Here is a 230,686-nt window from a genome sequence, read left to right on the forward strand (position 1 = left end):
ATCTCAAAAAGCAATAGCAGATAATACCGCGCAACAGGAAGAGGAAATAGTAACCAGCCATCTCATCCGTACAGAGCTATACTGGCATATCTACAACGCCATAGAAGAACTACCCTCCGGATGCAGAAGTATCTTTAAAATGAGCTACCTGGAGGATATGAAGAACCAGGAAATTGCCGATAAACTTCATCTCTCCATAAAAACAGTTAAGAACCAGAAAGCAAGGGCTATCCTGCTGCTGAGAAAAAAATTGTCTGAAGAGCACCTGGCTGCCTGGCTGCTCATATGCGCCTGTTTAGCCCATAGCCTGGAATAATTTTTTAAAAATTTTCTGATCGCATTTGGGCCTTATGTAACACTCAGTCGTTTCTATATACAAGGGCGGGTTTATTCACCTGAAAGCACCGCGTTATGGAAAACAGAGAACTAAGGAGATCCTATCAGATAGCTAATCTGATCCACAAGCACCTGGATCAGCGCATTACAGCGTCTGAAAGTGCTTTGCTGGAAGAATGGTTACGCGAAAAAGATAGCAACCGGGAGCTGTTCCTGCAGCTGGTGAAGAAGGAACATATCAGCCAGGCCATTGACAGGATGAGGGAAATAGAAGAAGAAAAAGCCGCTGCCTTCCCCGATATCATCCACCGCATCAACAGCCCTGCCTCCCCACCTACTATTAACCGCATGCGCAAATGGTACTATGCCCTTGCCGCAAGCGTACTATTATGTGTTTGCATAGGCACCCTCTTCTATATTAACCGGCACGCCGCTAACAGCCCCGCACCTGCTACTACTGCTTCCTATCAACACGATATACCTCCGGGCAGCAATAAAGCAACGCTTACCCTGGCAGATGGCACCGTTATTACGCTGGACAGCGCACAGAACGGTACCCTTGCACATCAGGGCAGCACTAAAGTGATCAAGCTGGACAGCGGGCGCCTGGCCTATGAAGGCGGTAAAGCTACTGGTAAAGGGATCTTATATAATACTATTTACACGCCCCGCGGCGGACAATACCAGATCACACTGCCGGATGGCAGCCGCGTATGGCTGAACGCCGCCAGCTCCCTCCGTTTCCCAACCGCATTTGCAGATGGCGAAAGAAGAGTGGAGATCAGCGGCGAAGTATATTTCGAGATTGCCAGCTTAACAGACAAAAGAAAAAAGAAAGTGCCGTTCATCGTTGATGTTAAAACATCTTCGTCACTTAGCAACGCCCGCATAGCCGTATTGGGCACGCATTTTAATGTAATGGCCTATAACGACGAAAGATCAGTAGCAATAACATTACTTGAAGGCGCCGTAAACGTCAGCGGCGCACAGGGAGACAGTCGCCTGCAACCGGGACAACAGGCGCAATTAAACAAACAGGGAACATTGAACGTAGTACCGGATGCAGACCTTGTAGCAGTAATGGCATGGAAGAACGGCTTATTCCAGTTCCACAACGCCGATCTGCCCACCGTATTACGTCAGCTGTCAAGATGGTACGATGTAGACATTGAGTATAAAGGAACCATTCCGCAAAGAGAATTTGAAGGCGAGATCCAGCGCGATCTTACACTGTCACAAGTACTGCGCATACTGGAAAAGAACCAGGTAAACATCAGCATTCAAGGTAATAAAATGGTAGTAATACCATGACTCGTTAAACATTTATCAACCATAACGCCACAGTTATGAAACTTGTAGTTCTACTCTTGTTTGCTTGCCAGTTGGCAAGCGCTAATGGCTTTTCCCAAAACATCACTTTTTCCGGAAAGAACGTATCCCTGGAAAAAGTATTTGCGGCCATCAAAAGCCAGTCAGGTCATGTATTCTTCTTTGACGCCGGCCTGCTGCGAAGCGCCAGACCGGTATCCATCAACGTCAGCAATGCCCCCGTGGCAAAAGTGCTGCGGGAAAGCCTGAAAGATCAGCCGCTTGATTTCTCTATTGAGAACAAGACCATCACCATTGTCAAAAAAGCGGCGCCTGAACCACCCGCCAGCGCAATGGAAGAACCACCGCCTCCGCCGCCTGCAGACATTACTGGCACCATTACCGACAGTACCGGCTCGCCCATACCCGGTGTGTCTATCAGGATCAAAGACACCAACCAGGGCACCGTTACCGACCAGTATGGTAAATTCAAGCTCAACGCCAATCCCGGACAGGTACTCGTTATATCCGCTATAGGATTTGCCCCGCGGGAAATAACCGTAGGCAGCGACCTGGAATATAACATCACACTGGCACGCGCCAACGCAAAACTGGATGAAGTGGTGGTAGTAGGTTATGGCACCCAAACCAGGAGACAGGTAACAGGCGCTATCTCCACCGTAAGGGGTGAACAGATCCAGAAGCAACCGGTATTAACGCCTGTACAAGGCTTGCAGGGCCTTACACCCGGTATACAGGTAACTGCATCCGGCCAGCCGGGTACACAACCGCGCGTAAAGATCAGGGGACTGAACACCATTCTTACCAATGAAAATCCATTATACGTGGTGGATGGCGTGCTCACTGACGACATCACCAACATCAACAACTCAGACGTAGTATCAGTAGATGTATTGAAAGATGGCGCCGCAGCGATTTACGGTAGCCGTGCCGCCAACGGCGTAGTACTGATCACTACCAAAAGAGGAAAGTCAGGAAAAATAAATGTTAGCGTGGACGCTGCTGTAGGCTTCAGGAAGATGACCAATAAAGTAAAGATGGCTGATAGCCGCCTTTATGCAGACTATACCAACGAAGCAAGGGCTTATAACAGCGAGCCTCCCTTGTTCAATCCGGACACACTCCGCTACAATACAGACTGGTTTGATGAGATCAGCCGTAAAGGATTATTCCAGAACTATAATGTGACCATGAGCGGCGGCTCAGAAAATGCACTCTACCTGTTCAGCGCCGGTTATCTTGGAGATGAAGGCATTCTGAAGGGAGCTGATTACTCCAGGATCGTTCTTCGCTCCAACAATGAGTTCCGCCCCGCCAAATTCCTGAAATTCGGCAATGTGCTGAACGTGTCTATCAGCGACAGGGACAACAAATCCAACAACGCATTTACAGACGCTTACCGCCAGGCGCCCAGTGTGCCGGTGAAAAATCCGGACGGCTCTTACGGCTATATCAGCGCCTTAAGCGTATCTAACCCGATAGCTACCCTGGAACTGGCTAACGAGCTGGCCAAAACGCAACGCTACCAGGGAAACGTCTATGGCGAGTTAACGCCGATCCAGGGCCTGACCTTCCGTTCTGCATGGGGCTTTGACAAAACCTACGGGGATAGTATCGAGTATAAACCTTCTTACAATTACCACATTTTTAATCACCCCGTTTCTGAATTGTTCGTAACAGACCATAACCGCTTCTACTGGGTATGGGATAATATCCTGAGCTATACACATGCCTTCGGGGATCATACATTCTCATTAATGGTAGGACATACCGCAGAAAAAGACAAAGGCCGGCGCATAGAAATGAGGGCCACCAATGTGCCGCCGCAAAAGAACCTGTGGTACATCAACCAGGGCGATCCTACCGTCACCTACGTACCCGCGGGTACCGCCGCTTTTAACCTGCAACGCAGAAGCTACTTCTCCAGGCTTACCTACAGCTATCAGAGTAAATACAACCTGAACGGCGTACTACGGCGTGATGGCTCCAGCGCCTTCCCTGACAACCGGCAATGGGGTACCTTCTATTCTATAGCCGGTTCCTGGATCCTGACGGAGGAAAACTTCATGAAAGGCGTATCCTGGCTGGATTACTTAAAGCTGAGAGTGGGATATGCGGAGTTAGGGAATGATGGTATTTCAAGGCTGATAAATAATGAATTATCACAGCTGCTGTCCATTACGCAGACCAATCCCTACGGCTTCCCCGGCGGACTGGTAAGAGGCATCACCTTTGACCAGATCAAAGATGCCTCGGCCAGCTGGGAAACCACTAAAGGCGTGGATGTTGGTATAGAGTTCGGTCTACTGGATAATCGCCTGAGCGGTGAAGTATCTTATTACAACAAGCTCACCAACGCATACATCCGGGTGCCTGCGCCGCCCTTTGTAGATGCAGACGGTATCCTCTCTCCCTCTGCAGATGTGCGGAATAAAGGCGTGGAAGCATCTTTGGGATGGAATGATGCCAGAAATAAGAATTTCACTTACCGCTTCAGCGTGAACGCCACCTTTAATACCAATAACGTAGATAAGATCAGGGGCGGCATTGATCTGGCAGAAGGTGGCCTGGGTAATGGCGAGATCACCACCTATACCGTACAGGGCAGGCCTATCGGCAGCTTCTGGGTATACCAGGTGGAAGGTATCTACCAGGACCAGGCAGAGATTGACAAAACCGCGCATTTCGTAGGCGCGTTACCGGGCGATCTTAAATACCGCGATGTTAACGGCGACGGCTCACTGGATACCAGGGACAGGGTATTTGTAGGCTCTTACCAACCCAAGTTCTACTACGGCATCAGCGGAGGATTTACCTGGAAGCAGCTCGACTTCTCCTTTGATTGCTACGGTAACCATGGCAACAAGGTATACAATGGTAAAAAAGCCGTGCGCTTTGGTAATGATAACATCGAAGCATCCCGCGCATCCCGCTGGACGCCCACCAATACCAATACTACTGAACCAAGGGCGTCTAACAACATTCCTCCGCCCTCCACCTACTTTGTTGAATCCGGGTCCTTCCTTCGCGTCAATAATATCACGCTGGGATACAACCTGCCTTCTTCCTTTATCAGCAAGGCTTTCATGAGCGGTGCCCGGATCTACATCTCAGCGCAGAACCCGGTCATCATTAAGGAGTTCTCCGGCTTCAGCCCTGAGCTGCCAGGCACCAATGCTTTGAACAGTGGTCTTGAGCTGGGTGTCTATCCCACCCTTGCCACATATATGATAGGTATCAACATTAACTTTAAATAACCGCCTTAGGTTTTTTATGAAAAAGATATTTCCGATACTCACAATACTTGCGCTGCTTATCGTCATCAGCATATCCTGTAAGAAAAGCTGGCTGGATCCGCCGCCGGAAGGCACGCTGATAAAAGATGACTCCACCTTTGTAAAACCGGAGAATGCCACACAATTTGTGAACTCCTGCTATGCCCAGTTAAATGAATGGGGCGAGCATGTATTCTCCTGGATAGGCATGAGCAGCATTACCTCTGACGATGCAGACAAGGGCAGCACCCCAGGTGATGTGGGCGCCGATAAAGACCAGATGGACAATTTCACCTATACGCCTACCAGTCTCTCTCCCTCAGAAGTATGGAGCGCCAATTTTGTAGGAGTGGGCCGCTGTAACCAGGCCATAGACAATGTGCCTAAATTCACCAATGTTCCTGAAGCATTAAAGACCAGGCTGGTGGGAGAAGCCAGGTTCCTGCGCGCTTACTATTATTTCAACCTGGTAAGATGTTACGGGGATGTGCCCTTGATAGATACAGTATACAGCTCCGATGATGTAGAGAAAGTAGTAGGCTCTTATACACGCCAGCCTAAAAGCGAGATCTATGCGCTGATAGTGGAAGACCTCACGGCAGCTGCCGCCGCTCTCCCCGTGAAGAGCGCATATGGCGCCGCTGATGTGGGCCGTGCTACGCAGGGCGCTGCGCTGGGACTGCTTGCAAAAGTGCAGCTCTATCAGAAGAACTGGGCCGCTGCAATAGCAGCTACCGACCAGGTGATCGCTTCCGGCGAATACTCCCTGGAACCTGATTACGCCCTGCTGTGGAGACAATCCACCGAGAACGGCCGTGAATCGCTTTTTGAAGTACAGGCGCAGAATGGCGGCGAAGGCTGGGCCACCGGCGGATATTCTGAAACACAAAGAGCCCGTGCAACGGTTACCGGCGGCTTTAACGGCTGGGGCTTCAACTCACCCAGCGCCAGCCTGGAAGCAGCCTATGAACCAGGCGATGTGCGCAAAGCAGGTACCATGTACTTCGCCGGCCAGACCTTATGGGACGGCGCAGTAATCGGCACCGACGCTGCCAACCCGCGCTATAACTACAAGTCATACGCCAGCCAGACAAAAGAAACCAACTATGATGGCTGGAACACCAGCAAGAACATACGCATTCTCCGCTATGCGGAAATACTGCTGATCAATGCAGAAGCAGCCAACGAAGCGGGACAACCCGCAAAAGCATTGCTGGCGCTTAACCAGGTAAGGGCCAGGGCCCGTGGCGGCGTAGCCGGCGTATTGCCGGATGTTACTGTGACAGATCAGGCACAGCTGCGGCAGGCCATCTGGCGGGAAAGAAGAGTGGAGCTGGCCATGGAGCACGACCGCTTCTTTGACCTGGTACGACAGGGAAGAGCAGGCACGGTCATGAGGGCGCAAGGCAAGAACTTTGTTGACGGTAAACACGAAGTATTCCCCATACCGCTGAACCAGATCCTGATCAGCCAGGGAAGATTAACACAAAACCCTGGCTATTAGTATGGCGATATTTTGCAGAACATTCCTGCTTGTGATGATAGCGCTCAACTGTGGCTTTCATGCATTGTATGGGCAAAAGAACCGCAAACAGGATGGGTTTCCAAATGCCATCAGGCGGGCAGGCATCATACCCAGCCTGCCTGATACTGCGCTACTGGAAGTAGTGCAGAAACAAACCTTCCGGTACTTCTGGCATTTTGCCCATCCTGTGAGCGGTCTTTCCCGGGAGCGCAGCAACACCATCCGCGGCGAATACTTCTGGGACTATGCGGACGAAGCATATGGAACACCTAATCTGAGCACTAATACTTACGGCCCCGAAGCCTGTGCCATTGGCGGCACAGGCTTCGGTATAATGGCCACGATCGTTGCCGTTGAAAGAGGCTGGATAGGAAAGGATACTGCCTTAGGCCGCTTAAAACAAATGGCAGACTTCCTGCTGAAGGCAGACAGTTACCACGGCATCTTTCCGCATTTTATGAACGGAGCTACCGGGAAAACTATTCCCTTCGGTAAGCTGGACGATGGCGCTGACATTGTAGAAACCTCCTACCTGCTGATGGGATTCTTATGCGCGCGCGAATATTTCAAAGGCGACAGCGACCTCGAAAGATACCTTCGCAACCGCGTCACACAGTTGTGGGAACATGCCAACTGGAACTGGCATACCAACAACAGCAATAATATGCTGTACTGGCACTGGAGCCCTTACAATGACTGGGATATGAACTTTCCCATCCGTGGATGGAATGAATGTCTCATCACCTATATCATGTCGGCTTCCTCGCCACGGCACCCTATCAGCAGGGAAGTATACAATAACTGCTGGATCAACAGCGCCTCCTATTTTAACGGCAAAACCTACTACGGTATCAAACTACCGCTGGGATTTGATTACGGAGGCCCGCTCTTCTTTGCGCATTACACCTTTATGGGCATAGACCCGCATGGGCTGAAAGATTTTGCTACCGACTACTGGGAGCAGAACACCCATCATACGCTCATCAACCGGCAGCATTGTATAGAGAACCCGAAAAAATACAAAGGCTATGGCGCCAACTGCTGGGGGCTCACCGCAGGCGATAGTTATAAAGGCTATGTAGCGCACAGCCCTTCAGAAGATTTTGGCGTGATACAGCCAACGGCAGCACTCTCATCGTTTCCTTATACGCCGGAGTACAGCATGCAGGCACTCCGGCATTTTTATTATGACCTGGGAGATAAAATATGGAGCGAATACGGTTTTGTGGATGGCTTCAGTGAAACAAAGCAATGGTACGCCCAAAGTCACCTGGCGATAGACCAGGGCCCGATTGTAGTGATGATAGAGAACTACAGGACGGGGCTGATATGGAAATTATTTATGCAGATACCCGACATACAACAAGGGCTGAAAAAATTAGGCTTTCAAAGCCCATGGTTGAAACAATAAATTTTTTGTTATGAACACCATTTCCCGTTATGAATTTCTGCAGCGCACCACCATGGCTGGTATATCCATGCTGCTGACTTCCCTGCAGGGATTTGCGCTCACACTTCCTGAAAAAAAGATCAGGGTGGGCGTAATAGGCTGCGGCAGCGTTTCCGGGCAATACCTGCCTCACCTGTCTAAATCGCCTTACGTGGAGCTGGTAAGCACCTGCGATATTATTTATGAACGCGCACAGCAACGGGCAAAAGAATACAATATACCCAACCATTATCCACATATCGATCAAATGCTGGCAGGCGCGCCATTTGACCTGATGGTAACCTTAACGGATATGCAGGAGCACGGCCGCCTGAACAAACAGGCGCTGAACGCGGGAAAGCATGTATGGAGCGAAAAGCCCTTGGCTAATACTTATAAAGAAGGAAAAGCGTTATTGGATCTCGCAAAAACGAAAGGCCTTCGCATATGGGGCGCCCCGGCCGTAGTGAATAGCCCGCAGTTTGCATTCATGTCTAAAACAATACAGGAAGGCACATTGGGTAAAGTGTCGGCAGCACATGCGCACTACGGCCACCTCGGCCCCACCTGGTCTGCTTTCTTTTATGAAAAAGGAGGCGGCAGCCTGCCCGATCTGGGCGTATATAATCTCGCTACTTTAACAGGCCTGCTGGGCCCTGCAAAGGCCATTATTGCCATGACCAGCATTGTTACCCATGAACGCACCGTTGATAACAAAGGAAAAATACCGGTAGCAGCTGAAGACAATGCCATCGTGGTGATGGACCACGGCAACGGCACCCTCTCACAGGTGCAATGCGGCTTTAATTATTTTGATCCTTACGGCCATGAAGGCAAAGGACAACAACAGCATACTATTACTATATGGGGCACCAAAGGTAATATGGGCCTGGTAGGTTACGACTGGGCGCCCTTTGGCGTAGACCTTGCCACCTCATTCACTGAACCGCCTAAACGTTTTGTGGAAGACCCGGGTACGTACGTATGGCAGCAAGGCGCATCCGTTATCTCCGAAGCGCTGGTCACCGGCAAAGAACCACTGATCACAGTGGAACACGCATTACACGTACTGGAGATCATTGAAGCCGCCAGGGAGTCTGACAGCAGCGGCAAAAAAATTGAATTACAATCTACTTTTAAATGGCCCGTGGTATAATAATCAAAAAAGTTTTCTAGTGCGATAGTACTTCCCTTCTTTTTGTACGACCCCTATTCTGCATCCGCCATTGGATAAGGCCATGCACTTGCATTAACACTAGTGAAATGAAGTTATGAATGACTTAAAAAACACAGCTATATGCTGAGGGGGAGAAGTATTGCCCATACATGAACAATTCAACCAAAAACACATATGAACAGAAAATCACGTCTCTCATGGACATGCAAACCTGCAAGTCTTCTGCTCTGCCTCATACTGGCGGGAGATGCGCAACTGCATGCTGTTGCAGCCGCCACAACCCTGACCTATAATGCGGTCGAACAGGAACTAACAGGTACCGTGCGCGATGCACAGGGACTGCCGCTGCCAGGCGTTACCGTACAGGTAAAAGGCAGCAACAAAGGCACCCAGACCAATGCTGACGGTATCTTCAAGATCAGTGCTAACCCCGGCGACGTACTGGTGTTCAGCTCCATTGGTTTTGTTGCAACAGAAGTGACCGTTGGTAACGGTACTACCATTAATGTAACCCTGCAGGGAAATGTAAGAGGATTGAATGAACTGGTGGTAACTGCACTGGGCGTTAAAAAGACGCCAAAGTCCTTAACCTATTCTACCCAGCGCATTGGCAGCGAGGAACTGACCACTGCCAAAGATCCGAACCTGATGAACTCCCTCAACGGCAAAGTGGCCGGCGTTAATATCAGCCGCAGTAGCGGCGGCGCAGGCGGCTCCGTAAAAGTATTGCTGCGCGGTAATAAATCCGCACAGGGTACTAACCAGCCGCTGTATGTAATAGATGGTATCCCCATGACCAACTATTCTGTGCAGCAGCCTAACAGCACCTGGGGTGGCGATGGCAACATCAGCTATGCTCCCGGCCGCGATGGTGGCGACGGTATCTCTAACCTGAACCCCGATGACATTGAAAGCATCTCTGTACTGAAAGGAGCTTCCGCCGCTGCACTATACGGCAGCCAGGCAGGTAACGGTGTGATCCTGATCACCACTAAAAAAGGAAAGTCTGGTAATACCAAAGTAGATTTCTCCAGCAGCTTCACCGTAGATAAAGTGGCCATCAAGCCCGAGTTCCAGAATGCATACGGCCAGGATCCCAACGCTGCCACACAAAGCTGGGGACCTGCCATCAACGGCGGCCATGATAACCTGGATGATTTTTACCGCACCGGTAATACATGGATCAACTCCATCGGCCTCTCAGGCGGCACAGAGAGAACTCAAACCTATTTCTCTTATGCCAACACCCGCTCCAGCGGTATCATACCTGAAAATAAACTGTCCCGTCACAACATCACCTTCCGCGAAACAGGCAGCTTCCTCAACAACAAGCTGACACTGGACGGAAGCGCTAACGTGATCATCCAGAAGGTGAACAACGCACCGGTAACAGGATTGTATTTCAACCCGCTCACCGGCCTGTATCTGTTCCCAAGAGGCATGGACTTATCACCGTATAAAAACAATATCGAAAAGTTCAACGAGGTAAGGCAGATCAATCTGCAGAACTGGCCCTTCAATGAAGACGTACAGCAAAACCCCTACTGGATCATTCACCGCAACGCCAGCATCACAGAACGTACAAGAACGCTCTTCAGCGCGTCTGCCCGTTATGAGTTTACCGACTGGCTGAATATCCAGGCACGTGGTAATATGGACCGTACCAATGATACCTACGACGCAAATATCTACGCAGGTACACACGGCGTACTGTCTGGCCCTAATGGCAGGTACATCACCAGCAACCTGACCACTACACAGTTCTACGGTGATGTGATCCTGAACTTCTCCAAGTCGTTCAACGATATCAAGCTGAACGCACTGGTAGGTAGCAGCATCACAGATACCAAAACCAAAGGCATGCGCGCAGATTCCTATAACGGCAACCTGTACATCGCCAACTTCTTTACCATCCAGAACATGACGCCCGGTAGCGCCATCGTCACTGAACCTGCCCGTCACGAACAGCTGCAGGCAGTGTTCGGCAACGCCAGCATCTCCTATAAAGACCTGGTGTTCCTGGACCTCACCGGACGTAATGACTGGTCTTCCAAATTAAGCCGTACACCCAACGGTTCTTACTTCTATCCTTCAGTTGGTCTGTCCTTTATCCTGCACGATATGCTGAACCTCCCCGAGCCGGTTAGCTATGCAAAACTGAGAGGCTCTTATGCAGTGGTAGGTAACTCCGTGCCCATCTACGTTACCTACCCGGTGAACAGGCTGGGCGCTGTAGGCGGCACCATCGATTTCAACACCATTCAGCCTTTCGATGATCTGAAACCTGAAAAGACCAAATCACTCGAAGTAGGTACAGAATGGCGCTTCCTGAAAGACGCACTGAGCCTGGACTTCACCTGGTATAAAACCAACACTACCAACCAGTACTTCCAGATCGCCGTACCGCCCGGCACCGGTTACAGCTTCCGTTACATCAACGCGGGCGATATACAGAACTCCGGTATAGAAGTATTGCTGGGCTACAACCTGATACAGACCAAATACTTTAAGTGGAATACCACTATCAACTACTCCCGCAACAAGAACGAGGTGAAAAAGCTGGCTCCGGATATTGACCGCTTTGTGCTCACTGACCCCGGATCCAACGCCTATACTTCTGTGATCGAAGTAGGTGGCTCCTATGGTGATATCTTCGGTAGGGTGTTCCAGCGCGATGAGCAGGGCCGCATCCTGATCGGCGCCAACGGTGTTCCGATGGTAGAGGGAGATCAGAAGTTCATCGGCAATCCCAATCCTAAATGGCAGGCCGGCTGGAACAACAGCTTCAACTACAAGAACCTGAGCCTTAGCTTCCTGGTGGATGGCAAATTTGGCGGACAGGTATTATCACTCACACAGGCCATGCTGGACCAGTACGGCGTGTCTAAAGTGACCGGCGATGCACGTGCCAATGGCAGTGTAGCCATCAACGGTGTAAAAGCAGATACCAAAGAAGCCGTTAGCAGCATTGATCCCAAACTGTGGTATACTACCATTGGCGGTCGCGCGGGCGTGAGCAGCGAATATATCTACAGCGCTTCTACCGTAAGATTGCGCGAAGCTTCTATCGGTTATTCCTTACCTGCTTCTGTACTGAAAGGCAGCTTTGTGAAGAACCTGAAACTATCGCTCATCGGCCGTAACCTGATCTATTTCCATAAAAAGGCCCCCTACGATCCGGAAGTGACCATGTCTACCGGCAACGGGCTTTCAGGTGTTGATGTATTTAGCCTTCCTGCTACACGCAGCTTTGGCGCTAACCTGAATGTGACCTTTTAAGTAATTCACCAAAAAAACAAAGGAAGATGAACAAGATCAGCAATAAATATAAATCACTGGCGGCGCTTGCGTTGGCGGCATTGCTGGGGGCCAGCGCCTGTACCAAGAACTTTGAAGAATATAATACAGATCCTACCGGTCTGACGGAAGATCAGCTGAAACCTGACTTCAACTACATCGGCGGATTTTTCCCGCAGATCCAGTCTGCTATTTACTACAATTACAACAACACCGTTTGGGAATACCAGCTGCAGCAGAACCTGATAGCAGATGTCTATTCCGGCTACATGATGTCTGCCAACCCGTTCAGGGGCAATGTCAGCAACCTTACCTATGCGCTGGTGCCCGACTGGAATGGTTTTCCCTTCAGCCTGGCCTATAACCGCGTAATGGCGCCCATTACGGAAATAAAAAGACGTGGCGCTCAAAGCGCAGCGCCCGACTTCTGGGCGGTAGCGCTCATACTGAAAGTAGAGGCCATGCACCGCGTTACAGACATCTACGGGCCTATCCCCTACAGCCAGTACGGCCAGGGCGGTACTTCCGTTGGATACGACAGCCAGCAGGATATCTACAAACGTTTCTTCAGGGAGCTGGATACTGCCGTAACTAACCTGAAAGCATACAGGGCAGCTAACCCTGACGCCTCTCCTTTCACCAAGTTTGATATGGTCTATGGCGGCGATTACGGCCAGTGGATCAAATTCGCGAATTCACTCCGTCTGCGCCTGGCCCTGCGCATTGTTAAAGCAGATGCCGCACTGGCTAAGGCGGAAGGCGAAAAAGCGTTGGCAGACAACGGCGGATTGATGGAAACCATGGCAGACAACGTGATGGTATCCGGCTTCGGCTTAAAACATCCTTTATACACCATTACCAATAAAGACGGCTGGAGCGATATCAGCATGGGCGCGTCCATGGAGTCTTACCTCACCGGTTACCATGATCCGCGCACCGGTAAATACTTTGACCCTGCATCTGCTTATCCCGGTCAGTACAAAGGGATCCGTATAGGCAGCGCCGTTACCGCCAAACCAGGCTATAACGGTTTCTCTACCCTGGCTTACGCCAAGACCAAAACTTTCAGGGAAAACACACCGCTGCAGCTGATGACCTCAGCAGAGGTATTTTTCCTGAGAGCAGAAGCAGCCCTGCGCGGATGGGCCAATGCAGGCGGTACCGCACAGTCGCTGTATGAAAGAGGTATTTCCACTTCGTTTAACCAATGGGGCGTAGGTGACCAGGCTGCTGAGTACATCAACGACGCTACCAGCAAACCTGCCGCTTATGTAGACCCCAAGAACGCTGAAAACAACTCGCCGGCCCTTTCAACCATTACCATTAAGTGGGACGAAGCTGCAACTACTGAAGTAAAACTGGAACGTATCATCACCCAGAAATGGCTGGCGGTATTCCCCGAAGGCCAGGAAGCCTGGTCTGAATTCCGCCGTACCGGTTATCCTAAATTATTCCCGGTAGTACATAACGAAAGCAACGGAACGATCAACACTGCTATACAAATCAGAAGGATCGCCTTCCCCCAGGCAGAGTATACCACCAACCAGGGAGAAGTGCAAAAAGCTATCCAGTTATTAGGCGGAGCCGATAACGGAGGAACGAGACTGTGGTGGGATAAACCATAACCCGCTACTATACTCTCTATCTACATTTCACACGTTTGAAAAAGCCGCTGGTGATCTCGCCGGCGGCCTGTATTTAAAACACTGAAGGTTATAGACATACAAATCACATATACCAATCGCAGCAAAAGCAGCAAAGCCGGCCCCTAAAGGAGCCGGCTTTTTTATTCCATCAGGGCAATCGGGGCTTCAGCCACCGTCATTGCGAAGCCCCAAGACCAGGGCCCCATCCTTATAAAGTCATACCAGGGTCCCAATCCCCGTAAAGTCATAACAGGGTCTTCCTCCCCGTCATTGCGAGGAGCAGCAGCGCCTGGCGCAGCGGGGCGACGAAGCAATCTTTTTACAGAATCTCCTATATCATCCTATTTACCCCGCTCAAAAAACCTATGAAAAAACAACGCCTGGTACTCCACCGCATTACTCCAATACTCCCAGTTATGCTCTCCCGGCCGCTCCGTATAATCATGCGCTACACCCTGCTGTAACAACTGCTGATGCAAGCTCCTGTTCACCTCAATAAAAAAATCCTTCACCCCGCAATCTATGATCAGCGACAACACACTATCCTTCAAACGCTCTGCCTGCGTTACCACCGCATACTCCTTCCAATACTCCGGGTGCTCCTCTATACTTCCCAATCTTTTCGCAATATCCCAGTTCTTGGGGAAAGGCCTGATGTCCACTCCCCCGCTCATACTCCCTGCTGCCCCAAAAGTCTCACTATGCCGTATCGCCAGGAACAAGGCCCCATGCCCTCCCATGCTCAAACCTGTAATAGCCCTGTAACGCCTGTCCGCCAGCGTACGGTAATGGCTATCTATATACGCCGGTATCTCCTTTCCTACATACGTTTCAAACTTCCAGCTGCTATCCACCGGGCTGTCAAAATACCAGCTGCCAAAACCTCCGTCCGGGCATACGATCATACACTGATAAGTATCCGCCAGCTTAGGCATTCCAGGCGCTTTACGCACCCAATCAGCATAATTACCGCTATATCCATGCAGCAGGTATATCACCGGAAATTCCCGCCCTTTTTGCTTGTTATATGCATCCGGTGTAACCACTACACACTTGATAGATTTTTGCATCGCCTGGCTGTAGATCTGTATCGTATCTACCTTAGCGGCATAGCTGGCCAATGAGCCGATCAACAAAAAAGCGATCGATAGCAATTTGTTCTTCATAAACACTAAACTGGAATTTTATTGGTACAATATAAAAATGACAAATGTAAAAGCAAAGGCGCTTTTACATTTGTCATTCACTTATTATAGTAGTATGTACTATTTGCTACCAGCCATTTTTGACTGCTGCATGGGGTTTGTCCCTGTAGAGGAGCCCCTGGGGCGTTCCTGCTGACGGAACAGCTCAAATTTAGACGGCAGGGAAACCCTTGGCCAGTTGTTATTGGCTTCGTCAATATCAGCTGTTTCGCGCTGCGGGTCCAGCTTCACAGACACCACTTCCTTATCTTTGGCAAACACCTTGGTAACGTGGTATTCGTCTTTACGCCAGATATAGGCGGAAATACGCTCTGTTTCCTTGCTGCCGTCTGCATAGGTCCACTCAATGATCAGGGGCATTACCAGGCCGCCCACATTAGAGAAAGACACTTCATAGAAATTCTTTTTGCTGTCGTACAATTTCTTCTCTTCAGGAGACAGGGAAGCGTATAATTCGTTATACTTTGCCTTGTCCTCATCGCTCACTGCAAAGCGGTTCCATTTGCTGTAGAAGTCCTGCAGTGCAGTATCCTGCTCTACGGCAAACTTCACGCCTGCTGCCCTGTTGCGACTGCGGGCAACATGATCCAGTTTCCTGTCAAATACCGCTTTATCGTCCTTGCTTACTTCGTTTGGCTCCTGTGTATTCAACCGGTACCACTTCACGCTGTCAATAGCAATATCCACCGGCTCAATACCAAAGAACCATCCTCTCCAGAACCAGTCCAGGTCTACTGCGCTGGCGTCTTCCATGGTGCGGAAGAGATCCGGAGGCGTAGGATGTTTGAATGCCCAGCGTCTTGCGTACTCCTTGAAAGCGAAGTCGAACAGCTCGCGGCCCATGATGGTTTCGCGCAGGATGTTCAGCGCAGTGGCGGGCTTCGCATAGGCATTAGGACCAAACTGGATGATGTTCTCAGAATTGGTCATAATAGGCTCCAGCTGGTTCTTGGGCATTTTCATATAGTCCACGATCTTATGTGCAGGACCGCGGTTGGAGGGAAAATTATTATCCCATTCCTGCTCCGCCATAAACTGGCAGAAGGTGTTCAGGCCTTCATCCATCCAGCTCCACTGGCGTTCGTCGGAGTTAACGATCATCGGGAAGAAGTTATGTCCTACTTCGTGGATGATCACCCCGATCATACCGTTCTTTACTGTTTCAGAATAGGTACCGTCTTTTTCAGCGCGGCCGTAGTTGAAACAGATCATCGGGTATTCCATACCGTTGGCCGCTTCTACGGAGATAGCCACCGGGTAAGGATAAGGGATGGTATGTGCAGAATAGGATTTCAGCGTATGCGCTACTACTTTGGTAGAGTAACGGTTGTATAAAGGATAGGCCTCCGGGCCATAGTAAGACATGGCCATTACCTTTTTTCCTTCAACATTCGTGGCCATCGCGTCCCATACAAGGCGGCGCGAGCTTACCCAGGCAAAGTCGCGCACGTTCTGTGCTTCAAACACCCAGGTTTTGGTAGCGGAAGACTTGCTTTGCATGCTCTTCTTCGCCTCGTCCAGCGTTACCACTTCAAGTGGTGCTTTGCTGCTCTGCGCCTGCTGCCAGCGGTTAAACTGGGCAGGGCTCAGCATTTCCTTGTAGTTCTGACACTCGCCGGTGCCACCAACTACGTGGTCAGCCGGTACGGTCATCTTTACATGGAAATTGCCGAAGGTAAGCGCAAATTCCCCGCGGCCGGTGAACTGTTTGTTCTGCCAGCCCTGGAAATCCGAGTATACAGCCATCCTGGGATACCATTGGGCCATGGTGTACAGGTAGTTCTTGTCTTCTGCAAAGTATTCATAACCGCCACGGCCGCCTTCAGACATGCGGTTGGAGATATTATACCACCAGTCAATTTTAAGGCGTACCTGCTCTCCCGGCATCAGTGTTTTGGGAAGGTCTACCCGCATCATGGTCTGGTTAACGGTATAGTGCAGGGCGTTGCCACTGGCGTCTGTCAGCTTCACGATCTTTACGCCCAGGTCTTTGTCTTCTTTCAGGATGTGATTCACATCCCACATCGACAGTTTTTCAGACATATGGCTGCCGTCAAAGTGGTTGTTATCACTTTTCAGATCATGCTCATTCTCATCCAGCTGCAGCCAGAGGTAGGTAAGCGGATCGGGAGAATTGTTGTAATAGGTAATGGTTTCTGAGCCGGTGAGCTTTTGTTTCTCATCGTCCAGGGTGGCGCTGATGTCATAGTCCGCACGCTGTTGCCAGTATTTTGGCCCGGGTACGCCGGAAGCGGAGCGGTACATGTTCGGGTCCTGCAGCATGGTGCCCAGCTGCTCAAAACGGGTACCATGATTGGAGCCGTTAGGATTAGGTGCCTGTGCCATCAATAGATTCGCAAAGCCGCAACATACAAGCGGCAGCAAGAAATGCTTATTTCTCATTAGCGGTTTAAATTATATCATTAGTTCTTTAAAACGGTCTATTGCCATCATAAAAGCAATTCCAAATATGGCAGAAGAAAGGAACATGGTCCAGTCCCTGCGTTTGATGCGGGTAAGGTTCACCACCGTACCCGATACCAGCAATGCTGCTATCACGATCAGCACCTGGCCAAATTCAAGGCCCAGGTTAAAGGAAAGCAGCGGTGTTATCACGCTGGTGTCTGTCCCCAGCAGGCTTCTCAGTTGGTTGGAAAAAGCCATGCCGTGTATCAGCCCGAAAAACAGGGCGAAAAAATAATTCAGCTGTACGGCGCCGGGGCGCTCAGACTTTGGTTGGCGGATAATGTTGAACAAAGCGGTAATGAAGATCGTCACCGGTATAAGGAACTCGATCAAACGGGTAGGTACCCGAACCACATTTAAAACGCTTAAAGCCAGCGTAATAGAATGTCCTACCGTAAATGCTGTAACCAGTATCAACACCTTTTTCCAGTCGCTCAGCAGGTAAATAGCGCTCAAAGCCACTATAAACAAGATATGGTCGTATCCTTCCCACGCCACTATATGCTGCCATCCGATCTTGAAATACGTGGCGAATTCGCTCATTGCCTGTATTTTGTCTAATTTTGGTAATTATATAAACTAAACCGTTAAAATTAAAATTTTTTAGTCAAGTGGGCTTAATATTATGTAAATGGCTGGTTCCAATGTGGTTTACCCTGTTACACCCCTTCTATGTAAGTGTAACAGAAATAAGGCATAATGCAGCCCAGCAGGAACTGGAAGTGAGCTGCCGTATCTTCGCGGACGACCTGGAAGCGGCCCTCAGAGCGGCCAATAAAACCAACGTAGATCTTATCCATCCTGCTAACCGCAAAGCGGTGGACGGTTTTATTAATAACTACTTACAGCAGCACCTGCATATTACGGTAGACGGCAAACCAGTCACCCTGAAGTACCTGGGCTACCAGATAGAGGAAGAAGCCGCCTGGTGCTTCCTGGAAGCAAAACAGGTGCCTTCAGTGAAGAAAGTACATGTAACGAATGATATATTGTATAGCCAGCATGAAACCCAGATCAATATGATGCATGTGATTGTAAAGGAGGAGCGTAAGAGCACCAAACTGGATAACCCGGAAAAAGAGGCGGAGTTTGTGTTTTAACCCACCTGCCTGTTATCCACAAACTTCATCACCTTTCTACTCCCCTCCGGTAGCTGCATTTTCATAATCTCCGCCTGTCCGCAATACCGTATCTGCGGGATCACCCGCAACTTGGCCTGCAGATAAGACCGGATCCGCCTGTCAGTATCCTCAGATTCAGACACCGGCCATAAATGCAGCAGGATCTCATCTGTGCCGATTTCATTGGAGAACACTTCTACCACAAACTCCTTTACCTCCTCCATTTCATTCAGCAAATCAAACAGGGCAGGCGGGTACAGCGTTGTACCCTTGTACTTGATCATCTGTTTTTTACGACCTATCACCGGTGAAAGGCGTATCGTATTACGCCCACAGCTGCACGCGTCTGCTTCATATCTGCAAATATCCCCCGTTTTGTAGCGCAGCAGGGGCATGCCTTCAACGCCGAGGGTAGTGATAGTCACTTCGCCCTCTTTTCCAGGACCTACGGGCTGGTCCTGCTCATTCAGCAATTCTATATACAGCAGCTCCGGGTGGTGGTGACCACCGCGCCCCGCCTTACATTCCGTAAACGCTGTCTGCATCTCCGTAGATGCATAGGTAGAATACAACCTGATATCCCACTGTTCCGTGATCTTCTTGCCCAGCACATTCAGCGAAAAATCCACATTTCGGATGTTCTCTCCTATGCACACGGCCTTTTTCACAGAAGAAGCATTAATATCGATATGATGCTCCTGCGCAAAAGTGATCAGCTTCAATATAAACGAAGGCACGGCTACAATAGTAGTCGGCTGTATACGCTGGATATTCTCCCACTGCAAAGACGGAACGCCAGGCCCCACCCGCAGCACGCCAGCCCCCAGCTTGCGGATACCTGTATAATAAGCCATACCGGCCATGAATTGCCGGTCTAGTGTCAGCATCAACTGGTAGATATCATCCTCTGTGCCATCTGCACAACAGAAAGAGATGTATTCATTATACCCCAGCCGGGTCAGGTCATTTGCCGTCAGCGCAATGATGACAGGCTTACCCAGGGTGCCTGAGGTAGTAGTATATTCAGCTATCTTGCTTTTGTCAACGCAGAGAAAATCCCAGTTACGCTGCTGCAGGTCTTCTTTGGTAACGGGCGGTATTTTCCCCAGGTCCTGCAGGTTGTTCACCATACCTGGTTGTATATTATGCTTTGCAAACCACTCTTGGTAAAAGGGCGAGAACTGCCGCAGGTACCCAATCAGGTGCAGCACCTCTCTTTCCTGGAATTGCCGGATAGCGGCGGCGGATTGCAGTTCTATGTCGGGTATATACATATCTTTAAACCTCTATGATCACCATCGCTACTGCGGTGGATTTAATGTGCGATAGTGATACCAGTATCTGCTTAATGTTTAGTTGATCGTAACGGCTGGTGGCATTGCCTACCAGGTGCAGCTCCGGTTTTCCCGCTGCATCATTACGGATCTCTATCTCGTTGAAGTTTACGCCTCCGTTCCCCCAACCGGTGCCCAGGGCTTTCAGCAAGGCTTCTTTAGCGGCAAAGCGAGCAGCATAATGTTCATAACTCGCCGCCTGCTGTTCGCAGTAGGCGATCTCATGTGGGGTGAATACCAGCTCCCGGAAACCGTTCCGCTTTCGGATCTTGTCTTCTACCCGCGCAACTTCTACTATGTCTGTGCCGATACCGTATATCATGGCTGATCACATTTCTCCAGCTGTTTGCGTATATGTGTTTCTTCCTGTTTGGTGGCGATCTCTTTTGTCAGCGCAATCCTGTAATACTGCTTCGCCTCCTGGTAGTGTTTATGCTTGAATGCATAATCACCTGCCAGCACGTAGGTATGATAGAACTCCGGGTTGGAGGCGATCAGGTCCTGCACATTCACTTCCTTGCCCTCCATGATCCGTGCCTTTAAATTACGGAAGCTAACAAAAGATTGATAATCCTTGCTCAGCAGAAAGCTGTCTGCCGCTATGGTAAGTGCGCTGTCATATACTTCTTTATTCTGTTGCAGGCCGTGCATACCGAAGATCTTTTTAAGATCATAGCATACAAATTTTCCCAGCTGCCAGGGAGCGGTAGACACCCATACCAGCTGCTTTTGCGGTTCAAATACCACGGCATGGTGGGCAATCAGCTGGTTCAGTGCTTTCTCATTGCCCATGCCGATATTCCGGTTCTGTAGGCCGTAACGGTCCCGCAGGATGTCCACGGTTTTCTGCACCGTATTGGGCCCATTCTGTGCCAGCAGTTCGCTTAAACGCTGAAAGCGGTACAGGCTGGCGCTCTCCTTCAGCTGTTCCTTGTTAGAGGTCAGCTTGCTCAGGGAATCACCCTGGAAGTGGTTGGCGCAGGTAATGAAATTCTGCTTCGGGTCATACATATCCATGCCCTTCGGTGTCTTCTCAATAACTGCGGCCCGGTTGTCAGCCGCAGAACCGATCAGGAAAGATTCAGATACGAACATCTTCCTGCGCTGTGCAATGGCCCAGGCTTCCTGTATATTCCCCGCATACTGCAGTATTTCTCTTGCTACCAGCGATACCGGCGTGGCAGAACCAGTAGGTATATCGCTCTTGTCCGCATTGATGGTAACCGTCAATCCCTTTTCATTCATGCCGGAGGCTACACCGGTGAAGCCTGCCCACGTCACCATCATAAAACGATAACCTTTATCTGGATGATAGAAGGCTACGATCTTATCCTCTGCAAATTTGTCTCCCATGTAGAAATCAAAATTGCGGCCGATGATCAGGCTACTGTCTGCAGAGCGACCGTTCCAGGTAGCGAAGGACGTACAGCCTACCAGCATCATATTCTGCAATGCATGACCGATATCATGCGCAGCATGATAGTTGAGGATCCGTTCATAATTGCTGCCGATAAAATCATATTGATCAGAGGCGGAAAAAGAAATGCCGTAGATCTCCTCTTTGTTTTCTTCCGCGATATTAGCTGCCAGGTGGCGGTTAAACCATCCTACAAAATATCTCAGGAAATGCAGGTAAGATTGGGAAGGGATCATCTTACGGATCTGGTCCACAAAAATATCCTCCTGCCTTTTCACCAGTTCTGCAGAGAGCTTGCCGTAGACCACGCCCCTTTCAAAAGGCGCTCCTTCCACGTACATCTCATAGAGGCCGCTGTTGCTCTTGCGGAACCAGTTATTGCCGATGGTGTAGCACGAGGTATCCAGCTGGGTACGTTGCAGCTGCAGCGCGTGTTTGTCTGCGATCTCCGGCGGGTCGATATGCGATACGCTCATCACGTAGATCACCAATGCCAGTATCAGTAACAGGAAAGCTCCTGTTATGTACAATAATATCCGTCCAAATTTTCTCCAGCCGCTTCTTTTCTTTGTCATTGCTTAAATATCATTTCTGTTGATCTGATCTATCAGCCAGTCCAGCCCCAGTATTTCCCCTGTGGTCATCACGGCGCTGATGGTAACGCCCAGGATGCCATGCAAGTTCAGGTTTTGCCCGGTAAGATACAAATTGGTCAATTTAGTACGCTGGGGGATCATGGTCTTTAGCGGGTCCCTATAGTCCTTCTGTATCCCATACAGGCTGCCGTCTGCCGTGCCCAGGTAGTCCCTGAAAGACAAAGGCGTAGCCGTATAATAGGAGTACATCTTGTCCCGCAGATCCGGGAAACGTTGCGCCACCACATCCAGCAATTGCTCTGCACGCGCCTGTTTAAACGCCTCATAATCTGCTCCCCTGGGTTGCTCTACCGATGTAGTATTAAAAGTGTGCTGCCAGGGCGCCATTTCTTCATAGCGCATATAGGTCAGCACGGAAATAGTATCTGTATAAGGCATGTGCCTGGAACTGGCAGAGGCAAACAGTCCGTAGGTAAGCGGCCAGTTGTCTTTGTGATAATCAGTACCAGCCCATGCGTCGTTGGTCTGATGATGGTAGTAGTTATAGTTCAGGTATGGAAAAGCACCCGGCTTCAATACAATGTTGAGCATAAAAGGTGCGATCGCATTTTCCAGGCCACTGATGCGCGAACGATAGGCGCCGCGTATCAGGTCGCTGTCCGTCATCTCCAGGGTCTGATGTGGATGCAGGTTAGAAATATAATGGTTCGCTCTTACCTCCCGCCCGTCTTCCAGCAGTATGTAGGCAACTTTGTTGCCTTCGCCGATGATCTGCTTCACCGGCATGTTGCGATAGAGTACGCCGCCTTTTTCCATAATGGCGCGTGCCAGCCATTTGCCGATCTGCGAACCGCCGTCCACACATCGCCAGGCATCTTCTATATAGCTGTTCACTACCAGTGCATGCACATAAAAGGGCGTTTTATCTTTTACACCGGCGTACAGGAGATTATTGCCCGCCAGCACATTTTGCAAACGTTCGTTGTCTGTCAGCTGCTTAAAATATGTACTGGCATTAATGCCCAGCACTTCCTGCTTTTCGCCGTAATTACCGGTGCGCAGGTTGTAAAGCGGAAAACGGCGGCACACATCCTTCATCGTGTGACAATATTCTTCCAGCGCCCGGCGCTCATCCGGAAACGCCTTCAGCAGTTCCTGCAAAAAATTGTCGTAGCCCTGGGCCAGGCGATAGGTGGTAGGATCATCACCAAATGCAATGTGATCAAAACCCCCTACATCCAGGCGCTGCAACTTTAGCTTATCCATAATGCCGAGATAAGAGAAGATCTTGTTCAGGTTCTTCCCGTTTCCCAGCCCGCCGATGTAATGCACCCCGGAGTCGATCACCGCTTTATCGCGCGCATAGGTCTGCAAGCAGCCGCCTATCTGCTTGTTCTTTTCGAATATAGCCACACGGTAGCCGTTACGGCTCAGCAAAGCGCCGCACACCAGGCCTCCCAGCCCGCTACCTATTATGGCTACATCGTACTGCATCGCTTTATTACAAATATTACGTTGGAAGTATATTTTGTATTGTCTATCTGCTCCAGGCAGCCGCCCATTTTTGCTACGATCTGCCGCAAGCGTTCTGCGGAGAAGAAGGACAAATCGTTCTTTGTTTTATTAAAGCCCAGCACACGGGTGCTGAAGAACTCTGTTAAGCGGGTGCCTTCATGTCTTTTGCCCAGGTCGGCATCACCGTCGCGTACAATGATCACGCCTCCCGGTTCCAGCTGTTCCCAGCAGCGCAGCAGCACCTTTTCCTGTTCTTCCGGCTGCAGGTAATGCAGCACATCGCTAATGATAAAAGCATCGTGCTTACCAAAGGTGTAATTCACCACATCGGCATATACAAATGCCAGTTTTTCATTTCTGAGATAACAATGGGCCGCGGTAGCGATCTTGTCCTCATCATAATCCAGTCCCGTAATGATGCGTTCCGGGGAAAGGAAATGCAGCATATACGGCATAAATCCGTAACCGCAGCCAATATCCAGTATACGCCCGCTCTTTGGTACCAGCTGGTCAAAGAGCGCATAGTTGTTTTCCATCTGCGTTTTAACACGCATATACCATTCCAGCACCGGCCCTTTATAAATATAATTGTAGATCAGCTGCTCCCTGAAATAACGCGGCGTTTCTGTTGCACTGCGTAATACTTCATACTGCTCTTTGAAATAACGGCTGATCTTTTTCGTGCGTTCTGAATAGCCCTTCCCCCATTGTGCATGCTTCGGACTGATACGCGGTAAATATTGCGCGGTGATCGTTCCGTTCTTCAGCAGGAAATCGCCTTTGCTCATCGTATAGGCCGTGCCATGAATCAGCACCGGTAATACATCGAGTTCCAGCTGTTCTGCCAGGTAAAAAGCCCCTTTATGAAAACGCTTGATCACCGGGTCCGGAGAGCGGGTACCTTCCGGGTATATCACAATAGAATATCCCTGCTCTACAAGACCCCGCAATTTGTCTACGCTGGTCTCTATTCCTTCTGCCACCGGGTAATAATCCGCCATCCGCACCACTGCTCCAAATACCGGAGAACGCCATACCCATTCGTTGGTCACCAGGATCACTTTAGGATGCAGGGAAACCGACTGCAGTATATCAAGGAAAGACTGATGATTACTGATGATCACCGCCGGTTTTTCCAGCTGCTCATTCAAAGGATTGATCACCCGCTTCTTCACATTACCCATGATATGCAGCTGCGACCAGCAGAACCATGACAATATCTTATGATAAATATATTTGCCTTTCTCTTTATTGAAAGGATTCAGCTTGATCAGTATCCATCCCAGGAAGGTCAGTAGAAAGGCGCCCAGCGTAAAATAGGTAAAGGCGATCACAGACAGCAGCCATCCGCTCAGCGTCCAGGGCGCACGGCCTTTACGCACCCTGTTTGTGATCAGCCAGTTGAACAGCCAGGGGATCAGCACCTGCGAGATCAGCACCACGCACCCTATTCCAATGATAGAGATCAGGGCGATAGAACGCAGGGAAGGATGCTTCGCAAATATGAGCACGCCCAGGCCCAATATGGTGGTGATGGCAGAAAAGAAAATAGAAGAACGGAAAGAAGATAATTGCTGCTTACCGGTACGGTACTGCTGCAATAAACCATCCATGGTAAAAATGCTGTAATCATCTCCCAAACCAAAAATAAAGGTGCCCAGGATAATGTTTACTATGTTGAATGGAATACCAAACATCCCCATGATACCGAGGATCCATATCCAGCTGATCAGCATAGGGATGAAAGTGATCAAGGCCAGCTCTATCCTGCCGTAACTCAATAACAACGCAAAGAACACCAGCAGCGACGTCATCCAGGCAATGCTGTTGAACTCTTTGCGGATCACTTCTGCCAGGCGGTTGGCAGCGTATTGTTTGTCCAGTACCGTGGTATGTGCCTGAGAAGATAATGCATCATACACCGCCTTTTTCTCAGCCGGGTTTACCTTCAGCAAGGTAACCAGTGATACCCGGTCTTTCTTCTCCGTTACATAATCGCCCAGTGAGCTGGCCAGCAGCTGTTGTTGCGCTGCTGCAGGCATCACGGTAAAATCCTTTTGCAGCCAGCCGGCGAAAGGCTCAAATGCCGTTGCTTTAAAACCTACTGCCGGGCCCTGTTGCTGCAGGTAAGCGATCAGCCGTTGCTTCTTCTCCTGCGTCCAGTATTTATTCCAGCGTTGTAAACGTTCCTGTTGCTGTTGTTTGGATAGCAACAAACCACCTACACCGGCGTACTTCTTCACCACACCTTGCTGTTCCAGCCGTTGCACCAGGGGCAGCATGCGTTCATTTTCCTGCAGCGCATCTTCCAGCGTAGGCCCTTCTGTTACCACATATACAGATTGTGCCGTGTATGCATTCAACCTGTTCAGCTTTGCTTCTGCTGCCTTCAGCTCCGGGCGCATGAAATTCATGCGCATCATATCGCTTTCAAATCCAACTTTACCGGCGGTAAACCAGAACAACACCGTTAACAGCAGTATACCGCCAACCAGGTATTTATTTTTCTCCGGACGATAGTCTGCCAGCTTATCCAGCCAGGTATGCTGGTGTGTAGCAGGACGCGCATTTGCAGAAGTGATCCAGTGCGGAAGAAATATCAGGGAGAACAATGCAGCGCCTACCAGGCTCAATGCGGCAAACACCCCCACATCCTTCAGCATGGGTGAATGCACAAACTGCAAACACAGGAAACCGCCAATCGTGGTAAAGCTGCCGATGGTCATCGGCGTAGCCAGGTCACGGATAGTTTCTCTGATATCGCCCAGGTGACGGTAATGATTAAATACATGCAATGAATAGTTCACCGCAATGCCCAGCACCACTGCCCCTGCTCCCAATGCGATCACAGATATCTTTCCTTTGAGCAGGTAGATACATGCCAGCGAGAACAACGCACCAAAAACTACCGGCAACATCACCAATAAAGGCGCGCGCTTCTTGCGGAAGAAGAAAGCAATGAGCACTACCAGCAGCACTACTGTAATGCCTTGCGTGAACATCGTATCCTGCCGCAGTTGTTGGGCATTCCCTACAGATACTGCCGTGGCGCCGAAATAAGAAGCGGCGGTGAACGGATTACGCTGTTGCACCGCCTGCATCGTATCCTGCAGCAACTGCAGGAATCTGGCATTCTTGCCCGTGGCATTAGGCGGATTGGCCGGCGTGATGAACATCAGCAAATGCCGCTGATCTTTGGTCATGATGTACCCGTCGTACAGTGCATACTGCTCATCCAGCTGCAGCTGCTGCAATTTCCGGATCCCTATCCACGACATACCTACCGGGTCTGACTGTATCACTTTCTTCAATACCAGTCCGGCAGGTGATATTAAGGTTTGATAATTATGCTGAAGTGTTTGTTGTAAACGCCCGGGGGTGATCAGTGAATCAATGGTATGATAATCATCTGCCTCCAGGAAGAGCGGTAAATGATCCTGGATCACCTGCATCATATTCAGCACTGCTGTATCTTCCACCTTCTCCTGCACTTTCTTAATATAAGGCGCCAGTGTTGCGCTACCGGCCAGCACATTCGTCAGGTCGTCCGCATAGGCGATCAGGCTGTCGGGCTCCGGCGCTTTGCTGCTGTCCTGCTGTGAGATCATCAGCACCAGCTTATCTGCAAAGCGTGAATCATTGAACACCTGCTGCAGCTTATCCAACGTTTTATCCTGCGGGAGTATACGGGTAATATCTTCTTCCAGCTGAATACGGGAGGCCAGCAGGCCTGCCAGCACAAAGCAGGCGATGGCGCTGATCCATAACCAGGCTCTATGCCGGGCAAAGAAATTGTAAATGCCTGTGAAGAAATTACCCATTCGATCTTTTCTTTCTGAATATAGTTAACAACACATAAGACGCCAGCAATGCGCTTAAACCCGCCACTACGGCCAGCGTAACGCTGCCATAGAGGTATTGCAGCGCATTCTGCTTCATGGCCTCTGTTGTAAGGTGCTTATTGAATATAACAAAAGTAGCGTCCGTGCCTATCCATACACGCCCCATCTGGAAACTGCCGAAAATAATGAGCGGAATCATAGGCGGTATGCTGATATTTGCCGCGATTAATACCAGCGCCTTATTTAATTTAAGCAAGGTAGCCAGCAGCAATGCCACCAGCATCTGGAAACCCCAGATGGGCACAATGCCCATGAAGATACCCAGCCCTATTGATAATGCCTTTTTCCCGTTAGACTCATGCGGGTTCAACACCACTTCTTTCCACAACCACACCCAGCTCTCCTTCTTCAGCATGAAACGGATAAAATCACGCGGCTTAATATAGAGGAAGGTGATCAGCACCAGTACTGTATTGAGCACGCTGATACGCGAAAAATCCTGGAAGGGCCTGAAATGTGATACCCGCTCTTCTGCCGGGGGATAATATACCTGCACGGGCACCCAGTCTATCTTAATGCCTTTCCAGGCGCTGCGTACCAGCACTTCCACCTCAAACTCGTAGCGGGGGCACCAGAAACGGATGGGCGCTATTTGCTGCAAGGGATACATGCGGTAGCCGGATTGCGTATCCGGCGCTTTCATCCCTGTTTCCACATAGAACCAGAAATTGGAGAACTTGTTGGCAAAAGAGTTCTTGCCCGGCATGTTCTCCTGGTGCAGGTTGCGCGCCCCAATGATGATCGCATCGCCATTCTCCTGCAGCCGTTCGTGAAATGCCTGCAGGTCTGCCGCAAAATGCTGGCCGTCTGCATCCATCGTAATTACATACTCATATCCCTGCTGGCGTGCATAGGCAAAGCCCCGGCGCAATGCAATGCCCTTGCCCCGGTTGTTGGCGTAGCTTACCCGCTGCACTCCGGGAAACTGGTCCAGTATCTCTAAGGTATGGTCTGTGCTCCCGTCGTTCACCACTATTACATGCGGGGTATGCAACAACACATCCTGCAATACCTGTGCAAGTGTACCGGCATTATTATAAGTAGGTATGAGTACGGCTATATTCATATGTGGTAGTTATCAGTTGTCAGTTGTTAGTTGTCAGTTCAATCACTGTCAACTAACAACTGACAACTGTCAACCTAATTTAAACGTTCCCTGAAATTTCATGAACACCGTGGTTTCACTTTTAATAACAGCACTGGTTTTTACCGTACCATCCTCCTGCAATGTGTACTGCAGCTCAGTACTTACCTGCGGCTGTACCACCGGGTTGATCATTGCCAGAAATTTCATATTGGCTGCCTTCTGCAACAGCACCTTGCGCTGCAGGCCTTTTTCCAGCAGCTCCTGTATGGTTTGCATCATGCACACGCCCGGCACTACCGGCTGCCCGGGAAAATGCCCTTCAAAGATGGGGTGGTCGGCATTCAGCGCCAGTAAAGCAGCAAAGCTTTGTGCCGTCTGCTGCGTTTCCAAGATCGTATAAAAGTTTCCTGCCAGCATTATTTTTCTACGCGTTGTAATGAGATGTTAAATTTAAAATTCTGGTGCTGTATCCGGATGGTATCCGGCACCCCTTCACGGTAGCTGTACATCCAGGCTTTCACCACCGGCTTACGCCTTGATGATTTTTCCATTCGCTGCAGCCGGGTGCATGCCGTATCAGTTATGTAATAGTTATTGCCTTTGGGTGTTGGAATGGCCACATAGCGGTATTGGCTATCACGCAATACCCTGGCCTGCTGCAGATCTGGGCGCATCAATACCAGCTCAAAATCTTTCTGCAGGGCTTTTACCACGGGCTTCTTGTCCATCTTCGGCATCATGTAATGCTTCACAAAACCATTGTCCTTTGTAAATTCAAAATCGAAGAACTTAAAGCCCATTTCGTTGGCGAATACTACCCGCAAACTGCTGTCAGGCATCTGCTTAAAAAAGAGCAGCCCGCTCAGGTGATGGTTCAGCACATCTACCTGCGTACTGTATAATGTGTTGCTGAACTGCGGCCTGAACTGCTGTATACAGGCAGGATCACCGCCCTCCACACGCTGCAGCCCCTTGTAAACAGACGTACAGCTGCTTAAGCAGCAAGCTGCTGCTGCCAGCAGTATCTTATTTAGCCGTGAATACCGCATCCGCTACAGGTACATTCAATTGTTTATGTAAAAAACTGATGGTCGTATTATCTCCGCCGTTCTCCTGCATGATGATCTGCGACACGGAATAATCCTTCCTGTCCACCATCAGCTGAATGGCCTTAAAATACTGCTGTAATGCTTTGGATACCGGCGTCAGCTCCAGGCGGTAATACTGCGCATTCTCCAGCACCTTTGATGTAAAATCAGGATTGTTCAGCACATTGCCCTGCACACAATCCACCGTAATACGGTTGATCTGCTCAAACAATTTGTTACCCCTGGCAGATACTTTGTTTTGTTTCTGCCCATCGCGGGTAATGATCTCCCTGCCGTTCATGATCATCAGGTAATAAGAAGGCGTCTGGTATTCCATACGCACCTTGTTCTCTTTCCTGAACCAGAATTTTCCTTTGGAAACGATCTTGTCAGACAGCATGCTCAGCTCTTTCTCCTGCACAAAATCAGCCTGTATGGATTGTGTGGCCTGTGAGGCTTTGGCAAACTGCTCCCTGAAAGCAGCTGCATCGGCCACCGGTTTAAAGCCACCGGTTTGTGCATATCCGTTCAGTGCGCAAAAAAAGCAGCACAATAAGATCCATCTACACATAAGCAGGTACATTTAATATTTTATCGATCCGCGCAATCGCATATCCTTTACTGCGGATAGCTGCGATCAGCGCAGGTAATATCTTTACCGTAATTTCCATACTGTCATGCAGCAGGATGATGCTGCCCGGCTGCAGCTTGCTGATAATGCGGTGCAGCAGCTCTTCTTCCTTTTTTGCCACCGTATCCAGCGAACGGATGTTCCAGCCCAACGGAAAATAACCGCCCCTTCCCACTGCTTTGCGCAGGTTAGGATTGGTTACGCCATAAGGCGGACGAAAGAAATGCGGCCGCAGGCCCGTGGCATTTTCTACCAGGGTATCTGTAAGGCGCAGCTCCTCCAGCATCTGCCCGGCGCCAAAAAGGTCAAACCAGAAATGATGCGAGTAACTGTGATTGCCGATCAGGTGTCCCTCTGCATGTATACGCTTCAGCAGCTCCTCATTTGCTTCTATATTTTTGCCGATACAGAAGAATGCGGCAGGCACATGTTCCTCCTCCAATATATCCAACACCTGGGGCGTGAAGTAAGTTTGCGGCCCATCATCGAAAGTAAGCGCCACCACTTTCTCAGCAGTGTTCACTCTACAGGTAACAGGTAAATAAAAGCCGGCAGTAATGCTCATGGATCCCCATACCAGTATGGATGTATAGCCCATTAGCAGCAATGCAAATATCCACCAGGGCAAGGGCTCCCACAGGTTATGCAATACCAGCAGCAGTGCCAGCAATACAAAGGTGATGATATTTGTTGCGCGGTATAGCATGAACGCTTATATGGCATTTAACAGTATGAATGAATAATGTGTGCCCTGGTATCCGTTGCAGATCAGCACTTTCCTGATCCTGGCAGGTGCTGTCCCACTAAATAATACGCCCTGCGGCGCCTGCTGCAGCTGCAGTATCCGTGCTGCCATCCAGGTAGCAAAGGCCGATGCAGTAGGATACTCTCCGCTCAGATGCTTAAAGCCCGCCACGGCCGTTTGCGGGAAGAGGGCCTGCGTGATCGCTTCGTAAACGCTGTCTTCATCCAGATCTCCGTTACGCCCCATGATGAGCAGGTCAATATCTTCTGGACTGCAGGCATGTGCAGACAGGAACAGCTGCAGCGCACCCGTGATCTCCGGTAAATCAGCTGGCCTGTAGAGTGTTGTCAGCCCTGTGAGCTGTGCCACCGTATGCGACGCCAATTCGGCGCCCAATGTAAAAAATGCTGCGCCCTCTCCGGCAATAGTGCCTTTGGTTGCGCTTTGCAGAAGGGCGGTATTGCGCACAGGCTCCTGTTTATATAAACCAAAGCGCGATAAGATGGCATGACTATGATCCGTGATCTCATCTACCCCGCCAATCAGTATATGTTGCACAGCGCCTTCCCGCAGGATCATGATACTATCCAGCAAGGCGCTTTCAAAAGAAAAAGCTTTATGTACAAAAGTATTATTATAAGCATGGCAGCCCAGCAGTAATGCGATCTGTCCGCCCACGGTGTTGTGCGTGGATTGGATAAACGCCGTTGGCGTCAGCATTTCTTCCTGCTGGTGGATCATCTTGGAGAGAAAAACACCTGTATCATCCAGGCAGCCGTAGGCAGTACCGGTGATGATCGCATCCGGCAGGGTTACGGCAGCTTCCTGTAGGCTTAACCTCGCGGCAGCTACGCCCATCTTTACCACACGGCCCATACGGCGTATCAGCTTCGGGTCTATCCACTGCCTGTAATCCGGCTCCATCGCTTTCAGACGACGATTTTCATACTCCCTGATATCCGCCAGGAAAGGGCCGTCTGTCGTTTGTTGCGGTGATACACAACCCATACCCTGGATGTAAATATTCATGCTTTGTTATAATTAATAATTAATAGTGAACAATTAATAATCGTAAGGCTTGTATGCCGTCAGGACACTTGTTTTGCATATTATTAATTATTAATTCTTCATTATTAATTAATTGGCCTCTGAAAATACCAGGCTGGAGCAGTTACCGCCAAACCCGAAGGAATTGGACATCACATGTGGTATCCGGTTGCCGCTCGAAAAAGCGGTGGCAGGCACCAGGGGACATTCCTTCATGGGGGTAGTAAAATGTGCATTGGGATAGATGATGCCCTCCTGCACCGCCAGCGCGGCAAATACCGCTTCTATACCACCGCTGGCGCCCAGCGTATGACCGGTAAATGATTTGGTAGAGCTCATGGCCGGATAATGCGGCGCAAATAAACGCTGTACGGCTTTGCCTTCTGCGTCGTCATTATTCTGTGTACCGGTTCCATGCAGGTTAATATAGGCGATATCTTGCGGCTGCAGCCCGCTCATTTCCAGCGCGCCTTTCATAGCCAGGTAATTGCCCGTACCATCAGGCGATGAGGCGGTTTGATGATAAGCATCGTTGGCATTGGCGTAACCGCTTAAACGGCACCAGGGCCCTTTGGGTAAGGTGGCGGCGATAGCCTCGCTCACCAGCACTACATAACCCGCGCCTTCTCCCAGGTTCAGCCCTGTACGGGTATCGTCAAAGGGACGACAGGCTGCGGGGTCCAGTATCATCAGGGTGTTAAAGCCATTGAGCGTAAAACGCGTCAGCGCATCCGTGCCGCCTGCGATCACCACATCCACCACGTTGTTGCGGATCAGTCTTGATCCGTACATCAGTGCATTGGCGCCCGAAGAACAGGCGGTGCTGATAGTAGACACATGATGACGGATGCCCATGGCATCAGCCACCAGCTCTGTAACGCTGCCGCATTCATGGTGCACTACCTGCTGTAAGCGCCCGCCTGATGGCGGATGCTGCAGGTACGACGCAAAAAAATCTTCCGTCTTGTCCATCCCGCCAACGGTATTGGCAGAAACAAAACCTACTCTGTATTGCCCGCGGGCGCCCAGTCCAGTGGATGCCCAGGCCTCATCCACCGCTATTTTGCTCAGCAAAGCCGTTCTGCTGATGTGCTCCGGCATTCGTGCCCTGGCAGCCAGGCTGGCATTATCTTCCTTTACTTCTGCCACCGGCAGTACGCCGCGATGTATGGAACGCAGGTATTGCATACCCTGCATGCCGGGCTGCATATGGGCAAAAGCCTCCAGGCAGGCCTGCAGGTTAGCCCCTATACCACAGATAACGCCGCCACCGGCAATCCATACATTCCCCCTCATTACTACTGTTTTTGATGCGTAGTGATGAATTCTGCCATAGAACGCACAGAGTAGAAGATCTCAGGCCCCTGCTCCGGGTTGGCAATACGGATGTGATAATGTTGCTGTAACAACACGATCAGCTCCAGCGCGTCAATAGAGTCAAGGCCCAGCCCTTCCTTGAACAACGGCTGGTCATTCCCTATATCTTCCGGTTTTACTTCCTGCAGGTTCAGCTGCTCTACGATCTGCGCTTTCAGATCGGCCATCAATTTTTCCATATAATTATTAATAACACTTTATTGGTATAAGCGCTTCACATTTTCTGCTGTGAAGGCTAAAGCCTCTTCCGCTTCCTTTCTCTCCACCATGTACAACACGGCTTCATACTGCTGATCCATCACTTCTATCCAGCCGCAAATGCAGGCGGTAGCAGCGCCGGTATCCAGCAAGAGCTGCGCGTAGGAAACCACCTGTTCTGCATCGAAACGCTCGCTGATAAAAAAGGCATGCTCGCCTTTAAAACCATGACGGATGCAGATTTCCCCGATCACGATATTAGGCAGCGTATACACAAACAGCGCCGGACTTGGAATATCCTTTACTGAATGGTAATACCGCAGATCCGTATCCAGGGAAGCGCTGCGGTTGCTCAGCACCAGGGCCACCTGCTCAGGCAGATGGTCCTCTGCAGACGATGCACGCAGCAAAACCTCTGCCGCCAGCCATCCCAGCTTACAGAGGTTATCCATTTTATGGAACTTGGGATATTGCCCGGCAAGGCGGTCGTAGCCGTTGCGCAGGAATTCCTGCAGCGAAGCTGCGGGCTCGTCCTGCCACAACAATGCGCCGTTGCAGTATACCTGCTGGCTGCGGATCACACAATGACCGGTAATATATGCGGTTCCTTTACTCAATATTGCCTTCCTTTATTTTTTCAGTCAGCTCAATGGTCCGGGCCAGGCGTTTCAGCGCCGTATCGTGGTTGGCTACAAAAGGATTGCTCATATCCCAAACATAACCTGCCAGTACGGAGCAGATCTGCTGCTTCACTTTCGGGTCCGGATCAGGTTTGAAGAAGATAGTGTCCAGCGTACCTTCATACCAGGCCATCACATAAGAGCGGAAAGTATTTACGCCCTGCATGGTAGGCTCCATGTATTCTTTCTCCCAGTCCACGTTTTCTCCCTTCAGCTTGCGGATCACCAGTTTGGCGGCCGTTTGGCTGGATACACAGGCCAAAGTTACGCCGGATGAAAAGATCGGGTCCAGGAATTCGGTCACGTTGCCGGTAAGCACAAAGCCATCGCCATAAAATTTATCTGTAGTGGCCGACCAGGATTGCAGCACACGGGGCTCAAATACCAGCTCCACATCCCTGAAGCGCTCCCTGGTAAAGGGCTCTGCCTCCAGCAAGGCACGGTATTGCTGCTCCTCCGTGCCCGGATATTGTGCAAAGAATTCCGGGTCGCCTACAAAACCTACGGAGGTCACGCCGGTAGAAAACGGGATGATCCAGATCCATACGCCTTTCTTATGCGTTACCGCGGTGATACGGTTGGGCTCGTCGGCCATGGAACGGCGAACATCATGTGTATGTGCAAACAGCGCTCTTCGCGGCTGCAGGTTCGAAGATTTCTCCAGGTTGAACAGGCGGGGTATTACCCTGCCATAACCGCTGCCATCTACAATGAAGCGGGCCTGTATCTCCTGTTGATTGCCGTTAATATCTTCTACGGTAGTAACACTCTCCTGTCCGTTAAAACGTATGTTCGTTACAGTGGTTTCATATGCAATGGGAATGCCCATGCTTTCACAGGTATCTGCCAGGGCTTTATCAAAATCTGCACGGGTCACCTGCCAGGTCCAGGTCCAGCCGGCGGTGTACTGTTCTTTAAAGGTAAAGTCGCACACGGCATTGCCTTTTACGAACTTGGCGCCAAACTTCTCCTGGAAGCCTTTAGCTTTGATGGCATCAATGAAGCCTGCCTCTTGCAGGGCTTCCATACTGCGGGGCAACAAACTTTCGCCGATCACAAAACGGGGAAACTTTTGCTTCTCCACGATCTTCACTTTAAACCCGGCCTTGTGAATGATAGATGCGGCCACAGTGCCAGCAGGACCTGCGCCGATAACGAGTACATCCACTTGTTCTGTTTTCATTTGTGCTCTTTTATATTATGCTTTTACGCATTTCAGTAATGTATAATTCAGTCCCATCTGGTTGTTCTCTTCCACTATCTGCAAACCTGCATTATGTATGCACTGGAAGAACTCGTCTGTATGGTACATCTGGCTGTTACCATTGGCCATCGCCGTAAAGTACAGCGAGGTTTGCTGCAGACAGAATGCCGCCGATTTAAACATCTGGCGGTTCCAGAAGGGCTCCAGTATATAAATAGCGCCATGCTCAGTGAGCGCTTCGCGGCAACGTTTCAGGATAGATTCTATCTCCGGCTCTGAAAAGCAATCCAGGAACTGGCTCATCCAGATCACGTCAAAACCTTTCGGGAAAGGCAGGCTTTCGTCCAGGATATTCGCTTCGTGGAAAGATACCCTGTCTGCAACACCCGCTTCTTTTACCCTGCGCTGTGCAATGGCGATCTCACCAGGCAGGTCAAACATCGTCACCTTTACTTCCGGGTCATGCGCCGTACAGGCCAGGGTCCATTTACCGGTATTGCCGCCGATATCCAGCAGGGTGCGCGGCTTGCTGCTGAACACAGCGGCCAGCGCCTGTGGAAAGGCCAGGTCTGAATAGTAATGATCAAAATCAAACCAGGTCTTGCCTACTTCAGGCGGCAGCACCGGGAGGCCGGGGTAGATGGTTTCCCAGGGGCCGAGCTCCTGCAGACCTGCGGGACGACCTTCACGCAGGCTGTCCTGCAGGTGGTACATGCCCTTATAGCAAATGCCCTGTACAAAGTCCATATTGATACGGGTCAGTGTATCATGCTCAATAAAGTAACCGGTTTTGGTAAGCGAATAACGCTTCTCATTCACCACCAGCAATTCCATGCCCAGCCCTGCTTCCACCAATACCCTGATCGCGTAGCGGGAAAGCTTCACTTCCTGCAGGATCTCATCGATGGTCATTCCTTTGGTGCCGCTTTTGCTGATCAGCTTCAGGATGCCAAAGTCGCGCAGCGCCCTGGCTGCCTGGAAGGCCACCGGCGCAAATGCCAGCTGTAAGGCAGCTTCCTTTGCCTGCAATGCTGTTTTCGTTTCTTTACTGAAAAATTCCATAAATATCTTTAGCCCGAATTTGTTGAAAATAAAAGCTGCAAGCTACAAGCCACAAGCTGTAAGCGCTTGTAGCTTGCAGCTCTCAGCTTGTAGCTTTTCTTAAAGAAAACACCACGGCCGCATTACATCCCCCGAAACCGGATACGGTTTTCAGGTAATGCTGCATGGGCCGTTGTTCCAATACCTTTATTACATTCACCGGCATGCTTACGCCCAGCTGTGCAAAGCCCAGGGTAGGTATTACTACCTGCTGCTGCAATGCGCGTATGCCGATAATAGCCTCTATCAATCCGGCTGCGCCAAGGGTATGCCCGTAATAGCCTTTAAGGCTGTTCACCGGCGTATCCTGCAAACCTGCCAGGTGCAGGGCTTTGGCCTCCATCTCGTCGTTATAGAGGGTAGCGGTGCCGTGTGCGGATACAAAGCCAATATCTTCAGGTGTAAGGCCACTGTTCAGCATCGCCAGTCGCATGGCCATTCCCAGCTCTGCGCCGGTACGTGAAGGGCCTGAAATATGGTTGGCGTCGTTGCTCACAGATCCCGCTTTGACCACCACAGCGTCGGCCGCTGCGAGCTCCGCGCTGTTGCTGAGGATCACCGTACCAGCGCCTTCGCCCAGCGTTACGCCTTTGCGGTCTGCATCAAACGGACGGCAAGGCTCGGGGCTCACCGCCTGGAAAGACTGAAAACCCGACAGTACAAACTGCGTCACCACATCTGCGCCCGTCACCACAGCATGGTCATACTGCCCGGAAGCGATCAGGCGCTGTGCAGTTAAGATGGCCAGCAGGCCTGATATACAGGCATTGCTGATCACCAGCGGCGTGCCCGGATGATGGAAATGATCCGCTACCTTACGGGCGGTCACCATCAGTTCCATCTGCTCCGTCACCTGCGGATGATCTCCTTGCTGTTCCAGCAGCTCGATATTGCCTTTGGTGGTGGAAACGAGAAAAGCTGTACGTGATGAAGTAATATCTATACCGCTTAGGGACAATGCATCACTGACAGACGAGATCAGCAAATGTTCAAACTTCGTAAATCCTGCCGCTGGTTCCGGTGAGAACATAGATGCATAGAAAGGCGCAGGCGATAGCAATGGATCGTTATGCAGGCGTATACCACTGCTGCCGCCGCTAACAACAGCAAAGTTGGCTGCTGCCGTAGGGCCCAGTGGCGATACAATATTATCCGCTATAACATACACATTACTCATAGTAAACAAAAGTCGTTAGTCGTAAGTCATCGGTCATAAGTTCACTAACGACTTACGACTAAGCACTTACGACTTATTTATAACAATCCCATTTGTTCCTTCCACGCCCTGAAAAAAGGAGGGATCGTCAGTTGCAGGCTGGAAGTTTCCGTATCCAGGAAAACCTGCAATGAATAACCGTCCGCAACCAGCTCACCAGTGGCGGCGTTATACAGGGTGTATTCAAACCTGATCTTGGCGGCGGGAGTGTCCACATATTTTGTTTCCACTATCACGCGGTCGCCGTAACGGAGCGAGCGCTTATAATTGCATTCTACTTTAACGATAGGTACCGTATACCCTTCCTTGAAAATATCCAGGTAGCGCAGGCCGTATTTCTCGCCGAAAGCTTCCCTTCCATCCTCAAAGTACCGTACATAGTGCCCGTGCCACACGATCCCCAGCGGATCTGCCTCGTTGAACTTCACCAGTATATTTGCCCGCTCAGTTAATTCCATGATCTATGCTTTGCGCACCTCCGGTTCAGATGCTGCCTTTTTTTTCCATTCGTTGTACTTACCCTTCCTGATATCCTTCAGCACTTCGTATATAGTGTGCACCCAATAGTTACGGAAGCCAAAACCACCGGCTTTGCCTTCCATCTTTTCTGTCAGCAATACTTTTTTGCTGCCCATGTCTATCAATGTTACATATACGTTGGCCGCCTCTTCCGCCTTGCTCATGCCGTCCATCACGAACAGCAGGCCAACGCCTTTCTTGCCGCCGAAATCATATCCTTTCACCAGCTTGTCAATGTCTGTAGTTTTCAGCCTGCTGAAGTCGGCAGTGTTGCCGGACTTAATATTATCCAGGTTGATAGCGGCATTGCGCTTCTTCACCGCGTCCAGGTCGGAATTGATCTCCGTATGGAAAGCAGCTGCGAGGTCATACTTCTTGGGCTCTGCAATGATCACATTGTTGATACCGGGATAGAACCGGTCGCGTATATCATTGGCGTCGGTCACCGCTTCGCCGATCACTCTTGCCTGTGTGAAATCCACGCCCAGGTAGGTAAGCGGCGTGCTGTTAGTAAAAAATTCTTTCAGGGTTTGTGCCTGGCTGTTAACAACAATGAACAAGGATGCTAACAGTAATAAACTCATTTTTCTCTGCCTGTTAAATGATTTCATAGCTTAGCAATTAGGGGTTTATAAATATTTTCATTTCGCATTGCGCGATCAGTTTACCATCCAGCATTACCTGGCCGGTAACCATGGTAGCATTGAACACCTGTTGTCCTATTTCAGCAACGGTTTCTATGAATGCGCCTACAGGCGGCAATTCAAAGATCTCCAGGTCTTTTACAGCGCCGATATAGCCCACAGAGATCGGCTTGCTCTCCTGGGAGGCCAGCCATCCCGCCCTGGCGGCGGCCGTCTGCGCGATGTTCTCCATCAGGCCGGGTGGAGTCAGCACACCATCCTGCACAAAAATATTGTCCGGGCTGATATGTAAGCCCGAACGCACCGTCTTGCCTTCTGCAGCCAGGATCCCGCTGATCATTACGATGGGGGTCCTTTGCGGAATGAATGCCGTAATATCGTCTGTGTGTATGAACATCTCTAACTCTTTGTAGCTTGCATTTGTCCCGTTTCTGTTATCTCCCAGAAGTCATAGTAATTAAACCACTGCTCCGGGTACAGCCGCACTTTTTCCTCCAGGGCGCTTACAAATTCCGCCACGGCTTCCTGTACACCCTGGTTCCTGCGCCCGTGATATGCACGCGGCGGGGTAGCATACAGGTGGTAGTGCGTGGCGGTTTCCTTGAAGGCGAACACCAGCGATACCGGTACCCTGAAGGTGGCGGCCAGTAGAAAAGGCCCTGCAGGAAATAACGCTTCTTCGCCCATAAAACGCATCTTCACCGTCTTATTGCCTTCCATGAACCGGTCTGCATGCATACATACCAGCTCATTGTTGCTCAGCGCGTCGTTGATAGCGTAAATGTGCGATAAATCGTCCTTAATTACAATAACATTTACATTCCGTTCGCCCGTAACGCCCTCCAGGTAGCTTTTGATACGCTGGTGCTCTCCATCGAACATCACGATATTGATACGGGTCTGCAACCGTTTGAACAGGTGCCCGGCTACTTCCCAGTTACCCAGGTGGGCGCTCAGCATAATCCCCCCCTTACCAGCTGCCACCAGCTCCCGTAAATGATGTTCGCCCTCAAACTGGAAAGTGAATTGATTGGGGAGGCTGGCCATCACCACTATCTTGTCTATCAGCGTTTGCCCGAATACGTAATAGTTCCGGTATACGCCCATCAGCGAACGGCGAAGGTTATATCCTATCTTTTTATGAAAGTAATGGAAGATGGGCCTGGAAGAGCTATAGGAGAAAAGAAAATAATACCCTGCCACAAACCTTAGCAATACATAGGCAGGCCTTACTCCTCCGTAACGCAACAATGCGATGAAAATGCGGTATCCCAGCTTGTTACCCTTGGATTTCCCCTGCCACGATGGCATTATACCAACTCTTTTTGTTTAATACGATGGGCTACATAATCGTAAAAATCCTGGAAAGTGACGATGCTCTGAAAATCTTCCGGGTTTACTTTAAATCCGAAATTATTCTCTATCACTACAACCAGGTCGATGTAATCCAGGCTGTCCAGTTCAAGGGTTGACTTTAAATTCGCCTCAGGCGAAATTTTAGCGGGGTCTGCTTCAAACTCCTCCACCAAAAACGCATTCGTTGTTTGTATGATCGCTTTAATGTCCATAGTTCGTGTAACTCCTTCCAGTATAGGTTAAGGTTGATTAAAAAATAATTAAAAATGTGAACAGTTCTGGCCTTCCCAATTGTTTCTATGGTAAATCGGCTCCAAAGTTAATAATATATTATAAGTTATTGCACAACGCTTAAGCAACGGGGTTAATATTCAGTTATTTCCCTTCCCACCTGCGGACAATCAGGGAAGAATTTGTCCCGCCAAACCCAAAAGAATTAGACAAAAATATATTAAAATCTTTATTAATGGTACTTCCGGCTATATTTAATTTGGCCGAGTCCTCATCGGGGTGCTCCAGGTTAATATTCGGGGCAATGAAGCTGTTCTGCATCATCAGCATGGAGTATACGATCTCGCTGGCTCCGGCCATCCAGCACTCATGGCCTGTCATCGACTTGGTAGAGCTGATATAGGGCCTGGATGCGCCAAACACCTCATAAAGGGCTTTGGCTTCACTGGCATCGCCCGCCGGGGTTGAAGTAGCATGGGCGTTGATGTAGGGGATATCTTTCGGCTCCAGGCCTGCATCTTTCAGGGCAATCTGCAGCGACCTTACCGGGCCTTCCACCGTGGGGTTGGAAATATGCGCACCATTGGAAGAGAAGCCGTAACCCAGCACTTCGCCCAGGATGGTGGCGCCCCTGCGCTGGGCAGATTCCAGGCTTTCCAGGATCACGGTGGCAGCGCCCCCGCTGGGCACCAGCCCGTCGCGGTCGCGGTCAAAGGGACGGGAAGCTTTCGCCGGATCCTCTTCCCGTACAGAGAAAGTAGCGATACCGTCAAAATTGCCCATGGCGTACATGTTGATCTCCTGGGCGCCTCCGCAGATCACACAATCCTGCATACCATTCTTGATGAACATATAGCCCAGGCCAATGGCGTGCGAGCCGCTGGCGCAGGCCGCGCTCACGCTGAAGTTAATGCCCTTCAGCTTGAAGATGGTGGCCAGGTTCATATTTACGGTAGAGTTCATGGTCTGGAACACAGAACCAGAGCCTACCAGCATCGTATCTTTCTTCTCGCGTATGATATCCATGGATTCTACCACCGGTTTGGCCGTGCTGTCGTTGCCAAACAGGATGCCCACTTCCGTACGATCAATATAATCCGCGTCTATCCCTGATTGGGCCAGGGCCTCACGGGTACTCATATATGCAAACTCTGCCTGCTCGGGCATGGTGAGGCGCGCCCTGCGGTCCAGCAGGCCTTTCAGATCCGGCCTTTGTACATAACCGGTCAGGGCGGAACGATAGCCGAACGCCTTCCTTTCCGGGTCCACAATGATACCGGACTTTCCGTGGTACAGCGAATCCTTTACTTCCTCCAGGTTCTTACCAATACAGGAATAGATCCCCATACCTGTTATCACTACGCGAGACATATGCTTAGCTATTAGCTTTTTGCTTTTAGCTACTAGCAGTAGCCATTGCTAAAAGCTAACGGCTAACAGCTAACAGCTGTTAATTACGTGTATAATCCCCCATTCACAGACAGCACCTCACCCGTTACATACGATGACGCCTTGGATGCAAAGAAGCCCACCGCATCTGCCACTTCCTCTGCCGTGCCGAAACGGTTCATCGGCACCATAGTGGCCAGCTCCTTTTCATTCAGCTCAGCGGTCATGTCTGTTTTTATATAGCCCGGCGCCACGGCATTCACCGTTACGCCTCTTTTAGCTACTTCCTGGGCCAGGGCCTTGGTAGCACCGATAATACCCGCCTTGGCAGCCGAATAGTTCGTCTGCCCGGGCAAACCTTTGATACCTGATAATGAAACGATATTGATGATCCGGCCGTAACGCTTCAGCAGCATGCCGTTCAGCACCTGCTTGGTTACATAGAAGAAGCCGTTCAAACTGGTATTCAGTACGTTATGCCATTGGTTGCTGTTCATCCAGAACAGGAGGTTATCTTCCCGTATACCTGCATTATTCACCAGCACTTCCACCTGCTTGTCTTTATTGCTTTCCAGCCAGGTCCCCAGTACGCGCTGCACATCCGTTTCGCTGCCTACATCAAATTGCAGCAGCTCTCCGTTGCCGCCTGCCGCACGCACCCCATCCAGGGTTTCCTGTGCAGCCGCAGCATTGCCTTTATAGTTGATGATCACATAATAGCCCATGGCAGCCATCTTCAAACATATCGCCCGTCCAATTCCTCTTGACCCGCCGGTTACTAAAGCACAATTCATATAATTCAGGTTGCGTAACAATTCAAATAACAGCTGCTGGCCGTTAGCTTTTAGCATTTAGCTAGTACCTAATAGCTAGCGGCTAACAGCTAAACTTCCACCGGCACTTGTTCCACCAGGTATTCCTTGATCTTCTGCAGGTCCTTATACTTGGGGCTGTCTTCGATAAATTTAGGGAAAATAGCCCTTACTTCCCGGTAGATACGCTGTGAGAAACTGGAAAGCCTGTCCTGGCAATTCAGGTAATCCACTGCCTGCAGCATGGTCATTACCTGTATAGACAGCACTTCGAAAGTATTCTCTATCACCCGGTTCGCCATCAGGGCGGCGTTGCAGCCCATGCTCACAATATCCTGGTTATCATTGTTGTTAGGGATACTGTGCACATACATCGGGAAGGAAAGGGTCTGGTTCTCTGCCACGGTAGAGGTAGCGGTGAACTGTACGCCCTGCATCCCGAAATTGAAGCCCAGCTTACCCAGGTTCATAAAGGGCGGGAACTTGTGGTTCAGCTTATCGTTCATCAGGTAGTTCAGCTGCCTTTCAGAAAGCATGCTTAAACGGGTGATGGCAATCTTCAGCTTGTCCATCTCCAGGGAGATATAGTCGCCATGGAAGTTACCGCCATGAAACACGTTCCTGTGATGATGGTCCACCACGGGATTATCGCTCACGGAATTCAGCTCCTGCGTTACCACTTTCTCTGCATGCTGCAGGGTATCATACACAGGGCCCAGGATCTGCGGCACGCAGCGCAGGGAGTAGTACTCCTGCACCTTGTCTTTAAAGATCTCTTCTTCCAGCTCTTTATAAAGGTGGTCCGGACGGTGCCGCACCATTTTGCTGTCTTTCAGGATGTCGCGCATCACTTCCGCGACGCGGTTCTGGCCTGCATGCTTTTTCACGATATTCAGCTCGTAGGACAGGTGATCGTCAAATGCCTCCACTATTTCATTGATCATGGAAGACAGGATGCAGCTCCAGCCCAGCAGCTTTTTGGCTTCGATGAGGTTCACCAGGCCTGCGCCCGTCATGGCTGAAGTACCGTTGATCACGGCCAGGCCCTCCCGGATATGCACTTTCATGGGTTGCAGGCCCAATTTGGCAAATACTTCCGCAGTAGGCTGGATCTTATCTTCATACAGCACCTCTCCTTCCCCTATCAGCACCAGCGCCAGGTGGGCCAGCTGTACCAGGTCGCCGCTGGCGCCTACGCCGCCGTGCTCAAACACACAGGGATATACGTCTTTATTGATCAGGTCCTTCAGCAGGAGCACCACTTCCGGATGCACACCCGAATGCGCCTGCATAAAGCTGTTCAAACGGGCGATCATCAGGCCTTTGGTCAGCAGCGGCGCCAGGCATTTCCCCGCGCCGGAGCTGTGGCTCCTGATCAGGTTGTACTGCAGTTGCAGTGTATCCGCTTCCGGTATCCGGTATTGGGCCATCGGGCCAAAACCTGTATTGATACCATAGATCAGTTTTTTGGCAGAGAATTGCTGCAGGAACAGGAAATTATCCCGTACCTGCTGTAAAGCCCCTTCTTCCAGCTCCAGCTTTTCGTGCCCGAACAGCACACGGTATACTTCATCTAAGGAAAGCGCCTTACTTCCTACTAGGATCATTATCTTAAATTAAATTAAATTAATTGTTATATGTAAAAACGCACAAAGGTAATAAAAAAGTTGTCAGTTGTTAGTTGTCAGCGGTCAGTATTTGCTGCGAAGACATTCGTTTGCTCACTGACAACTGTCAACTGATAACTGACAACTATTCTTCCTCCTCTCTCGGTTCAGGCGTCGTTACCAGCACTTTGTCGATGCGGTGAACATCCATGTCAACAATCTCAAAGGTAAATCCTCTCCATTCAAATTTCTCACCTGTTTGGGGGATATGCTCCAGGTGGTGCAGGATAAAGCCTGCCAGGGTGTCGAATTCCTGCTCGAATTCGGCCATCCAGTCTGCTTTATCAAATTCACTGAGAAAATCATAGAAAGGTATCTGTGCGTCTACCAGGTAGCTGCCATCGTCCCGCTTCACCATTTCATAGTCTTCGGGCTGGCCGGTTTCAGGCATATCGCCCACAATCGCCTCCAGGATGTCGTTCAGGGTGATCATCCCCAGGAAAGTGCCATATTCATCCACGATGAAGGCGGCATGCACCTGGGTTTCCTTGAACTTTTCCAGCACCTGGTAAGCGGTATTGTTCTCCGGCACAAACAGGGGTTTACGAATGAGCGACTTCAGCGAAAAATTGTTGCCGGCCGCCGCGGCATACAGATCTTTAATAGATATGATGCCCTTGATACTGTCTATCTGGCCTTCACACACCGGGTAAACGGAGTGCAGGCTGTTATTGATCTTACGTTTGGAGGTCTCCACCGGTTCCGTGATGTCCAGCCATACAATGTCGGTACGGTGGGTCATCAGGGAGGTGATATTACGGTCGCCCAGGTGGAACACCCGTTCGATGATCTCCTGCTCCGTTTCTTCGATGGCTCCCGAGGTAGTGCCTTCGTTGATAATGGCCTTGATCTCCTCTTCCGTTACCTGCTGGTCGGAGGTCTTGAGCTTGAAGACCTTCACGATCACGTTGGTAGAGGCGCTCAGTAACCAGATGAACGGAAAGGTAAGGCGCGACACGGTGGTCATAGGCTGCGCCATGGTCTTTGCGATAGACTCCGGCCGTGCCAGTCCGATGCGTTTAGGTACCAGCTCGCCCAGTACCAGTGAAAAGTAAGTGATAACGATCACGATCACGCCGGTAGCAATACCGCTGCTGTACGGACGGAATGTTTCGATCTGGCTGATATATGCCATCAGGTCAGACTTCAGGTTCTCGCCGGAGTAGATACCGGTCAGAATACCTATCAGTGTAATCCCTATTTGAACGGTGGAAAGGAATTTATCCGGGTTGTTGGCCAGTTTTAGTGCTGCCTTTGCTTGTTCATCGCCTTTGTTGGCCTGATGCTCTAACCTGACCTTACGTGCGGAAACCATGGCAATCTCTGACATTGAGAAAACTCCATTCAGTAGGATCAGGATGAGGATAATGACGACTTCCATGATATAAAGGCTAAAAATAAAAAATTATTCAAATATTAAAGTAAGAAATGCCAAAACAATCCCTGCGGCAAATGCAAGTATTTTATGCCTGCTCAATTCATGGTGCCGGGTGCCGCTTTCATAGAAGATAGTAGTGGAAATATGTAAAAATGCGCCGATTACCAGCGCGGTAAGGTATACCAGTGATGCGGTTACCATGGTGGATTGGTTGCCCAGCAAGCCTGCCAGCACCGCCGCCAGGGGCGTTACCAGTGAGAACAGCGCCAGGATCCGCCATAAAGCCGCCCGCGGCTGGTGCGCATGCGTCATTACCGTGATCAACGTCAGGGCTTCCGGCACTTTATGCGCCGCAATGCCCAATGCCAGGGAAGGCAGGGCCGAGTGATCCTCAAACCGCAGTCCCAGCGGGATACCCTCCATAAAAGCATGGATAGACAATCCTGCCAGCAGCGGTGTAACGGGTATATGGTGATGATGACCCTGGGTAGGCGGTAAATGCGTATGGCCATGCTCCATGCCATGCGACAGCTGTTGCAGGAATACCTGCAGGAAAAAGCCCAATACAATATATATGCCTGCAGCATGCCCCAGTTCATGGTACACTTCAGGCAGCAGGTGCATGATAGTGATCCCGAAAAGAAAAGCGCCGGTAAAGGCCAGGAGGTATATAGGTAAATTGGGATGCAGGCGCTTAACGGTCATAGGAATGACCCCGCCGCCAATTGTAGCTGCCAATATTAATATCAAATAGCTCCAGTTCATGTTGTTGTTGCTGCTTCCAGTCTGATACGGCGTTGAAAAAATCCGCCGCCTAACAAGCCTATCAAAATGCCCAGCAGCGCCCCGCCCGCAATATCCAGGGGATAATGCACACCCACATACACCTGCGCATAGCCAATGGCAATGGCCCAGATGAAGAACAGCCACACGAAGCGCCGAAAAGCCGGTTTTAAAGTTATGAAACAAAATGTACCCAGCGCAAAATGATTAGCCGCATGGTTAGAGGTAAAACTGCCGCTGCCAGGGCAGTAAGATACCAGCACCCGTACAAACTGGCTCAATAGCGGGTCGCGGCAGGGCCTGACCCGTCCCACGGTATCTTTCAGGAAACTGCTGGTCTGGTCGGCAATCCCAAAGCATACAATAAAGCACACAATCCAGAAAAAACCCTTCCATTTGTAATTGATGGTCACAAACAGCGCCAGGAACAGGTACAGTGGCGCCCACAGATAAGGCTCCCTTAACCAGGGCATCACAGCGTCAAACCAGGAGTTCGCCCACTGATTATTAATACGGAAAAACATTCTCAGATCCAAACGTAGCAGCCAGTCCAGCATATTAGTCCTAAATTTTAGATTTTTCCCCTATTATCACCATTCTTGGGGAACGGGTTTCATCATAGGCATTAAAATGATAATCCCCAAAGATATCCAATATCCGTAAACCCTGCCGCTGGAACATGGATTCAAAATCAGCACGGGTAAATGCTTTCACACTTTCGGTAAACACCGTACGCAGCGGTTTTTCCGGGTCCACTATCCGGATCTCCTTCAGGAAACGCTTATCCTCTATTTCCCGTTTAATATCAAACACCACATGACCGATCTCTTTCACCTCGCTGGGCACGAGGTGGGCCGCCACATAAGGGCTGTTCAGATAATCGAGCACCACACGGCCGCCCGGCTTCAGGGAGTTCTTTAGCATGCGCAGGGCATTGTCATTATCCCGCTGCGTATCAAAATACCCGAAGCTGGTAAAGAAGTTAAACACCACATCAAAATAATTGATGCGGAAAGGCAGGCGCATATCATGCTGGTAAAAATGCAGGTGATCATTCTCCAGCCTTTTGGCCGCGTTAATGCTCTCTATGGAAAGATCAATGCCTGTTACGTCAAAGCCCCTGTCTGCCAGGTACCTGGCATGGCGCCCCCGGCCACAGGCCACATCCAGCATCAGCGCCCCCGGCGCCGGCTGCAGGTAAGCCAGCAGCTTATCTATGAAGGCAGCAGCCTCCTTCTCATCCCGGTTGCTGTACAACAGGTGATAATAGGGAGAATTGAACCAGTCTTTGAACCATTGTTTCTGGACTTCCATGGTGTTTGGTTTGAGGTTTGAGGTCTGAGGTTTGAAGTTCGTTAGAAATTACAGGTTCAATGCAGGTATTCCCACCTACCGTGCACGTACCTGAAAGGTTGGACACACGTTTTGAACTTTCAACCTTCAACGAACTTCAAACCTCAGACCCCAAACCTCAGACTCTTTTATTTTTTATTATTAAACATCAAATATCGTGTGCTTTCATAAAACCCCTGCGTTAAATTATTGAGCGCAGTAGCAGTATCCCCTTGCTGGGCCTGCACATCCTTCAGCGGATCACCCTTCAGATCATACAGCGCTGTTTTACCGCTTTTCTTATTGATCTCATACAGGTATTGCTCTCCTATGCAGGCAATATACCACTGCAGGTTCTTTACATAAGAGATAAACGCATAACGATTGGTAAAGGTAGTATCCAGCAGGTCCGTGCCCAGGGTATAGTTCCTGAATGGTATACCAGCCAGCCGGGCCACAGTAGGGTATACATCCAGCAGGCTGCCTGGCCGCGTGATCGTTTGCGGTGCGATCAGCTTCGGGCTGTAAATAATACAGGGCACGTGTTCCATGCCGCTGCCCAGCTCATATTCCGGGAAAGGCATGTGATGATACGGATTCTGGATACAGTTATGATCCCCGAAGAACACGAAGATCGTATTGTCCAGGTACCCGCCTTCCCTGGCCATTTTTATCAGCTGGCCAAGGTTATAGTCCAGGTAACGCAGGGCATTGAACTGGTCAAGCGACACAAAGCCTGATTCCTTGAACTTGTTCATGTCTATATCCTTCTCCGTTACCTTTTTGAAATCGCCTGCGCCCGGGGTGGTAGTAAAGGGCGCATGGTTATCTGCCGTTTGCAGGAAGGCGATGAAGGGCTTTTTGCGCTGGTAGGTGTCCTTAAAGATCTCGCTGGACTCTTTAATCAGGTCATAGTCGGAAACGCCCCATACGTCGGCCTTGGCCGCCTTGAAATAACCTTCTTCATAGATCCTGATACCCTCCACGTTGTTGGTGAACACGGCCCTGATATTGGCCCAGTTGGTATTGCCCCCCAGCAGGTAATATTTTTCATAGCCTTTGAACTGGTCCATGATAATACGCTGGTCTACCATCTGCGGATGCCTGCTGGCTGTTTTATTGACAGTAATATCGGGCAGGCCGGTGGTAACGCCGTATACCGTACGGGCAGTGCTCACTGCCGGTACATAGAAATTTCTGAAAAGGATGCCGCTGTCGGCCAGGCGCTTCATGTTCGGCGTACCCTGCATGGGGTTGTTGAACATGCTGGTCACCGATGCACCTGTAGACTCCAGCATTACCAGTACAATATTGGGCCTGGATGCCTTCTCCTCTCCTGCCACCGTACGTACATAATTCAGCTTTAGCACATCCGGCGTATCTACCCGCAGGTACTTTGCCATGTAAGGATAGAATTCGCGGGTCTTCGCTTCGTCGAAAGTATCGCCCTTCACGCTGAAATTATTCACGAAATACAGTACCGGGTTCAGGGCCAGGCTGGTAATACCGTTATCCCTGGTGAACATGGCCTGGCTCCAGCGCAGCGGAAAATAGGCGAAATTGCCATAGATGCCCGCGGCAAACAACAGTACCAGCGCAGCGATCCAGCCCGCATAACGCCAGCCGCGCACCGTAGCGGGCGCCTGCTGCGCCAGTTTACGGTAGGTATATAGCTGCAGGCGATATGCCAGGAACAGGAAGAGGCCTATGCCGATCACACCCCGTATCACCGGGTAACTCTGCCACACCATCCTTGCATTGTCTGCCCGCTCACCAGAGGCCAGGAAACGGGTAACGGAAGGATCCAGGCGCAGTCCGAGGTAAGCATAATGCCCCAGGTCCAGTATATATAATAATGTGAGCAGCAGGTATACCAGGAACAGGTATACGAAACTGATCCTTTTTAATATCACCGATGTAAAGAAACGGTTCCTGCTGAACACCACCAGGAGCCCCAGAGGGATGATCACCAGCAATGTAAGGCGCAGGTCGAACTTCAGGCCCAGGTACCAGGCTTTTGCTATAATGCCGCTATCTGTTATGGTGGATTTAAAAAAGAAGAAGTAGAAGATCAGGCGAAAAAAAACCATCAGTAAATAGAGGTAAAGTGTTTGTACCAACACATACCGAATATACCGGGGTATATTCCTCCACAAGTAGTTCATGTAATGCTTAAGCGTTTATTATTAATCTGCCTATTTATTAGTAAAAATTTCAAAGCGTAGCTGCAAAGATAATGAAAGTTTGAGGTTTGAAGTCTGAGGTTTGAGGTTCGTTACAGGTTTAATGTCCAAAATATGCTGTCCTGCCTCGTTCAGCAGCCAGAGACTGGCAAAATCCCTGCCTCTAACCGTTAACTTTCAACGAACCTCAGACCTCAGACCTCGAACTTCAAACCTATTAAGGCGATAGCCGACTTTTTAAATAACCTGATTTTGAATGGGATTTTTTTATCTTTGCCTTCCTTAAAATTGAATTCGTGGCACTGATCAAATCGATATCCGGCATCCGAGGAACCATTGGCGGCAGGCCCGGTGAAGGACTTTCTCCATTAGATGTAGTAAAATTTACGGCAGCATACGGGACATGGTTAACCAAACAGCAATCAGACAATAAGAAGGTGGTAATTGGCCGTGATGGCCGTATCTCAGGTGAATTAGTCAGGAACCTGGTTGTATCTACCCTGAACGGCCTGGGACTGGACGTAGTTGACCTTGGACTGTCTACCACCCCTACCGTAGAGATTGCCGTTAAAATGGAACAGGCTGCGGGCGGCATTATTATTACCGCCAGCCATAACCCCAAAGAATGGAACGCCCTGAAACTGCTGAACAGCGATGGCGAATTCATTTCCGGCGAAGACGGCATTGCCCTCCTGGAAATTGCCCAAAGCGAAGACTTCAGCTTTGCAGACGTGAATAAACTAGGTACCTGCCATGCAGATGACAGCTACCTGCAGAAACATATTGACCTGGTGGTGAACCATCCCCTGGTAGATGTAGCCGCCATCCGCAGCCGCGACTTCAAGATCGTAGTGGATGCCGTCAACTCTACCGGCGCCATCTTCGTGCCCGCCCTGCTCAAAGCACTGGGCGTAGACCAGGTGGAAGTGCTGTTCGGTGAAGTGAACGGCCGCTTCAGCCACAACCCCGAACCTTTACCAGAGAACCTCACTGCCCTGTCTAATGAAGTGAACCGCTCCAACGCAGACCTGGGCATCGCGGTAGACCCGGATGTAGACCGCCTCTGCTTTGTATGCGAGGATGGCAGCATGTTCGGCGAAGAATACACCCTGGTGGCCGTAGCCGATTATGTACTGAACAAGAAAAAAGGCAATACCGTTTCCAACCTCTCCTCCACCCAGGCGCTGAAGGACGTTACGCTGAAACACGGCGGCGAATACCATCCTTCTGCCGTAGGTGAAGTGAACGTGGTGAAGAAAATGAAAGAAGTGAACGCCGTTATAGGCGGTGAAGGCAACGGTGGGATCATCGTACCAGACCTGCACTACGGCCGCGATGCGCTGATCGGTATCGGACTGTTCCTGAGCCATGTAGCGCACAGCAAAAAGAACCTGAAGAACCTGCGTAACAGCTACCCGGATTACTTCATCTCCAAGAACAAGATAGAGCTGGATAAAGGTGTTGACGTAAAGACCATCTTCGAAAAGATCAGGGGCAAATACAAGAACCAGCCCACCAACACCGAAGACGGCCTGAAGATAGAATTCGAAAAAGACTGGGTGCACCTGCGTACTTCTAACACAGAGCCTATCATCCGCATCTATGCCGAAAGCCAGTTTGAAACCACGGCAGATAACATCGCCCGCAGGATCATGGCAGACATCAAGGAATTTATGCACTGATAAACAGCTGTTAGCTTTTAGCCGCTGGCTTTTAGCTATCCGAATTTTCTAACAGCTAATAGCTAAATGCTAATAGCTAAAAAAATACGACCTTTGTGGGCGCTTACTAAGCGCCCATTTTATTTTTATCAAAAACCACCTACCAACCTTGAAAAGAATTTACTTCGACAATGCAGCTACCACACCGCTGGATCAGGCCGTGCTGGATGCGATGCTGCCGTATATGACGGACAAATTCGGCAACCCGTCCTCCATCTACTCCTATGGACGGGAATCAAGACTGGGTATTGAGAATGCCCGTAAATCCGTTGCCAAAATACTGAACGCCCATCCGGGAGAGATCTTCTTTACCTCCGGCGGCACAGAAAGCAGCAATACGGCCATTAACGCCGCTATCAGAGATCTGGGATGCAGGCATATCATCACTTCCGAGATCGAGCACCATGCCACCCTGCATACCGTAGAATACCTGAGCAAGGCACAGGGCATACAGCTCTCCTACGTGCGCCTGCTCCCTAACGGCCATGTGGATATGGAACACCTGCGCCAGCTGCTGGCCGGCTCCTCTAAAAGGTGCCTGGTGACCCTCATGCACGCCAACAATGAAATAGGCAACCTGCTGGACATCCAGGCCGTGGGGAACCTCTGCAAAGAGTTTGACGCCATCTTTCATTCCGATACCGTGCAGACCGTGGGCCACTACCCTTTTGACCTCCGCAACACCCCCATCCATTTCATTAACGGCGCAGGCCACAAGTTCCATGGCCCCAAAGGCGTGGGCATCCTTTACGTGAACGAGAACGTAAAGATCACCCCCTACCTGCAGGGCGGCGCCCAGGAACGCAATATGCGGGCCGGCACCGAGAACCTGTACGGCATCATCGGCTTTGCCAAAGCCCTTGAACTGGCCACCGAACATTTTGAAGAGCATAGCAGTTATATCAACAACCTGCGTATGTACATGGCAGACCAGCTGGAAAAGCACATCCCCGGCATCACCTTCAACGGCGATCTGCGGGGCCGCAGCCTCTATACGGTGCTGAACGTGTCTTTCCCCAAATCTGAAAAGAGCGAAATGATCCTCTTTAACCTGGATATCAACGGGATCTGCGCCTCCGGCGGCAGCGCCTGTACCTCCGGCGCCGATCTGGGCTCTCATGTGATCCGCGCCATCAGCAGCGATCCTAACCGCATCAGCGTACGTTTCTCCTTCTCCCGGCAGAATACGAAGGAAGAAGTGGATACGGTGGTAGAACGCCTGAAAGAACTGATATAAATTATTTAGTAATAATAGCAGAAGGTCCCGGCACATTCCCGTGCCGGGACCTTCTTTTTTGCGGTAACATAGCGCCGGTTCTCTATGTTCTCTACCCTTTCAGTGGTAGTTTCGGAGTATTTCACAGGTAGATGAGTGGTATCTATAAAGATACCACTCATCTACCTCGTAACTACCCGACATATACCGGACATATACCGGACATCCTCGGTGTAAGCCGAATCCACAACGGGTTTTAACCTAATCGTCAGCCAGCATGACGGCTTACCGACCCGAAGACGACCCGATTTCCCCTTAGTGAACTATTTTCCGTATATTTAATAGGCCTGTAAAACCACGTTTCTATGCGCTTATTCCCCATTTTAACCCTGGGCGCGCTGACAATTATCTGCCACCAGCCCGCTTATGCCCAACAGGACATACAAAAGAAGCTTCAACGGCAACTGATCACCGCCGAAGACGGCGCCGTGATTGAATTGCCTCCCGGTACCTTCCAGCTCTCCTCCACCCTCTCCCTTGAAGGCAAGAAGAAGATCCTGATCAAAGGCGCCGGTATGGATAAGACCATCCTGAGCTTTAAAGGACAAACAGAAGGCGCCGAAGGCCTCCGCGTGTCCAACGCCAGCGATATTACCATCCGCGACCTTACTGTACAGGATACCAAAGGAGACGGTATCAAAACCATGAATGTGACCGGCATCGCCTTTAAGCAGGTGAAAGTGGAATGGACAGGCCCGCCTGCCAAAGAGAATGGCGCTTATGGCCTGTACCCCGTACAGTGCCAGCAGGTGCTGATAGACAGCTGTACCGCCATCGGCGCTTCCGATGCGGGTTTATATATCGGCCAGTCAAAAGATATCGTAGTGCGTAACAGTATTGCCCGGCACAATGTAGCCGGTATTGAAATAGAGAACTCCCTGCATGCAGCAGTATACCAGAACGAAGCCTATGAGAACACCGGCGGCATCCTGGTGTTTGACCTGCCAGACCTGGTGCAGAAAAAAGGCGGGTATGTAAAGGTCTATAACAACAACATCCATCATAACAACTATCCCAACTTTGCGCCCAAAGGCAATACCGTAGCCAAAGTACCGGCGGGCACAGGGGTCATGGTGCTGGCCACCAATCATGTAGAGGTCTTCGATAACAAGATCCATTATAACAACAGCGCAGGCACGGCTATCATCAGTTATTTCATGACAGAGAACCCTATCAAGGATTCTACCTATATGCCCTACCCTGCCACGGTATACATACACGGCAACGACTACCTGCGCGAGAAAGTACGCTTTCAGGGCAAAGGCCGGATGGGCATGCTGTTCCGCTTTAAGCTGCGCTTCGGCAAGAACGTGCCGCATATCATTTACGACGGTATCCTGAATAAGGAATGGACAGGCCCCGACGGCCAATATAAGCCCGAATACCGCATCTGTATCGGTCCTAATAATAACGCCAGCTTCGCGAATCTTGATGCGGGCAACAAGTTCAAAAATGTATCGCACGATATGCAGCCGTATAACTGCGCTAATACGATCACCACTACTACCAGCGCTCAATGAGCATGATCCGTTATATTATCTATAGCCTGCTCGGGGCAGGATTACTGAGTGCGTTACTGGCTTCGGGCCGGCATGCAGACAGTGCATATGCGCCTAAAGAAACCCTCTCGGAATACGGTTTCTTCAAAGGCAATATGGCAGACCAGGTGCCGGTGGCAGGCATTATGCCTTACCAGCTGAATACGCCCCTGTTCTCCGATTATGCTGAAAAGCTGCGCTTCATTCAATTACCGCCTGATAGCGTGATCACCTACGATCCATTAAATGTAATGTATATCCCCGTAGGCGCCACGCTGATCAAAACATTCTATTATCCGCAGGATATGCGGCATCCGGAGAAGGGACGTCGCCTCATGGAAACCCGCCTGCTGGTGCATACACCAGGCGGATGGAATGCATGGACCTATATCTGGAATGACGAACAAACAGAAGCTTACCTGGAAGTAGCCGGCGACAGAAAACCCGTGCGCTTCACGGATCATAACGGGCATAGCGTTGCTTTTGATTACATCATTCCCAACGTGAACCAGTGTAAGGGTTGTCACAACACCAACGAAGTATTAACGCCGATCGGCCCTACTGCACGACAGCTCAATGGAGATTTTCCATACGCCAGTGGCCGTGAAAACCAGCTGCAGCACTGGATCAAGGCAGGCATACTCCATGGCCTCACCGATGCGACACAGGCGCCGCGCGCGCCTGTATGGAATGATCCTGCAAGCGGCAGCCTGGAAGACAGGGCGCGGACCTGGCTGGAGATCAACTGTGCGCATTGTCATAAACCGGAGGGCCCTGCCAAAACATCCGGGCTTTTTCTCAATATTAACGAACATGACCCTACGAAGATGGGCATCCTGAAAACACCTGTCGCCGCAGGCCGTGGCGCCGCCGATCTGCAATATGATATTGTGCCCGGTCACCCGGAAAAGTCCATTCTTGTTTACCGCATGGAATCAACAGACCCCGGTATCATGATGCCGGAGCTAAGCCGTAAGCTAACGCATAAAGAAGGATTGGAGCTGGTGAAACAGTGGATAAAGGAGATGAAGTAAGTTTGATGTTTGAAGTTTGACGTCTGAGGTTCGTTAGAAGTTATAGGTTTAAGGCAAGTCGTCTTCGAATAACCTGTACCTGTATGAGGCTGATGGCGCGTTTCGAACCTGCCAACCTTTAACGAACCTCAGACCTCAAACTTCAAACCTCAAACGTCTAAGAGTTCCTGGTGATCACTTCATAAAACCTATCTCTATAACCATCACTGATAGGGATAGACTGATTGGCTATCATCACTGTATTCTTTTCCACAGAATTGATCTTATTCAGCGACACCAGGTAAGAACGGTGTACACGTATGAATTTGTCTGCAGGTAAGCGGGTTTCAAAAGATTTAAGGCTGCGCAGTGTTAATACCGGCTGGTAAGGTGTATAGATCTTCGTATAATCTTTCAGTGCTTCAATGAAAAGGATATCCTCCAGGTTGATCTTAATGATCTTGTATTCCGTTTTGATAAAGATGTAGTCATTTACATGGCCGTTGCTATCGCCGTTCTTCTGCTGGGTGACCGACATATATTCCTGCGCTTTGGAAGCAGCGCGGAGAAAGCGTTCAAAGGGAACGGGCTTCAACAGGTAATCTACTACATCCAGGTCGTAGCCGTCAAGGGCGTACTCGCCGTAAGCGGTAGTGAATACTACCATAGGAGGATATTTGAGGGATTTGAGGAACTGGATCCCGTTGATATCCGGCATTTTGATGTCCAGGAATACCAGGTCCACCCTTTCATCCTGCAGGAAGCGCATGGCCTCCGCGGCGTTTTCAAAGGTTTGAACCAGGGACAGGAAAGGAACTTTGCGGGCAAAGTCCGTAATGATCTCCAGCGCCAATGGTTCATCGTCCACTGCAATACACTTAATCATTTTTCAACACTATTTTTAAATCAGCAATAAATTGGTTCTCGGTTTCCGTTACAGTTATCTCGTGCTTATTGGTATATAGCAAATCCAGCCGTTTTAATACGTTCTGAAGGCCTATTCCGCCCTGCTCCGCCACACGTTGGGGGAACAGGCTGTTCTTTACCAGGAGCCGCACCATCGTTTGTTCAATGGTGATCGTGATACTGATGAATGAATGATCGGTATAACTGATCCCATGTTTAAAGGCGTTCTCTACAAAGGGGATCAGCAGCATGGGCTCTATCCACAATCCATCCGGCACACCGCATTCCGTATAATCCACCTGTATGCCTGCAGGCAGCCTTAAGCGTTGTATATCGATATAATCCCGCAGGTATTGCAATTCATGCTGTAACTGCACCATCTCTTCGTTGGACTCATAGATCATGTAGCGCATGATCGTAGACAGCTTCACAATAGCATGTTCCGTTTGTGCAGAATGTTTATGCGCCAGCGAATAGATAGTGTTTAGACAGTTAAAAAGGAAGTGAGGATTAATCTGTGACTTTAAAAATTTTAATTCCGCGTTTAGCTTCTCCACTTTCAGCGCCTCCCGCTGCTGTTCACTCTTAAACCACTCCTGCGCTATCTTGATGAAGCCGCTCATTAGCAGCATTAACAAGGCGGCCAGCACTGACTTCCGGAGCACTTCCGGGAACAGCAGGCGCTGCCAGAAAGGTGGTGGCCCCAAAGGCATGGCCGGAATAGCCATGGCAGTGGCCATAGAATCATTCCTGATCATCAGGCGTGGACCATGACCAGGCCCGCTGAAGAACCTGATCTCATCCCTTCCTATCGGCCGACCTTTTGTATAAGCATAAATTCCTCCGTTTGCCGATGAAAAAGCGCGATATCGCATAAACGCACGGGGACCCCTGAAAGTTACTTTCCCCGTGCTGTCTACAGTGATCATTCTTCCTCCCCTGTCTGCTATCGCAGCATTCAGGCCCAATTCATTTTCATGGGTGGCCAGGTAACGCATAAAGTAATGATCCATCACCGCCTGTTGCACGGTAATGAATACCAGCACCAGCAGCACGTACCCAAAATAGTAGACGATCTTTTTCAACGTGAAGAAACGCGGTATGAGCACATAGATGTTCAGGTAGAATACCCCGATGAGGAATAAGTTATCTATGACTTCCCTGATAAAGAACCAGGGATGCAGGATGCGCAGGCGGTAAATAAAAAAAGGTAACAAGAGAAAACAGGTCCATGCAACGATGTGCAAACCTATGATAAAGAGCCTGTTTTTGTAAATATGTTTGAAATTTATCATACCGCTGAAAAGCGCGGTAAACATACATTACAATAGGGTTAAACGTCTGTTAAAGTTTGTTAACACCTTTAAAGTATATGTTAAATTTAGTTGATCGCTATACCCATTTCCTCCAGTTCTGTTTTGCTGATAGCGGGCACCTGCCGCTTACGCAGTTTCTCTGCGACACGATTGCCTACCCGCTCTGCATCTTCCTTGCTGTGGAAAGGATTTCTGCCTGGTATGGCAGGAATGAAATCCTGGTAGATATAGGCATGCGCGCCCACATTTACGGAATATCCCCAACCCGCATGCGTTTGGAAAGTGACAACCGCAATGCTATCCTGCACTGCGGTTGGCTTTCCGGAGGAGGCCCGCTGACTGGTCTTAAACACAGCAAATGCCAGGATCAGCAGGCTCCCCACGAGTAATAATATGTTTCCTGTCTTACGCTTAGTCATTCTTATTATATTCTACAGTTGGCTGGAATTCCCATGTATCGCTCAAAGGCGTACTGCCGCTTACTCCGGTGGTAATAAATCCCCTGTTCTTGATAGCAAAGCCAACAGCGCTCGTACGTGCAGAACCTTCGAAAGCTTGCTTTAAATCCCACAGGTCGTTCACCGGGTCATACTCCCATGCTACGGTAGAGATGCTACCGCCGCGGTTACCGGTGCAAACATACGCTTTGTTGTTCATTACAAAAGCCACGCAATTGTACCCGGTTATGTTGGTATACTCATCATCGTAGCTATCGTCGCTCACGTTCGTGATAGCGCGTTTCAGCGTCCATACGTCGTTATCAGCGTCGTACATAGACAGCTCATTGTTCAGCTGCAGGTTGCTCTGACCGGTAACGATGTAAGCTTTGTCTGCTATCACAAAAGAAACCGCGTCAGCCCTTTTTGATAAAGGCACATCAGAACGGGTGTACCATTTATTTTCAGAAGGCCTGTACTGGTAGCAGTCGTTGAGCCAGTTGCCATCATAGCCCGTGGCCACATAACCGTTGGTCTTCACTGCAAAGCCTACGGCTCCTACGCGGGCAGTGCCGGGGAAGGGCGCAATCGCTTCCCAGTAGTTACCATTGGGATTATAGGTATAGAAATCGTTCAGTTTGATCACACCGTCAGTACCTGTACCTACGTAACCTTTTCCTCCTACTGCAAATGCCACTGCGCTATGACGGGCACGGGCGCCATCAGGTAAGGATGCTCTCTGCGTCCAGGTGTTTCTGTCTGCATCATAGGAGTAAAAATCCCTGAGTGTATCATTATTAACATCCAGTCCGGTGCCTACAAAGGCGGTGTCAACGATCGTAAAGCTTACCGCTTCCTGGCGGGCTACGCCTTTGAAATCTACCCTGTGTACCCAGTTTCCTACAGTGCTTGTATCATCACTACTTTTAGAGCAGGCTAACAGTACCACGGCCATCAGCAAACATAAACCTGTTAAATAACGCATTAGCATTTTATAATTTTTAATAGTTGCCAAAATTATCCGCCCTTGTATTAGCATAAATATAAAATAGACATATCCCCTTTTTTAAGGGACGGAAAAGACTTTTTCATCTGCCAGTGGCAGAGTTTGGCCTTTTATGCCTCTTTGGGGGGCATAGGCTGTATAAGGATCGGGAATGCGGATTCATCGATAAAAAACCGCCTTTGGCATATTAAATCAATGGGAAGTAGGGTTCCTGGCTAAAATTGCGCTCCATGAACAATACTTTTTGCGGTTCCAGGTGCGCGCGTCCCTACATAAAATTAATGGTAGCAGTATTGATTGCTGCCGCCAACAGCGCTTGTGACAAGGAAGGGTTCGACTACGATATATCAGGCGGCGAACAGTCCTCCAATTATATTATTGCAGATACCTTAACAATTAAGATGCAAACCATCCGGCTGGACTCTATACCTACTTCCGGCACGGGTGTGGCATTAGTGGGTAAACAAACAGATCCCTATTTCGGTAAAATTACCGCCGGCTCCTTCTTCCAGCTGCAGCTGCCTGCCAATAAAACGCTGGATGCGACCTCCACTTACGACTACACGGAGCTAGTGCTGTATACCAACAGGAAGCTGTACGGAGATTCCAGCCTGTCGCAGCATATCAATGTATACGAGGTGCAGCAAACCATCCAGCGGAATACCAACAGCTACTATATATACAGCCACAACACTTTTCAGACCTCCGGCACGCCCCTGGGCAGCATACAGAAAGTGGTGCGTCCCAATATTGATACGGTGGTAAAGATCCAGCTGGCGGATACTTACGGGGCGCCGCTGTTCAAGCTTTTTAAAGACAAATCTACCCTGATATCCGCACAGGATATCTTCCTGAAATATTATAAAGGCCTGGCCATTAAAGCAGGCGACAACGCCGGTAATATCCTGGGCTTTAACACCGGCGATACTTCCGTGATCCTGCGCATGCACTATCATAATAAGGATCCCTTCTTTACCGACCGGCATCTTGACCTGAACGTATATGATCAGACGGTGCAGTTCAACCAGGTGTCGGTAGACAGATCCGGCACACAGCTCGCCGGACTGACCCCCAGCAATAAATCAGTGCTGAGCGCCCAAACGTCTAATATGTCTTTCATACAGCCCTTAACGGGCATCGCTACACGGATCGATCTGCCTACCTTAAAGAACCTTGCTTCTGTAGGCAGCTTCTTCAAAATAATGCGCGCCTCCCTTACCATACAGCCGGTAGCGGGCACTTATCAGCCGCCTTTTACCCTGCCGCCTTACCTGACCATTTGTGAAGTGGACAAGAACAACAACGTAACCGATACACTCACCAGCACGCTGGGTTCCGTGATGTATGGTAACCTGTTCATCGATAATCTTTACCAGGAAAAAACGGCCTATACGTACGACATAACACATTACTGTATCAACGAGATTGCCAGCGCAGACGCCTTTTCACGGGGGATCATGATCATACCGCCCCACGGCGCCTACCTGACAAGTCTTAACAGGGTCGTATTGGGCGATAATAAGCGTAAACAGAACAAGATCAGCGTACAGGTATATTACCTGCGGTACAATTAAAACATAAAAGCATTTTAGAAAGAACATGCAAATAAGACAATATACCGGTTTGTGCGGATTGTTGCTGTTACTGTGCGTACAGGCAGAGGCTCAAAGCAGCAAAGGCGTTAATTCACTTTATTCCGCCTTTGGTATCGGCGACCTGGAAGAGCACGACTTCACCCGTAACTATGGCCTGGGCAGCGCCGGTATTGCACGTCCATCCCTTTTTTACCTGAATGAACTGAACCCGGCATCTTACTCTGCCATACCCAAGCAGAACTTTATGTTCGACGTATCGCTGCTGGGCAGGAGCGTAAGCTATACCGGCGCCAATACCACGCAAAGCGCGCTGGACGGCGCCATCAGAAGGCTGGCCGTCGGGTTTAAAGTGAATAACCGCTGGGGCGTGAGCGCAGGCCTTACTCCCTACAGCACTGTAGATTATAAGGTACTGGCAGACCGCTACGTAGCCGGTAGCGATGCCGCTATCAAGGCAGTTACAGAAGGCACTGGCGGCATCAACAAATTTTATCTCTCCAACGGTGTGAAGATCACGAAGAACTTCTCCGTTGGGATTTCCTCTGCTTTCCTGTTCGGTCCTATCAATACCACCGAAACACTGGGCAGCGATACTGTTTCTACCGTAGACAAACAATACGCCTATAACCTGAATTTTACAGGCGGCCTGCAATACCACGGCAAAATAAAGGACTGGGAGATCGGCCTGGGCGCTACCTACCGCCTACCGGCCACCATGCGTTTCCAGCACAGCGTAAATGTGATCAACAGCTCTGAACAGGTGCTCTACAAAAACGACCTCGAAACAAAAAAGCTGAAGGTCCCCGAACAATACGGTTTCGGCCTTTCCCTGACCAAGAACAACGTTACACTGGTAGCCGACTACCGGAAACAACTATGGAGCGGGCTTAACTCGGGCACCACCGGCTACCGGCTTACAGATGCGGATCGCATCGCCGGCGGTCTCGAATATGCTTTCCGGCGCCATTATTACAATGGCACCTTTGAAGGGCTTGTGCTCCAGGCTGGTTTTTCCCGTAACAATTCCTACCTGGTGGTGCAAGGCAATCACATCGCAGAAACCGGTGTAACACTCGGTGTTTCCCTTCCTAACCGTACCGGTAACCTGCGTTATTACCTGGGCCTTGAGATTGGGCAGCGCGGGACGACGGCAAATAATCTGATCAAGGAGAATTATTTGAATGCGGTGTTCCATTTCTCGCTGAAGGACGTCTGGTTTATACGCCGGGTATACGAATAGGCCGGTTGAACACGGGAAGGTAGTTAATTATCGCCCATTAATTGTTAATTTAACATCAATCCATACGTTCCCTCTTACCTAATTTAGTACAGCGTGCCAATGGCGGCTAAACTAAAACTTGTAAAACAAACAGAAGGGGGAGATAGTGCCTGCACACTATGCCGATAGAGACCAGCTTTTAACAACGGATCTTCGAACAGGCGACCACGTTGCATTTAAGGAGTTATACGAAAAGTACCATCAGCTTTTGTACGGTGTGGCGTATAAGTACCTGAAAGATTCCGCCACGGCGGAAGACGCTGTGCACGAGGTATTTGTAAAACTCTGGCTCTACCGCGAACAACTGGACCCCGCACAAGGCGTAAAAAATTTCCTTTTCAAATGCTTAAAGTTCCATGTGCTGAATGTGATCCGCGATCAGCAACGCGCGCTTACAAAGCAGCAGGGCTTCACACAGCTGGCGCCTGCCTCGCACGAAGAGCCGGAACACGCCGTGTTGTTCAACGACTATAAAAGAGCGATGGAACAGGCCATAGAACAGCTCTCTCCCCGCAAAAAAGATATCTTCCGCTTAAGGACGGTAGAAGGCCTGACCAACGAACAGATAGCCACCAAACTGGGCATCTCCATCAATACCGTCAAACTGCAGTTCTCCCAGGCCAGCCAGCTGCTGAAACATTGTCTCAAGGTCTTCAGCAATACCCTCCTTTTGATAGTGATCTATTTCTTTCTCTAAATTTTTTTCTAACCATATAATACTTTCCCTTTTTCCAGGTGTAGTATTTAATAAGGAGGGCATTAGACATGACGCCAATAGATCCGGCACTATTAACTAAATTCTTTAACAACCAATGCACGGCAGATGAGCAGCAGCAGGTAAGGGAATGGCTGGATACGGCAGAAGGCCGTGCCTGGCTTGCCTCCTCCATACAACAGGACCTGGAACAGGGTGAAGGCCACACCCTTCCACGAACTGAACGTTCAGAGGAAATATACCAGCGCATCCTTGCCACTACGGGTATGCAGGACACTGCAGCGCCCCGGTGGCAATGGTTGAGCCGATCGCGGGGCGCAAGAACGCTGAAAGCGGCCGCGGTACTGGCAGGCGTTATTGCGCTCAGCTTTGCCGCATGGCAGCAGTTCCGTCAAAATAACAGCGGCCTGACCTACACCACCGCTTATGGCGAGATTAAGACCATTACACTGCCAGATCAATCTGTGGTTACACTGAACGGCAACAGTACCTTGCGGTACAGTAAACGCTGGAACCAGACGGACGACCGGGAGGTCTGGATACAGGGAGAAGCTTTCTTCGATGTGAAGCCGGCGCCCCAACAGCGGTTCGTAGTGCATACCTCACATCATATCAACGTGGAGGTACTGGGTACCAGCTTTAATGTATTAGACAGGCAAACACGCATGCAGGTGGTGCTCAACACAGGTAAGGTGCGTTTAAGCGGCCACACGGCTGCCATCAAAGCGCCCATCGTTATGCTACCAGGACAATTGGTTGAGTTCAAAGAAAAAACCGGTACATATCAGCAACAACAAGTGAACGCTGAGCAATATGGTTCCTGGAAAAGCCACAAGCTGCAATTCCACAATGCAGATCTGAAAGAGGTGGCACAGGTATTACAGGAAACATATGGACTGACAGTGACAATAACGGACACAACACTCCTTCATCAGCAATTTTCGGGCACAGTGCCCAGCGGCAGTGCAGACGTCCTGCTGGATGGCCTGTCACAGCTCTTTGATCTCAAAATAAACAGGAAAGACGCCTCCGTAAACATCGAAAAAAACCGTCAATAAGGACCAGTAAACATTAGTTAACGTTCAACCAAAAGTGTTATGAACAAATTTATTACCGCCTTGGTAACAGCCATAAGTGTGTCCTGTTACTGCGGATCGCCTGCGAATTCCCAGGATATGGCGGCTTATCGCCAGCAATCCCAGCCTGCTTCAAAAGCAAAAACAAGATCATTGAAAAATGTGCTGAACCAGCTGGAAGTAAAATTCGGAGTATCCTTTATCTACAAAAGCGAGCTGGAACAGAAACAGCTCAGCACCGGCGATATGGAGAAACAAGCATCTCTCGAAGCCACACTGGACTACCTGACCAGCAACAACGAACTGAAATATAAAAAGATCCGGGAAAGCTTCTATATCATCTACAGCAAAGATGAAACAGCGCCCGAAGCACAGCTGCCCAACAACAGCAGCATTCCCGCATTACCGCAGCCAGGCATGCTGTACAGCGCTGCTGCCATGCAGATCATCATCAAGGGACAGGTGACCGATGAAAAAGGTCAGCCGATCCCTGGCGCCACCGTAGTATTGAAAGGCACTACTACTGGTACCGCTACTGATCCGGATGGCCGCTACACCCTCCAGGCGCCCGACGGCAACGGCGTACTGGAATTCTCTTACCTGGGCTATGTTAAACAGGAAGTGCCCATATCAGACCGCACTACCATCAACGTACAACTGACGCCGGATATCAAGTCCATGTCAGAAGTAGTGGTAGTAGGTTACGGTACACAGAAAAAAGTGAACCTCACCGGCGCCGTTACTGCCTTATCCGGTGCAGACGTTAACTGGAAACCGGTAGGCCAGGTATCCGCTGCCCTGCAGGGCGTCGCTCCCGGCGTAACCGTGAAACAGGGCTCCGGCCAACCCGGCTCCGACCAGGGCACCATCCGCATACGTGGTATCGGTACCCTGAATAACAACGATCCGCTGGTGCTGGTAGATGGCGTGCAATACAACATCAATGATATCGACATGAACGACATCGCTTCCATGTCAGTACTGAAAGACGCTGCCGCCGCATCCATCTACGGCGTACGTGCAGCCAACGGCGTTATCCTCATCACGACCAAACGTGGCAGCAGTGGCAAGCCGAAAGTATCTTACAACAACTACTTTGGCTGGCAGAACCCTGCGCGTCTTTCCAAATTTGTAGGCGCACAGCAATTCATGCAGCTGGTGAACCTTATGCGGACGAACTCAGGCGCCAGCGCACAGTATGCTGATGCACAGATCAACGCCTACAATGATCCCAATCGTAATAAAGATCTCTACCCGGATAACTATTGGCTGAAAGACATCCTCACCGGCAGCGGTTTTCAGCAGTCGCACAGCATGAACGTCAGCGGCGGGTCAGAGAATGTAAAATACCTGTTCTCCACCAACTACTTTGACCAGCACGGCCTGATCAAAAATATGGACTACAACCGTATCACCGTACGTTTGAACACAGACATCAAGGTGACCGAAAAACTGAACTTCAGCGCAGACATCTCGACCCGCCTGGGCAAACAGCAGGAGCCACAGGGACAGGAAGGTTCTGCCTGGTACCAGTTCGGACAGGGCGCTATCATCAACCCGCTCACCGTTAATAAATATTCAGACGGTACCTGGGGCATTGTACGCGGCGGTCAGAACCCGATCCGCCTGCAGGACGAAGGCGGCCTCTATGTATACAAGAGCAATCTCTTTACCGGTAACTTCCGCGCCAATTACCAGCTACTAAAAGGCTTGAGCCTTACCGGTCTGGCAGCAGTGAACTACCGTTCAGATTACAATAGCTCGCACAACAGGTCACTGGACTATTTCACGGACTTTCCTGATAACACCAATGTACTGACCATTGGACAGAATAACATCACCAAAGCATACCAGGGTTATTGGTTCCGCAACTTCCAGGGATTAATAGAGTACCAGCAGAACTTCGGCTTTCATGCCTTTAAGCTGATGGGCGGCGCTTCCCGCCTGAGCGAAACTACAGATGACCTGAGCGGTTACCGCACCAACCTGCCCAATGGCGATATTGAGCAGATCAACGCCGGTGCGGCAGATGGTCAACAGGCCAAAGGAACTGCCAGCGCTTACAATCTTGTATCTTTCTTCGGCAGGTTGAACTACGCTTACCACGATAAATATTTGCTGGAAGCCAATATCAGAAGAGACGGTTCTTCCCGCTTTGCAGACAACCAGAAATGGGGATGGTTCCCCTCCTTCTCTGCAGGCTGGCGCATCACAGGCGAAGAGTTCATGGAAGACGTTACCTTCATCAACAATCTGAAGCTGCGCGGCTCCTGGGGTAAACTGGGCAACGACGTATTCGTGAGCCCGAACCTAAATCTTACTACCAACTACCCTTACCAGAGCACTTACCAGTATAACAGCTATCCCTTTGGCGGCAGTCTCAATCCTGCTGCCGGTATCACCGTATATCCAAACTCCGGCCTCACCTGGGAAACCACCAAGATGACGGACGTAGGTGTAGACCTGACCGTGCTGAAAAACCTGGACGTTACTTTCGATTACTATAAGAAGACCACTTCCGACATCCTCCTCAACCTGCGCATTCCAATGTACGTAGGCCTTGATGCTGCTGTGCAGAACGCCGGCGAAGTACAGAACACAGGCTGGGAACTGGCGCTTAACTATCATGGCCAGATCGGCAAAGAGTTCCAGTATAACATCGGCGCTAATGTCTCTGATGTAAAGAACAAGATCACCAGCCTGCGCGGCGCGGACCTGGTATCTAAAGACAATAACAATATCTACACCGGTAATGTAACCGGCGTACCTATCGGCGCATTTTACGGCTATCGTGTAGAAGGGATCTACCAGAGCCAGGCGCAGGTAGATGCGCATGCTCCGCAGCCTGTATCCGGTACAGGTCCCGGCGACCTGATATATGCAGACGTGAACAATGATAAAGTGGTAAAGGAAGGCGATAAAACCGTAGGCGGCGACATGGTATACCTGGGCAGCAATATTCCCCGCTACACCTACGGTGTTAACCTGGGCGCTAACTACAAAGGTTTTGACTTCACCGGCTTTTTCCAGGGTGTAGGCAAAGTAGACATCCAGACACTGGTAATGGAAAGAGCGCCAACCAACAGCGATGGTAATTTCAAAGCCATTCATGCAGACAGCTGGACGCCTCAGAATACCAGCGCGGCTTTCCCGAGACTGACCACCGGCGTACAGAACTATCAGTCCTCTTCCTATTGGGTAAAAAGCGGCGCTTACCTTCGTTTAAAGAGCCTGCAGCTGGGTTATACCCTGCCTAAAACACTGGTGCAGCAAGTGGGTATTTCCCGCTGCCGCCTGTATGTCAGCGGACAAAACCTGCTCACCTTCAGCAGCCTGCCCAACGATATAGATCCTGAAGCGCCGAATGACAGCAGGTATTACCCGCAGGTAAAGACCTACACTTTTGGATTAAATGTGGAATTCTAAACGCACGCAATCATGAAAAAACTAAGCATATTCCTTATAGCAGCAGTGACCTGTTTCTCGTTTACAGCCTGCAAAAAAGATCTCCTGGACCAGCAACCGCAGGATGCCGTATCCCGCGAGTCTTACTGGAAAACAACATCCGACGCGGTGAATGCAGTGAATAACTGCTACCGCAGGCTGGGTGATGTAGATAACCGCTTATTCATCTCCTGTGCAACAGACGACAGCTATTCCTGGAGCAACTGGCCCAGCGATGTGCAGTATGTAGGTAATGGCAGCGCTACTGCTGGCACCGGGATGTTCTCCAATTTCTGGAGCAATTTTTATCGCATGATCGCCTCCTGCAATGATGTGGTGGAGAACATACATCGTGTACCTGCTATGGAAGACAGCCTGCGCAACCGGCTCATTGGCGAGGCAAGGTTCATCAGGGCTTTTGCCTACCAGCAGCTGATCGGCCTGTACGGCGATGTGCCCCTGGTAACACATATTCCCACAACAGATGAATTCAATATCAGCCGTACGCCCCGTGCGCAGGTGGCAGACTTCATTGTAAAAGAGCTGGATACTGTAAGCAATTTTTTGCCGCTCAGCTATCCTGCATCGGACTACGGAAGGGCTACCAAAGGCGCGGCCCTGGCCCTGAAAGCAAGGACCCTGCTGTATGAAGGAAAATATCCTGAAGCAGCTGCTGCCGCTAAATCGGTAATGGACCAGAACGTTTACATCATCGATAATAACTACCAGAGCCTGTTCAACGGTACCAACAAAACCAGCAAGGAGATCATCCTGGCTGCGCAATACGTTAAGAACACCCTGCCCAATGCCACTGCTACCTGGATAGGTGGTCCTACACTGGGCGGCTGGTCACAGGTAGTGCCGCTGCAAAAACTGGTTGATGCTTACGAAGCTACCGACGGTAAGCCCATCGACCAATCTACCATATATGATCCGGCCCATCCATTTGATCATCGTGACCCCCGTTTAAGGCTCACCGTTCTTGTTCCCGGCGAAACTGTAAACGGTCTTACCATCGATGTCACCAAGCCCAATTCTATCGATGCGCTTAGTAAGAACAATGCATCCTTCAGCGGCTACTATTACAAAAAATATGTGCCCGCCGATATTGACGGCAGCTGGGATCGCAATTCTTACAACGATATTGTGCTTTTCCGTTTTGCAGAAGTGCTGCTTACCTACGCTGAAGCAAAGATCGAGAACAACCAGATAGATCAGACGGTGTACGACGCCATTAACCGCGTTAGGCAACGTACCGGCGTAATGCCCGCTGTAACGCCTGCCACGGCGCCCACGCAGGCTGCGCTGAGGGAGGTGTTAAGAAGGGAAAGACATGTGGAGTTTCCGCTGGAAGATAACCGCCTGTTTGATATACGCCGCTGGAAGATCGCTGAAACAGTAATGCCTGGCCCTGCCTATGGCATATTGAATAATTTCAACAACGAAAGAGCAGATTTTGGAAAGCATGTATTGGTAGAACAGCGGTCATTTAATCCGGCAAGGGATTATTTGTGGGCGGTGCCGCAAAGTGAGCGATCTATTAGTCCGAATATTTCGCAGAATAATAATTGGTAGATAAAAGGTAAAGAGTGAAAGAAAAAATGCACGTAGTCTTACGTGCATTTTTATTTTTAGCCCGTCAGTAATGCTTTGAACCAATGCCCCGAATCTTTTATTATCCGTTGTTGCGTGTTAAAGTCAACGTACACCAGACCAAAGCGGGCGCGGTAACCTTCTGCCCACTCCCAGTTATCTGTAAGCGTCCATGCAAAATAACCTTCCACCGGCACTCCTTCGCTCTTAGCCTGTAAAACAGCACCCAGGTAATCCTGGAAATATTGGATACGCCCTGCATCCTTCACACACTCTCCTTCCGGCTGATCATCAAAAGCAGCTCCCCCTTCGGTAACAATAATGCGATGTACTCCAGGGTAAGCTGCAAACTGCTTCAGGATGGCATACATGCCCGAGGCGCTGATCTCCCAACCCAGGGCCGTTACCGGCACCTTGCGGGCTTTGGGCTTTACCTCAGAAACACTTACCACGGGCATAAATGGGTTATAGCGCACCACCAGCGGGAAATAGGTCTGTATGCCTATAAAATCAAAGTCGAAGGCCATCTTATCCCAATCGCGCCATAGCGCATAGCGCCGTTCTATCCTGTTCAGCAAGGGCATATCTTCCGTGGGGTAGCCCATGCCCAGCGCAGGTTCCAGGAACATGCGGTTAAAGAGCGCGTCTGCCTTGCGGGCGGCCTGCACGTCTTGGCCGTTCTGTGTGTAGGGAACGATATGTGAACAGGAATAGGTAGTGCCGATGACGGCATTCTTTACCTCATCCCTTACCACTCTTGCGCCGGCGGCCTGTGCCAATACCACGTGATGCACGGCAGGCAGGAAATAGGACAGCCCGAACTTACCAGGCGCATGTACGCCCAGCATATACCCCAGGGAGGTGAAACCAAAAGGTTCGTTCAGCACGATCCAATGCTTTACCTTATCCCCATACTCTCTCACCACTACGCGTACGTATTCTTCAAAGGCGAAGACAACGCCACGATGGCACCATCCTCCCTTAGATTCCAGCGCCTGCGGCAGATCCCAGTGGTAGAGGGTAATATAAGGCTGCAGGCCCAGCTCCAGGCAGGCGTCTATCAGGCGGTGATAAAAAGCGATACCGGCAGGATTGATCTCACCGGTGCCTTTAGGCAGTATACGTGTCCAGGAAATAGAGAATCGGAAAACAGAGAAGCCCAGTTGTTTTGCCAGCAGCAGATCCTGGCGATACCGGTGATAAAAATCGGTGGCAACGCGGGCATGGGTGCCGTCTTTGATCTTGCCTTTACGCTGTGCAAAAGTATCCCAGATGGATTTCCCCCTGCCGTCCTTATCATGGGCGCCTTCATTCTGCAAAGCGGAGATCGTAACGCCCCATAAAAAATCATCCCCGAAATCATGACGGCTAAAAGGTGCGGTAAACTGTTGCATATGCCAAAACAATGCAGTTTACAATTCTTTAATTAAAAAAGTCATTATTTTATTGTTAAGGCCTTTTATTTTTATAGTATGTACCAACCAAATTTCCTCTTCCTGCTACTATGCGCAGGCGTGCTGAGCTCCTGCGGAAGCGGCGCCAACAAGCCCGTAACAGCAGACAGTACCGGTATTGCAACAACTGCAGACAGCCTTCAGCACATGGTGCTGATCCCCGGCGGCAGCTTCGCTATGGGCGCTGCCGATGATATTGCCCAGGCGGATGAGCAGCCGGTGCATACAGTCAGCGTTGATACGTTCTTAATGGACGAGCACGAGGTGACCAATGCGGAATTCGCGGCTTTTGTGGCTGCCACACATTATGTAACAACAGCCGAAAAACCCATCAGCAAAGAAGAAATGATGCAGGGCATGCCTCCGGGCTCGCCCGAGCCCGACAGCAGTCTGTTACAGGCCGGCTCGCTGGTGTTCTCTCCACCAGAGCATGCGGTGTCCCTGGATGACGTATCGCAATGGTGGACCTTTGTACCGGGCGCCAGCTGGCAGCATCCCGAAGGACCGGACAGCAACATTAGCGGCAGAGAGCAACACCCGGTGGTGCATATCTCCTGGGACGATGCAAATGCCTACGCCCGCTGGGCAGGAAAGCGGCTGCCCACAGAAGCAGAATGGGAGTATGCGGCACGCGGCGGCCTTGCAAAGCAGCCCTTTACCTGGGGAAGCGAAGCAATAACAGCAGGCAAGCCAAAGGCCAATACCTGGAATGGGCATTTCCCCTATGAGAATACAAAGACCGACGGATTTTACAATACAGCACCCGTAAAAACTTATGCTGCTAACGGTTACGGACTGTACGATATGGCGGGCAATGTGTGGGAGTGGTGCGCCGACTGGTACGATGCCCGTTATTACCAGCAAGTACCCAACGCTGCACAGAACCCTGGTGGACCGGCAAAAGGATTCGATCCCGCAGACCCTACGGCGCCTAAACGGGTGATCAGGGGTGGTTCCTTTATGTGCAGCGATGAGTATTGCAGTGGTTACAGGGTAACAGCCAGGATGAAGACCACACCTACATCGGGACTGGCTAATTTAGGGTTCCGCTGTGCGAAAGATATAAAGTAGGTTTACTGTTTACCACCGTCGATGGTCCTTACATTTATAACGCCATTTACAGCTTTGCTGCCGTACAGCGGGATTGCGTCATTTCCTTTTAATACGTCAATGGTTACAATCTTTCCACTGGGCAGCGCATTCAGGGCCGTTATTGTTTTGGCTTCTCCATCTATCAGTACAAGCGGCTGACGCAGGCTGTCTATGCCTCTCAGGCTAATGGCCGGTACCACTTTTACAACGTTAACGCTCTTGTCAAGGTTCAGGTTCTTTTCAACCTTGACCTCTTTAACATTGACGTTGGTATTGGTATTCACCTTTACGTTGGTTTTTACATTGGTATTTACGTTGGTATTTACCCTAATCGCCGTATCAACCCTGAGCTGCAGCTTCAGCGTATCGGTGCTGAGTGTCCTCACGTCTGGCTTTGCTCCCTTATAGCTTTTGGTAGTAATGTCAATCACACCATTCCTGCCTTCCTCGCCGAAACGTATGATTGCCTTTTCATCTTTCCAGACGCTTATTGATTCAATATCATCTTTGTTTAGCTGTAACGGCATAGCATGCCCCTGCTTTACACCATCCACAATATACAATGGAGGTTTTCCCTGATCTGAAGATAGCGCATCGAATACCACTACCTTGCTGGGAGCGGGCGGTACCGGAGGTACAGGAGGTGCCGGGGGCATTGCATTTTTCCCAGGGGCAGCAGGAACGGGCGGCGGAGAAGGCGGAACGGGAGCCGGCACTTCGCCGGGAGCATCAGGAACAGGAGGCACCAATGGTTTTTTCTTCAGCGGTTTTTCAGGCGCTACCGGGGCGAGCACCGGCGGAGGAGGCGGCGGAGCCGGCACTGTATCCGCAACAATCGTGATCTGCTTACCATAGAACGCGGCCCGGCTGAAATTAAGCGATAACAACGCGATCACCACCACGCAACCCAACACGAGGTAGCGTACCAGGTTATATTTTGCAGAACGTTTTTGATTCATCATTTTAATTCTGTTTTTCAGATGTGAGAAATTGAAATTGTTTGCGATGGCCGTCGCGTATGGAATTCCACTAACTTTTATCAGGTTGTATTGATATGCTTTAGGATCGGCTCCCTGCTGCAACATGCGGCGGTCTGTAATAAATTCCAGGTTCTCCCGTATGGCTGTTTTCATCAGCCAGGCGCCGGGATTGAACCAGTAGAAGATATTATTCAGCTCTGCCGTCAGCACGTCTAATGTATGCCACTCCTTTACATGCACGAGCTCATGGCGGAGGATGGCATCCAGCTCGGATGGCTGGTGCAGGGAAGGATTGATGTATATATGGCGGAAGAAAGAGAAGGGATTGATGCGGCTGCCCAGCAGCTTTACCGGATGCTGTTGCAGCGTACCTGGCCGCGACTTACGATGGATGCGCCACAAAGCAGACAGCTGTACTATAAACCGGATGCTCATTACCATCACACCTGTCCAGAAAACATACACCAACAGGTGCCACACGGTAAAGCCTGGTTCCGGCTGCGCCCGCAGAGCGCTCAGGTCTGGCACATAAGCCACTACCTGCCCTATCTCATGATGACGTTCCAGCAGGTTATTCACATCTACCAGCGGAAATACGGAAGAGCACAGGATGCCCGCCAGCAGGAAGAAACGGTTCAGCACATAAAAGGTGAGCCTTCTCAGTCCCCAGCGGTAAGCAAGGAAGAACAGCGTAAGCGCTATATTGGCTTTTAACAGGTATATCAATAGTGCGGGCATGTAAGCAGTTTTTTATCCGTTCTTTTCAATCATCTTAATGATCTCTTTCAGCTCTTCAGGGCTGATCTTCTTTTCCTTCGCAAAGAAGGTGACCAGGGCTTTGTAAGAATTCTCGAAATAGCTCTTCACAAAGCCATTCATGAATTTCTTTTTATACTCCTCCTCCGCTATCACGGGCGTATATTCATATACGTTACCTGTTTTGCGGCTTTGCAGAAAGCCCTTTTTTTCCAGGTTCTTGATAGTGGAGGCCAGTGTGGTATAGGGCGGCGCCGGGGCCATATGGGCCTCCAGGAAATCTTTTACAATCCCTTTCCCGGTTTGCCATACTGCCTGCATGGCGGCCTCTTCCTGCTGCGTCAGCTTTTCCATATGATGCTGTTTAGGCTACTAATTTACGATCTTTTCGTAAATCTACGAACATTTCGTAAATAAACAAATAAAAAATTGGCCGGCTGGTTTTGACCTGCAGGCAGGTTTACGAGTAGAACGGTTTCAATCATCATACAGGATAACTTTTGTATTCATTTAACGGAGCATGCCTTACTTCAGGATGTCTTCAGTCATAGCAAAGGCGGGAAGGTTAATATCTGTTACTTTCATGGTCTTAAATACTTTCACATCACCTTCCAGCGATACTCTCAGTATTACGCGCCGGCTGTCTTTCTGCAGGGAAACATAGTAGCTGTGGCCGTCTTCGGAATGGTTCATTTCTACGCCGCCCACATAGTTATAACCAATATACTTTTTTTGAATGGCGCTTAATGCGGGCATGGTCAGGTTATTGAGGCGAACGTTACGGGTTACAGCGATCTTGTTGCCGTCATAATCAAAATAGGCTTGTACGGGCTGACTATACTCCGTGAAGCTGATCACCACAAAGGATTTCTTCTGGCTCCACGAAACATTGGCAGCCTCCGGGAAAGCAGCGTTAAAGCTTACATTCACTTTCTTATTCCCACCGCTTTGGGCTATCAGGGTGGCAGATGATATGACCATCCATGCTGCCAGGATCAACTTTTTCATAATGCTTGTTTTAGCGTTAAGTAATAACCAGTTGATCTCTAACAGGATGCCAAATGCGGGAAGCTTGCTAATACATTAAGAATCAGTGTTGAAGAATGTTAGGTGGGAGCTTATCCTGTTCGTTTATGAACGATTTTTTCTCTGAAACGGACAAGGAAAGAAGTTGACAGTCGTTAGTTGTCAGTCGTCAGTGGTCGGAGCAATTATTATCTTCCATCGGTTACTGACGACTGACAACTAACGACTGTCAACTATTTTATTACTTCACCCAGTTTTGTTTCCAGCGCTTCACCGCGAAGGTTCTTAGCGATGATAACGCCCTGTGGGTCTATGAGAAGGTTCTGCGGGATGGCGCGTATGCTGTATAATTCTGCAGCGGCATTCTTCCAACCTTTCAGGTCGGATACATGGATCCAGGAGAGATTATCCATCTGGATAGCTGCCAGCCATTTGTCTTTTTTATCGTCGAGGGATACGCCCAGTATTTCAAAGCCTTTTTCTTTGTACTTGCTGTAGGCCCTTACCACATTCGGATTCTCTGCACGGCAGGGACCACACCAGCTGGCCCAGAAATCTACCAGCACATATTTGCCCCTGAGGGAAGTAAGGCTGATAGGCTTACCATCAGCACCGGTCTGTGCAAAGTCGATAGCAGGTTGTCCTATTGCTGTTCTCTTGGCAGCGTTCAGGCGTTTTACAAATGCCTGTCCGGCCTGGGAGTGCTTTACTTTCTTTGCTAATTTATTGAATACAGGCTCTACATCGGTGGGATTGATCTCGTAGCCTGCATATTCATTCAACGCGTACATAGCGATGGGAGAAGCGGGGTTTTTGTCCAGGTACTGACGTGTAATGGACTTCTCCTTTGCTTCCAGCTCATCAAAGCGGGGCTCCAGCTTTTTCATGCCTTCTTCATCTTTAGACATGTACAGCTGGCGGTATTCCGTCTGCAGGGATTTGATCTGGGCCGTAACATCCTGCAGCATATTATTCAGCTCTTCATAAGCATCATTGGCTGCAGAACCTTTCACAACAGCTTTGCTGATAGAATCCTGTGTATTAATGGTAATAACGCCTTTGTCCATAAAAAGCGTCAGTACATCGCGTTTCATGGTACGGGGCAAATCGCCTGGCTGGTCGGTCACCTCCATCATGAGGCTGGCCATTGCCGGCTCCTTAATGGTTCCTTTGAAGGTGAAGTGGCCATCCTTTACGGTGACGCTGTCCAGTGAGGCTTCGTCGCCTTTACGTATCTTCAGGTATACTTTAGCAGGTTTCTTTAGCTGCGCAACTGTTCCTTCAATAGTAAACGGTTTCTCACCCTGTGCAAACAAGACTACCGGCGCCAATAGCACAGCAGTCAGTATAGCTCTCTTCATAATAATATTACTCCATTTTGCTTTCCGATAACAAATTTGGGAAAACAGCGGGGCAAAGTCAAACTGATTGTGATAAGCGGGAGGAGTTGTAAAAAGTCGTTAGTCGTTAGTCATTAGTCGTTAGGGGATGAAGTGGAGCTTGCATCGACCGTAACTACTAATGACTAACGACTAACAGCTAATGACTTATTTCAATATTTCATTCAGCTTAGCTTCCAAAGCGCCGCCGCGAAGGTTGCGTGCAACAATGCGGCCCTGCGGGTCTACCAGGAAATTGGAAGGAATGGAACGAATGCCGTATTGTACCGCTACGCCGTTGTTCCAACCCTGGAGATCAGACACATGCGTCCAGGACAGGCCATCCTGGTTGATGGCGCGCGTCCAGCGGCTCTTATCCTCATCGAGCGATACGCCGAGGATGGTAAAGTTTTTATCCTTGTATTTGTTGAAGACCTTCACCACATTTGGATTCTCCTGGCGGCAGGGACCGCACCAGCTGGCCCAGAAATCCACCAGCACGTATTTACCGCGGAAAGACGACAGTTTAACGGGTTTGCCATCCACATCGTTCTGCGCGAAATCCTCCGCCATCACGCCAATACCGCTCAGCTTCAGGCTTTTAATATATTGGTTTACGCTTTGGCCGTATTTGCTGGTTTGCAGTGATTTATCCAGGCCGGTGAACAAGCCTTCGAACTCATCCGGCTGCAGGCGGGGCCTCAGCTCATTTATAAGCATCCAAAGGCTGGCCAGCGCTTTAGGATGTTGTTTGATAAAGGTTTTACCAGTGGCTACCACATCTTCACTAAAACCGGCGGCTTTTTTACGAAAGGCTTCCTTGGCAGCCTCATCGTCGCCTGCAATGCTTGAGGCTTCGGTATTCAGGGCCTGGGCTCTGGCGATCAGAGGCTGGAAGAGTTGCTGGTATTCCTGCAAGGCTTTGGTGTTATCATTGCCCTTTAAAGATGCTGCGATCGGGAATTTGTCCAGGCTGGTATTCAACTCCTGGGGAGTAGCGCCAGGCACGAATAACATGGGATAGTCCATTCCTTCGAGGATGAGCGCATGAACAGAAGGCTCCTTGGTTTCCTTTACAGTAAAATTGAACTGGCCGTTCTTCAGCACCACAGAGTCATTCGGTGCATTGTCCGCGTCGTCGAACAGGTAGAGTTTTTTCCCATCCGCACCACTCACCGTTCCGGATATGGTATATTGAGCATTGGCAACCGTGGCACAGGCAACACAGCAGACCGCTAAAAATAACTGCTTCATTGTATAAATATATAAAAAATAACCTACTTGTGTCGCTCTTTGAGCACGTTCAGCACATTGGATAAACGGTATCCTTTGGCATTGAGCAGCACCAGGTAGTGGAACAGCAGGTCAGCAGACTCGTTCAGGAACAGCTCTTCGTTGTTATCTTTCGCCTCTATCACTACTTCTACTGCTTCCTCCCCTACTTTCTGGGCTATTTTATTGATCCCTTTTGCAAAGAGGCTGGCCGTGTAAGACTTTTCAGAAGGGTTATTCTTCCGGTCTGTTATCACGCTCTCGAGCGTGGCCAGGAAATCATTGCTGACATTCTGCTCATTCCAGCAGGTATCTGCGCCGGTATGACACACCGGGCCTACCGGGTTCGCTTTAATCAGCAAAGTATCATTGTCGCAGTCTAATTTAACGTCCTGCAGCAGCAAAAAATTGCCGCTTTCCTCGCCTTTGGTCCATAAACGTTGCTTGGAACGGCTGAAAAAGGTCACCTTTTTCTCCTGCAAGGTCTTATCCAGCGCTTCCTGGTTCATATACCCCAGCATCAGCACCCGCAGGGTGGCTGCATCCTGTATAATGGCCGGCACGAGGCCGTCGGGGGATTTCTTAAAATCGATATCCATGTTTAAAAGCTTTTAGCGCTTAGCTATTGGCTCTTAGCAGCTTGCCATTAGCTAGAAGCTAACGGCTAACAGCTAACAGCTAGAAGCTAGAATCTTATGTTAATTCCTTTATTGTAAAGGTATGTTTTAAGCTCAGGTATCTCTATCTCTTTATAATGGAAAATGCTGGCGGCCAGGGCAGCGTCTGCCTGCGACTTTTCGAACACTTCCGTGAAGTGGTCCATTGTGCCTGCCCCGCCCGAGGCGATCACGGGCACATGCAGGTTTTGAGAAAGCTGCGCAGTAATGTCCAGTGCAAAGCCCTGCTTGGTACCGTCGTTATTCATAGACGTGAGCAGGATCTCACCGGCGCCGCGGTCTACTGCTTCCTTTGCCCAATCAAATGCCTTGGTAGTGGTTTTTAGGCGCCCGCCATTGAGGTATACATACCAGTCTCCATCTTCAAAACGGGTGTCTATAGCCAATACAATGCACTGGCTACCGAACTCGCGTGACAGCTCATCTACCAGCTCGGGCCGTTTGAAGGCAGAGGTGTTGACAGAGATCTTATCAGCGCCCGATTGTAACAGCACATGTACATCTTCCACTGCAGCAATGCCGCCGCCTACGGTGAAAGGAATGTTAATATGGCGGGCAATGCGGGAGACGAGTTCTGACAATGTTTTGCGGCGTTCGTTGGTAGCCGTGATGTCGAGGAACACCAGCTCATCGGCGCCCTGCTGTGCATAGAGCGCACCCAGTTCTATAGGATCGCCTGCATCGCGTATATTTTCAAAGTTCACCCCTTTAACGGTACGCCCGTCTTTGATGTCGAGGCAGGGAATGATACGTTTAGTAAGCATAAAATTTGATTGTGTTAAGAGATTGCTTCGTCGCGCCTTCGCTTTGTCTCCGCGGCTTCTCGCAATGACGGGACGGAAGACCCTTTTACTAAGTTTTGACTATTAATTGTTTTAGCTCATCGATAGAAATATTTCCTTCGTAGATGGCTTTGCCGACAATCACACCGCTGCAGCCGATCTCCTGCAGATCCACCACATCCTGTATGTTGCTGACGCCACCACTGGCTACGAAGTCAATATCCGGGAAACGTTCCAGGATCTTGCGGTAGAGGTCTACAGAAGGGCCTTGTAAAAGTCCGTCTTTCGCGATGTCTGTACAAAAGATATGATGAACGCCGTGTTGAATGTTCTGCTCCAGGAAATCGAATACCGAAAGCGAAGTAGTTTCCAGCCAACCGCCTACAGCGATCTTTTCCTCCTTTACATCAGCGCCGAGGAAGATCTTGTCTGCACCGTATTGTTTTACCCATCCGTAGAACAGCTCCGGGTCTTTCACTGCAATGCTGCCGATGGTAGCCATGGCTGCACCGCTTTCAAATACGATCTGCAGGTCGCTTGCAGTTTTAATACCACCGCCAAAGTCTACTACCAGGGAAGTTTTGCCTGCGATAGCCTCCAGCACTTTCCAGTTCACCACGGCTCCTTTCTTAGCGCCGTCCAGGTCTACGAGGTGGAGGCGCTGCACGCCAATATCCTCAAAGGCTTTGGCCACTTCCAGCGGATGTTCGTTATATACTTTCTGCTGCGCATAATCGCCCTGTGTAAGGCGCACGCATTTACCGCCAATGATGTCGATGGCGGGGATCACTGTAAAACCTCTTTCTTTATGCACCTTTAGTTCCATCCTGCAATAAATGATATTGTTCTTTTCAAAGTATTGACCGGCGCGGTAAAAGCCCAGCCGCGTGTAGAAGCTCTCCGCTGTTTTCCGTGCATGGCACCACAGCAAAGGTATACCGGCCTGACGGCAGTATTGCAACATTTCACGTATCAGCATGGTGCCGTAACCCCTGCCCTGCGAGGCAGGGGTAGTAGCCAGTTTCCTGAACTGCGCCTGCTGTGCTTCAGGGAACAGCGAGCCTACCGTTACCAGGCGGCCATCTTCAAACACACCGAAATGCAGCGCGTGCTCATCGTGGTCCAGCTTTACGGCATCGAGCGGCTGACCGGGATAGAGCACATCCCTGCGCAATGGCAGCGTATCTGTTGTAGTAATATTCTTTATTTCAACACCTGCGCCCATTGCCTATAACTTCAGGAAGCTGTCTAATATATTTTGTCCGCCTTCTGCCGACTTCTCCGGGTGGAACTGTACGGCATAGAAATTACCTTTCTGCAGGGCTGCGCTGTAATTGATCACATAATTGGCAATAGCCACCGTATCCGGCGACAAGGCCGCATAGTAGCTGTGCACAAAATACATGTAGCTGTTCTCCGGCACATGTTCAAATATTGTGCTGTGCAGGTTGGCAATATTGTTCCAGCCTATCTGCGGGATCTTCAGCAGGTTAGCCACAGGCGACTGAAAGCGCTTTACCTCCACATCAAAGATGCCCAGGCAGGTGGTGTCATTCTCTTCAGAATGTTTGCAGAGCAGCTGCATACCCAGGCAGATGCCCAACACGGGCTGTTTCAGGCTTAGGATCAGCTTGTCCAGTCCTCTCTGCTGCAGGTACTGCATGGCAGTGCTGGCCTCGCCCACACCGGGAAAGATCACTTTGTCTGCAGAGCGGATCTCTTCAGGATCGTCTGTTACAATACCGTTAACGCCTAATCGCTCCAATGCAAATTGCACAGAGCGGATGTTACCGGCATTATATTTTATGATAGCTGTCTTCATATCTTATTTAAGCTCCTTTTACAGATTGAACGAACTGTTGTACGGTTCCACCAATATCCTTGCTGTTCTCAATCGCCTTGATAAAGGCGGTACCGATGATCGCGCCATTGCTGTAAGTGCAGGCCGTGTCAAAGGTAGTTTTGTCTTTAATACCAAAGCCGATCAGCACAGGATTCTTCAGCTGCATGGCTTTCAATCTTTCAAAATAGGCCAGCTGCCCTTTCATGTCTTTGTCCTTACCGGTGGTGGAAGAAGAAGAGACTGCGTATACAAAGCCTTTGCTATGCGCATCTATTTCACGAAGGCGTGCGTCACTGGTTTCCGGTGTTACCAGGAAGATAAGATGCAGACCGTATTTTTCAAACAGGGGTTTATATTCCCTGTCGTATTCCGTCATAGGAAGATCGGGTAATATCAGGCCGTCTACGCCTGTTTCGGCGCATTGCTGCAGGAATGCTTCCACGCCAAACTGCAATACCGGGTTCAGGTAGCCCATCAATATAACAGGCAGGTGTATTGTTTTCCTGAAATCTTTCAGCTGTGTGAAAAGCTTTTTAAGGCTCATACCGTTCTGCAGGGAACGGGTGCTGCTTTCCTGTATCACGGGACCATCTGCCAGCGGATCGGAGAAGGGCATGCCCAGCTCTATCATATCAGCGCCGGCTGTCTGCAGGGCCGTCATTACCTGCAAGGTATCTTCCGGACCGGGAAACCCGGCAGTGCAATAGATGTTCAGTATTCCTTCCTGTTTCCTTGCAAAAAGTTGATCTATGCGGTTCATAAATAGCTCTTAGCTGTTGGCTGTAAGCTCCTGGCTGCTAAAAGCCAGCAGCTGCCAGCTCATTTTAAGTGATTAATATAAGTAGCCATGTCTTTATCGCCACGGCCGGAGAGGCAAACCACCACCACATCTTCCGGCTTCAGCGCCAGGTCTTTCAGGCGGGCCAGTGCGTGGGATGATTCCAGCGCGGGAATAATACCTTCCAGGCGGGTCAGCTCAAAAGCGGCTGCCAGCGCTTCATCGTCAGTAGCGTTCATGAAGCGTGCACGGCCTGTTTCGAAGAGGTGCGCATGCAGCGGACCAACACCAGGGTAGTCCAGTCCGGCTGAAATAGAATGCGGCTCTACGATCTGGCCGTCTTCTGTTTGCATCAGCAATGTTTTACTGGCGTGTATCACTCCCGGTTTGCCCAGCTGGGAAGTGGCGGCAGAGTAGCCGCTGTGCACCCCTTTACCCGCGGCTTCAACGGGTATCAGCTGTACTTTTTCATTGTCCAGGAAATGGAAAAAGGCGCCGGCGGCATTACTGCCTCCACCTACACAGGCCAGCACATAATCCGGAAATGCGTTGCCCGTTTTTTCCAGGAGCTGTTGTTTTATTTCTTCACTGATCACGGACTGGAAGCGTGCCACCATATCCGGGTAAGGATGCGGGCCTACTACAGAGCCGATGATATAGTGGGTATCCACCGGGTTATTGATCCAGTCGCGGATAGCTTCATTGGTAGCATCCTTCAGCGTACGGCTGCCACTGGTGGCAGGCACCACGGTAGCGCCCAGCATTTTCATACGGGCTACATTCGGCGCCTGTCTTTCTATATCTACGCTGCCCATGTACACTACGCATTCCATACCCATCAATGCACACACCGTGGCAGTGGCCACGCCATGCTGACCGGCTCCTGTTTCTGCAATGATACGTTTCTTGCCCAGGCGCTGCGCCAGCAGGATCTGGCCAATGGTGTTGTTCACCTTGTGCGCACCCGTATGGTTCAGGTCTTCCCGTTTGAGGTAGATGTTGGCCTGGTATTTTTCAGACAGGCGGCGGGCCAGGTAAAGCGGGGAAGGCCGCCCTACATAATCCTTCAGCAATTGTGTGAACTGCTGCTGGAAGTCTGCATCTGCCATGATCTGCATATAGTTTTGGCGTAGCTCTTCCACGTTAGGATATAACATTTCAGGTATATAGGCTCCTCCAAATTTACCGTAGTAGCCATTTTCATCTACATGATACCTGGAGCCCCTGGTATTTACCGCAATCTCCATCCCTTGTTGTTTTATATCGGTTGAATGAATTGTTTTTACAAACTGCTGCACGTTGGGCAGCACTTTAATGCCCGGCGCTTTTTCAAAGCGGCTGTTCACATCTACGGCATACATCAGCGGCAATTGCAAGCGTGTTAGTTCATCTGCGTGTTCCGGACCTATGCCTCCGCTGAGGAAGAAGGGATGCTGAAAGGGATAGCTTTGCAGCAGCTGCCAGTCGAATTGCAAACCAGTACCGCCATAGGCATGGGCGCTGGCTGTATCAAACAGGAAGTAAGTAGTAACGGGCACATACGGCGCCAGTTCCTCCCATTTTACCTCGCTGCCTATACGAAAGGCTTTGATCACCGGTACCAGCTGACGAATGTCTGCACAATATTCCGGCGATTCGTTGCCATGCAGCTGTACCATATCCAGGCTGTAATCTGCCACCGTACGTTTTACCAGCTGAAGGTCAGCATCTACAAAAACGCCTACTTTCCTGATGCCGGTGGTTTCCCTTACGGTCCTGGCATCCAGCTTATTTCCTGCAAAGCGGGGAGATCTTTCATAGAAGATAAAGCCGGCATAATTCACGCCGTATTCCACAAGCGCCCGGAGGTCTTGTGCCTGGGTAATGCCGCATACTTTTATGTTCAGTTGATTATCCATTGGCAGCAGCTGTTCTTATACTGTTCACAAAGCTTTCAAAAGCCCTGGCCGGGTCTTCCTGTTTCATAAAGTACTCCCCGATGAGGAAGCCCTGGAAACCTGCCTGCTGCAGCGTTACAATAGCTGCAGGATCGTTGATGCCGCTTTCTGCCACCTTGATCTTACCAGCGGGAATCTTAGGGGCCAGCTCACAGGAGCGGTTAAAATCCACGTTGAAGGTAGTAAGGTCGCGGTTGTTCACGCCTACCAGCTGCACATGATCGGTTACCTTTTCCAGCTGGGATTCACTGTGCACTTCCAGCAATACTTCCAGTCCAAGATTGGTAGCAAACTTTGCCAGTCTTGCTACTTCCTCTGCGCTAAGGCATTCCGCTATCAGCAGGATCACATCTGCACCAATGGCTTTTGCTTCCAGTATCTGGTACTCATCTATCACAAAATCCTTCCGAAGGATGGGGATGTTATTCAGTGTACGCGCCTGCTGCAGATCATCGGAGGAACCGCCGAAATATTTTTCGTCCGTGAGCACAGACAAACCGGAAGCACCGTAACGGGTATACGCAGCAGTAACTTCCTGCACTGTTACATTACCGTTAATAATGCCCTTGGAAGGAGAGCGGCGTTTGAATTCTGCAATGATCCCTGTTTTGGCAGGGTCTTGCAGGAAGCTGCTCAATGAGAGCGGCGTACGTTTGAACCAGGGCGCCTGTTCCAGCTCAGCTGCAGGGCGCATTGCTTTCCTGGCGGCTACTTCTGTGTGCTTATGGGCTACTATTTCGGTGAGGATATTTTTCATTGTAAGCTGATCAGTTTTTTGAATGATTGATGTGCTGCGCCAGATTCCAGCGAAGTGACCGCCGCCTGGAAGCAGTCTGCATAATCCGCGTACTTGCCCATGCAATATAATCCCATGGCCGCATTAGCCAGCACTACAGAGTTCTGCGCCCAGGAGCCTTCTCCTTTCAGGATCTTCATAAAGATCTTCGCCGCTTCTTCTACGGAGTTGCCTCCGTAGATATCTTCGGGGTGCACCTTGCGGTGGCCCAGCTGCTCCGGCGTCCAGTCCTGTTCTCCTTTGTTGGTAATAATGCGGGAATCGGCGGTCAGCGAGATCTCATCATAGCCATCGAGGCTGTGCACGATCACGTACTGCTTATCTGTTTGCTGGAAGAGGTAGTTATATACCCTGGCCATTTCCAGGCTGTACACGCCTATCAGCTGGTATTGGGCAAAAGCCGGATTTACCAGTGGTCCCAGCATGTTGAAGAAAGTGCGTACACCCAGCTGGCGGCGGATGCCTGCCACATGCTTCAATGCCGGATGGAACAGCGGCGCGTGCAGGAAACATACGCCTGCTTCTTCCAATTCTGTCCGCAATTTAGCATCATCGCTCTTGAACTTATAACCAGCTGTTTCCATCAGGTTAGAAGCGCCGCTGATAGAAGACACGCCATAGTTACCGTGCTTGGCCACTTTGCCACCTGCACCGGCTACGATGAAGCAGGAGAGCGTGGAGATGTTGAATGTGTTCTTGGTATCACCGCCGGTGCCTACAATGTCCAGCACTTCGTAGCCGTTCAGTTTGACCGGTATACAAAGTTCCAGCAGCGCATCGCGGAAACCCAGCAATTCATCTATCGTGATGCTGCGCATCAGGAAGACCGTCATGAAAGCAGCGAGCTCGCTTTCATTGAACATTCCTTTGGAAATGTTGACGAGGATATCTTTGGCCGCTTCGCGGGTGAAGGTTTTATGTTCGAAAAGGTAGTTTAGTATCTTTTTCATGTTGACTTATATTAAGTGTGAGCTATTAGCTGTTGGCTGTTAGCTATTAGCTGCAGCGGAGGGCTGGCAGCCAACGGCTAGTAGCTGGCGGCTACAAATTCAGCCAGTTCCTCAATATCTTTTCTCCATGGGGCGTGAGCACGCTTTCCGGGTGGAACTGCACTCCGCTTACGTCGTATTGCGCGTGCTGCAGGCCCATGATATAGCCGTGCTCATCGCGGGCGGTGATGGTGAGCTCAGCCGGCAGGCTTTGTTCTTCCACTACCCAGGAATGATAACGTCCTACTTCCAGCTCATCCGGCAGGTCTTTGAACAGGCGGCCTTCACGGGAAACGATGTTCACGGGAGTAGCTACACCGTGATATACATCTTTCAGGTTCACCAGGTTGGCGCCAAAGGCCTGTCCGATAGCCTGCTGGCCCAGGCAAACGCCAAAGATGGATTTAGTGGGTGCATACTGTTTAATAAGCGGCAGCAGCAGGCCTGCTTCCTCAGGAATACCGGGGCCCGGAGAAAGGATGATCTTATCGAAATCATTGATCTTTTCCAGCGGTATTTCGTCGTTGCGGTATACCGTCACTTTTCCGTTAATGATCTTTTCTACCAGGTGCACCAGGTTATAGGTAAAAGAATCGTAGTTATCAAACACCAGAATATTTGTCATCATCAGAGCTTTTGCGCCAGCAGTATGGCTTGTTTTAATGCATTGAGTTTATTATTCACCTCTTCCAGCTCGGAGGCGGCTACTGATTTGGCCACTACTCCCGCGCCTGCCTGGTAATACAATGTATTGGATTTGCTCAGCATGGAGCGGATCATAATGGCATGGTTGAAATCACCGTTAAAGCTTACAGCGCCGATACATCCGCCATAGAAGCCGCGGGCGGTAGGCTCATACTGGTCAATGATCTGCATGGCCCTGTATTTGGGTGCGCCGCTCAGGGTGCCTGCCGGAAAGGTGGCTGCCAGCAGCGAGAAGGGATTCATGTCGGGCTTAATCTGGCCCGTCACTTCACTCACCAGGTGGATCACGTGAGAATAGTACTGGATCTTGCGGTAAGACTCTACCTCTACATCAGCAGCGTGACGGCTCAGGTCATTACGGGCCAGGTCTACCAGCATCACGTGCTCGGCATTTTCCTTGGGATCCAGCAATAATTTATCGGCCAGCTGTTTGTCCTGCTCATCATCTCCTGTGCGGCGGAAAGTGCCTGCTATAGGGTGGATGGTAGCTTTCTTATTCTTTATCACTAATTGTGCTTCGGGAGAGGAGCCCATCAGCTTATAATCGCCGTAATCGAAGTAGAAGAGATAGGGGGAAGGATTGATAGATCGTAAGGCACGGTACACATTGAACTCGTCTCCTTTATACTGCTGGCGGAAGGCCCTGGAGAGCACTACCTGGAAGACGTCTCCGCGGAAGCAGTGTTGTTTGCCCTGTTCTACCATCTGCATGTAGTCTGCATCCGTCATATTGCTCTCTTCGTTGCCCATTGCGGTAAAGCTGTAGGTGGGTACATCCTTGTGCTTTATCAGCGATTCTATCAGCTCAAACTCACTGTCCAGTCCATCTACCTGGTGCTCGCAGAGATACAGTTCATCTTTGAAGTGGTTGATGGCGATCACATACTGGTAGAAGCGGTAGCGCATCAGGGGTATGGTGCTGCCATTCGGCTTTTGCTTGTTGAATTCAATGGTCTCAAAGAACTGTACCGCATCAAAGGTGGTGTAACCAAACAGGCTGCGTACCACCGGGAGGGGCGACTGGCCCGTAAAGTTGAAATTACTCAGAAACTGCTGCAGTTCATCCAGCACGCTCTGCTTACTTTTCAGCTGCTTACGCTCCACGGGGAGATTGGGGTACTTGAATTCGAAATTGCTGGTAGAGGTCACCTCGATGCCTGCGATGGGCTTCACACATATAAAGGAGAAGCTGTTTTCACTGGCGCGGTAATCTGTACTTTCCAGCAATACGGTGCCGGGGAACTTATCGCGCAGCCGGAGGTAAATGCCAACCGGGGTATATACATCCGCCAGCATCTGTTTGGATCTCGTTTTTACTTGAATGGTACGCATGTTGGTTTGAGCTTTTGGCTGTTAGCTATTCGCTTTTAGCAATGGACTTAAAAGAGAGAAGGCCCGCTGTGTAACAGCGAGCCTTCAGAATGAGTTTATTTCTTACGAAACATGGCACTGTAACACAGTATCAGGATATGATCTTGTGCCACCACCAATGTTTGTATGTCATGTTCTTATTCATTGCATCGCAAATATGGGTGGTTTTTTTAAGAAATGCAAATTTTTTTTAGAAGCTAAAGCACCCCCTTGGTACTTGGCAGCTGCAGATTCATGGGGTCCCGTCTCACGGCCATTTTGATGGCTTTGGCAAAAGCCTTGAAAATGGCTTCTATCTTATGATGTTCATTCTCTCCCTCCGCTTTAATGTTCAGGTTACACCTGGCGGCATCCGAAAACGATTTGAAGAAGTGGAAGAACATCTCGGTAGGCATCTCCCCTATCTTCTCGCGGTGGAATGCGGCGTCCCATACGATCCAGTTACGTCCACCGAAGTCGATGGCCACCTGAGCCAGGCAATCATCCATCGGCAGGCAGAAACCATAGCGCTCCATGCCTCTTTTATCTGCCAGTGCCTGAGCCATGGCCTCACCCAGGGCGATACCGGTATCTTCTATGGTATGATGTTCATCTATGTGCAGGTCGCCTTTGGCTTTGATGGTGAGATCGATGTTGCCGTGGCGGGCGATCTGCTCCAGCATATGATCAAAGAAACCCAGGCCGGTTTCGATCTGCGCCTGTCCTTTACCATCCAGGTTCAGGGAGATACTGATATCTGTTTCCTTGGTGGTGCGTGTATGCGTAACAGTGCGCAGGCCCAGTTTCAGGAACTCATATATTTTGGCCCAGTCGGTAGATTCGAGTGCGATCACCGGTTTGAGCGCATCTGCTGCATCGTTGATCTCGCCGCTACCCAAGCCGGTGCCTTCATTCATCCAGATCGCTTTGGCCCCCAGGTTCTTGGCCAGTTGTACGTCGGTGATGCGATCGCCTATTACAAAGGAGTTGGCCAGGTCATAATCTTCAGAAAAGTATTTTGTGAGCATGCCGGTGCCCGGTTTACGGGTAGGCGCATTCTCGTGGGGGAAGGTATGGTCTACGTGCACGGCGCTGAAGTTCACGCCTTCGTTTTCAAAAGCGCGTATGATCTGGTTTTGTACCAGCCAGAAATGCGCTTCGGGAAAGGATTCGGAGCCCAGGCCGTCCTGGTTGGTGACCATTACCAGCTCGTAGTCCATTTCTTTGGCTATCCTGGCCATGTAGGTGAATACTTTTGGATAGTATTCTATTTTCTCGAGGCTATCGATCTGGTAAGTGGGAGGTACTTCCTTGATAAGGGTACCGTCCCGGTCTATGAAGAGTACTCGTCGCATACTATACTTTCAAACTTTCGATGGTGGATAATGCATTGATCAGTGTTTCATTCTCTTCCGGTGTGCCTACTGTGATGCGCAGGCAGCCGGCGCAGAGCTCTACCTTGGAGCGGTCGCGTACTACGATGCCCTGGCCTACCAGGTACTGATAGATGCCTTTGGCGTCTGTGGTGCGGGCCAGTACGAAGTTGGCGTCACTGGGATATACCTTTGTTACCAGCGGCAGCTGTGCCAGCGCAGCAGAGAGCTTATCCCTTTCTATGACAGTTTCACGGATCCACTCATTTACCTGCTGAACATTCTCCAGCGCCTGCAGGGCGAGTTCCTGGGCGGCCTGGCTGATATTGTAAGGCGGCTTGATCTTGTTCATCACATGAATGATCTCTTCGCTGGCAAAGGCCATACCTACGCGCAATGCAGCCAGCCCCCATGCTTTGGAGAGCGTTTGCATCACCACCAGGTTGGGATACTCCGTCAGCTCCTGGATGAATGATTTCTGGCGGGCGAAGTTGATATATGCTTCATCTACTACCAGTATACCCTCGAAATTATTCAGCAGCATCTCAATGTCTTCCCGGTTAATGGAATTACCGGTGGGATTGTTGGGAGAGCAGATGTAGATCAGCTTTGTATGTTCGTCAATCGCCTGTTGCAGGGCAGGCATATCCAGCTGGAAATCTTCTGTAAGGCTTACGTTGCGGATCACCACATCATTGATATGTGCGCTTACTTCGTACATACCGTAGGTAGGCGGGCACAGGATCACATTGTCTACACCCGGGTTGCACAGGGCTCTGTACAACACATCTATCACTTCATCGCTGCCGTTGCCCAGGAAGATATGCTGGGGCGGCACACCTTTAATATCGGCCAGCTTGTATTTCACTTTCCACTGCATGGGATCGGGGTAGCGATTATACGCAGTGGGCAGCGGAGAGCCGAAGCTGTTCTCGTTGGCATCCAGGAAGATCTGTGCCGTTCCTTTGAATTCATCCCTGGCGGAAGAATAGGGCACCAGCTGCCTGATATTATTACGTAGTAATTTATTGAGATCGAACATACTGCTAATTTAATTATTCATTCTTATTGATACTGCTCTTTTGTGCGCTTCCAGTCCTTCTGCCGCGGCCATGGCTTCAATAGCGGGACCAATCTGCTGCAGGCCTTCACGGCTGAGGCGCTGGAAGGTGATCTTCTTGATGAAGCTATCTAAAGATACACCACTGTAAGCCCTTGCATAACCATTGGTGGGCAGGGTATGATTGGTGCCGGAGGCATAATCCCCCGCGCTTTCAGGGGAGTAGTTGCCCAGGAAAACGGAGCCTGCATTTACTACAGCGTCTGCAATCGTGATATCATCCTTGCAGGCAATGATCAGGTGCTCAGGTGCATAGGCATTCAGCAGTTCCATGGCGGTGGTCATGTCTTCAACCAATACCAGGCGGCTGTGCTGCAGGGCCTGCACTGCAATATCGCGACGGGGCAGCTGTTCCAGCTGCGCATTCACTTCGGCCTGTACGGCGCTGATCACGGAAGGAGCAGTGGTTACCAGCAGCACCTGGCTGTCGGGGCCATGCTCTGCCTGTGATAAAAGATCGGCTGCAACGAAGGCCGGTACACAGCTTTCGTCTGCCAGTACGGCCACTTCAGAGGGACCCGCAGGCATGTCGATGGCTACACCGTCTTTATTGATCAGCTGTTTGGCGCAGGTGACATATTGGTTACCCGGGCCAAAGATCTTGTATACTTTAGGTACAGTTTCCGTGCCATAGGCCATCGCGCCGATAGCCTGTACCCCCCCTATTTTAAATACCCTGTCTATCCCTACCTGGCGGGCAGCGAAGAGAATAGCCGGGTGTACCTGTCCGGCTGCGTTAGAAGGCGTGCACAGCACGATCTCTTTGCAACCGGCTATCATGGCGGGGATGCCCAGCATGAGGATGGTAGAGAACAAAGGCGCTGAGCCACCGGGGATGTATAAACCGACCTTTTCGATGGCTACAGACCTGCGCCAGCATTGCACACCGGGCATGGTCTCGATGATCTTGCCGGCTTCGTGTTGCGCACGGTGAAAGGTTTCGATGTTATGCTTAGCCTGGAGGATGGCTTGTTTAAGCGCCGGCTCCAGGGCAGCGGTAGCGTGGGCGAACTCGCTTTCTGTAACCTGGAGATCGCTCAGCTGTACTTTATCGAACTGCAGGGCGTATTTACGTACGGCTTTGTCGCCATCCTGTTTTATTTCGCGGAGGATTGCGCCCACATTGTTTTCCAATGCGGTGGTATCCATCACCGGGCGTTGCAGGAGGGCGGGCCAGGTAGATTTTTCGGGATGCTTGAATATTTGCATCGGTATATTATTAGTTAAGATCAGATCACCATTTTTTCGATGGGCACTACCAGGATGCCTTGTGCGCCGGCGGCTTTCAGGCTCTCGATGATATCCCAGAACTCGTTCTCATTGAGCACGGAGTGTACGGAGCTCCAGCCTTCTTCTGCCAGCGGCAGTACGGTGGGGCTTTTCATACCGGGCAGCAGGCGGATGATCTCCTGCAGGTTATCATTGGGTGCGTTCAGCAGGATGTACTTGTTGTTCTTGGCTTTCTTTACTGCCTGGATGCGGAACAAAAGCTTCTGCAGCAGTTGTTGTTGATCAGCGCTGAGGCCTTTATTGGCGATCAGGACGGCTTCTGATTTCAGGATCACTTCGGCTTCTTTCAGGCCGTTCATGAAGAGAGTGGAGCCGCTGCTTACCAGGTCGCAGATGGCATCAGCCAGGCCGATGCCGGGAGCTATTTCCACAGATCCACTGATCTCGTGGATCTCGGCTTCTATATTATTCTTTTTAAGGAACTGGTCTACGATCACCGGGTAGCTGGTGGCAATGCGGAGGCCTTTCAGGTTGCTGACACCTTCGTACTCCAGGGTTTTGGGAACCGCAACGGACAAACGGCATTTGCCAAAGCCCAGTTTTTCTACCACGTTTACCTGCTTGTTCTTTTCCAGGACAACGTTCTCTCCTACCATACCGAGATCGGCAACGCCGTCTTCAATGTACTGCGGGATATCGTCATCGCGGAGGAAGAAAACTTCCAGGGGGAAGTTGCTGGCTTCTGTCTTAAGCTTGTTGACCCCGTTGTTGACGTCTATGCCGCATTCTTTAAGCAGCTTCATAGAATCCTCGTGCAGGCGGCCGGATTTCTGGATGGCAATTTTCAGTTTCATCCGTGTATGTTTTAATTTATTGGTTCGTGATATGTTCCCGGTATGTCCAAAAACAACAAAGGCCTACCTTTGCAGGTAAGCCTTTGATGTTTAAATATGTTTCTTATACATAATATCATCCCAGCCTACCAGCGCGGTAAGAATGATGGTGATGATGGGTATGTACGTTGATAATCATAATGACGGGGCAAAAATAATAAGAAATGCGGAAAATCAAAATTAATTGGAGGTTAATAGTGTAGGTGCGGTTGGTGTACCCTGGTCATCAGCAGGCGATGAGAATATTTGTATCATGTTGAAATTCAATAAAATATGCGCTTAAAATTTTGGCTGAAATTAGAACAAAAATTACCTTTGATTTATTAATAACTCTTTAAACTACAAAGTATGTCTGAAAGAGAGATGTTATCATCCATTATTTCCCAATTGAATTCCTTTGAAAAGAGGTTTGATGCTATGGACGCAAGGTTTGATGCTATGGATGCCAGGTTTGATGCTATGGACGCAAGGTTTGACACCATGGAAAAACGATTCGAGGAGCGATTTGACAAAGTCGAAAAGCGCCTTGACGCCATTGAGAGGCGGGTGGACGCCATCGAAGGCCACCTCCACATTATCGATGGGCGGCTCTATGTCATCGATGCTCATCTGAGCAAAATTGCAATGGATTTAGACAAGATTGAAGTGTGGACTGGCTACAGAGCTGATCCCAATTTACCCGGGGTAAATGGGGAACAGTTAAAAACCACTGCTTGAACTTGTTTCATCTAACGCTAAAAAGGTCTTACCACAATGTGGTAAGACCTTTTTTCATGGTTATGTAATAATAGGTGCTATTGCACCAATGTAAAATCAACCCCCTCCGCATCCCTGCTGTTCGTTCCTACAAACACGGTAAACTCCCCTGGCTCATAAGTCCATTTCATGTCCTTATCATAGAACTTAAGATCATCCATGGTGATGGTAAAAGAAACAGTCCTGCTTTCTCCTTTCTTCAGGCTGATCTTTTGGAAGCCTTTCAGCTCCTTTACGGGGCGGGTAACACTGGCGGTTTTATCTCTTATATATAGCTGTACTACTTCTTCTCCATCATAGTTACCCGTATTGCTTACTTCCACGCTTACGCGCAGCTGTTCGGAAGGTTTCAGCTGCTGCTTATCCAATTGTGGAGCACTGTAGCTGAACTTCGTATAACTGAGGCCGTAACCAAAGGGATATAAAGGCTCATTGGATACATCCAGGTATTTGCTGGTGTATTTATTATTCGGATCCAGCGGACGGCCCGTGCTGCGGTGATTATAATAGATAGGCACTTGTCCTACATTACGGGGGAAGGTCATAGTGATCTTACCGGAAGGATTGTAGTCGCCGAACAGCACATCCGCAATCGCGTTACCAGCTGTTGTGCCCAGGAACCAGGTTTCCAGTATAGCCGGAATATTCGCATCTTCCCATTCCAGTGTAAGCGGGCGGCCATTCATCAATACCAGGACGATAGGTTTACCGGTAGCCTGTACAGCTTTCAACAATTGCTGCTGGTTTTCCGGTATACTGATGTTGGAGCGGCTGGCGGCTTCGCCTGTCATGCCCTGCGATTCACCGAGGATCATGATCACTACGTCTGCCTGTTGGGCCAATGCTACCGCATCGGTGAGCATCTGTGCGGCGTTGGCGGTGTCCTGGGCTTCAATACGGGCTTTTTGATATGCCTTTTTCAATAGGCCGGTGTCACTGGTGATATAGGCGCCGGGCGCGTGCAGCACTTTAACGCCATTGCCTACCTTGTTTTGGATACCTTGTAAAAGGGTCACTGCTTTGGAAGCATCGCCGGCGGCAGACCAGTTACCGATCATATCCCGCTGGCTATTGGCCAGTGGGCCGATCAGGGCGATGGTGCCTTGTTTCTTGAGCGGCAGCAGCTGTGTTTCATTCTTCAGCAGTACAATAGAACGTTGTGCGATCTCGCGGGCAGCCTGCAGGTTTTCAGCGCTCATGATCTCGCGTTTTGCCCGTACGGTATCGCAGTAACGGAAGGGATCCTGGAACAGGCCCAGGTCATATTTAGCAGCCAAGACACGGTATACGGCGCTGTCTATCTGGCGTTGGGTGACCTTTTTCTGTTGCAGTAGTCTTTTAAGCTGACTTGCATAAATCCCGGCCTGCATATCCATATCCACCCCGGCATTGAGGGCCAGTCCGCCGGCTTCGAATTCATCTTTAGCCACACTATGATTGATCATTTCAGTGATAGCAGTGTAATCGGTTACTACAAAACCTTTGAAGCCCCATTCCTTGCGTAGCAGTTCTGTAAGCAGCCATTTATTACCGGTGGCGGGGATGCCGTCAATATCATTGAAGGAGGTCATTACAGTCGCAACACCGGCGTCTACTGCGGCCTTATAAGGAGGCAGGTAGTCCTGGTACATCCGACGGCGGCTCATGTCTACGGTATTATAATCGCGACCGGCTTCTATGGCGCCATATAAAGCAAAGTGTTTTACGCAGGCCAGCACCGTGTTCGTGGCGGCAAGGTCTGAACCCTGGTAGCCTTTTACTTTGGCTTTGGCTACCTGTGTGCCATACCAGGTATCCTCCCCTACTCCTTCTGCTACTCGGCCCCAGCGGGGATCGCGGGCAATATCCACCATTGGGGAGTAGGTCCAGTGGAGGCCATCGGCGCTGGCTTCCTGCGCAGCGATGCGGGCGCTTTTTTCCAGGAGGGCCATATCCCAGGTACAGGCTTCACCGAGAGGGATGGGGAAGATGGTTTTATGCCCGTGGATAACGTCGTAGCCAAAAAGCAGTGGGATCTTAAGCCGGGTCTTCACGGCCATCTCCTGCAGCTGGCGCGTGTATTGCGGAGTGTAGGCGTTAAAGATAGCGCCGCACAGACCGGATTCGATGTCTTTCTTATAACCCGGTTTCATAAAGGGACCGGTGACATCCATATCGCTGGTAAGCAGGTTCAGCTGGCCGATCTTTTCGTCTAGTGTCATCCTGGCCATAAGGTTGCTGATGAATTGCTTTTTCTGCGAGGGGCGTTGTTGCGCCTGTGTTGGCGTAATATTGATTATAACGGAGGCGAGTAATGTCGCACCGATCAGTTTCCCTATCATCCGAATCATGTTTGTCTTTTTCTGCGGCCGCATAGGATTCCGCTGAGGGGCTTCAGGCAAGTTGCTCCATCTCATGACGTGTTAAATTTAGAGCGTAAAGGTACGGAGATATTCACTCCGTCCTTAAACTCTTTATCGGGTTGGCGATCGCTGCTTTTACGGCCTGGAAGCTGATGGTAAAAAGCGCGATCAGCAAAGCGAGTAAGGCAACTCCCACAAACACCCACCATTGAATGTCGATATGGTACGCGAAATGCTGTAACCATTGCCCCATTCCCCACCATGCAAGCGGAGCAGCTACCAGGGCGGCGATCATTACCAGCTGGAGAAATTCCTTTGAAAGGAGCGCTACTACATGACTTACGGAAGCGCCCAGCACTTTACGGATGCCTATTTCCTTGATCTTTTGTTCTGCGGTGAAGAGTGCCAGTCCGTAAAGGCCCAGGCAGGAAATGAATATAGCGATAATGGTGAAAGTAGTGATGAGAGAGCCGGTGCGGCGTTCCACATCATAGTTCTGCTGGAACTGTTTGTCTAAAAAGTAGTATTCGAAAGGTTCATCAACATTCAGCTTCTTCCAGGTAGCAGCGAGCGATTGCAGGGCACTTTGCATTTGTTTGGTATTTACCTGCACCATGAGGTAGTTATAGCTTCCCTGCTGCATTTCAAAGCTGTAAGCCTTGATAGGCTCTTTCAGGCCTTCGAAGTGAAAGTTTTTCGTTACACCAATGACCTCATAGGTGTACGGCTTCCCCTGCCAGTCGAATAGCAATCTTTTGCCGATAGCTTCCTGGGGTGTGAAGCCAAGGTCTTTTGCAGCTTTTTCATTAAGCACCAGTTTAGTGAAGCCACTGGTATCATCCACAAAACCGTTTGAAAAGAAGCGGCCTGCCAGTAAGGGTATCTGCATAGTAGCCGCATAGTCATAATCTACCCAGTTGGACTTAACATTCACGGCATCGTGCATGGTTTTCCCCGGAAGGTAGAAGGCTTTGTCAGACACTACGGCTGTACCAGGATAAGTATCTGTACCGGACGCCTGTGCGACGAAGCTGTTTTTCTTTACTTCGGTCTTGAAGGTGTAATACATTTTCTTGGCCTCCTCTGTACGAAGCGGGATGATGATCTGTTGCGTTTGTTTAAAGCCAAGGTCCTCGTGCCGCATGTAATTCATCTGCTGCAGGATGATAACAGACGCCAGGATCAATCCTATTGCGATAGCGAACTGGAATATGACGAGGCCTTTGCGGATGAAAAGAGCGGAGAAGCTGTTTTTCATTTTTCCTTTTAACACCTGTACAGGTCTGAACGCGGAGAGATAGAAAGCAGGATAGCTACCAGCCAGCAGTCCGGCGATCAATGCCAGGACAATAAAGGCCGTTATATACAGGGGCCTGGTGATCACATTATAGGTGACCTGGTTGCCGCTAAGATGATTGAATAGGGGCAGCAAAATAAGCAGCAAACCAACCGCCAGCAGCAATGCCACGAAGCTGGCAAGTACAGATTCACTGATAAATTGTTTTATTAAAGAGTTATTACCTGCGCCAACGGCCTTGCGAATGCCCACTTCTACTGCGCGTTTACTGCTGCGGGCAGTGGACAAGTTCATGAAATTAATACAGGCAATAGCGAGAATAAATATAGCAATAAGGATCAGGATATAGACGTAGGTAATGCTGCCATTACGAGAGAACTCCGCTTCCAGGGCAGAGCGCAGGTGTATATCTGTAACACGCTGGAGAAAATGTTTTTTAAAGAAGCCGGCGGTTTCGAGATTTTTGCTTTCGTATTTTTTAACGAAGGCAGGGAATTTCGACTCAAGCACTTCTTTGTAGGCGCCTGGTTTTAATTTTATGTAGGTGTAGAACACGTTATTGACAGCGAAGTCGGTCCATGTGCTGGCGTATTGACCGAAGGCGCCGCTTTTCATAGACATAAAGAATCTGCCATCGATATGAGATTTGCCTATTTCGGTGAAGACGCCGGTGATACGGAAATCAATATTGCCGTTGGAGTTCTTGATGCGGATAACTTTGTCGAGCGCAGAGTTATTGTTAAATAATTTTTGAGCAATTTCTTTGGAGATGACAACGGTATTAGGCTCTTGCAAGGCGATGGCAGGATCGCCTTCGGTGAAATGGTAGGAAAAGATATCGAAGAAGTCAGCATCGGCGAGGTAGCCCTTGCTTTCATAAAAAGAGGTGACGAGTTGGCCGCCGTTGAAATATTGAACCAGGCTTTTATCGTCGTTATAGGGGACGAACATCCTGGCGGTTTTATCTACTTCGGGGAATTCCAGTTTCAGAGCAGCCGCCAGCGGTGCAGGAGAAACAACGTTAGGGATCTCTTTATCCTGGTCTATGACAACAGTGGCAACGCGGTAGATGTCTTTTACGTTATTATGGTGGCGATCGTAGCTGAATTGATCGAGGACGTAGATCAGGATGAACATGCAGCAGGCAAGCCCAATGGCGAGGCCGGAGATGTTGATGAGGGAGAAGAGTTTGTTGCGGAAGAGGTTCCGCCAGGCGGTGATGAAGAAGTTCTTAAGCATAGAGGTGGCTTGATAGGGAAGGAGGAGCAAAGGGTGTGCGGGAATAGGGAACGAGGTGGGTCAGGGGGATATGGATGAGGGATTTTTTAATATGTTCGGTTTTGGAGAGAGGGGTGTTCGGAAACGGACGGGGACGAAAAGCCCACGTAAACCATGTCTACGCGGCCCTACACCACCGCCACCTTCTTTACGCCCACCGGCTTCCTCTTCTCCGTCTTATGCCTCCTCCCCCACCAAATATAAAACCCTGTCACCGGCAAGCTCGCCGCCACTAAACTCCCAAAAAACACCATGATCTTTCCTGCCAATCCCAATATCTGCCCCACATGCGTATCATAATTCAACCTCGCCACTTTATCCGCCATAGACGCCTCCGCAAATTTCCCATAGGAATGTTTAACAGGAATATCCTTCAACGTATACTGATCAAAATATCTGATATCCATCTTCCAGTAAGTATCAATATCCGGGTTCGCCACACCTGCCACCGCCGCCGTATCATTCTCCGGTATATGCACTTCTATCATTTCCGCAGCCGGATATTCCCGCTGCATAATGCTATAGATCTTATCCTCTACAGGCGCATCCGTCAATGCTGCCGTTGCTTTCCCTGCCTTATCGGACATCGGCTCATAATAAGCCACCAGGCTGCTCTTCCCCCCAGAACTCATCCAATACACCGATTTCGCAAACCACTGAAACGTCCATACCAAACCTGTAACAACAATAAAGATCATCACCCACGTAATATAGAATCCCATCACATTATGCAGATCATAATTGATCCTTCTCCATTTAGCATTCCATTTAACAGAAAACCGTTGCTTCCGTGCGGCCTTATTCCTCGGCCACCAGAGCACCAAACCGGAGATCAGCATCACCAGGAAGATCAAGGTGGCGGTACCTACGATCGGCTGACCAATCTGCATTGGCAACCATAAATAAAGATGTCCCAGCAAAACAACCCGGAAGAAATCCTTATTCATATCCTTCACCTTTAGCACCTGTCCATCATAAGGGTTTATATACACCGCATAATAATACTCCGGAGCTAAGCCAAAGAATGCCACTTCCGCCGCCCTATCCTTCTTATAATAACTAACACTATGCACCGCTTTACCGGGCAATGCCTTCTCCGCCAAAGCTTTTAGCTCAGAAGGTGTCAGCATTGCACGCTGCTCATTCTTTATATCCCGGAAAGAAAGCGTCACACTTTCTATCTCACGTTGAAATGCCAGTATACAGCCCGTCAGTCCGAGGAATAAAACCAATAGCCCGGAACTAAGTCCGAGCCAAAGGTGAATTTTTCCTATCCAGTATTTTACGTTCTTTTCTTTTGTCATATTGGGTTAGCTATTCGCATTATATAGGTTCGTCTTTCCTTCGTTGCCTAAAACTTAAACGCCAGACTGGCTGCAAAGCTCCTTAATTTCTGCGGATTTACCGTAGTATAACCGATCCAGTACTTTTCATTGCCCAGGTTATCCATTTTTGCAGATACCCTGAACTTCGGCTGATCATAGAACACAGAAGCATTCAGCACGGTGTAGGAAGGCAGTGTAAATACGCCGATTGTAGCTTCGTTGATGATCTTGTTGTCAGCAGCGTAGTTGCCACCAAATCCAAATCCAAGACCTCTCAGGTTACCTGTTGGTATACGGTAGCTCAACCAGAGGTTTGCTACGTAAGGAGCGCCGGCTGTACCAGGACGACGGCCTTCTACATTCTTATCTGCAGCCCTCTCATACTTGGAATCGTTGTAAGCAAAGCCTGCTACTACGCTCATACCGCGGAAAGGATTCGCGATAATGTCCACATCAATACCCTTGCTGTACTGGGTACCATCCTGTACAGATACGTTCGGTATATTCGAAGGACGTAAGATGTCTTTCACACGAATATCATAATAGCTAAGAGTGCTCGTCAGCTTGCCTTCAAACAGGTCCAGTTTCACACCGGCTTCCCATTGATTGGCATTTTCAGGTTTGTAGGTAACCGGTCTGCCTGTATTGGGATCTACCCCGGGTGCTTTATTGGTGAACCCGTTCTGATAATTGGCAAACAGCGCTACGGCATCTTTGACAGGTTGATAAACAACACCCACTTTGGGCGACAGCTTCGTCTGGTTGTAGGCGCCGCTTGCTTTCCCGGTAGTGGCATCAAAAGCGCCATTGTAAACAAAATGATCTACACGTAAAGCGCCCAGAACCATCAGATTATCCGTAATGTTCAATACGTCAGATGCATAGGCGCTGTAAGTGTTGGTAGTGAATATAGATGGATAGATGAAAGAATTGCCTTTCTCGAGGTACAGTTTCTCCAGGTTGGTTTTGTTAAAGTCGCGGTAATTAGCGATCGTATCCAGGCTAACATCGATAGTGTCCAGCGTATTACCCCCAAAGAACTGATCAGAGTTATGATAGAAGAAATCAAGGCCTGCTGTCAAACGGTTCCGCAGACTACCAATCTGGAAATCGCCGATAAAGTTCTGCTGGATCTCTATTACCTGGTCTTTACTGTTGTCGGTATACTGATCATTACGGGAGATCATATTGTTAGGCAGCAAATAGAAGTACGGTGAAGGACCATCAGAAAAACTGTTGGTCACCGTAAAATTGGTCTGTGAAGTCCAGTTGTTGGGGATCTTATAATTCATCTGCCCAAAGAAGTTGATATTCCTGGCAGTCTGGTAGACATCATCATTCACATAAGAACGCTTATAGTCCACCTTCAGTTGATCTGCACGATCATAACCCAGCTGCGCCATGGTCTGGCCGTAAGGGAAGAAATATACATTCAGCCCTGTATTGTTTCCCTGAGCAAATTCTGCATCAAACAAAAAGGACAACTTATCATTGACCTTGTAAGACAAGCTCGGCGCAAATACAAAGTTCCTTGCCCACCCGTTATCCTGCCAGCTTCCTTCATAAGAATAAGCGGAGTTCACGCGTAACAGCACATTATGTTCCTTGTCCAGTGGAGCATTTACATCTGCGCCCATGCGATAAAGACCATAACTTCCTGCAGTAAAGTTCACCTCACCGCCGAAGGCGTCATAAGGCTTTTTAGTTACCCGGTTGATCAAACCGCCATAGCTGGTCAACACATTGCCAAACAAAGTAGCGGAAGGGCCTTTCAGCACTTCTATCTTTTCCAGGTTGGCCACATCGATCCTGCTGGACACGTTACCGGCCACCCCATTGCGCAACTGACTCTGCACAATAAAACCACGGAGGTTGTAATAACTACCGCCATCACCGCTACGCCCGGTGGCATCCCACATTTTGGTAAGGCCGGGAACATTCCTCACAGCGTCATCGGCAGTCAATACTACCTGCTCATTCATTAATTCCTTAGATATAGTTGAGTAGGTCTGCGCATTCTCCAGGTTCTTCAACGTCATTTTATTCGCATAATCACTGGCAGACGATGTCAATCTCCGCTGCCCGGAGATCACCACCTCCTGTAACTGCTTGTCATTCAACTGCAATTCAAAAGACACATTGGCAGTCTGACCAGCCTGTGTAGTCACCTGCTTCTCTACCGGCTCAAATCCAACCAAAGTGATATGCAGCGTATAAGTGCCTGGAACCAGCCTCCGAATGCTGAATTCGCCGTTCTCATCCGTAACAGCTCCCTTGGTCGTTCCTGGTATCTGTACCGTTACATACGGCGCCGGTTTACCGTCAGCCGTGGTTACCTTTCCTTTAATGTGAGAGAATTGATCTTCCTCCTCATTGGCCAACACAATAGTGGCCAGCCCTAAAAACATGCAAAAAAACAATAATAACGTTCGTCTCATGGTTATCCCCATCCTGGTAAAGCATTTAGTTTTCACGCCGCAAAATTCCAACTCGTACGGCTATTTGGTTTACGCAATCGGGAAAAGATTTTGCGATATCCGAAAAAATGCCCCGTTAACATCCGTGGAAAGATATTTTCCGTATTTTTATTTATAAGCGGCACATTATGTTTGTCATATAGCCACTAACGCTCTGCCCTGATTTTTAGTAGCTCTTCCCCATGTTGCCCGGACAGCCTATCGTGTCTTTATACATCAACAAACTCAGAGTATGAAATCTACAGTCATGCAAAATGACAAGCGACTTTTACGCAAGCTGAAAGCAGGAGATCCAAACGCTTTAAATGACACCTACAAACAATACCGGGTATGGCTGCTGATCGTAGCGGCCACCTCCATTCCCGATATGGACGTAGCCAATGAAGAACATATCGCAAAAGCGAAATCTATCGTAGAAGCGTTCTTCATTCAATGCTGGAAGCAGCAGCTGTTTAAGCATGTGGACGTTCCACTGAGAACCTTTCTCTTCAGAGCCTTTACAGCACACTGTCAGCAACAGGGAGCAACCAGCTCCGTCATGCCCTAAAAACGCCGATCTATTTTCAACCAATAGAACCATTTACATGTATCCTATGTCATTCCACCGTGATAAACACCAAAATAGCACCACTGTGAAAGCTTCACCCGCCCAACAGGAAAAGGAATATATCTGGCAACTGATGTACGAAAAAATGGCCGGCATTATCAGCCCAAAAGACCTGCGCTACCTGGAGAGCCAGCTCCGGAAAGACGAATACATGCGGGAAACGCTCCAGGCACTGGCCTTTGCGCTCAGCGAGGAAAAGGACCTCGACCTGGACAGACTGCAGCATGACGATGAGTGGAAAGATCTCTTCCAGGATATAAAGTCCCATTCCCGGCTACCTACCGCTTCTGTGACGCCTTTCCGTTTTGGGAAACTGTTAACCGCCGCCGCAATAGCGGGACTGATACTCAGCGGCGCGGGGTATTATTACTTCTCAAAAGGAACGATTCCGCAAACGGCAAAGACTGCCGCTCCCGCAAACAAAAAGATCCGGCTTAAACTGGCCGATAACAGGACTATCCCCCTGCAGGAACAGCCATCACTGATCAGCCTGGGCGATGTACAGTTACACAATCACCCGCAATCACTGAGCTTTGATGCAAAAGACGAATTCAACGTTCGCGGACAGCATACCCTGATCATACCAGCCGCCAAAGACTATAAAGTAGTACTGGCCGATGGTACGGAAATATGGCTCAACGCAGACTCCCGTCTGCAATTCCCCTTCAGTTTCAGCGGCAAGAGCAGGGAGATCACCCTGCTGAATGGAGAAGCCTACGTGAAAGCCGCAGCAGACCCTTCCAAACCACTCATCATTCATACCCCACACAGCACTATACAGGTGCTGGGCACAGAATTCAATATTAATGCCTATGACCCGAACATGGTCAGGGTATCCCTTGTAAGCGGCGCTGTAAAGATAAGCGCAGGCCATGACGCCACCTTCATCAAACCCGGTATGGAAGCGATATATACCAACGGGAAAGGCATCATTACCCACCCTTTTGATCCCGGGAAAGTACTGAGCTGGAGAGATGGCAAACATTTCTTTGTTCAGGCACCAATCACAGAAATATGCACGATCCTGAGCCGACATCTCGGTATTACCGCCGTCATCGATAGCGGCTCCCTGGCGAAAACAAAGCATTTCAGCGGAATGATAGATAAAAACGAGCCCATAGAAGAATTTATGGAAGATGTGAAAAGCGCCGTAGCGGTGGATTATTATTTTGATAAGAACGGCGTGCTGCATTTCAGGTAAACACCGCAATTAATAATTAAGAATGAATAATTAATAATCTTTAAGCAAGTGTCTTGACGGGCACTTGCTTCATCGCAATTATTAATTATTCATTCTTAATTATTAACTAATTACGTAACCGTTGGGTTTCATTATATTTGCAGCAGGTTTAATCATTTAAATTCACCACATCATGAGAAGGGATGTTTTTCAGGCGATAGCAGATCCAACAAGACGGGAGATCATTAGCCTGCTGGCGCGTCAGCCCATGAACCTGAACGCCGTGGCAGAGAACTTTGACATCAGCCGCCCCGCCGTATCCAAACACATCAGGATACTGACAGAATGCGGACTGGTAGTGATCAAACAACAGGGACGCGAAAGGTTCTGCCGTGCCGAATTGCGCAAGCTGAAAGAAGTAGCGGATTGGACTGAAAAATATCGCGAGTTCTGGACTAAAAAGCTGGATGCGCTGGAAGATTTCCTGGAAAGCACCAAATCGCGGAAACCGAATTCAAAAGATTCAAAAACCCAAAAATAAATCACCCACTATGGTAGCACAAAACACAGCGCCGGCAGCCAAGGCAGCCATGCTGATCCGCAAACCGGTACATGAAGTTTTTGAAGCAATGGTAAACCCTGATATCACCTCAAAATTCTGGTACAGCAAAGGCCAGGGACGGCTGGATAAAGATGAAAAGGTAATATGGATCTGGGAATGGTATGGCGTTTCCGGAGAAGCGACCGTTCAGAACGTGGTGCCAGACCGCTCCATTGATTTCACCTGGGGAGAAGAGGATCATCCTACGAAGGTACACATCACCTTTGAGCCCAGGGGCGACAACGCTACTTTTATAAGTGTGGAAGAAACAGGTTTCCGTGAAGACATGCCCGATCTGATCGAAAAGATCGTTGGACAAACAAATGGCTGGGCCCTCGTTACCGCCTCCATGAAAGCATACCTGGAACAAGGCATCAACATTAAAGTAATACAAGACCGGCATCCAGACCTCCTTGTCGCTAAAAATGCATAACATCCCCGTCATGAGGGGATAAGGCGCTGCGTTAACGGCTCGTTAACGCAGCGCAATTTCTACTATACCAAAAAATCCGCCATCCCGGTTCTCCCGTATATTCCTATTACACTGCCCGTGATTAATTACTGCCCTTTCCCTCACATCTCCATGCTGATAGCATTGACTGCGATTGGTTTATTATGTTAATCTACCAACCCAATCATTTCTACTGCATGAACACAAACGACCAGCTTTTATTAAACAGGTTACAGCATGGCGATGACACCGCGTTTGCCCAACTCTTCCAGCTGTACCGCAGGTGGTTAGTATACGTAGCACTGACTATACTGGACAACGAAACAGAAGCGCACGACACCGTACAGGATTTCTTTATGGACTGCTGGGAAAGAAAACTGTTTACTAATGTCAACGTTTCGTTGAAGAGCTTCCTGTATTGTGCTATTCGTAACAGGTGCCTCAACAAACTCAGGAATGATGCCCTGCGAAAAAAGAAAATGAAGCAACTCCTCAATGGAGAAGAAACAGCAGGCTACCAGTCAGATCACAATGAGCTCTGGGATCATCTGTCACTGGTCCTGCCCAAAGTACCTCCTATGTCGGCTAAGGTATTCCAGCTTACTTACGTATCAGGCTTCAATCGTAAGGAAGTAGCTGAGCTGATGGGTATCAGCCCTTCTACCGTAAAACACCAGCTGGCCCGCTCACTCAGGATCCTGCGCGGCTTACTGGAACGTGTTAAATTGTATACTTAATCAATGCCCGGTCTCCAGGGTCACCGGTCCTAAGAGTCCCGATTCCTGCAATGCCCATTCGAGACGGATAGTAATATTGGTTTTTGTGAAACGCTCCGCTGCAGGTTTATCCCGATCGCCTATCAGGCGGTTACGCCAACTGTTGATCACTTCTATCTCGAGCACATTATTACCCGCATGCACTATACCGCTAATGGGTACACGGTATGGTGGCGTCCATAATACGCCCAGTTTACGACCGTTGAGCGTTACATGGGCAATGCCCACATCCTTTATGCTTCCCAGGTTCAGGTATAGCTGACCGTCTGCCTGTAGCCTCCCCGTATCCAGGCTAAACTCCTTGTGATACACCGCACTGCCGGAATAATATCGTATCCCTGCTTCCGGCCTTTCCGTCCAGCTGCTGAGTGCAGGGAACACTACTGATGCCGGGCCACCCCAACGCTCATCAAAATGTACCTGCCAGGGCCCTTGTAAAGTATCTATAGAACGGATCTCCGGGAAGTTGGTGGCGGCAGTCCCCCGTTGCTCAGCAGGAATAGGTTTCCTGAATACCACAAACCAGGCGCCATAAGGCGCAAAAGACACCGGCACCGTGGTAACACCATTAGCCTGCGTATATGCGGCAGCAGGCCGCGTTTTACCTGTTACCGGATCCCATAGCTCAGGCAGTCGCCCGCTGATCCGGAAACTCACTTGCGCTGTACAGGCTTCTTTCTGCCTGCTGCTGATAAAGTAATAATCATCATTATTCCAGCGGCGATGGATATAGCCAAACGCTGTATCAGGCGCATCAAAATGGCAGTCAGCTGCTAAGCCTTGTGATGCCAGCCACTCCGCAGCGGTATATCCCCAGGCGATACGTCCCTTCCCCATTTGCCTGCTGCCGCGGGAGGCCGTATCTCTTCCCCATAATTCACCTGTAAGCTTCCGTAGCTCCACGCCTGCCAGCTGCTGTTGTTCAAGACTTACAATGCGCCGTGTACGGGGGCCAATGACGGTAGCGCCTTCCGATACCAACTGATGCACCTTCCTGAGGGCAGCCAGGGACAACACGCGATGCGAAGGCAATACCAGTATACGATAACTCATGCCATGCGGTAATACCAGGTGTCCCTGCTGTACCCGAAGCGTCATCAGGCGCTCTTCATTGATCACATCATAATCATAACCAGGCAGCGCACCGGCGGGATCATCCTCTTTCCGCCGTACGATGTTGGGAATATGATCACCATAGTAGTACAACACATCGGCCACAAAGCGGCCCTCCTGCATCATATACTGCGTACGCGCCATGTAGCGGAAAAAAGCATCTGCATATTTCCACCAGGTAACATGGCGATTAATATGTGTGCCTGCAAAATATTCCTGTCCGGGTATGCCCATCTCCTCAGGCGAGCTGGTGAAGGTATGCAGGATCGTCAGGTTCAGCCCTGTACAGATTTCATGATCAAAGCTGGGCTTCATATGCTCCCAGATAATATCGTCCCAGTGACGGCCAATAGTCGTAAAGGCTTCCGCACCTACCAGCTTCTTATCATAGATATGTGCAGCGCTGGCCGCCTGCTTCACAAAAAACCGGTTCTCCGGACGAGGGCGATGTTGGGAAGGCGACCAAAACTCTCCCATCATGATCTCACTGTGCCCTAAATTCTTAAGCCCGTCAAAAGGCCCTGTATGCGGCCCGCCAGACTCGCACTGTAAACCCATCCCATAGGCAGCGGCTTTTTCCTGGAATACTTTATAATGATTGTCAGCTATACAATCACTGATCGTTTTACGCAAATCTGCCAGGAAACGATTGCTAACCTCCCTGCTGTCGATAATCTTACCCGCTACAACAGGTAGAAAAGGCAACAGATCATATCCTCTCCTGCGGCGGAACTCCTGCATAAAATCTTCCGTCCAGTTAATACCACCCAGCTCCCAGCTGTCTGTCTGCAGATAACGAAGCGTAGTGCCTGCATCCGGCCCGATACTCTCCAGCAGAGGCTTTACATGCGTATCCCAATAACGGGAAAAATGCCGGCGGCTCATATGATCAATCACCAGGCCTTGCCATTGCCCGCTGGAAGTAGAAACCTCCGCGCCGTTCAGTGTATAGCCCATGCGCAGCACTACCCATTTGCCCGCGGGCGCCCTCCAGGAGAGCCTACCCGTACTATCCATAAAACGGGAAAGATCGATCACCTTCCTGCGGTCTGCATGTACCCGGTAATTGTCTGTAGTATCTTCATCCAGCAGGTAGCGGGTGTCAGGAGCAGAGCTGCCTGCTTCATCAAAAGCGGCTTTCAGACGGAGCCGATGTATGGGCTTTATCCCCGCAGTGTCCCCTAAAGGGAACGCCAGTACTGCAATATCTTTATAAAAGCCATGCACTGCCTTTGGTAGCGGCAACGTATGCACGCTACTTCCGGTTATCACTGTTTCAGACCAGGTCAAATGTTTAGCGGCCTCCTGCGGCTTCACATCCGGGCCACCCAGGTTCCAGCCGCTCTGTATATTGAGGCTGAGCTCAAGGCCGAGTCGCTTCGCTTCTTTTACAGCATGCCTGAACAGTTCCTGCCAGGCCGGCGATCCAAACAAGGGGCCCTCCGGCACGGGGCCATTTCCACGCTGATCCTGCCCGCCCGCATCAAAGATACTGGCGCCGCTGAAGCCTTTTTCTTTCATGGCTTCCAGGTCGCGGGTAATAGATTGTTTGGTAACGTTGCCATTCAGCCACCACCACCAGCAGCGGATCCCATAGGCAGGCGGCGGCTGGAGGAAAGCGTTTTCATTCAGTTGTTGACAGTTGGCAAGTAATGCTCCTTGTATCAGTAATCCCAGGCAAAAAAAGACTTTGACTATACGTGTTGATATCATTCCCTAAACTGTTATTGATCTGTTCTTTCATGCACTTCCACCTTACCATTGCTGACGGTGACTGCTATTGTTTTATGAAAGCGGTCTGTGCTGACCTTAAAACTAGTTCCATGCACATGCGCCACCAGGTTATTATTGCAGACATAGAAAGGACGGCGTGCGTCATCGCGTACTTCAAAAACAGCGTCGCCTTCCAGATATACTTCCCGCTTATCTCCGGCAAACTTCTGCGGGTAAGAAAGCCTGGCGCCGGATTGTAACGTAACCCTGCTGTTATCTTCGAGGCGTATGGTGAGTGGAGCGCTGCTGTGATTGGCCTTTTGCTGCATACCATATGTGGGATCCTTTGAGAGACGGGTTCGGTAATGGAACATAAATGCAATGCCCACCAGTACCGCGGCCAATATACCAGCCACTGCAAACAGGCGGGTCAGGCGACCGTGCGTAGTAGGCGCAGGAGGCGGCAGCTCCTTATGTTCCGCACCGGCCAGTGTGCGGTGCGAATTCTCCAGTTGCTGTCGCGCTTCTCCCTCCGGTAAATGTATGGCAGCATAACGCACGAGCTGGTCTGCACGCATGATCACATCCAGTTTTTCCGGATGCTTGCTAATCCAGTCCTGCCAAAAAAATACATCTACCGGGTCTAACTTAAAATAGTAGCGCAGGTACGACTCATTGGCCGCAAAATCTTCCGCTTCGTAACGTGAATAATCCATATAGGTGATGGAATATAAGAAATTTGCGGCAGGAATTCATCCCCTTCCATCATAATTCGCGCCGGGCCAGCGCTTCGTCAATATCTGCAGGATATACTGCATCCTGCATTTCGCAATAAACATCTACCATATGAAAACCGGTTTTGAACCGGCGGCGTGCTGCTTCGAACTGTTCCTTAGCAAGCGCATGCTTTCCCATGGATCTGTAAACAATTCCCTTGTAATAAGGGATTTCCACATAGTTGCTGCAGATCTTTTCTTCCTGTTCCAGGTCGGCCAGCGCACCTTTGTAATCTCCTAGTTTTATCTTCATCACCGCCCGGTGCAGGAAATCGAAGAGGCCGATGAAGTCTTTACCCTTTGTAAAAAAAATGCTGTCAATACCCTTGGCAAAATAATAAGCGGCAGCATCATAATTGCCCAGCTCTCTTTCACATAAAGCCATCACTACATACAGGCTATAGGTTCCATCGCCGGTATGCCGGTGAGCGAAGCCCGACAAGGTATCAAAGCGTTTCAGATCAGCCAGTGCGCCCTCATAGTCCCGCAGGAATTTGAACCTGCACCAGCCGCGGACATCCAGCGTTTTCAGCGGCTGCAATGCTACCGCCTTATCCAGGTATTTGCGCCAGGTAGCGAAATCACCTCTTTTAAGATAAGGCACACTCAATGCACGCCAGGCTTCTGCCAATGTAGGACATACCCTGACGGCGCTGTCCAGGTATTGCTGACAAGACCGGGAACCCTGGTAAAAGGTAACTGCATAATTATACAGCCTGCAGGCCCGCACGGCAGCGGAGTCTGTAAAGGCATCGCAATTCAGCTGGCTTTTCCCGCTGATGCTGATCGCACAGCAGCAAAGAAGGAGGTAGAGATGCTTCATGGGGTGATGCTGATTATTTTGCCTTTTCTGATGCGGAAAGTGATGTGCTGGTAACTGTCGTATATCTGTCCTTTGTAAACAGCAGGCTGCCAGCCGCGAAGCTGTTTTACAAGGTTGAGCAGCTGGCCCGACAAAGCCTTGTTGAATGTAAGCGGCTGATAGTTGTCGTCTATCTCAAAAAGGCGAAAGCGGCCGGTCTCCCCTTTGCAGTTGATAATAAATTTGACGGTAAGGTAACCATTCTGATCGCCGAAACCGCCCTCCGGATCATAGTGGCTGAGGAGATATTGTACAATTTCATGCTTATGATCCTTGTAATAAGCGTTCGTGTTATAGTACTGGAACACCTGTTTCTCATTACATATCGTAAAATGAGGGTCGTCCTGCAGACTATCAAATGGGATTTCTCCTACGTTTTCGGGGAAAGTGGTTGCCTGCGCAGATCCTTGCAGGGAAAAAAATAGCAACAGGAAAGGGAGTACAGTAGTCTTAAAATGGTTCATGGGATAAAAGGGGACATATCCCCTAATATACTAAACTTTCGGTATATCATAGTTCCCTCACCCAGATATTGCGGAAGCTTACACGACTGTTATGCTCCTGCAGTACCAGCGGTAGCTTGTTCGTATGATATACATACTTTGGATAGCCCGCGTATACCATCGGGCCCTTGATAGGAACATGATGTAATATCAATACACCATTATGAAACACCGTGATATAGGCGGGTGTTTTTAAGGTACGATCAGGATTAAACACCGGCGCTTCGAATACCGCGTCAAACGCCTGCCATGTTTTTGGAGGCAAACAAGCATTTACCATCGGCGCATACTGCTTATAGATACTACCTGCCTGTCCGTTATAATAAAGGCGGGTAGCATATTGATACGTTTCATAGATCTGCAGTTCATACAATCCCATGAACAATACCCCGCTGTTGCCCGAATCGTTGCGCCCCTTATCCTCCCTGGGATCCGGCGTTCTCCATTCTATATGCAGCTGGATATTACCAAAGGTTTGCTTAGTACGTATATCCGTTGTTTTGGGCACTACTGTAAGCGTACGCCTTTTGGCCTTCCATTTTACAGCGCTGCTGTCCAGGTGCTCCCACTTATCCAGGTCATGCTCACCAGCGAACAGCACAATAGCATCGGAAGGCGGATGACCTTTTTTGCCTGGTGTGACAATCGGCGGTTTGAATGACCAATCTTCCGTGGCTTCCGGCTTTACTTGTTGTGCATACAAACCGGGAGAGCAAAGTAAGAGCAATATAAAGCAAACGAACCTGGCCATACCCATCACGATTTTACAAATTTGCCATTTGCAATATGGAACTGATAGGTCTTTCCTTTCTGCGCATTAAACTGCAGTTGCTCATTTTTATACTTCAACTCGCACGTACCACTCGCAGTAGCCTTTATCCTTAGTTGCTGTAGTTGTCCCTGCTGCCAGCTAAAGTCCAGTATATACCCTCCCCGGGCGCAGATCCCTTTCACATCACCGGAAGCCCATGCATAAGGCAAAGCGGGCAGCAATTCAATATAACCCATATGACTCTGCACCAATGCTTCTGCTATACCGGAAGCGCCGCCAAAATTACCATCTATCTGGAAGGGTGGATGTGCATCAAACAGGTTGGTATAGGAACCGCCATGTACTTTACCGTTCAGATCTTCTGCAGGCGTTAATAAGGTGTTGATCATTGTCAGCGTATGATTACCATCTTTGAACCGCGCCCAGAGATTGATCTTCCAGGCCAGGCTCCAGCCAGTTCCACCGTCTCCGCGAAAGATCAGCGACTGACGGGCAGCTTTCATAAATTCAGGCGACCTGTCCCAGGTAATATCAGTACCAGGGAATACGCCCCAGAGATGAGATACGTGGCGATGATTATTCTTCGGATCATCAACATCCTGCATCCACTCCTGCAGCTGACCATATTTACCGATCTGGTTAGGCGCTATCTGCTTATACTTCGCCTTCAGCGTTTGACGCAAGGTGGCGTCTGTCTGTAAGATCTCGCTGGCCTGCACACAGTTGGCAAAGAGGTCCCGTATCAGCTGATGGTCCATCGTAGGCCCTGCCACCAGGCCGCCCTGCTCAGGAGAATTCGAAGGAGTACTGATCAGCCATCCCGTTGCCGGATCCTTTACCAGGAAATCCACGAAGAAGCTAGCCGCTGCTTTCATCACCGGGTACGCTTGCTGCAGGAATGCTTTGTCCTTTGTATACAAATAATGCTCCCACAAATGATGACTCAGCCATGCGCCGCCCGTTACCCATATACCGTGATTGGATGCATTGATAGGAGCGGTCCCTCTCCACAGATCCGTATTATGATGCAATACCCAGCCGGAAGCGCCATAATGTTCCTTTGCCGTGGCGCGGCCCGCTTCAGACACTTCCCGGATCAGCCGCATCAACGGCTCGGTACAGGCCGAGAGGTTCAACACTTCCGCGGGCCAGTAGTTCATTTCCAGATTGATATTCGTAGTGTACTTGCTATCCCAGGGCGGTGAAAGCAGGTCATTCCAGATACCCTGCAGGTTCAGCGGTTGCGATCCCGGTCTTGAACCGGAGATCATGAGATAGCGTGCATACTGCACATACAGCGCCGCCAACGCAGGATCGGTAGCCGCAGTGAACTGCCGGATGCGCTGATCGGTTGGCAACTGTATTTGCCCTTTGCCCAGATCTATACCGAAGGTATTAAAGTAGCGCTGATAGTCTTTAATATGTGCTTTTCGGATGCTATTATAGTTAAGGCCGGACAGCTTGCTGATGGTTTGCGCGCACCGCGTAGCCGGGTTGCCGGATACATCTTTATAATTGCGGAAATTAGTTGCCGCCGTTAAATACAACGTAGCTTCATCGGCGTTAGTAACTGCAATACTGCTGTCATTCACAACTACCTTTCCCTGCCGTACGCTGATCTTTAACCAGCTTTCTCCTTTCAGTGCACCATTCGCCACCTTTAGCGACAGCGCGATCGTGCTATCATTTATCTTGCGGGTATCATACTCCTTGTGCAATGTTGTCAGCTGCGCTGTAAAGCTGATATGTCCCCGGCTGCTGGCTGTCAGATGTGTTACGATCACCTGCTGTGGAGCGCTCGCCAGGTATTCACGGGTGTAGATCACCCCATCTGCCTTAAAAGACGTACGGGAGATAGCGGTGTTCAGGCCCAGCTCTCTGCGGTAATCACTCACCTGCGCCGTCGTATCATGGAAACGCAACCACAGATCGGCAAAAGGCTGATAAGCTGCCTCATAGCGGGAAGCCGGTGGCGCACTTTTCAATCCCATAAACTGCTCCCCTGCCAGATCTTCTGCTTCTTTCTGTTTGCCTGCTGCCAGCAGGTCCCTGATTTGCTGCAGGTATTTCACTGCGCCCGGATGTGCATGCTCACGGGGACCATCCGTCCACAAAGTAGATTCGTTGAACTGTAAATGTTCTGTATTGGCGCCTGCGTAGATCATAGCGCCCAAACGGCCGTTGCCGATGGGTAATGCGCTGGTCCATTTAAGCGCCGGACTGTCATACCAGAGTGTCAATACCTGCTTCCTGGCCGGTAGTTGGATGATCGCATGCGTCAACCGGGGAGCGCTATAGATCTCTTCTCCATCCGCGAGTACGTGTACACCCTTTCCCTTCCCATATCTTTTACCGGTCTTATCCCAGAGGATAGTGATCAGGCGGCCGTGATAAGGTACCTGGTCAAGCGTGAACCAATCCCATGACGCCGGGATCAGCGGAAAGATCTCCAGCTTCTCATCCTTGCGCGGCTTGATACCTGCCAGGTCGCTGATCACCAGGTCACAAAAGCCGGAGTGATTATAATAGCTGCTGCGTGGATCATCTCCTTTCAGCCAGTAGCCTGTTTTTTCATCCTGGTATTCTCCTAAATAGGGTTTGCCATTTTTCTGATGAGCGCGTGCATAGGTGTGCAGCGCCTGCACGTATGTCTGCGGCGTAACGCCATTATGATAACGGTAAGCGGTCAGTAAATTCGCCAACCCTTTCAGTGTTTGCGTCGTGGCAAAGGGCCAGATAGCGCCATCCCATTCGCAGCCGCCGCTGCCATGAGAACGGAAGGCCGGATGACGCATCTCTGCGGTGGTGATCCCCCAGGGGGCATTAAATCCTTTGCTGTCGGTTAATTGCTGCCAGGCTTTTGCATAAGCAGGCTTGTCATCCGGCAGGTTGAAGTACCAGGGAATAAACCCGATCTCCTCCCTGGCATCTGAAAATCCGCCTCCTTTCTCCTTACGCACTTTAAAGAAAGCTGCCTGTTCATCCCACAGCGTGTCCTGCACCAGCTTTTTAAGTTGTGCCGCCAGCTTTGTATAACGTTGCGCTAAAGTATCATTACCTCCCATCGCTGCCAGCATCGCCAGCGCTTTGGCATTGCCGTACATATAGCTATTGATGGTTGGACGAATATTCTTCTCCCTGCGGCCACCACTGATGGATTCTTCCATCCCGTCTTTTACATCATGTTGCCAGAACATGCCGTTAGGCAATTTTCTTTCCTGCTCCCACTGGCGATAATCCTTATCAAGCGAATCCAGCAGGCTCACTACAAAAGCGCTATCGCCGTTAACCAGGTAACGGTTGTAGACAGCGTCTGCCGCCCAGCTGCTGAACTGGTGAAAGCGCGGGCGTTGCTGCAGCTTGTCCTTCTCCAGCCAGTATCGGATATACTGATCAACGTACTGATCATCATGCAGCCAGCGTCCTTCGTAAATGTGATGTCCTGTGGCACAGCTGAGCGCATTGTACTGCCCTGCGTGCTTAACAGGGATAATAAACTCTGTGAAGATAAATCCAACGGGCGTTTGCTTGAGGTGCTTGCGGAAGCTCCACCAGCGGTAGTAATAGGTTTGCTCTATCACGGAATCCGGGCAGTCCAGCAAAGGAATGTTCTGTCCCAGCCACTGCGCAGCCTGATCATCCGTCACATAGTTCTTCACGTCCTCTTTATCGAGGCCGTTAAAAAATTGAACATATTTATCCAGCTTGCCGGTATTCAATACCGCTGCCCTATCCTGTGCATACACAGATGAACAAAGAAAGAGGCAGCCTATCAAGAAACGCTTCATAAAATTGCTAATTGTTAGTCATCAGTTGTCAGTTGTCAGTCGTCAGTGATCAATGCGGAGCTAAAATCGCTTCGGTCACTGACAACTGACAACTGTCGACTGACGACTTTTAAATTCTTTTTATCACTTTCATTATCCCCTTCATTACAGCGTAATGGCCGGGGAAGGTACATACATACGAATAATCACCCGGTGTGGCGGGCGCGGTAAAATAGATGGTCTGTGATGTTTCCGGCTGCAGCAGACAGGTATTATACAACACGTCTTTGGAAGCTGGTACATAAGCCTGCTGCGAGCCGCTCAGGCCCATATCCATGGCCAGCTTGCCTACATCATTGCCTTTACCGGGGTTTACGATCACCAGGTTGTGCAGCATATCATCATTATTATTGAACACCAGTTTCACTTTACTACCTGCTGGCACCTGTATCTGTTCGATATCGAATTTCAGCCCGGGCTTGGTGCCTATCTGTATCGTTACATCCGGTCCCCTGGTCCAGGAAGCAGGCTGCGTGGTGATACATTTTTTTGGATCACTGCCACAACCGCCTTTATTGTTTCCCGCTGCAGACAGGCTTTGTGGGGTGATGGCGCAAGCAGGTCCGCTACCTTTTGGAATCGCATTCAGGCTGTAATAACCCACGTTATGTACCAGCGTCATCCCGGATTGCGATTTCAGTCCTTTTACATTGAGCTCATGAATATATCCTTCTCGCAGGCCATCGACATAGATCCTCACACGACGCCCATCTTCCGACACTTCACTTTTCACTACCACACAGGGCTGCTGATTGATAATAGGACTTCCGTATTTACTGTGATAGCTATAGGTGAAACCGGTAACGCTGTACAAAGATGCATCTGCTGCCTGCTGCTTATTAACAGGCATGGTGAATTCCAGCTCAAAACCATTGCTCTGTGCACGCATTGCCTTTATTTCAAAAGGCATGGCGCCTTTGAAGGAAACCCGCTGCAGACCATATAATTTCGGACCGGTAGAAGCCCATCCGCGGCTCGTCATACCCACAAAGAGGGAATGATCACTGCCCCAGGCCAGGCGCAGCACACCGGAAGAAAAGCCTTCCAGGAAAGGAAAGCAGGCCCCCTGGTATTTACCATTCACTTTCTCAAGGAAGGCGCGCATCACTTTACTGTGCCCCTGATCGCCTACCAGTAGCTGTCCTCTGAAAGGGCCGAATTCATCAGAATTAATGGCCAGTATATCTGCGGTGGAGATGCCCATCAGCGTATGCGGAAACCATACACTGGGCTCTTTAAAGTTAGGTTTGCCACGGCCGAAATCATGCATGAGGCCAATGGAGTCCGGGAACTGGTCCGGCCTCAGTTTAATCGGCGAACCGTATTCACCCGCCCAGCGAAGGCCTGCAGGATGCCCTGCAAAATCACCGTAGTTGATGTGAGTGATCCTGCCGGATCCTATCCAGTCGCCCTGGTTCTCTGCAAAAAAGAGATCACCGTTCTCCATCAGTCCAAAACCTGCAGGAGAGCGCATACCCGCTGCAAAGGGGCGCATACTGCCATCCGGTTTTATCTGCATCATCCAACCCCTCCATTTGGCCAGGCTGGCGCCTCGCCCTATCCAGGAGAGATTGAGCGTAACGATCATGTTGCCATCCGGCATGAACAAGGGACCATAAGAATATTCATGATAGTTGCCCGATAATGGCCAGGAGGCGATGGCCTGGAACCTATCTGCCTTGCCGTCATTATCAGTATCTGTGACCCGTGTAAGCTCTGAACGCTGCGTCGTATAGAAGGAACCGTTATGCCAGGCAAGGCCGAGGGTTTCGTGCATACCTTTTGCAAAACGGGTATAATGTGGTTGTTTGGATTTCCTTTGATAAGGATCTGTGATCACCCATATTTCGCCGTGACGCGTAGCCACGCCCAGTTTATCATCCGGCGTAAAAGCCAGTCCGCCCACTTCCAGTATCACGCTATCTGGTATGGGCACATCTGAAATAGTATAGTATTTACTTTCCCTGGTTTTCATGTCCGACTGTGCAGCTGCTGTGAATGGCAGCAGCATTGCGCAGAGCAACAAGTAAAAGGGACTATATAGCTTGCTCATCATGATCATTTACCAGATAATGGAATAATGTATTTTAACTGTTCCTGCGCTGGGTTCCAAGGGCGCCAGCAAACGGTACTGGTCCTTGATTTGCTCTATCTGCGGAGCGCCGTCTGTTTTAATGTAATAGCTTTTATCGTCTACCGCATAAGTGCCGTCAGGCAGCTTTTCAATAAGTCCTCCGCTGGCCATCAACCAATAAGCCTTATCCTTAGCGCCTTGCTGTGTGGTGATGGTAATATCGCGGTTCAATCCTTTACCATCTTCTCTGGGCGACAGCTGATCTTCCACCTGCCATTGATGTAAGGTATAAAAGAATACCGGCAAGCCGCCAGGCAGCAAACGGTATCCGCGATTGGTATAACTGCTGCTGTCTTCCCGGATAGAATCAGGCCAGGCGGCACCAGGCGAGGACAGTTCCGCGATGCAAGGCACACCTGCCAGTTCCAGTATGGCGCCCATAGGTTTAGCCAGTTGCTTTTCGCCGCGTTCATGCCACATCTCCGCTATATCTATAAAGCGTCCGTGCCATGCCATCAACGGACTATAATTCACCATATCGTATGCATAGTTCAATCCGCCGGGTATACCTACCGCCATGCTGTAAGGGTCCACTTTTCCCTGATGCCGCATAAAACCGCGTTGTGTGACCGTTTCGTTCGTCACCGGGTATTCCATCAGCGGATCTGCTTCCACGGTACGCTCAGACGCTGCTGTGGTCAAAGCGGTGAAAGGTATATGCGGACCTTCATACATCAGCACCATGCTTTCATCGTAGTTAGCATAGCTAAGCTGGAACGTATGTTCGCCCTGCTGCAAAGTGGTATCGCCATAGAAAGCGCGCTGAAAATCGCGTGTACCACCGTTGTTCGCAATCTCTACCGTATCTATTTTCAAACGGATAGGGCCACCGGCCCGCACACGGAATACATAATGTCCCGTTACAGGCACTACCAGCTTACCTTCCAGCAGGAGGTGCCCACGCTTATCGCCTACGCGATAAGTAAGCGAATCTGTACGGCCGGACCTTACAGGGGTAAACAGTTGCAGCGTATCATGATTCTTGAATACGCCTTTGTATACATGATATTGTACATCCGCCAGCTTCAGCCGTTCATCGTTATAGGTTTTATAGCGGATATTGCGGAGAGCGATGCTGCCCTTATTCACACGAAAACCCATTGAACCTTTTCCAGGCAGCATACTCCGTAGTGTAGTATCATGAATGATACTACCGTTCAGCTTCACCATATCGAAACGCGCTTCATATTGTTGTCCAACAGGCTTCGCCCTGTACTTTACTTCCAGGTGCTGCCACAGACCAGGCGCTTTGCAGGCGTTTAACAATGGCGTTTGTCCGGGTACGCTGCCGCAAAGATCTGCCACAGCGCTGTCCTTTAGCCAGCTGTCTTTTAACAACAACGGATAATGATCCTGGAAAACGATGGCGCCTGTTGCACCTGCAGAAAGCATAAAATCCAGCTCCAGGTCCATATCCCGGTGCTCCCATTTCGTATGAATCTCCGCTGAATCATTGGAATTCGCAGGAATAACACCGGCCAGTATACCTGTTCCCTTTGCCAGCTCCATGCTGTAAGGCTGATCAGGGTTCGCATATACGTTGCCTGCCAGCTGCCATGTACCTTTGGGAGGGCCAAATGCATCCAGTTTATCCAGACTGACGGCTTCCATAGGAAGACTTTGGATCTGCTCCTTCTCCTGTATGGCAGGCGAAGAACAGCCAAAGACCGTGATCGCAACTATACCGGGCAGTAAAAAAGATTTGAAAGACATTGATTGCTATCGAAAAGATTAAGAATTTCCACAACGTTATCTATACTATAGTATACTACCTACAAACATAACCGGATAATTACGGAAATGCAAACCGCTTATCAACTATCCTGACCAGATCCGGAACATCATAATATCGTAACACACCTGGTATGACATAGCTGTACCAGTTCTTTTCAATCACATTCCGGTTGATCTCCATGAAAGACGGCAGGTATTTGTCTACCTGCAAATGATGGATGCGATCATCGATGGCCGCGGCGTGTAGGGCTACAAGTGCGCTCAAACCGGATGCCCGCACCGTTACGCTGGACTTGCCCAGCAAACTATCTGCCCGGAGATAGTCGAGTAACATTAACAGATCCGTCACCCGTTGCCCCATTAAAGGTTTGCCCAGGTGAAGGGATGAAATAGCATTCCGGTATTCCTTGTTATAAAATTTAGATGGATTGAAAGCTTGATTATCAGCGGTTTCGCCCATACCGCGCAGATCGGGTAGTACCAAGGTGTATCCTCTTTGCAGGTAGGATTGAACAAGTGCAGTGCTGTCCTGCAATTCTTTCTTTCCATCATCATGCAGGTAGATGATCACCTCTTTCACCGGCGCCTTTGGCGCAGGGCGGATGATCACAAGCGGAAGTGGCGGTTCACCATTACATCTCAATAATAACCTTTCTACCTGCCCGCCTACCGGCTGCACCTGTTCTACCTGTACCGCGGCGCGTTCTTGTGCGATCCCTAATAAAGATCTCAGCGTATCCGCAAAAGCCTTGCTATTCACACTGCGCAGGAATTGCTGCCGTTTATTCGAAAGTGCTACTGCCTGATGCAGTATATGCTGCTGTACCGTTATCTCTCCGGGAAAGCTGCTATTCACCTCTCCCGTCCTGGTAGCAAAAAGCGGAGCTGGTGCTAATACTGTAGCCGCTGCTTCCTGTACCGGCTGATCATCTTTATAGAACCACTTCCTGAACCAAGTAGCTGCTGCTTCCCGCTTTGGTTGGGAGATGCCATGGCCATCATCTACCGTTACCATCTTTATGTGATCTTCAGCGCCCAATGTTTGATAACACTGCTTTGCCTCATTATACGCCTGTTCCGCGCCTGTATAATCCACAAAATCATATCTGCCTGAAAGCACCAGCAGTGGCTTGGGCGCCACCAGGTGCAGATAATCAGTGATCTCCATTCCCATCTTTCCCTCGTTCGGGATCTGCACGCAACCATCCAACGGGCCGGCCAATTCGAAGGTTCTTTCCCTGGTGGTGATATAACTACAAACCGCGGCCGCTTTTATACGACTGTCAAAGGCCATAAAATAAGCCGTTTGCGTACCACCGCCAGAATTGCCCAGGCAGCCGATGCGTGTGGTATCTACCTCCTTCCGGCTGATCAGGTATTCCAGTCCTTGCTCATTATCCCATAACTCATATGCCGCCACGCTGGATCCTACCAGCGCTGCGGCAGCGTTCAGCAAAGTATGTTCAGTGGTGCCACCTCTCGTAAGCGGACGACCGGTACTATCTGTTAACTGATGGCGTTCACCTTGCGAAACCGGATCGATCATCAGCACTACAAAACCCTTCCTCGCCAGGAGGATAGCTGTTTCCTGGTAAGAAGGCGTGGCCTTTGCCTCCGGCTCATGGCCGCAAAACAGCAACAGACCAGGAAATGGTCCCTTGCCGGATGGCACATAGAGACTGGCAGTAACATGATGTCCAGGGAAACTCTGGTAGACGATCTTTTCAATGTGATACCCCTCCTGCTGTACATGCCCTGTTATTAGGGGCTGCAGCGGCGTTTTAACAGGCAAGGTCCCAAGTAGCTGATGGTAAGCTGTTCGTAGCTGTTGCTGGTAGGCCCGTATTGCTGCGGGAGACTGCATCGCTTTCTGCACCTGCTGTGCGCGAAGCGCATAACGCTGATGCAGCTGCTGCATAAGATAAGCGTTCAGCAGCTTATCTCCTCCCCAATCGATGACAGGCTGTTGCTGGGCGTGTAGCGGCAGGGCGAATAATAGTAATATGCCGAGGGCAATCTTTATATAATTGTTGCAATAACACTTATTCATCAAACAAAAACAATATTCACATTTCTATAATAAAGCATGGTAGCGATTACCCATTAATGCTGCAAAGGATCCCATCCGCCGAAGATGGTAGCGGCCGTTAAATTCCGGGCCGCTGCGGCTGTCAGCTGGTGCGACCATGCCGCCCGTCCTGTTGTACCGGCGCCGGGACCTGTATTTTTATATTCTGCATAGCGGGCGGTTTGTTCGTTTGCGGCGTTGTCCCAGTTATGCCATCCCTTTGGGAGGATGTGAGCGCCCAACCAGCATTCCGAAAATATTACCGCTCCATAAGCGCGCCAGGGGCGTCCCAGGTAAACCTTTGTGACCGAAGTATCTGCTGTCAATTTGCAATGCAGGAATACAAAGCCATATGGCTGACGTTTGGTGGTGGAAGCGGCGGTGATATAAGAATCTTTTTTACTGTGGATGGTACAGTTGTTAAAAAGCACGGTGGAGGCGCCGAATATGAAATCGGTAGTGCCTTCGATGTAACAGCCTGTATAATACTGGCGGCTGCCTTCCCTGCCTGCGTACAGGGTATCCTGGTCACCCAGCAGGCGGCAGTTACTGACGATGCAGCGGTCACCTTCCACGTGGAGGGCAACGGCCTGCCCTACCTGACCGGCGGCATTTTCGATGGTGATATTTTCCAGGCTGCAATCATCGCCAGCCAGGAGTACGGTGTAGGAGTTAAAGGTGTTGAATTTATCCTTTCCCATCCAATCATTTCCGGGATAGGGCTTTCCGGAGAAATCCGCATTGGTGATAATGGTGCTGTCGCGGCTTTCGCCAATAAAGTGAATGCCTGTCTTCCAGCTGGGAATGACCAGCTTTTCGTGGTAGACGCCGTTTTTAATAAAGACCTTTATGGGAGCCAGAGGGGTAAAATCCCGGATACTGTTAACGGCAGCCTGTATGGAAGTAAATGCGCCTGTTCCGTCTGCGGCCACGACGATATTGTATTGTTTGTCCTGTGCAGACAGCGGGAGAGTGCAGAAGAATATAAGAATGCTAATGGCTAGTACTTTCATCAACATGGAATTTTAGCCTACCGGCAAGGGTCAAACTACGGAAATATGCAGCTAAAAGAGGATTTTTTTACGCAAACGTTGCCGGAATAGAAAAAGGCGGAGTAGAAACTCCGCCTGCCTAATCAGTCATTAACCTTAACATGAAAACACCAATAATTTGAAGAATAAAGGAAAATGAAGGAGGGTGGAAATCCTCCCTGAACTCAACTAGATCCTATGAATAACCAAAAAATTTAAAGATATAAGGGATAAATGAAGGAGGGTAGAAACCCTCCTATTGTCACTTGTGAAAATGCTTGTTATACCCAAAAAGATTTCAGGCAAAGGGAAAATAGAGGAGGGTAGACACCCTCCTTTATGTTAACTCAATTTTCTAAACTATGATCAACCAAATATGCCTATTCCAATAGTTTGAAAGATGAGGTAAAGTAGAGGAGGGTAGATACCCTCCTGCCTTTACATCTCTATGTTATGATTAAACTAGAAAAACTTAAGGTATAAGAACAATAGAGGAGGGTACACACCCCTCTTTGTATTTATATTTATCTCAATTCAATGAAACAGCAATAATGTAAAGGAGAGTAGATACCCTCCTTCTCTTACACCCTACATTCAGTGATGAATAGAAAACTGTAGAGGGTAGAGACCCTCTTCCTAACCATCATAGTATTACACCTTTGCTTTAAAGAACTTTATTCGATAAAAGGATAATAGGACACCAAGAGGTGGATACCCCCGGATTTGTTTTGTGCTTTTCAATCTGAAAACCCTAATTTTTTCATGACAATAAAATCGCTGGAGAGGTAGAAACCTCTCATATGTTGATAGTAATCGCTCGTTCAGTGTTGGAAGAAAAAGATGTTTAGTTAGTTAGTCGCCTCGATACCATTGTGTAGTGTCTTCGTTGGGATAATATTTCCGGTAGTTTTTATCGAGTAACATGCGCTCATAACCTGATACAAATTCTCTCCACTCGTCATGGTACTCCGGCTTCACCTTATATAGACGATCGGCATATAAGTCACTAAAAAATGCGCCATAACTACTGATGACAAAGCGTCTATCTGGTGCATCCTTAAATGTCAGCCTACATAATATCATTGTCTTGTACAACAGGAGACTATAAGTAGGTTTCACCCTACCTTCAAACATTCTCTTGGCCTCCTCTACGGGGATATCAATAGAAATAAGAGTGTCCATTTCACTGTCCTTGAGCTGGCTTAAGGGTTTTGCATAGTTAAATGCATACATCCTAAAACTCGTCAAATTCTCCCACTTAGGTTCTGACGTAAAATTGAGAAAACGACAAGAAGAAGAAATTGTCAAGAAAATAAATATTAAAGAAATGGAAAATAGTTTCATGTCTTTTAATTTTTGGTAGTTACAATGAGAATAACCAAACTTCATACCCTATAACCATCATTATTATGGTTCACTTGAAACAGGGCAGTTTCCATAATTTTTTAAACTTATGCCCTTCGATACATTCCGCTTTACACTTATCACTTTTAAATTATTAAGAATTATTCCTAAATTCATTTGCCGAATGTCCTCGCCTAAATTTCCCGGTGTAGGCCCTTCTCCGCCACCCAATCCCCAAGAAGCCATTGTCTTTGGCAAAGAAATAGACGTGTTGTCGTAAAGCTTATCAATTGCCCATCCAGTACAATTATTAATATTAAGGTTATACCTTTCCAGATTTCCCATACTACAATCGTCTAATAAATCAAAAAAGGCATCCTTTCTTAACCCTATCTCCAAACTCACATCATAATCTCTTCCACCATCATCATTAAGTATTCCAGGAGCAGCCTGACTAGAAAATTCAATATCCGTTTTAGGCCAAAACCCCAGTGATCTTCGGACAATAGCTCCATTAGGTCTCTTTTCCTCAAAAGCAATCCAAGTATGCCCAAAATTTTTAGTTGAATTTTTAATTGCACCGTAATCCGTATTCCCATCATCATCTGACACCAACGCCCTTGTCCCCGCCTTCGGCTGATCCACGTACAAAATAATCCTATACGTATTCCTACTATCCCTATTAAAACACCTCTTATACTGATACACATCCACTATCGGCTTATCCGGCGGCGCCAATATCACCGTATTCAACCCTATCCCAATCGTCGCATCTCCCGGTGGCGTAGTGTTCCCTCCAGTATTCCCACCGCCATACACCGGATAAAGCCCGGCTTGCAATCCACCAACCACGGTAGACCCACCACCACAGCGATACGCCTGCGAGAAATTATACCTGCAAGTCACATACCCCGACGCATCCACACAATAATAGAAATCCACATAACACCACTGCTCTTCATAATCTGCCTTCTTCACTAACGAATCCTGTGTCACCTCTCTCCCCAGGTCAAAGCCGGTAATACTCCCATCCGCCGCATACCTGTTTCCACCAATAGCACTACCATTCCAGGTCTCAATCCACACCATGCCTGTAAACCGCCTCGCAGCATCCTTATTACTAAGGAAGGCCTGATCTGGAATGGTAGTGACTAGCTCCGACACAATTTGATCACCGGCTTTCTTATAAAGTAACAGCTTTGTTAAGGATTGAACTGACAGCGCAACGCTGTCTCCATTTGTTTTAATAGTAAGATCTTTCTTAAATACCAGGGGTACTATCACAACCTCCCTGTTGCCCGCTTGCTTTACTGCAGCATGCTGCCAGTCGGGCCTATCTATAAGCGCATGCCTTTTTGTAAGTTTGCTTGTATTGGCCAGTTCCTCATTAAAGAACTTTTTGGCCTCTTCGATAGTAATTTGATAGCTATTATCCTCTCCTTTTACAGGGCTATCTTTCCGACAATAGCTAAAAACAAGGCAAACAATGGCCAATGAAAAAAGGGCTATCCTTTTCATAAAAAGATTTTGGTTTACCGGGGATATGGTCCAGGGGATAATAAAATATTCTGTGCGTTTGTTTCAGCTAAAACAGTAAAACAAAGCTAAAACCCTTTTTTTGAAAAAACGTTGATCTAAATCATCATTTTCGATGTTTTGGCTTTTTTTTCCTTGCCCTCGACAGGGTTTCACTTCTCATACCCAGGTAAGAAGCGATGTATTTCTGTTTTACCCTGTTCTCTAACTCTGAATAACGTTCGTACCAATACCAATAACGATCGGACCTATTCGTCATTCTTAATATCATATTGCGCTCATCACTGAGCGCATAATACTTTTGGGTTAACACCCTCCCTATCACATTAAATTCTATAAATTCCCTATAGACCGCCTCTAGCGTATCGTGATCAATAGCTATTAATTCGCACTCCTCCAGTACTTCAATTGTCAGATCGCCCGGCTGCCTGGTAAAAAAACTGAATGCTGAAGCCATCATATCCAGCTCCTTCATCAGCCAGAATGTTTGTTCCTTGCCATTTTCGTCCGTATAGTAGGCACGGAGCATACCTTCGCTGATAAAATAGATGTAGTTTGCCGTTTCCCCAGGCCTCAGCAGAATATACTTCTTCTTAAACTTGAGCACTTTTACGCGTTGGGCGAGAAATTCTTTTAATACATCAGACAATGGATACACAGCCATCAAGACTGTAAACAGTTTCTCAAAAGGTTTCATGGTTGATTTACAAGGATGATTTTTCTGAAATTAATGATTATTTTTCTCACAGAGGACACGCCACTATGTTTTGTACTAAACAACTGTTTTGCCTTTTTGTTGCAACAACCGGGTTTTTGCCGCTACTTGCCCAGCGCCCTGCACTGGACGCATATAATATCACATGGAACAGCCAGAGCCACAACTCCAGCGAATCCATGCCCTGCGGTGGCGGAGATATCGGCCTGAATGTATGGATGGAGAACGGAGCACTGCTTTGTTATCTCTCACGCAGTGGCTCCTTTGATGAAAACAATACTTTCCTGAAAGCTGGCCGCATCAGGATAAAACTCTCACCTAACCCGTTCGAAGCAGGGACCTCATTCACGCAAACACTTCACCTGGAAGAAGGCTATATAGACATCAGCGGACAAAAAGGGAAACAACGTACAGACATCCGGGTATGGGTGGATGTACACCACCCCGTGGCGCATATAGAAGTAAACAGCCATCAACCTGTAAGCGCCACCGCCACCTACGAAACCTGGAGAACCTCCGACCGCCAGCTGGCCAAGGCGGAACTGGTTGCCTGCGCAGGCTATAAAGGCGCTCCGCTGACCGTCACCGCTTACCACGACAGTATTGCCTTCCGCAACAAAGCAGTACTTTTCTGTCACCGCAACAGGGACGAAGCCCTCATATTTAACTTCACTGTACAACAGCAAGGACTGCAATCCGTACAATCCCAACTCTGGAATCCACTGCAGGGGCTCACTTCAGGAGGTATGATGTGGGGAGACAACATGCAGCCTGCAGACACTACCTCCGGGCAATACATCAATACCCCCTACACCGGCTGGCAGCTTCAAAGCATCCGGCCTTCACGGCAACACCGGGTACATGTACTGCTGCATACAGAACAAGCTCCTTCCTATGAAGCCTGGATCAATGACCTGTATCAACAGCAAAAGACAGCCAACGCCGCTAAAACAGCCTTTCAGCAAACCAAAGCCTGGTGGCAACAATACTGGAGCAGAAGTTATATTTTCATCGAAAACGATACCGCATCCGCGGAATGGCAAACCGGCCGGAACTATCAGCTGTTCCGATATATGCTGGGCTGCAACGCCTACGGCGCATACCCTACGAGATTTAACGGCGGACTTTTCACCTACGATCCCGTATTCGTAAACCCGAAATACCCCTTCACTCCCGATCATCGCAACTGGGGTGGCGGTACCTTCACTGCACAGAACCAGCGGCTGGTATACTGGCCTATGCTCAAAAACGGCGATTTCGACCTGATGAGATCACAGTTTGAATTCTATCTTCGCATACTGCGGAACGCCGAGATTAGGAGCCAGTTCTACTGGGGCCACAGCGGCGCCTGCTTCACCGAACAAATGGAGAACTTTGGCCTTCCCGCGGCCAGCGAATACGGCTGGAAACGGCCCCCTTATGCCGATCCAGGCGTGGAGTATAATAGCTGGCTGGAATATGAATGGGATACTGTATTGGAATTCTGCCTGATGATACTCGATATGGAACGCTTCTCCGGAGCCGATATCTCCCCCTATCTACCGCTGATCGAAAACAGCCTTACCTTCTTCGACGAGCACTACCAATACCTCGCCAAACACCGCGGCTCCAAAGCCCTGGATGGGGAGGGCCACCTGGTGCTATACCCGGGCTCTGCCTGCGAAACTTATAAAATGACATACAATTCCGCTACTACCGTTGCCGGATTATATACAGTCACTTCGAGGATGCTGGAATTGCCTGCACATTATCTTCCCGATAGCACACGCGCCCAACTGCAGGGATTATGGAAGCGCATTCCCCCACTCTCCTATCGTAACATCCAGGGACATACAACCATTGCGCCTGCCAAAACCTGGGAGCGGATCAATAACGTTGAAACCCCTCAGCTCTATCCCGTATTCCCGTATGGAATATTCGGCATCGGCAAACCTGGTCTGGACACCGCCCGCAATACCTGGTTGTATGATACTACGGCGATTAAACACCGCAGTGCTTTAGGCTGGAAACAGGACAACATTTTCTGCGCACGGTTAGGCTTCACCGATACCGCCGCCGCTTATACGCTTAAGAAACTAAAGAATGCCACTACGAGGTTCCCCGCATTCTGGGGCCCCGGCTTTGACTGGACACCAGATCATAACCAGGGAGGATCAGGCATGATAGGACTACAGGAAATGCTAATGCAGACAGATGGAAAGAAAATCTATCTTTTCCCCGCATGGCCGCTTGACTGGAATGTTCATTTCAAACTGCACGCGCCATACAATACAACTGTAGAAGGTATTTTAAAAGATGGAAGACTAACTTCATTAAAAGTGCTACCCGAAGAAAGAACAAAGGATGTCCAGGTAGTTAATCAACACCTTAACACCCAATATAAATAGCCGCTGTATGAATAATCATCACCACGACACCCATCTCTTCTCCCCCACCCTCACCTCATACTCCCTCTCCCCCATCATCACTCTCCAAACCAACGCCTCCACCTTCCTCCTTTTCCCCTCGTAACGTAACCCCTTCGCTCCCCTCCTCCATACCGCCCTCACCACATTCATCCCGCCCATTTCCCCTCGCATCCGCACCACCGGCTGCGCTGACTTCCTTGTTTTCATTCCCTTCCTCACTAGCTCCTCCAATCGCCCCTTCACCTCTTCCTCGCTCACTCCCTGTTTCAACATCCCGATTGCCTGCCCTGTCATCGCCCGGTATAAATCCAATCTCTTCTGCGCCTTCGGCAACAACCGGTAAACCCGCGCCGCTATCGCCGACGCTGCACCCAACAACTCCGCATACTTCCTTGTCCGCGCAAAAGCCCGGTCCTTTTTCACCCGCTTCCTGCTCAACGTACTCGCCCTCCTCGCATAATACTTTCCGTTCATCCTGTAATAACAAATACCCTTTACCGTGCCTGTTATATAAACAGGCCCACATTGCTTACTCATAACTTTGTTTTTAAAGTAAAAAATTAAACTACCGGAACGAAGGTATCTGCGAAAAGAAATATCACCCAAATATGACAACCTAAAACGTCACTAAAAGTACGTTTATACACAAAAAGATACATTTTGAACTAAATCACCAAAAATGACCGTCTTGACCACATCAATACGCCATAAACACCGCAGCTTATCCTCATGTCATCCAAGCCCTTTCCTCCTATTATCCTAATCTACTCCGCGTGTTATCCTCGTACTTCGCGGACAAGCGCTTAGTCGTATCCTAGTCCTACCTATGGTAAAAGCGCATACAAGCTTGGGTATAGGCGCATGCAAGCTTAGTAAAAAGCGCATGCACTTTTTACCCTCATGGATTAACCTCCTTATTAAAACGATGATTATTTACCGTGGAGCCACTCCTTTCACCACTCCCTTATGTGTAGGTTTTACACGTACAATCCTCCCCTGCCCGTCAAATTCCAATTTGTCTATACACACTTCGCGGTTATATCCCGCAGCCTCTCCCATCTTAATCCCATCCGGGTAGTGAAACCGGTGATACACAATATACCACTCATCTTTCCCCGGTACCTGTATCACCGAATGATGCCCCGTTCCATAGATCCCCGCTGCCGTATCCTTCGCTATCACCAAATTGTCCTCCGGTACTACAATCTTTCCCAGCGGGCCATCTGCCATACCGTACCTCACTCGGTAATCCGGGTCCCTCGTATCATTCTCAGACCACATAAAGTAATATTTCCCCTTTCGGTACAACACATTCGTTCCCTCCCGGAAAGTCTTGTCAGGCGTAAGTATAACCGTACTGCCCGGAACCAGCGATAGCATATCATCCGCCAGCTGGGCGCCCGCCATATACCCATTCCCCCAGTATAAATAACTCTTCCCGCTAACAGGATCTGTAAACACATCGGGGTCTATCTGCTGTCCTCCCTTCACTCCCTCTGGCAGTTGATCGATCAAGGGCTTCCCGGAATCTTTAAACGGCCCTGTCGGACGATCCGCCACCGCTACCCCTATCTTCTGCGCCGCCGTGAAATAATAGTAATACTTATACTGTCCATCGATCTTTTTTTCGATAATACACGGCGCCCAGGCATTTCTTTTCGCCCAGCTCACATCTTTCGCAAGATCCAGTATCACCCCCTCATCTTTCCAATGTACCAGGTCAGGAGAAGAAAACGCTTTGAAATAAGTGCCCGTCCAGTTGGTAAATCCATCGCTGGTAGGATAGATATAGAATTTCCGGGTTTGCGCTGCATACATGATATCAGGATCTGCATAATATCCCTTCAACACAGGGTTCCCGTTCTGCTGCGCAAAGGCGCTAATGCTCAATATCAAAAACAGCTGTAAGCAAACCGAAGTCTTTACCATAACGTACTCATTTCTTTATAGGAAAATATAAATCTATTCACTGCTAAAACGTGCTCCAAAATAATAACAAAAAGTGTTAAATTGACAGTTTAATAAAAAAGGGGACAAAAGCAATATCGCAATCTAATTGCGGCTTTTTCAATATTTTTACAGCATCTAAAATCGATGTATGTGTGAGTGGACAAGAAAAATCTGGCTATTTCCGGTATTATTGATCTTAACGAAAACCCTCTCTGCCGCCAATTATCCGATCAAATACCTGGGAATAGAGAACGGCCTTTCCAATAATGCCGTAGTGAACATATACCAGGACAACAAAGGTTTTATGTGGTTCGGCACCTACGACGGACTAAACAGGTACGACGGCTACCGGTTTAAGATCTACCGGAACAAAATAGGTGACACTACCTCCCTGATAGATAACGGGATATGGACCATAGAACAGGATGGAACACACCGCCTCTGGATAGGCGGAAGGAAAGGCGTTTGCGTGCTCAATCCCTTTAACGACAAATTCTCCGCCGTTAACTACCTCCCCGCAGGCGCCGCCAAAGCAGCGCAGCTGAGCAGCAACATTCATGTGATCAAATCAGATAAGGCCAACATCATCCTCATAGGCACCGAAAGCAATGGCCTTGTACTGTTTAATTCCGGCGGCGGAACAGGCCGCCAGATCGTCCTGCAGAACGGCGCTGAAAAACTGTCCGACTATGAAGTAATGGGCATCGATTTCGACGCTGCAAAACAATCCGCCTGGGTATTCGTACAAAATAAAGGGCTTTGCCGCTACGATGTTCGCAGCAAAACCCTCACCCTGGTGAACAACAGCATCACCCGCTGCAATTCTCTTAAAACAGATAGCCAGGGCCACGTATGGCTCGCCGCCAACAGCGGTCTTTTCCAGTACAACCCGCATCTAAACACCTTCTCCTCCAGCTACATGGAAGATGGCTATAAAGTCGTAAACCTTTGTATAGATCATAACGGTGTACTATGGATAGGTACCGACGGCGACGGCGTATTCCTCCTCCACACAGGCGAAAGCAAGGCAACTGCTTTTACCTTCCCCGATGACAAACACCCGCTCAGCAGTAACGTGATCTACTCTATTTATGAAGATAAAGACGGGCGAAAATGGATCGGCACGTTACGCGGCGGCGTAAATATCATCGAGCCCAAACGGGCGCCTTTCCAGCTCTACGCTTTTAATAACAACCACTCCCGCAGTCCTACCAACAACTTTATCTTCTCCTTCTGCGAAGATAAAGACGGCTATTTCTGGATAGGGACCGATGGCGGCGGATTGAAATACTGGAACCGCGAAACCAACACCTGCAGGGATTACACTTACGATCCGCAGAACAGCAAGGGTATCAGCAGTAATTTTATCACTACCATCCTGAAAGACAAGCAGGAAGATATCTGGTTCTCCACCTGGTTCGGCGGCATCAACCGCTTTAATAAAGCCAGCGGCACATTTGAGCATTTTACCTGCCTGAATCCCTACACCAAAGCAGAAGAGAATAATGTGTGGGTACTGTACGAAGACACCCAAAAAACACTGTGGGCCAGTACTACCAACAATGGTACGCTCTATACCTTTAACCGCGCTGCCAACCGCTTCGAGCTCTTCGACAAGAACATCTCCAATGTACAATGCCTGGCAGAAGACAGTAAAGGTAATTTCTGGGGCGGCAACTACTCCTCCCTTATAAAGATCGACCGCAACGGTAAACACCATAAGGTCTATAACATCGGCTACACCATACGCGCTATTCATGAAGATAAGCAAGGCAACTACTGGCTGGGTACCGACGCAGGCGGCCTCCTGCTTTTTGATGTGCGCACAGGCCACTTTACCCGCTTCTCTGAAGCAGACGGATTGCCCAACAACTCAATCCTCCGTATCCTGGAAGACAACAGCGGTAAGCTCTGGCTCTGCACCTACAATGGCCTGTCCCGCTTCGATCCGGTGAAGCGGACCTGCCGGAATTTCTCCCAGTCAGACGGATTGCAAAGCAATCAATTCACCTACAACGCTGCCATGAAACTGCGTACCGGCGAAATGATGGTAGGCGGCATCAAAGGCTTTAATATTTTTTATCCCGACAGTGTGTATGAACAAGCCAATACGCCCTCCATACGCCTCACCGGTATCAAAGTAGTGAACACGCCCGTAGAACAAGACACCACCTACGTTTCCGGCCGTACCATGGAAGATGTCACCGAGCTGCGGATCCCGTACGGCAAAGCTTCCGTTGCCCTGGATTTTGTAGCGCTGGAATATACCTCGCCCGATAAGATCAGTTATGCCTACTACCTGGAAGGCTGGGACAAAGGCTGGAACTACGTGGGCGAAGCCCGCACGGCCAACTACACCCGCCTGCAGGAAGGCGATTATATTTTCAAGATAAAAGCCACCAATACAGACGGCACCTGGGGCAAGGAAGCCAGCACCATCAGGATCGTCATCCTCCCACCCTGGTACAGAACCTGGTGGGCATACCTGCTGTACATCTCCGTTCTGGCAGCCGCCATCTATTTTTACATACAATACAAAACACGCCAGGAACGCCTGAAGTATGAGATCAAACTGGCTCACCTGGAAAATGAAAAAGAGAAAGAGCTGAACGAAAGAAAGCTCAGCTTCTTTACCAACGTTTCCCATGAGCTGAGAACACCGCTCACGCTCATCATCAACCCATTAAAGGAATTCATCCAGCAAAAGGAAGAACAGATCAGGCATACCGACCTTAACGTAGTATACCGCAATTCCCGCCGCTTACTCAGCCTGGTAGACCAACTACTCCTCTTCCGGAAAGCCGATGCGGGCGGCGATCAGTTAAAAATTGCCCGCACCAACATCGTAGAGCTCTGCAACGAAGTATACCTCTGCTTCAGCCAGCAGGCCAAAGCCAAACAGATCCGCTACGAATTCGTGAACAAGGAAACGGAAAGCTATATCTACGCCGATTATGAGAAGATCGAAATAGCGCTCTTCAACCTGCTTTCCAACGCTTTTAAATTCACACCCGAAGGCGGCGCCATCACCTTCGAGCTGGAAAATAAGGAAACAGAAGTGCTGATCAGCATCCGCGATACCGGCTGCGGGATCGACGAAAAAGCGGGTGCAGGGGTGTTCGAGAAATTCAAACGCGCTAACAGCAGTCCGGAACGCCTGCAAACCGGTTTTGGCATCGGCCTTTACCTCGTAAAACATTTTATTGAAGGCCATAAGGGCAGCGTCTCCTACGAAAGTACCCTTCATCAAGGCACCAGTTTCTTTATCCGCTTAAAGAAAGGTTCCGGCCACCTGCCCGAATCCTGGTTTGTGGGAGATGCAGCCCCCAAATCAGCGATCCTGGAAGAGCTGAACACAGAAACCGGTCCCCAGGGCCAGGAAGAAGAACAGGAAGACTGGATCAAACGCGAACCGGCAGCCGAGGAGCTGGTAACCGGGAAATGGTCCATTTTGTTGGTGGACGATAACCAAGAGATCAGGAAATACCTCCAGCAGATCTTCGGGGATAAATACATCATCTATGAAGCCGATAACGGAAATGCCGGCTTTGCCATGGTCAACAAATGCATGCCCGATCTGGTGATCAGCGACCTGCATATGGACGGTATGGACGGCATGGAACTCTGTAGCCGGATCCGCAAAACGGATCACCTGAGCCATATTCCTGTCATTTTGCTGACTTCCAGCTCCTCGCCTGATGTCCAGATTAAAGGGATCGAAGGGGGCGCAGATGATTATATTACCAAACCTTTTGAAAAGGACCTCCTGCTCGCGAAGGTGGAGCACATCCTGAAAACCAGGAACCAGCTGCGCCAATATTTCCTGGACCAGATCACATTAAAGAACAGCGGCATACGAGTACCCGCCGAGTACCAGGATTTCCTGAAAAGATGTATCTCCATCGTGGAAGAAAACCTGGATAACGAGGAGTTTTCCATCAAGGCTTTCACCCAGGCCATCGGCATGAGCCATTCCAGCCTCTATAAAAAGGTTAAAGCCGTCTCCGGCCAGACCATCAACTCCTTTATCCGGTCCATCCGTTTAAGACGGGCAGCCGTGTTAATGCTGAAAGAGAATTATACCATCAACCAGGCGGCTATGCAGGTAGGCATCGGGGATATCAAGTATTTCCGGGAACAATTCGTCAAATTATTCGGCATGAACCCCTCAGATTACATAAAGAAGTACCGCCATTCCTTCAACGGGGATTATAACATTATTGTACGCGCTGACTCCTTAAAATAGTACCCCCCATAAGGGGGGTAGAATATGATTCTACCCCCTTTTTAAACGATTTACCCCCTCTACCCCTCTGTTCGGGCAGCCTAAATTGCATTCATTCAACCAACAAATTTCTCGTTATGAAAGAAAATCGACCATTGTCGGGACAATACAGGTCATTTTTGTCCTTCTTCCTTTTCTTCCTTGTTTTATCAGTAAGTGCCTGGGCGCAACAACGTGCCAGCATCAGCGGAAAAGTAAGCTCTGCCGGTGAGCTGGTACCTGGTGTAACCGTACGGGTAAAACATGGAACCCAGGGAGCCACCACCGATGTGAACGGACAGTTCACCATACAGGCAGCTATCGGGGATACCCTGGTATTCAACCACATTTCCTATATCTCACGGGAAGTTCCGGTAAGCGGAAACGACAGACTGGAAATATCCCTGGCGCCTAATACCCAAAACGTGGGTGAAGTGGTAGTAGTAGGGTACGGCACCCAGAAAAAAGCTACATTGACAGGCTCCATCTCCACTTTAAAAGGAGCGGAGATCGTAAAAAGCCCTCAACCAAACGTATCTAACTCACTGGCAGGACGATTCTCTGGCCTGATCGCCAGCAACAGGTCCGGCGAACCGGGCTACGACGGCTCCACCCTCCTGATAAGAGGCCTGGCCACCACCGGTAATAACGACGTGCTGGTAGTAGTAGACGGGGTGCCTGGCCAGATCGGGGGCCTCCAGAGGATCGATCCGAACGATATTGAAAGCATGACCGTGCTGAAAGACGCTTCAGCTGCCGTATACGGTAGCCGCGCTGCTAACGGGGTGATCCTGATCACCACTAAGCGGGGTAAAACCGGGAAGCCCTCTATCAGCTACAGCTTTAACCAGGGTTTCACCTCTCCCACCCGCCTGCCGAAAATGGCCGACGCCACCACCTATGCAGCGATCAGGAATGAGATCCAGTATTATAATAACCCGGCAGGGGGGATGAACCAGGTATACACCGCTGACCAGATCCAGAAGTTCAGGGACGGTTCCGATCCGCTGAACTATCCGAACACAGACTGGCAGAAAGCTACCCTGAAGAATACCGCCCTGCAACATCAGCACAGCCTTTCTATAAACGGGGGCAGTGACAATGTAAGGTACTTCCTGTCATTGGGTGTGATCGGCCAGGATGGCTTGTATAAACACGGCGTTACCCAATACGATCAGTATAATTTCAGGTCCAATATCGATGCAGATGTTACTAAACGCCTGAAAGTAAGCCTCTATCTCTCGGGCCGCCAGGAAGACCGCATTTATCCGCAAACCGGTGCCAGCGATATCTTCCGTTCCATCTACCGTGCCTATCCCACTGTGGCGGCCTACTACCCGAATGGCCTGCCCACTACCGGTATAGAAAATAATAACCCTGCTATGCAGGTGCAAGATATTGGCGGTACCAACAGGAACCCTACCCAGGTGTTCAACGGCATTCTGAAAGGTAGCTATGCCATCCCGGGGATTGACGGCTTGTCACTGGACGGTTTTCTCTCTGTAGATAAGTCCTGGACCTTTGGCAAATCCTTCGCATCGCCTTACGTACTTTACAACTACGATCCTACCGCTAATGCCTACAACAAGGTGGTAGTAGGCGGTTCAAACGCGGCAGCTACCCTGAATGAGTATCAGCAGAACCAGGAGATGCGCGTATCCAATATCAAGCTGAATTTCGTTCGCCAGTTTGGCAAGCACAATATAGACGCCTTTGTTGCCTATGAGCAAAGTAAAACTGTAATGGACAGCCTCAGTGCCTCCAGGCTTAATTTCCCCTCTGCGCAGACGCCTGAGCTGTCACAAGGCGGCCCTGCTGCAGCCGACAAGGGTAGCGAAGGAAAAAGCTATACTTTTACCCGTAAAAGCTACATTGGCAGGGTGGCCTACAACTACGAAGAAAAATACCTGCTGGAACTGCAGGCCCGTATTGACGGCTCTTCTACCTTCCCTCCGGGCAATCAATATGGGTTCTTCCCCTCTGTGTCTGCTGGCTGGCGTATTTCAAAAGAAGACTGGTTCCAGAACGTGTCATTTATCAACGATCTGAAACTCCGCGCTTCCTATGGTACCCTGGGTAATGACAACGTAAAACTGTTCCAGTACTTCGACAACTACTCCTTCAATAACCAGTATGTGCTGGGAAGCGGCGCCACCATCCGCCCGGGTATAGACATCACCAAACTGGCGAATGTTAATATCGGCTGGGAAACATCCAAAAAGCTGGACATTGGTATCAACGCGCTGTTCCTGCAGCATTTCAGCCTGGAATTTATTTACTTCCAGCAAAAACGCTCAGATATCCTTACACAGCGCAATGCTTCTATCCCGCAAACCTCCGGTGTCGTGAACCCCTTCGGCAGCGATCCCCTGGTGCCTGCTGAAAACATCGGTAAGGTGAACAGCAATGGTATAGAAACTTCGCTGGGATACAGTAATAGCACCGCAAGCGGGATAGGTTATCGGATCGGTGGCAACTTCACCTATGCAAAAAGCAAGATCGTATTTATAGATGAAGCCCCCGGCACCCTGGCACATCAACGCCAAACCGGCCGCCCGCTGAACACTTACCTGCTGTATGATGCGATCGGTATCTTCAGGACACAGGATGACCTGAATAAATATCCTCACCTGACAACGAACCAGTTAGGCGATCTGATCTACCGCGACTATAACGGCGATGGACAGATCACTGCTGACGACCAGGTGAGAAGTAAGTATGGCAATATTCCCGAGATCACTTATGGTATCACATTGGGTGCAGATTATAAAGGATTTGACCTGTCTGCAGTATTCGCCGGGCAAACACACGTGAGCCAATATGTACTGCCTGAGTCAGGCACCATAGGCAACTACTACAGCAGCTGGGCTGATAACCGCTGGAGCCCTACCAATATCGCAGGTACTTATCCCCGTGTGGATGAACGTGCCTCCTCCTCCATCAACGGTGGACTTTACCAGAACAATTTCTGGCTTAACAATGCCTCCTTCTTCCGCCTGAAGAACGTAGAGCTGGGTTACACAGTGAATGCAGAAATCCTGTCCCGTATCAGGATCGCAGGGCTGCGTGTATACGCCAGTGCTTTCAACCTGTTCACCATCACACCGGTGAAAGACTATGATCCCGAAGGTACCAACGGCAGCGGACTGTATAGCACAAGCGGACAATTCTACCCGCAGCAGCGTATCATCAATGTTGGCGTAAATGTTAAGTTTTAAACCGTAAAGACCAAAGCAATGAAGACAAACAGCATAATATATATAATGGTATTCGCCGCGGTAGGAATATTTTCCTCCTGTAAAAAGAACTACCTGAACATCGTACCTACTGACCGCGTATCAGATGTAGCTTTACTCGCAGACTCAGCCCTTTTTGAGGATTTCGTGATCAACCGTTACATGGGCGTTAAGCTGCAGGACAAAGAAGCAGAAGGTACTCCTCCCGGCTTTGGCCGCGGCTTTGAATACGGCTTATGGAGCTCGCTCACTGACGAGTCCATTTATAACAACGATGACAATACCTGGGTGGTACAACGTGGACAACTGGCTCCTGAAAACACCGGTATCGCCGGTACCATCTGGGGAAGAAGCTACCGCAGCATCCGCGAATGCAACTATGCGCTGACCCATATAGACAGCGTACAGATGAGCGATGGTAAACGTGCACTGCTGCGGGCAGAGCTTCGCTTTATCCGTGCCTATCGCTATCATGACCTGATCCGCAACTACGGCGGTGTAGTGCTGATGGGCGAGAAAGTATTAAACCTGGAAGACAACCTTACAGACGAGGCACTGTTCACCCGCTCCTCCATCAAGGAATCGCTTGATTATGCAATAGCTGAACTGGATGCCGCAGCCAAGGACCTTCCCCTGGCTAATGCAGACAAGACCTGGGACCTGGGCCGCGCTACCAAAGGCGCCGCACTGGCACTGAAAGCACGCTTGTTGCTGTATGCCGCCAGTCCGTTGTATAACGCAGGCACCTGGGCCAATGCAGCTGCTGCCGCTAAAGCAGTAATGGACCTGAACATATATTCATTAGCGCCGGATTATGGTAAATTGTTCCTCACTCCCAGCAGCAGCGAGATCATTTTTGAAAGACTGTACGCCATCGGCGCCCGTCATGTATGTCTCGAGATCTCCAATGCACCCAACGGTTACGGCGGCTGGGCAGGTAATACGCCGCTGCAAAACCTGGTAGACGCTTATGAGATGAACAATGGTAAAGTGATCACCGATGCTACTTCAGGTTACAATGCGCAAACTCCCTATGCTAACAGGGATGCCCGTTTCTACGCCACCATCCTGTATAACGGCGCTCCTTACAGGGGCAGTACCATTGACCTCTATACACCCGGCGGAAAGGACAGTAAAGATGGCCCTTCCAACTGGAACACCACTAAAACAGGTTATTACCTGCGCAAATTCATGGATGATAACAACCCGATCGATAATCCCTGGAACGTCGCTGGCCTGCAGCCCTGGATCTACCTTCGCTACGCAGAAGTGCTGCTGAACTATGCAGAAGCACAAAACGAAGCAGTAGGTCCGGATGCCAGTGTATATGCCGCCATTAACCAGATCAGGCAAAGATCCAGTGTAAACCAGCCGGCATTGCCCGCAGGCCTCTCACAGGTGCAGATGAGAGATGCTATCCGCAGGGAACGTCAGATAGAGCTCGCCTTCGAAGAACATCGCTTCTACGATGTACGCCGCTGGAAGATCGCTAATGTAACAGAGAACGTACCTGCCTATGGTGTAGACGTTATAAAAAGCGGTACCACCACTACGTACACACGTAAAGTAGCATTGAGCGGCCGCGCATTTGCTGACAAGCACTACTGGCTGCCTATCCCCCGCACTGAGATCTTGTCGTCTAACGGCAAGCTGTCCCAGAACCCGGGCTACTAGCTTCTTTTCACCTTAAAATATCCATGTTATGAAACCTTCATTCCTTTATCTTGTAAGTATAGTATTAGCCATCACCGCCTGCACTAAAAAATCAGAAGTGCAGGCGGACACAGAGACAGGAAAAAGACTAACAGCACCGGTAACAGAACTAACATCAGATTTTAAAGGGCTCAACTGGGCAGACCCGAATGATAATTTTGCAGACGCCTATGTTGTACCCAGTGGTTTAAGCACAGCGGATAATTACTCCGCTGTGCAAACCAAATCTGAAAATATATTGAACGCATTTCAGCAAAGAGGCGCCAATACTGTACGCCTTCCTATTAATCCCTACACCGTATCCAACTCCTGGTGGAGCGCCTACATCGGCGCCATTGACAAGGCAACTTCGAAAGGCATGAAGGTGATCCTGGCCTACTGGGAAGGCAGCAGCTCCCGCGACGGCATTGTAGACAACCTCACTAACTTCTGGGCCATGTGGCAAACAGTGGTCACCAAGTACAACAGCAACGGCAACGTATACTTCGAAGTGTTCAACGAACCACACGGGTACAGCGTGAACGACCTGAAGAACCTGTATGCCCAATGGATGACCAACAACTCCTCAGTAGCCGCCGGAAGGATCATACTCGATGGCGCCGGTTACGCCACCAACGTAAACGACATCGGCGCAGACAGCCGCTTTACCAATTGCTTACTCTCCTATCATAACTACACCTGGTTTGACAATAACAAGACAACGGTAGCCGACTGGGAACAGGCCATTAACAGTGTCGCGTATCCAGCCCGTACCATCATGACGGAATTTGGAATACCAATGACCAATGGAAAGAATTATCTTGGAGCGCCAGGCACCGACCGTGAGATCGCCTATTTCCAGGGCATCACCAACGGCTTGCGTGACAGGAACATCGGCGGCGTATACTGGCCCGGTCTCAGGGATGGCGACAGCTACAGCCTGCTTGCATTGAGCGGCACCACGCTGAGCACCAACAATACCTCCGGTCTTACCAGGCTGCAATATGGCTGGAACAATACCAGCATCACGCCGGTGTACGGCTCCTTTGACGGTAACGCCTGGTACAAGGTAGTGTGCCGCAACAGCAACAAATCGCTGGATGTAAATGGCAGCTCAACAGTAGACGGTGGCACGATCATCCAGTGGGACTACTGGGGCGGTAACAACCAGCAATGGAAGCTGACCTCATTAGGTAATGGTTATTTCACCATCACTAACCGGAACAGCAACAAGGTACTGGACGTGAGCGGGGGCAGCACCACAAATGCCGCCAACATTGTACAGAACACCAGCTCCGGCGCACAAAGCCAGCAATGGCAGATCACCGACATGGGTTTCGGCTATTATAAGATCATTAACCGTAACAGCAGCATATCGCTGGATGTGAATGGAAATTCCACTGCCAACGGCGCAAACGTGATCCAGTGGCCCTGGAACGCAGGCGCCAACCAACAATGGCAGGTCGTAAAATTGTAATTCGAGCTATGAAGAATGTTATATTATTACTGTGCGGCGTGCTGGCACTACAATCAGTAGCGGCACAGCAACGGCATCGTACGCGCATTACCGTGAATATTGATACGGAGGTAAGCTATCAGACCATCCACAACTTCGCCGCTTCTGATGCATGGTCCTGCCAGTTCGCTGGCAACTGGCCGGATAGCAAACGGAACCGGATGGCCGACTGGCTGTTCAGCACAGATACTACCACCGCCGGTCAGCCCACCGGCATCGGGCTTTCCATGTGGCGTTTCAATATCGGTGCAGGCAGCGCTGAACAGGGAGCAGCCAGCGGTATCAAAGACGAATGGCGCCGCGCAGCATCCATACAGGCAGCCGATAGCTGCAGCAAAAAGAAACTGGAAGGTCAGTACTGGTTCCTCCAGGCGGCACAGCAAAGAGGCGTGCAGCAGTTCCTGGGTTTCCTGAACAGTCCCCCCGTGCAGTTCACCACGAATGGAAAAGCATTTGCTACAAATGGAAATTGTAATATCAGTGCAGACAGGTATGCGGATCTTTCCGCATACCTGGCACAAGCCGTTCACCAGGTACAGGCGGCCACCGGTGTGCAATTCAACTATATCAGCCCGGTGAATGAACCGCAATGGGACTGGAGCGACGGCGGACAGGAAGGATGCCCCTATAATAATGAACAGCTGGCAGGCCTGGTAAAAACACTCAGCACCACATTTACAGACAAACAGCTCTCCACCAGGATACTGGTCACCGAAGCAGGCAAGATCAATTACCTTTACGAGCTGCACGATAAAAAAGACAAAGGCGAACAGGTAAAAGACTTCTTCGGCAATGGCTCCGCCAACTACCTGGGTAACCTGCCCAATGTACAGCGCAGCATTGCAGGGCACAGCTATTTCACTACCTCTCCTGAAAAAGAAGAGATAGCCATGAGGCGCCAGCTGGCAGGCAGCGTTGCTGCCATACCCGGATTGGAATTCTGGCAATCAGAATACTGCATCCTGGGCGACAATGGCGGTGAGATCAACGGCAGCGGAAAAGATCTGGGTATGGTCTCCGCGCTCTACCTCGCCCGCGTGATCCATCACGATCTCACAGTCGCCAACGCAGCCGCCTGGCAATACTGGCTGGCAATTTCTCCCTATGATTACAAAGATGGCCTGATATACATTGACAAACACGCTGCTGACGGCCAGGTACAGGACAGCAAGATGTTGTGGGTATTAGGTAACTACAGCCGGTTTATCCGTCCCGGCGCCAAACGCATACAAGCAAGCGTAAAGGATAGCGCTTTGCATAACGGCTTGCTGGTATCCGGTTACCGGAACACGGATAACTCAGTGAATGTGGTAGTGGTAAACAACAAAGCGGAGGCAGTGGATATTCAATTGAATTATAAAAATGCAAAAGTAAAACAGGTGCGTAGCTATATTACCTCTGCAGACAGCAGCCTGCGGCCGGGTGTTGCTGTAAATGCAGATCGGGCAATCAATATTCCGGGCAAGTCTGTGGTAACGCTGGTAAGTTACTTATAAGAAATGGAATGGCGGAGAGTATATTCTCCGCCATTACTATTACGACTATTTCTTTTCCGATCTTGCCTTTATTTCATTGAATATTTGTTTCATGTAGTCTGTAATGATCTTCTTCCTTTCTTCAGCATTTAAATATTCATTATAGTTCTTTCTGACTACTTCTTTATCATCAAAAACGATCCTGTAAAAATATGGTTGAAGATCTACATACAACACAGACGAAACACCAAATGGGGCCTTTTCATTATACTTATAGTCTGACAAATGTATACCTGCACTAATTGATTTATAAGTATCCGCTTCGGGTTGGGTTTCCAGCGCCTCTTCTGCCTCAACAAAAGCACCTTTCGGAGCACTAATAACGCTCTCTATTTCCTCTGTCAGTTCTTCTAATGTATGCTTTGCATTGTTATTTTTATATAGATAGAACTTAACAGCATAAAACATGTCATAAAATCTTCTATGCTGTTGCTCAAATTCTCTAAACAACTCTTCTACCCCTCCATTATGATAAATTTCATAGACTAAAACATCACTCCGATGTAAAGCAGCTACTTTATTAGTAGAAGCGCTTCTTTTCCATACCTCTATTTCCTTTTGCAAATCATCATCTTCCTCAATGCTTTCCCCTTTTGCAGCTTTAATAGACAACTCCAGACTCCATATCATTTCTTCTGCTATATATCTTACAAAAGCGTCGATATCTCCCGTATCCGCCTGGTTAAGGACAAATAAATAATTCTTCTTGTCAGCAGATTTTATAATTACCGGCGGGAGCTTATGTTTAATAAGCACATAATTCATCAGGAGCCTTGACATGCGCCCGTTGCCGTCATCAAATGGATGTATACGAACAAATTTATATTGCAGCAGTGCAGCCAATTGAACGGGATGAAGCTTCTTTTCTCTTCCTCCCCACGATACCAGTCTACCAGCTCTCCCATTAGAATGGGAGTTTGTTCAGGAGAGGCGTAATGGAAAATTTCTCCATTCTGTAATTGAACAGAGTTTGGCTGTTCCTTATAGGTACCAACCTGGATCTTACGTTTAGTCCGCTGTCCGTCTAACGTTAACGCGTCTTTCCAGAAAGGGCGAACAAGCAATATTTTATACAAATTTCTTAACTCAGCTTCGGAAAGAGGCCTTTCAGGATCAGCTGCCCAATCCTTTATAAGCTCAAAGGCAACATCATGTGCTTTCATCTCTTCATACTCTCTCAATTCATGATTGCCCGTAGTTTTATCAAAAATTAGTAATAACTCGGTTTCACTATACGTCAAAGTATTCCCTTCCAGGTGGTTCGAATTATAGTTAAACTCTAACCTGATTTTTCTATTTAGACGTTGTAAATCCTCTTCTCTAGATGGTAAAAGCTTAGAAAGAGTGCTAACTAGGTTATCAATTTTTTCAAATATCTTGTCCATTCCGATAAATTTACCCGGTTAATGCTGCCTCTGACAGCCCAAGTCTCAGGTAAATTTCGTTAAATTTTACTGTTTCGACAAAGCCCCTTACTTCGCGTCCAACACAACCTCCGCTTCCCCTATCCCTGCTGCCGATGCTTTTAAAACGATCTTCCCCTTTTCACCTGTAGTTCTTACCACCACCATACAACGGCCCTGCCAGGTCTTGCGCTGCGGTAATGTATAACTTTCCACGCTCATTGGATTGGCATTGCCCACTGCCTCAATTATGGCAGGTCCACTTATTTCAAATTTAACCAACTGTTCTGCAAGAGGATGACGAACACCGTTGTTGTCCAGCAATGCTACTGTAATATAACTCAGATCCTGTGAGCTTGCTTGTAATGTAGTACGATCCGCAGTCATTTTAACCTGTGTGGGTTCTCCGGCAGTAGTCAATACAGCGGTATTCACCACCTTGTTATTCCTATACCCTACTGCTTTTAATGTACCCGCCCGGTAAGGAACCTGCCATACTGCAGTGAACTTATTGGAACGGTTAACAGGTCTCCTGCCCAGGGAGCGATTATCCAGGAACAATTCCACTTCTTCGCAGGATGAATATACATTTACTTCCAGCGGCTTGCCCTCATTCCCCTGCCAGTTCCAGTGGGCTACTACATCATGCCATTCCCAGTGGCTCCAATCTACTTTATCAGGATTAATGGCAAAGGATGGTTGTGGTGGCTTTACAAAGATTGATAGCTGGTCTTTCTTCCACAACACATCACGGTAATAAGACTGCGGGCGCTTCCATCCACAGATATCAATATCGCCGCAATAAGCCAGGTTCCAGGGGTAAAAGCTTTGCTGCTGCCAGTAACCCAGCCAACCAATACTGGCTTCTCCTATATAATCGAATGCTGTCCAGACGAAGTCGCCTAATACCCAGGGATGATCTTCCACATCCATCCAGTAATCAAATGCTTCCAGTGGGAACGATTCAGTAGCAATGATCATCCTTTGTGGCACACGCTGGTGGTCGGGTACATACTTATCCCTGGCGTAGTTATAGCCTGCAATATCGAGTGTGGATAGAAAAGCATCTTTATCTTCTCCAATACCATTCACGCCACAGGTAATAAAGCGGGTACTATCAAGACTGCGGATATGATTACTCAGCATGCTGGCCACCTTCGCTACTTCCGGTTTCTGGCGATTGGGAATTTCATTACCGGTGCTCCACATGATAATAGCAGGATGGTTTCTGTCGCGGTATACCATGCTTTCTATATCACGCTGCCACCAGTTATCAAAGTACAGGTGATAATCCTCCGGGTTCTTTTGATCCTCCCAGGTGTCAAAAGCTTCGTCTATTACCATCATACCCAAACGGTCGCAGGCATCCAGGAAAGCAGGCGAAGGCGGATTATGCGCGCAGCGGATGGCATTGTATCCTGCAGCCTTCAATAGCTCCACCTTACGTGCTTCTGCACGGTCATAAGCTTTGGCGCCCAGTGGACCGTTATCGTGATGCACGCAACCGCCTTTGAGCTTAATGGCCTGCCCGTTAAGACGAAAACCATTTACAGCATCTGCAGTAATCGTACGTATACCAAAAGGTGTTTGTATCCGGTCTGTTAATTCACCATTACGATACACTTCTGTTACAGCGGCGTATAGCACAGGTGCCTGTAAAGACCATAGCGTTGGTTTTGATACAGTAATATCCTGTACCCATTTGATCGTATCACGGGCTGCCATGTTCCGGCTATCTGTAGCAGCAGCCACTTCCCTACCCTGCGCGTTAAGGATGCGTGTCACCACTTCCACAGGGACTGTTTCTTTCCGTTGTATTGAGCACGGTAGTTTGCAGATGTACTTTTGCGGCGCTTGTACTTACTTCCGGTGTAGTAATGTAGGTGCCCCATTGGCCCACATGCACAGGGCCCATCCTCTTCAACCATACATGACGATAGATCCCTGATCCTGCATACCAGCGGCTGTTCTCTCCTTCATTTCTCACTTTAACAGACAGTACATTTACCGTATCCCATTTCAGCCGCTCGGTAATATCATAGGAGAAGGAAGTATATCCGTAAGGATGCTTGCCCAGGCGCTTTCCATTTAACCACACTTCCGCATTCATATAAATGCCGTCAAACTGCAGATGGATACGCTTATTTTTATCAGCAGCAGGCAATGTAAAAGATTTGCGATACCAACCCGTGCCGCCTGTAGTAAATCCTCCGCTGGGCTGATTAATAGCATCCGGGCTAAACGGAGAATGGGTGCCGGGCAGGTCTTCAATGCTCCAGTCGTGCGGCAGGTCTACCTGCCGCCACTGTGCGTCATTAAATGCAGGCTTATCTGCTCCCAGGGCGCCTCCCCGGTGAAACCGCCAGCCGGCGTCAAATAACTGTTCCCTTGTTGTGTCCTGTGCAGCTGCATGGACAGCAATCAATAATAACAGGCCTGTCAGTATCTTCATAAAGATGATGCTTTTTTAATGGAAAATGCCACAGTGCTCTTTCCCATGTCCTGAGAAGTAGCTACTGCGATGCCGCGCTGGTCTGCCTTATTCACCGCGCAATAAAAATGATAGACCACGCCGTTGTGGTATACCACACAGGATTTATGCGCAAAGCGATCGTCAAAGGGCGCTGAAGAGCTGATGAGATCATCGCCCGTCCAATCTGTCCAATGCACCAGGTCATAAGAGCAGGCGAAGCGGTTAAATGCCCCCGGACGATCCTTCCAGAAAGCGCCGAAGTAGAACATGACCCATATGCCGTTCATCCGTTGGATATACGGGTCACCGGTAATGCCAGCATGATGGTTCAGCACAGGATCTTTACCGTATCGTTCCCAGTGGATCATATCACTTGATACCGCCATGCCTATACGTTCTTTTCCTCTTTTGGGCTTCAGGCTGTCGCCCTTGGCATTGTAATACATCACAAAAGGATAGCCGGTTGTTTTATTCCGATCCCAGATAACAGAACTTTTATACAGCGTATTATTCTCCCACCAGCCCGCGCCCGGGTCAGTTGCTTTCAACACTGGTTGGGGCAAACGCTGCCACTCCCGCGGCTTTGAAGGATCTTTGGTATTATAGGCTACACCAATGGATAACAGTCCCTGCTCATATCCACGGCCGCTGCCACCGATGTAGGTCATCCAGTATTTTCCCTTATAGGCCTGCCATTGGTAAGAGCCGCCCCATGTATAATCCTGCAAGGCGATGTAGCCTGCCTTCTGGTTATTATCCCAATCGGTAGTGTCTGAAAAAGACATTAACCTGCCAAGCGTCTTCCAGTGTAACAGATCTTCACTGCCGGATAACCAGGTTTCATAACCACGGCCATCATAAACGATGTAGGTCATGTACCACTGCTCCCCCTTTCTGAATACGGTAGGACAATCCAGCTTTTTAGCATCATCTGAAGGGGTTAATACCAGGCCGTATTTGTGAGGTGTTTTAACCTGTTCGTAAACATGGCGCATCACGGAATCGGGCACCTCTTGCGCATAAGCAGCAGAAATCGTTAGTAGCAAAATATATGTCAGTATGCTTCTCATCTGGTAGTTTTTATAATGGTAACAGGCCCCAGCAAACCGGCGGGCAGCAATGGCTTCCCTTCTAATCTGTAAGGCGCTGTGGTACGGGTGATCCTTTGCTCCTCAGGCAGATCATGATCACCTATCAGGCGGTTAGCCCAGGTATTGGCCACTTCGATGCGCAGCTCATTAGTACCGGCACGCAGCGCCTGCGTGATCTCCACCCTGTAAGGCGGCGTCCAGGCAATACCACATGACTTACCATTTAAGGTAACAGTGGCAATGTTAGCAAGCCCACCAAGATCTATCCAGATCTGTTGCTGCTGATCGGCAGCAGGCTGCCAGTTAAACGTCTTTGTGTATACGGCAGTGCCTGAGTAATAACGGATCTCTGGTGACGTATGCTTGCTCCAATCCTGTAATGTAGAGAATGTCTGCGCTGCTGCAGGGCCGCCGTTCTTTGTATCAAAAGCTACCTGCCAGGAGCCATTCAATGTTTGCAGCGACTGGAATGAACACCAGTTGCTGCCGCTGTGCTGTGTCTCCTTCGTGCTTCTCTGCAATACAATGAACATAGCGCCGCTGGGAGGCAATTGCAGTGGCAAGATGGTACGGCCCTTTTCCATCCTCCATTCCTGCGCATCACTGATCTCTGCACTAAGCGGGTCCCACAGCTCGGGTACCTTGCCGCTCACACGAAGAGAAAGGTGAACGATGCGGGAAGTATCTTCCTGGTTAGAGATGAAATAGATATCTGCAGTTGGCGTACGGCGGTGTGCCCATACAATGCCCGCTGGCGCTATTACATCCTGCGGTATGTTTAACGATTGTCCTTTCGTTAATATGGTAGCTCCGGCCCTTTTCAAGGCTTGCAGACGTGCTGCCACTTCGGGCGATGTATTACCGGTGTCAGGAGATAAGGGATGTGTACCGGGCAATAACAAGGCTGCGTAACTGGCTCCGCCTGGCAATTCAATACGGCCATTGTGTACATGGGCCAGGCGTAACAAAGCATCCCGGTTAATTGCATCAGATGCGTATTGTTTAATACCCGGCATGATTGCCTCCAATCTCACCGGAAGAATAGCGCGGCGTGGTACCTCTTCGCCTGTAAACACCGCCAGGTCTGCCACGGGAACACCCTGTTGCAGCAAAGCCTGACAACGTTGTGCGTAAGTCACCCATGCACGGCCAGGCTTCCACCAGGTCTGATCCCGCTGAAAGTACAAACCTACACCGTCCAGCGTCATACCGGGACGGCGGTCCATCCAGGGATTGTGGGCAAATACATGATACACGAGACGGTTAATACCTGCTGCGTAATTTTTATCTCCCAATGCTTTTAACATAGCAGGATGCTCATCCCAGGCCATGCGCAAAGTTGTAAATGCTTCTGCCTGGATCAGCTGCTTGCCATAGATATGCCCGCCGGAAACAGCATCCAGCATATCATTGGGTTTGTCATGGGTAGGAGAACGGAACCAGAACTCTCCCATGGGAATATCTACTGCGCTGAAATGCGCCATGCCGTCGCTCGTCATGGTGGGCGCTACGTTCTCCGCACTGAAGCTGCATCCTTTTTCACGTGCCAGCTGCGCCATGGTGCCATAGAATTTGTCTACCACCAGTTCAGCAATGGTTTGCCGCACATCATGCAGAAAACGTTCTGATGCCGCTGCACTTTTCAACGGGATCCCTGTCATTACAGGCAGCCAGGGCAGCAGATCATAGCCCCGGCGGCGGCGAAACTCTTCACGGAACAAAGGCGACCAGTTCTGGCTGCCGCATTCCCAGCTATCCACATGAAAGATCTTTAACACACGCGCTACCAGTGCCGGATCTACCTGCCGATAGGCTTCTCCGAACCAGCGATCAAACTGCAAACGGATGGCCGCAGGGTTGAACTTGTCACATTCAAGGCCTGCAGCAGCACCGCCAGTGGCATTGGTATGCCCGGTGGAAGTATGACCTATCCGCAGGATGGTCCACCTACCCGGAGGAACCTGCCATTGCAGACGGCCCCTTGCATCCATTGATGCTGTGAGATCAATGACCTTATCCATCGGGACACAAAGCGAGTCAGGCAGCTGGGCGGTAGTAGTACGCGGGCTCACCCGCCACACTTCACCGGTCTTGCCTTCAAACTGATGGATCCTGGGCGCTGATGAAAGCGTAATGCCGGATACTTTCAGTACCGGCTTCCATTTGGCAGCATCGAGGTCTTCTGCTCCGGGCTCAGATCCGGTGGTATCATATACCAGCCGGAAGAAGCGTGCAGTAGTAGGCGTTATAGTATGTGTTACACCTGCATCATTATCCTGCCATCCGTGGCGGGGCGCTTCCAGCCTGGTAATGGTACGGAACACCTTTCCATCATCACTGGCTGTAACGATCAGGCGATGCGCCTGGTAATTAGGGCCATTGGTACGGATGTGAATAGTGCGGCAGGTAAAGGGCTGCTCATAGGCAAATTGTATCCAGCAGCCGGTGTCGCTGCGGAAGTTCTCCCTGTTAGCAGGGTTCAGCAGAAAAGAAACATCTGCTCCGGCACGGCTGCTGCTCACATGTGGCGTCGCTGTTACCGCTTCACCAGCAGGCGAAGGAAAGGCCATCACAGCGATGTCACGGTAGTATCTCTGGTAGGCGGTCGGACGCGCCAGCGTATCATTAAAATGGCGGCCGCCTTGTAACTGTGTTTCCGTGTACACTATCTTTTGCATGGATAGTTCAGGCGTGATCCAGGGACCACCGGCCAAGGCAAAACCATCAGAAGCGTGCATGGCCAGCTGTAGACCCAGGCGGTCTGCCTCCCGCATAGCATGGCGTACCATCTCCCACCATTGCGGTGAAAGCTGAGGTACCGGCGGCTCCATCAAAGGAGGATTGGCTACGCCTTTAATAGGCATGAGATAAGCGCCGCCAATACCAGCTTCCTTCATGGCTTCCAGGTCGGCAGTGATGCCCGCCTTGGAAACGCTGGCCTGCATCCAGTACCAGAACACCCATGGTTTGGCAGCAGCAGGCGGATGGCGGAAGGCAGCCTCGAGACGGTTATCCTGTGCAATAGCAGCTGACACGCCCATCCATCCCAAGAGGCAAAGTGCTATTACTTTCATTAGGCTTTTTGGAAAACTGATTTCAGGTAAGCGGTATTGGCACCGAAGTTCCATTTCACATTGCGTGGGTCTTTTGCATCGCGGGAGCGTTCTATCACCAGCCATCCGCGCCAGCCCATCTTATCCAGCGTCTTTTTTACTTTCGGAAGATGAATGCGGGTATTGTCTTTCAGCCACACGCCGTCTTTATCCGTGCAATGGATCTGGCAGATCCGGTCCTTTCCCAGTATACGCAATTCCTTTTGCAGATCGCGGCCTGCTTCCAGTGCATTGGCGAAATTGAAATAGCTCTGGATAGAAGAAGAGCCGATATCATCCAGCAGTTTCACCTCACCGGTTGCATCGAGGGCAGTTTCAATACCGATGATCACACCTGCCTTCTCTGCCTGGACGGCTACTGCTTTCAGTCGCTCCACTATCGCTGGGCGCAGATGCGGGAATTTTACCAGGTCGCCCTGGATACCTAGCGGAAGGAAAGCCACTTTCACCTGCAGCTGCTGCATGGTAGTGATACAATCCTGCACCATGCGGTCTACCCCTTCGCGCTCCGCAAATGACTGTGCATAGAAACCAGACATCGCAATAGAACTAATCTGTACCTGCTGGTTACGCGCTTCATCCAGGAAATGCTGGCGAACAGCAGGGTCCCCCAGTTTGCTGTCAAACGTTTCGCGGTTACCTAAGCCACCCATATCCAGCTCTACCCCGTCTGCACCGATCTCTTTGGTTAGCTTGAAGGCCCCAAGCTTCTGCCGCTTCAGGATCATCCAATCGCACACCGCAATGCGGTAGCGTTGTTCTGCTGGAGCAGCAGCCCAGGTAAAATGCTGATGGAACAAAGTGGCCGTAGCGGCCAGCGTAGCATTGATAATAAATTTACGACGATCCATAAGTCAATATTATAAAGGCCATTGGCCGTTCTCAATCTTTGTCACCTGCAGTTTTGCAGGGTCTATCTTTACATACTTGATCCGTTCGCGACGCCAGGTATACACGATATGAATAAAACTATCAGCGCCAACGATCACAGAAGGATAGGAATACTGGCTGACAGGCGAGTCTTCCAGGACCAGTGCCGCGTTCCATACTTTACCATCATCTGATACGGATACATTCAAGGGCGTACGCGGACCTTTAGCCTGACCAGCTGGCGGCAGCACGTGATTATATACCAGCAGCTGGCGGCCATCATGGAGGGTAACTGCATCAGTGCCTGAATTGTTATTAGGTAATGTGGTCGAATCCAGCGGAGACCAGGTACGGCCATTATCAGTGCTCCAGGACTTCAGCACTGCCCTGTTCTTGCTTCTGCACAGGATCTGCAGGCGACCGTCCTTATAGAAAAGCACGCTGGGCTGTATAGCATTAAAGCTGTCTCCACCGTCAACAGGACCTATCTTCTCCCAGGTTTTGCCCTGGTCTTTTGTCAGCTCAAAATGGATCCTCCAGCGATCGCCTTCTGTGCTGGAAGGGCACAGGAGCGTACCATTACTTAAGAGCACCGGTTTATTCTTTACAGGCCCCAGGTATCCATCCGGTAAGGCAGCGGGCTTCGACCAGCTGGCGCCGCCATCTTTAGAACGGATCATCCAGCCTTTCCACGCAGCTACTTTAGGGCCGATCTTATAGAACAACAACAGATCGCCGCCAGGTATTTGATACAATACCGGGTTCCAGCAGGCAAAGCGGCTACCATCTGCCTGTACACCATTAGCTACTTCCACGGGCGCCGTCCAGCTGTTGCTGCTTTTATCTTTCCGGCTTACCCAGATCCCTACATCGGGATGACGCTCTTTGGTACCGCCAAACCAGGCCGCTATCAGTCCTTTGTTTGTCTCGGCAATGGTGGCAGCATGACAGGAAGGAAAGGGCGCCTTTTCGAAAATAAATTCATCGGTCAGGATCCCCTCTTCCAGGTACGCTCCCGGGCAGCCTGCCCATTAGCGAATAAAGCTGTCAACATTAAAATACAGGTGCTGAAAATTCGTGTATACATAGTGGTAGTTTTCCGTTTTTTATAGTACTTCACTTTCAAAGGAATATTCACCAGCACCTACTTCAAAGAGAGCACGGCCATTCTCCATGCGTAGAAAGCGTACACCTTCTGATGCCGTTGCACTCCTGGAGCCTTCCTTTACCGCTGCGGCATTATGCGCAGGTATATAGACCAATGCTGTTGTATTGGCAGGTACTTTTATATTCCAGGTAAAGCGGCCGTTTTCCCGCTTCCAGTTACTACCGATAGTACCATACATGGAGTGAAAAGACGCATCTACTTTTTGCAGGCCCTCCGGCAGCGCTGGCTGCATTACTATCTGTTTAAAGGCAGGATGACCTGTTGCCGTACGAATGCCTGCCAGATCCTCGTAATACCAGATCAGCAGATCGCCCAGCAGCATTACATGGTTATGAGAGTTCATACCCGGGTTGGCAGTATTGCCGTTCCACAGTTCCCAGATAGTAGTAGCGCCTTGCTCCACCATATATCCCCAGGAGGGATAGTCGCGGTTGGCAGCAACGCGATAAGCCAGATCAGGCCTGCCCATTCTTGTCAGACTGCGCATTAGCCATTGGGTTCCGATAACACCGGTACTGATATGTGTGTTGTACTTATACTGAATAGCAGCCGCCATACTATCAAATACGGCTGTACGTGCGTCAGCCGGGACGATATCGAAATATAGCGGCAGCAGGTTAGCGGTAACGGTGTTGTTACTGTATTGTGCAGATGCCTGATGAAAGAACTTTTTATTGAAGGCAGTCTTTATGCTGTCTGACAACATAGTGAAGGCCTTTGCATCTGCCTGCTTATCCAGCAACCTGGCGAACCGCTGCATCAGCGTAAGCAGCTTGTAGTAATAAGCAGTGGCCAACAGCGTGCCATCTGTTCTGCGGGTAGAGTCCCTGGAATGTATCAGCTGTAATGATTCAGGGGGCACACACCAATCACCATATTTATCTTTAGTGACCATGTAGTCTTTCATGTATTTGCCCTGCATGTAAGTCAGCCATTTCTTCATGGCCGCATAATGCTTTTCAATAGAACGCTGATCGCCAAACTGCTCATACAACATATTGGCCACCAGGATGTAAACACCAGGCCAGGTGACATTATCGCTATAATAACGCCAGTAGGCAGGAGCAACATCAGGGATAGCGCCCTCAGGAGTTTGCGACCCGGCTATATCATCCAGCCACTTGGCGTACAAACTGGCATTGCCAAAGAGGAAGCTCTCGCCATGCGCCCCGGTTGCACGGTCACCCAGCCAGGGCATGCGTTCGTTACGCTGCGGACAATCCAGCGGCATACCTTTGTAGTTACCACGAATGCCGCGGTAAGCATTATGATAGATCTGGTTTAGCGTAGTATCTGAAGAATGGAATGAACCAGTGGTTGGAATCGCATCATAGATCACATGACCTTCTGCTTCGGGGGCAGCCGCCGCCGTTACTTCTACATATCGGAAACCATGGTAGACAAAAACAGGATGCCAGGTTTCCACACCTTCGCCTTTGAAGGTATACACATCTGTTACCTTAGCATCACGGAGGTTGGCAACAAACAGCGTGCTATCCGGCTGCAGGGTTTCTGCAAAACGAAGGGTGATCCTATCGCCACGCTGACCTTTTGCTTTTATCTGCAGCCAGCCTACCATGTTCTGGCCCATGTCCATGATATAGGTTCCAGGCTTTGTATGATAAAGAGCAACAGGCTTCACGGTGTCCATAACGCGCATGGGCTCATTCAGCTGGGCTTCCAGTTTACCCCCGGGAGATTGCACCAATGCTGGTTTTAACCAGCGGCTGTCATCAAATCCAGTGTTATTCCAGCCGGGCATCTCTTTTGTAGCATCGTACTCTTCCCCATCATATTCGTTGTTGGTACGGATAGGACCATCCGTGGTCACCTTCCAGCTTTGATCGCTGACAATGGTCTGGCGATGGCCGTCCGCATATTCTATTTCCAGCTGTAACAACAGTTTGGGATAACCGAAGGTGCGGATCTTCTGCGGCTTATAAGCCTGCCGCATAGTAAAGAAAAGGCCATTACCTAATACCACGCCGATGGCATTACTGCCATTCTTCAGCGCAGCTGTTATATCGAATGTATTATACTTTACTGCTTTGGTGAAATCTGTAGCCGCAGGCGCTAATACCTGGTTACCGATGCGTTGCCCGTTCAGGTACAGCTCATACAGTCCCAGCCCTGAGATGTATACAGTAGCCCTTTTAATAGCCGGCTTTGTATCAAACGTTTTTCTGAAATACCGGGCAGAGAGGCGGGAGAATTTACTCTGGGCGCTGTCCCAGGGGAAGGCGCGGTCCATCCCTATCCAGGAAGCTTTCCAGTCCGTTGAAGCCAGCAGTCCCATACTCCATTGTGCAGGCGCGCTCCAGGCACTTTCTCCTTTGGTGGTCCAGACCTTTACTTTCCAGTAACACACCTGGCGGCTTTGCAGCGGCTTACCAGCATATGGAATATGAATGGACTGATCTGAGGATACTTTACCGGAATTCCAGCATTCACCTTTATTGGCTGCCAGCTGCTCAGGAGAAGCGGCCACCACTACCTGGTAGGCTGTTTGCATGATCTGCCGCTGTGGACCTGTTATTTCCCAGCTTAAACGTGGATGCGTCACATCAATGCCCATAGGGTCATTACGCATTTCACAACGCAGGTTCTGCAGCTGTATGCCATTCTGCGCCGCTGCGTTCATTACCGGCAACCCTATGATAATTGTGTATATGACGAGCATCCAACGTTGCACGGCTATTCTGTTTTCAGTGATCCAATGTAAAAGGATGCCTCTTCTTGCGGAGTACCGGCATTGGGCAGATCTTCAGGCTGAATAGCCGGCGTATCTGCATTCGGGAAATGGCGCGGCATACCGGTGCGGAACACAATCTTGTCCAGGCCATCCACCGGCGCAAAGGTCAGCTGGGTAAGCACGTCTTTACCATTGATGTTCACGGTATAGAAACGGTTGGCCGTGTTGAAGGTGATGCGGACAGTATAATTAACACTGGCTTCGTATGGCATGATGTTCTTGAACTTCGCGCCTGACTTTGCCCTTAAGGTGCCATCCGTATCAAAGGTCAGCCTGATGGCGGGATTGTTCTTCGCATTCTGCAGCTCTACCTGCAGCATGCCCTTACTTTTCTGGCCCGGTGTTACACTAAATTCCACGGTACCGGTTTGTGTGGCCGGGAATAAACGTTCCGCCTTAGCGTAATCATAAGGATCTTTATCTCTTAACACAAGGGCCTGCCCTGCAGCTGTCTGTTCCATTCTCACAGGCGCCCAGCATGGACTGTAAATATTCCAGTTATTCAAAGCTGTTGCAGCCTCCATCTGTTTGAAGACTTCATTTACAGGTCCATCTGCTTTATCTTTTACAGGTACTGGCACGGAAGCTACCCAGATATCTTCCTTGCTCATACTGTAGCTCACCCACAGCTTGCCATCGGGCGGCGTGCCTTCGCCTTCTTCAATTCCTCTTACATATTGCGGACCGTAATCCTTAAAATGGCCGGTGTAGCGCAGGGGAGATATTTCTCCATGCACCAGCAGCATGTTCGTATAGTCCAGGCCGTTCTCGCTCACCGAAATAGCAAGCGGCCAGCGGTATTCAGAAGGATTATATACAGTTGCATAACGGCCGTCTGAAGTACGCTGTCCCCAGATCTTTGCATTGGCGTTCACAAAACCGGGCGCTCTCACGGCAGATTGCGGCCATGTTTTCCCCTCGTCTGTGCTGATAGCGGTCTGTGCATTCTTCCAGAGCCCTACCACCCTTCCATCCGGCAGATGGTAATAGCTTAGGGCCTTGTATTGTTTTTTGAGCGGGATCAGTGGATCGTTACGGTCTGCTTCTTCATTCCATTGCTGGGTCACCAGTGGGTTGGCCAACAGCTCATTACAGGCTTCCACAAATCCTTTGTCTTTGCTGGAAGTATAAAAAGGATAGGAAGTATTCTTTGTGTTCCAGTGCTCATTATAACGGATGAAGTAGATAGGGCCGAAGCTGCCATCCGGCAAGATCTCTCTTACTACACGACCTATACCGTGACCGTCGTTGGGATCATCATCCAGGTCCAGGCAGATGCCGTAGAACGCCATCGCCAGCAGGCGGTGGCTCTTTGCCGTGTAGAAGCCGATACGCTGGTGCATTACCGCATACAGGTCTTTTGCCACGCCGGGATGTCCTTCTTTCCGGGTACCATCCGGTACTTTATAAGGAGGGAACAACACTACAGGCTTTGACCATTTATAACCATCTTTAGACGTTGCCAGCAGTGTTTGCCCGGGCGGCATATGCTCCCCTATTTTATCACTCAGGTATTCCAGGTAAAAAGTATTATTCCAGTATGCCAGCATGGGTGCATGGTTGTAAGTCCAGCCCGTACCTTCCGCCAGTTCCGGATGCTCGCGGTTGGCACGGAGCACCTGGATGTTATGCACACCCATGGCGGGTGACAACTGCCCATGATGATAATCGATATTTACACGGGTGGCGCCCGTGTAACGCACGGTATCCTGTTGCGGGGCCAGCAAGCCATCCAGGATGGCCTCAGGCACTTTAACGATAGTGCCATGTTTGTGACCAACCGGCAGATATACCTGGTCTGATATATCGGTGAATGTTTTGAAGTCCTTTGTTCTTACAGCGCCATAGTATTTATCACGATAGGCGTCAAAATAGATCAGCCACTCATTATTCACTTTCGCAACAGTGGGGCCTTCCGTAAAATTAGGTGTAAAGGCGCGGGAAACATTGGTATACGGCCCCGCGGCATGCGGACCGGAAGCTACTTTGATATCACGTTCCGGGCGGGTATTGTCTTTCAACACCAGCGTATATTTCCCGGCAGTGGGTTTTACCACTACTGCATCGATCACGCTGAAGCCTGGATCCATGAATAACTTTGCGGGGGCAAATGTCTGAAAGTCTTTGGTAGTAGTATAGTACAGGCGATGATTATTGTCCTCATCCTCCGCTCCTTTAGGAAAGCGGTGCGGAATAGTGGAAGCCCAGATAATAATATACTGTTGCGTTTCGCTATCATAGTACAGTTCCGGCGCCCACACATTCACCGTTGATGGCTCATGTTCCATCACATTGATGGCGCGTTGTTCCGTCCAGTGTACCAGGTCTTTGGAGCTTGCATAGCCAAAGCCCTTATCACCTTTCCACCCGCTGGTCCATACCAGGTGGAAAGTGCCGTCGGGGCCTTGCACCATGGAAGGATCGCGCATTAATTTCTTATCGCCTACATTAGGCTGCAACAGCGAGCGGCCCAGGTCTGACCAATGGTAGCCATCATCGCTGTACAACAAATGAAGTCCGTCCGTAGCCGGTTCACGGAAAGAAGTAAAAAGATAAACCCCGCGGCCTGGGATATATGTATCAAGGATGAGCACCCAGTCGTTACCATTTTGCTGCACACCGGGAGGATCGAATGTAGTCACGCCTTTGTTTGGGAACTTACCGATCAGCGTCACATTGCCGTTGCGCGGATTGAACCAGTAAGCCTTCACTGTATCACCTCCAATCTTTCCCATGTTCACCTGCATAGTGCGGCCCGTATAGGTATAAATGAACGCGTACTGTTTGCCGCGGGTAGCGAGAAGATGATCGTATTTCTCTCCGGGATTACCGGCGATCAAAGACTGATCAGGCACACGCTCGAGGTAAGGACGGGACATCACCAGGTCTTTCAGGTGTTTCATCTGGCGGGCGCCTTCATCATCAATAGCATGGTACCAGTAACCTTTTACGCCGTAGTTGCCATCTTTATCGCCGGGTTTATGCATTTGCATAACGGCATTGTTACCGTAGGTATACCCGGCGCCGCCTGCAAATACCGACCAGTAGCCGTAACGCCGTACATCGGCTGCCGTCCAGAAGGCTTGTAAGGTATCATGCAGGCCCTGCGGAATGCCTTCATAGGAAGGTTCTCCGTCGAGGGTAGGTTTTACAGGCTTACGTTGATAATCTGCCTGTATGTAACGCCAGTTGTCTTCTCCGTAATGCCGTTCACCTGCCGAAGTATCCTGTGCATAATTGCGGTGACCGGATTGGAACATATTGAACTGCAGCCAGGGTTCATTATGGAACCATTCGGAAGACTGAAAGCGGCCGCGCGGGTGGTAGGTAGCGATATGTCCGGGATCATGTTTGTGCAGGGTGGCGCCGATCGTATTCCATACCGCCAGTGAATCGCTGCCTTTAATATCGCCACCATTGAGCCAGATAATGTTGGGTTTGTTCTTGTATCGCTCCGCGAGCCATGCGGTATAAATACGCGCCTGCTCCTGTGTAACAAGGCCTGCTTTTACATTAGAGCCCCATACCGGTACCAGGGCCATATACAGGCCTTTCTCGGCTGCTTTATCAATGATGTAATCCACGTGATCCCAGTAATCATATTGCAGCGTATCTGTAAATGCATTGCCAGGCGTAGTGCGCGGGTGGGCCACGTTTTTATTTTCCAGGGCAGCATCGCCGTAGGCGTTCACCTGTCCGGCGCTATGGACCACCATTACCTGTATCACGTTAAATCCTTTGCTGCGGCGATCCTCCAGGTACTTTTCTGCTTCTTCGCGGGTAAGCTTATTGAAGAGCAGCCAGCCGGTATCGCCCAGCCAGAAGAAAGGCGCACCGGAGGAAGTAACAAAGTACCGCCCGTTATCGGAGACTTTCAGTGCCTGAAGACGAGTAGATTGGGCAAAGGCGGAGGCCATTGCTGAGAGGAGGGTCAATAAAAATATCACAGTTCTGGTCATACTTCGGTTTTAGTTTGGGAGATTGCTTCGCCGCCCTGCGCTCTTATCCCGCTGCTTTTCGCAATGACAGGGAGGCAGAAGCAACTATGCTTTCTTAATCCATATCACTACCGGGTTTGTCCCCGGATTATCCAACGTGACCTTGTTTCCGCCAGCCACGGTTGCCGTTTTGAGTAGATGGCCATCCTTCGGGTTAATCCACTGTACTGAGCAGGAGCCTTTCATGTTGGTAAGATCTGCTGTCGTAGTGGCAGTGCCGTAAATAATATATTCTTTACCGTTATTAGTCAGTATGTATTCTCCGGTGGGCGCCTCTGCAGGATGCATCGTTGCTGCTGCCTGCAGGAAAGCGGTATCCGCCATAGCCGGTATGCCTGCCAGGGAACCACCCGCCATAAATACCGCCCAGGCCTGTTCGTCATAGGCGCTGGCAGTATAGGTAACGGCCTTAGCAGGGTAACGATCACGATACTCACGCACCGCCCGGTATACCTGCGCAAAAGTGCTGCGTTTGGGTTTGAGCAAACGGGCATGCTGACGAGGCGCCAGGTGCTGTCCGCCCTGCGGCGCATAAACACTGCTATCCGGCTGGTAATGCCATTGACGGATATCTATTACTGATATCGCACGCGAGCGTACCGGGTCAGCAAGGATCGCATCCTGCACGTCTTTAGTTACACTGAGCCCCACTGTTACCTGTTTACCGGTTTCTTTCTCCCATTCAAGGATCGTATCGATCCAGAACTGTACAAAAGACAAGGGCCCTGTGAACTCCTGGCTGATCAGCTGGATGACCCCAGTATTACCCTTAAAGTTCTCAAGGCACTGGCGGATGTACGCCCGATGCAGTTTGCGCCGCAGCGGGTGACTTACATCGTAGAACTGGGCCTCCATAAAAATGCGTTTATCTCCCGCATAGGGAGGCGGTTCCGGGAAGCCGGTATTATTGATATTATTGGCAGGTCGCCAGGGACAATCCGCCCAGTGCGCACCTGCTTCAATGATGTTATGCTGGAAATAGTTCTGATGAACCAATACAAGTCCCTGCTGATCTGCCAGGTTGGCAAACTGTTTCAGGCGCTGCCAGTACCAGTGATTGTATTTAGTCAGATCATAACGGCTGAGACCATCCCAGGCGGCATCCTGTCCACTGCGGGCAAAAGGCTGCTCATAAAAAGGAGGCCATACCTCACCATCCATCCGCCGCACCCGCTCGTGGTCATCGCGGCGGCGTTCATACCAAAGACCGTAATTATGCTCCAGCGCTACGATATGATGATCCTTCATCCAGGTAGCCACTTCCTGCAGATCATCTGTAAGTCCGGTACCCGTGCGGCCCGGAACAAACCGGGTGATGTCCGGCACGGCTTCCCTGATACCATCAGGATGTACGTTGCCGCGCCACCAGGGCACTTCATGGCGGCCACCGGTGAGCACTGCATTACCGCGCATTAACCAGCCCTTAGACAGGTGCATAGGTGCAAATGCGTTTGAAGTTTGAGGTTTGAGGTTGGAGGTTGCAGTAGCGCTCATCGTTTTTATCCCTGTTGTATTTACAGAGATGGGGTTACGAACAGCAGCTTCCCCTATCCACTCTTTTAGCTGTACCAGGGGATTGACAGCCGCCGCGCTAAGCGCTGCCGCTACCTGTACCGAGGGGCTGCTGGAAGCTTCTGATGCAATAGGCAGCAATTGTGCGCGCTTCAGTACATTCTTCCCCAGCCTTTCCGCCAGCTGCGCGTAGTATAGGCTGCGCGGCTGCACATGTTCGTTGGATTCTCCCCAGTAGCCGTCTCCCTGGAACTGCGCCCAGGCGCCGAAGCACCAGTTATTAGCACCGGGAGGACGGTAACAATCTATCCTGGCAGCGCTGCACTGCCACAGTACGCTATTAGCGGCGCTCCATCCGGCGCCCTGCCCATCCTGTCCGCGGTTGCCGAAGCGTATAGCTTGTCCGTCAACATTTACGATATCAAACAATACGCCGGAAGCCCAGCTGTCAATGGCGCCGCTGAAATTAAACGGTAAGTGCGCTTCGCATTGTACAAAAGCGTTAGGGCCAGGCGCACAAAATCCCACCGCAAAATCGTGATAGCCATGTTCTGCATACAGGCGCTGGAAAAGGCTCTGCTGACCGGTAGTAAAGAAAGTATAACGGCGCTGTCCACCAATCTCCGATATGGGAGAGAGCGATATACAATCTTCTACCGTTACCCGTTTGGCAGTTTCCAGCACCGCTACTGCCGAACCAGCGAAATGCTCAAACGTCACCTGTCGTACCCATGCATCAGATATATTTTCCAGTGTGATGGCCATCCAGCGATGGTCCTCGTCTTTAGCGTTATCCTTATTGTAAACAGAACGGCAACGCAGGTTCTCCACACCGCTATTCATAATACGGCCGGGCCACTGGTATCCTGCTATTGTGGCGCCACCGTAAGCGGTATCCAATGCAGTGGTCAAGGGCGCGTCCAGGGTGATGGCATTGCCATCTACCGCAGTGATGATACGGTCCCAATCAATATCTCGCTCACCGGGTTTCCAGCCCAGGGCAGTGATGCCTCCGCCAAAATGGTCCATGCCCAATAGCCTGATCCATGCAATAGTACAGGGTCGGTGCACTATCACTTTATCACCGGCTTTGAACCGCTGTGCATTGTCTACATGTAAGGTACGTGCGTTCACCGGTACATAAGCATTGGTGATCCTTGCAGGCGCTGAGAGGGAACGGTTGTTAACACCGGTGATCCGTATCAGCGTTTGCCTGTCAAACCCTGTACCCTTAAGTATGGTACCTTTTTCTCCCATACCGCTGCCGCGCAGTACCACCCCGGAAGCACGGATGCTAAGGCTGCCGTTAATTTCATACGCTCCTTTCTCTAACAGCACTGCCCCGCGGATGCCCTGTTTATCAGCCGGCAAGGCAGCTACCTGGTCCAGGGCTGCTTGTATGGCTGCAGTAGCATCCCCTTTTATCAACGGCACTACTATGCGCACCGGAACATCCGGGATGGATTGTTCTCCGGCCATATAACCGCAATAAGAGAAATCGGGTATACGATTGCCTTGCGCGTCGGGTGTATAAACCAGCGTGCCGCCGGTATTTAAAGCTACCGGCGGCAGTGGTTTTGGCTGTTTAGGCGACTGAGCGTACGCGTTAACAGCCAATAGAACAGTAAATAAGATACTTGTTAATTTCATTTCGCTCCTGCTTCCCGCCTTTTCTTCCAATCCTGCTCTGCCTGTTTCATGTTAATACCAGCAGCAGCAAGATAGTTGTTGATCCGGCCTTTATATTTTCCAAACCATTGATGCTTCTTCTCTGAGGAACCTGCGTCCATTGCATGTTCCCTTGCTTCTACCAGCCAGGCCATGATCTGTGCCCGCTGCTGCGCTGTAAGATCAGGCAGCATGTCTGTATAGACCCTGTAGGTAAGCGGCAGTACGCCGTAGGTCATACCATCCTTTACCTGGTTCACCTGCTGTTCGTTCAGCCTGGCGGAGAGCTGCGCGAGATAATCATGGTGCAGCTTTTCCAGCCGCTGCGCCTTACCGGTGGTATCGGGGGCCGAATCGATCTCGTTAAGGGCACGATATTGTCCTGCGATAATATCCCGTACCTGTGTGGCTTTAGCAGCGTCTGTCAAACCGAGCGTGGCTACGATCTTCTCTGCACGCTGCGTCGCTACGCGGATGTAAGCCGTATCCTGTTGCTTCGTTGCCTGTGCCGTGGCCGGGGCCGCTACAAACAGGCACCCTGCTAAAAATAAATATAGTATCCTTTGCATACCAGCAGATTGTTATCAGCGGCCAAACTGGCCACTTGTTTTTCCTGAAAGGGTGTTAAAATTGTTCTTCGGATTCTTCCAGTCCACTTTCTTTTCCGGGTTGATCCCGTTGATGAACTTCTCGATGTTTGTGTACCCATCCCCGTTCATATCCTTTACCGCATCAGCCGGATCCTTTGGATTCAGGCCATGCCTGGCTTCCCATTCGTCGGGCATACCATCACTATCGGAATCTCTGTAGGGAGTGCCCTTGTATACAGGATAACCGCCTACCTGGCTGATGTCTGAAATGATCCCTTCCTTATAAGAGTCTTTCGGCATCCGGCGCTTTATAAACTCACTGCCGATGCTGTTCTCCGTATGCTCTTTATACTGGATCTTACCCGTGCGTACCTGCTCTATTACCCGTGTATCTACAGGATCACGTTTGGGCAGGGTGGCACCTGCATTATTGAGCACATACTCGTACGCCTCTTTTGCCGTCATCATGGTGATGGCCGGCATCGGGAAAGGCTTCTCTACGCGCATATCATCGCGGTTAGGACCTGCATTCTCCAGGTTCTCTACCTGTACGCCACCGTCCCAGTTATCTTTCGTTACCTTGTCATATCCTTCCATGATATTGCCGTTCACATAGGCCCTGCCATACACTTTATAAGGATATTTGCTGCGGCCTGATTCCGGCTTCACGATGCGGTGACTTACCGGCTCATCTTTCGGTGTAACTGGCCCCGGCTTGTAGTAATTGTTGATCACATTATACATGGCGCGGTAATCGCCGCCATCCATGGTGCGGTGCCGCCAGTTGAACACGATATTGTTCACAAAGTTGAAGCAGCCGTACCAGCCAACAGAAGGGTTACGGCCGGTATTGCTGGCCCAGAGGTTACGCATGAAAGTGCAGTTCTCTCCACCTAAGGTGCTTCCGAAGGAGTGATTATAGGTATCCAGCGCTTCTGAAGAGATACAGTTCTGGATGGTGATGTTCACGGTAGGCAGCTTCTGTTCCTGCGAACCATCACCGGGATCATACATATGGCGATAGATGGAAATATTCTCATCGAGGCCCCAGCTGGTAGAGCAGTGGTCGATCATGATATTACCTATTGGGTTGCCGCCCAGTGCATCGTCCCTGCGGGCTACAAATGTTTCGCCGCGACGGAAGCGCATGTAACGGAGGATCACGTCGTGGGTGTTGATCCATACGGATTCGCCGGCTATACATACCCCATCGCCGGGCGCTGTCTGGCCAGCGATGGTGATGTAAGGTGCACGAATGATCAGCGGGCTTTTCAAACGGATAATACCTGCCACGTTGAACACAATGATACGGGCGCCTCCCTGTTCGCAGGCATCGCGGAGGGTGCCTGGACCGCGGTCCTCCAGGCTGGTCACTACATATACCTTGCCGCCACGGCCACCTGCTGTGAAAGCGCCGCCGCCTTCAGCGCCGGGAAAGGCAGGGATGTCTGCCTGCGGCAGGTCTATCGGGCGGGATGCCCAGGGCACATAAGGCTTGCCGTGTTTGGCGTCTTCATTGATAACAGGCAATGCCTTTTTCCAGGCTTCGTCAGACAGGCGCATCGCTTCTTTCAGCGCCGCGTCGGTGGAATCCTGAATTTTCTGTGGTATGGTGGGATACTGGGCAATTACGGGCTGTATCAGTCCCATAGCGATCGTGCAGCCAACTGCCACTGCAAAAAACTTCCTCATGTTGTTATCTTTTTAAGCATGTGTTCCATTTCCGTTGATTATTGCACCGGGTCGAAATTACCGCCCCATCCCATGTTCTGGATCAGCAGCGGGTTGTTGTCGAGTGCTGATTTCGGTATAGGGAAGTAATAGTATTCAGGTTTCCAGCCGATGGCGTATTTAGTGTCCATTACTTTAGGTTTGAGCTCAAAGTACTCCCTGTATGCCCTATCCAGTGAAACAGTGTCGCGCTGGGCTTCAAAAGCCGAAGCAGCAATTACACTTGTTTTCAGGTTGATGGTCAGGCCCGTTCTCTTTTTACCGTTCAGCTTTGTTTCGAACAGCTTCCAGCGGCGGAGGTCCCAGAAACGTTTGCCTTCAAAGGCAAATTCATATAGTCTTTCATCAAGGATAGCATCAAACAGCTCTGCACGCGACATAGCAGGCTTCAGACCATACAGTCCGTCGTCCCCTGCTATAATGCCGGCACGTTGACGGATCGCTATCAGTTCGTCATATGCTTCTGAGGGTTTGTTTACAGCATTGGCCGCTTCCGCCAGGTTTAACAGGACTTCTGCATAACGGATCTCCATCCAGTCGGTGCCAGAATATTGTACTTCACCGGTAGCAGGTTTCGGGTCGATGGCCTTACGGCAATAAAACGCCGTGTTGGAAGCCTTTCCTTTTTCCGTGGTTTTCCCATCTGCTGTGTAGGTCCAGACCTTATAGCCTGATACCCCATTAAGCGGCCAGGTAGCCCCATTAAATGCGATAGTGGCGTCAAAGCGGGGGTCACGGTTCTTGTAGAAGAGCACCGGATCGTAAGGATAATCGGCAGATGCCTCGCTGGGCTTCTTTCCATCTTTCATCGGGAAAGCGTCTACCAGTTCCTTTGAAGGCTGGTTAGAGCCGCCGCCGGTACCATTGATAGAAGGACGTGTGCTGTTATCATATCCGTTATTCTTTCTCGCCTGATCGCCGGTGGCATTATTGAAACAGGTAACGAATACTGCTTCAGGATTGTTCACTTCCGTGAACCACATCTGGCTGAAAGATGTATTCAGTCCGTAGCCGTTGGAAGACAACAGCGTTTTGGCGGCCTTGCATGCATCGTATGCAGCCTGCCACCTGTCTGCCAGACCTGAAGGGTTAAACTCGGGGCTGGCCCAGTATAAAAGCACCCTGCCTTTGAGGGCTGCTGCGGCTGCGCTGGTGATACGGCCCCAATCGGCGGCGCCGTTGGCCCATCTGGCCGGCAATACGGCAATAGCAGCATCCAGGTCTTTCAGGATCTGTGTGATGCATTCGGATGTTTTATTACGCGGTACATAGGCATCATCCTTTGCCTCCTGTCCTACAGCTTCCTGCTGTACGAGGATAAGCGGCACACCACCATAGAGTTTCACCAGTTCAAAATAACGCCATGCGCGGAGGAAATAGGCTTGTCCTTTCAGTGTAGCTTTCCAGGTAGGCGAGATCGTGCCCTTTTCTATTTCCTGCAGGAAGAGATTCAGCGCTCTTATTTTTCCATAGTTGTTATTGGCATCCAGCTTAGTGCCGAAGTCGTTCACATCGTTGACCAGCAAAGAGCCTTCAAAATATTTACTTTCACCATAAGACTCATCGGAGAGATTACTGCTGGAGCCCCAGGTACCTCCCCAGGAAGGAATGTTCTGGTCATAGAGGTAATCGAGATAGGTGCGCGCAAGCACGGAGTCGTTAAACACCAGGTTCGCCTGTAACGAGCCCAGGTCTCTTTTATCGAGCACTTTGCTGCAGGATGCTGTTAACAAGAGCAGCCCTGCGAATATGTATATATGAATACGTTTGTACATCATTATTAATTTTGGCGGATTATAAACTAAGGTTCAAACCGAATGCTATGGTCCTCATCAGTGGGTATACCGCATAAGACCCCAGTGCATTATCCTTATAATCGTACGGATTGTAGAAGTTAAAAGGATTGGTGGCTGCCACATATACTTTAAACGACTGGAAACCTATGCTCTTTGCAAGTGATTGCGAGAATGTATACGACAGGTTGATCGTTCTCATCCTGAAAGAAAAAGAGTTCCTGAACCAGAAAGAAGAGGTTAGATCATACTGGTCATCGAAATATGGCGAGGGATACTTTGCGTTCGGGTTCTCAGGCGTCCAGTGGTCTGACCAGAATGCAGGGCGGTTGGAAGTAACTGTTGCCTGTTTACGTGCATCACTTTCAACAACATTTTGTCCGCCGAAAGATCCTGACATCACCATATCAATACGGAAGCCTTTATAGCCCGCGCCTACTGAAAGGCCAAAGCCGTAATGGTTGTTAGCTTTATTGGAAATCCAGTCTTCGTCGTTCTCATCCACTACGCCGTCAGGACCAGCGTATTGATTGGTGAGCGGGTCCTTCGCACCGCGGATATCCTGGTAGTACAGCATGCCGGGCTCCGGTTTTTTTCCGAATACCTTATAATCAGGATTCTTAGACAGGAAGGCGTCTACCTCGTCCTGGGTGCGGAACATGCCCAGGTAATGATATCCTCTTACACCTCTATCCATGGAATAGCCGTTGGGATCTTCCCATGTACCGCGAATACCTTTATCTACATCCACTTTCACTGCTTTAGCATCGCTCCAGCTGAGGAAACCGTTTACATAATAATTAATATCCCTGCCGATGCGATCATTCCATCCCAGTGATATTTCATAGCCGTAGGCATTCACTGTGTTGTAGTTCTCTGCGGAGATACTGGAACCCACTGTCAGCGGTACACTGGCGGTGAGGGTGGTCAGCATATTATAGCGATGGTCATAGAATGCATCCACGGTGGCAGACAGGCGGCTGTTCAGGGCCCTGGCATCAACACCGAAGTTGAACTTCAGGTCATCATCCCATCGTGCAGCCGGATTCGGTAAAGACTCCGGCTTGGTACCCACGCTCTTGTTGCTGTTGCCGCCAAAAACGGCACCGGAGGTTTGACTCGGGGTATAACGCTGCACGTATCCCCAGGGTTTGGTAGCATCGCCACCCAGGTGACCTGCAGAAGCCCTTAGCTTAAGGTAATCAAGGGCGCGAACGTTACGCTGGAAGAAACCTTCCTGCGAAACCACCCAACCCAATGACAGGGAGGGGAAGAAGCCCCAGCGGTATTGCGGTGCAAAGTTGGTGGATGCATCATAGCGGAAGGCAAACTCCAGCAGGTATTTATTATCGTATGCATAGTTTGCACGGCCGATGTAGGAAAGGTTACCTGTTTCGTTGGCAGTTTCCCACACGTTCATATTACCGAAAGCGAACCTGGAGATATCCGGCGCACCGTCAGTAGGATCCTCTGTATAAGCCTGTACATCATCATAGCTGTATTCACGCTGTTCTGCTACTGCGAGCAGTGAGATATCGTGCTTGCCGAACTTACGGGCATAGTTCAGGTAACCATTCAGCTGGTAGCGGTCAGCATAGGAAGGTTTAAAGTATACGCGTGCCCCATTCTTTACCCTGACAGTTTTTATAGGATCACCGGCGTAAATATGATTGTGCCCACCTTCCATGTTGAATGCGTATACATAATAGTGGGTACCGAATTGCTTGGGAAAACTGTTATCCAGCAATTTGGCATACTGCACCTTCGCGGTAAGCCCTTTGATAAATGAAGGCTGATATTCCAGGTTAGCCACTACATTAAGGCCATTACCACGGGTTTGAGAATAGTTGTTCAGGTTCTGTACTTCAAAGAAGTGAAAGGCATCTATGGTATTGCTGCTGCTGCTCAGCTGCGTGGGATAGCCGTTCACATAGGGCGGTGTAAACTGCGGTGTATACAGCAGCCCTCTCATGTCATTCTCCACATTTTCAGATCCTACCTTCATGAGGTACAATTTGGTATTTGAAAGATCGCCGCTTACAGAAAGGCCCATCTTCAGACCGGTGGCCAGCTTCACGTCGCCGCTGGCCCTGAAGGTCCACTTATCGTTCTTTATATTATCGAAGTTACCGTTCTGGTAATAGTAGGATGCGCCGGCAAAGAAAGTAGCCTTTTCTGTTCCGCCGCTTACATTGAACGCGTGGCGGGTTACGACAGAAGGCTTCCATGCCATGCGTAGCCAGTCGTAATTATTATTTCTGAAATGTTCCAGTTCATCAGGGGTATATACCTGGTTATCGTCTGCAGTTTTTCCGTCTGCAAAGTAAATATCGTTCATGTACCTGGCCTGCTCATAGCCGTTCATCATAGTGGGCAGCGATGTAGCCTGGTTAAGGGCAACGGAAGAGTTGTAGTTAATCACCATCTTACCGGCTTTCCCTCTTTTTGTTCTTATCACGATGGCGCCTTGTGAAGAGTTCACCCCATACACAGCTGCTGCCGCGTCTTTCAATACGGAAATGCTTTCTACTTCAGTAGCGTCCAGCAGGTTGAAATCTTCCTGCGTTCTGATCACATCATCGATTACATAGATCGGGCTGGTGGTACCGCCATCTTTTGAGAAGATCACCGGGTTGCGGATAACGATATTAGCGGCGTCGCCCGGGCGGCCATTACCACCGCTCACGCTAACGCCTGGCAGCTTGCCCTGGAGTGTAGCGCCCAGGTTACCCAACGGCAGGTCTTCAATTTCTTTTACGTTCACTGTGGCTACTGCGCCGGTTAAATGTGCTTTTTGTTGTGTACCGTAACCTACTACAACGGTTTCGTTCAGGGATGTTACGCTGTTCTTCAATGTAACGTTTACAGCAGCACGGTCATTCACCGGCACTTCGAGCGGTGTATGGCTGATGAAGGAAAAAACCAGTACTGCTTTGCCATCGGGTACCTGTATAGTATAGTTACCATCTGCATCTGTAACGGTGCCTTTCTGTATACCTTTTACACGCACGGTAACGCCGGGCACTTCTTCCCCGTCTTCTGACAATACTTTTCCTCTTACGGTCATAGGCATAGGCTTTCCCTGTACAGTAACAGGATCAGGTGTTTGGGCGAGCGCCAAACGTGGACAGGCGCCTGTGATGATCAGCATTAGCCACAGCATAATCCCCCCTGTGGTAATGTGCTTACCTGAAAGTAATTTTGTAATCATTTTTCTAATGATTTAGTGGAACTTGGAATAATAGAAATAGGTTGATACTAGTTGTGTCTTTCAGACAATTAAAGAAAAGCTGACACTAATTGGCGATATCTCTTCATAACTCACGGAATTTTTTTGATGACCTTCCCCTTACAACCGGAGATGCTGTCTTTGCTCCGGTTTACTCCTGGAAACACAGAAGTATTAATCCCGGGATCAAGCTACAGCAAATTTTATTTACATCCGGCACGAAGCTGCTGATTTTTTTACGCAATCGTTGCCGGCAACGATGGCACTGGTAATTTATCCGAAAAATATGTATCATAGTATAGTATAGTTGGAAAATATACCGTACCTTTCGAACATTGATCACCTGGTCTTCTCATTACAATCCTCAGCTGTTCCATTACCATTCCAAGATGGTATTTTAAAACCAGGTTATGATGAATGCTTTGCTGTATACCTGCCGGCATATTTTATTATGTCTGCTGCTGGCGGGTACTTACTACCAGGATCTATCCGCACAAAAGAAGATTGTCTACCAGGCCGACTGGACCTCGCTGCAACAGCATACCGAAGTACCGGAATGGATACGCGATGCCAAATTCGGGATATACTGCCACTGGGGTGTGTACACCGTGCCTGCTTATAATAATGAACATTATTATTCTCATATGCATGCTGATTCCGGCTATTCGAAGCTAGGCACCTATCAGCGGCATCAGGCCCTGTATGGTCCGCTGAGCAAGTTTGGCTACCATGACTTTATCCCGATGTTCAAAGGAGAACATTTTAATGCCGATGAGTGGGCAGATCTTTTTGTAAAAAGCGGGGCACGTTTTGCCGGACCTGTAGGCGAACATCATGACGGGTTTTCAATGTGGGACAGCAAGCTCACTCCCTTCAACGCCAAACAAATGGGGCCTCACCGCGATGTGGTAGGCGAGCTGGAAAAAGCCATCCGCAAAAGAGGCATGAAATTCTTTGTATCCCTGCACCATGAACTGAATTACGGCTATGTAAAGCCCAAACCCGGATGGGCCGCCGCTGATCCCAGATACGCAAAATTATATGGCACGCCGATGCCGCACGAGCAATGGCTGAACATGTGGATGGGCAAGTGTAATGAAGTGGCAGACAAATACCATCCCGACATCATGTATTTTGATTCCTGGCTGGAACAAATACCGGAACAATATATCAAACAATACCTGGCGCATTACTTCAACGGCGCTGAACAGCGTGGGCAGGATGTGATCATGACCTACAAAGGCAATGATATTCCCGACGGCATTGGTATGCTGGATCATGAGAACACTAATCCTGATCGCATTATAGAAAAGCCCTGGCTCTGCGATTACTCTATCGGCAGCGGCAAGGCGCTCTCCTGGGGCTATACGGAAGGCATGGATATCCGCACGCCGCGGGAGATCATCCACAAGATCATTGAAGTGGTGAGCAAGAACGGACAGCTGCTGCTGAACCTCTCACCTAAATCTGACGGCAGCATTCCGCAAGACCAGCAGGAAGTGATGTTCAGGGTGGGCAAATGGATGTGGGCCTTTGGAGAAGGCATTTACGGCACCCGTCCTTTCAGCGTATATGGTGAAACGACCGCAGAGGGACAAAAAGTGCACTACACCCGCAAAGGGGATACCCTCTATGCCATCTTCCTGGACTGGCCGGGAGGTGGAAAGACTGTACAATTAAAATCGCTTAACAGCAACACGATAGGAAATGTGCAATCCCTGCAGCTACTGGGACTGAAAGCACTGGAGCCTTGTCCCTACCAGCTGAATGAACAGGGGCTTTCTATCACCATTCCGGCAAAGACGCGGACACCTTCAGACTTTGCCTATGTGTTCAGGATTATAACGCAGCATTCCATTCATAACGTGAACGGCATTGGGCAGCAGACGCCTACGCCGCAGGGGAACCATGCACAGGCAGGTTCCCCTTTACCTATTGACAACACCCCGCTGTTTGAGATCATAGGCGGGCCCGAAGCCCCCGTAATACAGGAAGGTATGCCCGGCACCGAAGGCATACAGGGAGGATTTGAAGGGGGCGCCTGTGTCAAGATCAACGGCGTATATCATATGTTCCCGACAGAAAGGGCCGGAGAGAAAGGCATCCCTCCTTACTATGACCGCGTGAAAACCCGCATAGGGCACTGGAGCAGCAAGGACGCCATCCACTGGAAACGGGAATCCACTATTTACCAGGCCAGCGGCCAGTATGCCGTTACAGCCGACGACAATCCGCTGAACGACCGGCGCGCAGCCATCTGGTCTTTCATGCCCATTTATGATACCGTACACCAGCGCTGGTATGGCTATTACCTGGCCTACACCGTACACAAGGACATCGAGCCTAATCATTGCTTTGGCAGGATATGGCGGAGCGAATCTGTAAAGGCAGGTATCAACGGCATTGGCGGACCTTATACCGACAAAGCCATTATACTGGAACCAGGTATGGATAGCCAGCTCTGGGAAGGACGGCAGGGCGTTGCTTCCTTCTTCCCCTACCCTGTTGGTAAGGAATGGCTGGGCTTTTATGCAGGCGCTTATCCTTATGCCAAAGCAACGGATTACCCAAAGAAAACAGGCAAAGGCTGGTTCATCGGCCTGGCCCGTTCTGCCTCGCTGGAAGGCCCCTGGACACGGCTGGACACTACCGTGAACCCGGTGACATCCATACATCCTTATTTTGTGGAGAACCCTATCGTTAGCAAATTGCCCGATGGGATCTATATCGCGATGTTTGACGGAGGACCTGAAGGATTCGGTCTCCACCTCCCTAACATGATGGGCTATACGCTTTCAAAAGACGGGCTGCACTGGAGCCCGGCACGTTATCTGCCCATCCAGACCAAAGTGAAAAAGTGGTGGGATATTATGCGTACACCGCTTTGCCTGATACCTGAAGGCAATGACAAGTACACCATCCTCTATGCAGCCATTCATCATGATCAGCGCTTTCACCCGATAGGCATGGTACAGGTAAAACTGAACCAGGCCGCATTGGCTGAGATCACCAGCAAGTTATAAGATATGCAAGGTTTTTTTCTCTATATTACGGTAATAGGTAGTTTACTATTCAGCAGCTTTTCCACCAAGGCAGCAGATGACAGCACCGTGGTCCTGCTGACTGCTGAAAAGGCCCATGCACGTATACAGTACGGCACGGATCAGTTAAGCAAAGCTCTGACAACAGCCGGTTATAAGGTACGCCATAGCCACGGCAAGGCAGCGCCTAAAAATGCAGCGCTGATCATCATCGGATTACTGGAAGAGGCAAGGATCCAAACCGCTATCCGTCAATACCAGCTGCCAGTAAAAGATAAACCTGGAAAGGAAGGCTTTATTATCAGCACTGCCCGTCACAATACCCTTATTGCCGGAGCAGACGCCAGCGGCGCACTCTATGGCTGCCTGGAGATGGCAGCACAGGTACGCAGAACCGGCACGTTGCCTGCCAACCTGCAGCTCAGCGATCAGCCGGAAATGGTACTGCGCGGCGCCTGTGTAGGCATTCAAAAGACCACTTACCTGCCCGGCAGAACCGTATATGAATATCCCTACACTCCACAAGAATTTCCCTGGTTCTATGATAAAACCCTGTGGATCCAATACCTGGACATGCTGGCCGCTAACCGCATGAACTCACTCTACCTGTGGAACGGCCACCCCTTTGCATCACTGGTGCGGTTAAAGGATTATCCTTACGCCGTAGAAGTAGACAGCGCCACTTTTCGCCGCAACGAAGAGATGTACCGTTTCCTGACCACAGAAGCAGACCGGCGCGGTATATGGGTGATCCAGATGTTCTACAATATCATCCTCTCTAAACCTTTTGCAGAGAAACACGGGCTGTCCACGCAGGATCGCAAACGAGGCATTACTCCTTTGATAGCAGATTACACCCGCCAATCCATCGCTGCCTTTGTAGCCAAATATCCCAACGTGGGCTTACTGGTAACACTGGGCGAAGCGATGGAAGGTGACGAGATGGATGTACAATGGTTTACCCAAACGATCATTCCAGGTGTAAAAGACGGGCTCAAACAGCTGGGACAAACTAAGCTCCCACCTATCGTGCTGCGCGGACATGACAGCAACCCGCAGCTGGTAATGCAGGCTGCCCGTCCGCTCTACCCTAACCTCTACACCATGGGTAAATATAACGGTGAAGCACTGACCACCTATACCCCGAGAGGCCCCTGGGCCGCCATGCACCGCGATATGAGTCGGCTGGCAGCCGCCCATATTGATAACGTGCATATATTGGCCAACCTGGAGCCTTTTCGCTACGGCGCCACCAGCTTTATACAAAAAAGCGTACAGGCCATGCATAATGTGCACGGCGCTAACGGCCTGCATCTGTATCCTGAATCATCTTACTGGGACTGGCCTTATACGGCAGACAAAACATCACCGCGCTTATTGCAGACGGCACGCGACTGGCTCTGGTACGAAGCGTGGGCACGCTATGCCTGGAACTGCCACCGCGACCGCGGCGATGAAGACCAATACTGGAGCACAAAATTAGACAGTGTCTTCGGCACTACAGGCGCAGGCAAAGACATACTGGAAGCTTATGAACAGTCAGGCGAGATAGCCCCCAAGCTGCTACGGCGCTTCGGCATCACTAACGGCAACCGCCAAACGCTTACCCTGGGCATGCTCATGAGCCAACTCATTAATCCTTCCAAATGGCGCGTATGGCCGGACCTGTACAGTTCCGATGGACCCGAAGGAGAAACACTGACAGAATATGCCGCCAAAGAATGGAAACAGGAAGCACACAAGGGAGAAACCCCGGTACAGATCATACAGGAAGTAACACAACATGGAGATCTCGCCGTAGCTGCCATAGAAAAGGCTGCAGGCAGCATACGAAAAGACAAAGATGAATTTGCCCGCACCAGGAATGACATGTACTGTTACCAGGCGCTGGCCCATTACTTTGCCGCCAAAGTGCAGGCAGCTTTGCTTGTGTTGCGCTACCAGTACTCCCACGACGCCCGCAACCTGGAAAAGGCCTTGCCCTGGCTGGAACAAAGTGTTGGCCATTTCAGGGAACTGGCGCGCCTTACAAAGGATACCTACCTGTATGCCAACAGCATGCAAACGCAGCAAAGAAAAGTGCCAGTAAGCGGCAACGATGGTAAGAACAAAACCTGGACGGAGCTGCTTCCCTTCTATGAAGCAGAGCTAAGCAATTTTAAACGTCACCTGGATTCATTACAGCATGGTAATAACAAGAATAATGGAAACGGTCAAACGCTACGCCCCATTGCTGTCAGCATGCTGTATCCCGTACCGGGTTATTATAAACCGGCGATAGGGTCTGGCGTATACGCTGATGAGGACCTGCGTATCACTTCGCTGGACCCTGCCTTGCAAGGGCTGACAGGGATCCGGTTCTCCCGGCAGGAACAGCTGGAGAAAGGCACTACCCTGCAGTTCCGTAACCAGGAACCGGTGAAGGTAGTAGTAGGCTTCTTTCAATCTAAAGAAGCAGGTTATTTAAAAGAACCCGACCTTGAAACCGACGCCAGCGCCGATGATCATGGACAAGCCACCGTGCGGATTGCCCGGGCAATACAGCTACCCGGCCAGCCGCCGGTGAACATACATACCTATTACTTCCCGGCAGGCAATCATACGCTGGTATTGGGCAAAGGAGCTTGTCTTGTATTGGGCTTTGTGGATGGCCAACAGGAAATAAACGCTTACGACGCAACACAACAAACCGCCGAATGGCTATTTGAATAATAGTTAATAATTCTTATTAGTTTTACTTGTAGTATAGCACAGTACGATGGAATCAATCATTTCACTGGACCACACATCTGGTTCGCCGAAATACCAGCAGGTCATTCAGTCGATTATCAGCGCCATAGATACCAAACGGCTAAGGATCGGCGACAAGCTACCCTCTGTAAACGAGGTAAGCGACAGCACCGGCATTGCCAAGAAAACGGTGGTGCAGGCCTTTGAGCACCTGAAACAGACTGGTGTTATTACGGCTGTTAAGTACAAAGGATACTTTGTAGCGAGCGCTAATACGCAGTCCAAGCACAACATCTTCCTGCTGTTCAACAACCTCAATGCCTATAAGGAAGACATCTATGAAGGCATTAAGGAAACGATTGACGGCAAAGGCGTGGTGGACATCTTCTTTCACCACAACAACGTGGAAGTATTTAATACGCTGATAGCGCAAAGCGCAGGCAAGTACACCGAATATGTGATCATGCCTATCCACCACAGGGGGATCGAGCCTGCTTTAAGAAGACTGCCGCAGGAAAAGATCTATATGCTTGACCTGGGGTATACCGACTGGGGCGCTCGCTACCCCTCCGTCTGCCAATACTTTGAAGAGGATATTTATAAAATGCTGCAACAGGGTGTAAAGAAGATACGGCGTAAGTACCAAAAGCTGGTACTGGTACAGGGGCCGGATTTCTATAACCTGAAGCAGATCGAGAAAGGTTTCCGACAGTTCTGCAAAGACTTCGAATTAGAGTTTTCTATCATTGCCCATACCAGGAACAGGAAACCGGAACGTGGCGAGCTGTATGTGCTGGTACATGACCAGGACCTGGTATCGCTGGTGAAGAAGATCGCACAATCTTCACTGAAACTGGGCAGGGATATCGGCATCATCTCTTATAACGAAACGCCCATCAAGGAGATCGTTGCGAATGGTATCGCTACCATCTCTACCGATTTTGCGAAGATGGGAACAGATGTGATCCATATGATCGTAAAAAGGAAGAAGGCACATCTGAAGAATCCCTGTAAGCTGGTAGAGCGGCCATCGTTCTAAATACGAGCATAGTATATAAACCACTATGAACAAGAGAGGGTGTTTCAATAAACACCCTCGTTGTTTTAAACCTTTTCTATTTAAAAAACCAATTATTGCTCAGCAACTTAGAGCAACTTCTTTCCTAAATCCTGTAAAAACCGATATATAAACTTACCGCCAGGAATGGCTGGTACTTTACAATCTGCAATGTGCCAACAAAAAAACATTAACTATTCTACCATTTAACATTCAATTCAGAACGTCTATTCATTTTATATTCTTCTTCTTTACAGGGCACCCCGTCCTTACAGCCATTCACAGGATCTTTCTCTCCCTTGTTGCTGTAATAAAGCTGCTGGGGATTGATGCCCTTGCCCACCAGGTAATCTATCACGGCAAAACAGCGTAAGGCCGACAGATCCGTGTTGAACTGATCAGAGCCACGATTGTCTGCAAAGGATGCGATGACAACCTTCCAGTCCGGATGACGTTTCAACACCGCCGCTACCATGTCCAGCGCCCTGCGGGATTCTGTCAGCAGGATAGCACTGTTGTAATCGTAGTAGAACTTCAGCTGTTCCAGCTGCCGTTTGTCGTCTTCCTCTTCTGCCGTATGGGTACGGGGGACAGGAGCCGGCCCGGTGGAAGGCGTAGTGGGTGGCCTGTTACCTGTTACACCTGGTGGTGTTACGTGGTTAACGCGGTTAAAGTAATCCGGGTCTGCAAAATAATAGATGTCGTCCCTGCCCATACCTCCTGGCTTATTGGAGGCCAGGTAACCTTCATAACCATTACGGTTTATGATCAGCCCAATATCATCTGCTCCTGAGTTAAAAGGTACTTTCATGTTCTCAGGCACCTGCCAGCTGGACTTCTCTCCTTTTACCCGGTAGATATCATAACCGCCCAAACCTGCGTAGCCTTTGCTGGAGAAGTACAGGATGCCTTCTTCATTCACTGTAGGGAAGGTTTCTGAAGCCACCGTATTGATCTTGTCGCCACAATTCACCGGTGTGCCCCAGGTACCATCTGCCTGCTTTTCACAGTACCAGAGGTCTGTCTGACCAAAACCGCCCGGGCGGTCAGATACAAAGTAAAGGAGGTCACCAGTAGTGTTCAGCACCGCATGGCTGGAAGAGTAGTTCGGTACATTAATGCCGGGCAGCAGTACCAGCTGGCTCCATTTGCCATTGGTTTTTATAGACTGGTAAACTTGTAATTGTCTTACGCCGTTTACCGGACCTTTGCTCGTGGTGGCAATACCTTTGCCCTGGATATTAATAGTGGCGTATAAGGTATCTTCTGTTTTATTAAAGCTCACCGGCCCAATGTGATAGTCATAATCACCTAATAAAGCAGGCGCCAGTTCTTCCAGGTACATATTCGCATTGCCGGTGCTGTATTGTTTATAAACATAAGCTTTGTAGTAAGGATCGTCGGTTCGTTTATCTGTTCTGGGATGCGGCTCATAGTTGCCGTTCAGTCCCAGGCTACGGTAACCGGTTGACATCAGCAGCAGGCCCTGGTTCATGGCCCCGCTGACCAGGTCGGAGCCGGAGGTGTTCAGCTCTTTTAATGGCTTGAGCTTTACCGGCGGCGTTTGTTTGCTCCATACCACGGCACTATCGCAGCTTTGCAGGGCGATCTCCTTTAGTTTGATGCTATCCGTATTGCTGGTAGAGAACAGCGTGTATTGCTGTCGGGCGGCTTCATACTGTTCCAGCTGGCGCAGCGCTTCCCCATAGGCAAAATAAGCTGCTGCAGGACGATCCGGGCGGGCGGTGATCTGCTGATAAGCATCTGCCGCTTCCTTAAAGTTGCCGATCTCCTGGTAGCTACGGGCCAGCCGCATCCACTGCTCTACAGGCAGCTTATCCTTTTTACTGCGCGCCAGCCTGCCATATAGCGGGCCTGCCACTGCATATTCCTGCCTGGCATAAGCTTCATTGGCCAGCTGCAATACACTTTTCTGCTCCTGGCTGTAAAGGCATAAACTGATGAGCAGCAGCAGCGCCATTGTAATGACCAGGGAGCGCAGCAGCAGGAAGAGGATAATTGCACGTTGTATCATAGCAGCGTAAGTAATAGGTTTAAAAATAACGGGGGTTCTGCACGGTATACTTCTTGGATGGGAACAGGAAGCCCAGGGAGATCTCATGGGAGCCGCCCTGGTAGCCGGCCATCTTGTTCACATTCAGGTCATAGGAGTAGCCTATGCGAAGCTTTTCTGTAGCATAATATTCCAGCATCACGCTGGCGGCGTCCAGTTCGTTCAGGTCTTTCTGCAGCTGGGTCTTGTTCCACAGACCAATGTCGGTACGGTAGGAAGCGCCTACCCAGAGCCGTTCATCGATCAGCAGGAAGGCGTTTAGGTCCAGGTTGGTAGGACCTTTAAAATCTTCCTTGACCAAAAAGGAGGGTTTGAGCTGGAAGTGCTCGCCCAGCGGGATCATGGTGCCTGCCGTCACATACAGGTGCTGTGTTTTGCGGATGGTGGAATAGTTGTTGCCTTTCCAGCTGTAACGCGAAGCATCGGTATAAAGAGAGAACAGGTCCATGATGGAGGCGCCGGCGTAGAAGCGGGGCGTATAGTAATAGATGCCGAAGCGGGCATCGGGCACCCATACGCTCTTTTTACCCGTGGGCAGCGCCACATCGTCGTTGTCGATATATTGCAGGGCTGTACCGTCGATGGAGTACTGGGTAACGCCACCGCCTATACCCAGGCACAGGCGACGGGTACCTTCATCATCCAGCGGAATGCGGTAGGAGTAAGATCCGTAGAGCGACAGTGCCTCCTGGGGGCCCAGCTTGTCGAACAACAGCTGCAGACCCAGGCCCACCTTGTCATCACTGGCGGCGGTAACACCGTCAATCGATACCCCGCCGGTGCGGGGCGCTCCGGGGAACCCTGCCCACTGGTGACGGTACACTGCGTTCAGGTAAAGGTCTTCCTTATATCCGGCATAGGCCGGGTTGATACTTAAGCCGTTGAACACATACTGGCTGAACTGTATGTTCTGTTGCGCGATGGCGCGGCCTCCCAGGATGAGCAGCAGCATGATCACTGCCGCCCTGCGTACTGTTTGCATCTTTTTCGCTTTTTAGATCAGCAGATTGTTGTTAGTTGTTAGTTGTCAGTCGTCAGTTGTTAGTTGATGACTGCTTACCTTATAATGGTGATCCAGCCTTTGTACTTCTTAATACCATCCGGTTTCTTCACTTCCAGCACGTAGTAGTAGGTGCTTTCATTCAGGCCTGAGCCATCCCAGTCGTTACGATAATCTTTGGACTGGTACACCTGGCCACCCCAGCGGTTGAAGATGTACATGCCGGAGCCCGGGTATTTTTCCAGTCCGCCGATGATGAACTTCTCGTTCTTGCCATCACCGTTGGGGGTGATCACATTCGGGAAGCTCAGGTCGGAGCCTTCTATCATGGCCGTGGCTGCGGCAATGTTATTGGCGCTGTCTGCATCCGGCAGGTCGGCGCTGAAGGCTGAGGCCTCGTTGATCAGCTGTCCGCCTTCTATCACACGGCTGGTGAGTGTCATCTGTACGACGTCGCCTGGTTGCAGGCTGCCGATATTCCATTCTACTAGTTTGGTGGATGGGGTGACTACTACTTCTCCTCTTTCAGCCGAAGTATGGGTAGGCACATCCAGCTGTACCGGCAGACGGTCTTCTGCTCTTACACCTGTCATCAGGATGTTACCGGCGTTGCGTACACGGATGCGGTAGGTCAGGTCCTGGCCTAAGCGGTAGGGACCTACTGCCGGGGCAATGATCTCTTTGGTGACGATCAGGTCGCCGGACAGTTTATCGGTATCGGTGATGGTCACGGTAGCTTCATCTACTTCACTGGCCGTGTAGGTGTAGCTGGCTGATGTGCCGCCGGTGAGCATGAAGATTACGGTCTCCGGTGTCTCTATCTCATCATCATTGAGCACGCTAACCGGTACGGTTACACTATTAGCCCCTGCCGGGATGGTGATGGTGCCGGTGATGGCGCGGTAATCAGCATCCGGGGTGGCACTGCCACCTATCATGTAGCGGATGGTGATCGCATCTGCCGTGCGCTTGCCGCCGGCCAGGCTGATGGTGAATGCACCGTCGGTGCCTGGTTCGATCGCATCCGGTTGGGTGGCGGTGACGAGCAGTTTAAGGTTTGTATTGTCGTTGTCTGCGATGCTGACCGTGGCAGCATTGTTAGCACCTATGGTGTAGGTGAGGCTGGCTGATTTACCACCGGTCAGTGTCATGATTGCGGTTTCTGCAGGTTCTATCAGGTCATCATCACTTACTGCCAGCGGTACGGTGATGCTGCTTTGTCCGGCAGGGATGACTACGGTGCCTGTAAGTGTGCTGTAGTCTGTGCCTGCTGTTGCTGTACCGCTCATGGTGTAGGTGACGGTGATGTCTTCACCCGGTATCTTACCACTGGCCAGGCTGATGGTGTATTCACCTGCGGTGGATGGTTCAGCAGCATTGGGTTTAGTAGCGCTGATGACCAGGTCAAGGCCGGTGTTATCATCATCTGCGATGTTCACGGTGGCGCTGGCATTAGCGCCTGGTGTGAAGGTCAGGCCGGTGGCGGTGCCGCCGCTGATGGTTATTATAACTGTCTCATTGCCTTCTATTAATGGATCATCTGTTACGGTTACCGGAACACTTACGCTGTTCTGACCAGCGGGGATGACTACCGTGCCGGTGAGGGCGGTGTAGTCTGTACCGCTGGTAGCAGTACCGGTTACGGTGTAGGTAGCGGTGATGTCTACGGAAGCGCTAACACCGGTGGGCAGGCTGACAGTGAAGCTACCGTTAGTGGCAGGTTCAGCGCCATCCGCATCTTTGGTGATATTCAGTACCAGGTTAGCCGGGATACTTTCATCATCCGTGATGTTAACCGTTGCGCTGCCGGTGCCAGTAAAGGTGAAGCTGCCGCTGGTTCCTCCGGTGAGCGTCATGATCACGGTTTCTGTTGGTTCTATTACCTGGTCATCTGCTACGGTTACTGGTATGCTTACGCTGTTCTGACCTGCAGGGATCACTACTGTGCCTGTGAGGGCAGTGTAATCAGCACCTGCAGTGGCGGTACCGGCAATGGTGTAGTTCACCGTCACATCTTCGGAGGAGGTCACACCGGCAGGCAGGCTGATGGTGAAGCTGCCATTGGTGTTAGGCTCTGCACCGTCTGCACCTTTAGCAGCTGTCAGTACCAGCGTGGCTGGTGTGGTGCTCTCATCATCAGTAATATTCACCGTTGCATTACCAGTACCGGTAAAGGTAAAGTTGCTGCTGGCGCCACCGTTCAGTGTGGCTATTACGGTTTCTGTTACTTCTATGATCTGGTCGTCTGTTACGGTCACCGGTACGCTCACGCTGTTCTGACCTGCAGGGATCACGACGCTGCCTGTAAGGGTGGTGTAATCAGCACCTGCGGTAGCTGTACCGCTTACGGTATAATTCACTGTTACATCTTCAGATGATGTGATACCAGCAGGCAGGCTGATGGTAAAGCTGCCGTTGGTGTTCGGTTCAGCGCCGTCTGCACCTTTAGCAATAGTGAGCACCAGGTTGGCTGGTACGCTGCTCTCATCATCGGTGATATTCACTGTTGCGTTACCAGTACCGGTGAAGGTAAAGTTGCTGCTTGCGCCGCCGCCCAGCGTGGCGATGACGGTCTCTGTTTGTTCTATGACCTGGTCATCTGTTACCGTTACAGGTACGCTTACACTATTCTGGCCAGCCGGGATCACTACCGTACCTGTGAGGGTGGTGTAATCAGCGCCTGCGGTGGCTGTACCTGTTATGGTATAGTTCACTGTTACATCTTCAGATGAAGTGATGCCGGCAGGCAGGCTGATGTTAAAGTTGCCATTCGTATTTGGTTCTGCACCGTCTGCACCTTTGGCAATAGTGAGCACCAGGTTGGCAGGTACACTGCTCTCATCGTCAGTGATGTTCACCGTTGCATTGCCAGTACCGGTGAAGGTAAAGCTGGCAGATGTACCACCGGCGAGGGTAGCGATGACTGTTTCTGTTTGTTCTATGATCTGGTCATCTGTTACTGTTACCGGCACGCTTACGCTATTCTGACCAGCAGGGATCACTACGGTGCCTGTGAGGGCAGTGTAGTCTGCACCTGCTGTCGCTGTACCCGCTACCGTGTAGCTTACGGTCACATCTTCACCAACGGTCACACCCGTGGGCAGGCTGATGGTAAAGCTGCCATTGGTAGATGGTTCAGCTGCATCTGCACCTTTACTGATGCTCAGCATCAGGTTACCAGGAATGCTCTCATCATCGGTGATGTTCACCGTTGCATTGCCGGTGCCGGTGAAGTTAAAGCTGGCAGATGAGCCACCATTCAGCGTGGCGATAACTGTTTCTGTTTGTTCTATGATCTGATCGTCTGTTACTATTACCGGAACATTGACACTATTCTGACCGGCAGGGATCACTACTGTGCCACTGAGCGTGGTGTAGTCTGCACCTGCGGTAGCGGTCCCAGTTATGGTGTAGTTCACCGTTACGTCTTCGGAAGAAGTGATGCCGGTTGGCAGGCTGATGCTGAAGGCCCCGTCAGTGGACGGCTCTGCGCCATCGTTGATCTTGCTGATGCTCAGCACCAGGTTAGCCGGTGTATTCTCATTATCTGTGATGTTCACAGTAGCGTTGCCAGTACCGGTGAAGCTGAAGCTGGTGGACGTACCACCGTTGAGTGTGAGGATCACGGTCTCAGTGTTTTCGATGAAGTTATCATCTGTTACGGCAACCGGTATGCTTACACTATTCTGGCCAGCCGGGATGACTACTGTGCCTGTGAGGGCAGTATAATCTGTACCAGCGGTAGCCGTACCTGCTATGGTGTAGTTCACCGTGATGTCTTCAGCGGATGCGATGCCGGCCGGCAGACTGATACTGAAGCTGCCATTGGTAGCCGGTTCGGATGCGTCGGCTGTCTTGGTGACGTTCAGCACCAGGTTAGCCGGTGTGTTCTCATCGTCTGTGATATTCACTGTGGCTGTGCTATTGGTGCCGCTGGCGGTGAAAGTAAAGCTGCTGCTGGTAGCACTGCTGATGGTTGCCACTACGGTTTCGGTGTTCTCAATGAGCTGGTCATTGATCACAGTTACCGGTATGGCGACGTTATTCTGGCCAGCCGGAATGACTACTGTGCCTGTGAGAGCGGTGTAATCAGTACCTGCGGTGGCTGTACCTGCAACAGTATAGTTCACCGTGATATTTTCTGATGTGATGATACCTGCAGGCAAGCTTGCTGTAAAGCTGCCATTGGTAGCCGGTTCAGCTGCATCCGCATTCTTCGTGATGCTGATCACGCGGTTAGCTGTTGTATTCTCATCATCCGTGATGTTCACGGTAGCGTTGCTGCCGCCCGTGAAGGTGAAGCTGGTGCTGGTACCACCGGTGAGGGTCACAATCACGGTCTCGGTATTTTCCAGGAGCTGATCATTCAATACCGATACCGGTACGCTTACACTATTCTGACCTGCCGGGATGACCACTGTGCCTGTGAGAGCGGTGTAATCAGTACCCGCGGTAGCAGTACCTGCTATGGTGTAATTCACGGTGATGTTTTCCCCTGCAGTGATACCTGCTGGCAGGCCGATGGTAAAGGCGCCGGCAGTGCCAGGTTCTGCTGCATCACCGCCGTTGATAACGATCAGTGTGCGGTTAGCCGGCGTATTGTCGTCGTCTGTGATGTTCACGGTTGCATTACCACTGGTAGCGCTGGCCGTGAGGGTGAAGTTAGCGGAAGCGCCGCCGGTCAGGGTGAGGATCACGGTTTCGGTGTTCTCAATGAGCTTATCATCGATCACCGGCACCTGTATGGTGATGCTGTTCTGGCCTGCAGGCAGCACTACTGCACCGCTCAGGGTATTGTAATCGGTACCCGGGATGGCGGTACCGGTGATGGTATAATTAGCGGTGATATTTTCCGCTGCGGTATAACCAGCGGGCAGGCTGATCGTGAATACGCCATTGGTGCCAGGTTCTGATGCATCTGCTGATTTGGTGACACTGAGCACCAGGTTGGCCGCTACATTATCATTATCCGTGATATTCACGGTAGCGTTGCCGGTACCAGTGAATGTAAAGCTGGTTGAGGTACCGCCGCTGAGTGTGAGAATAACAGATTCGGTAGTTTCTATGATCTGGTCATCGGTGACGGTGACAGGTACTGTCACGCTGTTCTGACCAGCCGGGATCACTACGGAAGTGCTGATGGTAGTATAGTCTGTTCCGTTAGTGGCTGTACCGGTGACGGTGTAGTTCACCGTGATGTCTTCCGCCGCTGTGTAACCTGCAGGCAGGCCAATGCTGAATCCACCGTTAGTGGCAGGTTCTGCCGCATCCGTTGTTTTGCTCACCACGAGCGCGCGGTTAGCTGCCGTGTTATCATCGTCTGCAATGTTCACGGTAGCGTTGCCGGTACCGGTGAAGGTAAAGCTGGTGGATGTGCCGCCGTTGAGCGTGAGGATCACGGTCTCGGTACCTTCTATAACCTGGTCGTCGGTAACGGTAACAGGCACTGCTACACTATTCTGGCCTGCCGGGATCACTACGGAAGCAGGGATGCTTGCGTAGTCGGTTCCGTTAGCGGCAGTACCGGTGATGGTGTAATTCACGGTAATGTCTTCAGTGGAAGTAATACCAGTGGGCAGACTAATATTAAAGTTACCATTTGTGGATGGCTCTGCGGCGTCCGCTGTCCTGCTTACCAGGAGGGCACGGTTAGCCGGTGTGTTATCATTGTCTGTGATGTTTACGCTGGCGTTGCCGGTACCCGTGAAGCTAAAGCTGGTGCTGCTACCACCGTTGAGGGTGAGGATCACCGTTTCGGTGCTTTCGATCACCTGGTCATCAATCACGCTGACGGGCACACTTACACTGGTCTGGCCGGCGGGGATCACTACACTACCGCTAAGGGCAGTGTAGTCTGTACCACTGCTGGCTGTGCCGCTGACAGTATAGTTCACGGTGATATCTTCTGAGGAAGTTACACCTCCAGGCAGGCTGATGCTAAAGCTGCCGCTTGTGCCCGGTTCAGCCGCATCGCCTGCATTATTTACGCTCAGCACCAGGTTGGCCGGTGTAGCATCATCATCAGTGATGTTCACCGTTGCGTTGCCACTGGTACTGCTTGCCGCGAGCGTAAAGCTGGTAGATGTAGCCCCTGTGATGGTCAATACTACAGTCTCTGTATTTTCTATGATCTGGTCATTGGTAACAGTAACAGCTACGGGCACACTGTTTTGTCCGGCCGGAATTACTGCGGTGCCGGTGAGGGTGGTGTAATCTGTGCCACCTGTGGCTGTACCACCGATCGTATAGTTCACGGTGATGGCCTCAGATGCGGTATACCCTGCAGGCAGGCTGAGGGTGAACCCGCCATTGGTGGCCGGTTCTGCCGCGTCTGTGTTCTTCGTTACGCTTACAACGAGGTTAGCAGCCACGTTGTCATCGTCTGCAATGTTCACGGTAGCGCTCGCGCTGGCCGCACTGGCAGTGAATGCGAAGCTGGTGCTGGTACCACCGGTGAGGGTGGCGATCACTGTTTCGGTAGTTTCAATCACCTGGTCGTTCAGTACCGGTACGCTCAGGGCTACGCTATTCTGACCAGCGGGGATGACTATGGATCCGCCCAGGGCAGTGTAGTCTGTACCGCCGGTGGCAGTACCGCCGGTAGTATAATTTACTGTGATGTCTTCGGATGCAGTGATGCCTGTGGGCAGGCTGATGGTGAACAGACCGTTAGTGCCTGGTTCTGCTGCATCCGTTGTTTTCACAATACTCAGTACGCGGTTGGCTGCTGTGTTATCATTGTCTGCAATGTTCACGGTTGCACTGCCGGTTCCGGTGAAGGCAAAGCTGGTGCTGCTGCCGCCATTGAGTGTGAGGATCACGGTCTCGGCAGGCTCTATTAGCTGATCGTCCAGTACGGGTACCGGAACGGTAACGCCATTCATACCGGCGGGGATCACTACGGTGCCTGTGAGGGCGGTGTAGTCTGTGCCGCTGACAGCGGTACCGCTGGTGCTATAATTCACGGTGATGTCTTCAGATGTAGTGATGCCTGCAGGCAGACCGATACGGAAGGTACCGTTGGTGCCTGGTTCTGCTGCATCGCCGGTTTTGCTGACACTGAGTACCAGGTTGGCCGGTGTGTTATCATCATCGGTAATATTCACGGTAGCATTACCATTGGTAGTGCTGGAGCTGAGTGTAAAGTTCACAGAGGTGCCGCCGGTGAGTGTGAGGATCACGGTTTCGGTGTTCTCTATCAGCTGATCATCCTGAACAGGCACGCTGAGGGTGACATTGTTCTGGCCAGCTGGTATGATCACCGATCCGCTCAGGGCGGTGTAATCTGCCCCTGCGGTGGCTGTACCTGCAATTGTATAGGTGGCGGTGATGTCTTCAGCAGCGGTATAACCTGCGGGCAGGCTTATACTGAAGGAGCCGTTGGTGGAGGGCTCTGCACCGTCAGCGGTGTTTGTCACACTCAGTACCAGGTTAGCCGGCACGTTATCATCATCGGTGATATTCGCGGTAGCGGTACCGGTGCTGCTGCCGGGGCTAAGATTAAAGCTGGTGCTGGTGCCGCCGCTGAGGGTTACGATCACCGTTTCTGTATTCTCGATCACCTGGTCGTTTGTAACGGCCAGCGGAATGGTGATGCTGTTCTGTCCTGCGGGCAGCACTATAGATGTGCCCAGAGCGGTATAATCGGCGCCACTGGTGGCTGTACCACTTACGGTATAGTTGACGGTGATATCTTCAGATGCCGTATAACCTGCAGGCAGGCTTACGCTGTAGGAGCCGTTCGTAGACGGTTCTGCAGCATCTGCCGTTTTGGTGATATTCAGCACCAGGTTAGCCGGTGTGTCATCATCATCTGCAATATCCATATCGGCAGTAGCTGATGTTGCGCTGGCTGTGAGGGTGAAGCTGGTGCTGCTACCTCCGCTGAGCGTCATGGTCACGGTTTCTGTGCCTTCAATGATCTGATCATCGGTGACGGTTACCGGTACGGCTATGCTATTCTGATTAGCCGGGAGCACAACGGTACCGGCGAGGTTTGCATAGTCTGTACCGTTGGTAGCGCTACCGCTGATGCTGTAGTTCACGGTCACGTTTTCTGCAACGGTGACACCGGCGGGCAGGCTGATTACGAATTCGCCGTTAGCTGCAGGCTCTGATGCGTTGGTTGTCCTGATCACACTCAGTACCAGGTTATCCGGTGTATTGTCATCATCCGTGATGTTGACGGTGGCATTGCCAGTACCGGTGTAAGTGAAGCTGGCAGATGTGCCGCCGTTCAGCGTAAGAATCACGGTTTCTGTGTTCTCGATCACCTGGTCGTCTTTTACGCTAACCGGTACATTCACACCGTTCTGACCTGCCGGGATGAGCGCTGTTCCGATGAGGGTAGTATAATCATCCCCTGCTGTGGCGGTACCGGTAACATTATAGTTAACTGTGATAGGCTCTGCCGCTGTGATACCTGCAGGCAGCGTGATACGGAAGGCGCCATTGGTGCCTGGTTCTGCTGCATCAGTAGTCTTAGCCACGTTCAACACGAGGTTAGCCGGGATGTTATCATCATCGGCGATATTAGCCGTAGCGTTGCCATTGGTAGTGCTGGCCGTGAAGGCAAAGTTTGGCGATGTACCATTGGTAATGGTGCTGATCACCGTTTCGGTGCCTTCTATGATCTGGTCGTTGGTAACCGTGAATGGCAGTGCTACGCTGTTCTGGCCAGCCGGTAATGTGATAGTACCAGAGAGCGTTGCGTAGTCTGTTCCATTCACAGCGGTACCTGTGAGTGTATACTTGACGGTAACCGGTTCTGCTACCGTTACACCTGCAGGCAGACTGATGCTGAAGGAGCCGTTGGTATTGGGCTCTGCACCATCTGCGGTTTGTGTAATGCTCAGCACCTGGTTGGCCGCGGTATTGTCGTTATCGGCGATGTTCACAGTAGCTACTGTGCTGCCGGTTTTCGGAGCAAAGGTAAAGGTAGCGCCCGCGCCGCCGGTAAGGGTAAGGGCGACTGTTTCATTTCCTTCAATGATCTGGTCGTCTGCTACCGTTACGGGCACACTTACGCTATTGGTACCGGCCGGGATCACTACTGATCCGGTGAGGTTCGCGTAGTCGGTGCCGTTAGTAGCAGTACCGGCTACTGTATAGTTCACGGTGATGTCTTCTGCTACCGTATAGCCTGTGGGCAGGCTGATACTGAAGGAACCGTTGGTGGATGGTTCAGCACCGTTTGCGGTATTGGCCACCAGCAGTACTTTATTAGTTACGGTATTATCATCATCGGCAATATTCATGGAAGCAGCAGTACCGCCTGCATCCGGTGTATAGTTGAAGGTGTTGCCGTCTACACCGCTTACCAGCGTAAGGATGGCGGTTTCTGTGCCTTCTATGATCTTATCATCTTTTACAGCCAGCGGAATGCTCACACTATTGGCGTAGGCGGGCAGGGTGACAGTGGAGATCGTATAATCGGTATTGTTCACCGCCGTACCGCTCATGTTGTAGCTGAGCGTGATGTCTGTGCTGGATGTATAACCGGCAGGCAGGCTTACTGTATAGCTGCCGTTAGTGCCTGGTTCTGCTGCGTCGGTGGTCTTCACCACTTTCAGTACCTGGTTGGCGGCAGTAGCGTCGTCATCTGCGATATTGACGGTGATATCATCGTTAGCCGGATCAGGCGGGAAGATGAAGGCGTTGCCGCCACCATCCGTTGCGCTGCCGGAGAGGATGGTAAAGTGTACGCCTTCTGTAGGCTCAATGATCTGGTCGTCCAGCACATTCAAGTTAACGGTAACACTGTTGGTGTTAGCCGGGATGACAATGGTGCCAAGGCCCTGGTAATCGACACCTGCTACTGCAGTGCTGCCGGACACACTATACCCTACCGTAATCGGCCATGCGGAGGTAGCCACCCCTGCCAGCTTAATGGTAAAGGTACCGTTAGTATTAGGCTCTGCGGCGTTGGTGCCGGTGATCACCTGTAATGGAGTGCTGCTTGCAGCATTGGCGTCTACAATGTTCACCGTTGCCCCGCTGCTGGACGGATCTATTGTGAACGGATAACTGGCTGAAGCAGCACTGGTAAGGTTAAGCACTACATCTTCCGGACCTTCAATAATACCATCATTGATGGCATCCACATCAACAAACACTTCATTTGATCCTGCGGGGATCACGATGGTGCCACTGGTAGTACCCAACAGGTTATAATCCGCGCCAACGGCGGAGCCACCCATCGTAAAGTTAACCACTACGTCTTCGGAGCTGGTAATGCCCGGCGGCAGGGCAATCCTGTACTGGCCGTCGGGGCCGCCTTCTACGGCATCCTGCACCTTGGTGATGAGCACAATATTGCTGTTGCCTGTGAAGTCGTTATCTGCGATATTAACGGTAGCGCTGCCGCCGCCGGAAGCTGCGGTGTAGGTAAACTGTGCATCGTTACCACCGCTGATGTTCAGGATCACCGTTTCAACAGGCTCAATGATAGTATTGTCTATTACGGCCACGGGCACGGTCACGCTATTCTGGTTGGCCGGTATAGTGATGGTACCGGTAATTGCCTGGTAGTCTGTACCCGGTGTGGCGGTGCCTGCACCTATGGTATAGTTCACCGTGATGTCGCTGGAAGCGGTGAAGCCTGTGGGCAGGCTGATAGTGAACTCACCGTTAGTGCCTGGTTCTGCCGCGTTAGCGGTATTGATCACCGTGAGCACCTGGTTAGTGGCGGTATTGTCGTCATCGGCAATATCCACCGTAGCGTTACCATTGGTAGTGCTGGCCGTGTAGGCGAAGTTGGCGGAAGTACCGCTGCCAATCGTGAGGATCACGGTCTCTGTACCCTCTATGATCTGGTCGTCGGTAGTGGTCACCGGTACGGCTACACTGTTCTGACCGGCGGGTAATACCACGGTGCCGCTAAGGTTAGTATAGTCAGTACCGTTAGCAGCGGTGCCACTGATGGTATAAGTAACGCTGATGTCTTCTGAAGGTGTAACACCTGCAGGCAGGCTGATGGTGAACTCACCATTGGTACCCGGTTCTGCGGCATTACCCGTATTGGTAACACTCAGCACACGGTTGGCCGGTGAATTCTCATCGTCTGTAATATTCACGGTAGCACTTGCATTGGTAGTGCTGGCGGTGAAGGTGAAGCTGGTGGATGTACCGCCGGTGAGGGTCATGATCACAGTCTCGGTATTTTCAACCAGCTGGTCGTTGATCACGCTCACAGGAACGGATACGCTGTTCTGACCGGCGGGCAGTACCACTGTGCCTGTGAGGGCGGTGTAGTCTGTACCGCTGCCAGCGGTGCCTGCTACGGTGTAGTTCACTGTTACCGGTTCTGCTACGGTATAGCCTGCAGGCAGACTGATAGTGAAGGCGCCGTTCGTGGAGGGCTCTGCCGCATCACCACCATTGGTAACAGTGAGTACCTGGTTGGCGGCAATGTTGTCGTCGTCCAGGATATTGGCGGTAGCGCTATTAGCGGTTGTGCTGGCGGTAAAGGCAAAGCTGGTGCTGGTACCACCGGTAACGGTAGCGATCACCGTCTCATTACCTTCTATGATCTGGTCATCTATGATATCTGCGGGGATCAGCACGCTGTTCTGACCAGCCGGCAGCACTACTGTACCGCTTAATGTAGTATAGTCTGTGCCGTTGCTAGCGGTGCCTCCTACGGTGTAGGCAATGGTCACCGGTTCTGATGTCCTGATCAGGGATGGCAGGCTGATACGGAAGGCGCCGTTGGTGGCAGGTTCTTCCAGGTCTACCAGTTTCTGTATGCTGAGCACACGATTGGCCGGCGTGTTGTCGTCATCTGTGATGTTAACAGTAGCGCTGTTGGCGGTAGTGCTGGCGGTATACGTAAAGTTAGTGCTGGTACCACCGGTAACAGTCGCGATCACTGTTTCTGTATTCTCAATGAATTTGTCGTCGATCATACCTACGGATACAAGAACACTGTTCTGACCAGCAGGTAAGGTAACCGTACCGCTCAGGTTTGTATAGTCTGTTCCGCCGGTGGCAGTACCTGCTACGGTGTAGCTTACTGTAACGGCCTCAGAGGCAGTAATACCGGTTGGCAGGCTGATACGGAAAGCACCCGCGGTGGATGGTTCTGCCGCATCTGTTGTTTTCACGATACTGAGCACACGATTGGCTGGTGTATTATCATCATCCGTGATATTCACAGTAGCGCTGCCATTGGTAGTGCTGATGGTGAAGGGGAAGCCTGGACCGGTAGCGCTGGTGGCTGTTACCACCACCGTTTCGGTGAGCTCAAGCAGCTGATCATCAATGACAGTTACCGGTACGGATACACTATTCTGGCCGGTGGGCAGATTAACGGTACCTGTCAGGGTAACATAGTCGGTACCATTCCCAGCGGTGCCTCCTATGGTATAGTTGATGATGGTAGGTGTAGCGGATGTATAACCAGCGGGCAGACTGAATGTAAAGCTACCGTTAGTGGACGGCTCTGCGCCATCGCCGTTGTTGCTTACACTGATCACTGCGTTGGCAGGATAATCATCATCCGCCAGCAACATATCGCCTCTGCCATTGGTGCTGCTGATGGTGAATGTGAAACTAGTGCTGGTACCGGCGGTCAGGGTTACCTGTTTCAATTCTGTTTTCTCCAGGATCTTGTCGTCTATAACCACCACGTTCACTGTAACGCTGTTCTGGCCTGCGGGAATCACCACGCTGCCGGGGAGGGCTACGTAATCCACACCGGAAGCGGCAGCGCCGGCTTCGGTATAAGTAACAGTAATGTCCTCTGCGGCTGTTACACCTGCAGGCAGGCTGATCGTATAAACTCCGTTAGTGGACGGCTCTGCCGGCTGAGTAGTGGTGCTGATACTGATGATGCGGTTAGCCGCAATGTTATCATCATCCGCAATATTTGCGGAGGCGGTTGCATTGGTAGTGCTGGCGGTATAGGTAAAATTAGTACTGGTACCGCCGGTGATTGTCAGTGCTACGGTCTCGGTGTTTTCTATTACCTGGTCGTTAGTGACAGTAACGGGAACGGTCACACTGTTCTGCCCTGCAGGGATGATAACTGTACCTGTAAGGGCGGTGTAATCAGACCCACTGGTGGCTGTACCGCCGATGGTGTAGCTGACCGTGATGTCTTCGGAAGGAATCACACCTGTGGGCAGGCTGATGCTGAACCCGGCATTGGTGGCCGGTTCTGCTGCATCGGTTGTTTTCGTGATACTGAGCACACGTTTGGCCGGCGTGTTGTCATCATCGAGGATGTTGACAGTAGCATTGCCACTGGTAGTGCTGGCAGTAAAGGCAAAGCTGGCAGAATTACCACCTGTTACGGTGAGGATCACGGTTTCGGTGGTTTCCAGCAGCGGATCATCGGTGACAGCTACCGGCACCACTACGCTGTTCTGGCCAGCGGGTATTACCACTGTACCAGCAAGAGTAGTATAATCGGTGCCGTTAGTAGCCGTACCGCCTGTCGTATAATTTACCGTAATGGCTTCTGAAGCGGTGATGCCTGTGGGCAGGCTAAAGGTGAACGCACCATTGGTAGACGGTTCTGATGCGTCGCCGCCGGTGTTGGTGATGCTGATCACACGATTGGCGGGTGTATTATCATCGTCTGTTACATTGGCGGTAGCATTGCCGCTGGTACTGCTGGCAGTAAAGGCAAAGCTGGTGCTGTTGCCGTTAGTGATCGTCACGATCACGGTCTCTGTGTTCTCAATGATCTGATCATCGCTAACCGTGAGCGGTAAAGACACGCTGTTCTGACCTGCAGGGATGACGATGGTGCCTGTAAGGGCAGTATAATCAGACCCACTGGTGGCTGTACCAGCGGTGGTATAAGTGACGGTAATGTTCTCAGCTGCGGTCACACCGGTGGGCAGGCTGATGCTGAATGCGCCATTGGTAGACGGTTCTGCTGCATCGGTAGTTTTGGTGATGCTCAGTACACGGTTAACAGCTGTATTGTCATTATCCGTGATATTGGCGGATGCGCTGCCGTTGGTGGTGCTGGCGGTATAAGTAAAGTTAGTGGATGTACCACCGGTGAGGGTAGCCAGTACCGTTTCGGTATTCTCGATCACCTGGTCGTCTGTAACGGTCAGGGGAACTGCTATGCTGTTCTGGCCTGCCGGAATGGTGGCTGTACCGCTAAGGGTGGTATAATCAGACCCACCTGTGGCTGTACCGGCGATGGTATAGCTGACAGTAATGTCTTCTGTGGGCAGAATACCGGTGGGCAGGCTGATCGTGAAGCTGCCGTTGGTAGATGGCTCTGCTGCGTTCACAGCACTGATGCTCAGCACACGGTTGGCCGGTGTGTTATCATCATCGGTGATGGTAACGGTGGCGTTGCCACTGGTAGTGCTGGGCGTGAAAGTAAAGCTGGTGGCTGTGCCGCCCGTTACGGTGAGGATCACCGTTTCAGGGCTTTCCAGCAGCTGGTCGTCTGTTACATTTACAGGTATGGCTACGCCATTCTGCCCTGCGGGGATCACTACCGTACCGCTTAATGTGCTATAGTCAGCGCCAGGTGTGGCAGTACCGGCGATGGTATAGCTTACTGTAATGTCTTCGGATGCAGTAACCCCTGCAGGCAGGCTGATATTGAATGCACCGCTGGTAGCCGGTTCTGTGGCATTGCTGGCATTGCTCACGCCTATGATCGTTTTAGCCGGATCATTGGCATCGTTATCCGCGATGTTCACAGTGGCGGCGTTTTGGGTGCTGCTGATATTGTAGTTGCTGGCGCTGGTGGCGCCGGTGGCTGTATTGAGCGTAACCGTTACGCCTTCGGCTGTTTCTATGATATTATCGTCGGTGATGGTAACAGGCAGGGTTACACTGTTGCTTCCGGCGGGGAAGGTAACCGTACCGCTCAGCGTAGTGTAATCTGCACCGTTAGCGGCGATACCGCTAACCGTATAGTTCACGGTGATATCTTCTGTGGCCATAACGCCGGTGGGCAGGCTAATGGCGTAGGAACCGTTCTGCGTGCCTTCTGTGCCATCCTGGACTTTGGTAATGGCCAGCACCTGGTTGGCAGTTGTTACACCGCCAAAGGTGGAAAAGTTCTGGATACCGCTGAACTCTACATATTCCACGCCATCCTGCTGGCCGGAGCCAGAGGGTGTAAGCTCAGTGATATTGGCCAGGCCTTGCGGGGCCAGGTCTGCCAGCGTTGCGGCGATATCGCCGGTATGTTTGAACCATGCCCAGCGTTGTGCGCCGGTTACTCCACGGGTGCCGGAGAGCATGTTCTCTGCATTGGTCCTTTCAACAGGATCCCAGAAGAGGCGGAGGGTGATACCGCCGTTAGTGGTCATGTCTGCACCGGTGTAGGAGATCTGTACTAACCTGCGCATCAGCTGAGTGCCATAGTCAGTACCGGTGTTCTTGCCCAGCTCAGTGTTCATGTTACGGTTCACGTCTACCAGCGCGGAGAGCTTGGTCACATCCATAGTGTTGCCGTTCAGGTTAATGGCGGCGATGTATTTGGTGTTATCGGCAGGATCGATAAAATATAACCAGCCGTTCTCAATACAGGTGGCGGATACTGTTCTCACTACTGCGTCGGGCACCAGGGTAGCGGTACGCTGCGGATGGCTGGTAGTAAGGGTAAAGACCACGCCGTTGGTGAGGGCAGTTACGTTATCGAAGCTAACGACATTGGAGTTGAAAGCGGTAGCCGGTATTTCAGTAATGGTGCCGGTGGTGAAGTTGCCATCTCCGTCCTGGTCTATCATCAGGGAGAAGTCGCTTACAGCAGTACCTGCAACCGTAACGCCGGTGAGGTCAAACTCCAGGCGCAACGGTTGTGTAGCGATATCGAAGCTAGTAAGCTGTGTTTTCCATTCCTGGGTAAGGCGCTGCGAGATACAGTTGCCGGTGGGCAGGTCTGTACCGGTGGTGGTGAGAGCAGCACTGTTGCTGCCTACCAGGAAGAAGCTTTTATCGAGCGCAAAAGTGTTGGTATTATCTGCATTGGTGGCAGCGATGCTGCGCAGGCCGATGGTAAGGATGCTGCCGGTGTTCACGCTGCGGGATTGTTTCTGCAGCAGGGCGGAAGCATCGTCGCGGCCGATGCCGGCGATGTTGAATTTATAGGCACTGTTAGCAGTTGCATTCCAGCTAATAACGGAAGGATCTGAAGCTACGTAGTTGGTAGGGGTAGTCTGATCCAGCGTTAAACCGTATTTAACAGCCAGGTACGATTCTACACGGTTATTATCTGCGGCTGACAGTGCAGATCTGTAGACGATAACTTCGGGTATTTTACCGTTAAAGACACGCGCATCATATACAGCAGGTCCTGATGTGCGGCCACCTACTTCAAATAGGGTGGTTGCATAACCGAGACAATTTGTACCTGCAGCTACTTCGATTCTGCCATTTACCGCCAACTGGCTGTTAAGACCGTTACCTGGCGTGTTATAGATCCCGCGGACAGCTCTTGGTATTACCGTGCTGGGTGAAGTGCTTACAGCGGGCGAACAGCCAGCTCCGTCGAGCTGATAACCATTCGGACCGGCATACAGGCCCATCCCCGCTGAAGGCGTTGGACTATCAACTAACCAGTCGTTCAAGCCGTCAAATACACCTCCAAAGACTCCGGCACTTGCGTTACCCATTGGGCCTTCCACTACACTCACACTAAAGAGCGTTGTAGCAGTGGAATTCCAGTCTACATTTGCATTTCCTTTCAGTGATTTGCCGCTGGCGCCACTAAAGTCTACAGCCGGGTTAAAGTTGATGCCATTGGGCACCTGCATAATATCCGCGGAAGGTGTAATTGGATCTGAATGGGTTGGTGCAGCAGCACGCAGTTCGGAAACAACGGTATTGTTACCGCTCTGGTCGAACCATTGCTGTACCTGGTTGCTGCCGTCCACTTCCACACCGGCGTCTGCTTTTACCCAGAGGGATTCTCCCAGTACGCCGCCAGGGGCAGTTACCAGGGCAGCAAAGGTGAAGTATTGACCGCTTGTAAGGTCAACGGAGACGGTATAATAGTCTATGCCATTAATGGTAGATTGAGAAAGCGGGATGTAATTATCACTTGCATCAATAGTGGCGTCTGCACTTACCACCAGGTTGGGTGCAGTAATACCACCGGTTACTGTGCTGGCTGGAATAGCTATCTGCACATTGCCTACGGTACCGGTTTCCTGTACTTTCCAGATGCGGGTCATACGGGCGGTAATGCCTGGCTTACCTGCTACGGCAGTAGCGAAAGCGGCGGTGGCGCCATCATCACCCCAAACTATATATGATTTATCAGCAGTAAAATTATTGGTGTTGGAAAGATTGTCCGAAGCAAGTCCGCCCAGGCTAATGATAGGCTGGAAGCCGGTGTTTACGCTTTGAGATTGTTTCTGATCAAGACCTTCGATATCATCGCGACCGATGCCGGCGATATTGTTCTTGTAGGTAGTATTGGCAGTAGCATCCCACACTTTGGTGGTTCCATCGGTAGCCAGGTAATCGGTAGCGCCGTTGTTGAGGGTAATACCATATTTTATAGATAGGTAGGTATTTACGCGCTGCTGCTGGATGGCTGTAAGCGGAGACGTATAGATGATAAGCTCACCGATACGGCCGTTGTAGGGAACGCCAGTCCCGTTCCTGCCCAGCATGAACGTACTGTTATTACCGGTGAAGTTGGTGGTACCGTTACCGGTAACCATACTTGTACCATTTTTGAAGATGGCCTGCTTGTTGGCTGCAAGTGCTATATCGCTGGTAGTTGTCCAGAGCAATGACTGGTTAGCGACACCTCCTGTATTGTAAGAGATCCTGTTACCAATGTAGGGAGCATCCCAGTAAACCAGGTTATCAGACCAGGTAGCAAGCAGCGAAAAGTAGTTAGCGGAAGCACCGGTTAGGCCAGGCTCAGTGAAAATAACGCTTGCAGTGGGAGCGGTCTGGTTGCTTACCACGAACGCAGCAGCGCCGGTGTAGGTACCTGTTTTCAGGATAGAGTTGCCGGTCATTCCTGAGTTAACGCCATCGTATTTCACTACCGGGTTGAAATTAATATTACCGGTTGGATTATTCAGATACAAGGGTTGGTTAAGCGCAGTGGGCTGCGAAACGTTATTCAGGTCTGATGCGTAGTCTGTCCAGCCACTGATGCCGGTATTATCTGTGGTGCTTGAAGTGCCTTCATCTGCACGTAACCAGATGGTGGTGCCCACCACGCCGCCGGGCGCTTTTATAGAAGAGCCGAAGCTGAAGTACTGTCCGTTAGCTACATCAACAGTGGCGGCGTAGTGTTTCACCCCATTCAGGGTTATTTCGGTTAAGGGGTAGAACTGGTCTGTACCAGTCAGGGTTGCATCTGTGCTTGTTATGAGATATGTTTCTTTTGCGTTAGGCAGGGCATCGTAGGGCACGGCGATCTGTACGCTGCCTACGGTACCGGTTTCCTGCACTTTCCAGATACGGGTCATGCGGTAGTTCACGGTGGCATGACCGGTGAGCGGAGTTTTGAACAGGGCGCTGGCGCCGTCATCGCCCCAGAGCAGGTAAGACTGGTTAGCGGTAAACGTATTTGCATTGGCAGTATTATTATCTGCCAGGCTGCCCATACCTACGACTACCTGTGTACCTGGATTGATACTGCGTGACTGCTTCTGGTTGAGGTCTTCTGCATCGTCGCGGCCGATACCAGCTATATTATTCTTATAGGTTGCATTGGCTGTAGCGTCCCATACTTTGGTAGTACCGTTGGTAGCCAGGTAATCAGTAGCGCCGTTATTCAGCGTAATGCCGTATTTAATGGAGAGATAGCTTTCTACCTGCTGCTGCTCCGTGGCGCTAAGGCTGCTGGGAAATACGATAACATCTCCCATCAGGCCGTTATAATACCAGCCACCGTTATTTACCATGTTATCACCCAGGTAAGCGGTTGAGAGTGAAGCTATATTTAATACTGTATTACTACAGCAGGAAATAGTATTTGAAATTCCTGTGCCATTGGCCTTCATCACTACAGCTGACGGAGTAGCGCCTGCTGCGTTGGTGAAGCTGGTAATGCTGGGAAGGGTTGTATTGCCACCTGTGTTACCATAACGGCTGTTGCTTGATTCGATGTAACGGCCACCGCCTCCGATCTCCATTGTATACCTGGTGCCATAATTTGCCGCAACTGGGTCTCCCCAGCTGATCACGCCGCGGTACAATGTAGCAGCATTGGCTGTTAATGCAAAAACAGTTCTCGCACTGGTACCCACGGGCAGTTTTGTGCCATCCAGTATCATACGATTGCTGGTACCGTTAAACTTCACCATTGGGTTGAAGTTGACATTATCCGTTGCATTATTGGCAAACAGCGGCTGGTTAGCTGCAGTGGCCTGATTAGCGTTATTGGCAAAGCTGCTCATATCTGCCCAGCTGCTGATTGCTGTATTATCTGTAGTGGAAGATGTACCGATATCCGGGCGGAGCCACAGGCTATACCCGGCCACACCGCCTGGCACTTTAATGATAGCGCCGATGGTGAAGTAAGCGCCGTTGGGCAGCTGGCTGGTGTTGAACGTAACCGTATTACCGGTGAAGGGAATTACAGCATTGATGTTACCTGCGCCAAAAGCCGGATCAGAATTGCTGATGAGCAGGAATTTGGAAGTACCGGTAATGCCTGCCTGCAGGGTAATGGTTTGATCTGCCCAGTTGGTCTTCTGCACCTGCCATACACGGGGGATACGGCGGGTGATGTTTGTATTGAGCGATGTGTTGGTGAGGATGCTGTAACTCGTCGATGAAAGACCATTATCCCCAAACACAAAGAAAGACTTATCGTTGGTGATGGTATTGGCGTTCAGCTCATTGGTAAGCGGGATATTGTTACCAAGCGATACTGTAATGAAGCCAGTATCCACACTGAGAGATTGTTTTGTATTCAGTGCGGTTGAATCATCGCGGCCAATACCTGTAATGCGGTATTTATAGGTAGGGTTGGCAGTCCAGTAAGCACTGCCATCAGCGGCCAGGTAATTTGATGCGCCGTTGTTTATCGTGATACCGTATTTAAGGCCAAGATAGGATTCTACTGTCTGCCGTTCTACATCGGACAGCACACGGTTGTATACAATCACTTCACCTATGTTGCCTAACCAGTAAAATGCCCTGCCGGCGATGGTACGGGAACCTATAGAGGTAAAATTGGGCGTAGCGGGAGACAATGCAATAGTGCCCTGGTTATCCAGCGCATAGTTTCCGAAGAGCTTCACGCCGTTGGCAGCATTAGTTTGAGTTGCACTGAAGATATAAGACCTATTGGGCAGGAAGGTAGTAAGACCTCCAACGCCCGCCACCGTTGTTCCATTATTTTCCAGGTAATTGGTTTTGCCTCCGGCCACTGTGCGCAGCTCCATGCCGTTACCACCCCCTACTGCGCCGCTACCCACCAGCTCTCTTACTGCATCATATACTGGTGCGTTTGCAACAGCAAAAATAGTAGCATTATCCGGATCTACTCTGGCAGTGGTCATATCCAGGAAGTCATTAGCGCCGTCAAACACAAAACTGTAGTTGAAGTTCATTCCTTTGGCGTCTGTGATGGGACGGCTGTTTGTTACACTTTGCAGCGCAGCATTACCACTATTGCTATAGTCGTTCCAGCTACCGCCGTTGGAAATACCGTCGTCTGCACGGAGCCAGAAGGTAATACCGGTATTGACGCCATTAGGACCTCTTACGTTCTTGGCGAAGGTGAAGTATGCGCCATCCGGCAGGTTGGCGCTGGTAAGTGTCACCAGGCTGTCTGTGAGCGGATAGCTGGCATCGCCAGCGCCGAAGGTAGCGTCGGTACTTACTATCAACCGGGTAGAGGCATCGGCGTTGTTATATTTAAGAGAGAACTGGTTGGTCCAGTTGGTTTTATCCACCTTCCAGATACGGCCTATCCTGAAATTGACATTGGCCAAACCGGTGATGGGAGTAGTGAAAGTGGTGGCGCCGCCATCGTCTCCGAATACGAGGAAAGATTTGTCGGCAGCAATTGTATTTGTATTGGCAGCATTCGTAGCAGCAACTGCAGTGCCCAGGGCAATGGTCACCAGGCCGGTATCTGCGCTGATGGATTGCTTCTGGTACAGCATGCCATTATCATCACGGCCGATGCCGGTGATATGTTTGGCATAAGCGCTATTGGCGGCAGCGTCCCACATTTTGGTGGCGCCATCGCTGGCGAGGTAATCTATTGGTGTGCCAATACCCAGTGTAAGGCCATATTTCAGGGCCATGTAGCTATTTACACGCTGGCGTTCTATGTCACTTAGCTTGCGGGAATACAGTATTACTTCGGATATGTCGCCATTAAATGGAGCATTATGTCCGGCTCCTATATAATCCTTGGCGCCAGCCGGAGAAAGGAAGCTTACTGCATTGGTGTTGGCGCTTAGCAGCACTTTACCGTCAATACCGGAGGCCCAGTCGTTGGTTGCGCTCCAGGTATTCAGCAGATGCGGGTTACGCACGTTCACCGTTGCCGGGTACGCAAAATTCCTGCGTGCAGTGGCGGAGCCGAAATACGTATAGTGGTTGTTGTTACTCCAGGTGTATACCGACTGGTTAGCGGCATAGGTGCCTCCAAACTCCCATGGGTAGCTAGTAGCCGCAGCGGTATTATCGAAATTGGACAGTTGAACAGAGAAGATCTCTCCGGCTGTCATCGTATTGGCAAACTCGGGCACTGAGAAGTAGGTGGCGGCTGCGAAGCTGAGACCGGGATTGAAGTTGAAGTTCTTAAGGTTCTGGGGCAGTGCAGTGCCATTTACCTTTGGCCATATGCGGGATGAAGGTCCCTGGTCAATCCATTGTGTTACGTTAGCAGCTGTTCCAACAAGGCCTGAATCACCACGAAGCCATACTTCCAATCCATTCGGAACACCACCCGGGCCTTTCTGCGCTGAGCCTAATGTGAAATAAGCACCGCTGGCCAGCAGGCTGGAACTGAGTGTTACGGTGCTATCTGCTTTCAGGGGCAGTTCCTGGCTGATGGTACCAAAAGCAGGATCTGTGCTGACAAGCAGGTAACGCGTGGCAGGCGCGCTCACGTTGAACTTCAGCGTTATATTCTGTGCGGCGAAGTTGGTTTGCTGTACTTTCCAGGTACGGCCCATGCGGAGATTGGCATTCGTACCATTTACCGCGGTGGTCCAATTGGTAGTAGCAGCATTGTCGCCGAACACAAGGAATGATTTATCGTTTGTGATCGCGCCTGTGTTGAGGACATTAGTGGCGGCTATGTTATTGCCTAATGCAATTGTGACAAAGGGTGTGACAGCCGCCTGGGATTGTTTCTGGTACAGCTGACCTGCATCATCACGGCCAATACCGGTGATGCTCTTATTGTAGGCAGCATTGGCGGAGGCCGTCCAGAAGGCTGTTGCATCGGAGGCAATATAATCAGTAGCCACCGTCTGATCCAATGTAATACCGTATTTGAGCGCCAGGTAAGATTGAATCTTCTGATGATCCTGGGCTGTCAATGCTGTATTATTTGTATAGACGATCAGCTCTGCGACCTTGCCTTTATAGAATGCATTACCGGGATGGCCGATATAGAAAGGCGCATTGACGCCAGAGTAGCTGGTTAAAGTGGCAGTTGAGGCGGCCACGCTCTTATTGTTCAGCAATATCTGCATACTGGTGCCAGCAGGCTTACGGATAAAGCTGAATAAGCTTGGAACCCCGAAAGTACCTCCCCAGGCGGCGTTTACGCGGTAACCGTAAGGTGCATCAAAATAAGCCTGGCCATCGCTATAGGGTGCATAGCCACGCCAGTAACTGTTATTGCTGGCCAGCTCCGCAAACAAGGGGTTACCGCCCGGGCCATCCGGGAGGTTCACTGCATACACGGTGGTATTTTGCAAGCTGCCTGTACCCAGCAGGGAAGCGCTGGTTAATAGCTGGCTGGTACCATTAAATGAGAAGGCCGGATTGAAGTTAGCGCCGTTCTGTAACAGGGTTGGCTGCGCGGAGAGCGTGGCCTGCTCCTGCGTTTTACCATTACCGCTGAAGTCGCTCCAGGCAGAAGGAGCAGCACCTGCATCGGCTCTCCACCAGGCGGCAATACCTGCGTTTACACTGGCAGGCCCTTTGATCATTGTACCGATGCTGAAGTAAATACCGTCAGACAGCACAGAAGAATTAAGGGTCACATTTCCGTTTGCATCCAGCTTCAGTTCCTGTGTGATGCTGGCAAAGGTGGGATCAGTGCTGATGAGCAATGTATTATTGCTGGAGCCACCAACGACCTGTAGCGTGATCTGCTGGTCTGTCCAGTTGGTCTTTTGTACTTTCCATACGCGGGGCATACGCTGCGTAGCGTTCACCGCGGTTACAGGCGTAATGTAGGTGGAAGCAGCGCCGTTATCGCTGAAAGCGAAGAAAGATTTATCTGTACCGATGGTAGCAGTATTATCAGCGTTGGAAGTCATCACTGCTGCGCCTAATGCGATGGTCACAACACCGGTATCCTGGCTGAGCGACTGCTTCTGGTATAGCATGCTGCAGTCGTCACGGCCGATGCCGGTGATGCGGCGGCCGTAGCCGGTGTTGGATGCGGCGGTCCACATTTGCACGGTACCGTCGCTGGTAATATAATCAGTAGTGCCATTGTTGAGGGTGATACCGTACTTCAGCGCCATGTAAGATTCGATACGCTGTACCTCGGCGGGGGTAAGATCACGGTTGTAGACAAACACTTCGGGTACCATTATCCGGCTAAACTCGCCATAAGCGCCACCGCCTATATCCAGGGTCCATACACCGGCATCGGAAGAAGCGCCGGTGGTGAGTGTTTTGCCATTGCCTTTAAACTCATAAGCACCGGTGGAAGCCCGCTCAAAGGAATAGAGCTTACCTTTTGCGCTGACGGCGTTACCAGTGTTTAACCAGGCTTCCACAAACAGGCGGTTCTCAAAGTTTGCATGCCAGCCAAATAATTTGTTACCGGTAGCGCTGGTAAACACCCGGCCTGTCAGCGAGCCTTCCAGCTGGGCCATACCCATAAGGGTATAGGCGCCGGTAACGCCTGCGGCGGTGGGCACACGATGCGCATCATTTCCATCATAATAAAAGGCCTTGTTAAAGTTAACCAGTGCGGTGGTATCATCGGGATCGCCGATCACGGTCATGTGATTGGCGTTACCGGAGATATCGCCCCAGTTGACGCCATTTACAGACTGGTCTGCCTTGTACCATGCCAGGATGCCGTTGTTCACGCAGGCAGGGCCGCGGAAGCTCATGGGAATGGCGTTGCCAAATTCGGAAGTACCGCAGGTATTGGCGGGTATACGCAGGGTAGCTGTCCAGAAACCAAGGCCGGTGGCACCTGGACCGCTATTATAAGTAATGGTCTGGGTGGAAGTGCCTGCACTTAATCCTGTTAAAGACGTAACAAAGTATTGCCCGCTCGTTTTTGACGTAGCGGGATCATTGGCGTAAATATCGACGGTGTACTGTGCGCCGGCCGTAATGTTGGGAATGGTGAGCTGCAGCTGGTACTGCCCTCCTCCCAGCGGGTTAGACGACACGAGGACCGGTGTACGGTTAGCAGCGGCCGTATAGGTACAGTTACCGGCGGGGTTCGAGATACCGGGGCCGGTATTATTATAAATGGAGTTGTTGGTATAAATGATCTTGCTGGGTGAGGCGTTGTAGATACCGGATCCACCGTTATCATGGATCACACAGCCGCTTACCTGGTGATCGGTAACGACGGCCGCGCCATAAAACCAGATGGCGTGGTTGGCGTTGTTCACCAGGGTATCTCCGGTGAGGTCCACATCTCCATTGGCGGCGGCGCTGACAACAATACCGCAACGCGTGTTGTTGGTGAAAGAAGAGTTGGTGATGTCTACATTCGTGCTTAACCCGTTATTGTAGAACTCAATACCATCTAAGTTATTGGTGAATCTTGAATTGGTGATCTGGAAATTGGTTGAGGCCGCGTATACTCCTATACCATCTGTGTCAAATTCGTTAAAGCTGACATTGTTCACCGTGACATCCGTTGCAGCTGCATTGAAATAGAGGCCATAGTCTGAATCATCTGTAGTGCCCAACTTATCACCATTTAATACGGTATTGCTAACCTTAAGGGTATTTACGGCCCCCAGGAAGCGGATCATAGTACCGGCGTAGATCCCCGGTCTTCGGTTCTCCAGGGTGGTGTGGTCAATGGTGATATTATTGGCTGCGCCCTGAAAATCTATGAAAATAAGATCGCTTTCGTTACAGTTTACGGTATCAATAGTGATGTTAGTGGCGGTGTTATCGAAGCGGATGGGATAGTCACCATCATCATCTGAAGTAATGACGTCCAGGTCGATGGAGGTTTTTTTGATCTGCACGTTGGTGCTGATAAAATCGGAATAGAAGCCGAGTGCTACGCCGCTCCACAATGAGTCTACCGTTACATTCCGGAGCAGGACGTTATTGGCGGTTTCTACTGGGCCGCCGGTATTATCAAGCACGATACCGTTCTGAAAACCGCTGATATTACTGTTGCTGAGTGTCCAACCGTTTACGGATGCATCCCGGAACACGATGGCTTCAGCGCCCCGGGTATTATTAAGCGTGGTAAGATTAATGTTATCCATTACCAGGTTGGTTTGCGTACCGCCCTGGAAATGGTAAGCCCGGCCGATATAGGAACTGCCCGCCGGCTCTACGTCTGATGAGGTAATATTTTTGATGGTAAGATTGGTGGATGATCCCTGCACTACCAGCACGGAGTTCAGGAAATTGCCTACTGTACTGTAGGTTACTATATTTTCAATGGTAACACCGGTGGTGTTGTTCAATATAGCAAAATCAACATCCCCGCTATTGGTTAATGTAAAGTTGCGGATCGTTACGCTATCCGCATTGATCGTAAAAGGATTGATAACACTGTTTGTGCCGTCAGAATTGAGGGTGATCCTGTTCTGGCCGTCAATCGTCAGCTTCTTTGCCGTTATGGTTGGCAGTGAAGTGAGCAGGGTGATCTGCCCGTATACATTGAACACGACCGTGTGCGGCCCTGCACCTGCAGCGTTGGCATCCAGAATGGCCTGTCGTAAAGAGCCCGGCCCCGCATCATTGGTATTGGTGACCGGGAAATTATTTGCCAGGGCCGTGACAGCCATCATAAGGCCAAACAATGACAGCAATAAACGTTTACAGCCTTTGCTGAAAAAGCGGTGATCCGGATGCGTAACATTCAAACAGGACATGGTGCAATAGCTTTGGGTAAAGAGGGGCCTGCCCGGTCTGCTAATCAGCAGCCGGCGAGCGGTTCTTCAAGGGGACCTTATATTATATTTTATGCGGTTGACTACATCTAATGGACAAATAAGCGCCAAATGGCGAGACTGTTAACGGCGTAAAGGTATACAGGTTCACATGACCAAAAGGGAGGGTAAAGTTTCCCATAGGAATATATTGATAATTTAGCAAAAAGGTTTGAGGACTGCGTCCTCCATGACTCTCAGGAATATTCGAAAAAGAATTATTCCACATAACGAATTTAGATAAACATAGCACGCACAACTGTAGTAGTTGTTCGCACTAGTTGTAGTAATTATTCTACATAAAAACGTTCGCTCTTAATTGAGATAAGCTCTATCTTAGTGTAGCATTCAATCCTATGCTATGAAAAATATCCTTATTGCTGACGATCATACCATAGTGAGATTAGGCGTACTGCTGGTAGTGAAAAGCATGTTCATCAATGCAAATATCAGTGAAGCCGAAACACTGAACCAGGCTATCTCTCAGCTGGAGGAGAAGCCCTTTGACCTGCTGATACTGGACATCAACATTCCCGGGGGGAATAACCTGCAAATGATCAACGCCGTGCGGTTACGGCGACCTGATATCAAAATACTCATCTTCTCAGGCTACGAAGAACAACTGTTTGCCCTCAACTATATACAAGCCGGTGCTGACGGCTACCTGGTAAAGTATTCTTCAGAGGAGGATATCAAGACTGCACTGAGGACCGTCATGAATAATGAAAAGTATATCAGCGCGACGGTAAAAGAACAATTACTTGCTAAATGGCAACAGCCAAAGCCTGCACCAGATAACCCACTGACAGCGCTCTCCGGCAGGGAAAGAGAAGTGCTCAACCTGCTTGTTAAAGGGACGAGCGTGGCGAAGATAGCAGACATCCTTCACCTACAGCTCACTACAGTAAGCACCTATAAAACGAGGATCTTTGAAAAGATGGGGACGAGCAATCTTGTAGAGCTTATAGACAAGGTAAAGCTGTACACCGGTTAACAAGGCGTTAGTTCTATTTTAACCACCGCGCCGCAATGTGGCTTATTCTCTGCTTTCAGGCGGCCTTTCATCTGCTCCAGCAATTCCATCACAATGATCAGGCCGAGGCCATTATGTGCGGGCGACGCCTCTTCTTCCCTGACTTTAGGATACCAGTAGTCATTGATCCAATGCAGCAATGCGGGCGGCAAACCGGTACCGGTATCTTCAATGCTCACCACAATCTTATCTACGCTGCTCATCGCTGATACGATGATCTCGCCCTCCCTGGTATTCTTCACTGCATTGTCCAACACGTTGTGCAATACTACTGCCAGCGCCTGGTAGTTGGCACGGAACAGCAGCTCGGGCGGTACGCTATTGATAATGACCGTGGTATTCGTTTCAGCAATGCTGCTGAAGATGTCTATCTTTTCTTCTATCAGTTCGTGCAGGTCTACCTCTTCGGGCAGTGCGGAACCGTTCTTCACATGGGTACGAATATATTGTATGAGGTTGTCTACCAGGTAATACATACGATAGGATGCATCATAAATAGCCTTGGAGCTTCTGGCTACCATAGTGGGTTCCATGCGGGATTCTTCTTTCCACGACATATTGCCCGCCAGCATCATCAGGTACTTCATGGGCGTTTTGATATCGTGGGTGATGGAAGCCAGCAGTCTTTCCTGGGTGCGGGCCTGGCGGCGCAGCTTCTTCTCTGAAACGCTCAACGAAGCCAGGGCAGACTCCAGTTCGAAAGTACGTGCAGACACTCTTGACTCCAATACCTGGTTCTGTTGTTTGATGTGACGGGTGTGCAACCGGATATAGATCACTATGCAGATGCTCAGCGCCAGCACCAACAGCAGTCGGAACCATACCGTTTCATAATAAGCAGGCGCCACTGTGAGCATGAGGATCTTATCCGTGTAATTATTTTTTCCGAAGCCGTTTATCTTGCGGACCTGCAACTCATAAGTGCCGGAAGGCAAAGTGGAAAAGGACAGGGTATGATCGGGCGCAACGGGGAGCCAGAGCGTATCTCCGTCTGCACCTGCGAGGCGGTACAGCAGCTGCAGGTTGTAAGGATCTCCAAAATAGGGAACACTGAGATGCAGCTTTAACTGCTGGAAGGCATGTGGCAGGACCAGTGTATCATCATGCCAGGGCATGAGATTGCCGTTCAGCTCTGCATTTTCAATCTGCTGCTCTCCATTGGGCAGCTCCGGCTTTACGGTGGAGGGAGTGAAGAGCACCAGCCCTTCGAGGGAAGGAAAAGAGATATACCCATTGTCCCATTTAACGGCGCAGGGCTGGCAACCTCCGTTGAATTCGTTGGTATTAAAGCCTCTGTCTTTCCCGTAGTAGTGGTAATATACATAGGACTGTTCTCCATCGGCGTAAGCCAACAAATCCTTCCGTGATGCCTGGAAAAGGCCTTTGTTGGTAGTGATCCAGCAATTACCACGATTATCTTCCACGAGGCAGTGCGCAGCGCTCAGGTACTTTTCCCTGTCGAGCGGGAACCTGGTAAGATGGTTATTACGGTAGAGGAAAAAGCCTTCATCGTAGGTGGTGACCCAGATCCTGCCGGGCTCCGGGATATTGAGGCTACGGATGCTGCGGGTATTGAAATGATGGATCGTATCTACCCGGCGGGTTCGCAGGTGTATACGATACAGCTCCTTGTCGGCGCCTACCCACAGGAGGCCAGGCGTTTCCTCCTGCAAGCAGGATATATCGCTGAGCCGGTGTATGAATGCGGCCGGTGAAGGCTGCGGATCCGTTGTTTGCAGGGAGTACAGGCCATTGAAAGCGGTACCGATCCACAAACGGTTATCGCTGCCGATATAGAGACGGGTGATACCAGAGGGGCATTCCCATTTCCACAATATCTTAGTAGCGGTGCTGTTGAATTTATACAGCGTGGACAAGGCTTTGTACCATATATTGTTCTGCTGGTCTGTTACGATACCGAAGCGATCTCCGCCTGCGCTTTTCTCTTTCAGGAGCGGCAGTATGGCCACGGGCCCGGATGTATCAAAAACCACGCCCTGTGCGGTGATGAGCCGGTTGTATGCTGATCTGGCCTGTGCATAGTATACTTCATCTTCCTGTTCTCCCCCGCTGCTCAGTATATGGAACTGTTTCCTGGAAAAAATAAAGAGGCCCCTGGTAGTGCTGCCCAGGAAAATCCGTGCCTGTGCTGCATCGTAGTAAACTGAGATAATCCTGTTTTTTTCAAAATCAAAATTATGCAAGACGCGCAAGGTATTGATACGGCCATCGGGTAAGGCTTGCAGGAGGTAACAGGCTTTATCGAGGTAAAGGAATGTTTCCCCGGCGGGCAGATTCCAGTAAACCTTTATGGCGCTTCTATGAGCATTAAATCCGGGATGCTGCAAAATATCGCCGCTAAGGGTGGCAGTGTTGGTATGAGTTCCTTTAAAGACGGTGAGCCTGCCCTGTTCATCTATATAATGCAAGCGTGCGCCCAGCATGAAGAAGCGCCAGGGGCTGGTATAGGGAAAGCGAAGGCTGAAAACTTTCTGCCGCTCCCTGATGAGCTTCACAGTGTCTTTATGGATTGTGAAACAGGAAGCGGCATCGAGGGGGATTTGAAAGACGATACCTGGGTCAATGATCTTTTCGAAGGCGCAAGGCAGCCCGGTGACGGATATCGTGTCTGTTACCCATGGTTTGAGGATAAGGTAGCTGAAGGTAGAGCGCCTTGTTTGTGCAGGATCCTGCAAACAGATCTTTCCTTTTGTGATCCCCAGCATTTCCTGCTGTTCTGTTTGTGCAGACAATTCATATTCGCCGGCGCCTGGCAGGATGTAGGAAATGCGGCTGGACGCGATGTTCAGTTCGTTCTTATTAAATACTTTGAAACGGTTAGCGCCTTCATAGCGTACCATGCCATTCTCGGTAGCCAGCCATATAAAGCCGGCTTTATCGCGGACAATGTTTTTTACGCTGTTCTGCGGAAGACCATTCTCGTCGGTAAAACGCTGTTTTGCGTAGGACACGGTATCGATTACAGCATAAGCGAAATTCACAGACAACAATGACAATAGTAGCAACAATATGCTTTTGTACATATAGGGCAATGCGGGCCTCCAGTAATTATTATATCGGTTTTCAGGACTCTATTGGTAAAAGTACGAAATGATACTTAAAGTGTCTGTAAAACAATAGTTGTAATTACAGCATTGGTTATCAACCTCATATATAAGATGCCGGTAATATAATCTGAAAGGTAGCGCCTTCTTTCAGCACGCTGGTAACGGTAAGATTACCGCCGTTGAGCTCTACCAGCTCTTTGACCAGGATGAGGCCCAACCCGGCGCCGGGCTCATTTTCGGTACCGAAGGAGTGGGTGCGTTGTTCGGGGTTAAACAGCTGCTGGAGCAGGTCTTCATTCATCCCGATGCCCGTATCCGTTATGCTGATCTCCACCATACCATTGGCGGTGGTGGCCACAGCGGTGATGTTGCCGCCTTTGGGTGTGAACTTTATTGCATTGGAGACCAGGTTCCTGATGATGACCTGCAGGTGTGCGGGGTCTGCGTATACCAACATATCGTGACCGCAGGTATGGGAGAAGCTCAGGCGTTTTTCTGACAGCGGCGCCCTGAATTGCAGGGCGGCCTGTTCCAGGGCGTCGTACACATTGCAATAGTGGGGCGCGGGGATCAGCCCTTTCAGGCGCGTATGGGACCAACGCAGCGTATTTTCGAGGCTGAGCAGCACGTTGTCGAGATTGTTCCTGAACCTGCCGGTGAAGTCGCTGATCATGGCAGGGGGCAGCTCTTCTTCCATCTGCAGCAGGGCCCGCATGGCGGCCAGGGGCTGGAGCAGGTTATGGGACAAGGAAGACAGGATCTTCTCTTTGGATCTGTTAAGGTTTTCGAGTCGGAGGGCCTTTTCTTCGTTCTGGCGGTTGAGCGCTTCCAGCTGGCGGCGGTCGCGCTGCTGTTCATATTTATAGTATAGCAGCACCATTGTCATGAGCACGAAGAGGGAGCTAACGCTGATCATGCCCCTGGAGGGAGGCAGCGCCTCTAACAGGGGCGGGTGAGTGCTGTTGTAGATCCGGATGAACATAAAAGCGAACATGTCCAGCAGGGAGAGCGCCATGATCATCCACCAGGAGTCGAGCAGCAGGACGATAACAGCGATATTGAGCAGGAGCAGCAGTTCGGTATCATTGTGATAGCAGAGGGAGATATAGCTGAAAAAAGCGGGGATCAATCCCACGGTGAAGTAGCGGGCGACCCGGAAGTAGCCAAAATGTTGCAGCTGATAAATGAACAGGATGCAGGCGGCCAGGAAGCAATAGGAAATCGCTAGCCGGTAATGGGCGGTGGCGGTATTAAATACGCATAGCGCCCCTACCATGGTAATACTGATAAGATTACCGACGTTCAGTGACCTGATCTTTTTTTGCTCTTCGAAGGGGAGGCCGGGCCTGAGGCCGACCTTAACGATTTGACTGATAGAAAGCTTCATCGGATACGCTAAACTATATCTTTTTCGTATTATTTCTAGCCGGTTAACGATTGGTTAACCAGCGCTTATCCCGAGATCATTAATTTTAGCGTGAATTTATAAGGGATAGAGCGGGGTACTCCTACCCTGCTGTCATTTTTCACCTAAAGAACGTTAATAAGGATCCCGGGCAAAGAGGGGTCCTTATTATTTTTATAGCCGGCAATTTGAAAGTTTGAGGTCTGAGGTCTGAAGTTCGTTAGCGGTTGGAGGTGAGGGGTTGTGCGCTTTTACTGACGATTTCGTACGCTTTTAATGAGGCTGGTGTGCGCTTTTACTGTAGCTGTCCTGTAAGCAAGCTGCGCTTTTACTGTTTGTTACCTGACTACTGCACGAGGAACTTACCCGGAAAACACAAGGGAAATACTAAGATCACATGAGGATCTCACACGGATTGCACATGGAGTGGATGCGGAATGCACGCGGATGCCATGAGGTGACCGCTATTTATCCACATGCTCAATTTGATGATCTGGATCAACTTTTTTGAAAAAGACCTTTTGTAATTTCATAGAAAAGCAATTTTATTTTTTCACGTTAAAACTGATATGATATGCCAAAGCAGAAAGGCCTGTTTATTACGGGCACGTACAATGGGATCTGTTATTACAAAATGAACGGGCAGTATTATTGCCGGCGGAAAAGCACGCTGAGCCGGAAGCGGGTGAAGCGGTCTCCTGCCTTTAAATTAACTATGAAATATGCGGGCTTATTGGGCCAGGCATCTCAGGTGGCGGCGGCCGTGTACCGCAGCCTGCCGAAAGCGCAAAGAAAGCATGCGCTGTACAGGACGCTGACAGGGCAGGCGATGCAGCTGCTGAAAGCGGGAACGGAAGCGGTGATGGTAGCTGAACAACTCAGGAAACAGTGTGCGCCTGTTCAGCAGCCTGCAATGGGCAATCATGTGATTGCCATTACGGCTGTTACGCCTAGTACTGCTACAACAGCAACTGCCAACAGGGCTGTTCCTGCGGCTGCAAAGCTGGTGCTGAAGCCGAAGGCGCTCCCCTCCCCTCAGCTGCAAACCAAGTATGCGCGGATCTTTGTGCACCCCTCGGGGCGGATCAGCGCAACAGGGCTGGCGGATGCTGTAGCGAACAAGGCACGGCGACGCCTGCTGGCCAGTGTAGCGGAACGGGAATGATATTCAGGCGGGTAATCCGTACATTTATGCTGTCATGAACGCGGATATTCATACCCTGTACAAGTCTGATTTTTACCAGGTGCTTGACTTCCAATGCAGGTGCACGGATTGTGTTACCTCGAAACCGGAATATAGCGATAGTTTTTCTATCAGCTTTGTGCGGAAAGGGAATTTCCTTTTCAATGTGTTCAGGCGTTCACTGGATTCATACAATGGATGTATCCTGATCACTAAGCCGGGTTATGAGCGTACGGTTACGCATGCGCATGCCGTACCCGATGAGTGCACCATCTTTGCGTTTAGGAATGATTTTCTGCGCGAGCTGCAGCAACGTTACGCACATACGAAATTCTTCAGGGATAATGATCTTCACTCTACCCTGTTGCGTACCAATATGGAAACGGAGTTCCTGCACTTCACGATCATGCAGCTGGTATTACAACGCAGCGGCAGCAAGCTGCAGATAGATCAGCTGGTGATGCAGGTGATCGATAAAGTGCTGGGCACTATCACTGATTATACACCGGATGCCCGGATCCATGATCGTTTGAAAAAGCAGCATCTCAGCACTATTGAGCGTGCCAAGGAATATATTACCGGGAATTTTACACAGGATATTTCGCTGATGGAGATAGCAAGCTTTTGCTACGTCAGCCCCTTCCATTTCAGCAGGATCTTCAAGACCTTTACCGCTGTTTCACCACATCAGTATTTATTGTCCATCCGGTTACAGCATGCAGCCATGCTTTTGAGCAATACCCAAATGACGGTGGGCGATGTGGCCTTCTCTTCCGGCTTCAACAGCATTGAATATTTTACGGCCGCTTTCAGGCAGCAGTATAAATGTCCGCCGGCAAAATTCAGGACCAGCGCGGCCGCCAGATGAGCGCTGCAAAATAGCAAGATTCCTTAAGTGCCTGCGCGTCCTGCCAGGTAGCTTTGCCTTACAAAATTATTCAATTATGAACACGCCATTATTAGCTACACTGGAGAATTCCAGGCAGTACACACTGAACGTTGCCGGACTGATGCCCGAAGCTGCTTACAACTTTAAACCAGCAGACGAGGTATGGTCTTTCGGAGAGCTGATACACCATATTGCTTATGGAATTCAATGGTGGGAAGCGAATTACGTGAAAGGGAAGCAAACTGAATGGGCGCCGCCTGCTATGCCGGAGAGTAAGAAAGAGATCAGCGCGTATCTTGAAACCGCTTATGATTCGCTGCAAAAAACATTGAGCAATGGAAAGCTGAGTGATGAAGCGGTAAATGGTTTTCATGCTACGCTGGATCATATTACGCACCACAGGGGCCAGGCGGTGACGTATCTGAGGTGTAAGGGGATTGTGCCGCCGGAGTATGTGTATTAGGGGAAGTCGTTAGTCGTAAGTCGTTAGTCGTTAGTTGTAAGTGGAGGAGTTGTTAGTTAGCGGTTATTTGAGTATATTAATTTCTCTTTGTGACTTGCTACTACTTACGACTTACGACTAACAACTAACGACTTTCATTCATGTTAAGACCTATCCTGACTACTATTATCTGTTGCTGTACGCTTGGCTTATGTGCTCAAATGAGTATCAGCGAGAATCACCGTTACCTGTTACGCAATGGTAAACCTTTTTTCTGGCTGGGTGATACTGCCTGGGAACTGTTTCACCGCCTGAATAAGGAGCAGGCCGACCAGTACCTGCAGCACCGGGCGGAACAGGGTTTTACCGTTATACAGGCGGTAGCGCTGGCAGAGTTTGACGGGCTGCATACGCCGAATGCGAATGGAGACCTTCCCCTCAAAAAAGATGATCCTACGAAGCCGAATGAGGCTTACTTCAAACATGTAGATTATATTATTGACAAGGCGGATAGTTATGGCCTGGTGATCGGTTTGCTGCCTACCTGGGGTGATAAGGTTTGGAAATCTTCCTGGGGCAAGGGACCTGAAGTGTTCACGGCTAAAAATGCCCGGGCTTATGGTAAATGGCTGGGACAACGATACCGCAACCGGAAGAACATTGTATGGATACTGGGCGGCGATCGTAACCCGCAGAACGAAGAACAGGTCAACATCTGGCGGCAGATGGCGGCCGGGATTATGGAAGGCGTTGGGAAGAAGAATAAGCCGGTGATCACTTTTCATCCGCAGCCGCACCCGGAAGGTTCTGCTGCCTGGTTCCATAAAGATGCGTGGCTGAGCTTTAATATGTTCCAGAACGGGCATTGCCGCAGTACCCCTGTGTACGATAGAATACAGACCGCTTACAATATGACGCCTATTAAGCCCGTGCTGGATGGGGAGCCGATCTATGAGGATCACCCGGTATGCTTCAATGCAAAGGACCTGGGGACATCGAGTGCGTATGATGTCAGGAAGTATGCGTACCTGGACCTGTTTGCGGGCGCTTTTGGGCATACTTATGGGTGCCATGATATCTGGCAGTTCTATTCTCCTTACCAGGAGGCGGTGAATGGTCCGCATGTATACTGGCAGCAGGCGATGGATCTGCCGGGCGCGGAACAGATGAAATATGTACGCAAGCTGATGGAGGCTAATCCATTGACAGAGCGGGTGCCGGATCAGTCGCTGGTGGTAGAAAATGATAGCTCGCCGGATGAGCGGATACAAGCTACCCGGGGTAAGAATTATGCGTATGTGTATACGGCAGCAGGGAAGCCTTTTACGGTACGTCTTGGGAAGATCAGCGGGGCGATGTTGCAGGTAGGATGGTATGATCCGCGGACCGGTGTGTACAAGGCGGAGGGGACGGTGGAGAATAAGGGAGAACGGTTGTTTACGCCGCCGCGGAGTGGGTATGGGCAGGATTGGGTGTTGGTGTTGCAGGATGGGGAAATAAAATTGTGAAAGTTTGAGGTTTCAAGTTTGAGGTTTGAGGTTTGAGGTTTGAGGTTTGTTAAAAGTTGCAGGTTGTTGGTAGCAGTCCTTCGTAAGAAATAATTACTTGTTTTTCAAACACCTTTAGCGAGGTAAGCAAAGCTGTTTTGAACTTTTAACCTTTAACGAACTTCAAACCTCAAACTTCAAACTTCAAACCTCAAACTTCAAACCTCAAACCTGAGATCTCAAACTATATTCTTTTATAAGCCGGATGATCTCTGTTCTTCCAAAATGTTCTGCCCAGCCGAGCGGAGTGCCATGATAGATCTTATCACGGATGTCGAGGTTGGGGTTGGCAGAGAGGGCGAGGACGGCGAGGTCGGTATCGTTTCTTTCGGCGGCGATGTGGAGGATGGTGTGCTGGAGATAGCTGTAGCGGCGGTTCACTTCTTCCGGTTGTGCTGCCAGCAGGGCCTTTGCACGGTCTTGCCAGCCAAGGTTCCAGGCATCCAGGACGGTGCAGGTGGCGCCATGTTCGGACAGCCATTCTGCGGCCAGCGGCTGGTGACAGTGAACTGCCAGTTCCATGAGCGTCATGCCGTTGGCCAGGGGTGCGTTAAGCTCGTGGGAGGAGCATTGTTTACCGATAGTATCCAAGGCGGCTATGTTGCCCAGACCGGTGGCTTCTGCCAACAGGATGCGCGCAGGAGAAGGCGGCTGCGTGAGATAGTGTTGATTATTGAGCCACCAGGTGTGGCCATTGCTGATCCATTGAAAGCCCGCCTCCTGGTACATGCGAAGACCGGTAGCATTGAGGACGGCGTAGTGCCAGCCCTGATCGGCGGCGTACTGACAGGCGGCGTGCAGCACCGCTTTACCTATCCCCTGTTGTCTTGCCCCCGGCACTACTCCCACATTATAAATACCTGCCGTACCGTAGGCGCCCTTTGTGAAGAACACACAGCTTTGACCAACTATCTTACCATCCAGGAAAGCGAGGAAGCGCTGGGCGCGCTCGGGAAAGACTTCCATTAATGAAGGCGGCACTGCGCCGTCGTTACCAGCGTAGGGCAGGCCATTTACCAGCGATGTATCTGTATGATTATCAGGTCGGATGTCCAGTGCGGCGGGACTGGGATATTGCCGCAGGTTGTTAAGCCGGAGCGCCATCCAGCAGGGGTTCCATCCCGGCTGAAAGCCGCGCGCCAGGAGGCGTACACCCAGATCGGCGGGCTGGGGAGGATCCAGTGACCAGCAGCCGGCGCCTTTAGGAGGATGGTTGCGGAACCAGGCCATCATCCCATCCAGCAAAGGTGCTGCATCGTCTTTTGACAGCGCAGGGAAAGGAACGGTCGCATTATTTCGGGGACCGGCATAGACCCAGGTAAGGCCACCGGCGGATTGCACCTCTCCTTTTACGGACATCGCTTCGAGGATGAACAACTGACGATGATTATCGGCAGCAGCGAGCTCCAGCTGTGCAGGCGTTGCATTTTGAAGCAGGGAAGGATCCGATAATGGAGGGATGCTCATGATGGCTAAGGTACGGAATAATCATGGAGCATTCCCCGGGGTTAGCTATTGATCACGAACTGGGACATTGGCGGATAGTAGAGCATCCGTTTCCAGTCCATCGCAAAGATCTTTCCAATATTGACTTAAGGTCGGTGAGCGAAGAAGGTTTCCTGGCATAGAGGTTAGTGCCTTCACGGTAACAGAACTCAATGCTTTCGAGGTCGGTCATGGATGAATATACGATAATAGGCAGGGAGTCGAACTTCCGGTTGGACCTGATCTCACGGATGCACTGGCGTCCGTCTTTGCAGGGCATGAGGAGGTCCAGGAAGAGGAGGTCGGGGTGCTTCTCGTCCAATAATCTCATCAGGATGTCGCCGTTCTCGGCCCGTGTCAGCTCGACCCGTACAGAGGTTATATCATTAACAGCCAGGGAAAAAATCAGGTAGTCGTCGTCATCGTCTTCGGCCAACAGGACGTATGTCAGTTCCTGAGCTCCATTAGAATTCATCATATTAATCGTTGTCTTTTAGAGGGACATTCCCCTCCATATAATATGCAAATAAAAGATTATCGAATAAAAATCAAAAATGAATTATCGGCACAATTTTCGTTCCTGTATCTACGTACCTTTAGGTGTCAATTAAAAATAGCCGCAAGGATGCATTATATTAAACTATCACTAACAGGCCTATTCCTTCTCACACTCCCGCAAAAATTAAGCCCAAAAGTGCCTTACATATTCTGATAACCCAATATGTTACGCATTACAAAACATATTATACTGGTTGGGAAAAGCTCCAGGCGCCTGCTTACGCTACAGCAACGCCTCCGGGAGCTGGCCCCGGACACGGTCAGCATTATTATTGATATATGCAGTATCAGGGAGGTACTTTACAGTGGGCCGGTGGATATGATCCTTATTCATGCCGATGATACGGCGTGGTTCCCCTATGTGCTGCAAATACGCCAGGAGCCATTGGCGGACGGGATACCGGTATTCGTTTGCCGGGAACCGTTAGAAGAAGCGGTATTGAAAGTGTTGGTGAACGTGGAAGGCTAAATGCTGAAGGCTAAACACATTATGCATTCAGCCTTCAGCGTTCAGCATTTTCAGAGCTTTACAAACTCCACCCGCCTGTTATTGGCTTTTGCGGCGGAGGTATTGTTATTATCAATAGGTTGTGTTTCTCCTTTACCGTCTGTTTCCATACGCGCAGCATCGATACCGAATGATTGGGCGAGGGCTGCTTTCACGGCTTCCGCACGACGTTTAGACAGCTCGAGGTTAGGCAGGGCCTCTCCATCGGCGTCTGTGTGGCCGATAATCTTTACGCGAACGGATGCATTCTCTTTCAACACATTGGCAATGTCCTGGAGGCTGCCGTAGGAGGCGGCCTGCACTTTATCGCTGTTCACATCGAAGAGAATACCGTGGGTAACGAATTTCCCTTCTGTGATCAGTTTATTGCGGGTATCGGGCGCGCCTACTGCCAGGCGGATATTGCTGATATAGAAAGAACCGCCTTTCCTGTCAAGATCGGGGGCATAGGAGGCAAACACCAGGGAGTTCAGTATGGCGTTGGCATCGAGGGCGCGGGGAAGATCGAGCGCTTTGGTACTATCCAGGTACACCCTGATGCGTTGTTTCTGCCGCCAGATGGAAACGGTCACCGTATTTTTATCCGGTACATTGAATTCAGGCGTTGCGTGAAGGCTTTGCTGGCCAATCAGGTTGGTAGAATAATACAGGTACCCGTTGCCGGAAGATTTGGGGCACAAGCCCAATTTAAAGCCTGCCTTGGAAGGCGCCTGACTTGCTTGTTTCATTTCAAACTTTTCATCGGCGTCTTTGGTATTTAAGAGACCGATAGTGAGCGTGCCGATATTGGTGATATCGTTGTTCGCCATGAGATCTACCTGCAGGGTGAAGTTCTCCGGGAAGTTGCTGGTAATGTACTCCGGGAAGAAGATACCATCCTTGTTCAGGGCCAGCCATTTGCCGGGGCGGTTGTTAACCGTCACCACTTCTGCACCGGTGCGGGTGTTCCACTGTGCGGGGAAATCACCGATGGCTTCCTGTGCGAAATCTTCCTGCACGATCACTTTGGCGCCGGGCACGAAATCGAATTTCGAATAGGATTTGATGTCTAGGTTAGGACCGGAAGCAGTGGCCGTGCTAGCGACATCGCCGGACCTTTCCGTGTTGGCGGAACCGGAACCGGAGCTGGAAGGAGTAGTACCGGAAGGTGTTTTATCTTTTTTCTTGCCGGCGTTGTCTATTGTGTTGTCCACTTTTTTGTCGACCGCATCTTCTACTTTTCGCTGTACTTTGTTCTTCAGACGGTCTAAAAATTGTCCCTTTGATGTAAAGGTTAACAGACAGGTAAGTCCGAGGAGGGGTAAGGTTTTTTTCATAATTAAAAGATAAGGATGGAAAGGCTAATCAAATCGGGGACAAAATACGGATAATTTGGTTTTTCTGCAGGTTATCTTTGAAGAGGGTACCGTCGGTCAATACTTGTCAAAACTGTAGAGATAGAAGTCTTCCGGGTTTTTGAAGCTTGCTTCAATACGTTTTGTCTCCATATGATCCCTGTATGCTGCAAATGAATTTACCCGGTAACGGAAACTGTCTGATGTTCCTTTTGTTTCTGCCGAGCAGCTTATATAGATGCCTTCTTCGTGAAGGATCACATGTGCGGACCAGTCTCCATCACTGTCGTACTCCGGTTTTATATACACGCCGGGTATTTTATTGCGATCATAATACCCGGGTGTAAAATAGGTTTGATTGATATACCACCAGGCATTGGGACCGGTGACACGTGTCAGCACCTGCTTTCTATCCTTTGAGTAGTAGTAATGGAAATGATACTTAGGGATAAACATTTTGTAGATGAACAGGATGAACAGCGGTATGCTGAGAATGGCGAGGATCTTCTTCATATGGAAAAAATTAACTCAAGGCGTAATGCGCCAGTACTTTCTGCACTTCGTATACATCCACAGATTTATCAAACTCCTTTATAAAGCCGGGCTCCACTTCGCCGGAGAACCAGATCCTCAGTTCTGCCTCAAGGTTAAATGCGCCGCTTGTTTCGATGCTGAAGCGGGAAATGCTTTTGTAGAAAATGCTCAGGTATTCAATCCTGCTGCCTTCCAGGTCTACGAGGATCATACGCTTGTTGGTAAAGATCAAAGTATCCATGAACATTTTAAGGCCCAGTTGTACTGTTTCTGTATCGATGAGCAGCTTGCTGTAATCTTTGCGTAACTGTTCGTGGCTGATAGCGTTGGCGCCGGCCGCCAATACTGAAAATAGTTCCATAGGCTGAGGTATAAAGTAAGCTGTTAAGATATAAAAACTTAACCCAAAGTTCATCGTACCGCTAATAAAAAAGCCTCGTTAATTATTGAATTTCGCCAGCTGATTGCAAAAGTTTATTTGTTCGGGTATTTTTAGCTACCATTTAATCTATTATCATGAAAAAAACATTTCTTGTTATCTGTAGCCTGGTATTGTTGCATATGGCAGCCAGGAGCCAGGAGGCGCATGTCATCCTGATCAGTATAGACGGCTTACGCCCGGAGTTTTACAAAGATCCATCCTGGAACATGGTGCATTTGCGACAGGGTATGAAAGACGGCGTGTATGCGGAAGGGGTAGACGGCGTTTTCCCTACCGTTACCTACCCTTCCCACACCACTATGATCACCGGTGTAAAGCCACTGAAGCATGGTATCTACTACAATACGCCTTCCGAGCCGCTGGGCATTACGGGCAAATGGATCTGGCAATATGAAAACATCAAAGTGCCGACCATTTTCAGCCTGGCAAAAGACAAGGGACTGAAAACAGCATCGGTGTTCTGGCCAGTTTCTGTTGGCTCTCCTGCTACTTACAGCGTACCGGAATACTGGTACCTGCCAAAGGAAAAGGGAGCAGACCGCATTATGGCCCAGGCCTTAAGAGAAAATTCGCATCCTGCCGGTTTGTTTGAAGAGCTGGAACAGCATGCTACCGGCAAGCTGGATGAGCAGGACTTTAACGGTGATTACCTGGTGATTGATGAGAACCTGGCACGGATGAGCAGCTATATTATCCGTCAATACAAGCCTTCTTTCCTGGCGGTGCACCTGGTTACTGTAGACCATTTTGAACATGAACAAGGCAGGGATGGCGATAAGGTGAGAGCCGCTGTAGCAGGGGTTGACAGGGCCGTTAAGAGCATTCGCGAAGCGGTAGCGAAAGCAGGTATTGAAGGCAATACTACCATCATTGTTACAGGCGATCATGGTTTTGTGGATATTCATTCTTTGCTGTCGCCTAATGTGCTGCTGGCTAAAGCAGGATTGTATGATCCGCAAAAGCCGGAGCAATGGAAAGCTTATTTTCATCCTTGCGGAGGCGGTGCTTTCCTGCAGCTGAAAGATAAAAATGATATGAAGACGAAAGAGCAGGTGCTGCAGCTTTTAAAAAGCCTGCCGGTGCAGCAGCAAAAGACATTTATTATTAAATCAAGGGAAGAGCTGGATGCTGTTGGCGCGGATGCTACCGCTGCCTTTGGCCTGGCTGCGCAGCAGGGATTTTCATTTGGCGCTGCAGCAACGGGAGATTTTGTCCGGGCGACGAAAGGAGGGACGCATGGTTTTTACCCGGATTTTAAAGAAATACAGACGGGGTTTGTGGCATTTGGTAAGGGAATTAGGAAAGGCGGAGTGATACCGCAGATGGGATTGGTGGATATTGCGCCGTTGATCAGTAAGTTGCTGGGATTAGAGTTGCCAGCGGGAGATGGGATGTTGTATAGTGGGGTGTTGGAGAAGTAATTAGGGGATTATTAAAAGATTGCTTCGTCGCGCTCCGCTGGTGGCTCTGGCGGCTTCTCGCAATGACGGAGGAAGGTATGGCCCTGCGGCTTCCCGCAATGACGGAGGAGGGTATTGACGCGCATGTTATTCGATCCCTACCCTTGTTCTTTCGTTGATGGAAAGTTTTGGATAACGTTGGTTGAAGTAGTCATATCCGCGCTTTTCGTTGTTGAGGATGATGACGCCGTTGCCGCCTTCTTCGTTCTGCACCTCCAGTGCGTCATCTTCCAGGATATTCAGGGGTGTGCATTTCAGAGCGGCGGCCTGGCTGGCTATCACTTTACCTGTGAGTAAGCTGATTATTTCCAGGCTGCCGTTCTTCGTGCTGTCAGCTTTCAGATAAGCAAGCCTGGTTTCCGCATCATTGAAAATGTATTGATCGTCAAGTTCGTCTCCCCCTCGCAGCTTTACCTGGAATAATTCACGGCCGCTGCTGGTTTCAAATACCCGCAACTGATTTTGGAGGTCGATATAGCAATAATATTTAGCAGTAGCTGAAAACGTTGTTACAGCGGGTACTCCCTGTAAGTAGCTCCGGGAAGCGAATGAATAAAAGACGGTTTTATTGCGCCCGTTTATGTACTTTAAAATACCGCTGGCCATGCATACAAATACTATTGGCCTGTCTGACGAACCGGGAACTGACGAGTAGAGACGGGCAGGATGACGCGCATAGTCGGCGATTGTCGTATCCACACTTCCGGTAAGCAGGTTATAGATACTAAGTTCTCCCCGCTTGCTGCTGTAGATGATCCTGCTACTGTCCATGGAAGGATACGAGAACGAATAAAGAATGCGTTTTGCTGCAGCATGTTTCCAGCCGTTCAGATAAGAAGAAGTATATAATTTCATTGAGGAGCCATATACCAACCAGTCTTTATGTTTGAGCTCGTCAAACCAGGTGATGCCTGGTATGCTGTCTGTAAGCACCGGTGTTTTTCCACTGGCTATATTGTAGATGCGCAGGAGGCCTTTGTTGAATACGGCAAGTAATTTGCCGTCGGGAGAGAGTTTCATTGTATAGATGATGTTACCTTCATCGCTTTCTCCACTGGTTTCGGATTCATTTTCTGTAAATGAATAGTCAATTCTTCTGCGTTTTTCGAGGTCAAACAGGTAGGTGTCGCCATCTTCCGTCAGGTACCAGATGAAGTCTGATCCCGGGAAAAATTCAGCCTTCATGTCTGATGCATCATCAGCATCAGCATCAGCATTCTTATCGCCGGCATTCAAGTTCTTCCACTGTGCGTGCGGGATAGAAAATGCACTTCCCCTGTTCACATCATAGACGATCAGGCGGCCAGCTTTGTCACGGCAAATGAGGTATCTTCGTGTATCGGCCACTTCCATGTTCACAGCCTCCGGGATGGCCTTTCGGATTAGTCTTTTTGTTCCATCCCCGGGTCTTCTCCAGATATTAATCCTGTTCTCTGCTTCGAGCGTAACGTAGTTACCGGGGCTGAGCATGTACAGGAGCGTACCTGCGGAGATATCAAAGAAGAAACGGGTATCCAGCAGCTTGTGGACAGAATCTTTTGCTTTTGTATCGAATAATCCTACCCGCTGGTAGCTGCCCCATAACCGGAAGGCCATATAGTGATTGTTCTCTGTGTAATATTTCTCCGCGAGCCATCCTTTGCTTTTATTGAGGATGCGCTCATTCCTGGCGGCCATGTGCAGTACCCAGATCACACATCCCAGGGAGACTAAAGCCAGTCCGAGGAAAAGGAGCTTATAACGCACCTGTCTTTCCTTTTCTTTCCTGAGCCGTTCTTCGCGGTGCTGCTCAGCATATTTTGTAACTGCTTTTACAAGCGTGTCATGGCTTAATTCGTACGTGCGGCCCAGGTGGGTGAACTCTTCCCGTACCAGGCGTACATCCATCATTCTATCCAGGAGATCCTGCCGGTCTTCCAGCAGATTTTTCATCTGGTTATCGGTAAGGCTGGCGCGACCGCCGCCGGCTACCAGGTGATCTTCTATGATCCTGCGGCAGATGTCTATATCTTTTTCGTTGCCGATCTTTTTGAGCTGGTCTTCATAAAAGCGGTCCAGGATCAGTTCTGCTTCTTCCTGTTTGATGAGGGTTTCATCTACTACTATTTGGGCGGCAGGTTTGAGCTTATGTGTTTCAATCACTTTATTCTCAATGTAAGAACAGATCTTTTGCAGCTGGGAGCCATCTACCCCGATGGACCGCTGACCGTTATCCTGTGCAGGCTGACTGATCAAGGGAGAGAACTCGTGCTTTCTGCCAACCAGTTTACGCAGAACGGCATCCAGCAGCTGATCATCGAAAGTGAAATTGGGAGAGACAAAATCTCCCTCCACTTTGGCGGGTTCTGTCATTGCTTCTTTTGCGTCGGCATAGTCGAGCGGCGCGAGGTGGAACCTGTTGCGAAGGACGAGGGGAATGTATTTGCGGATACTATCCAGTTCGGCCAGCTTATCATCCCGGATGGCGAAGATGCATTTGATGAGAGGTTGTTTTGACCATTCCACCATTTCGGGTGTGCGTTCTTCCGGTGGCTGGCTGCGCAGCCATTCCAGGATGCGGTTGGGGCACATTTCGTGCAGCAGTTCGGATAATTGCACGAGGAAGTCGTGCCGTTCGCCGGTGGAGAAGTTGAAGAACTCTTCAAACTGGTCGAAGATCAGCACGGGAACCATTTTGTGGCTGGATTCTGCGGGCAGTGGTTGGGGCGGCGCCCCGGTAATGGCTGACTGTTCTTCCCGGAAAGCCTGAAGGATCTGTTCCCGGCCGGTGCTTTTGGGAATGTAGGAAGGGAATTCGAGCCTTTTAAACAACTCCCAGAGCCTGGGTTGCTGGCTGTCAAACAGCAGCTTTTCCTCTTCACACAAGGTAATCCCGTTGGGCTGGCCGATCTTCAGGTGAATGACCTCGTCTACTATTTTGAGCGGTGTTTTGCGGATGGTATCTTGATCCAGCTTATCGCCGGTATACTGGAACCTTACCTTTATGGGATAGAAGCCTTCTGCGTGCATGTGTGGGATAAGGCCTGCGTTGAGCAGGGATGATTTACCCACGCCTGATTTCGCGTACAGCACGATGGTGCGCTCCGCTTTCAGCAGCTGCGCTAATTCTTTTGTTTCGGTTTTCCTTCCGAAAAAAAGCGTGTGTTGTTTTTCTTCAAAAGCCACTACGCCGGGGTACCTGCTTTTGCGGATAGAGAGATCGGACATTCAGATCAATTTAGCGCTATAGTTAGCCAACAAAGCATTGAGATCGGTAATAAAGCTCTGGAGATCATCGCTTACAAAGAACATTTTGAATTCCTCTTCGAAGAATTCCCTTGTTCTTACGCTGATCTTCCCGGTGGCCGGGAGCGGATTGGCAGCGCCAAAGCCCTGTGCATCAAAGCTGCAGGAGACGGCGTTGAACTCATCCTTCTTCAGCTTAAAGAGGTGAAAGAGCACTTTGAAATACCATTGCTCGAAATCAAAGCCGAGGAAGAGGTAGCTGTCCTTTTCATTGAATTCAGCGAGCAGGCTGTTATCTAGGCGGGGATTGCCCATGGTGACCCTGCTGATGAAATCGAGGAATTCTCCTTCGGTGTGCAGGATAGAGTTTTCGTTCCTGAAGGAGCCAAAGATGTTATATACCACTGTTTGCGCAGCGATTTGCCCATTACCGGCCACCTGCATACCGGATGTGCCTTCTGTTTGCGGGCGTGCTTCTTCCTTGCTGGAGATATCGTAGTAATTCAGGCGGCAGCTGTTGGCCTTGCGTTGATTGATATAATGGCAGAGCAGATCGTCGGGATTGGCGTTGATCACGATCCTGAGGGGCAGCATGGCCATCTGTTCGTAGATCTCGCGGCCTATGCGCTGCTGTGCAAGCAGTGATTTGAACTCGCTGTGGGAGAGCGCGGCCACATCGCCAAACATATAGTTGGGCGTTTCCTTGTAGCAGTTGGCCATGTAGCTCAAATTGGTATTCAGCTCTTTATCAAAGTAGACGTTATCGTTGATCATCCGGTCTTCCAGCTTGCGGGCGATCCATTCATTGAAGGAGAGCTGTGCGCCGCCTTCTCTTACCTTCAGCACTTCGGGGCCGAGGAAAAGCACGCAGCGGCCCATGATCAGGGCTTCTGCGAGGCTTACCAGCCTTAGGCGCCGGCTGGATTCGAGCTCTGTGTAGAAGTTGCGTAATTCGGGCACATCGTTCTTATCCAGCATGGCTTTTAACAGCCGGATCATTTTATCTTTATTCGTTTTCAGTGCTTCCAGCACATCGCCCCATACCATCCATGCATTCCGGTTAGTATCTACAAACACGTTCTGGATGTTGGCAGTGGTGAGATAAAACGTTGCTTCGTTTCCGTTAGGGAAAAGCTTGTACAGCACTTTTCTCAGCTTGTGCATCTGTTTAGGGGAAAGTATCATTATTTATTGTTTAGCTGATCCATGAATGCTTTGACCCGCTGGATGTTGGTGCCCTGGTTCCGTCTGACCGTTTCCCTGGAGACGGGATCTTCTATCCAGCCGCCGCTGTGGTGGATGGCCACTACTTCCCAATCGCTGTTCACAACGGGGGAGCCGGATGAGCCGTTGTTGGTGTCTGTCATGTATTGTACGATGGTATCGTCGGCATACATGACCACGTTCTGGTAGATACCTATCTGCTTGGGGCCACCGAGGGGGTGTTGAATGATGTTTACAAAGTCGCCGGATCTGAGCCCGGGCGCTGCTAAGGTAAAGAAGCCGAAGGGGTCGATCTTCGGGTCGTCTATTTTAACCAGTGACCAGTCTTCTGTTTCATTGGTGTAAAACAGCGGTTGATCGGCCGTGCCCGGGGTAAGGCGGGTGCTGTATTCTGCTTTCAGATCCGCGGCTTGCTTTGTTGAGATCTTCACTCCTTTCGGGAACTGGTAATTAAATTCTATGGTGGCTGCGGCGGCGGTTTCCAGGTTGGGGAGCACGTGGTTGTTGGTGAGCAGCCAGCGGTGGTGGAGGATAAAGCCGGTGCCCAGCTCCTCTCCTGCTACTATCCTGACCACTGCCCTGGCGGCATCGGTGCCTTGTTCCAGGAAGCCGATGGGCAGCAGGGTGCTTTTCTTCCCGAGGATCTTTTCTTTGGTAGCGGCGATATCGTTACCACCTTTCCACTGATGATCGGGCAGGGGAATGGCTTTTACTGTTTTGCCGGATTGAATGGCGAGGATGGCGCCTTTCAGGAATTCATCGTTTGCGTTGCCCATTTCGGGCGCGGTGATGATTTCCAGCAGGCGGACCAGCTGATGGCGCGCAGTGGCAAATTTCAGGATGTTGAACCAGGCCAGGAGCTGTTGCTGGGGGATCTCGATCATATACACCGGGAGGCCTGCCTTTTCAAGGAGCGAGGCTTTTTCCTTGTTGGTGATGTCGTGGGCAAAAAGTCTGGCCAGGTAGTAGTTGAGCTCTGTCAGTGTGTCGTTCCATTCCATGGGTGGCGGGGTATGAGATAAATATAAGTAAAAAAAACGATAAGCGGCTTGATTCTTGCCTATCTTCATACTATCTATGTTGAATAAAATTGCACCGGATAAGTGGAGACATTTTTGGGTGGGGATATTGATGGGCGCTGTATTGCAGAGCGCTGCGTGGTTTGTATTTCCGCATCAGCCTATTGCCGGGGCTTTGGTTGTATTTGCCATCGTGGTGCTGATCAGTTATGGCTTTGAGCTGTTTTCGCTGATCAGCGGGCGCGGGCATTATGATATAAAAGATGCCATTGCCAGTATTATTGGCGGTGTGGTGGGAATGGCGTTGAATTGGGGAGCGTTGTGGGTATTGATATCATAATTACAGCATCATAACAAATATCATGTTTTACGGAAGTATGATCCTGTACATTTGACCTCAAATAGGGATTTCTTATGAAAGTTATCATCATAGGAGCGGGTATTGGCGGGCTCACGCTTGCAATTGCCCTGCAGCAAAAAGATATAGCTTATGAAATATATGACGCAGCTCCCGGCAACAAGGCAGTAGGTGCAGGCATTATGCTGGGCACCAATGCCATGAAGGTGTATGGGCGCCTGGGATTATCAGCGATACTGGAAGGCCGCGGCGCGTTGCCGGACCGGTATTCTATCAGGGATCATCAAGGGAATGTTTTAAAGGTGATCGATAACAAACTGCTGCTGGAACGCTTTGATCATAAGAGCCTGTTGATACACCGGGCTGCATTGCAGGATGAGCTGATCAAGGCTTTGCAGTGGAACGTGCAATGGGGTAAGAAATGTGTGCAGATCAGCGAGTCTGCCACAGCCGTAAGTGTGCAGTTTGAAGATGGCAGTATAACAAGCGGCGATATATTGGTAGGCGCCGATGGCATCCGTTCTACTGTGCGTGAGCAATGCGTTGTAAAAGCACAGTACCGTTATTCCGGCCAAACCTGCTGGCGGGCGATCATCCCCATCAATCTTCCTGCTGCAGAACAACTGGAAACTGCAGAAGTGTGGGGAGGCGGAAACGGCCTGCGGGCCAGTTATGGCCAGGTGGGACCACAGCAGGTATATTTCTGGATGACGAAGCAAATGCCAGCCGGTAGTTCGTTTACCTCTGAGGCTGCGCTGGAGTATATCAAAACATCACTGCGTTCGTTCAACGGGTATATGCAAACGGTGCTAAAGCATTTAACTGCTGATACATTGATACACTCCGACCTGTATGATATAAAACCGATTGAGCGATGGCATAAAGGCAGGGTGGTATTACTGGGCGATGCGGCGCATGCTACTACCCCTAACCTTGGCCAGGGCGCTAGCCAGGCGATAGAAGACGCTTATATGCTGGCGGGCTGTCTTGCCTCCTACCCTATACCTGCGGCGGCTTTTGCGGTTTACCAGCAAAAAAGAATGGGACGGGCGGTTAAGATAGTGAGCATGTCCAGGACACTGTCAATGCTCACTAATCTACGCTGCAGGATCGCTGTCTTGTGCAGGAACCAGCTGATGAAGCGGATCCCTGCAGGGATTGCTGATCAGCAGCTGGCTTTTTTGTATGATGTGAAGCTGGACCATTAACCCGGGATAGCGTATGTTTCAGGCACCCATTCCCAGGCATCTCCGTTAGGGCGTACATGGCCAATGCCAGGCCAGGGCAGGTGATAGCCGAATACCGTCGTCTTATTCTGGGCCAATACAGCCAATACTTTCCTGCGGGTATCTATTGCCTGTGAGAAATCCGTATCGCCGAAAAAGCCCCATTCAGGATGCGGGAAGAGCAGCACATCAGAATGCATGAGGTCTGCAATGTGCACCAGCTCTGTTTCCCCGGAATATACATGCACGAGGGTATGCCCTGGTGTATGGCCGGCGGCGAGCTCGAGACGGATGCAATCGAACAGCTGAGAAGGATGATTGAAGAGATGCAGGCTGTTGTGCAGGGTAGTCAATGTTTGTTTAGTACCCCGGATGATCTGTTGCAGGAATGCTTTATCTGTGAATTTACTTTTGGAAAAATCCTGGCTGGCTGCGTGCATCCAGAACTCATGTTCGATGGCGGAGAGATGAACTTGTGCGTTAGGAAAAGTTCTTTTGCCTTGTGCATCGAGGAGACCGCCGATGTGATCAGGATGCGCGTGGGTGATGACGATGTCAGTGATATCGTTCACGTGGATACCCGCATCGGTGAGTGAACTCACCAGCCATCCTGCGTTGGCGCCGAAGCCGTTACCTGCGCCTGTGTCTACCAGGATCAGTTGTTTATCTTTCTTAATAATGAGCACATTCATGCCCAGGTCTATTTCTTTTGTAGAACGGAAGCTGCGCTGTAAGAGGCCGGAGACTTCGGTGGCTGCTGCATCAGGCGCGAAGTTGGGTTGCACCGGGGTCATGGCAAGATAGCCGTCTGTTACTACAGTTAGTTCCAGCTCGCCTAATTGAAAACGGTGGAATGGTCTCCCGGAGGATATTGCTATTTTATTTCCCTTTGCCAATAATTTCCCGAACGGTAATGAAGCTGCGAGCCCTGCCAGGAGCATGTTTCGTACTAGTTCCCTTCTTTCCATATTTTTCTTATTTGCATCAAATGTAGCGGGGCACTACCTTTGAAACAAGTATGCACTTTTAAGTACCCTACTTACCAAAAACATACTATTGTTGAATATCAACGTAAAAAAAGTGGTTATGACGCAGAAAAACACGACAGTGATATGCGCGGTAGACTATGCATTCAGACGGATAGGCGGAAAATATAAGGGACGTCTGCTATGGTATTTGTACCAGCATAAGGTAATGCGATATGGCGAGCTGCGGCGGAGTATTATGGACATCACGCCGAAAATGCTGACGCAGACGCTGAGAGAGCTGGAAGTGGACGGGCTGGTACACCGCGAGGTGTATCATGAAGTGCCGCCGCGCGTGGAGTACAGCCTGACGGCAACAGGACACGAGCTGATCCCTTTCATCAATCACCTGCGTATATGGGGTGAAAAGCAAATGGAAAAGGAACAGATACCGGCTATGCCTTATGTGTGCGTATATCCTTAAAGTTTAGCTGTAGCATTTAACCTGAAGAGCAACACATTTTTATCGTATGCGGCCACCAGCGTATCCTTATACCTGGCGAGCTGCAGTACCGGCAGGTTTTCATAGCCTGGTAAGCGGATGCTGGTTTCATAGTTGCCGGTGGCAACGTTGTAAAGATCCAGCGAGGGACCGCGATAGCCGGATGCATTAGCATCTTCAGACAGGGCATAGGAAAGTACATACAGGTACTGATCATCTGCTGTGGCGGCAGAGTTGACAAATACTGCCTTACCGGAGAGAGTATAGATCTTGCCGCTGGGAACGGCAATGTTGGCGGGCGGTGTTTTATCTATCGTTATGACTTTTGAGAGCTGCTTCGACTGCTGGTTGTAATGAATGATCTCGGAATTGTAGAAGGGGATGTAGTAAAGATCGCCGGTAGCTGTGTTTTTTGTAAAGAAGCCATCGGCAGAAAGTCCGCCATCCTCGAAATAAGTAAACTCATACAGGGTACTGTCTTTCTGTGCGTTGGAGAGCTCAGCCAGGCGCAGATTGGCGCGTTGTTTTTCCGTATCGAATGTTTGTGTGATAAACGCATTGCCGGTGGCAGCGCGGGTGGCTCTTATATAGCATTTGCTGCTGCATTTGATACTATCTATAGCGCCGGTGGCCGGCTGATAGGCAATGACGCGCGAGCCGGATCCATCGAACAGGTAGCAGGCAGGCGTATCGATATCAAAACCGCAGAGGAGGTTAATGGTGGCCTTGCTGTTATTGAAGAAGGTGTCCAACCGGTGGTGCGCCATATCGTAGCTATAAATGGCGGTGTTCTTATAGACATAGCCGTAAACCACCCCATTATGCACTTTCATGATACTGACCCTACCGGGGAAGGGAACGGTATCCACGGCTTGCAGGGAAAAGCGGTTGTAGTTGCGGTTAAAATGTGCTATTACGCGATCGGGACCGGCACTTTTGAGCAATACTACGATAAGCGCTACGGAGGCAAGCAGCAGCGCGGCGATGATGAACAGATTTTTCTTCATAAGAAAGAAGGCTGCGTGGGCAGCCTTTGGTGTTTAATACATTGGTGAATGATTACAGGTGCGTTGGCTCAGGGGCAGATCTGCACTTTTATTCCCCATGCGCCGGTGGAATTACATACCCTGTCTGGTTCGCAATGGCAGTAAGCAATCGCGGCGGGTTTGCTGGCTTTAACGGCAATGGCAACGGTAGACCCGACGATCAGGGCGAGGGCGAGGAAAGCTAACTTTTTCATGATGGGATTTTTTGGGTTTCAAGAATACGTAATGAGGGTTATTGATCCTTTCAATTAAGGTACATGATAATTTTGAGTCAGCGCATCCCG

General features: G+C 50.1%; 152 protein-coding genes (1 of these 152 cut by a window edge). 45 read left to right on the forward strand and 107 right to left on the reverse strand.

Annotated features, from left to right (window positions below; genetic code table 11):
* The 8 genes from ACR9Y8_RS10580 to ACR9Y8_RS10615 form a co-directional block, all read left to right on the forward strand.
* Nucleotides 1–316, forward strand: partial view of an RNA polymerase sigma-70 factor gene (locus ACR9Y8_RS10580; RefSeq protein WP_481213228.1) — the 3' portion only. The gene continues 290 nt to the left of window position 1, outside the view; 316 of the gene's 606 nt are visible here — the last part of the coding sequence; the start codon falls outside the window, past its left edge; it ends in the stop codon at nt 314–316.
* Between the two features lie 95 nt (nt 317–411).
* Nucleotides 412–1,647 carry a FecR family protein gene (locus ACR9Y8_RS10585; RefSeq protein WP_481213229.1) on the forward strand — a complete coding sequence of 412 codons (1,236 nt, stop codon included), beginning with the start codon at nt 412–414 and terminating at the stop codon, nt 1,645–1,647.
* 35 nt (nt 1,648–1,682) lie between these two features.
* On the forward strand, nt 1,683–4,922 hold the full coding sequence (locus ACR9Y8_RS10590) for a TonB-dependent receptor (protein ID WP_481213230.1): 3,240 nt from the start codon (nt 1,683–1,685) through the stop codon (nt 4,920–4,922).
* Nucleotides 4,923–4,938: 16 nt separating this feature from the next.
* Nucleotides 4,939–6,444 carry a RagB/SusD family nutrient uptake outer membrane protein gene (locus ACR9Y8_RS10595; protein WP_481213231.1) on the forward strand — a complete coding sequence of 502 codons (1,506 nt, stop codon included), beginning with the start codon at nt 4,939–4,941 and terminating at the stop codon, nt 6,442–6,444.
* 1 nt (nt 6,445) lies between these two features.
* Nucleotides 6,446–7,876: a glucoamylase family protein gene (locus tag ACR9Y8_RS10600; protein WP_481213232.1), complete on the forward strand. Its 1,431-nt coding sequence runs from the start codon at nt 6,446–6,448 to the stop codon at nt 7,874–7,876.
* 10 nt (nt 7,877–7,886) lie between these two features.
* Complete coding sequence (locus ACR9Y8_RS10605; protein WP_481213233.1) at nt 7,887–9,050, forward strand: Gfo/Idh/MocA family protein; 1,164 nt, start codon at nt 7,887–7,889, stop codon at nt 9,048–9,050.
* A 195-nt stretch (nt 9,051–9,245) separates the two neighbouring features.
* Nucleotides 9,246–12,350, forward strand: coding sequence for a SusC/RagA family TonB-linked outer membrane protein (locus tag ACR9Y8_RS10610; RefSeq protein ID WP_481213234.1), 3,105 nt, complete (start codon nt 9,246–9,248; stop codon nt 12,348–12,350).
* Nucleotides 12,351–12,376: 26 nt separating this feature from the next.
* Nucleotides 12,377–13,993 carry a RagB/SusD family nutrient uptake outer membrane protein gene (locus ACR9Y8_RS10615; protein ID WP_481213235.1) on the forward strand — a complete coding sequence of 539 codons (1,617 nt, stop codon included), beginning with the start codon at nt 12,377–12,379 and terminating at the stop codon, nt 13,991–13,993.
* Nucleotides 13,994–14,355: 362 nt separating this feature from the next.
* Here ACR9Y8_RS10615 and ACR9Y8_RS10620 read toward each other — a convergent pair whose 3' ends face one another.
* From ACR9Y8_RS10620 to ACR9Y8_RS10630, 3 genes are all read right to left on the reverse strand, one after another.
* On the reverse strand, nt 14,356–15,180 hold the full coding sequence (locus tag ACR9Y8_RS10620) for an alpha/beta hydrolase (protein WP_481213236.1): 825 nt from the start codon (nt 15,178–15,180) through the stop codon (nt 14,356–14,358).
* A gap of 99 nt (nt 15,181–15,279) precedes the next feature.
* Nucleotides 15,280–17,622: a M1 family metallopeptidase gene (locus tag ACR9Y8_RS10625; protein ID WP_481213237.1), complete on the reverse strand. Its 2,343-nt coding sequence runs from the start codon at nt 17,620–17,622 to the stop codon at nt 15,280–15,282.
* 12 nt (nt 17,623–17,634) lie between these two features.
* Nucleotides 17,635–18,228 carry a HupE/UreJ family protein gene (locus ACR9Y8_RS10630; protein WP_481213238.1) on the reverse strand — a complete coding sequence of 198 codons (594 nt, stop codon included), beginning with the start codon at nt 18,226–18,228 and terminating at the stop codon, nt 17,635–17,637.
* Between the two features lie 101 nt (nt 18,229–18,329).
* Between ACR9Y8_RS10630 and ACR9Y8_RS10635 the strand changes: the two genes are divergently transcribed.
* Entirely contained in the window at nt 18,330–18,785 is a 456-nt protein-coding gene (locus ACR9Y8_RS10635) for a DUF6702 family protein (protein ID WP_481213239.1), read from the forward strand.
* Here ACR9Y8_RS10635 and flxY read toward each other — a convergent pair.
* The 30 genes from flxY to ACR9Y8_RS10785 form a co-directional block, all read right to left on the reverse strand.
* On the reverse strand, nt 18,782–20,080 hold the full coding sequence (gene flxY / locus ACR9Y8_RS10640) for a flexirubin biosynthesis putative acyl-CoA ligase FlxY (RefSeq protein ID WP_481213240.1): 1,299 nt from the start codon (nt 20,078–20,080) through the stop codon (nt 18,782–18,784). The genes ACR9Y8_RS10635 and flxY overlap by 4 nt on opposite strands.
* Nucleotides 20,081–20,084: 4 nt before the next feature.
* Nucleotides 20,085–20,462 (reverse strand): holo-ACP synthase, encoded by a 378-nt coding sequence (gene acpS / locus ACR9Y8_RS10645; protein WP_481213241.1) that lies wholly within the window; start codon nt 20,460–20,462, stop codon nt 20,085–20,087.
* Nucleotides 20,459–22,132, reverse strand: coding sequence for a C45 family autoproteolytic acyltransferase/hydolase (locus ACR9Y8_RS10650; RefSeq protein WP_481213242.1), 1,674 nt, complete (start codon nt 22,130–22,132; stop codon nt 20,459–20,461). The genes acpS and ACR9Y8_RS10650 overlap by 4 nt, the downstream gene beginning before the upstream one ends.
* A gap of 3 nt (nt 22,133–22,135) precedes the next feature.
* On the reverse strand, nt 22,136–23,647 hold the full coding sequence (locus ACR9Y8_RS10655) for a phytoene desaturase family protein (protein WP_481213243.1): 1,512 nt from the start codon (nt 23,645–23,647) through the stop codon (nt 22,136–22,138).
* Entirely contained in the window at nt 23,632–27,489 is a 3,858-nt protein-coding gene (locus ACR9Y8_RS10660) for an MMPL family transporter (RefSeq protein WP_481213244.1), read from the reverse strand. Before ACR9Y8_RS10660 ends, ACR9Y8_RS10655 begins: the two co-directional genes overlap by 16 nt.
* Nucleotides 27,482–28,636, reverse strand: a complete 1,155-nt coding sequence (locus tag ACR9Y8_RS10665) for a DUF2062 domain-containing protein (protein WP_481213245.1) — start codon at nt 28,634–28,636, stop codon at nt 27,482–27,484. The genes ACR9Y8_RS10660 and ACR9Y8_RS10665 overlap by 8 nt, the downstream gene beginning before the upstream one ends.
* A gap of 69 nt (nt 28,637–28,705) precedes the next feature.
* Nucleotides 28,706–29,047, reverse strand: coding sequence for an ApeI family dehydratase (locus tag ACR9Y8_RS10670; protein WP_481213246.1), 342 nt, complete (start codon nt 29,045–29,047; stop codon nt 28,706–28,708).
* 26 nt (nt 29,048–29,073) lie between these two features.
* A complete protein-coding gene (gene lolB2 / locus ACR9Y8_RS10675; protein WP_481213247.1) occupies nt 29,074–29,706 on the reverse strand; it encodes a flexirubin biosynthesis protein LolB2 in 633 nt (210 codons plus the stop codon).
* Nucleotides 29,684–30,316 (reverse strand): flexirubin biosynthesis/transport protein LolA2, encoded by a 633-nt coding sequence (lolA2, locus tag ACR9Y8_RS10680; protein WP_481213248.1) that lies wholly within the window; start codon nt 30,314–30,316, stop codon nt 29,684–29,686. Before lolA2 ends, lolB2 begins: the two co-directional genes overlap by 23 nt.
* On the reverse strand, nt 30,309–31,082 hold the full coding sequence (locus ACR9Y8_RS10685) for a polysaccharide deacetylase family protein (protein WP_481213249.1): 774 nt from the start codon (nt 31,080–31,082) through the stop codon (nt 30,309–30,311). The genes lolA2 and ACR9Y8_RS10685 overlap by 8 nt, the downstream gene beginning before the upstream one ends.
* Before the next feature lie 6 nt (nt 31,083–31,088).
* A complete protein-coding gene (locus tag ACR9Y8_RS10690) occupies nt 31,089–32,150 on the reverse strand; it encodes a beta-ketoacyl synthase N-terminal-like domain-containing protein (protein WP_481213250.1) in 1,062 nt (353 codons plus the stop codon).
* Between the two features lie 108 nt (nt 32,151–32,258).
* The gene (locus tag ACR9Y8_RS10695) at nt 32,259–33,464 is read right to left on the reverse strand and encodes a beta-ketoacyl-[acyl-carrier-protein] synthase family protein (protein WP_481213251.1); all 1,206 of its coding nucleotides are present in this window, start codon (nt 33,462–33,464) and stop codon (nt 32,259–32,261) included.
* 2 nt (nt 33,465–33,466) lie between these two features.
* Complete coding sequence (locus tag ACR9Y8_RS10700) at nt 33,467–33,724, reverse strand: phosphopantetheine-binding protein (RefSeq protein WP_481213252.1); 258 nt, start codon at nt 33,722–33,724, stop codon at nt 33,467–33,469.
* 18 nt (nt 33,725–33,742) lie between these two features.
* Complete coding sequence (locus ACR9Y8_RS10705) at nt 33,743–34,360, reverse strand: hypothetical protein (RefSeq protein WP_481213253.1); 618 nt, start codon at nt 34,358–34,360, stop codon at nt 33,743–33,745.
* Nucleotides 34,353–35,606, reverse strand: coding sequence for an NAD(P)/FAD-dependent oxidoreductase (locus tag ACR9Y8_RS10710; protein WP_481213254.1), 1,254 nt, complete (start codon nt 35,604–35,606; stop codon nt 34,353–34,355). The genes ACR9Y8_RS10705 and ACR9Y8_RS10710 overlap by 8 nt, the downstream gene beginning before the upstream one ends.
* A gap of 15 nt (nt 35,607–35,621) precedes the next feature.
* A complete protein-coding gene (locus ACR9Y8_RS10715) occupies nt 35,622–36,689 on the reverse strand; it encodes a methyltransferase (protein ID WP_481213255.1) in 1,068 nt (355 codons plus the stop codon).
* A gap of 82 nt (nt 36,690–36,771) precedes the next feature.
* The gene (locus tag ACR9Y8_RS10720) at nt 36,772–37,905 is read right to left on the reverse strand and encodes a beta-ketoacyl-[acyl-carrier-protein] synthase family protein (protein ID WP_481213256.1); all 1,134 of its coding nucleotides are present in this window, start codon (nt 37,903–37,905) and stop codon (nt 36,772–36,774) included.
* Between the two features lie 77 nt (nt 37,906–37,982).
* Entirely contained in the window at nt 37,983–38,402 is a 420-nt protein-coding gene (locus tag ACR9Y8_RS10725; protein WP_481213257.1) for an acyl-CoA thioesterase, read from the reverse strand.
* Between the two features lie 3 nt (nt 38,403–38,405).
* A complete protein-coding gene (locus ACR9Y8_RS10730) occupies nt 38,406–39,047 on the reverse strand; it encodes a hypothetical protein (protein WP_481213258.1) in 642 nt (213 codons plus the stop codon).
* 37 nt (nt 39,048–39,084) lie between these two features.
* The gene (locus ACR9Y8_RS10735; RefSeq protein WP_481213259.1) at nt 39,085–39,504 is read right to left on the reverse strand and encodes a hotdog family protein; all 420 of its coding nucleotides are present in this window, start codon (nt 39,502–39,504) and stop codon (nt 39,085–39,087) included.
* A gap of 2 nt (nt 39,505–39,506) precedes the next feature.
* The gene (locus ACR9Y8_RS10740) at nt 39,507–40,418 is read right to left on the reverse strand and encodes an LpxL/LpxP family acyltransferase (protein WP_481213260.1); all 912 of its coding nucleotides are present in this window, start codon (nt 40,416–40,418) and stop codon (nt 39,507–39,509) included.
* On the reverse strand, nt 40,418–40,675 hold the full coding sequence (locus ACR9Y8_RS10745) for an acyl carrier protein (protein ID WP_481213261.1): 258 nt from the start codon (nt 40,673–40,675) through the stop codon (nt 40,418–40,420). The genes ACR9Y8_RS10740 and ACR9Y8_RS10745 overlap by 1 nt, the downstream gene beginning before the upstream one ends.
* Before the next feature lie 163 nt (nt 40,676–40,838).
* Nucleotides 40,839–42,065: a beta-ketoacyl-[acyl-carrier-protein] synthase family protein gene (locus ACR9Y8_RS10750; protein WP_481213262.1), complete on the reverse strand. Its 1,227-nt coding sequence runs from the start codon at nt 42,063–42,065 to the stop codon at nt 40,839–40,841.
* An 83-nt stretch (nt 42,066–42,148) separates the two neighbouring features.
* Nucleotides 42,149–42,877 carry a flexirubin biosynthesis SDR family reductase FlxB gene (flxB, locus tag ACR9Y8_RS10755; protein ID WP_481213263.1) on the reverse strand — a complete coding sequence of 243 codons (729 nt, stop codon included), beginning with the start codon at nt 42,875–42,877 and terminating at the stop codon, nt 42,149–42,151.
* An 89-nt stretch (nt 42,878–42,966) separates the two neighbouring features.
* Nucleotides 42,967–44,502 (reverse strand): flexirubin biosynthesis tyrosine ammonia-lyase FlxA, encoded by a 1,536-nt coding sequence (gene flxA / locus ACR9Y8_RS10760; RefSeq protein ID WP_481213264.1) that lies wholly within the window; start codon nt 44,500–44,502, stop codon nt 42,967–42,969.
* A 145-nt stretch (nt 44,503–44,647) separates the two neighbouring features.
* On the reverse strand, nt 44,648–45,943 hold the full coding sequence (locus ACR9Y8_RS10765; RefSeq protein WP_481213265.1) for a hemolysin family protein: 1,296 nt from the start codon (nt 45,941–45,943) through the stop codon (nt 44,648–44,650).
* Nucleotides 45,944–45,967: 24 nt separating this feature from the next.
* On the reverse strand, nt 45,968–46,705 hold the full coding sequence (locus ACR9Y8_RS10770; protein WP_481213266.1) for a ZIP family metal transporter: 738 nt from the start codon (nt 46,703–46,705) through the stop codon (nt 45,968–45,970).
* Entirely contained in the window at nt 46,702–47,280 is a 579-nt protein-coding gene (locus ACR9Y8_RS10775) for a phosphatase PAP2 family protein (protein WP_481213267.1), read from the reverse strand. The genes ACR9Y8_RS10770 and ACR9Y8_RS10775 overlap by 4 nt, the downstream gene beginning before the upstream one ends.
* Before the next feature lie 7 nt (nt 47,281–47,287).
* Nucleotides 47,288–48,037, reverse strand: a complete 750-nt coding sequence (locus ACR9Y8_RS10780) for a class I SAM-dependent methyltransferase (protein ID WP_481213268.1) — start codon at nt 48,035–48,037, stop codon at nt 47,288–47,290.
* 167 nt (nt 48,038–48,204) lie between these two features.
* Nucleotides 48,205–50,145, reverse strand: a complete 1,941-nt coding sequence (locus ACR9Y8_RS10785) for an LTA synthase family protein (RefSeq protein WP_481213269.1) — start codon at nt 50,143–50,145, stop codon at nt 48,205–48,207.
* Nucleotides 50,146–50,534: 389 nt separating this feature from the next.
* Between ACR9Y8_RS10785 and glmM the strand changes: the two genes are divergently transcribed.
* The 4 genes from glmM (at nt 50,535) to ACR9Y8_RS10805 (ending at nt 55,807) form a co-directional block, all read left to right on the forward strand.
* Entirely contained in the window at nt 50,535–51,920 is a 1,386-nt protein-coding gene (gene glmM, locus ACR9Y8_RS10790; protein WP_481213270.1) for a phosphoglucosamine mutase, read from the forward strand.
* A 148-nt stretch (nt 51,921–52,068) separates the two neighbouring features.
* Complete coding sequence (locus ACR9Y8_RS10795) at nt 52,069–53,196, forward strand: cysteine desulfurase family protein (protein ID WP_481213271.1); 1,128 nt, start codon at nt 52,069–52,071, stop codon at nt 53,194–53,196.
* 344 nt (nt 53,197–53,540) lie between these two features.
* Nucleotides 53,541–54,755 carry a parallel beta-helix domain-containing protein gene (locus ACR9Y8_RS10800; RefSeq protein WP_481213272.1) on the forward strand — a complete coding sequence of 405 codons (1,215 nt, stop codon included), beginning with the start codon at nt 53,541–53,543 and terminating at the stop codon, nt 54,753–54,755.
* A complete protein-coding gene (locus ACR9Y8_RS10805) occupies nt 54,752–55,807 on the forward strand; it encodes an SO2930 family diheme c-type cytochrome (RefSeq protein WP_481213273.1) in 1,056 nt (351 codons plus the stop codon). Before ACR9Y8_RS10800 ends, ACR9Y8_RS10805 begins: the two co-directional genes overlap by 4 nt.
* 157 nt (nt 55,808–55,964) lie before the next feature.
* Here the strand turns inward: ACR9Y8_RS10805 and ACR9Y8_RS10810 are convergent, their stop codons facing one another.
* The 4 genes from ACR9Y8_RS10810 to ACR9Y8_RS10825 form a co-directional block, all read right to left on the reverse strand.
* Nucleotides 55,965–56,672: a LytR/AlgR family response regulator transcription factor gene (locus tag ACR9Y8_RS10810; RefSeq protein ID WP_481213274.1), complete on the reverse strand. Its 708-nt coding sequence runs from the start codon at nt 56,670–56,672 to the stop codon at nt 55,965–55,967.
* Nucleotides 56,665–58,011 carry a sensor histidine kinase gene (locus ACR9Y8_RS10815; protein ID WP_481213275.1) on the reverse strand — a complete coding sequence of 449 codons (1,347 nt, stop codon included), beginning with the start codon at nt 58,009–58,011 and terminating at the stop codon, nt 56,665–56,667. Before ACR9Y8_RS10815 ends, ACR9Y8_RS10810 begins: the two co-directional genes overlap by 8 nt.
* 62 nt (nt 58,012–58,073) lie before the next feature.
* Nucleotides 58,074–58,427, reverse strand: coding sequence for a DUF4907 domain-containing protein (locus ACR9Y8_RS10820; protein WP_481213276.1), 354 nt, complete (start codon nt 58,425–58,427; stop codon nt 58,074–58,076).
* Nucleotides 58,420–59,430 carry a Kelch repeat-containing protein gene (locus ACR9Y8_RS10825; RefSeq protein WP_481213277.1) on the reverse strand — a complete coding sequence of 337 codons (1,011 nt, stop codon included), beginning with the start codon at nt 59,428–59,430 and terminating at the stop codon, nt 58,420–58,422. Before ACR9Y8_RS10825 ends, ACR9Y8_RS10820 begins: the two co-directional genes overlap by 8 nt.
* A 251-nt stretch (nt 59,431–59,681) precedes the next feature.
* On the opposite strand from ACR9Y8_RS10825, the gene ACR9Y8_RS10830 reads away from it, so the two are divergent.
* From ACR9Y8_RS10830 to ACR9Y8_RS10855, 6 genes are all read left to right on the forward strand, one after another.
* On the forward strand, nt 59,682–61,025 hold the full coding sequence (locus ACR9Y8_RS10830; RefSeq protein WP_481213278.1) for a DUF4270 family protein: 1,344 nt from the start codon (nt 59,682–59,684) through the stop codon (nt 61,023–61,025).
* A 25-nt stretch (nt 61,026–61,050) separates the two neighbouring features.
* Complete coding sequence (bamG, locus tag ACR9Y8_RS10835) at nt 61,051–62,286, forward strand: BamG family beta-barrel-assembly machinery protein (protein ID WP_481213279.1); 1,236 nt, start codon at nt 61,051–61,053, stop codon at nt 62,284–62,286.
* A gap of 145 nt (nt 62,287–62,431) precedes the next feature.
* A complete protein-coding gene (locus ACR9Y8_RS10840; RefSeq protein WP_481213280.1) occupies nt 62,432–63,022 on the forward strand; it encodes an RNA polymerase sigma factor in 591 nt (196 codons plus the stop codon).
* Nucleotides 63,023–63,090: 68 nt separating this feature from the next.
* Nucleotides 63,091–64,098, forward strand: coding sequence for a FecR family protein (locus ACR9Y8_RS10845; RefSeq protein WP_481213281.1), 1,008 nt, complete (start codon nt 63,091–63,093; stop codon nt 64,096–64,098).
* Between the two features lie 39 nt (nt 64,099–64,137).
* Nucleotides 64,138–67,542, forward strand: coding sequence for a SusC/RagA family TonB-linked outer membrane protein (locus ACR9Y8_RS10850; RefSeq protein WP_481213282.1), 3,405 nt, complete (start codon nt 64,138–64,140; stop codon nt 67,540–67,542).
* A 12-nt stretch (nt 67,543–67,554) separates the two neighbouring features.
* Complete coding sequence (locus tag ACR9Y8_RS10855; RefSeq protein ID WP_481213283.1) at nt 67,555–69,135, forward strand: RagB/SusD family nutrient uptake outer membrane protein; 1,581 nt, start codon at nt 67,555–67,557, stop codon at nt 69,133–69,135.
* Nucleotides 69,136–69,191: 56 nt separating this feature from the next.
* On the opposite strand, the gene ACR9Y8_RS10860 is transcribed toward ACR9Y8_RS10855, so the two are convergent.
* The gene (locus tag ACR9Y8_RS10860) at nt 69,192–70,547 is read right to left on the reverse strand and encodes a GH1 family beta-glucosidase (RefSeq protein ID WP_481213284.1); all 1,356 of its coding nucleotides are present in this window, start codon (nt 70,545–70,547) and stop codon (nt 69,192–69,194) included.
* Nucleotides 70,548–70,625: 78 nt separating this feature from the next.
* On the opposite strand from ACR9Y8_RS10860, the gene ACR9Y8_RS10865 reads away from it, so the two are divergent.
* Entirely contained in the window at nt 70,626–71,678 is a 1,053-nt protein-coding gene (locus ACR9Y8_RS10865; RefSeq protein WP_481213285.1) for a formylglycine-generating enzyme family protein, read from the forward strand.
* Between the two features lie 2 nt (nt 71,679–71,680).
* Here the strand turns inward: ACR9Y8_RS10865 and ACR9Y8_RS10870 are convergent, their stop codons facing one another.
* The 19 genes from ACR9Y8_RS10870 to hisG form a co-directional block, all read right to left on the reverse strand.
* Nucleotides 71,681–73,417, reverse strand: coding sequence for a M56 family metallopeptidase (locus ACR9Y8_RS10870; protein ID WP_481213286.1), 1,737 nt, complete (start codon nt 73,415–73,417; stop codon nt 71,681–71,683).
* A 12-nt stretch (nt 73,418–73,429) separates the two neighbouring features.
* The gene (locus ACR9Y8_RS10875; RefSeq protein ID WP_481213287.1) at nt 73,430–73,789 is read right to left on the reverse strand and encodes a BlaI/MecI/CopY family transcriptional regulator; all 360 of its coding nucleotides are present in this window, start codon (nt 73,787–73,789) and stop codon (nt 73,430–73,432) included.
* A 171-nt stretch (nt 73,790–73,960) separates the two neighbouring features.
* The gene (locus ACR9Y8_RS10880) at nt 73,961–74,443 is read right to left on the reverse strand and encodes a hypothetical protein (RefSeq protein ID WP_481213288.1); all 483 of its coding nucleotides are present in this window, start codon (nt 74,441–74,443) and stop codon (nt 73,961–73,963) included.
* A gap of 251 nt (nt 74,444–74,694) precedes the next feature.
* Entirely contained in the window at nt 74,695–75,822 is a 1,128-nt protein-coding gene (locus ACR9Y8_RS10885; RefSeq protein WP_481213289.1) for a redoxin domain-containing protein, read from the reverse strand.
* 186 nt (nt 75,823–76,008) lie between these two features.
* A complete protein-coding gene (locus ACR9Y8_RS10890; protein ID WP_481213290.1) occupies nt 76,009–77,094 on the reverse strand; it encodes a redoxin domain-containing protein in 1,086 nt (361 codons plus the stop codon).
* Nucleotides 77,095–77,117: 23 nt separating this feature from the next.
* Nucleotides 77,118–77,711: a bifunctional phosphoribosyl-AMP cyclohydrolase/phosphoribosyl-ATP diphosphatase HisIE gene (gene hisIE / locus ACR9Y8_RS10895; RefSeq protein WP_481213291.1), complete on the reverse strand. Its 594-nt coding sequence runs from the start codon at nt 77,709–77,711 to the stop codon at nt 77,118–77,120.
* Nucleotides 77,712–77,797: 86 nt separating this feature from the next.
* Nucleotides 77,798–78,553 (reverse strand): imidazole glycerol phosphate synthase subunit HisF, encoded by a 756-nt coding sequence (gene hisF / locus ACR9Y8_RS10900; RefSeq protein ID WP_481213292.1) that lies wholly within the window; start codon nt 78,551–78,553, stop codon nt 77,798–77,800.
* 88 nt (nt 78,554–78,641) lie between these two features.
* Nucleotides 78,642–79,796 carry a 1-(5-phosphoribosyl)-5-[(5-phosphoribosylamino)methylideneamino]imidazole-4-carboxamide isomerase gene (gene hisA / locus ACR9Y8_RS10905; RefSeq protein ID WP_481213293.1) on the reverse strand — a complete coding sequence of 385 codons (1,155 nt, stop codon included), beginning with the start codon at nt 79,794–79,796 and terminating at the stop codon, nt 78,642–78,644.
* Nucleotides 79,797–79,799: 3 nt separating this feature from the next.
* Complete coding sequence (hisH, locus tag ACR9Y8_RS10910; protein ID WP_481213294.1) at nt 79,800–80,393, reverse strand: imidazole glycerol phosphate synthase subunit HisH; 594 nt, start codon at nt 80,391–80,393, stop codon at nt 79,800–79,802.
* A gap of 7 nt (nt 80,394–80,400) precedes the next feature.
* Nucleotides 80,401–81,174, reverse strand: a complete 774-nt coding sequence (gene trpA, locus ACR9Y8_RS10915) for a tryptophan synthase subunit alpha (RefSeq protein ID WP_481213295.1) — start codon at nt 81,172–81,174, stop codon at nt 80,401–80,403.
* Between the two features lie 59 nt (nt 81,175–81,233).
* Entirely contained in the window at nt 81,234–83,090 is a 1,857-nt protein-coding gene (trpB, locus tag ACR9Y8_RS10920) for a tryptophan synthase subunit beta (RefSeq protein ID WP_481213296.1), read from the reverse strand.
* Nucleotides 83,083–83,886 (reverse strand): indole-3-glycerol phosphate synthase TrpC, encoded by an 804-nt coding sequence (gene trpC, locus ACR9Y8_RS10925; protein ID WP_481213297.1) that lies wholly within the window; start codon nt 83,884–83,886, stop codon nt 83,083–83,085. The genes trpB and trpC overlap by 8 nt, the downstream gene beginning before the upstream one ends.
* The gene (trpD, locus tag ACR9Y8_RS10930; RefSeq protein ID WP_481213298.1) at nt 83,883–84,875 is read right to left on the reverse strand and encodes an anthranilate phosphoribosyltransferase; all 993 of its coding nucleotides are present in this window, start codon (nt 84,873–84,875) and stop codon (nt 83,883–83,885) included. The genes trpC and trpD overlap by 4 nt, the downstream gene beginning before the upstream one ends.
* A 91-nt stretch (nt 84,876–84,966) precedes the next feature.
* Nucleotides 84,967–85,542: an anthranilate synthase component II gene (locus ACR9Y8_RS10935; protein WP_481213299.1), complete on the reverse strand. Its 576-nt coding sequence runs from the start codon at nt 85,540–85,542 to the stop codon at nt 84,967–84,969.
* On the reverse strand, nt 85,542–86,951 hold the full coding sequence (locus tag ACR9Y8_RS10940; RefSeq protein WP_481213300.1) for an anthranilate synthase component I family protein: 1,410 nt from the start codon (nt 86,949–86,951) through the stop codon (nt 85,542–85,544). The genes ACR9Y8_RS10935 and ACR9Y8_RS10940 overlap by 1 nt, the downstream gene beginning before the upstream one ends.
* A 236-nt stretch (nt 86,952–87,187) precedes the next feature.
* Nucleotides 87,188–88,324 carry a bifunctional histidinol-phosphatase/imidazoleglycerol-phosphate dehydratase HisB gene (gene hisB / locus ACR9Y8_RS10945; protein WP_481213301.1) on the reverse strand — a complete coding sequence of 379 codons (1,137 nt, stop codon included), beginning with the start codon at nt 88,322–88,324 and terminating at the stop codon, nt 87,188–87,190.
* A gap of 1 nt (nt 88,325) precedes the next feature.
* Complete coding sequence (gene hisC, locus ACR9Y8_RS10950; RefSeq protein ID WP_481213302.1) at nt 88,326–89,384, reverse strand: histidinol-phosphate transaminase; 1,059 nt, start codon at nt 89,382–89,384, stop codon at nt 88,326–88,328.
* A gap of 9 nt (nt 89,385–89,393) precedes the next feature.
* Nucleotides 89,394–90,671, reverse strand: coding sequence for a histidinol dehydrogenase (gene hisD / locus ACR9Y8_RS10955; protein WP_481213303.1), 1,278 nt, complete (start codon nt 90,669–90,671; stop codon nt 89,394–89,396).
* A gap of 20 nt (nt 90,672–90,691) precedes the next feature.
* Nucleotides 90,692–91,546 carry an ATP phosphoribosyltransferase gene (gene hisG / locus ACR9Y8_RS10960; protein WP_481213304.1) on the reverse strand — a complete coding sequence of 285 codons (855 nt, stop codon included), beginning with the start codon at nt 91,544–91,546 and terminating at the stop codon, nt 90,692–90,694.
* Between the two features lie 387 nt (nt 91,547–91,933).
* Here hisG and ACR9Y8_RS10965 point away from each other — a divergent pair, with 387 nt between their 5' ends.
* Complete coding sequence (locus ACR9Y8_RS10965; protein ID WP_481213305.1) at nt 91,934–92,302, forward strand: hypothetical protein; 369 nt, start codon at nt 91,934–91,936, stop codon at nt 92,300–92,302.
* A 77-nt stretch (nt 92,303–92,379) separates the two neighbouring features.
* On the opposite strand, the gene bglX is transcribed toward ACR9Y8_RS10965, so the two are convergent.
* The 4 genes from bglX to ACR9Y8_RS10985 all read right to left on the reverse strand — a co-directional run bounded on the left by bglX (nt 92,380) and on the right by ACR9Y8_RS10985 (nt 100,991).
* Nucleotides 92,380–94,662, reverse strand: coding sequence for a beta-glucosidase BglX (gene bglX / locus ACR9Y8_RS10970; RefSeq protein WP_481213306.1), 2,283 nt, complete (start codon nt 94,660–94,662; stop codon nt 92,380–92,382).
* Between the two features lie 112 nt (nt 94,663–94,774).
* Entirely contained in the window at nt 94,775–97,219 is a 2,445-nt protein-coding gene (locus ACR9Y8_RS10975; RefSeq protein ID WP_481213307.1) for an ABC transporter permease, read from the reverse strand.
* A gap of 167 nt (nt 97,220–97,386) precedes the next feature.
* Nucleotides 97,387–98,562: a PepSY-associated TM helix domain-containing protein gene (locus ACR9Y8_RS10980; protein ID WP_481213308.1), complete on the reverse strand. Its 1,176-nt coding sequence runs from the start codon at nt 98,560–98,562 to the stop codon at nt 97,387–97,389.
* Between the two features lie 47 nt (nt 98,563–98,609).
* On the reverse strand, nt 98,610–100,991 hold the full coding sequence (locus tag ACR9Y8_RS10985; protein WP_481213309.1) for a TonB-dependent receptor domain-containing protein: 2,382 nt from the start codon (nt 100,989–100,991) through the stop codon (nt 98,610–98,612).
* 301 nt (nt 100,992–101,292) lie between these two features.
* Between ACR9Y8_RS10985 and ACR9Y8_RS10990 the strand changes: the two genes are divergently transcribed.
* The 5 genes from ACR9Y8_RS10990 (at nt 101,293) to ACR9Y8_RS11010 (ending at nt 104,636) form a co-directional block, all read left to right on the forward strand.
* Nucleotides 101,293–101,607: an RNA polymerase sigma factor gene (locus tag ACR9Y8_RS10990; protein WP_481213310.1), complete on the forward strand. Its 315-nt coding sequence runs from the start codon at nt 101,293–101,295 to the stop codon at nt 101,605–101,607.
* A gap of 85 nt (nt 101,608–101,692) precedes the next feature.
* Complete coding sequence (locus ACR9Y8_RS10995) at nt 101,693–102,868, forward strand: FecR family protein (protein ID WP_481213311.1); 1,176 nt, start codon at nt 101,693–101,695, stop codon at nt 102,866–102,868.
* Between the two features lie 172 nt (nt 102,869–103,040).
* Nucleotides 103,041–103,388 (forward strand): ArsR/SmtB family transcription factor, encoded by a 348-nt coding sequence (locus ACR9Y8_RS11000; RefSeq protein ID WP_481213312.1) that lies wholly within the window; start codon nt 103,041–103,043, stop codon nt 103,386–103,388.
* 10 nt (nt 103,389–103,398) lie between these two features.
* The gene (locus ACR9Y8_RS11005; protein ID WP_481213313.1) at nt 103,399–103,881 is read left to right on the forward strand and encodes an SRPBCC family protein; all 483 of its coding nucleotides are present in this window, start codon (nt 103,399–103,401) and stop codon (nt 103,879–103,881) included.
* 215 nt (nt 103,882–104,096) lie between these two features.
* Nucleotides 104,097–104,636, forward strand: a complete 540-nt coding sequence (locus ACR9Y8_RS11010; RefSeq protein WP_481213314.1) for an RNA polymerase sigma factor — start codon at nt 104,097–104,099, stop codon at nt 104,634–104,636.
* On the opposite strand, the gene ACR9Y8_RS11015 is transcribed toward ACR9Y8_RS11010, so the two are convergent.
* From ACR9Y8_RS11015 to ACR9Y8_RS11075, 13 genes are all read right to left on the reverse strand, one after another.
* Nucleotides 104,637–107,501, reverse strand: a complete 2,865-nt coding sequence (locus ACR9Y8_RS11015; RefSeq protein ID WP_481213315.1) for a glycosyl hydrolase — start codon at nt 107,499–107,501, stop codon at nt 104,637–104,639.
* Between the two features lie 11 nt (nt 107,502–107,512).
* On the reverse strand, nt 107,513–108,217 hold the full coding sequence (locus ACR9Y8_RS11020; RefSeq protein WP_481213316.1) for a FecR family protein: 705 nt from the start codon (nt 108,215–108,217) through the stop codon (nt 107,513–107,515).
* A gap of 49 nt (nt 108,218–108,266) precedes the next feature.
* Nucleotides 108,267–109,100 (reverse strand): tetratricopeptide repeat protein, encoded by an 834-nt coding sequence (locus ACR9Y8_RS11025; RefSeq protein WP_481213317.1) that lies wholly within the window; start codon nt 109,098–109,100, stop codon nt 108,267–108,269.
* On the reverse strand, nt 109,097–109,603 hold the full coding sequence (locus ACR9Y8_RS11030; RefSeq protein ID WP_481213318.1) for a hypothetical protein: 507 nt from the start codon (nt 109,601–109,603) through the stop codon (nt 109,097–109,099). Before ACR9Y8_RS11030 ends, ACR9Y8_RS11025 begins: the two co-directional genes overlap by 4 nt.
* 46 nt (nt 109,604–109,649) lie before the next feature.
* Entirely contained in the window at nt 109,650–110,393 is a 744-nt protein-coding gene (locus ACR9Y8_RS11035) for a 3-keto-disaccharide hydrolase (protein ID WP_481213319.1), read from the reverse strand.
* Nucleotides 110,394–110,398: 5 nt separating this feature from the next.
* Nucleotides 110,399–114,202, reverse strand: a complete 3,804-nt coding sequence (locus ACR9Y8_RS11040) for a glycosyl hydrolase family 95 catalytic domain-containing protein (RefSeq protein ID WP_481213320.1) — start codon at nt 114,200–114,202, stop codon at nt 110,399–110,401.
* A gap of 109 nt (nt 114,203–114,311) precedes the next feature.
* Complete coding sequence (locus ACR9Y8_RS11045) at nt 114,312–116,297, reverse strand: plastocyanin/azurin family copper-binding protein (protein ID WP_481213321.1); 1,986 nt, start codon at nt 116,295–116,297, stop codon at nt 114,312–114,314.
* A 6-nt stretch (nt 116,298–116,303) separates the two neighbouring features.
* Nucleotides 116,304–118,088 (reverse strand): 3-keto-alpha-glucoside-1,2-lyase-like domain-containing protein, encoded by a 1,785-nt coding sequence (locus tag ACR9Y8_RS11050; protein ID WP_481213322.1) that lies wholly within the window; start codon nt 118,086–118,088, stop codon nt 116,304–116,306.
* A gap of 79 nt (nt 118,089–118,167) precedes the next feature.
* A complete protein-coding gene (locus ACR9Y8_RS11055; RefSeq protein WP_481213323.1) occupies nt 118,168–120,159 on the reverse strand; it encodes an alpha/beta hydrolase family protein in 1,992 nt (663 codons plus the stop codon).
* Between the two features lie 53 nt (nt 120,160–120,212).
* The gene (locus ACR9Y8_RS11060) at nt 120,213–121,190 is read right to left on the reverse strand and encodes a pectinesterase family protein (RefSeq protein WP_481213324.1); all 978 of its coding nucleotides are present in this window, start codon (nt 121,188–121,190) and stop codon (nt 120,213–120,215) included.
* Nucleotides 121,191–122,060: 870 nt separating this feature from the next.
* On the reverse strand, nt 122,061–122,552 hold the full coding sequence (locus tag ACR9Y8_RS11065; protein ID WP_481213325.1) for a hypothetical protein: 492 nt from the start codon (nt 122,550–122,552) through the stop codon (nt 122,061–122,063).
* A gap of 63 nt (nt 122,553–122,615) precedes the next feature.
* A complete protein-coding gene (locus tag ACR9Y8_RS11070) occupies nt 122,616–124,070 on the reverse strand; it encodes a hypothetical protein (protein WP_481213326.1) in 1,455 nt (484 codons plus the stop codon).
* A 124-nt stretch (nt 124,071–124,194) separates the two neighbouring features.
* Nucleotides 124,195–124,785: a Crp/Fnr family transcriptional regulator gene (locus tag ACR9Y8_RS11075; RefSeq protein WP_481213327.1), complete on the reverse strand. Its 591-nt coding sequence runs from the start codon at nt 124,783–124,785 to the stop codon at nt 124,195–124,197.
* A 116-nt stretch (nt 124,786–124,901) separates the two neighbouring features.
* Between ACR9Y8_RS11075 and ACR9Y8_RS11080 the strand changes: the two genes are divergently transcribed.
* On the forward strand, nt 124,902–127,190 hold the full coding sequence (locus ACR9Y8_RS11080; protein ID WP_481213328.1) for a DUF5703 domain-containing protein: 2,289 nt from the start codon (nt 124,902–124,904) through the stop codon (nt 127,188–127,190).
* A gap of 18 nt (nt 127,191–127,208) precedes the next feature.
* Here the strand turns inward: ACR9Y8_RS11080 and ACR9Y8_RS11085 are convergent, their stop codons facing one another.
* Together ACR9Y8_RS11085 and ACR9Y8_RS11090 are read right to left on the reverse strand one after the other, a co-directional pair.
* On the reverse strand, nt 127,209–127,748 hold the full coding sequence (locus ACR9Y8_RS11085; RefSeq protein WP_481213329.1) for a hypothetical protein: 540 nt from the start codon (nt 127,746–127,748) through the stop codon (nt 127,209–127,211).
* A 396-nt stretch (nt 127,749–128,144) separates the two neighbouring features.
* Nucleotides 128,145–129,140 (reverse strand): family 43 glycosylhydrolase, encoded by a 996-nt coding sequence (locus tag ACR9Y8_RS11090; RefSeq protein WP_481213330.1) that lies wholly within the window; start codon nt 129,138–129,140, stop codon nt 128,145–128,147.
* Nucleotides 129,141–129,351: 211 nt separating this feature from the next.
* Between ACR9Y8_RS11090 and ACR9Y8_RS11095 the strand changes: the two genes are divergently transcribed.
* From ACR9Y8_RS11095 to ACR9Y8_RS11115, 5 genes are all read left to right on the forward strand, one after another.
* On the forward strand, nt 129,352–133,407 hold the full coding sequence (locus tag ACR9Y8_RS11095) for a hybrid sensor histidine kinase/response regulator transcription factor (RefSeq protein WP_481213331.1): 4,056 nt from the start codon (nt 129,352–129,354) through the stop codon (nt 133,405–133,407).
* Nucleotides 133,408–133,523: 116 nt separating this feature from the next.
* The gene (locus ACR9Y8_RS11100) at nt 133,524–136,643 is read left to right on the forward strand and encodes a SusC/RagA family TonB-linked outer membrane protein (protein WP_481213332.1); all 3,120 of its coding nucleotides are present in this window, start codon (nt 133,524–133,526) and stop codon (nt 136,641–136,643) included.
* A gap of 18 nt (nt 136,644–136,661) precedes the next feature.
* Nucleotides 136,662–138,335 (forward strand): RagB/SusD family nutrient uptake outer membrane protein, encoded by a 1,674-nt coding sequence (locus ACR9Y8_RS11105; RefSeq protein ID WP_481213333.1) that lies wholly within the window; start codon nt 136,662–136,664, stop codon nt 138,333–138,335.
* Between the two features lie 28 nt (nt 138,336–138,363).
* Nucleotides 138,364–139,830, forward strand: a complete 1,467-nt coding sequence (locus ACR9Y8_RS11110) for an RICIN domain-containing protein (RefSeq protein WP_481213334.1) — start codon at nt 138,364–138,366, stop codon at nt 139,828–139,830.
* Nucleotides 139,831–139,838: 8 nt separating this feature from the next.
* Nucleotides 139,839–141,365: a glycoside hydrolase gene (locus ACR9Y8_RS11115; protein ID WP_481213335.1), complete on the forward strand. Its 1,527-nt coding sequence runs from the start codon at nt 139,839–139,841 to the stop codon at nt 141,363–141,365.
* 45 nt (nt 141,366–141,410) lie between these two features.
* Here the strand turns inward: ACR9Y8_RS11115 and ACR9Y8_RS11120 are convergent, their stop codons facing one another.
* The 15 genes from ACR9Y8_RS11120 to ACR9Y8_RS11190 form a co-directional block, all read right to left on the reverse strand.
* Nucleotides 141,411–142,247: a Fic family protein gene (locus tag ACR9Y8_RS11120; protein ID WP_481213336.1), complete on the reverse strand. Its 837-nt coding sequence runs from the start codon at nt 142,245–142,247 to the stop codon at nt 141,411–141,413.
* On the reverse strand, nt 142,169–142,789 hold the full coding sequence (locus tag ACR9Y8_RS11125; protein WP_481213337.1) for a Fic family protein: 621 nt from the start codon (nt 142,787–142,789) through the stop codon (nt 142,169–142,171). Before ACR9Y8_RS11125 ends, ACR9Y8_RS11120 begins: the two co-directional genes overlap by 79 nt.
* An 87-nt stretch (nt 142,790–142,876) precedes the next feature.
* Nucleotides 142,877–144,601, reverse strand: a complete 1,725-nt coding sequence (locus ACR9Y8_RS11130) for a glycoside hydrolase family 2 TIM barrel-domain containing protein (protein WP_481213338.1) — start codon at nt 144,599–144,601, stop codon at nt 142,877–142,879.
* Nucleotides 144,576–145,259: a glycosyl hydrolase 2 galactose-binding domain-containing protein gene (locus tag ACR9Y8_RS11135; RefSeq protein ID WP_481213339.1), complete on the reverse strand. Its 684-nt coding sequence runs from the start codon at nt 145,257–145,259 to the stop codon at nt 144,576–144,578. Before ACR9Y8_RS11135 ends, ACR9Y8_RS11130 begins: the two co-directional genes overlap by 26 nt.
* Entirely contained in the window at nt 145,256–146,350 is a 1,095-nt protein-coding gene (locus ACR9Y8_RS11140) for a glycoside hydrolase family protein (RefSeq protein ID WP_481213340.1), read from the reverse strand. Before ACR9Y8_RS11140 ends, ACR9Y8_RS11135 begins: the two co-directional genes overlap by 4 nt.
* Nucleotides 146,347–149,445 carry a glycosyl hydrolase gene (locus ACR9Y8_RS11145; RefSeq protein WP_481213341.1) on the reverse strand — a complete coding sequence of 1,033 codons (3,099 nt, stop codon included), beginning with the start codon at nt 149,443–149,445 and terminating at the stop codon, nt 146,347–146,349. The genes ACR9Y8_RS11140 and ACR9Y8_RS11145 overlap by 4 nt, the downstream gene beginning before the upstream one ends.
* Nucleotides 149,445–150,335 carry a sugar phosphate isomerase/epimerase family protein gene (locus ACR9Y8_RS11150; protein WP_481213342.1) on the reverse strand — a complete coding sequence of 297 codons (891 nt, stop codon included), beginning with the start codon at nt 150,333–150,335 and terminating at the stop codon, nt 149,445–149,447. The genes ACR9Y8_RS11145 and ACR9Y8_RS11150 overlap by 1 nt, the downstream gene beginning before the upstream one ends.
* A 9-nt stretch (nt 150,336–150,344) precedes the next feature.
* Entirely contained in the window at nt 150,345–151,361 is a 1,017-nt protein-coding gene (locus ACR9Y8_RS11155; RefSeq protein WP_481216222.1) for a sialidase family protein, read from the reverse strand.
* Nucleotides 151,362–151,460: 99 nt separating this feature from the next.
* Nucleotides 151,461–154,214: an alpha-L-rhamnosidase gene (locus tag ACR9Y8_RS11160; protein WP_481213343.1), complete on the reverse strand. Its 2,754-nt coding sequence runs from the start codon at nt 154,212–154,214 to the stop codon at nt 151,461–151,463.
* Between the two features lie 2 nt (nt 154,215–154,216).
* On the reverse strand, nt 154,217–158,233 hold the full coding sequence (locus ACR9Y8_RS11165) for an apiosidase-like domain-containing protein (RefSeq protein WP_481213344.1): 4,017 nt from the start codon (nt 158,231–158,233) through the stop codon (nt 154,217–154,219).
* An 84-nt stretch (nt 158,234–158,317) separates the two neighbouring features.
* A complete protein-coding gene (locus ACR9Y8_RS11170) occupies nt 158,318–161,401 on the reverse strand; it encodes a DUF6298 domain-containing protein (RefSeq protein WP_481213345.1) in 3,084 nt (1,027 codons plus the stop codon).
* Between the two features lie 29 nt (nt 161,402–161,430).
* Nucleotides 161,431–162,021, reverse strand: a complete 591-nt coding sequence (locus tag ACR9Y8_RS11175; protein ID WP_481213346.1) for a DUF3826 domain-containing protein — start codon at nt 162,019–162,021, stop codon at nt 161,431–161,433.
* Nucleotides 162,022–162,036: 15 nt separating this feature from the next.
* On the reverse strand, nt 162,037–163,734 hold the full coding sequence (locus ACR9Y8_RS11180) for a pectate lyase family protein (protein ID WP_481213347.1): 1,698 nt from the start codon (nt 163,732–163,734) through the stop codon (nt 162,037–162,039).
* Nucleotides 163,735–163,772: 38 nt separating this feature from the next.
* On the reverse strand, nt 163,773–165,548 hold the full coding sequence (locus ACR9Y8_RS11185) for a RagB/SusD family nutrient uptake outer membrane protein (protein ID WP_481213348.1): 1,776 nt from the start codon (nt 165,546–165,548) through the stop codon (nt 163,773–163,775).
* Between the two features lie 19 nt (nt 165,549–165,567).
* Nucleotides 165,568–168,777, reverse strand: a complete 3,210-nt coding sequence (locus ACR9Y8_RS11190; protein WP_481213349.1) for a SusC/RagA family TonB-linked outer membrane protein — start codon at nt 168,775–168,777, stop codon at nt 165,568–165,570.
* 428 nt (nt 168,778–169,205) lie between these two features.
* Here ACR9Y8_RS11190 and ACR9Y8_RS11195 point away from each other — a divergent pair, with 428 nt between their 5' ends.
* From ACR9Y8_RS11195 to ACR9Y8_RS11205, 3 genes are read left to right on the forward strand one after another with little or no spacing between them, the layout of a single operon-like run.
* Nucleotides 169,206–171,818, forward strand: coding sequence for an alpha-L-fucosidase (locus ACR9Y8_RS11195; protein WP_481213350.1), 2,613 nt, complete (start codon nt 169,206–169,208; stop codon nt 171,816–171,818).
* A 3-nt stretch (nt 171,819–171,821) separates the two neighbouring features.
* A complete protein-coding gene (locus ACR9Y8_RS11200) occupies nt 171,822–174,548 on the forward strand; it encodes an alpha-d-galacturonidase (protein ID WP_481213351.1) in 2,727 nt (908 codons plus the stop codon).
* Between the two features lie 46 nt (nt 174,549–174,594).
* A complete protein-coding gene (locus ACR9Y8_RS11205; protein ID WP_481213352.1) occupies nt 174,595–175,605 on the forward strand; it encodes a GntR family transcriptional regulator in 1,011 nt (336 codons plus the stop codon).
* A gap of 217 nt (nt 175,606–175,822) precedes the next feature.
* Here ACR9Y8_RS11205 and ACR9Y8_RS11210 read toward each other — a convergent pair whose 3' ends face one another.
* The 3 genes from ACR9Y8_RS11210 to ACR9Y8_RS11220 form a co-directional block, all read right to left on the reverse strand.
* The gene (locus ACR9Y8_RS11210; protein WP_481213353.1) at nt 175,823–177,658 is read right to left on the reverse strand and encodes an OmpA family protein; all 1,836 of its coding nucleotides are present in this window, start codon (nt 177,656–177,658) and stop codon (nt 175,823–175,825) included.
* Between the two features lie 19 nt (nt 177,659–177,677).
* Entirely contained in the window at nt 177,678–178,679 is a 1,002-nt protein-coding gene (locus tag ACR9Y8_RS11215) for a PorP/SprF family type IX secretion system membrane protein (protein ID WP_481213354.1), read from the reverse strand.
* Between the two features lie 74 nt (nt 178,680–178,753).
* Nucleotides 178,754–204,892, reverse strand: coding sequence for a DUF8202 domain-containing protein (locus ACR9Y8_RS11220; RefSeq protein ID WP_481213355.1), 26,139 nt, complete (start codon nt 204,890–204,892; stop codon nt 178,754–178,756).
* A gap of 418 nt (nt 204,893–205,310) precedes the next feature.
* Between ACR9Y8_RS11220 and ACR9Y8_RS11225 the strand changes: the two genes are divergently transcribed.
* On the forward strand, nt 205,311–205,943 hold the full coding sequence (locus ACR9Y8_RS11225) for a response regulator (protein ID WP_481213356.1): 633 nt from the start codon (nt 205,311–205,313) through the stop codon (nt 205,941–205,943).
* Here the strand turns inward: ACR9Y8_RS11225 and ACR9Y8_RS11230 are convergent.
* Both ACR9Y8_RS11230 and ACR9Y8_RS11235 read right to left on the reverse strand, forming a co-directional pair.
* On the reverse strand, nt 205,940–208,954 hold the full coding sequence (locus ACR9Y8_RS11230; protein WP_481213357.1) for a sensor histidine kinase: 3,015 nt from the start codon (nt 208,952–208,954) through the stop codon (nt 205,940–205,942). The genes ACR9Y8_RS11225 and ACR9Y8_RS11230 overlap by 4 nt on opposite strands.
* A gap of 196 nt (nt 208,955–209,150) precedes the next feature.
* The gene (locus tag ACR9Y8_RS11235) at nt 209,151–210,437 is read right to left on the reverse strand and encodes a sensor histidine kinase (protein WP_481213358.1); all 1,287 of its coding nucleotides are present in this window, start codon (nt 210,435–210,437) and stop codon (nt 209,151–209,153) included.
* Between the two features lie 592 nt (nt 210,438–211,029).
* Here ACR9Y8_RS11235 and ACR9Y8_RS11240 point away from each other — a divergent pair.
* The 4 genes from ACR9Y8_RS11240 to ACR9Y8_RS11255 all read left to right on the forward strand — a co-directional run bounded on the left by ACR9Y8_RS11240 (nt 211,030) and on the right by ACR9Y8_RS11255 (nt 214,477).
* Complete coding sequence (locus tag ACR9Y8_RS11240; protein WP_481213359.1) at nt 211,030–211,620, forward strand: hypothetical protein; 591 nt, start codon at nt 211,030–211,032, stop codon at nt 211,618–211,620.
* A 34-nt stretch (nt 211,621–211,654) separates the two neighbouring features.
* Complete coding sequence (locus tag ACR9Y8_RS11245; protein ID WP_481213360.1) at nt 211,655–212,506, forward strand: AraC family transcriptional regulator; 852 nt, start codon at nt 211,655–211,657, stop codon at nt 212,504–212,506.
* A gap of 76 nt (nt 212,507–212,582) precedes the next feature.
* Entirely contained in the window at nt 212,583–212,990 is a 408-nt protein-coding gene (locus ACR9Y8_RS11250; RefSeq protein ID WP_481213361.1) for a DinB family protein, read from the forward strand.
* Nucleotides 212,991–213,130: 140 nt separating this feature from the next.
* On the forward strand, nt 213,131–214,477 hold the full coding sequence (locus tag ACR9Y8_RS11255; protein ID WP_481213362.1) for a glycoside hydrolase family 140 protein: 1,347 nt from the start codon (nt 213,131–213,133) through the stop codon (nt 214,475–214,477).
* A 204-nt stretch (nt 214,478–214,681) separates the two neighbouring features.
* Here ACR9Y8_RS11255 and ACR9Y8_RS11260 read toward each other — a convergent pair whose 3' ends face one another.
* Both ACR9Y8_RS11260 and ACR9Y8_RS11265 read right to left on the reverse strand, forming a co-directional pair.
* Nucleotides 214,682–215,983 carry a GNAT family N-acetyltransferase gene (locus ACR9Y8_RS11260; protein ID WP_481213363.1) on the reverse strand — a complete coding sequence of 434 codons (1,302 nt, stop codon included), beginning with the start codon at nt 215,981–215,983 and terminating at the stop codon, nt 214,682–214,684.
* 52 nt (nt 215,984–216,035) lie between these two features.
* Nucleotides 216,036–216,479 (reverse strand): response regulator, encoded by a 444-nt coding sequence (locus tag ACR9Y8_RS11265; RefSeq protein ID WP_481213364.1) that lies wholly within the window; start codon nt 216,477–216,479, stop codon nt 216,036–216,038.
* Nucleotides 216,480–216,722: 243 nt separating this feature from the next.
* Here ACR9Y8_RS11265 and ACR9Y8_RS11270 point away from each other — a divergent pair, with 243 nt between their 5' ends.
* Nucleotides 216,723–217,028: a hypothetical protein gene (locus tag ACR9Y8_RS11270; protein WP_481213365.1), complete on the forward strand. Its 306-nt coding sequence runs from the start codon at nt 216,723–216,725 to the stop codon at nt 217,026–217,028.
* 50 nt (nt 217,029–217,078) lie between these two features.
* On the opposite strand, the gene ACR9Y8_RS11275 is transcribed toward ACR9Y8_RS11270, so the two are convergent.
* The 3 genes from ACR9Y8_RS11275 to ACR9Y8_RS11285 all read right to left on the reverse strand — a co-directional run bounded on the left by ACR9Y8_RS11275 (nt 217,079) and on the right by ACR9Y8_RS11285 (nt 219,296).
* Nucleotides 217,079–218,383, reverse strand: a complete 1,305-nt coding sequence (locus ACR9Y8_RS11275) for an OmpA family protein (RefSeq protein ID WP_481213366.1) — start codon at nt 218,381–218,383, stop codon at nt 217,079–217,081.
* A gap of 96 nt (nt 218,384–218,479) precedes the next feature.
* Nucleotides 218,480–218,914: a hypothetical protein gene (locus tag ACR9Y8_RS11280; RefSeq protein WP_481213367.1), complete on the reverse strand. Its 435-nt coding sequence runs from the start codon at nt 218,912–218,914 to the stop codon at nt 218,480–218,482.
* A gap of 10 nt (nt 218,915–218,924) precedes the next feature.
* Nucleotides 218,925–219,296: a PH domain-containing protein gene (locus ACR9Y8_RS11285; RefSeq protein ID WP_481213368.1), complete on the reverse strand. Its 372-nt coding sequence runs from the start codon at nt 219,294–219,296 to the stop codon at nt 218,925–218,927.
* A gap of 155 nt (nt 219,297–219,451) precedes the next feature.
* Here ACR9Y8_RS11285 and ACR9Y8_RS11290 point away from each other — a divergent pair, with 155 nt between their 5' ends.
* Nucleotides 219,452–220,798 (forward strand): alkaline phosphatase family protein, encoded by a 1,347-nt coding sequence (locus ACR9Y8_RS11290; RefSeq protein ID WP_481213369.1) that lies wholly within the window; start codon nt 219,452–219,454, stop codon nt 220,796–220,798.
* Nucleotides 220,799–220,924: 126 nt separating this feature from the next.
* Here ACR9Y8_RS11290 and ACR9Y8_RS11295 read toward each other — a convergent pair whose 3' ends face one another.
* The 3 genes from ACR9Y8_RS11295 to ACR9Y8_RS11305 are packed head-to-tail and all read right to left on the reverse strand — an operon-like array spanning nt 220,925 to nt 226,287.
* Entirely contained in the window at nt 220,925–224,044 is a 3,120-nt protein-coding gene (locus tag ACR9Y8_RS11295; protein ID WP_481213370.1) for an nSTAND1 domain-containing NTPase, read from the reverse strand.
* Nucleotides 224,045–225,247, reverse strand: a complete 1,203-nt coding sequence (locus ACR9Y8_RS11300; protein WP_481213371.1) for an SIR2 family protein — start codon at nt 225,245–225,247, stop codon at nt 224,045–224,047. It abuts the gene before it with no gap.
* A complete protein-coding gene (locus ACR9Y8_RS11305; protein ID WP_481213372.1) occupies nt 225,247–226,287 on the reverse strand; it encodes a trypsin-like serine peptidase in 1,041 nt (346 codons plus the stop codon). Before ACR9Y8_RS11305 ends, ACR9Y8_RS11300 begins: the two co-directional genes overlap by 1 nt.
* Nucleotides 226,288–226,363: 76 nt before the next feature.
* On the opposite strand from ACR9Y8_RS11305, the gene ACR9Y8_RS11310 reads away from it, so the two are divergent.
* Together ACR9Y8_RS11310 and ACR9Y8_RS11315 are read left to right on the forward strand one after the other, a co-directional pair.
* Complete coding sequence (locus ACR9Y8_RS11310; RefSeq protein WP_481213373.1) at nt 226,364–226,645, forward strand: hypothetical protein; 282 nt, start codon at nt 226,364–226,366, stop codon at nt 226,643–226,645.
* A 74-nt stretch (nt 226,646–226,719) separates the two neighbouring features.
* Nucleotides 226,720–227,871: an FAD-dependent monooxygenase gene (locus ACR9Y8_RS11315; RefSeq protein ID WP_481213374.1), complete on the forward strand. Its 1,152-nt coding sequence runs from the start codon at nt 226,720–226,722 to the stop codon at nt 227,869–227,871.
* Here the strand turns inward: ACR9Y8_RS11315 and ACR9Y8_RS11320 are convergent.
* Nucleotides 227,868–228,857, reverse strand: coding sequence for an MBL fold metallo-hydrolase (locus ACR9Y8_RS11320; RefSeq protein WP_481213375.1), 990 nt, complete (start codon nt 228,855–228,857; stop codon nt 227,868–227,870). The genes ACR9Y8_RS11315 and ACR9Y8_RS11320 overlap by 4 nt on opposite strands.
* Before the next feature lie 118 nt (nt 228,858–228,975).
* Here ACR9Y8_RS11320 and ACR9Y8_RS11325 point away from each other — a divergent pair, with 118 nt between their 5' ends.
* Nucleotides 228,976–229,338 (forward strand): winged helix-turn-helix transcriptional regulator, encoded by a 363-nt coding sequence (locus ACR9Y8_RS11325; protein ID WP_481213376.1) that lies wholly within the window; start codon nt 228,976–228,978, stop codon nt 229,336–229,338.
* Here ACR9Y8_RS11325 and ACR9Y8_RS11330 read toward each other — a convergent pair.
* Both ACR9Y8_RS11330 and ACR9Y8_RS11335 read right to left on the reverse strand, forming a co-directional pair.
* Nucleotides 229,335–230,363 (reverse strand): hypothetical protein, encoded by a 1,029-nt coding sequence (locus ACR9Y8_RS11330; protein ID WP_481213377.1) that lies wholly within the window; start codon nt 230,361–230,363, stop codon nt 229,335–229,337. The two genes, ACR9Y8_RS11325 and ACR9Y8_RS11330, sit on opposite strands and share 4 nt — an antisense overlap.
* A gap of 68 nt (nt 230,364–230,431) precedes the next feature.
* Nucleotides 230,432–230,596 (reverse strand): hypothetical protein, encoded by a 165-nt coding sequence (locus tag ACR9Y8_RS11335; protein ID WP_481213378.1) that lies wholly within the window; start codon nt 230,594–230,596, stop codon nt 230,432–230,434.
* Nucleotides 230,597–230,686 lie beyond the last annotated feature (90 nt).

This window comes from Chitinophaga sp. SVR4-12A (assembly GCF_056754765.1).

What these genes read in the sequence shown, in the direction of transcription:
- ACR9Y8_RS10585 (WP_481213229.1), top strand. Translation starts at nt 412, where the DNA reads ATGGAAAACAGAGAACTAAGGAGATCCTATCAGATAGCTAATCTGATC.
- ACR9Y8_RS10590 (WP_481213230.1), top strand. Translation starts at nt 1,683, where the DNA reads ATGAAACTTGTAGTTCTACTCTTGTTTGCTTGCCAGTTGGCAAGCGCT.
- ACR9Y8_RS10595 (WP_481213231.1), top strand. Translation starts at nt 4,939, where the DNA reads ATGAAAAAGATATTTCCGATACTCACAATACTTGCGCTGCTTATCGTC.
- ACR9Y8_RS10600 (WP_481213232.1), top strand. Translation starts at nt 6,446, where the DNA reads ATGGCGATATTTTGCAGAACATTCCTGCTTGTGATGATAGCGCTCAAC.
- ACR9Y8_RS10605 (WP_481213233.1), top strand. Translation starts at nt 7,887, where the DNA reads ATGAACACCATTTCCCGTTATGAATTTCTGCAGCGCACCACCATGGCT.
- ACR9Y8_RS10610 (WP_481213234.1), top strand. Translation starts at nt 9,246, where the DNA reads ATGAACAGAAAATCACGTCTCTCATGGACATGCAAACCTGCAAGTCTT.
- ACR9Y8_RS10615 (WP_481213235.1), top strand. Translation starts at nt 12,377, where the DNA reads ATGAACAAGATCAGCAATAAATATAAATCACTGGCGGCGCTTGCGTTG.
- ACR9Y8_RS10620 (WP_481213236.1), bottom strand. Translation starts at nt 15,180, where the DNA reads ATGAAGAACAAATTGCTATCGATCGCTTTTTTGTTGATCGGCTCATTG.
- ACR9Y8_RS10625 (WP_481213237.1), bottom strand. Translation starts at nt 17,622, where the DNA reads ATGAGAAATAAGCATTTCTTGCTGCCGCTTGTATGTTGCGGCTTTGCG.
- ACR9Y8_RS10630 (WP_481213238.1), bottom strand. Translation starts at nt 18,228, where the DNA reads ATGAGCGAATTCGCCACGTATTTCAAGATCGGATGGCAGCATATAGTG.
- ACR9Y8_RS10635 (WP_481213239.1), top strand. Translation starts at nt 18,330, where the DNA reads ATGTGGTTTACCCTGTTACACCCCTTCTATGTAAGTGTAACAGAAATA.
- flxY (WP_481213240.1), bottom strand. Translation starts at nt 20,080, where the DNA reads ATGTATATACCCGACATAGAACTGCAATCCGCCGCCGCTATCCGGCAA.
- acpS (WP_481213241.1), bottom strand. Translation starts at nt 20,462, where the DNA reads ATGATATACGGTATCGGCACAGACATAGTAGAAGTTGCGCGGGTAGAA.
- ACR9Y8_RS10650 (WP_481213242.1), bottom strand. Translation starts at nt 22,132, where the DNA reads ATGACAAAGAAAAGAAGCGGCTGGAGAAAATTTGGACGGATATTATTG.
- ACR9Y8_RS10655 (WP_481213243.1), bottom strand. Translation starts at nt 23,647, where the DNA reads ATGCAGTACGATGTAGCCATAATAGGTAGCGGGCTGGGAGGCCTGGTG.
- ACR9Y8_RS10660 (WP_481213244.1), bottom strand. Translation starts at nt 27,489, where the DNA reads ATGGGTAATTTCTTCACAGGCATTTACAATTTCTTTGCCCGGCATAGA.
- ACR9Y8_RS10665 (WP_481213245.1), bottom strand. Translation starts at nt 28,636, where the DNA reads ATGAATATAGCCGTACTCATACCTACTTATAATAATGCCGGTACACTT.
- lolB2 (WP_481213247.1), bottom strand. Translation starts at nt 29,706, where the DNA reads ATGCGGTATTCACGGCTAAATAAGATACTGCTGGCAGCAGCAGCTTGC.
- lolA2 (WP_481213248.1), bottom strand. Translation starts at nt 30,316, where the DNA reads ATGTGTAGATGGATCTTATTGTGCTGCTTTTTTTGCGCACTGAACGGA.
- ACR9Y8_RS10685 (WP_481213249.1), bottom strand. Translation starts at nt 31,082, where the DNA reads ATGCTATACCGCGCAACAAATATCATCACCTTTGTATTGCTGGCACTG.
- ACR9Y8_RS10690 (WP_481213250.1), bottom strand. Translation starts at nt 32,150, where the DNA reads ATGAATATTTACATCCAGGGTATGGGTTGTGTATCACCGCAACAAACG.
- ACR9Y8_RS10695 (WP_481213251.1), bottom strand. Translation starts at nt 33,464, where the DNA reads ATGAGGGGGAATGTATGGATTGCCGGTGGCGGCGTTATCTGTGGTATA.
- ACR9Y8_RS10700 (WP_481213252.1), bottom strand. Translation starts at nt 33,724, where the DNA reads ATGGAAAAATTGATGGCCGATCTGAAAGCGCAGATCGTAGAGCAGCTG.
- ACR9Y8_RS10710 (WP_481213254.1), bottom strand. Translation starts at nt 35,606, where the DNA reads ATGAAAACAGAACAAGTGGATGTACTCGTTATCGGCGCAGGTCCTGCT.
- ACR9Y8_RS10715 (WP_481213255.1), bottom strand. Translation starts at nt 36,689, where the DNA reads ATGGAATTTTTCAGTAAAGAAACGAAAACAGCATTGCAGGCAAAGGAA.
- ACR9Y8_RS10720 (WP_481213256.1), bottom strand. Translation starts at nt 37,905, where the DNA reads ATGAGTAATGTGTATGTTATAGCGGATAATATTGTATCGCCACTGGGC.
- ACR9Y8_RS10725 (WP_481213257.1), bottom strand. Translation starts at nt 38,402, where the DNA reads ATGGAATTAACTGAGCGGGCAAATATACTGGTGAAGTTCAACGAGGCA.
- ACR9Y8_RS10730 (WP_481213258.1), bottom strand. Translation starts at nt 39,047, where the DNA reads ATGAGTTTATTACTGTTAGCATCCTTGTTCATTGTTGTTAACAGCCAG.
- ACR9Y8_RS10735 (WP_481213259.1), bottom strand. Translation starts at nt 39,504, where the DNA reads ATGTTCATACACACAGACGATATTACGGCATTCATTCCGCAAAGGACC.
- ACR9Y8_RS10740 (WP_481213260.1), bottom strand. Translation starts at nt 40,418, where the DNA reads ATGCCATCGTGGCAGGGGAAATCCAAGGGTAACAAGCTGGGATACCGC.
- ACR9Y8_RS10745 (WP_481213261.1), bottom strand. Translation starts at nt 40,675, where the DNA reads ATGGACATTAAAGCGATCATACAAACAACGAATGCGTTTTTGGTGGAG.
- ACR9Y8_RS10750 (WP_481213262.1), bottom strand. Translation starts at nt 42,065, where the DNA reads ATGTCTCGCGTAGTGATAACAGGTATGGGGATCTATTCCTGTATTGGT.
- flxB (WP_481213263.1), bottom strand. Translation starts at nt 42,877, where the DNA reads ATGAATTGTGCTTTAGTAACCGGCGGGTCAAGAGGAATTGGACGGGCG.
- flxA (WP_481213264.1), bottom strand. Translation starts at nt 44,502, where the DNA reads ATGATCCTAGTAGGAAGTAAGGCGCTTTCCTTAGATGAAGTATACCGT.
- ACR9Y8_RS10765 (WP_481213265.1), bottom strand. Translation starts at nt 45,943, where the DNA reads ATGGAAGTCGTCATTATCCTCATCCTGATCCTACTGAATGGAGTTTTC.
- ACR9Y8_RS10770 (WP_481213266.1), bottom strand. Translation starts at nt 46,705, where the DNA reads ATGAACTGGAGCTATTTGATATTAATATTGGCAGCTACAATTGGCGGC.
- ACR9Y8_RS10775 (WP_481213267.1), bottom strand. Translation starts at nt 47,280, where the DNA reads ATGCTGGACTGGCTGCTACGTTTGGATCTGAGAATGTTTTTCCGTATT.
- ACR9Y8_RS10780 (WP_481213268.1), bottom strand. Translation starts at nt 48,037, where the DNA reads ATGGAAGTCCAGAAACAATGGTTCAAAGACTGGTTCAATTCTCCCTAT.
- ACR9Y8_RS10785 (WP_481213269.1), bottom strand. Translation starts at nt 50,145, where the DNA reads ATGGTTTTTTTTCGCCTGATCTTCTACTTCTTCTTTTTTAAATCCACC.
- ACR9Y8_RS10800 (WP_481213272.1), top strand. Translation starts at nt 53,541, where the DNA reads ATGCGCTTATTCCCCATTTTAACCCTGGGCGCGCTGACAATTATCTGC.
- ACR9Y8_RS10805 (WP_481213273.1), top strand. Translation starts at nt 54,752, where the DNA reads ATGAGCATGATCCGTTATATTATCTATAGCCTGCTCGGGGCAGGATTA.
- ACR9Y8_RS10810 (WP_481213274.1), bottom strand. Translation starts at nt 56,672, where the DNA reads ATGATTAAGTGTATTGCAGTGGACGATGAACCATTGGCGCTGGAGATC.
- ACR9Y8_RS10815 (WP_481213275.1), bottom strand. Translation starts at nt 58,011, where the DNA reads ATGTTTACCGCGCTTTTCAGCGGTATGATAAATTTCAAACATATTTAC.
- ACR9Y8_RS10820 (WP_481213276.1), bottom strand. Translation starts at nt 58,427, where the DNA reads ATGACTAAGCGTAAGACAGGAAACATATTATTACTCGTGGGGAGCCTG.
- ACR9Y8_RS10825 (WP_481213277.1), bottom strand. Translation starts at nt 59,430, where the DNA reads ATGCGTTATTTAACAGGTTTATGTTTGCTGATGGCCGTGGTACTGTTA.
- ACR9Y8_RS10830 (WP_481213278.1), top strand. Translation starts at nt 59,682, where the DNA reads ATGAACAATACTTTTTGCGGTTCCAGGTGCGCGCGTCCCTACATAAAA.
- bamG (WP_481213279.1), top strand. Translation starts at nt 61,051, where the DNA reads ATGCAAATAAGACAATATACCGGTTTGTGCGGATTGTTGCTGTTACTG.
- ACR9Y8_RS10845 (WP_481213281.1), top strand. Translation starts at nt 63,091, where the DNA reads ATGACGCCAATAGATCCGGCACTATTAACTAAATTCTTTAACAACCAA.
- ACR9Y8_RS10850 (WP_481213282.1), top strand. Translation starts at nt 64,138, where the DNA reads ATGAACAAATTTATTACCGCCTTGGTAACAGCCATAAGTGTGTCCTGT.
- ACR9Y8_RS10855 (WP_481213283.1), top strand. Translation starts at nt 67,555, where the DNA reads ATGAAAAAACTAAGCATATTCCTTATAGCAGCAGTGACCTGTTTCTCG.
- ACR9Y8_RS10860 (WP_481213284.1), bottom strand. Translation starts at nt 70,547, where the DNA reads ATGCAACAGTTTACCGCACCTTTTAGCCGTCATGATTTCGGGGATGAT.
- ACR9Y8_RS10865 (WP_481213285.1), top strand. Translation starts at nt 70,626, where the DNA reads ATGTACCAACCAAATTTCCTCTTCCTGCTACTATGCGCAGGCGTGCTG.
- ACR9Y8_RS10870 (WP_481213286.1), bottom strand. Translation starts at nt 73,417, where the DNA reads ATGCCCGCACTATTGATATACCTGTTAAAAGCCAATATAGCGCTTACG.
- ACR9Y8_RS10875 (WP_481213287.1), bottom strand. Translation starts at nt 73,789, where the DNA reads ATGGAAAAGCTGACGCAGCAGGAAGAGGCCGCCATGCAGGCAGTATGG.
- ACR9Y8_RS10880 (WP_481213288.1), bottom strand. Translation starts at nt 74,443, where the DNA reads ATGAAAAAGTTGATCCTGGCAGCATGGATGGTCATATCATCTGCCACC.
- ACR9Y8_RS10885 (WP_481213289.1), bottom strand. Translation starts at nt 75,822, where the DNA reads ATGAAGAGAGCTATACTGACTGCTGTGCTATTGGCGCCGGTAGTCTTG.
- ACR9Y8_RS10890 (WP_481213290.1), bottom strand. Translation starts at nt 77,094, where the DNA reads ATGAAGCAGTTATTTTTAGCGGTCTGCTGTGTTGCCTGTGCCACGGTT.
- hisIE (WP_481213291.1), bottom strand. Translation starts at nt 77,711, where the DNA reads ATGGATATCGATTTTAAGAAATCCCCCGACGGCCTCGTGCCGGCCATT.
- hisF (WP_481213292.1), bottom strand. Translation starts at nt 78,553, where the DNA reads ATGCTTACTAAACGTATCATTCCCTGCCTCGACATCAAAGACGGGCGT.
- hisA (WP_481213293.1), bottom strand. Translation starts at nt 79,796, where the DNA reads ATGGGCGCAGGTGTTGAAATAAAGAATATTACTACAACAGATACGCTG.
- hisH (WP_481213294.1), bottom strand. Translation starts at nt 80,393, where the DNA reads ATGAAGACAGCTATCATAAAATATAATGCCGGTAACATCCGCTCTGTG.
- trpA (WP_481213295.1), bottom strand. Translation starts at nt 81,174, where the DNA reads ATGAACCGCATAGATCAACTTTTTGCAAGGAAACAGGAAGGAATACTG.
- trpB (WP_481213296.1), bottom strand. Translation starts at nt 83,090, where the DNA reads ATGGATAATCAACTGAACATAAAAGTATGCGGCATTACCCAGGCACAA.
- trpC (WP_481213297.1), bottom strand. Translation starts at nt 83,886, where the DNA reads ATGAAAAATATCCTCACCGAAATAGTAGCCCATAAGCACACAGAAGTA.
- trpD (WP_481213298.1), bottom strand. Translation starts at nt 84,875, where the DNA reads ATGAAAAAGATACTAAACTACCTTTTCGAACATAAAACCTTCACCCGC.
- ACR9Y8_RS10935 (WP_481213299.1), bottom strand. Translation starts at nt 85,542, where the DNA reads ATGATGACAAATATTCTGGTGTTTGATAACTACGATTCTTTTACCTAT.
- ACR9Y8_RS10940 (WP_481213300.1), bottom strand. Translation starts at nt 86,951, where the DNA reads ATGCGTACCATTCAAGTAAAAACGAGATCCAAACAGATGCTGGCGGAT.
- hisB (WP_481213301.1), bottom strand. Translation starts at nt 88,324, where the DNA reads ATGCGACGAGTACTCTTCATAGACCGGGACGGTACCCTTATCAAGGAA.
- hisC (WP_481213302.1), bottom strand. Translation starts at nt 89,384, where the DNA reads ATGTTCGATCTCAATAAATTACTACGTAATAATATCAGGCAGCTGGTG.
- hisD (WP_481213303.1), bottom strand. Translation starts at nt 90,671, where the DNA reads ATGCAAATATTCAAGCATCCCGAAAAATCTACCTGGCCCGCCCTCCTG.
- hisG (WP_481213304.1), bottom strand. Translation starts at nt 91,546, where the DNA reads ATGAAACTGAAAATTGCCATCCAGAAATCCGGCCGCCTGCACGAGGAT.
- ACR9Y8_RS10965 (WP_481213305.1), top strand. Translation starts at nt 91,934, where the DNA reads ATGTCTGAAAGAGAGATGTTATCATCCATTATTTCCCAATTGAATTCC.
- bglX (WP_481213306.1), bottom strand. Translation starts at nt 94,662, where the DNA reads ATGATAGGGAAACTGATCGGTGCGACATTACTCGCCTCCGTTATAATC.
- ACR9Y8_RS10975 (WP_481213307.1), bottom strand. Translation starts at nt 97,219, where the DNA reads ATGCTTAAGAACTTCTTCATCACCGCCTGGCGGAACCTCTTCCGCAAC.
- ACR9Y8_RS10980 (WP_481213308.1), bottom strand. Translation starts at nt 98,562, where the DNA reads ATGACAAAAGAAAAGAACGTAAAATACTGGATAGGAAAAATTCACCTT.
- ACR9Y8_RS10985 (WP_481213309.1), bottom strand. Translation starts at nt 100,991, where the DNA reads ATGTTTTTAGGGCTGGCCACTATTGTGTTGGCCAATGAGGAGGAAGAT.
- ACR9Y8_RS10990 (WP_481213310.1), top strand. Translation starts at nt 101,293, where the DNA reads ATGAAATCTACAGTCATGCAAAATGACAAGCGACTTTTACGCAAGCTG.
- ACR9Y8_RS11000 (WP_481213312.1), top strand. Translation starts at nt 103,041, where the DNA reads ATGAGAAGGGATGTTTTTCAGGCGATAGCAGATCCAACAAGACGGGAG.
- ACR9Y8_RS11005 (WP_481213313.1), top strand. Translation starts at nt 103,399, where the DNA reads ATGGTAGCACAAAACACAGCGCCGGCAGCCAAGGCAGCCATGCTGATC.
- ACR9Y8_RS11010 (WP_481213314.1), top strand. Translation starts at nt 104,097, where the DNA reads ATGAACACAAACGACCAGCTTTTATTAAACAGGTTACAGCATGGCGAT.
- ACR9Y8_RS11015 (WP_481213315.1), bottom strand. Translation starts at nt 107,501, where the DNA reads ATGATATCAACACGTATAGTCAAAGTCTTTTTTTGCCTGGGATTACTG.
- ACR9Y8_RS11020 (WP_481213316.1), bottom strand. Translation starts at nt 108,217, where the DNA reads ATGGATTATTCACGTTACGAAGCGGAAGATTTTGCGGCCAATGAGTCG.
- ACR9Y8_RS11025 (WP_481213317.1), bottom strand. Translation starts at nt 109,100, where the DNA reads ATGAAGCATCTCTACCTCCTTCTTTGCTGCTGTGCGATCAGCATCAGC.
- ACR9Y8_RS11030 (WP_481213318.1), bottom strand. Translation starts at nt 109,603, where the DNA reads ATGAACCATTTTAAGACTACTGTACTCCCTTTCCTGTTGCTATTTTTT.
- ACR9Y8_RS11035 (WP_481213319.1), bottom strand. Translation starts at nt 110,393, where the DNA reads ATGGCCAGGTTCGTTTGCTTTATATTGCTCTTACTTTGCTCTCCCGGT.
- ACR9Y8_RS11040 (WP_481213320.1), bottom strand. Translation starts at nt 114,202, where the DNA reads ATGAAGCGTTTCTTGATAGGCTGCCTCTTTCTTTGTTCATCTGTGTAT.
- ACR9Y8_RS11045 (WP_481213321.1), bottom strand. Translation starts at nt 116,297, where the DNA reads ATGATGAGCAAGCTATATAGTCCCTTTTACTTGTTGCTCTGCGCAATG.
- ACR9Y8_RS11050 (WP_481213322.1), bottom strand. Translation starts at nt 118,088, where the DNA reads ATGTCTTTCAAATCTTTTTTACTGCCCGGTATAGTTGCGATCACGGTC.
- ACR9Y8_RS11055 (WP_481213323.1), bottom strand. Translation starts at nt 120,159, where the DNA reads ATGAATAAGTGTTATTGCAACAATTATATAAAGATTGCCCTCGGCATA.
- ACR9Y8_RS11060 (WP_481213324.1), bottom strand. Translation starts at nt 121,190, where the DNA reads ATGAAAGTACTAGCCATTAGCATTCTTATATTCTTCTGCACTCTCCCG.
- ACR9Y8_RS11065 (WP_481213325.1), bottom strand. Translation starts at nt 122,552, where the DNA reads ATGAAACTATTTTCCATTTCTTTAATATTTATTTTCTTGACAATTTCT.
- ACR9Y8_RS11070 (WP_481213326.1), bottom strand. Translation starts at nt 124,070, where the DNA reads ATGAAAAGGATAGCCCTTTTTTCATTGGCCATTGTTTGCCTTGTTTTT.
- ACR9Y8_RS11075 (WP_481213327.1), bottom strand. Translation starts at nt 124,785, where the DNA reads ATGAAACCTTTTGAGAAACTGTTTACAGTCTTGATGGCTGTGTATCCA.
- ACR9Y8_RS11085 (WP_481213329.1), bottom strand. Translation starts at nt 127,748, where the DNA reads ATGAGTAAGCAATGTGGGCCTGTTTATATAACAGGCACGGTAAAGGGT.
- ACR9Y8_RS11090 (WP_481213330.1), bottom strand. Translation starts at nt 129,140, where the DNA reads ATGGTAAAGACTTCGGTTTGCTTACAGCTGTTTTTGATATTGAGCATT.
- ACR9Y8_RS11100 (WP_481213332.1), top strand. Translation starts at nt 133,524, where the DNA reads ATGAAAGAAAATCGACCATTGTCGGGACAATACAGGTCATTTTTGTCC.
- ACR9Y8_RS11105 (WP_481213333.1), top strand. Translation starts at nt 136,662, where the DNA reads ATGAAGACAAACAGCATAATATATATAATGGTATTCGCCGCGGTAGGA.
- ACR9Y8_RS11110 (WP_481213334.1), top strand. Translation starts at nt 138,364, where the DNA reads ATGAAACCTTCATTCCTTTATCTTGTAAGTATAGTATTAGCCATCACC.
- ACR9Y8_RS11115 (WP_481213335.1), top strand. Translation starts at nt 139,839, where the DNA reads ATGAAGAATGTTATATTATTACTGTGCGGCGTGCTGGCACTACAATCA.
- ACR9Y8_RS11125 (WP_481213337.1), bottom strand. Translation starts at nt 142,789, where the DNA reads ATGGACAAGATATTTGAAAAAATTGATAACCTAGTTAGCACTCTTTCT.
- ACR9Y8_RS11135 (WP_481213339.1), bottom strand. Translation starts at nt 145,259, where the DNA reads ATGAAGATACTGACAGGCCTGTTATTATTGATTGCTGTCCATGCAGCT.
- ACR9Y8_RS11140 (WP_481213340.1), bottom strand. Translation starts at nt 146,350, where the DNA reads ATGAGAAGCATACTGACATATATTTTGCTACTAACGATTTCTGCTGCT.
- ACR9Y8_RS11145 (WP_481213341.1), bottom strand. Translation starts at nt 149,445, where the DNA reads ATGAAAGTAATAGCACTTTGCCTCTTGGGATGGATGGGCGTGTCAGCT.
- ACR9Y8_RS11150 (WP_481213342.1), bottom strand. Translation starts at nt 150,335, where the DNA reads ATGGATCGTCGTAAATTTATTATCAATGCTACGCTGGCCGCTACGGCC.
- ACR9Y8_RS11165 (WP_481213344.1), bottom strand. Translation starts at nt 158,233, where the DNA reads ATGACCAGAACTGTGATATTTTTATTGACCCTCCTCTCAGCAATGGCC.
- ACR9Y8_RS11175 (WP_481213346.1), bottom strand. Translation starts at nt 162,021, where the DNA reads ATGCAAAGGATACTATATTTATTTTTAGCAGGGTGCCTGTTTGTAGCG.
- ACR9Y8_RS11180 (WP_481213347.1), bottom strand. Translation starts at nt 163,734, where the DNA reads ATGAGGAAGTTTTTTGCAGTGGCAGTTGGCTGCACGATCGCTATGGGA.
- ACR9Y8_RS11185 (WP_481213348.1), bottom strand. Translation starts at nt 165,548, where the DNA reads ATGTACAAACGTATTCATATATACATATTCGCAGGGCTGCTCTTGTTA.
- ACR9Y8_RS11190 (WP_481213349.1), bottom strand. Translation starts at nt 168,777, where the DNA reads ATGATTACAAAATTACTTTCAGGTAAGCACATTACCACAGGGGGGATT.
- ACR9Y8_RS11195 (WP_481213350.1), top strand. Translation starts at nt 169,206, where the DNA reads ATGATGAATGCTTTGCTGTATACCTGCCGGCATATTTTATTATGTCTG.
- ACR9Y8_RS11200 (WP_481213351.1), top strand. Translation starts at nt 171,822, where the DNA reads ATGCAAGGTTTTTTTCTCTATATTACGGTAATAGGTAGTTTACTATTC.
- ACR9Y8_RS11205 (WP_481213352.1), top strand. Translation starts at nt 174,595, where the DNA reads ATGGAATCAATCATTTCACTGGACCACACATCTGGTTCGCCGAAATAC.
- ACR9Y8_RS11210 (WP_481213353.1), bottom strand. Translation starts at nt 177,658, where the DNA reads ATGATACAACGTGCAATTATCCTCTTCCTGCTGCTGCGCTCCCTGGTC.
- ACR9Y8_RS11215 (WP_481213354.1), bottom strand. Translation starts at nt 178,679, where the DNA reads ATGCAAACAGTACGCAGGGCGGCAGTGATCATGCTGCTGCTCATCCTG.
- ACR9Y8_RS11220 (WP_481213355.1), bottom strand. Translation starts at nt 204,892, where the DNA reads ATGTCCTGTTTGAATGTTACGCATCCGGATCACCGCTTTTTCAGCAAA.
- ACR9Y8_RS11225 (WP_481213356.1), top strand. Translation starts at nt 205,311, where the DNA reads ATGAAAAATATCCTTATTGCTGACGATCATACCATAGTGAGATTAGGC.
- ACR9Y8_RS11235 (WP_481213358.1), bottom strand. Translation starts at nt 210,437, where the DNA reads ATGAAGCTTTCTATCAGTCAAATCGTTAAGGTCGGCCTCAGGCCCGGC.
- ACR9Y8_RS11240 (WP_481213359.1), top strand. Translation starts at nt 211,030, where the DNA reads ATGCCAAAGCAGAAAGGCCTGTTTATTACGGGCACGTACAATGGGATC.
- ACR9Y8_RS11245 (WP_481213360.1), top strand. Translation starts at nt 211,655, where the DNA reads ATGAACGCGGATATTCATACCCTGTACAAGTCTGATTTTTACCAGGTG.
- ACR9Y8_RS11250 (WP_481213361.1), top strand. Translation starts at nt 212,583, where the DNA reads ATGAACACGCCATTATTAGCTACACTGGAGAATTCCAGGCAGTACACA.
- ACR9Y8_RS11255 (WP_481213362.1), top strand. Translation starts at nt 213,131, where the DNA reads ATGTTAAGACCTATCCTGACTACTATTATCTGTTGCTGTACGCTTGGC.
- ACR9Y8_RS11260 (WP_481213363.1), bottom strand. Translation starts at nt 215,983, where the DNA reads ATGAGCATCCCTCCATTATCGGATCCTTCCCTGCTTCAAAATGCAACG.
- ACR9Y8_RS11265 (WP_481213364.1), bottom strand. Translation starts at nt 216,479, where the DNA reads ATGATGAATTCTAATGGAGCTCAGGAACTGACATACGTCCTGTTGGCC.
- ACR9Y8_RS11270 (WP_481213365.1), top strand. Translation starts at nt 216,723, where the DNA reads ATGTTACGCATTACAAAACATATTATACTGGTTGGGAAAAGCTCCAGG.
- ACR9Y8_RS11275 (WP_481213366.1), bottom strand. Translation starts at nt 218,383, where the DNA reads ATGAAAAAAACCTTACCCCTCCTCGGACTTACCTGTCTGTTAACCTTT.
- ACR9Y8_RS11280 (WP_481213367.1), bottom strand. Translation starts at nt 218,914, where the DNA reads ATGAAGAAGATCCTCGCCATTCTCAGCATACCGCTGTTCATCCTGTTC.
- ACR9Y8_RS11285 (WP_481213368.1), bottom strand. Translation starts at nt 219,296, where the DNA reads ATGGAACTATTTTCAGTATTGGCGGCCGGCGCCAACGCTATCAGCCAC.
- ACR9Y8_RS11290 (WP_481213369.1), top strand. Translation starts at nt 219,452, where the DNA reads ATGAAAAAAACATTTCTTGTTATCTGTAGCCTGGTATTGTTGCATATG.
- ACR9Y8_RS11295 (WP_481213370.1), bottom strand. Translation starts at nt 224,044, where the DNA reads ATGTCCGATCTCTCTATCCGCAAAAGCAGGTACCCCGGCGTAGTGGCT.
- ACR9Y8_RS11300 (WP_481213371.1), bottom strand. Translation starts at nt 225,247, where the DNA reads ATGATACTTTCCCCTAAACAGATGCACAAGCTGAGAAAAGTGCTGTAC.
- ACR9Y8_RS11305 (WP_481213372.1), bottom strand. Translation starts at nt 226,287, where the DNA reads ATGGAATGGAACGACACACTGACAGAGCTCAACTACTACCTGGCCAGA.
- ACR9Y8_RS11310 (WP_481213373.1), top strand. Translation starts at nt 226,364, where the DNA reads ATGTTGAATAAAATTGCACCGGATAAGTGGAGACATTTTTGGGTGGGG.
- ACR9Y8_RS11315 (WP_481213374.1), top strand. Translation starts at nt 226,720, where the DNA reads ATGAAAGTTATCATCATAGGAGCGGGTATTGGCGGGCTCACGCTTGCA.
- ACR9Y8_RS11320 (WP_481213375.1), bottom strand. Translation starts at nt 228,857, where the DNA reads ATGGAAAGAAGGGAACTAGTACGAAACATGCTCCTGGCAGGGCTCGCA.
- ACR9Y8_RS11325 (WP_481213376.1), top strand. Translation starts at nt 228,976, where the DNA reads ATGACGCAGAAAAACACGACAGTGATATGCGCGGTAGACTATGCATTC.
- ACR9Y8_RS11330 (WP_481213377.1), bottom strand. Translation starts at nt 230,363, where the DNA reads ATGAAGAAAAATCTGTTCATCATCGCCGCGCTGCTGCTTGCCTCCGTA.
- ACR9Y8_RS11335 (WP_481213378.1), bottom strand. Translation starts at nt 230,596, where the DNA reads ATGAAAAAGTTAGCTTTCCTCGCCCTCGCCCTGATCGTCGGGTCTACC.